We start from the raw sequence: 230686 nt of genomic DNA, 5'->3' as shown, positions 1-230686 counted from the left end.
TTCTTCCGACGCATGTGCCATAATAGGTGAAGCACCTGCCGCCAACAGCGCATTAGCCGTATTATTCATTACCACGGCATTCGTGATATTATGTACCAATGGAGCCTCCGCTCTCATTCGTTCGATATTATTCCAAATTTGTTCTTTCATAAGCTCTGTTTATAAAGTACCTTCATGACGATATAACGAAACAAGTAAATTACAAGAGATTACAATATTTAAGTCCGAACGGACTCAATCTTAAATCATTAAATCTAAAATAAAAAGTCCCTTTTCGGGGGACTTTTATTCTTCTTCTTCCAAATATATCGTGTAACGATCCCAGAAATTCCTGTCTGTCGGAACCTCTTCAAAATATACCCGTCCGGCAATAGGAGTGGTATTGTTCACGCTAACTTTTGTCGTTTGGTATTGCATCTCTCCTTTCACTCGATCGGAACCGTCCAGATAAGTATACACCATACTCACTCCACTCAAAAAGTAATAAGAACTCACTTTCTTGTAATTGGTCGTAATCGTAGCCATTACTTCGTGACGAGGACTGTTACCTGCCAGAATCAAATTTCTTCCCAAAAGATTGAACGCGGAAGAAGTGATGCGCATAACGTTTTTAATAACGGCGTAATTCTTCAATTCCACGTATATCTCTCCGCTGTATTTTGTAACGAAGGTCGTACCGGAATTCGACAAGGAAGGTTTCAGACACTCGTAAGTGACAATTTGCACGGAATCACCCTCGTACAAGAATTTACCTTTACTTTTCAATTTAAAGTCCCTGTAATTCTCCAGATCCAAAATATTACGGGTATTACGAACGATATCCGCCGTGATAATGTCATCAAAGAAGATCAACCCGTCCGTGGCGGAAGTCATTTCCTCGCTGCGGCGCACCTGCGAGAAGTTATAATTCAAAGCCTTGAACGCATCCTCGACATTCGAACGCCTGTAACCTTCGCTGTCATAAATATCCACGATTGCCTCTTTCGACTTTTTCTCCCCGTCATTAATCCGGACGCCATATTCAAAATATCCCTCGTAGTTATAAGGACGCGGAATATAATTCCGACCGATATTATTCACCACGTTCTGTAACAATCTTTTCAAGACCAACGATTCTGCCGTTACATCCACCTCGTGAATCCCGTAGGTCATCGGTTTCAAAAATATCTGCACCTCTCCTTTATCCCTTGCCTCGTACAACTTCATCTCGTCAGAAGCATACCCCACCGCGGAAACTCTCATCATATAAGTAGCCAATCTTTCGGAAACTACCAATTCGAACCGACCGTCCATATCCGTGGCAACACCCGCAACCGTACCTAGAATCCCGATATTGGCAAATTCAATCGGTTGACGCGTAACTTCATCCAACACAACGCCCTTCACTCGTATCTTTCCGTCATTCTGAGCTTGAGCGACAAATAATACTCCAAAAAACAAAACGAGTAACGAGAGGATTTTCTTATTCATAGTATATTCTGTATTAATTTTCCAACGCAAATATATAAATAAATATGTATTTGACACACGAATTCCGTATCACGTCTTGAAGCATTAACATTAAATTAAGATTCTACCGCCCCTATTGTTCTTTGTTATACCCAAATATTTTACTACTTTTGTCACACAACAAGAATAAAGTTCAATTTAAACATTTCAATATGAGAAAAGGATTATTTTATATATCAGGTATTTTAATATTCACGTTACTTTTCTCCTCTTGCGTTTCAAAAAAGAAATACGAGGAATTAGCCAGAGCAAAGAGAAGCGTAGACCGGGAAGTGGCAACACTTGCTAACGACAAGAAGACTCTGGAAACCGAAATGCAAAAACTCAAGGATGATTTTAATGCCGTCCGCTACCAACTGACAGCGAACAACGCGGCCAAAGATAAACAGATTGATGATCTGTACACCCAATTACGGACATTGCAAAGTAAAGAGTCCGCTTTAAAGTCCGAATTGAAAGATGTTTCCGAACAGGTAAAGTCAAAAGTAAAGGATAATGAAGGACAATTGAACGGTTTACAACTCCAGTTGAAAAGAGCGACTGAAGAACGTGACTTACTTCAAAAACAATTGACCGAGTACAAGACCAACGCGGATTGGGATAACCGGAAACTAAAAAATGAAGTAGAAACACTCAAGGCAAATATCAAGTTCAAGGACAGTGAAATTGCCCGATTGGAAAAAGAGATTGCCGGGGTGAAAAAACAATTGGCAGATGCTAAAAGTACATTAGCCAAGAAAACTCAGGAAGTGGAGAAACTGACGAATCAGGTAAATCTGTTGAAGAAAGAACTTTCCAAGTAATTGAAATGATTTATATTATCATCAGCATAGTAGGGCTTCTAGTAATAGTTGCCCTTTTTACATACCTTTTCAAATCAAAACAAAAGCCGGATGACACTCCGGTTGTTGTCCCTCCCGCCGACTGTTGCGGCGCTCACGCTATCTGCGAGAAAGGACTAAAGAGAGTGGATGAAAAAATAGAATACTTTGATGATGAGGAACTGGATCAATACCGGGGTATCCCCTCTGACCGATACAGCGATGAACAAATAGACCAATTCCGTGAAGTATTGTATTCCATTCAGCCGGAAGAACTGTCAGACTGGTTTATCAGCCTCGAAAAACGAGGTCTTGAATTACCCGATGTATTAAAACAAGAACTGTGTTGAATCCGAAAAACGGATTCAACAATTTTACCCGCTTACCATCGCACAAGAGAATCACGAAATCTGCAATCACCTAATCAACGAACTTCTCCATCCTTAACACCAGTAAACCTGCAACTTGCCGAAGGCAAATGCAACCTGTAACTTGCAACTCGCCGCGGGCGACTATATAAAATGCGTTAAATAACATTAGACGCCTTGCTTCCATTCATTTTATGACCTACATTTGCTTATGAAAATTCTAAAGCAAATTCATAATGTATAGAGCAGAAATAGAAACTGAAAAAGGTGTCATGAAAGTCCTTTTTTATGAAAAAGATGCGCCTAACACGGTTGCCAATTTTGTAAAACTAGCCAAAGAAGGTTTTTACGACGGCTTGACCTTTCATCGGGTGATTCCGGATTTCGTGATACAGGGAGGTTGCCCCAAAGGGGACGGAACCGGTGGTCCGGGATACACGATCAAGTGTGAATTAACCGGGGAAAACCAATATCACGACCGCGGAGTTTTATCCATGGCTCACGCGGGGCGGGATACCGGAGGTTCGCAATTCTTTATCTGCCACAACCGTAGAAATACCGCCCATCTGGATAGAAGACATACTTGCTTCGGTCAAGTATACGAAGGTTTGGAAGTGATTGATGCTATCCGCCAAGGGGACAAAATCATAAAAATTGTGATTACTGAAGAGTAGCCTGTGTTCTTAGTTGTTTTTAAATAATTCAGAGAAGGGGAGCGTTGTGAAACGCTCCCTTTCAGATTTCAGACATTTTGTACTCCCCAGCCTTGCTTGTAACAACTTGTTGCAATTCATTCAACGATAGTTCACCTTTCGTAAATTCAACGGTAGCTACCGGCGGCTCCAGAGTTACGACGGCTTTCACTCCGTCAATGCTATTAAGGGCATTTTCTACATGAGTACGACAATGATTGCACATCATCCCCTCCACCTTAAATTTCTTTTCCATACCTTTTTCTTTTACGTGTCCTACTTCATTTATATATTCATTGTTATTATTTCGATTCGCGGTTATACCTATTTTTTTCCGTTTCAAACGCAGACTGTTACTCACGACGCTCACGCTGCTGAATGCCATTGCCGCCCCCCCGATCATCGGGTTAAGCAGGAAACCGTTTATCGGATAGAGAATACCTGCCGCGATGGGGACACCTATCAAGTTATAGATAAACGCCCAAAACAAGTTCTCGCGGATGGTCTTCACGGTCAATCGCGACAAACGGATGGTTTCCGGGATCTTCATCAAATCGGAGGAAAGGATCGTGACCATGGCTGTTTCCATGGCAATATCACTGCCTTTTCCCATGGCAATACTTAAATCCGCTTGTGCCAATGCCGCACTATCATTGATACCGTCCCCGACCATAGCGACTTTCCGACCTTCTTGTTGCAACTGTTTAACGAAAATAGCTTTCTCTTGTGGCAATATACCCGATTTATAATGCTTGATACCGGTCTTCCGTGCTATTTCTTTGGCTGTCGCGGCATTATCTCCTGTCAACATATAGACCGTCAACCCCATCTTATGTAATTGGGAAATAGCTTGTAATGATGTATCTTTTATCTTGTCTGTTATCCCCATCACGGCAAGGGCCTCGGTTGAATTGCCGAACCAAATGACTGTTTGAGCATCTTTAAGCCAGCTTTCCGCTTTTTGTTCCAACTCTTTATCGACAGACACACCGTTATCCCGGAGTAATTCGGGAGTCCCGACATAATAAGTTTCATCATTCCATTGCCCTTTTATTCCTCTGCCCGGAATACTTTCAAATCCCGTGACCGGAACAGATACTTCACCCCCCAGTTCATTGACTATCGCTTCCGCTAGCGGGTGTTCTGACAATCGTTCCAGACTATACAGTACCTCGCGAGAGTCTTCCGCTCCCTCCTTCCATTGAGCGTTCACTACGACAGGATGCCCTTCCGTGATCGTTCCCGTTTTATCCAGCACGATCGTGTCTACTTTCCGGGCGACCTCCAAACTCGTGGCATCCTTTATCAAAATACCATGCTCCGCCCCCTTGCCTATTCCCACGATAAGTGCCGTCGGGGTAGCTAATCCCAAGGCGCACGGACAAGCAATAATCAGTATGGTAACCATAGCCAGTAAGCCGTGAGTAAAACCGCCCGCCGGGGCAAATATCCACCATGCGGCGAATGACAGTACAGCGATACCGATAATGACGGGAACAAAAATACCCGCTATCTTATCGACCATTTTCTGCACGGGTGCTTTACTCCCCTGTGCATCCTGCACCATACGGATAATTTGTGCCAACATAGTATCGGAACCCGTCTTGTCCGTGGTGAAATGAAAAGCACCTTTCTGGTTAATCGTTCCGGCATACACCTTCTCTCCCGACCGCTTGCGTACAGGAACAGGCTCACCGCTAAGCATACTTTCATCTACGAATGACTCTCCGCTAAGGACAGTCCCGTCCACGGCTATACGTTCACCGGGTTTTACCGCAATGGTATCACCCACGCGTGCTTCCTCAATCGGTACTGTTTTTTCTCCCGATTCCGTGACAATGGTTATTGTCTTCGGTTGTAAACCCATCAACTTCTTAATGGCCGTCGACGTATTCTGTTTCGCTCGCTCTTCCAGTAAACGCCCCAATAATATAAAAGCAATGATAACACTCGCCGCCTCGAAATAAAGGTGAGGTGTTACCCCTCTCGACAGCCAGAAATCGGGAAACAACAGATTAAAGACACTAAACAAATAGGCAATCCCCGTGCTGATGGCAACCAGAGTATCCATATTTGAAGTTCCATGACGCAATTGCTTCCACGCGTTGATATAGAACCTGCGTCCCAAACCTAAAACGGCAACCGTAGAAAGTATCCACAAGACATATTTCATGTAAGGATAATCAATAAAGAACATACTGATTAACATGATAGGAACGGACAAGACCACGGCACTCCACGTTTGGATTTTCAACTGCCGATACTTTTTCTCGCGTGCTTGCCCGACCTCTTCGTCGGTAGATTGATTTTCAGATACCAACAAATCGTATCCCGCGTTTTGTACCGCGTTTTTCAAAGATGAAACGGAACATTCATCGGGATTGTAAACCACTTGCGCACTAGCTGTCGCATAGTTTATATTCGCTTCATACACTCCGGGCTGTGCGTTCAAGACTTTATCCACCCGAGCCGCACAAGATGCACAACTCATCCCTACTACCGGAAATATTTTTTTAGTTTTCATACGCTTTACCTTTTTTCTTTATACAAAGGTAAACCATATCATCCCCCGGATTGTTACAAAATTATGGATATAATTTACACTTTATCCAAAGGTTCCCGTCCATGTTCCTTCAAACGTTTAAATTCGCTCGGTGACATTCCGGTCACGTTGCGGAATTGAGTGCTCAAGTGTGCCACGCTCGAATATTGAAGTTTATCGGCAATCTCACTGATCGAGAGTTCATCATAAAACAGTAATTCTTTGATCCGTTCCACCTTTTGAGCGATATAATATTTCTCTATGCTGATTCCGTTCATTTCGGTGAACAGCTTACTTAGAAAACTGTAGTCATAATGGCATTTCTCTTTCAAATACTCCGACAACTTCAACTTGGAGAGATTACCTTCATAATGCACCAACTGAATAATAGAAGTCCGTATCTGCTCGATGATACGTTGCCGTTTATCGTCTATCAATTCAAATCCATACTCTTCAAGCGCCTTCCTAATCACTTCCCGATCATCCGATGTCAATTCCTCTTTCACGACAGCCGTGCCCAAATCCACTTGTAGCGGGGTAAACTGCAAATCTTTAAGAATCTGTTTTATAACCAAAATACAACGGTTACAAACCATATTCTTGATAAAAATCACGTGTTTTTGTTCTTCCATGATATAAGTTTATAAAGTTCATAAGGTTTATAAAGTTACGGGAGTCCTTTGGACAATGTTTATCGGCAGTATTGCTGCCGTGAGCAAAGTGCCTGCGGGGTCAATATACTTTATAAACTTTATGAACTTTACAAACCTTATGAACTCTTTAGTTTTAAATTATTTAGCGAAAAGAGCAGCCAACGCTATTGAATTTAACTTGGCATCCACGCTGTCACCTCTGGAAGACAATACACTCGGAGCGGTAGCTCCAACAAGAATAGCGCCTTGACGAGCGTTTGCCAGCTTGGTATTGGTCTTGTAGAATACATTACCGGCCTCGATATTCGGGAATACCAGACAGTCGGCATCACCGGCAACCGGAGAATTAATCTTCTTGATCTCGGCAGCCTCTTTGTCAATAGCCACATCCAATGCCAACGGACCGTCGATATCAATATTGCCCAATTGACCTCTTTCTCCCATTTTAGCCAGAATTGCAGCATCAGTAGTAGATTCCACTTTAGGTAATACTTGTTCCGTAGCGGAGATCATAGCTACTTTCGGACGTTGCACACCAAGAGCATTAGCAATTTGAGAAACGTATTTCACGATAGCCATCTTCTGTGAAAAATCGGGAGCGGGAATAATTGCAGCATCACCGAATACCAACAATTTGTGATAATTCGGACATTCCATTACTACCACGTGTGACAACGTTGCTTTCGGGGGTAATAAACCACAATCTTTATTCAAAATCGCACGCATATATTTGTCCGTGCTGACCAATCCTTTCATGATAAAATCAGCCTCTTTCTCACGTACCATTTGTACTGCTTTAGCAGCAGCTTTCGTATCAACAGGCTCATGCACAATCTTGAAACGAGAAATATCGAAACCGTGTTCCGCGCATACCTTCTTGATTTCATTCTCGTCGCCGCACAATGTAGCTTCCACGATACCTAATTCAACCGCCTTATTTACAGCCTCGATAGAATGGCTGTCATTCGCGTACGCCACAACCAGACGTTTCTTTTTTGAGTTAGCTTTTAATGCCTCGTAAATGTCATCGATTTTTTGTATTGCCATGACAAACTTATTTTTACTAATTAGTGATTTATGTTTTTAATTTGGAAGCAAAAATAACGCTTTTTGAATAAAACAGAAACAAAAACCAGCTTTTTGATATTAATTTCTAAATTTACCAGTCGCTTGATGCTAACGTTTCCGGTCAATATCATTAAATTTCATTTTAATTCTCCATTTTCAAGTTTCAATTCGTTACTTTTGCCTCTTGAAATAAAAAATGAATAGCGTGTCGTTTAGAAAAAATATCATCGCCCTTTACCTGATCAAGGTTTCCAAATGGTTTACCTTGGTGATGCCTATCATTGTCTTGTTTTACAAGGAATGCGGGCTTGATTTGGCTGATATTTTCATTTTGAAAAGCGTCTATTCCATTGCCATGGTATCCTTGGAGATCCCCACGGGATACCTTGCCGATGTCTGGGGAAGAAGGAATTGCTTGATTGCCGGATGTATCCTTTGCTTCTTCGGGTTTACCAACTACTCCCTTGCGGACACGTTTGTCGCGTTCTTCATATCGGAAATCCTGCTCGGTTTCGGTCAGAGTCTGGTATCGGGCGCCGATTCGGCACTGCTTTACGACACGATGATTCATTACCGTAAAGAAGAAAGTTACTTGAAATACGAGGGACGTGTAACCATGATCGGTAATTTCTCGGAAGCCTTTGCCGGTATTTTCAGCGGGTTGTTGGCGACCTATTCCCTACGTCTTCCTTTCTACGTGCAAAGCGGGATTGCCTTTATCGGTATTCCGGCAGCCTTTATGCTCACGGAACACGCGGCAAAGACAAGAATAGAAAACTCGTTTGCCAATATCGTGAAAATCATCAAATATTCCCTCTTCACCAACAAAGAACTATGTTATAATATCATGTTTTCCGGTGTCATCGGGGCTGCCACGCTGACCATGGCGTGGTTTGTCCAACCCCTGCTGATAGAACTGGATACTCCGACCTCTTGGTTCGGCATCATCTGGACGATATTGAACCTGACCGTGGGTATATCGGCACTCTACTCCGACCGACTGGACCAAAAACTGGGAAGCAACAGGATGTACGCATTTATCCTGTTCTTTATCATAGGGGGATACGTGGCGGTATCGTTCAACATATCTTACACGGGATTGGTATTCCTCTTCTTTTTCTATATCGTGAGAGGATTTGCCACCCCCATTCTAAAAGGATATATCAACCAGATCACGTTCTCCGAAATGCGGGCAACGGTTCTTTCTATCCGGAATTTCGTTATCCGTTTAATGTTTGCAGCCATGGCTCCGCTCGTGGGATGGCTACATGATCTATATTCCCTTTCCGTGGCATTGCAAGCCACGGCTGTCATTATTTTTATTCCCGGACTATTATTCCTTATCTTACAGTGGCATTATAAGCCGCAAGAACCCGGGATACAATAAAAAAGCGATTGAAACATAGAGTTTCAATCGCTTTTTTATTATACTTTACTTGCTTTACTTTACCCCTTCCAAAATACCCGCAATGGATTGGAAAACCTCTTCTACCGTGGCAAAGCCATTTACTGTATGATGCTTTTTCTGGTTCTTGTAGTGGTCGGCAACCGGCAAAGTCTTCGCCTTGTATTCCCGAAAACGATTCTCGATAACCTCTTCATTATCATCGGAACGTCCCTCTATCTTCGCACGCTCTAACATACGGCGCATTAACTCATCGTGAGGAACATCAATACTAATTAAAGCACTCAACGGATGTCCCGTTTTTGCAAGCATTTCGTCAAGAATCTCGGCTTGTCTGACAGTTCTTGGGAAACCGTCGAACAAAAATCCGTTTACATCCTTATGATGTTCTATACTATTCACGATTAACGCTACCACGAACTCGTCGGATAATAACTCGCCTTTATTAATTATTCCGGCGGCCATTTTACCGAAATCCGAACCTTCGGCAATTTCTTTACGAATCATGTCCCCCGTGGACAGATGAGCCAAATTGTACTTCTCGACAATCTTCTTTGCCTGAGTTCCTTTTCCGGCTCCCGGAGGGCCAAACAATGCGATATTCAGCATGACAATATACTTTTGTTTCTTTTTACGTAGTTAATTTGTTATTTATTTCGTTTTTGTAAACTGTGCCACAAAGGTATATTTAAATCCCTATGAAAAAAGGAAATATCGAAATAATTTTTCATCCGTAAAATAAAAATATATTTCTACTTTTACACCGCAAATAAACACGTGATGGAGAAAAGAAAAAAAGTACAGAAAAGGAAACCCAAGAAACAGAAAAAGAGCTTCTTAAAGCGAGTCGTCAAAACCTTGCTTTTAACCGCTTTACTATGTGTTTTTCTGGTCGGTCTGTTCGTGTGTTGTGTTTATTACGGCATGTGGGGTAAAATCCCGGATTATCAGGATTTAAGGGAGATACGGAATTTCGAGGCTTCCTCCCTGTACAGTTCGGACGGCGAACTGCTTGGGAAATATTACGTGGAGAACCGCACGAATGTCCCGTTCGGCGAAATTTCCCGCAATGCAGTTAATGCCCTGATTGCAACCGAAGATGTCCGCTTTTATGAACACAAGGGATTTGACAAAATCAGCATGCTCCGCGTTCTCTTCAAGACACTGTTACTCGGTGACAGGAGTTCCGGTGGCGGTAGCACGATCAGCCAACAGTTGGCAAAGAACCTTTTCCCCCGCGAATACCGGAGCAGTCTGATGCTTCCGGTCATCAAAATCAAAGAAATCATCACCGCCCACCGGTTGGAAAAACTGTACTCGAAAGACGAGATACTCACTTTATATTTGAACACCGTATCCTTCGGGGAAGGAACATTCGGCATCGAGAGTGCCGCGCAAAAATACTTCTCCACGACGGCAACACAACTCACAATTCCGGAAGCCGCCACGTTGATAGGTTTATTAAAAGGCCCCTCCTACTACAATCCCCGCATACATCCCGACCGTATGTTACAGCGGCGCAACACGGTGATTGCCCAAATGGAGAAATACGATTACCTCACGGAAGCCGAGGCCGAGCAACTGAAAAAGGAGAAGCTGGAACTCCGTTACAAACCCTTGAATCATTATTCGGGATTAGCCCCCTACCTGCGTGAACAAATCAGGCAGGATGCCATGAAGCTGATTGCCAAATACAACGAGGCAAACAGCACGAATTACGATTTATACAAGGACGGTCTGATTCTCACCTCGACACTCGATGCCGAGATGCAGCGTTACGCGGAAGACGCCATGCACACCCACATGAAATCTTTGCAAAACTCTTTCTACACGCATTGGGACAAACAAGACCCGTGGTATAAAGAACCCGATATCCTCGATAAAGCCATCCGGGAAAGCACGGCTTACAAATCACTGAAACAACAGGGATTGGGCGAAAAAGCCATTCTTGCCGCTCTAAATGAGAAGAAATGCATGACTATTTACAGCGCCTATCAAGGAGAGGTGGAAATGCAGATGTCCCCGATCGACTCCATTAAGCACTACTTGAAAATACTTCACCCCGGCATGATCGCCATAGAGCCGCATACCGGAAAAGTAAAAGTATGGATTGGCGGATTGGACTTCAAGTATTTCCAGTACGATCAAGTACTGGCGCCACGTCAAGTGGGTTCAGTCTTTAAACCTGTCGTTTACAGTGCCGCCGTTGAGCATGGAGCCCGAGTGGATGCCTATTACAAGGATGAACAAAAAAGCTACCCAGAATATGACAACTGGACTCCCCGGAACTCGAACAACCGATACGGGGGATTCTACACGCTGAAAGGGGCATTAAGTCAATCTATCAACACGATAGCCGTGGAAGTACTTCTCCAGACGGGAATAGATACCACGATAGCACATGCCCGCCGTCTGGGAATACAAAGCGACCTGCCCGCTGTTCCTTCCATAGCCTTGGGTGCGGCGAACATTCCGTTAAAAGAAATGGTTCTCCCCTATTTATGTTATGCAAACAACGGAGTTCTCACGGAACCTTACTATTTGGTTTCGATCAAAGACCGGGAAGGACGGATTATATACGAGGCGGAACCTCCCCGCAAAGAACGGGTTTTACCCTCCGAAGAAGCTCACTTGATGTCATCCATGCTCACGGCTGTCATTCAAGAAGGAACCGGCAAGCGCCTTATCAATAATTACGGGTTGAATATGGCTATCGCCGGAAAGACCGGAACCACCCAGAATCAAGCCGACGGCTGGTTTATCGGTTACACCCCCCGCATCGTCGTGGGGATACGCGTCGGGGCTAACAACTCCCGCATCCATTTTAAATCTACCTCTTTGGGACAAGGTGCGAACATGGCACTCCCCATCTTCGGTTTGTTCATGCAGGATTGTTTGAAGAGCAGCACGTACAGCTATTGGGAGAATCTCTCGTTCCCCGTACCGCCTATGAGTACTCAAAAAGAACTGGAAGTCCCCACCTTTAAAGAAAATATAAATATACTGGATAGATTGACTAACCGGAAGCTTGAAAAAGTGAAACACCACGAAGAAGTCGCCCCCGAAACGGAGCAACCGAAAAAGAAAGGTTTCTTCAAGAAAATCGGCGACCTGTTCAAGAAAAAAGATAAAAAATAAATGCAAATGAAAAATATAGACAAAACCTCTCTAATCATATCGCTCGTCGCTCTTGTTGCGGCATTCAGTATCATTTCCATCATCGCGTCCCCAACCGAAGTACGCTTCTCGTGGCAAGGAATAAACCCGTGGAACACAGTAAGAGCGGTACCGTTGATGTTCAAACGGTTTATAGACATCGACAACCGAATCATCTACACGATATCCGTGTTACTTATCGCCTACTTGTGGTGGAGAATGTACGCCTTAATCAAGAAAATAAAGAACAACTGATTGATTTATGATTTCTTGATTTACGATTGACACTCTAACCTAATTGATAACAAATAAGTTATTAATTGATTTCCGTTCAAATCATTAAATTCCTAAATCTTCAATCAAGAAATCTAAAATCATAAATCCAAAAACTATTCTTTAACCCCATACACGCTCTGCGAGATACGTTTCACGGCAACCACGAAGAATCCGGTCAACACGAGATTCAGCACCAGACTAAGGATAGAGATAATCAATGCCGGACCGCCCAACTGGTAACCCATGGCAATCACGATAATCCCCGCTCCCACTTCACCGCGGGTAAACATACCGATTGACAGAGCCAACCGTTCCTGTATCTTCCGGTCACGATAGAAAAACAGCGGGAACATCTTTCCCAGATTAGAAAGCACCGTCACTACAATCACGTGAAAGATAAGCACCCCCCACCCGGGCATACTGTCGCCTCCGGTTTCCAGACCGATAAAAATCGGCGTACTCAATCCCACGAGGAACATAAACAAGTAGGAAATAAAGCTGGACGCCCTCTCTTCCTCGCGCGAATGCTTGTGAACCGTCTTCATCACCATCCCCAGCACGAAAGCGGGCAACAACACCTCGATATGAATTGCCCCGTCCTGTCCCATGAGCGATTTCGTGATCAGGTACACGCTCTCGAACGCTGCCACGATACACACGGAATAAAGCAAAATAGCCCTCCACGACTGTGGCAGATTCAGCGAACTCAAACGCTTCCATCCGAAGATCAGAAGCACGCAAACGACCAGTATAATCACGAACAACTGCCACTTGAAACCAATCATTAATATCTGCAAAGGAATCATCAAAAGAATCGTATCCAAATCGTCAAATATGGCAAGTACCTGTGTCTTCTTGTAAATCCACTCCCGTTTCAGTCCGGCGGCAGCCAGCATCGTGAACAATATCCCTGCTGACGTCGGGGCGGCAAACCGGCTGATCAGCAAGTTATTCTGCCACGAAAGCCCCGTGTCCAAAAAGAAAATATAATAGAAAGCGATCAGTAACCAAGGTACGGCGGCAGTCGCCATGGCGATAAAATAATCGGTGGTATAAGATCTCCATTTCGTCTTATCCAACTCGAACTCCCGTCCGACGTTTATCATGATAAACGCGAGGCAGATAAACATCAGCCATTTACATACACTATAAAAACTCCCGTACATTTCTCCCATGGCGGACGGGAGTATTTGAGAAAAAAATAAGCCGCAAAGTAAAAAAATAGAAAACAAAAAAACCTTCTTCATCCTCTCCAAATTAATTTATCGCAAAGATACAACTTCTCGGGGAATTTCGGAAGCCTATTTAAAACGAATCTAGTTAAAAAGTGTATCGAAATACCGTTGATCTACTCGTATTTAATCGCGTCCGGTTTATAGACTCGGTAATCATAAAACCCTGTTTTCCGTCGGCTCGAGGCATCCACCTCGATCAAGTGGGCGTCAGGCGGAACCTTCGGGTAAAAAGCAAAACGTATGCTTAAATTCTTTAGAATCAAATTATCATTACGCAAATTCAGACTGAACCCTATCCCCCAGTACGACTGACTTTTAAATATCGATTTATCCTCTCTGGCAAGTACCCCCCAATCCACGAAAGTAGTCACGGATGCCCGGAATCCCCGCTTGATATACGGCAGGAAAAGTGTTGTCGACACGGAACCGGAAAGACGTTGTTTACCCCGTATCGTATCGGTATCGAAACCCCGTATATTCGCATCTTCGAAATAGATATAATCGTCGGGATTCCGCTTGAATCCCAGCACGTAATCCATGTTACTGTAAAAACGTAACCGATACCGGGACAACTCGTACAGCGGGCTGATAAACTGCGCACCGGCCTTAAACACGCCGCTTTCCGCCGTGTAGCCGTTCCAGAAAGAACCCAATGCCGCGTACCACGAGTAAAAGTTATCCTTGTATTTGTCAAACCACGAGTAATGCCATTCCGTGCCGAGATAACCGTACTCCGTGAAATCACTTTTCTCGTAACCGAAAAGCAACGTGCCGGACAAACCGGAAGGGATATCCTCCGTGCGCCCGAAATCATAGATCAAATTCGCTTTAAAATACTTTATTTTCGTGAATGTCAAAGCCCCCATGATCCGGTTGCGGTCGTAATAAAAATGATTCGAATCACTCGTCACCAGCGGACGATCCACGAAGTTGGTACCCGTGTAACGTCCCGTCAGGTAAAATATCCGGTTATAGCTGAATTTCTCGTTCAAGTAAAAAGATGTCCCTCCCCAAAAATCCCATAACTGATAATTAAACGACTCTATCGGCTTCGCAATATCCCTGTCCACCAACGTTTTGGACGAATACACCCGGCTAAAAGCGGCTCCCCCCGCCCATTTCGTCTTGTATGTCAGGAATCGTTTATCCATTTGCACGCGCAAGACTTCTTGATTAAAGGTATTCTCGTACATCCCGTAGAAATCCATGTGCGTTCCCACGACATTCGCCGCCTTGTACTCGATCAGATTTCCCCACTTCTGGTCTTTACGCCCACGGTAACTGGCCTCGTAATGTACCATATGCCCCAACTTGAACAAGTTCTTGGTTTCGATACCCATGTCCACGGAATTCAAGAAATTACTCCACACTTCTCCCGTCCACGAGAACTCGTCCTTGCACACCACCACCAGATCGACCATCGTCGTATCGCCCACCACTCGCTCGATCCCTATCAAGGCATCGTCGACATTGGACATTTCCTTCAGCAATTGCTCGTTCTGAACCAACTCGAAGGGATCGATATACATCCCCGGTTTCACCGTCATTTGCTTTTTAATCACCCGCTCGGCGGACTTCTGATGAATGGAATTGGCGAGGGCAAGAATCCACTGCAAGCTATCCTGCCCGTAATTAATCGTGTCATTGACACTCGTCCCGAAAGGAGGCAACACCTTGACACGAATCTCCCGGATCATTTTTCCCCGGTACGGCTTATAACGGTCTTCACTATTCTCCGTTTCAACAATATCGATATTATATTTCCGGGGATTAACGAATATCATCTTGTAAAGCTCCTTCGTCCATTTACGACGGTAAGCCACCTTTTTAATCTTGGAATACTCGTACCGGAGTGTGTCTTGAATCAGACTGTCGGGCAGGAAGATTTTACTGTTTTGTTTCACCGTGTCCCGCGATAGCGACAAGCATGCGTTTCCTGATAAAGGTCTCGCTCCGGCGCGACTTTCCACGAGTAAAACCCATGCTAGAACCAATATCAATAAACGAATCATTACTTTCACCTGACAGAACTAATCTTTCAATATCAATGTTTTCAACTTTTCAGACACCCACGCTTCACGCTCTCCCTGTTCATTTTGATATATAAAACAAGCCTCCACGCTAGGATTGGCCTCCACTATTTCCTTCGCTTTCTCCATACCCAGCACCATAAAAGCCGTGGCGTAAGCATCCGCTTCCATACACGTGGGAGCGTACACGGAAGCCCCCAGTATATCCTGTTGGACAGGAAAACCCGTCTTGGGGTTTATCGTGTGGGAATATTTTTTCCCGTCCACGACGTAAAACCTGCGATAATTACCCGATGTCGCCAACGCACCCTCTCCCATTTCCAGCACGAATTGCAACTCCCTGCGAGAAGCCGCCTCGTCATCTATCGGTTTGTCGATACCGATATGCCACGGGCGGGATTTATTACTTTGTCCCTTCACCCGAACTTCCCCGCCAATCTCCACCATGTAATCCCGTACACCCTGCCCCTCGAGAAATTCCGCTACCAGATCCACGCCCAACCCTTTGGCTATCGAACTGGCATCCATCTGGATGCCCTCGACCGCCTTGACAAGCCGGCCGTCCTCTATTTTCAACTTCTCCATCCCCACGTATTGCAGCAACGAGTCCACTTTCTCCGCCGACGGCAACCGCTCGTTCTTGTAACCGAATCCCCACGCGTTCACCAGCGGTGCCACGGTGATATCGAACGCACCCCCTGTCTTCGCGTGTATCTCTGCCGCCTTCGTGAACAATCTCACGAACAGCGAATCCGTCCGGTCTGTCACCCCCCGGTTCAGGCGGGCTATCGTCGATTTCTTGTTAAACATGGAAAGCGATTCGTTCACGCGCTCCATCTCCCGGCGTATCTCCGCCGCGTAATCCTTGTCACTCTTGTAAGATATATGATAGGTAGTACCGTACACCGTTCCCTCGGTAAACCGGTACATGTTCCGTTGACATCCCGCGCATGCTATTAACACGCAAATAATAATCCCCAATCTCTTCATAAAACCTTAAAAGTAATATCCCAAATTAAAGTAGAACCCTAGTTTCTTCGACCAATCCGACAGCGAGAAAGTGACGTCAATCGGTCCCACGAAACTATCGTACGAGTATCCCACACCCCCGCCAATAATATCATCGCCCCCGAACACGTCAAAGAAATTGGCATCCTGCTTGGCGTAATTCCCGGACAAAGATATATAATGATTCCGCCCGAGATTATAGCGCAACATGATTTTAGCCACCACCAGCGAATTGTCGAATATCTCCAGATGCTGGATACCGAGGAACGGCAACTGCTGGTCGACATACCGTCCGGCAACGTCACCTCCCATGCAATTCAAGTAAGGATAAGGGATATTATTCCCGATCAATACCCGACCGTATATCGAGGGAATAAACTTCACGCGCCGGGTAATGGACAACACGCTCTCGAAATCCAAACCTATCGCCGAGAACGGCGCACCGTCATTGTACGTCAGGAAATTATCCGTGTAAAGCGAATAATCGACTTTCAACGAGATCCCTCTCGTGGGGTAATAACGCTTGTCGAATGTTTCCAGATGCGCCAACCCGTAGTAGCTGAAAAACCCTTCCGGTTTTACCCTAATATTATGATCCCGATCCGAGAACAGGAACGACTCGTAATTGAAATACTCGTAACGCGCCCCGATCTGCATCTTGAAATTCCGGAAATAAATATCCGAACCGCCCAACTCCACCTTGTGGTAAGCGTACTCTATATTATCCTGCTTTTTCCCCTTGTGGTAAATATCCAGATTATTATACTTGAACGTGTACCCCAGCTCGAACCTCCGCAGGAAAGTATTCCCGAGGGAATAATTCAACTTCACGTAAGGATTCATACTCAATCGCCCGGTCAGCGAAAGGCGGGACCCCCGCAACTCCTTGTGCGATATCGTCGTGTTCAACAATATCGCCGCCATCTCCTCCGAGTCGAAACGGAACCCGAGATTCAACGAACTCATGGGCTTCTGTTTCAGAATCAGTTCCAAGTCATACACCGGTCCCCCGCTCAACTTGTAGCTCACGCTGGAGAAAGCCCCGATACCGTACAACTCGGCTATCGCGTGATGCAGGTCATTTAACGTGATGCGGCTATAATTCTTGATCCGTATCTTCTTTCTCAACCATTTCTCGTCCCGCGCATCAATCCCCGTCAAGTGTACTTCATCTATCGTGAGCGTATCGTTCAGAAGCACCACTTTATCCTCCGTATCCGCGGCATTCTTACTCTCCGGTATTCCCAGTTCGCGTTTCAGCTTCATCAACTCGTCCCATTGGGCACGGGCAACTTCTTCCCCCCGCATAATCAAGGTATCGACTGCCCGGGTCGAGAAACTGGCGGCAGAGTACGGGTACACGTCCGGTTTGATATACACGTTTACCATCTTCTTGTTTTCCTCGTACTTCTGGATTCCCAGAAACGAGGTCATCTGGTCGATAATTCCCGTCACCGACTCCAGACCGGAAGCGTCTTTCAATTCCGCCTGCACGTCCACCCCGATGATAATATCAGCACCCATTTCTTTCGCTATATCCACCGGGAAATTATTCGATATTCCCCCGTCTACCAGCACCATCCCGTCCCTTCTCACCGGGGCGAACACCCCCGGGATAGCCATACTCGCGCGCATGGCAAGCGGCAAAGTCCCGCGATCCTGCACCACCTCCTTGCCGTCCACCAGATTACTTGCCACGCAAGCGAACGGGATCGGCAACCGGTGGAAATCAAGCGAATCGTGATACCCTATCGTCAAATCGGAAAACAGGTTGAATATATTCTGTCCGCTGATAAACCCCGACGGGATCTTCAGCTCGCGATTGTTCTTAATCGGCACGGAAACAAGATATTTCTCCGTTTCCTCTTTCTCCGAGAAAGGCAGGTTATAACGATACACTTTATCACTCAACAAAAACATCCAGTCCTGCGCCCTCACCAGACTATCCATCGTGCGCGCGTCATAACCGATCGAGTACAAAGCCCCCACGAGAGCCCCCATACTCGTGCCCGCGATATAATCTATCGGGATACCCGCCTCTTCCAGCACCTTCAACACACCGATATGCGCCACTCCTTTCGCCCCGCCGCCACTTAACACCAACCCCACCTTTTTGCGCTGCGCCTGAACATCCAATACAAGAAACAATACAAGAAGAAAAACCAAAGACCGCTTCATAGTTTATTAAGTTTTGCCTTCGGCAAAAGTTGCAAGTTACATTCGCCGCCGTGCGGCGAGTTGCAAGTTGCATTTACCTTCGGCAAGTTATAAAATCACTCAAAAATACTTATTTCCCGGGAATAATCAAAATAAAGTTTCGCCGCGGGTAAAACTTTATTTTGGTTGTAACCTGCAACTCGCCGAAGGCGAATGTAACCTGCAACTTTTGTCTCACCCCTTCCCATATCCAAAAATAAATACTAAATTTGCCGTGAGACAAAAAAGATGTACTATGACAAAAATACTTGTGATTGACGACGAGAGGAGTATCCGCAATTCCATGAAAGATATTCTCCAGTACGAGGGACACGAAATCGTGCTTGCCGAGAACGGCATGGAAGGACTCGTGGCAGTGAAATCGGAGAAACCGGATATTGTATTTTGCGATATAAAAATGCCCAAAATGGAGGGCATCGAAGTACTGGAACGTATCAAAGAGTTTTCCGCCGACACCCCGGTTATCATGATATCGGGACACGGAACGATAGACACGGCAATCGAGGCCATCAAGAAAGGAGCCTACGACTTTATCGAGAAACCACTGGACTTGAACCGGTTGTTGATCACCATAAAGAATGCGACAGACAAACACTTGCTGATACACGAAACCAAAACGCTGAAAAACAAAGTCAGCAAGCGATACGAGATGATCGGTCAATCCGACGCACTCAACCGCGTGCGCTCCATAATCGAGAAAGTGGCAGCCTCCGATGCCCGTGTGCTCGTCACGGGACCTAACGGCTGCGGCAAAGAACTGGTAGCCCACCAGTTGCACGAGCTCAGTCACCGGAAAGAAAGCACTTTCGTGGAAGTAAACTGTGCCGCTATTCCCTCCGAACTGATCGAGAGCGAATTGTTCGGGCACGAGAAAGGTTCTTTCACCTCCGCCATCAAGCAAAAGAAAGGAAAGTTCGAGTTAGCCACCGGCGGCACCCTCTTTCTGGACGAGATCGGCGACATGAGCCTCAGCGCACAAGCAAAAGTGTTACGCGCCTTGCAGGAGCAGAAAATAACCCGCGTGGGCGGTGATGCGGACATCAACGTTGACGTACGCGTAATCGCAGCCACGAACAAAAACCTGAAAGAAGAAATCAAGCGGGGTAATTTCCGGGAAGACCTCTACCACCGCCTAAGCGTCATCATCATCGACGTCCCGCCATTAAATCAACGGTTGGAAGATATCGAAATACTGGTTCCCCATTTCCTGACAGACATCTGCACCGAAATGGGCATCGCCCCGAAAAGCATCGACGCGGACGCTATCGACGCCCTCAAGGAGTGCGAATGGACGGGTAATATTCGTGAACTACGCAACGTCGTGGAACGGTTGGTCATTCTCGGCGGAAATACCATCACCCGGGAAGACGTGAAAATGTACAGATAAAACAGTTCATAAAGTTTATAAGGTTTATAGACCCCTGCGGGGCGCTTTGTCCACGGCAGCTTGAGCTGCCGATAAACACTGTCCGAAGAACTCCCGTTACTTTATGAACTTTATGAACCTTATAAACCTTACAAACTTTATAAACCTTATAAACTCTCCCCCATGGGCAAAGACAACAAACTACACATCATCCTGTTAGGTCGCCGCAACAGTGGAAAAAGTTCCTTGATCAACACCTTGACAGGCCAGAATATCGCTATCGTTTCGGACGTTGCCGGAACGACTACCGACCTCGTGAAAAGAAGCTACGAGATTCCCGGCTTCGCGTCGGTCATATTTATCGACACGGCAGGCGTTGACGATTCCGGCGCACTGGGTGAAGCACGCGTCGCGAAAACACGTGACGCCATCTCGCAAGCCGACATCGCCATCCTTGTCATCGCGGGCAATCAATTCGGGGAACACGAGCGGCAACTCGCCGGGCGTTTCAAGAAACAGGAACTCCCCTTCCTTATCATTCACAACAAAAAGGACGAAGCTCCCCTCTCGCCGGCATTGAAGGAACGCCTCGCGCGGGAATACAGTTGTCCGGTCATCGACTTCTCGACACGCGACACGGATACCACTCCCGTTCTGGATGCCTTGAAAAGCGTGTGGCACGCGGAAAACGACAGCCCGCGATCGCTCGTCGGCGACTTGATTGCCCCGGGTGACATCGTGTTGCTCGTCACCCCGATAGACTCCGAGGCTCCCGCCGGACGCATGATCCTTCCACAAGTACAAATGCTCCGCGACATACTCGACAACCACGCCACCGCCATCGTCCTGCAACCGGAAGAGATCACCCGTTTCCTCGCGAATACCGGGATACGTCCCCGCCTCGCAATCACGGACAGTCAAGTATTTAAAAAAGTAGCGGCACTCGTTCCGCCCGAAATACCGCTGACAAGTTTCAGCATCGTGCTGGCACGCCACAAGGGGAACTTCGACGCTTACATGAAAGGTACTCCCCGGATAGAACGACTGCAAGAGGGCGATCGCGTGCTCATGCTCGAATCCTGCTCCCACCACGTGTCATGCGAGGACATCGGACGGCACAAAATCCCCCGTTGGTTACAGGATTACACGGGCAAAAACTTTCAATTCGATTTCATCGCGGGACTGGACGCCATCACCCGCCCCATCACCGACTACGCCATGGTCATCCAGTGCGGCGGTTGCATGATCACGGGCAAACAACTTAAAAACCGCCTCCAACCCGCCATCGAAGCCGGCATCCCCGTCAGCAACTACGGAATGACCATCGCCTACCTGCACGGGATATTCCACCGGGCAACGGAGGTTTTCCAAACGAAATAAAGGTATGCCGGGGCATACCTTTATCATGTTTGAAAAGTTACATTTCAACCGCTCTCGTGCTTTTTCTTCAAGGTGAAGATCGTGTCGGCGAGTACCTGCATTCTCTCGTCGAATTGCCGGGCGTGTTCGTCGGGGGCGTCCGCGACACCGGACACGTCATCGAGGATACTATCAAGAAGTGCGTCCCTTTCCTCCGCGGCAACCGCCGCGTTCTCCCCGCTCGCTATCCTTCTCGCTTTCTCCTCTTCTCGTTTTTCTTCCTCCGCCTCCCGGAGTCGCTCGCGTTCGGTTGCCCGTCTTGCCAGTTCCATGTCGACGGCGGCATTCAGTTTATCAATCGCCCCGGCAAGCGGGAACTTCAACTTCATATCTTTAGCGATACGATTGATTGCCACGAGGTTGGAATCACCTTGCAGCTTGCACTCGGAATCGGACGTCGGTTTCCCGTTGGCGCGAGCGGTGAAAACGTAAGCGAAAAGCGTGTCGAGATTGACGTTCGCGGGAATCGCCGTCGAGGTCGATCCTTCCTCCGACCGCGCGCGCAATCGCTGCACGATGCACGTTTTGCTCGTCGGGTCGTATAACACGCAATACCCCACGTCGTCCGGGTTACGGTTTGTTCCCAACGTCGTGTCCGCTGCCTGCACGCAGGAAATTTTACGCGCTTCCCTGTCGAGCGTCACGGTCACGGCAATCGGCGGCACTTTGCCCGCGGCAAGAATCAGGTTCGGGTAATCGATCAGGTAAGTGTATTGTTTCGACACGCTCTGCTCGGGATCGTACGGGGTTTCCGGGTCTATCTTTACCGCCGTTGACACGCCCGTCACGGCGTTCACGCCCACGAAACGGGAATGCCCGGAAGCCTCCCGCCCGGTGTACGGGAAACCCACTTTCGCCCCCGGCAACAGGTAACCGCCTTCCCTGCCCAACCCGCCGAAGGCGGCATCGTTCTTCGCCACGGTTTCGTTCAGCTTCACTTTCTTGTTCGACAAGAGGCGCACCACGGTCACACCCGGTTCAAACGGGTGGGGGTAATGTACTTGGTCAAGCAACGTGCCTCGCACGCTTGAGCATCCTACAATTCTCTTTCTCATAGTTTTTAATTTTAAACAGTTAATAAAAGTCCGGCACTAACCGTCCGGCAGGACAGGAAGTGCACGCGCATCTTTCCGCGATTTACAGGGAAGATTTATGTTCTTTTCCAATCACAAGTTAGAACTATTATTTTCATTTCCAATGGAATTTGATGTTAAATATTAATATTTTTTAATTCTTAATACCACTCTTTCACACGACTATGTAAAACACCATGTAAACAACACGTGTACAACAATATACAGCCTAAAACCGGTCGTATCCCGCGTGGCTTACTTATGCAGAACTCATGCAGAACTTATTAACAAGTTGATAACATTTTCTGATAAGTACTTTGTTAATTCAAAATAATTGTTTATTTTTACATGGTACGAGATAAAGAGGGGATTAGTGTAACCGTTTAATTCGATAGCCATGGGAAGAAAAAATCAATCCGACCCGACGCGCAAGAGTTTTATCCTGAACGGGATAAGATATTATTACCGGAACGATAAACTATGCGCCATGCCAGCCAAGCGGGAGAAAGTGGAGCGACCCGCCACGGAGAAACAACAAGTGGCGAGGGACGCCATGGAGATAACGGGAACGTTTCCTGTCAACTTTTTCCGGCTCTCCCCGGTGCTCTACTTCGCGTGGAACATGTACGGGGAGTGTTTCAGCCTAACCTACTTGGATATTTTCAGGAAGCTCAATTATCCCGTGCTCGACTTGAAGTTGCAGGGCGTGGATTACTTTCCCGATTTCCACTTCTGCAAGGGCGATCTCGTGCCACCGAGGGATACGCGGGTGAACCGCGAGGGGTGGACGTTTTTTCTCTACTGGAACGCACCCGCCCGCGAGTACGGGCGAGCGAACCCGAATGACTCTCTGGCACTGGGATTTTTCTATGACTCGCGCCCCGATTCGCCGCAATTCATCATGACATCCTTCACCCGCGGCGAGTGTTTCGCGCGAATCGCCCTCCCCGACTCCGCCCACCCGGAAACGGAAACCGTGCATCTCTACCCGTTCTTCACGTCGCCCGACTGGAGCGCGTACTCCGATAGCAGGTACGTGAAAGCGGAAGTTATCGAACCGGTGATCCCGTGATTCACGATTTATGATTCACGATTTCTTGATTTATGATTGGAGTACTACTTCGCTTCGGCAATCCTTCAATCATAAATCGTAAATCATAAATCATAAATTAAAACGTGAACCCTACCCCGATCGTGTACGGGTGCAATTCAGGGGATTTGCTCTTTTTAAACATGTTGGTCAACGTGTAATTTCCCCAGAGGCACACGCCGCGATACCCGGCACGTACCGTCCAATCGGCCTTCAAGGGAATCATGCCGTAGCTGTCCGAGTTTTTCTTCCGGTGCTTGTCGCCGTTCTCGTCCTTGTACACGATTTTCGTCTTCGAGTGAAGCCGCACGCCACCGACAACCCCGGTAGACAGGTAAGCTCTCCGGTGCACGGACGCGGGGAATTGCCATTCCACGAGAAGCGGTATCGTCATGTAGAGCGTCTTGAAAGTGCTTCTTTTTGTGTTGCCGATTCCCAGTTCGTCCAAGGGAAGGGGGCGCAACATACCGTGTTCGTCTTTACGTATCGTGATATTCCGGTCGAAACAAAGCCGTTGATACTCGAACCCGATTCCCGTCACCACGCCGAGAGTCCGCCGCTCGTTCACCCCCATGCCGTGGGAGAAGAGATTGAACTGCATGGCGAAAGAATTTCCCCAGTCCAATTCCATGAAATCGTCCCCCCCGTACTTGGAATAGTCCGTGTTGGCGAAATTCACGAACCCGAAATAGAAACCGCTCCAGTGTCCCCGGAAGAGGTGCCGTAGAGCACGCCGGTTCTCCTCCCTTACCGTTTTCAAGGGAACCTCGGAATAGCGCCTCGGTCTTCTCCCCGACTCTCTCACCGTGTTGTCCCAGATAATCATTTCCGATTCCCGGACGACGGTATCGACCTTTTCGCTTTTCTGCCGGATCGTGTCCACGCGCCAGTTGTCGCGGATAACGACAGTATCTCTCCGTGCCGACACGGGCAGCACGCACACCATAAACATTACATATACAACCACCTTTTTCATATTCTTTTTCTTTAGATTATTTTCTTTTATCACATGACGGTTGAACACCCCCGATTGTTACAGGCGATCTTCATCTTTTTCCTCCCTGTTCCTGAATCGGCTCACCACGTTTCTTCCCGCGTTGACGATCGAGCTGAGAATATTGTCCGAACTCTCGAGATCGGGAGCGATGACGCGGAGCGGGCGGGGACGCTGTTCCTTCACTTCCAGCCTTACCCGCACGCCCTCGTAGGGGGAAACCAGCATTTCATTCGGTCGCGGCGGCAGTATCTCGGCGTGAACGACGATGTTTTTCGCGCTCTCGATCAAGTTGACGGGTTCCACCCGTTCCGTCGGCACGGCGGGTGTCGTGACGGGAACGATATCAACTCGCGGCTTATCCTCTTGCCGGGGTTCCATCTTCTCCGGTTCCGTCACCCGCGCAGGGAGTTCCGGCAAGGAAACCGGTTCGGTTCGCGCCGTAAGCTGCGGCAGGCTGTCCGGGGAAAATTCCCGCTCCCTCGTGATATACAAAACAAGTACCACTGCAAAAATGGCAACCGCGGCGACTCCCGCGTAACGCTTCATCCAGACGATCACCGCCGGGTAACGACGCGTCGCGTCTTTCCTCCCGAACACCTGCCCGCGGTCAGGTTGCACCCGTGTCGCACGGTACGCCGCCACTTCCCTCCCGAATTCATCCTCCCCCGCGTTATCGCGTACCCATTGCCGCTCTTCCTCTGTTATCACGCCTTCCGCCTCGGCTATGGCATAGTAGGCCAGTTCCCTCGCGGACGCGTGCCGCTTCAATTCTTCCTTTTTCCCGAACACATCCCGTTCCGGTTGCAGGCGCACGCCGTCCATCCCGTCCAACAACTCCTCCAGATCGGGATTCGCCAGCAGAAACGCCCGCAACTCCTCGCGGCACTCCCCCGGCAGCACACCGTCGAGGTAATCCATGAAATAAATCTCGTAATTCTCTCTCGTTATCATATCTTCTCCCGCTTAAACGACCACGTCCGGTCGACGGATAAACTCCTTCATAAATGCCCTCGCCCGAAAGATGTACACTTTCACTTGCGATTCGTTCAGTCCCGTGATCTCCGCTATCTCTTGATAGGAATACGCCTCGTAATCCCGCAGCAGAACGACGGTTTTCTGTACCGGCGGCAATTTCGCCAAAGCCGATTCCAGCACCTCCCGCAATCCCGTGTAGGCGGGCGACGTATCCTCCACCCGGTCGCCGACGGACTCGATGTCCCCGAACTTGTTCTCGCGCCGCAGGATATCGATCATCCGGTGATAGGACGTGCTGAAGAGGAAAGCCTTGGCTTTCCCGTAATCGACGCGGGCGACCTCCTCCCACAGTTTCAGGTAACTGTCCTGCACGATGTCTTCCGCCATTTCCCTCGACCTGCACATCTTGTGTATAAAACGATACACGTCATCGGAGAACGCATCCACCGCCCGGTTATATTCCACCCTATTCATTCCCCTCCTCTTTTGCCGGCAAGGAAACCCGCTTCACGTCGCGCCAACGGACGTACCTCGCCGCGCCTTTCGCGTCGAACACGAGTATGCCGTCGTTGTCAAAGGTCACGTCGCGCTCTTCACCCAACACCAGCTCGCCGCCGTTGCCGAGTTGCAGCCACGTGTACTTGTGATTCTTCGGCTCTATAACCCGGATATTCCGGAAAGGAATACGATACGCCACGTTACCGTTCCGCCCGTCCAACAGCTCGAAATCCATCGCCTCGTCCAGATCGTACGCCAGCACGCCTTCCAGTACCTCGTCCCGTTTCAGCTCCACCGTGCCCCGTATCCGCCGGGGCAACATGAAATCGCTATACTTCAGCAGGTTTACCTGATTCAACGGGATGCTTTTGAACGTCTTGAAATCCGCCCATCCCACGACGACCTGCCCCACGGACGGCATATTCACCACGATTCCCCGGTTTCTCTCGTCCACGTCATTCTCGCCCCACAGGACGAACTCCCGTCCGCTGTTCAACACCACCTGACATGAATTTCCCGACGACGCGATGCTTCGTATATTCTTGAAAGCGATAGTGATACCGCTCGTTCCCGAACGCCCGTCCAACACGTGGGACAACGAATTTTCGTCCCTGTCCCATTGCACGATGCCCGTGTACCGCCCGTGAGGTGTTTCCACCGTACCCGTGATAGGCGTATCGGCGGGTTCCCTCGCCGTGTCGGGGGCCGCGCTAAAAACGATCTCGCTGATAAGATCCCACGCGATAGCGGTTTCCTTGTCCGCCTCTATCCTCAAGCTGCCCCTGTTGCCGGATGGCAACCAATCCTCCAGTTCGATGATATGCCCGTCGCGTATCTCCAATTCGATCCGGTTATCCCCGATCACGCGAATCCGCTTGATGTTCCCGAAGCGACAGGCAAACTGGTGGGCGACAGGTACAACCTCGTTCACGTAACGGGTATAAGGATTTTCCGGCTTGGACGCAGAGAATATATCCGTCCAGTATAAATTCCTTCCCCAGTAAATATAACCGCTTACCGTCGTGTTCATCACGGTATATATCTCCCCGTGAATCCGGTAATCCTTCGCCTGTGCCCGGGTTTCCGCCACCCCGGTACAAAAAACGACGCACGCTATCAGTAACTTTTTTAACATACAGAATCTTGTTTATCGATATGACGAACAAGTATAGTGAAAAGTTACAAAATAATTGAAAGTTGAAAATGGAAAATTGAAAATGAGGAACTACCACCCCTAGCCCCTTCGGTGTAAGGAGGGGCTAGGGGTGGTAGTTCCTCAACTCGCCGAAGGTGATTACTTCCCGTACCCCGGTTTTCCCAGAAGCATGAACATATTATTTTTGTACGCTTCCACGCCCGGCTGGTCGAAGGTGTTCACGCCGAGGATGCCGCCGGATATGCCGCAAGCCAGCTCGTAGAAGTAGAACAGTTGTCCCAAGTAATATTCCGTCAATTCGGGTATCACGACACGGATATTAGGCACGCCCCCGTCCACGTGAGCCAGTTGGGTTCCCAGTTCCGCCATCTTGTTCACTTCGTCGATGCGTTTGCCCGCCAGATAGTTCAATTTATCCAAATCGTGGGCGTCACAAGGCACCAGCAACTGGTGTTTCGTCTTCTCGACAGAGAGCACCGTTTCAAACAAATCCCGGCGTCCTTCTTGAATATATTGTCCCATGGAATGCAGGTCTGTCGTGAAATCCACGCTAGCGGGGAATATGCCTTTGTGTTCTTTTCCCTCGCTTTCCCCGTACAACTGTTTCCACCATTCCGCCACGTAATGCAGTTTCGGGTTGAAGTTGACAGTGATCTCAATCGTGTACCCTTTCTCGTACAAAGCATTGCGCACGGCGGCATAGGTGGCGGACAGTTCAGCCCCGTTCTCTTTGCCGTACGTTCTCATGTCGGCGGCACCTTTCACCAACGCCCGGATATCATGCCCGGCAATGGCAACAGGCAGTAATCCCACGGGAGTCAGCACGGAGTAACGTCCCCCGACATTATCCGGGATAACAAACGTTTGGTATCCTTCCTTGTCCGCCAGAGCGCGCAAAGCCCCTTTCCGCTCGTCCGTGATCGCCACGATACGCTGACGGGAAACCTGCACCCCTTCCTGCCCGATTAATTGTTCTTTCAACAAACGGAAAGCAACTGCCGGCTCGGTGGTGGTTCCCGATTTGGATATGACGCATATCCCGAATTTCTTGTCTTTCAAAAACTCCTGCAACTCGTACAAGTAATCCTCGCTGACGTTATGCCCGGCAAAAACGACCTTTGTACCGGAGAAGGCGTCGAAGCTGCCCGCCATCGACTCGATCACCGCCTTGGCACCCAAGTACGAGCCGCCGATGCCGACAATGACCACCACGTCCGTTTCCGCCCTCAGTCGCGCAGCACACGCCTCTATCCGATCCAGTTCTTCACTCGTGATCCGTGCCGGAAGATCCAGCCATCCAAGAAATTCACTTCCTTTACACGTTCCGTTTTCCAAGCCTTTCAATGCCTGTGATGCTTTTTCCCTTCGCGCAGAGATCTCTTTCTCTCCCACGAACGGCAATACTTTCGAGTAGTCAAGTTTAACGCGATTCATTGTTTCTGTATTTTATTATTCGCCTTTTCGAGATTTCAACAAATCCCTGTACCGGGACGCATTCTCGTAATCTTCATTCTTTACGGCTTCTTCCAACAAACGTTGCAAATCTTCCTCCGTTAATTCCGATTCTTTCACTTTTGCTATCTCCGCCTGTACTTTTTCCAAGTGTTCTTTTATAATACTCGTGTCGGCTATAGGTATTGCCGTTTGGATAATCACCTCCCTCGTGATGTAAATCGGGCAATTGTAGCGCAACGCAAGGGCCACGGCATCCGAAGTCCTCGAATCTATCTTCAGTATCTCCTCCCCGCGACGGAAACGCAATTCCGAATAAAAGATACCCGCTTCCCAGTGATAAATAGAAACTTCTTCCAAGGTAGCTCCCAGACTATCCGCCAGATTCTTTACCAGATCATGCGTGAGGGGGCGTTGCGAATCGAGGTGTTCCAACTGTATGGCGATCGACTGCGCCTCCGCTATCCCGATAATAATGGGAATACGGAAGGCGTCGTGTTCTTCCGCGAGTACTAACGCATATGCCCCCGTGGTCGACATACTCTGGTATGACAGCCCGAAAACTTTTAATCTGATTCTATCCATAAAACCTGTATCATTTTAGATTCTTGATCTACGAGTTTAAACCCGGCATGGTTTCCCCCGCGAAATCACTTCTTCAACGGCGCCCTGTATATACGTGCCAATCCTCCAAGGCTTGTTTCCCTGTATTTTGCCTGCATGTCGCAGCCCGTTTGCATCATCGTTTCGACAACGTCGTCAAACGACACTTTGTGCCGCCCGTCGGAGAACAACGAGTAAATGGCACACTCCCGCGCTTTCTGGGAAATGAACGCGTTACGCTCGATACAAGGGATTTGCACGTAACCGCCTACCGGGTCACAGGTCAATCCCAAGTTATGCTCGAATCCCATTTCAGCCGCGTACTCTATCTGCATCGGGGAACCGCCGAGAATCTGGGCGGCGGCACCTGCCGCCATCGCGCAAGCCGTTCCCAGTTCGCCTTGACACCCTACTTCCGCACCGGAAATAGAACCGTTGGTCTTCACGATGTTACCGATCAACCCGGCTGTCGCCAATCCTTTTATGATTCGTTTGTCACTTATGTTCTGGTCATGTTTCAAGAAATACAGCACGGAAGGAACCACTCCCGCGGAACCACAAGTGGGAGCCGTCACGATCTTGCCCCCGGCAGCGTTCTCCTCCGCCACTGCCAAAGCCGCAGCAAACACCATTCCCATGTGGCGCAAGGTTCCCGCGGATTGTTGAGCCCGCACGTGATACGAGCAAGCCTTGCGGGCTAACCGCAAATTGCCGGGCAACACGCCCTCGTTCTCCAACCCGTTGTGGATACTGTCCACCATTACCCGCCACACTTCCTCGAGGTAATCGAATATTTCCTGTCCCTCGTGCAATTCCACGTATTCCACGAAAGAACGCCCCTCGGACTTGCACCAATCCAAGATATCGGTCATCTTCGTGTCCGGGTATATGTCGTCCGAGTTGAAAGTCCCCTGTTCATCCCATAAGGCTCCGCCCCCGACACTATATACCTCCCAACGATCCGCAACCTCCCCGTTGTTCAACGCCTCGAACAGCATCCCGTTCGGGTGATGCGGCAAAGATTTGTCGGATTCCCACACGATTTCCGTGTCGTCGGGACGATCTATCATTTTCTGGATTGCCACGTCCGTACCATGCCCCACGCCCGTGAGAGCCAAGCTGCCGAATAAAGTCACCCGATAACGCTCCGCATCGGGATTTCTCTCCTTGAAGAAAAGTGCCGCACGTCCCGGTCCCATTGTATGGCTGGATGAAGGTCCATACCCTATTCTAAATATTTCTCTGATTGATTTCACGTCCTCTATTTTAATTTCTTGATTTATGATTTCTTGATTTATGACTTATGATTTAACCGAAATGCCTATGCTCTTTTAATCGTAAATCGTAATTCATAAATCGTAACTTAATAAGTTTTAAATAAAAAAAGGCAGTTCTATAAGCCGGGTTCTGTACCTTTCGGTTTCTATCATTTATCTACTCCGCGAATCACTTCGCGGCTCTAGCGACCTACCCCCCGGCATCGATCGGGCAAACCTTAATTGCCGGTATACATGGTCTTGCAACTCGTGAGGCGTACGGCTACCCCGGTCGCCCGGGATACCGGTGGGCTCTTACCCCACCTTTTCACCCTTGTTCCGCGAACGGAACGGTTGTTTTCTGTTACACTACTGTATCCTTTCGAATACCTTCCCGTTAGGAAGCACGATGCCCTGCGTTGCCCGGACTTTCCTCTCTCCCTCGCGGGACAGCGATAGAACGAACTGCCTTTTTATATTTATGATTTATGATTTTAGATTTATGATTCCCCCGCTCGTGCTCTCCCTCTCGAAAAATCTAACCATCAAACCTTTTTTATTTTCAATTTTCAATTCTCCATTTTCAATTAGTTAAGAATCGGGTCTTCCGGGAAATTCGCCCACAATTTGTGCTTGCCACCCAAAGAACTCATGACCTGTTCCCATAGTCCGCTATTCGGAACGGTAAACAACACGTCCGCGGAAATCGTACCCACCATCCACGAGTTTTCTTTCAGTTCATTGTCCAATTGCGTTTCCGTCCAGCCGCTATAACCGGCAAAGAAACGAATTTCCTCTTGCAATATCTTTCCGGCTTGTAACATCTCCGTCACTGCCTTAAAATCTCCGCCCCAGTATATCCCGTCCGCTATCCGTACCGAATCGGGGATATCGTTTCTCCGGTGAATGTAATACAATTGGTTACGTTCTACCGGTCCCCCGATATACACCGGGAAATACACCCCATCCAATTCCTTCACCAATTCGGACGCCGTGTAAGGTAACGGCTTGTTCAAAACAAACCCCACGCTTCCCGAATCATCATGCTCCACTATATAGACCACGGAACGGTTAAAATACTTCCCCTCCAGAAAAGGTTCGGCAATCAATACCTTCCCAACTTCAACACGGTCATTATTATGACGTATCTGAAACAGATCCTGAAATTCCTTTTCCACTGGTTTTCGTTTTTACAAGTCAAATATATCACTAAATTTGTATCAATAAAGCGTTAATGCAAAGATAAAAAAATGTACAAAACATTCATCATATTACTCCTATCTTTATTTATTAACACCTTCGCGAAGGCACAAAGTATCGTACCCTCCATCGTTATCGGCAGGGATACGTTGCCCCATGTCACTCTGGATGAGGTCAATGTGTTCGCGGAAAGGATCAACGCACGCAAATACGCCCGCCAGCAAAAACGCAATCATCGACTGGTACACAACGTCCGCAAGGCTCTCCCTTACGCGAAAATAGCCGCCGCAAAGATTAACGAGATTGAAGCACTGCTCGCGCAAGCGCACTCGAAACGGGAAAAAGAACGAATTATCAAAGAAGAATACAAACAACTCATGAAGACATTCAAAAAACCTCTCATGAGCCTGACCGTCACGCAAGGAAAAATACTCGTGCGTCTAATCTACCGGGAAACAAATAACTCTTCGTTTCATCATATCAAGGAATATAAGGGAAGCGTGAACGCCTATTTCTGGCAATCTCTCGCCCTCCTCTTCGGCAATAACCTCAAAGCCGATTACGAACCGGAAGGAAGGGACAAGGAGATAGAGGAGGTGGTACGGCAGATAGAAAAGGGTTTGTAAAGTTTATAAAGTTCATAAGGTTTATAAAGTTTGTAAAGTCTATAAGGTCACGGGAGGCTTTCGGACAAGATTTATCGGCAGCTATGCTACCGTGGACAAAGTGCCTCGCAAGAGTACATGAACCTTATAAACTTTATAAACCTTACAAACTTTATAAACTAAAATAGTATCTTTGCCTTTATGAAATACGAAGAGATTATTGCGGATATAAAGAAAGGGAAATATTTCCCAATTTACTTTTTATCAGGCGAAGAGCCCTATTTCTTGGATGAAATAGCGAATAAAATAGAGAAGAGTGCGCTCACGGAAGATGAAAAGGCGTTCAACCAAACTATTTTATACGGGAATGACGTATCCATGACCACCGTGACCGATACCGCCCGACGTTTCCCGATGATGGCACAAAGACAAGTCGTTATCGTAAAGGAAGCCCAGAATATCCGGGATTTCGAGAATCTGCTTCCTTATGTCGACCATTTCCAACCGACCACGATACTGGTATTTTTATATAAAAACAAAAAGCCGGACAAACGCAAAGGGGTGTTCAAGAAATTGGCTTCTTCTCCCAACTGTGTCTATTTTGACTCGGCAAAACTTTACGACAACAAGATTCCCGACTGGATCGTGTCATATTGCAAAGAGAAGAAATGCATGATCTCCCCGAAAGCCGCGAATATATTGGCGGATAGTCTGGGCAATGACCTTAGCAAAGTAGCGAATGAACTGGATAAACTCATGCTGCTACTTCCCGGCGGCGGAGAGATCAAGGAAAACCTTGTCGAAGAACACACGGGTATCAGCAAAGAGTTCAACACGTTCGAACTCACCGCGGCTATCGTTGCCATGGATCACCTGAAAGCCAACCGTATCGTGAACTACTTCGAGGCAAACCCCAAGAACAATCCCTTGGTTCTCACGATCACCATGCTGTTCCGCTATTTTCTGAACCTGCTCACGTACCATTACCAGAAGAAAAGTACCCCAAGCCCGCAGGAAATGGCAAAGATACTGGGAATAAACCCCTACTTCATGAAAGATTACACGGAAGGCGCTAAAAGATACAACGCCATGAAATGTGCCAACATCATATCATGGCTAAGAGAATATGACCTCAAATCTAAAGGTGTCGGCAACGTCAACATCTCCGACGGTCAACTATTGAGAGAATTGATATTCAAAATAATGCATTGAGAATGGAAAAGATTACAGTCCTGCAACCTGCCAAAGGCGAACATAAATCACGAGCCATATTCCTAGACCGGGACGGTACGATAAACTCCGATGAAGGTCACTACTATATTTATAAAAAAGAAGATTTCGTTTTCAACCCCGGTGTTATCGACGGCATCCGCCGATTGAACGAAGCGGGTTATCTGGTTATCGTGGTAACCAATCAAGGCGGCGTGGCCAAAGGAGAATATACCATTGAAGATGTCGAGGCGGTACACGCCTACATGCGCACGGAACTTGAAAAGCACGGGGCACGTATCGACAAAATATACTATTGCCCTCACCATGACAGCGTGGCTCCCTGCTCCTGCCGAAAACCCGCCCCCGGCATGATCGAGCAAGCCATACGGGAATTTGATATCGACAAATCCGCTTCCCTGTTGATCGGCGATGGCGGACGGGATATCGAAGCCGCGGAAGCTGCCGGAATACGAGGTATCAAGATCAAGAAAAACAGTGATTTAACCCAAGTAATTGACAGCATTTTAAAAGAATCACTCTAAAATGCCGCCAGCAACAGATCTATATCTCTGGAAACCAAACCGTATTTATCGGCAATAATCTTTTTGGTCAGTACACCGTTATATATATATACCCCGTGTCGTAACCCGGCATCACTCTTGATAGCGGGATTGAATCCCCCACCGCGGGCAATCTTCTCGAATAGCGGGATAAACAAGTTACTGTAAGCGATAGATGCCGTCCGAGCAACCCGTGAAGGCACGTTCGGCACACAATAATGAATCACGCCGTTGTACATGTACGTGGGATTATCGTGAGTCGTGGGACCGGAAGTTTCTATACATCCGCCATGTTCGATGGACATATCCACGATCACTGCCCCCTGTTTCATCAACTTTACCTGTTCCTCGGAAACCGTGATTCCCAAATCATCGTCAAAGAAACGCAAAGCCCCGATCAGCACGTCGGCAGACAATAATGCCCGTTCCAACACCGGTTTATGGAACACGGACGTGTACACCCGTTGTCCCAAGCAATGATTCAGACGTCGCAACCTATCCAGAGAATGATCGAACACTTTCACCTCCGCCCCCAGAGCCAAAGCCGTCCGGGCAGCGTACTCGCCAAGAGTTCCGGCTCCGAGAATAACCACCTCGGCAGGCGTCACCCCGGTAATCCCTCCCAACAGGATACCTTTCCCCTCGCGGGAATTACTTAGGTACTCGCTGGCAATCATGATCGCCGAGTTTCCCGAAATCTCGCTCATCATCTCCACCACCGGATAAGTCCCGTTCTCCCCTTTCAATATATCAAAACCGATAGCGGTAACTTTCTTCTGCATCATCTCCACGATAGCTTCTTTCCGTAACTCGAACAGTTCTATCGGGGACAGAATCACCTGACGGTCACGCATCACCTCCACATCCTCTTGCATCACGGGTGTCGGTTTCAAAATAACATCAGACGTGTAAACCTCCTCGCGGGTATCCACCATTTGCGCCCCGGCATCCGCATAGTCCCTATCATGATAATGCGCCTGCTCCCCCGCACCCCGCTGGACAAGAATAGAATGCCCAAAGTCTACCAAGACTCCCACGGCTTCGGGTGTCAGGCAAACCCGGTTCTCCCGACGCCCCGTTTCATCCGGCAACCCGATAGTCATTCGCTTATGACGGCGTTCCCCGAAGACTTCCTTCTCTTGGTACAAAAACCATTCCCTGTTTATCTGTGCGCCTAACATTTTACCCGAATTATCCATGCGATTCTGATTTAGTATTTATAATTTTAATCTATCGTCAATTCTCTCCGCCCGTCTTCCAGTTCGGTAAAACGGCAAATTAACGTGTTCTCCGGCAATAACGATTCAATCATCTCCGGCCACTCGATAAAACAACGGTTCCCGCTATAAAAATACTCCTCGTACCCGAAATCCATCGCCTCCTCCACGTTCTTCACACGATAGAAGTCAAAATGGAAAACCGAATCCCCCCGTGCCGTCAGATATTCGTTCACGATAGCAAAAGTGGGTGAATTTACATCATCCTCTATCCCAAGCTGCTCGGCAACAGCCTTCACGAAAGTCGTTTTTCCCACTCCCATGGGACCGTATAATGCATATATCGTGTCTTTCCCGGTAAATTCCAGAAATTCCTTTGCCACTCTCTTCAAGTCGTCCACGCCGTCAATTATCCAACGCATAATCTATTTTATTTAAAAGTACATTATCTTTGTGATATACCTCTTTAAAGTATACCACAAAGATAATATTAGTTAACGAAAAACGAAGCTAAAAGTTAGCTTTCACTTGAAACATCTTCCAGTGGCTTCTCTTCAACTTTCACGTCTTCCGTCGGAGTCCCTTTCAAATAAGTGGGTAAATTCAATCCCGCCATGTTAAATAAATCGTTTAACGGGGGCACGGATTTCATCATTCCGGAGATAAAATTAGCGGTGGAAGTATTACCGTTTCCGGCATTATTCCCGTCCCAAACGGTAACCTTGTCAATCTTGATATTCTTAACCGCTTCCACCTGCGTTTTCACGAGTTCCGGCAACTTATCGGTAATCAACATCATCACCGCCTTGTCCGGATCGCCGGCAGCGGCTTTCACGATCCGGGCGTATCCCTCGGCTTGCTTGGTCAATACCTCGTATATACCCCGTGCCTCGGCGTCCATCTTGGCAAAGATTGCGTCAGCCTCCCCTTTTGCCAACCTGCGCAAACGTTCGGCTTCTGCCTCGGCGTCGATAATCGCTTTCTCCTTGTCAATCTGCGCGGGAACCACGATATTGGCGGCTTGTGTAGCTTTCTCCCTTTCGGCGCGGGCTATCTCGGCTTCCTTCTCAGCCATGTAAGCCTCTTCCAAAGCTCTAGCGGCTTGCACTTTCTCGGCGGCAATCGCCTTACGGGCAGCCTCTGCCTCCCGTTCCCGGCGGATAGCATCCGAATCCGCTATCAAAATCTTGGCATTATTCTCTCCATCCACGGCAGTGGCGTTAGCTTCCGCCGTCCGGATACGGGTATCCCGCACGGTTTCCGCGATACGTATATCTTTATCCCGGTCTGCCTCGGCTTTACCGATCTCACCGAAACGGTTCTGCTCCGCCACGCTCTTCTTGGCATCATTGATAGCCTTCGCCGCCGCTTCTTTTCCGAGAGCCTCGATATAACCCGATTCGTCGCGAATATCCGTCACGTTCACGTTTATCAGTTTCAAACCGATCTTACGCAACTCCGCCTCGACGTTGGCACTCACGTTAGCCAGAAACTTGTCCCGGTCGGAATTGATTTCCTCGATATCCATGGTGGCAATCACCAGACGCAATTGACCGAAAAGAATATCTTTCGCCAAATCCTGAATATTCTCCAACCGTTGCCCCAGCAAACGTTCGGCAGCGTTCGTCATACTGTCCGATTCGGTAGAAATACCCACGGTGAACCGACACGGTACATCCACACGGATATTTTGTTTACTCAACGCGTTTGTCAAATTGCACTCGATAGAAATAGGCGTCAAGTCCAGAAAAGCGTAACTCTGGAACACCGGCCATATAAATGCCGCACCACCATGAATACAACGGGCCGAACTCACACCTCCCGCCGCGTTTTTCCCGGTCTTACCGTACACGACCAATACCTTGTCCGACGGACAACGTTTGTAACGGGACAATATTGCCGCAAACGTCACGAACAAGACCGCCGCTATCGCGACGATCAAATACAAACTACCTTCCATAGATTCCATATTATAGCTGTTAAATAATTAAATAGTATTCTTTAAAAACGCTCCACCAACAAGGTGCTGTCATTCACCACCTCCACCACTTTAATCGGGGCTCCCGTTTCCAACTCCTCACCCAAAGTAATAGCATCAAATTCCCGGATAGCCCCTTGAACGGAGATTTGCACTTTGCCTTCTCCCCGCTTATCTGCCGGAATCTTTAAATACACGTTTCCCTTGCACCCGACAGCATTTGCCATCTGAATCGTTCCACTCTGCTCCATCTTGCTCATAAACCGGAAAATAGCCATCACGGCCATAACCAGCAATACCCCGATCACGGCAGCCAGAAGAATCAACAAAAACTGATTCTCTATCGCCCCTTGAAAAGAAATTATCGACCAACCGAATCCCAACAGGAAATTAATAAAATTACGGAACGTGAATAATTGAAAAGGTCCGTCCCCGTCACCCGACGAATCGACATCCAAATCAACATCCATCCCCCCGTCGGCATCCATTCCAACGAAAGTCATTATGGTCTGTATAACAAATACCAAACTAGCAAACAACGTGATACACCACACCGACTGCATAAATAAACCTAAAGCATTCCACCATTCTTCCATGACAATAATTTTAAATTACACTACATACATTCCTTAATATCCTCACGCACGCACAACTAGACAAATATAAACATTTTTACAAGCATTCCAATAAAATCAATCCATAAAGTCCGAAGAAGCCGCATGCTCGTACACGGGCATACACACTTACTTGTTAATTATCAGTTATATGTATTATTTTATAGAATATTAGCAAATTATTAACTATGAGAATTAGTTGAATAACTAAAACTTTTAGTTACTTTGCGTAAAAGATAAAAACTATGAAAGGACTAACAGCAAAAGAAGAAGAAATCATGGGATTTTTCTGGAAGGAAGGTTCTCTATTCGTGAGACAATTACTCGCCTATTACGAAGATCCCAAACCGCATTTCAATACCCTCTCCACCATCGTGCGGGGTCTGGAAGAAAAAGGATTTCTCGGGCACGAGGCTTTTGGTAACACCTATCAATACCATGCCGTCATCAGTGAAGAAGAATTTAGAAAAGGTACTTTAAAGAACGTGATCAACAAGTATTTCAACAACTCGTACCTCAATGCTGTTTCTTCACTGGTACAAGAAGAAGACATCTCTCTGGAAGAACTGAAACAACTTATAGCCGAAGTAGAAAAAGCACACCAAAACGAATAACTTATGGGAACTTTTTTCGTCTACATACTGAAAGCATCCGTTTGTCTGGCAGCATTTTATCTGTTTTACAGGTTGCTGCTCAGCAAAGAAACATTTCACCGTTTCAACCGGCTCGCTCTATGCGGCATACTGGTATTATCTCTTGTTATCCCCTTCTGTGAAATAACCATTCACGATAATACCGAGATTCAGCAAACTCTTGTAAACTTCGAGCAATACATCATGCAGGTTGACGATGTCATACAGACCACGTCGGTCGCTATGGTAACACCATCCATCCCCGTGTGGATATTGCTCGCTCTGCTGGTTTACTTTCTCGGGATTCTTTTCTTTTTCGGACGTACCGCATACTCGCTCGCACACATGCTCTGTCTGGTACGCCGCGGACGGAAAGAAAAGTTGGAAAAAGGGACTATATTGATTGTACACGACAAAGATATCGCCCCCTTCAGCTGGATGAAATACATCGTGATCTCGGAAAAAGATCAGACAGAGAATAGCAAGGAAATCCTCGCTCACGAGATGGCACATATACGTAACCGCCATTCCGTTGACTTGTTGATTTCAGACCTTTGTATCTGTTTCCAATGGTTCAACCCCGCCTCTTGGCTGCTTAAACAGGAATTGCAGACCATTCACGAATACGAGGCTGACGACTCGGTTATCCGCCAAGGCATCAACGCAAAACAATATCAATTATTATTAATAAAAAAAGCTGTCGGCACAAGGCTCTACTCTATGGCCAACAGCTTTAATCACAGTAAACTTAAAAAACGAATCACTATGATGTTAAAAGAAAAATCCAGTCCGTGGGCTCGTGCAAAGTACCTGTATGTACTTCCGTTGGCGGTAATCGCCTTAACCGCTTTCGCCCGTCCCGAAATCTCCGGCGAACTAAACGAGATTTCAGCAATCAAAGTTAATGATTTTACTTCAATTCTGGAAACAAAAACGGCAAATAATCCCATTCCGGAACAAGACACTCTGACAACCAAGACGACCGTGAAGACCTCTGCAAAAGATGGTGTGGTTTACATTACCACTACCTCCACCAACGACTCCTTGGTTACACTCACAATTCGCAAGGATACCCTCTCCCGCTCTTCACACATGTTAATTAGGGATACCATTATCGACGGGGGAACGTACATCATATCAAGCCGTATCAGTGACGAATCCCTTGACACACCTTTATTTATTGTAGAGGGACAAGAAGTAGATCAGAAAGCATTCCGCTCGCTTCCTCCCCAAATAGTCAAATCAATAACCATTCTCAAAGATAAAGCTGCCACTTCCGTTTATGGCGAGAAAGGTAGGCACGGGGTTGTCAACGTCGAGTTGGTGAAAGATTTTATCACATTTTCCCCGATACGTGTTTTATCTGCTCAAGACTCAATAATTACTCTTGCAGACGGAACAAAGGTGAAACTATCAGCACAAACGGATCTTGTTTCTCAAGAAATTCAACCAAACGGAAGAGAGATTCAGTTACAGGGAGAAAGTTATTTTAGCGTTACAAAGCAAGACGAACGTCCTCATTTTCGTCTCAGAATGTCTGAGGTTAAAGTTGTAACCAGTCCCTCCGTAATAGAAGCATCAGGTACAATTCTTGACCAAGACGGTAACCCGATTGCAGGAGCAACTGTTTCGACTCAAGGAGTTCAAACAAATACAGACAAGGACGGTAAATTTTTACTTGTCACCGGGAAAAACGATAAACTTACTGTTACCGCTCCCGGTATGAAAAAAGTAAAAATCAAAACCGCCCCGAACCTCTCCATCCACATGAAAAAAGCACAATAACAATCACACAAGGTGAGAAATGGGACGTTCCCGTCCCATTTCTTATTTTTCAATACAAAGATACTTTCCGCTTTACCCTTTTCCAACCATATTTCATAAAGAGCACACGTGTTTTCACAAACACATCTATTTAAGACATAAACACACCTTCAGGTAACCGATGTCCCGTACGGAATCCGACATAATCAGTACACACAACTGTATCACTATAGAATCACCTTCGAATTCTGTCCGAGTTCTAATATACCACATAATCCACGTGTATATCTTTTTCGCTGGGGAAAATCAAGTTGATTTTTCCAGTAGTTGGTACATGTACGTGGAGTGATACAAGTTGCAGGTTACAGGTACAACTTGTAACCTGATAACCTGCAACTTGTAACTCGCCTTCGGCGATGTCTACATATTCATTCCACCGCAAACGTGGATGGTCTGTCCTGTCACGTAAGAGGACAAATCGGAAGCGAGGAACACGCATACTTTAGCGATATCTTCCGGCGTTCCGCCTCTTTTCAATGGAATTTTAGCAGCCCATTCTTTCCGCACGTCCTCGGACAATTGAGCGGTCATGTCCGTGATGATAAATCCCGGAGCCACGGCGTTAGCACGGATGTTGCGAGAACCTAATTCTTTCGCCACGCTCTTGGTAAAGCCGATGATACCTGCTTTGGAAGCGGCATAGTTAGCCTGCCCGGCGTTACCGCTTACTCCCACCACGGAACTCATGCTGATAATAGAACCCGATTTCTGGCGTAACATGACGGCAGAAACAGCTTTCGTGAAATTGAACACGGATTTGAGGTTCACGTTAATCACGGCATCCCATTGTTCTTCGCTCATGCGCATTAACAAAGTATCTTTCGTGATTCCGGCATTATTTACAAGTATGTCAATTCGTCCGAATTCTTTAACAATCTCGTCCACGGTAGCACTTGTAGCAGCAAAATCGGCAGCGTTGGAAGCGTACATTTTCGCTTTCACGCCCAAGGCAGCAATCTCTTTCTCTGTCTCTTGTGCGATTTCGTCATACCTTAAGTCGGTAAAAGCAATATTAGCGCCTTGTCTGGCAAACTCCATTGCCACAGCTTTACCGATACCTCTTGATGCCCCGGTTACAATGGCTGTTTTTCCTTCTAATAACTTCATAATTACAGTTTTATTTAAACCTAAATTAAAGGGGACACACCCAAAAGGCGATTCTTCCCCACGGGTATTTTTACCCGCTCAAGGTGCAAAGATAGGCAATAAATTCTATTATAACATGTGATTTAGACTAAAAAAAAGAAACCGGGGAATGGCGAGTGGAGGGTTTGGAAGTATATCAAGGGCCGATATAAGGTCTAAGGCGTATCGATTCGATCATGTTATGAAAGTAAAACTTCCTAAGTGTGTCTCGCGCTTATCCCCGGTATTCATTATGTATTTTTACCGTGAACGGTTGTAACATTTGATTCTCGCTGTAAAGGTAAGTATCTTTTTGATAAATCCAAAAGAAACAGTTATTTTTTTACCGACTTGTGACCTATTAACTTGTAATCAAATAATTCGCGTATCGTAAATTATTTAATTATATTCGCGATGGAACATCACAAACTACAAAATTTGCAATATTAAAAACATGAACATCAACGAACCGAACAAGGTATACTCCTCGCCTGCCATGCACACGGCGGAACACATACTAAACTCGCAAATGGTAAAATACTTCCATTGCGAACGGGCTTTCTCGGCGCATATCGAGAAAAAGAAGTCCAAGTGTGACTATTATTTCACCACCTCTCCCACTCCCGAGGATATAGCCACGGTAGAACAAGCGGTGAACGACATTATTCAACAGAACATCAACGTGGAAGAAATTTTCTACCCGAAAGACAAAGTACCTTCAAGTATCAGCATCGAACGCCTGCCCGACCCAAGCGTAGATACAGTACGCGTTATCCGTATCGGTGATTACGATCAATGTGCCTGTATCGGCGAACACGTGACGAACACAGCGGAAATCGGTACATTCCGTATAATATCACACGATTTCAACGAAGGAGTATTGCGAGTACGCTTTAAAGTGAGTTCATTAATTTTGTAATCTCAATCTTGCAAATTCATTGAAAATTGCAAACAATAAATAGCAAAACACGTGTAATTTGATGAATTATTCATACTTTTGCGGCAACGATTGCGAATAACAATTACAAAACAGATAAAGACAATGAATCTCCTTGAACAAATCAAAGAAAACGCCAAGAAGTACAATAAAAGAATTGTACTTCCGGAAGGAACCGAAGAACGTACGTTACAAGCTGCCGATATCCTTTTGGGTGAAGGTATCGCACAAATTATCCTAATCGGGAAACCGGAGGAAATTAAGGCTTTGGCGGAGAAATTCGAGTTAAAAAATATCGGTAAAGCAACAATCATCGATCCCGAGAACCACGAAAAAAAAGAGGCTTATGCCGACTTGTTGGTTGAACTCCGCAAGAGTAAAGGGATGACAAAGGAACAAGCATTGAAACTTGTTGTTGATCCGCTTTATCTGACAACTTTGATGATCAAAAGCGGTGATGCGGACGGTGAAGTCGCCGGAGCGAAGAACGCTACCGGAGACGTATTGCGCCCGGCGTTACAAATCGTGAAGACGCTACCGGGAATGTCTGTCGTATCAGGGGCTTTCCTCCTGTTGACCAACAAACCGGAATACGGGGAAAACGGGTTAATCGTGTGCGCCGACTGTGCCGTGTTGCCTAACCCCACCGCTGAAGAATTGGCTCAAATAGCCGTGGCTACTGCCGGAACCGCAAGAGCTATCGCTAAAATCGAGCCGAGAGTGGCCATGTTGAGCTTCTCCACCAAAGGATCGGCAAAGAACGAACTGGTAGATAAAGTAGTAAAAGCAACCGAACTGGCAAAAGCAATGGCTCCCGACGTAATGATCGACGGCGAAATGCAGGCAGACGCCGCACTGGTAGCTTCCGTGGGTGCAAGCAAAGCCCCGGGCAGTCCCGTGGCCGGAAAAGCCAACGTGCTTATCTTCCCCAGCCTCGAAGTAGGTAACATCAGCTATAAACTCGTGCAACGCATCGCGGGCATCGAAGCTGTTGGACCCGTGCTACAAGGTATGGCAGCCCCAATCAACGACCTGTCAAGAGGTTGTTCGGTTAGTGATATCGTAAACCTAGTGGCTATCACGGTAAATCAAGCTGCAGCAAAATAAATCAGTTTATAAAATTATAAAGTTCATAAGGTTCATAAAGCAAGTTTACTTTATGAACTTTATAAACCTTATAAACTTTACGAACTAAATATTTCACGGACTTTAAAAACTTTATAAAATCAAATATAATGAACATATTAGTATTAAACTGCGGTAGTTCCTCCATAAAATACCAGTTGTTAGACATGGAAGGAGAGCCAACGTTACTGGCAAAAGGATTGGTAGAAAAAATCGGTCTACCGGTAGGAAGCTTCACACACAAACCGGAAGGAAAAGATAAATACGTGGTGGAAGAACCAATCAAGGATCACACCGTCGGTATTGACTTGATTCTGAAAGCACTTGTTGACCCGAAACACGGGGTGATCAAGGCTCTGACCGATATTAATGCCGTGGGACACCGCGTGGCACACGGGGGGGAATTCTTTGCCAAAAGCGTTATCGTGGACAAAGATGCTAAAGATAAAATCGCCGCTTGCTGCGAGTTGGCTCCGTTGCATAACCCGGCAAACCTGACCGGAATCGAGACAATGGAAAAACTACTGCCGGGCGTTCCGCAAGTAGCCGTATTCGATACCTCGTTCCACCAGACACTACCGAAAGAGGCATTCATTTACGGTCTGCCCTACAAATATTACGAGCAATACCGGGTACGTCGTTACGGCTTCCACGGGACATCTCACAAATTCGTGGCTCAAAAGGCATGCAACATTCTAGGCTGGAACATCGAAGAGAAAAAGATTATCACCTGCCACCTCGGTAACGGCTCATCCATTACCGCTATCAACAAAGGTAAATCCGTCGACACCTCTATGGGCTTCACTCCCAACGCGGGGGTGATCATGGGTACCCGTACGGGTGATCTCGACCTCGGTGCATTGTTGTATATCTGCGACAAAGAAGGACTAACCACAGCTCAAGCAAACGACTTGGTAAACAAAAAATCCGGATTACAAGGAGTGTCCGAGGTATCTTCAGACTGTCGTGACCTGCAAACTGCCGCAAGCGAAGGTAACGAGAAAGCCCGTTTGGCTCTTGACATCCTTTCTTACGACGTGAAAAAATACGTGGGTAGTTATGCGGCCGTACTGAACGGCGTAGACTTGATCGTATTCACGGGTGGCATCGGAGAGAACGACGATGAGGTACGCGAACAAGTATGCCGTAACATGGAATACATGGGTATTCATTTCGACACGGCTGCCAACAAAGGCACTCGCGGAAAAGACAAAATGTTATCCATGTCTGACTCTAAAGTGATCGTGATGAGCATCACTACCGATGAAGAATTAGTTATCGCGACAGATACGATGAATTTGGTTAAATAATTCGCCTACGGCGAGTTACATTGCTTTCACAGTTACAGGTTTAGACAATCTCTTCGAATTTGTAACCTGTAACTGCCGAAGGCAATGCAACTTGTAACTTGCCGAAGGCAAAACCTAAAATAATGAGTTTTTTCAGTAAATTTCCCCGCACCTTCTGGGTGGCAAACACTATTGAGTTATTCGAACGTTGGGCATGGTATGGATTTTTCATGCTATTTGCCAATTACCTCACCAGTTCCTCCGACGCGGGCGGTCTGGAATTCACGCAGAGCCAGAAAGGTATCCTCATGGGCGTGGGCACTGGAATACTCTACTTCCTACCCGTGTTGACCGGGGCAATTGCCGACCGTTACGGGTACAAAAAAATACTGGCACTCGCTTTCGTGATTTACACCTCGGCATTTATCCTCTTACCCTTGTTCTCAACATTCACGGGAGTATTTCTCATGTATCTTTATCTTGCCGTGGGTGCCGCATTATTCAAACCGGTAATATCGGCAACCATAGCCAAAACAACCACTGATGAAACGGCATCAATAGGATTCGGCGTTTACTACATGATGGTGAACATCGGTGCTTTCTTCGGTCCTATGGTAACATTACTATTTAAAGGATCATCGCATCTCGTGTTCTACGTTTCGGCAGGGATGATCGCGTTGAATTTCATCCTGCTGTTCTTTTACAAGGAACCTCACCGTGGAAAAGTGGAACAAACCTCGCTGGCAAAGACTTTCGGGGATATATTCCGTAATATGTTCAGCATCGTACGGGATGTCAAATTTCTCGTGTTCCTGCTTATCGTGGCAGGTTTTTGGACTATGTATTACCAGTTATTCTTCACGCTGCCCGTGTTTATCTCTCAGTGGGTGGATACCAGCGTGCTTTACAACTTTTTCCACGAGTATATTCCATTTATCAGTAATAATTACAGTCCCGCACCGGGAGTATTGGACGCCGAATTCGTGACAAACTTCGATGCCTTGTATATCATCATTTTCCAAATCGCAGTATCAAGCATCGTGATGCGCATGAAACCGTTGAAATCAATGATGTCAGGCTTTCTTGTGTGTTCCATAGGTATGGCATTAACATTGTTTTCCCAAAACGTACTCTTCACGCTCGTGGCGATACTCGTCTTCTCGCTGGGAGAAATGGCAGGCTCACCCAAGATCACGGAATACATCGGACGTATCGCCCCGCATGACAAGAAAGCCCTTTACATGGGATACTCCTTTATTCCCGTGTTTATCGGTAGTGTTTTCGCGGGGATTATCTCCGGTATGGTGTACCAGAATATGTCCGACAAAGTGGTTATCACCCGCCAATTCGCCGAAGCCAAAGGCTTGGCTATCCCCGAAAGGTTATCCAGTAACGCCTATTTTGACAACGTGGCGCAACAACTCCACATGGGACACAAGGAATTGACCGATCTCCTTTGGCAACAATACTCTCCCTCTAATATTTGGATGGTAATTCTAGCCATAGGATTAGGCACAACCGTGTTACTTTACATCTATGACCGGGTAATACGGGAAAAAGCATAACACTTTTCGGATATATTTCGTATCTTTGTGATTATTAAGACCACGAGGATCATTACTATGGCAAAAAAGAAAACATACAAAATGCCCCCTCCGGCGGAAAATGAAGTCAGCGAACCCGCTATCGCTTACGGGGAAATGAATATCTTGAAACAGGAGTTAATAGATGATATCAAACAACTTAACGATATGATAGCACTCAAACGTTTGGTGAAATATATCCGCCGCCAAAAGAAAGCGGTCGAGAAAGAAACTATCGGTAAAGAAGAGATTTTAGCGGGAATAGAGAGAGGTTTGATCGCCCTCAAAGAAGAACGTGAAGGCAAAAAGAGTAGATTCAGGGACATAAATGAACTTCTCGATGAATTATAAAATCCGAACATTTGAAGATTTCGATCGAGAGTTCAAACGATTAAGTAAACGATACCATTCTTTAAGAAACGATCTTATTGCCTTACAGCAAGAATTACTTGAGCACCCGGACTCCGGCATAGATTTAGGAAAAGGTCTGCGCAAAGTTCGTATGGCTATTCGTTCGAAAGGGAAAGGAAAAAGCCACGGGGCACGGGTAATTACTTATACTATTATTCTAAACGTCGAGGAAGGAGTTATCAATCTTCTCTATATCTACGACAAAGCCGAAAAGGAAAATATTACCGGAAAAGAACTTGAAGCCCTGCTAAAACGGCATGGTTTCTGATAGAAGAAATTGAAAAATATTATATTTGTCACATTAATTGTATTACTAAAATAAAAGCAAAAAAATGAAGAAGAGTTATATTGTAATCGGAATAATTGTCATTATCCTGATTGGTATTTTCATGTGGTTTAAAGGAAGTTACAATCAAATGGTAACTCGTAGCGAGGGAGTATCATCACAATGGTCGAACGTGGAAAACCAATACCAACGCCGTTTAGACTTAATCCCTAACCTCGTGAACACGGTGAAAGGATACGCCGAACACGAGCAAAACACGCTGACTCAAGTTGTGGAAGCCCGCGCAAAAGCAACCCAAATGAGAATCAATTTTGATCAGCTTGACGAGAAGACCATCCGACAATTCAACAGCATGCAGGGCGAACTCTCCTCTGCCCTCTCCCGCTTGATGGCTATATCGGAACAATACCCCAACCTCAAGGCAAACGAAAACTTCCGGGATTTGCAAGCTCAACTGGAAGGTACCGAGAACCGTATTGCCGTGGAAAGACGGAAATTCAACGAGGACGTGAAAAGCTATAACGCTTACATCCGTTCATTCCCGAAAAACATCCTCGCCAACATGTTCGGCTTCACCGTGAAACCTTACTTCGAGGCTACCGCCGGGGCGGAAAAAGCACCGGAAGTAAAATTCTAAAAAAGCGAAATCCCGTGCAGTTGGAATCCAAAATCTAAAATCTAAAATTTAAAATCAACTCATGTCTCCCGAGAAAGCATTCACCAAAGAACAAAAAGAAGCCATGGTAGCTGCCATACAAAAGGCGGAGAAAGATACTTCCGGAGAAATCCGGGTGCATATCGAGAATCGCAGCAAGATAGAAGTACTCGACCGGGCGGCGGACGTGTTCGCCGAATTGAAGATGCACAAAACGGCACTTCGCAACGGGGTATTGATTTACGTTGCTCTACTCGATCACAAATTAGCCATTCTCGGCGATGCCGGGATTAATTCCAAAGTACCCACCGGATTCTGGGACTCGATCAAAACAAACATGGTCGAGAAATTCAAACAGGGAGCGATCACCGAAGGTATTTGCGAAGCTGTGATTACTGCCGGGGAACAATTAAAAGCGTATTTCCCCTACCAAGAGGATGACGTGAACGAACTTCCCGATGATATTTCATTCAGTAACTAGAACAACAATGATAAAAAGACTATTCATATTACTTACCCTTATCGCGGGCATAAGCTATATCACCGGGGCACAGAACATTCCCGACCCCATGAAACCCCGGCGTATCGTGAACGATTTCACCGGACTATTCAGCAAACAGGAACAAAATACACTGGAAAGAAAGCTAAGGAATTTCAACGACAGCACATCCACGCAGATAGCGGTAGTCACCGTTCCCACGCTAAACGGTTATGATATCAACGATTACGCCGCCCGCTTGGGAGAACAATGGGGCGTGGGACAAAAAGGCAAGGACAACGGTATCGTGCTCCTGATAAAACCCAAGAGCGGCAGAGAACGAGGCGAAGTAGCCATCTCCGTCGGTTACGGGTTAGAAGGAGTCATTCCTGACGTCATCGCATCCCGTATCATACGTAACGAAATCATCCCCTCTTTTCAGCAAGGAGAATATTACAGGGGTGTAAACAAGGCTCTCGACGTGATCATGGATCTCTCGAAAGGAGAATACACGGCGGACGAATACCAGAAGAAAAGCGAGAGTGGCGGGTGGATTGATTTTGTCATCGGCTTTATCATTTTAGCGGTATTACTGTCCTTCATTTTCCGGCGGCGAGGTGGCGGCGGATATTCACCGGGACGTTCCTCCGGCGGAGGCTTCTTTATCTTCCCCATGGGCGGTTTTGGCGGCGGTAGCAGCAGTGGTGGCTTCGGCGGCTTTAGCAGTGGCGGCGGCTCGTTCGGGGGATTTGGCGGTGGTTCATTCGGTGGCGGCGGTTCCAGTGGTAGCTGGTAAAACCAACTCAATATTTTTCTTTTTCATTCAACCAACGGGCTGGAGATGTACCCTCCACTTTCTTGAACGCGAGGAAAAAGGTAGACCGGGAATGAAAACCGCATTCCCGGTAGATACTGTCTATCGTGTAATTGTTCGACTTCAATAGCAATAGCATTCGCTTTGCCTCTCGTACCCGCATCTCGTTAATCAATTCAAAGAAGTTCTTCTGCAAATAACCGTTTATCGAACGGGAAATAGCACCTTTCCCTATCCCCGTCTCTCTCGACAACATATCCAGCGAGAGATCGGGATTCCTGTAAATATGGGTAGAATTCAATATATCAATTACCCGAGCGCAATTCAATTTCATTTGACCGATATCCAAATCAACGGTTTGCCACAATGTTTTAGAAGCCCTTTTCACCTCCGAAACAGAAGAATCCAGACGACAGATATACCCCGCAACCGGATAAACGATATAATTATACGTCAAATAACTCATCGCTATGACATTCAGTATCGGGATCAGCCATACATCAGTCCGAGGCGAAATCAGATAAGTAACGAACACGATAACGAACAAAATCCCGAATAAAGTTACCGTACGGGGAAGCCACCCGATCGTCAAGTAATCACTATCGGAATAATTATCCTGCAACGCCTGCTTTATCCGACGCAGGAATCGGAAAATAAGAATGAAATAAAACACAAGCTGAAATAATACGATAAAGTCATTCACTAGAGCCACGAAATTCTCCACACCGTTAGCCTGTTCGAGCATATCCTCGATAAATTCCTCTCTCGACATCGGCAGGTAATAGCTCAACATATCCAATAAAGAAATACAAGCCGGAATAAAATGCCACCAATATCCGGCGGTAAACTTGAATGTCTTATCCAATTGCCCCCGGACGAACAACCACAACACGGGCAACAACAAGACATTCATGAAACAAGCGGGATAAACGGCTATCTCCGCTACACCGTAAAACTCCACGGAACGGGACAAATTATAAATATAGACCGGAACTGTCGTCGCCACGATCAGCACCGCGAACCCCCCGCCGCTTTTCATTCGAATAGCGGCGCCCAACACGATAGCCATAACCACCAACAAGGTGATACAGCCGGAATTCACAATTATAATCAATAAATCTTCATTTGTCATCCAATCCATACACTAATTTTGCTAATATACAATTTTTTTCAAAAATTCCTATGGAACATGGTTATTCAAATTCGAATAATAAAAAAGAACAATATCCGAATAATTATAATACTTCATTCCGGGATAAGCAAACATAGATATAAAGAAACGCTTTCTATACGCTTCCACCTGTATGGCATCATATTCTGCCGTGAAAGAATAGTTGTATGCCGTAGCATAAAACCGTAATCGTGCCTCGGCGTCCAAACGGTCTATCCCCGGATGCAGTTCAGGCAACAAGCGCATGAACAAACAGATGTACCTAACCTGACCTTCCAAGGTTTCCAACCGGTTGATACGTTCCTTGCGGGCACGCGCAGAAGTCGTCGTGTCAAAACGAACATCCGGACTGCGTTTCACGGTGTCATGCATCCACAATCGTTCCAGCTTCTCGGCGAAAGAAGGCTTTATCTGGAAACGCCCGATCGAGAAATTAGCATACTTCTCCCCGAACTGCACGTAAAGCGTTTTCAGACAAGAGATCTCTATCTGGTCTTGAAGCGCAGAGTAACGCAACAATTCGGGAAACACCGTGGCACGAACCACATCCGGATCGACACCCCAACGGGTGGCGGAGTCCGCTATCCAAAGGTTACAGTCAAGAAAAGTCAATGCGTCCGAATACTCCGCCCGAAACAGCTCATCGTAGCGTTCTTCATTCCCTTCCCTTCGACTTCGGCAATCACACGCGAAAGATAGCAGGATAGCGACTCCGTATCCCGTTAAAAGTCCAAAGAATACCTTACTATACTTTCCTTGTTTTCCATGCATAACCAGATCAATTCACCGTTCTCGTACGTCACGTGCATCGGGTAGGGATACTCCTTCCCGTCGGAAAAGGCGATCTTATCATATTCTTTCAAGGCAAACCGCTGCCCGTCCGGGGAAATCCAAAGTATATCACTCGTCGGGTAAATTTCTCCCGGCACTTGCATCTCCACCCCGTCTATTCGCAACGTGCCGTTAAACATCGCGGCCCAATGCTCTCCCCCGGAGCGGGAAAAACATATCATGGCATCCTTCGCGTAAGGCCCGTACCCTCTACCATCAAGAGTATAGATATATTTCTCGAAAACAAGCTGATCGGGAGCGATCTCCTTGAGTTCCTTTTCGAGTTCTTCTTTCTTTCGTTTTATATCCGCAAGCACTTTCATCTGTTCTTCCTTGCTGGCGCCCTGCATCTTCTTCGTCAAATCAATGATAGGTTTCATCTTCTCCATCTGTATTTGATTATATTCCATCTGCTTCTCCATCTGTTTTTGCGGATTCGTGCTTGTAAGCGGTATACTCAATAAAAGGACTTTGCCACTCTCGTTCGTGAGCACTTCCAAGTCATATTGCATATACTTGTCGGTCTTCACCACCCCGGCTAACGGGGTAACAAACGCCAACGGGGCATTCATGTTATACACCACAGCGATAAAAGCACTTTTATCCTCGTTCTCGTAAAGATAATAGAGCTCTCCCTCGAGCGGGCCGTATTTCTTGCCTTCCTCGACAACATAACCGTCCTGCAACGGCTTTTGGGAAGCCCGAACCTTCCTCGTCACGTTGGCATTCACGTACTTGACTCTATCGGCAGGCAATTGAGCCTTCATCTCGGACTTCGTGTAAGGCCCTGTTCGCTTACCGTCTTTGTAAATATAGAACGACCTATTGGCAACGTTATACACGGCAATCGAAATTTCCCCTCCCCCCGATAAGACACCACCACTACTTTCCGCAACGTCGATACTTTCGGAAGGCAATATTTTACCTACCTCCGTCCTTTTTACCGGTCCCCGCGGACCTTGCTTCATTCGCTGACCACTCTCCGCTTTTGTTGCGACGGGTTTTACCTTCACCTCTTCCTTCTTCTCCGTTTTGTCTTTTTTATCTTTATTTCCTTTCACGGCATTCCCCGCCTCATCAAAAGCGTCATCCACGGTCTTGTCCACTTTCTTGTTCACCTTGTCCTCCACTTTCTGCTTCGCTCTCTCTTCTGCCCGCTTACCAGCCTTTTTTATTATCTTTTCACCCCACGACTGACCGTAAGCGAGATTCACCGCCAACATAAAACACGTGAGGAATATCCATATCTTTCTCATCACTTCATTTAGATTTATTTTTTGTTTTTCTTCAACCATTCCGTGGGTGTCACCCCCTCTATCTTATTAAAAGCAAGATAGAAAGAAGATCGGGAACGAAAACCGCACATGCGGGCTATCTGTTCGATGGAATATTTATTCTGACACCCGTCCAGCAACATCCGTTTGATCTCTTCCACCCTCATTCCGTTTATCAAATTAAAAAAATTCTTCCCTAAAAGTGTGTTTATCGATTGAGATATGATTATACTTGAAATACCGGTAGCCTTCGCCACGTATGCCACCGAAATATCCGGTTCCTTGTATATCTCACTCTCTTGCAAATAAGCCACCACTTTCTCGCAATACCCTTCCATATCCGTCCGGCTTAAAGATGAACGAGTATTTACACACTTATCCGCCTCCCCCCGACAGGATTGCTTCTCTCCCTGTCCCGTACCATCCCTCCTTTTTCTAAAAACCTTAAACGGAATCATCAAGTAACGTAATACACGTCCCCAACAACCTTTAGGTACCCCGGAATACTCCTCTTGTTCAGAATAATTCTTCATCGTTCATATTTTTACTAGATACCTCATGAAAGAAGCCTGTGCCACGTGTCGCGAAACCGTGACACACCTTCTTTTCTTAACCAGTTACACTAGCGTCGCTCCCACACCTGTCACCGCACCCAATATAGCCCCCAGTACAATGGAGATCACCACCATACACAAAAGAGCCACTATAAAATAGTTCGTCACTTTTTCTTCGGGTACCTCTAGCATAGGTTTCACACCCAACCAAAGGATATACAAACCGTAAAGCCCGGCAATCCCCGCAAGAAAACTCAAACTCCACATTATATAGAAAACACCACCCGCGCAAACCGCCGTGTAACAATATGCAGCCAGCTGGAAAGCCTTATCAAAATCCTTCTTCGCACCGAAATGAGGAGCCACCAGATAGAACGCCAACGCCGTCAGGTATGCCCCCCCGATCACCGAAACAAACTGCATCAAGGCATAGCGGATGCCCAACCCGAAACCTGCCACCCGCACGAACAACACCTTATGCCCGATCACCCCCCAGCCGATAAAAGCGGCAACCGCAGGTATCAGCGCCAACCACAACAAATAAGTAGTCAACATTTTAACATGAGGCATCGTTTCTCCTTGAATCTTCTCCCATTCCGTCTTCGGGGAAAACAAGATATTCTTAGCCCTGTCTATCAGATTCATAATTTCAAATTTTAAACATTAGTCATTCATCTCCCCTGTTGCCTTCTCCAGTTCGGAAGCGGCTTTTTCCAATTCTTTTCCCAACTCCTCGGCAGACATACCTGTTTCTTTCTCCACCTTCTCCAATCCCTTCTCCACCGCAATTTTCGTCCACCGTGCCACGATCCCCACGCACTTCAACCTATCCATCATGCCCAACTCGTCATCATCAATCGCCTTGTTCAACGTTTCAAGATGAGTTTCCATCTCCTTCCCCAACTTCTTCCAATCCTCGTCGGTCAACTTGTCTTTCTCTTTTTCCGCCTTCGTCGTTATCTCGTCAATCGCTTTCAAAGACTTGTTCGTGGCGCTTCCCCCGCATGAAACGAATCCAAAGAAAAGAAGCGCGAATAGGGTTAGTATCAATAGTCTTTTCATTACGCCCTCCTTTGTTATCTTTGTTTAGCTTGCTGCAATTTCAACTTCGCCGATTCGGGTAACGGTTTCAGTTTCTTTCCGTTCAAACTCATTACAGCCCGCAAACCATCGGAAATCGAAAATTCCATAACCTTTACAGACAAATCGTTCAAGTCAGAACCGATACTATTGCTCGGCGTATTCACAGGGAATACACCCGTGACAGGATTTTGTCCCCATGTCGGCGACAGCAATGCACCCTTATAAATAGCCGTCACCACCCAATTCGTGGCTATTGACTTGTCGCAATTCTGGTACATATTCACCCACACCTCGTATTTACCCGATTGCACGTATCCGTCCGGGTAAAAAATATTCTCGTTATTAATCCCGTCAATACCACATCCGGCATTCGAATCCACGTCTAACCCGTAAATCACCTCTTCTGTCCCTTCGGTTTCATCGTCACTCTCCCGATAATTATCCCGGTTACCGTAATAAATCACCGCGCCATCCGGTTTTACCAAATACAAATCAACATCCTTCTCGTTGTCAAAAGAAAGACTCACCTGCAACGCTCCCGTCCCTGCGGCTATATATTTCACGTTTTTCGTGAACTCCTTCGTGATCTCTCCATTTACTGTTTTTGTGGCAATCCGTATCGTAAAATCACCCTCCAGATTCTGGCTCACAAGCAGAATCACGTTATACATGTTAGTCCCCGCGCGAGATATCGTCGGATCAAAACGATAATACCCCTCTGTCTCGCCGGACACCGCCACATAAATTTCCGAAACCTCCTCTTCCGAATTGATCGTTACCACGGAAGAACCGCCTGCCAAAACATTCTTGTTGATATTCACCTGTCCCACGGAAAGTTCCGACGTTGCCGCCGGGAAACCACCCCGTACATAAGTAGCATCGAGTACCATGAAATACTTTTCTTCCAGTATCCCCGGTTTCTCATCATCATCGCTACATCCTGTCATGAGACTCCCGAAGGAGCCCATGACAAAAATCGCCAGTAAACAAAAAAGTACGCGTTTCATAATCATTCTGTTAGTAGTCATTAGAATCTATACTTCACACCCAACCCGAATACCGGGCGGTTAAAGTCCGCAATAATCTGGTACTTGATTTCCAAGTTCAAAGAAAGTACATCCGACAAGCGGTACTCGCCGCCACCACCGATGTTAAAACCGAATTTACCATCCGACGCCTTCACTCCGAGTACTTTCACGCTCACGTTCATGTAACTCAACCCTGCCAAAGGATAAAACAGAAACTTCTCGTTCTTCAACGGGAAAAGATAATGCACGTTCGCGTTGAAATCGGTCATGTTATACTTAAAACCCAAACCTTCGTCTTTCGGGAAGAAAAAATTAAAACTGGGTTCCAACCGGATAACATCCGTGACATTCCACTGGAATTTCAACCCCAGCCCGAAATTACTTATATCACTGCTGGTTCCGTAAACGAAATGCGCACCTGCCGCCATATCGCCTTTCTTTTGCGCGTTCACGCATAAAACAGACACCATCATTACCAGTAATAAAATAACTTTTTTCATTTGATTTTTCATAGTACTTCAATTTTAGATTTGTTATGTTGTTTATTCACATTTGTAAAATTACGGGAATACAATTTCACAGAAAAGCAGATTGCGCTCGTTTTTGTCCGAATAAAATTATTCGGACAAAATAATCAAAACAACACATAACAAGTAGCTATATATTAGTAAACAAATACACCGGAAGAATCAAATACACTTGATGTATCTTTTTTTGAAAACAGATTATTTTCAAACAAAGTAAGACAAATCACATAAAATAATAAGACAATCATTTAAAAAAGTAAGACACATTCCACCCGGAAAACTTAACTTCCTGTTGCCTTGTGCTAATTTTTACTAATCCACTCGACAAAGCGATCAGCGTATTTCAAGTAAAGAAGCACCCACACCACGAACCGGGCAAACCGTCCCACCAGCATATAGAAAGCGGACATTTTCGGACGGATACGATAAAACCCCAGAGCGATAGCGAACAAATCTCCCACCAGAGGCAACCAAGTGAACAACGCCAGCCACACGCCGTAGCGGTCGATATATCCTTTTTGCTTTTCCAACTGCTTGCGCTTCACCTTGAACCACCGTTCCATCCAATCCCAACGCCCCAGCCAGCCAATCCAGTACGAGGTAAGCCCGCCCAACCAATTGCCCACCGTGGCAATCGCCAGACACCACCACACGTTTCCTCCCAACGCCAACACGCCTACCAGCAACACGTCCGCGCTCATCGGTATAACCGTCGAGGCAAGAAACGAGCCGATAAAAAGTCCCCAGTATCCCAAGCTTACGAGTGTATCCATACTTCTTTCAATTCATGTCTTCTTTTACTTTACGGGCATCCCGGGCGAAAAACTCAAGACTCCATATTTTCTCGGCTTTACGTCCCAACAGCCAGAAAGATACTGCCAGAACAAAAAAGAATAATGCCACGTGCATCACGTCCCACAACAACGTGAAATACAACGTGTATATCCCCAGAAGAAAGAAAGATATCCCGAATCCCCGTGCCACCGCATCGTCCCGTCTAAGACCGATATACGCCGCAATCGCCGAAGCTGCCAACGTCAAACCGTTCCAGTACCAAAGCTCAATCTGCCGCGTGCTATACCAACGGGCAAAACTACGCGTATCCCCGAATATGGACAGCAACCACAGGGAAATAAACAAGTAAAGCATCCCTACCACGTAAGTCGCGTGGTCTACATCGGTAAACCAGCGTTTCCCCCGCACCGCGAAACGGCACAACAGGATTGCCGCCCCGAAAGCCGCAAAACGGGTAGGATAATTCATCCCCAAAAAGTAATGTCCCCAATCCGTCAGGTAACCTGTTTCCGCACCAAACCAGCCTCCCAGTGAAAGCAAGGCAAACACCCATACCATGGAAGACGAGAACCGGAGTCCCAGAAACCCGTAGACCAACGCCGCCAGCAACAATAACAACGAAAAATGCCCGCTCCCGTTATCAACAGCGGCTCCCAAATACCCTATCGACACGGCTGTAAACACCACGCCGATAAAAAGAATCGTTTCATTGCTGAATATCTTGTATGGCAACCGCTGCCGCCTCTTCCACCCCCAGTAATACGTCAACGCCGCAAGCACGGCAAACACCCCGCTCGCCAACCCGTAAGAAGAAAGGAACAGCTTTTCCAGAAAATTCATGATAAAATGATCGGCAAGCACCGATCCCACGGCAATAACGCCACATACAACCGCTATCCAAAACGAGTACTTTGCCAACTCTTTCCACTCGAACGGACGCACCGTGTAACTTGTTTTCAACCGATTAGCAGTATCTGTCGTGATTGTTCCTTCCGCTTCCCAACGCTCTATCACCCCCCGCAGAAAATCACCCTGAGTTTTATTCAACTTCATCGCTATTCTGTTTTATAATTCGTCGTAAAGGTAATAATTTTTCGATACCAACTGCGTTTCAGGCAGATTTCTATCCACGTCATCCCGTCGCCTCGTTGTTCATTCAGTGTTTAACCGTTGTTCAACCGTTTCGAAACGGTTACAGAACAAATACAAAACGATAATTCATCAAAACAACCTCTCTAAAAGAACTCAATTGGTAACTGTTCGGGGTTCAAATTTAAACTTTAACCCTTACCTTTGTCCAATCAAAAAAACAAGTCATGCAGGAAAACACGTTTTACAACATACGCCACCATCTCCACCAACACCCGGAACTGTCCGGACGGGAGAGCAACACCGCCCGTTTCATCGAGGAACAACTACAACCTTTCGCCCCGACCAAGATCATCCGCCACGTTGGCGGACACGGGCTACTGGCGGAATATTTCTTCTCCGAAAACGGTCAGACGCTCCTTTTCCGTGCGGACATGGACGCCGTGGCGGTACAGGAACCTGACGAACTCCCGTACCATTCCCAAAACCTCGGCGTAGCCCACAAATGCGGACACGACGGACACACGACAATCCTCTTGCGTTTTGCGCAAATGTTGCACGACCATCCCCTGCAACAAGGCCGCATACTACTGCTCTTCCAACCCGCCGAAGAAAACGGTAGCGGTTCCAAGGCCGTACTCGACACGAAAATACTTGATTACTATGCCATCGACCGGGTATTCGCCCTCCACAACATACCGGGAGCACCGACCTCTGCCGTACTCTGCAAAGAAGGCAGTTTCACCTGCGCCGTCGTCAGTGTTTCCATTGCTCTCACCGGAAAGACCTCCCACGCCGCCGAACCCCGGAATGGCATCAGCCCGATTCCCGCCACCCTCCACATCGTCGAGGAACTGCAACGCTGGAATAACACGAACATACAATCCGACGACTATTTCCTCGCCACGATCGTGGAAATACATGTCGGTGAAGAAGCATACGGTGTATCCGCCGGGAACAGCGTTATCCGAGCTACACTCCGTGCCAAAACCGACCGTCGGTTAAACGAATACACGGAAAAACTAAAACATTTGGTTATTGCCGACTGTGAAAACACTCCCGGTCTGCAACACGAAATCACGTGGCTTGAACCTTTCTCCGCCAACGAAAACGACAAGCAGGCAGTGGCAACAATCAAAAGTGCCGCCCTTCGCGAATGTTTCAATTACGTGAAAGTGGAAAACCCCTTTAGCTGGGGCGAAGACTTCGGGCTATTCACCCAACAATACAAAGGAGCCATGTTCGGTTTGGGAGCCGGCGAAAACTGTCCCCCGCTTCACTCCCCGCACTACGATTTCCCGGACGAACTCATCGAAACCGGAGCCCGGGTATTCTATTCCGTAGCATCCTTACCGTAAACTCCCGCCCACGGGAACTTCCAGTAAGCGTTCGTTTCGCCATACCATTCACTTCGGGGAATATAAGTACTAATACCACTGAACTTCTCTACCGGGATTGTCGTTCGATAAAAAGGATCAGTCACCGCTTTATACAAAACCACCTTTCCCAACAAATCCTCGTAAGCCGCACGGAGAGCTGCGTCATTCACCGTCATATACCTGATATATTCCCTTAAATCAAAAAAGCGGTCATATTTATCATATTCCACTTTCGGGTAATTATACACGTCCTCCTTGCCCATTTGGGCTGCCTCCGGTGCTTTTCCTTCCAACACTTGACAAGTCAAATCATATAAATTATCCAACTCCGACATGTTGATTAAAGCTATCGTACCGAAACGGTCAGACGAATTGTAAGTATTATAATACTCGTAAAATATCTTGCACACCTCTTCCAAATCACTCTCCAACCGATCACCTTCCCTCCAAAAATAAGGCATCATCTTGGCATAAGGAAAACCGGGAGCAGGTGTTTCTGCCGGGGAGGCGATGACATACTTGGCTTTATTCCGAAACTCGTATAGAGTTTCAATAGACGACATCAGACAAGCGTCAAACACGATAAAATCCATTCCATCCGGGATTGCCGCTGCCATATCACGGATATCCATAGTTGAAGCCCCGTCAGTGGCAAAACTTCTCGTGAGAGGATTCTCTATTTGATACAAAGACCTCTCCGCTCGTCCCAACAAAGAAGACGGTATCCAACCCGTGGCGTGCGATCCGAAAATCATCCCGTAAGAATCAGAAGGATATAACGCCTGCATATCTTTTACTACCTGCTTCAGCGTTTCCGGGGAAGCGGAATTTAACTCGTCATACGTTTTAAGCACTTCCTGTTCCACCACCCCGTCTTTGACTTTAAACGTCAACAACTGGGGGGCGCTCCCGTTGCCGTCAAAAAAGATCACGATATCCCCGTTATAACTCTTTTTCCACGCGCTCGCCATATCCTTGATATTATTTTTCAAATGACCGGAAAGATTATTATTTCCAGCTAGATACACCATCAACGTCCTCACCTTCTCCGGTTCATTCTCATCCTTCTCACAAGACACCATGAAAAAGAAAGCGACACACAAAATATATTGAATAAAATATCGACTCTTTAATCTCATAACAAATTATACCCTATATAAAACTCTGCAAGATAATCAAAATCTATTAATAATGCAAATAATGAGGGCGTATCGAAAGTCTTTTTCTTCTAAAAACTCCTCCGTCTGCTTCGCATCCAAGTGAGCCCGGAAGCCGGTCTCGAACCAGCTCCCGCTCGGCAAACCGAGAGCAAGCTCTCTTTCTGCCCTCGCTTAATCGATGGTTTCCTCTATAAACAGAGGAGGAGCTAGTGAATCTTACCAAAGACAGTAAGTAACTCAGCTCTCCCTCTGTTTATAGAGGGAGTTTAAAATAACTTTTAACCCGCCCGTCACTTTTTCTTCCCCCTAATTCGACTCAAATGCTCGGAAGTAATCCCAAGATAAGAAGCGATATACTGCAACTGCACCCGTCGGACAATCCCCGGTTTCTCCCGTGTCAAGCGCAGGTATCGTTCCGAAGCCGTTTCGGACAAATGCGATATCAGCCGTTGTTCCGTCTTCACGAACTCCCGTTCCAGCAACTGCCGTGCCCAGTTACACACCTCTATATCGTGATGATAAAGTTCGAAAAGTCCCTGCCATTCAATCCGGTACAAAACTGCATCCTCCAACAACTCCATCGTTTCGTATCCCTTTTCCCCGTACACATACCCGCGGGCAGAGATAATAACGTCCCCTTCCAGCCCGAACCAGATAGTCACGTCCTTCCCGTCGCCCTCCGTGTACGCCCGTGCGATCCCTTGCCCGATGATATAGATATTCCTCTCCGGCTTATCCCGACTGAACAACACGTGTCCCCTCGGGTAACGCACCGCCGTCACGAGAGATGCCAACCGTTTCCCCACGTTCCCCGGGAGAAAGTTCTCCATTCCTGCCATCACGCTCATATCTGTTTCAAGTTTTCCACAAAATTATACTTTTACAATTGAATCGCAAGCCCGTGTCGATTAATTGATAAATATCAAGTAATTCCCCGCGTCGACGCCCTACCTTTGCCCTGTAACATTAACGAAAACAACTATGCCTTGGATTTTATTGGTTTGTGCCGGACTACTGGAAATAGGCTGGCCTCTCGGGTTCAAATTAGCGGGTGTTCACGAGAAACACTTTTACCTTTTCATCGCACTTTCCATCGTTTCCATGGGATGCAGCGGCTATCTCCTGTACCTTGCCCAAAAAAGCATCCCGATAGGCACCGCGTACGTGGTATGGACGGGTATCGGTGCCGTGGGAACCGTCTTGCTAGGGATATTATTCTTTCACGACTCGGCAAGCGTCCTTCGCCTATTATTCGTCACGCTCATACTGGCGGGTGTCGTGGGACTGAAATTAGTCCACTAACCCCTCACGGCGAAACCACCTTCATAAAGCAACGTTCGCAATCGAACTCAAGCCGGAATCTGCCCAAGTTATTGGAAAGGTAAAGGGGATACTTCAACGCCTTATCCTTGCCCGACTTGCGGCACATTCCCAGTTCAAACAACAGGCAATAGCGCGTGGTCATCACGGCACGTCCCGAACGGTTCCGGGCGACCTCGAAACCCGCTTCCGGCTCTGCCGTCCCGTGTTCGCGGTAGAATGTCCCCGACAACCTGTTCACCACGTTCAACCGCCAATCCGCCTCTCCCGCGTACACCGCATCCCGGTTCAACGGCGCCTGTACCCAACGTTCCCGTTGCTTCTCCCGTTCCTCGGTCAACAAGTCCAGCAACCGCCCCCGGTAACCGTTCACCACCGCCGACGGGATAAAAAGTACCGTATCACCATGATACTCTACCGGGCAACAATCATAGCGCGTATTACCGCTTTTGCCCAACTGCCCGACAATTCGTTCCGCCTGAGCCGCGTTTGTCGCCCTCTCGAACACCTCGTCACTACGCAGTGTCACCGCCACGCCTGCTTCGTCCTCGGCAACCAGCACGAGATGATCCTCCTCCGTGTACACGTCAATTCTTACTTGAATCTTACGCACTGAAACCGCTTTGGACAAACGACTTACAAACTCGTGATCGTAATTCCGGTACAACACCGTCCCCGGCATCACGGTCACCCGCTCGTTGCACGTCAGTCGATTGCCTTCCGCCGTGTTCACCTTGATCCCCCGCAACTCTTGCCCGTCAAAATAGCACAAGCCGTCGGCATTATGTATCGTTTCCAGCGCCTCCACGACCAACAAATTTCCTTTCGCCTGTTTCACCACCGCCACTTTCTTCCCCGTGGACTTCGGGGTATCCATGTTCACGATGCCCTGTTTCCGCCCGGCAATAAAATAATCCGTGTACCCCCGGTTGAAACTTCGTTCCGGATCGGCATCGAATCCCGCGTTCACGTGCCCGTTTCCCACGCGGGACAATCCCTCGCTTCCAGCGATAATCCCGTCCAACCGGGCAGAATAATACCTCGTGACGTTCGCCACGTAATCCGCTTCTTTCAACCGCCCCTCTATCTTGAACGAATCAATTCCAATATCCACCAAATCACGCAAGTAAGCGGATAAATTTAAATCTTTAAGTGAAAGCACGTGTTTGTCCTTCACCAGCACCTGCCCGTCACTATCCGCCACCGTCCACCGCATCCGGCAAGCCTGCGCGCACTCGCCCCTGTTGGCAGACCTTCCTGTCAGATAATGAGAGATATAACACTGCCCGCTTAAACTGACACACAAAGCCCCATGCACGAAATACTCCAACTCCGCTTTCACCTCCCGCCGGATTGCCCGCAATTGCTCTAGGGATAATTCCCTCGCCAACACGATACGCTGAAATCCCAACCTATCGAGAAACTTCACGCGTTCCAGATCGTAATTATGCATCTGCGTACTGGCATGCAGGGCAATAGGCGGTATATCCAGTTTCAATATAGCCGGGTCTTGCACGATAATAGCATCCGCGCCAACCCGATACAGCGCATGAATCAACCGTTCCACCTCCGCCAGTTCATCATCATAAAGTATCGTGTTCAAAGTCACGAACACCCTGCAATAAAAGCGGTGAGCGTACTCCGCCACCCGCGCGATCTCTTCCACCGTGTTGCCTACCGCCTGACGCGCCCCGAAAGCGGGTCCGCCGATGTACACGGCATCCGCCCCGTTGTTGATAGCGGCTATCGCCACCTCGACATTCTTTGCCGGGGATAACAATTCCAGTTTCCTCATTTCCGTCCCTCCAAGGCGCTAACGTCCACGTCCGGGTAATCCGTCCCGTGTACCACGGGCACCTCGATCAATGCCGTCGTCGGGAAATGTTCTTTCAAGTATTGCCGGAATATCGTGATCGAATCATTCGTGATCCACTTGCTGTCGTTCGGGAAACGGTTATACACCAGACAAGCCAACTCAATTCCCCGCGCACGGCACAACTCAAGGCTCATCAACGTGTGGTTAATACTTCCTAGTTTAGAGGATGTTACCAAAATCAACGGAAGCTTTTGTTCACACACGTAGTCTATCGTGAAATACTCCCTCGTCACCGGCACGTACAGTCCCCCGGCTCCTTCCAGCAATACCGTGTCGTACATAGCCCGCAACTTCCCGGTTACCCCGGCAATGCGCCCCATGTCGAGTGTCACTCGATCAATCTCGGCTGCCAAATGCGGCGAGGCGGGATAGGTCATCACGTAGGGACAAGTCGTACCGTCCTCGTCCGCGGGTTGCGGCTCCATCCCCATAATCTCGCGATGTTTCAGAATATCTTCCGATATCCCCCGGCATCCCGTCTGAATAAACTTCTGGGTAATCACGTTTACCCCTTTCCTTCTCAAAGAACGAGCCAACAACCCGGTCACCACCGACTTCCCGGCATCCGTATCTATTCCACTGACAAAATAAACTGTTCCCATTTATGATTTATGATTTATGATTTTAGATTGAACTCCCTCCCGGCTTCGAAGCAGACGGAGGAGTTCATTTTTCATTTTCAATTTTCAACTTTCAATTTTCAATTGTTTCCTCCTGCACACGAAGTAAAGCGGGTGATAAGTCAATATCACCTTTCCTTCCACCGTGAAGCGGGTATTATACTCGTCGATAAAGGCATTCACCCGTCCTTTCGTCCACACGGAACGGTCGGAAGAAACGTTCACGCCCGTTCGTTTCAGATGCTGCAAAACCGACAGGGGATTATCAAATTCAAGAACATGAAACTCTTCCTCCATCCGTTCCACCGTGAAACAGGGACTCAACAAATCCCGCAACTCCTCCTTCGTGCGGTATGCCAAACCGCCGCCCGTGGTTTGCCGTATCTCGCGCAAGTTATGCTTACCGAACGAACTGAATATCATGCAACCGCCATCATTCAGATTCTCCGCCAACTCGCAAAAAGTAGCCTCCGGGTCGGTGAACCACTGGAACGTGGAAGCCGAAACAATAAGGTCATACCCGCCGGGTAGTTCCGCCCGCTCGATATCACCCGGTATGCAACATCCCTCCGGAATCCCGTTAGCGACAGCCGTCCCGCGGCACAAATCCTCCACGAGATCGTTCACGTGCAACTCGCTCCCCGGAAAAGCCTGCCTCAACAAAACGGTCAACAATCCCGTCCCGCATCCCACTTCCAGTATCTTCCGGGGCATCCGTTCCACCGCTGCCACAGCCATAGGACACAGCCGTCCGACCACTGCCCGCTGTACCCGCGCGTTCTCGTCATAACTTCCCATACTGCGCCGGAAATGTTTCCGCACTTTTTCTTTATTTATTTCCATCATGTTCAAATTTCATGAAATTCATAAAGTTTATAAGGTTTATAAAGTTTATAAAGTTCATAAGGTTTATAGACCCCTGCGGGGCGCTTTGTCCACGGCAGCTTGAGCTGCCGATAAACATTGTCCGAAGGACACCCGTCACTTTATGAACCTTATAAACCTTATAAACTTTTAACCCCCTTTCCATCATATCTCATCCCAATTATCCAACACGTAAAACGGGTAATGTCCTCCCTCTATGCTCACCGTTTCGCATCGTCCGTCCCACCAGTTCCGCTGGCTTTCCGGCGGAAAGATCACGTCGCCCGCGGACACGTACGCCTTGTCCCACCGCGTTTCCGGCCGTATCAGCATCGCTTGCTCCCGGATAGCCCGCAACTCCTCCACCTGCTCGTGCAACTCCCGGAGAGGCTTATTTGCCCCGAATCTCGCCATCTCTTCCCGTCCCGCCAGCATCCGGGCAAAGAACTTGTCCCGTCCCCGCTCGTCCATGCCCCGCTCCGTCAACAGGTAAAGCTTCGGGAGAATCCCGTAACGCTCGTCCACGGGACGCTCCGTGCCGTTGATCGCCACCCGTCTTGTCACGGGCAACTTCCACCGCTCCAGCAACACCGCCGCCGCCCACACGCCCATAGACCACGCCACCGCACGAATTTCATCGTACCCGTCCGTCACGGGAGCTTCTTCCCCCGCTATATCCCGGTAATCATAGAACGCGAGCACGTCCCCCGTTCCCGTCAGATGTTGCACGGCACGTTCGTCCATCCCCCATCCGCAAAAGAACAAAGTCAAGCACCGCCCCCCTTTTTTGGTTATCCACTGTCTTCGCATAGTTTTTCGCCTTCGGCGAAGTTACAGGTTGGCAGGTTACAAGTTACAAGTTGTTTTCCCACCCACCGAGCTTCGCACTTTTTTTAGTTCATAAAGTTTATAAGGTTTATAAAGTTCATAAAGTGCCGGGTGTCCTTCGGACAGCGTTTATCGGCAGCTCAAGCTGCCGTGGACAAAGCGCCCCGCAGGGGTCTATAAACCTTATGAACTTTATAAACTTTATGAACTTTACAAACTTCATAAACTTACTTCCACGAACTCCCTCAAACACTCGTAATCCTCCTCCGGTATCGCCGCATTCAGCGAGAAGCGGATACGAGCCTCGTTTTTCGGCACGGTCGGGTACCTCACGGGCAACACGAAAAAGCCGTTATCTTGAAACAGTTCGGACATGTAAACGCTATTCTCGTTGCTCCCGCATAGGAAAGGCACGATATGCGAATCGCCCCGTGTCTCGAATCCCCGTTCGGACAATGTTGTCCGCAATTGTTCGGCAATCTCCGTCAGTTTCAGCCGATACGGGAAAAAGTCCGGCATCCGGTTCAGCACGAACCGCGTCCACGCCACCACCACCGGGGGCAATGCTGTCGTGAAAATCAGACTCCGCTGCGTGTTGACAAGGTAATCCTTGAACAACTCGTCACACACCACGAAAGCCCCGTACGAGGCAAACGCCTTGCCGAAAGTGCCCACGATAAAGTCGATATCGTCAATACATCCCTGCTCTTCGCTACATCCCAACCCGTTCGTACCCCGCACCCCCACGGCATGCGCCTCGTCAACGTACAGGAACGCGTCATACTCCTTCTTCAAGTCGCACAACTCCTGCAAATCCGCCGTGTCACCGTCCATGCTGAATATCGATTCCGTCACGATAAACACGTTCTCGTACTCCTCCCGGTGATTGAACAGAAGTTCCCGCAGGTGGTCGTAATCCAGATGACGGTAACGCAACATCTGCGCATCACTCAACCGCAGACCGTCGATGATACTCGCGTGCACCAGCTTGTCCGCCACGATCAAATCCCGCTTCCCCGCCAATGACGGCAAAATACCGATATTCGCGTGATACCCGGAGTTCAGCACCAAAGCCGCCTCCTTGCCGTACAAATCCCGTAAATCGTCCTCCAGCAACCCGTAATACTCGTGGTTCCCGGACAGTAGTCTGGACGACACGGCACTGAAACTCAACAGTTTCACGTCGGTTTCTTTCCTGAAATCCTCGTATAAAACCGGGTTGGAAGACAATCCCAGATAATCGTTCGACGAGAGATTCAGCATCTCCCGCCCGTTATAATGAATCAGAAAACCGTTGTGCTGCACGTCCCGCAACATCCGGTAATTCCCGAATTCCTTGATTTTCTCCAGTTTATTAATATACCTTTCCTTATTCATTGTTTTTCGCCTTTGGCGAAGTTACAGGTTAAATTTGCCTTCGGCAAGTTGCAGGTTGCAAGTTGCTTCCGCTTCCAATAACTTCACCTTATTATATTCTTTCATCATTCAACTCTAACACCGGTAATCCCCTTCAACTCGCCGCAGGCGAATGTAACCTGCAACTTGCCCGCGGGCAAATGCAACTCGCCGAAGGCGAATTAAACTGCCGCCTCACCTGAAATACTTGATCACCCGCAACAACGCCGACGTCAACCGCCTCAGTTCCTCCGCCCGAATAATATACGGCGGCATAACGTACACGAGCCGCCCGAAAGGACGTATCCATACCCCCTCTCTGACGAAAGCCGCTTGCAGAACACCCATGTTCACGGCATCTTTCATCTCCACCACGCCGATAGCCCCCAACACGCGCACGTCCGCCACGTTGGGATACTCGAGCGCGGGTAGCAAATCCACCCGCAACTGGCTCTCTATCCGCCCGATCATTTCGGTAAGGTCATACCCCCGTATCAAGTCCAGCGAGGCATTCGCCACGGCACACGCCATCGGGTTACCCATGAACGTGGGACCATGCATGAAGACACCCGGGTTTCCCGTGCATATCCACGTTGCCACCTTCTCCGTTGCCATCGTGGCGGCAAAACTCATGTACCCGCCCGTGAGTGCCTTGCCGACACACATGATATCCGGCACGATTCCCGCGTGATCCACCCCCCACATCTTCCCCGTGCGACCGAACCCGGTAGCGATCTCGTCGCACACGAGCAACACGCCGTAATCGTCACACAACTCCCGCACCTGCCGCAGGTAGTCCGCCGAGTAGAACCACATCCCCCCGGCACCTTGCACGATCGGCTCCAGTATCACGGCAGCGATACGGTTGTGATTATTGCGCAGGCATTGCTTCAACTCCTCGATATGTTCCGGCAGGCACACTTCCCCGTAACGCACTTCCGGTCGATGCACGAAATACTGCATCGGCAGCGTCCCCCGGAAAATACCGTGCATCCCCGTCACGGGATCGCATACCGACATGGCATTCCACGTGTCGCCGTGGTACCCTTTCATGATCGTCAGGAAATAGCGTTTCTCCTCTCTCCCGGCAGCGTACCAGTATTGCAGAGCCATTTTCATGGCAACCTCCACGGCAACCGAACCGGAATCGCTGTAAAACACCTTATCCATCCCCCGCGGGGCCATTTCCAGCAGCTTTTCCGCCAGTTCCACCGCCGGACGGTGCGTCAACCCGCCGAACATGACGTGTGACATGCTCTTCAACTGTTCCTCGACCGCCGCGTTCAACGCCGGGTGATTGTACCCGTGCACCGCGCACCACCATGACGACATACCGTCAATCAGCCGCGTACCGTCCTCCAGTTCGATATAAACACCCTCCGCCCTTTTCACCGGGTACACCGGGAGCGGATCTATCGTCGACGTGTACGGGTGCCACACGTGCTCCCTGTCAAACTTCAATAATTCTGCCGTATTCATTATAACTAAAAGTTTATAAGGTTTATAAAGTTCATAAGGTTCATAAAGTGACGGGTGTCCTTCGGACAAGGCTTATCGGCAACTCAAGCTGCCGTGAACAAAGCGCCCCACGACGGTCTATAACTTTATAAACCTTATGAACCTTATAAACTCTTGCATTCATTCATTTTCAATTGTAAACCCTAGTCTTTGCACCTTCTCCATGTCCTCCATCACCTTCGAGCCTACGGTGGTCAACATATCGCCGAGAATGGCGGAGTTGATACCCGCTTTTATGGCTTTTTCCTCGATATGGGCGATCAGCACGCGTCCCCCCGCGAAGCGCAGGAAAGCGTCCGGGTTGATAAAGCGGAACACCGCAACGGTGGTCAGTACCTCGTCGTCCGCGAGCGGCGGCATACCCTCCAGCGGGGTACCCGGTATGGGATTCAACACGTTCATCGGTATTGACTTCACGCCCAATTCTCGCACCGTCAAGGCAAGTTCCACGCGATCTTCCATCGTTTCGCCCATGCCGATAATCCCGCCCGAACAAACCTCCATCCCCACCTCCTGCGCGGCACGAATCGTTTGTATCTTCTCCTCTAGCGTGTGTGACGAGCACAACGTGGCGAAAAACCTCGGCGACGATTCCAGATTACAATGGTAGCGGGTTATACCGGACTCTTTCAGTCGGCGTAACTGTTCTTTGCTCAACAACCCCATCGAGGCACACAGGTTGATATTCATCTCTCGTTTTATCCTCTCGGCGTACCCGCACAGGCGGTCGATATTCTTGTCCGACAGCGCACGCCCGCTCGTGACAAACGAAAACTTGTTCACCTTGTATTTCGCGTTCAATCGAGCCAACTCCACGCAACTCTCCTCGTCAATCAGCTCGTACTCCTGCACGTGTGTTTTGAAAACTGCCGACTGCGCGCACCACTTGCAATTTTCCGAGCACCGTCCCGACCGCGCGTTCACGATGGAACAAGTGTCGAAATAACGCCCGGCAAACCGATCGCGTATCTCCCCCGCGGCAGCATACAACGCCGCCTTATCCCCCGCGGCAGCCAGTGCCAGCGCTTCCTCCCTCGTGATCTGTCCTCCCTCGAAGACCTTCTGTTTCAATTTCTCTATCATCCGATCTATTTAAGATTTTGGATTTATGATTTATGATTCCCTCCCGTCTGCTAACGCTTTTCTAATCGCGAATCGTAATTCATAAATCATAAATTAATTTGTTTTCAATAAAAAAGGTACGTCCACCTTTACAGCCGGACGTACCTTCATTCTCGTATCATAATTCCCGTAACTCCCGGTATTAATAGCATCGACACGCGCGGGAACCACCGGGCAACACGCCCGCGTCACCTTTTCCGCATATTCCTCGAATGTCGTCACCATTCGTTCGAACGCCTCCGCGAGATTCACGATCACGCCTTTTCTCGATGATTTCCGCAACGCCATTTCACAAATATGTATCGCCAACCGCCCGATGCACACCTCCCGCCCCAGCGAGGCGAAAATGGCATACCCTTTCCTGTTCCAACGGGAAAAGCGTAATTTAGCCCGGTAACCGACGTCACGTTTATTCATCATCTTTCACGTTCATGTTAAAAACGCCGCAAGTTAATAAAAATATTTTCCTATAGCAATTTATAAGTTACAAGATTAAAAAAGCGATATCAACTTCTTGCAAGCCATTGAACAACCATCACCTCCCCGTTACCCACTCACACGTATCAAGCATTTACATTTCATGAACGTATCATAAACGCAAATTTACGTTCATGATTGGTTCATGATACGTTCATGATGGCGGGAATGGAGGTACCAATTATAGCGAAAAGATTGATCAACTGACAAGGTATAGTTCTATGAATCCAACCTCTTGAACCCCTCACCCAGTATCTGATGTGCATCAAAGATTGTCACGAAAGCATTCGGGTCAATCTTATAGATAGCTTGTTGTAAAACAGCCATCTGACGACGGTTTATCATGGTCATGATCATCTCCTTCTCGGCACGATTGTACATCCCTTGAAGCGGCACGATTGAACCGCCGCGGTGCAGGTCGTTCAATATATAGGTGCGGATTTCCTCCACTTTATCGGAGATTATAAAGAAACTCTTCTCGTTGTCTAAGCCTTGCAGAATCATATCGATCGTCTTTCCCATCAGGAATATGGACAACCAAGAATACATCGGCACTTTCCAATCCTGAAACATGAGGAAACCAAAAACCACGATGCAGGAATCGACGGACATCTGCAACTGCCCCAGCGGGCGATGCGTCCACTTGTGCAGGATATTCGACAGCACGTCGGTACCGCCGCTGGACGCGCGGGTTTTCAGTATCATGCCCACGCCGATACCCATGACCACCCCACCGAAGATACAAGCAAGCAACACTTCATCACCCAATTTGAACGGGTCCAACGTGCCGCTCACCGGGATAGGTTCACCCATCAAAGTCAGCAACAAGGCGGGAAGACTGTCGGAGAACACGGCAACCAGAATGAAGCAAATAAATGTCTTCACCCCGAAATCGGAACCCAATACCCGTAAACCGATTAAACTCAACGGCAAATTGAAGCAGAGTGCTGCCATACCTATCGGAAATCCCCACATGTGCTGCAACACGATCGTGATACCGTATATTCCTCCCGGAACAATCTTGTACGGTGCCATGAAACAACTATACCCCAGCGCTAACACGAAAGCCCCGCCGACCAACAAGGCGTATGTCTTGAACCACTCGCGGGTAAACGGCTTTTCTTTTAATAATATATTTACCATTGATTTTGATTTTAATTTCGGGCGCGAATATACCCCCCGGCGGGGGATGAAAACATGACATTTGTCATATCTTCGGGTAAAAATATAATTTAACACTTTGGAAGTTATAAAGTTCATAAAGTTTATAAGGTTTATAAAGTTATTGCCCCCCACAGGGCGCTATACTAACGGCAGCATGAGCTGCCGTTTTAATCTTGTCCGAAGGACACCCGTCACTTTATGAACTTTATAAACCTTATGAACCTTATAAACCGGGAAAACTTGTTTTCCCTCAATTTTGCATATCCCGAATTATTGATTATAATTGCACACTTTTTCCAATTTGTGAAATTAAAATGAGAACAAGCCTACGAATAACGAAAGATAAAATACTCAGCGTGGCACAAAAATTGTTCATCGAGATGAGTTTCTACGGGACCACGATGAAAGATATCGCCAACGCCGCCAAGATTAGCAGGCGTACCTTGTACACGCATTTTAACAGCAAGGAAGAGATTTTTAATCACATCGTGGATCAAAGAATAGTATTGATAAACCAAAAACTGGAACAGGCAGTACGCACGGCCTTGCCCGCCGACAAACGGTTGAAGTTATATATAAAGGAACGGTTCAATTTAATCGCGGAACTCATGGGTGGAAGCCTGCCGATCAAGGAAACTTTTTTACACAATAACAGTAAAATCGATATCTTGAGAAAGAATATAGACAAACAGGAGATTGAACTTTTGTACGCCATCTTAAAGGACGGGGCGGATAAAGGGATATTCTCGATCAAACAACCCAGACGTCTGGCAAACTCGCTGCAATCCGTTTTTAAAAGCCTTGAATTTGGTTTTATCCGGGAATATGATCATCGACCAAACCCTCAGATTATCAACGAGTATATTAATATATTATTTCACGGGATTATCAAAAAGTAATCACAATACATTATAAAAATGGATCTATATATCAACGCCATAGCACATTACATACCGGAAGCGAGAGTTCCCAATTCCTATTTCAAGGACGTGAACGGTCTGGACGATGAATGGATATTCAGCAGAACGGGAATCAAAACCAGAAGCAAAGCGGGAGAAGGCGAAAACACGAATACCATGGCTCTCGAAGCCGTGGCAAGGCTGAAAGACAAGCTGCCTTTCGCCATCGAGGACACCGATCTGGTGGTGGCTGCCACGTATTCCCCGCATGACACCGTTGCCACGGCGGCTCACGCCATCCAGCGGGCGTACACGACGCGGGCGGCAAAATGCCTGAGTGTTTCCTCGGCTTGTTCGTCATTCATCAACGCCATCGAGATCGTGCAAGGGTATTTCGCCATGGGCAAGGCGACGAAAGCTATCGTGGTCGCCTCCGAGCATAACACGGAATACAGCAACGAGAGTTGTCCCCAGAGCGGTCACCTGTGGGGTGACGGTGCTATTGCCATCGCTATATCCACTTCGCCGGAAGGTGAAAAAGCGGCGAAGATACTAGATATCTTCACGCGGGGACTGGGACATATCGGCAAGGCGGACACCGCCGTGTACCTGCGCCCGCGCCACGGGGGCATCGGCATGCCGGAGGGACGCGACGTGTTTATCAATGCCTGCCACTACATGATCGAGGGTTTGCAAGTAGTGACGGAAAGCAACGACAAGACATTGGCAGACCTGAAATATATCGCCCCCCATCAGGCAAACAAACGAATCATGGCAACGATCGCCCGGCAAATCGACTTCCCGGAAGATCGTATCCTGTCGAACATCGGGGAAGTGGGCAACACGGGTTGTCCCAGTTGCGGCATCGCCCTCTCGCAAAACCTCGACCGGGTGGAGCGAGGCGACCTCGTGGGACTGACCGTTTTCGGCGGCGGGTACTCGTGCGGTGCGGTGTTGTTGGAATTTATTTGATTTATGATTTACGATTTCTTGATTTATGATTGAGTGATTCCCAAAACAATCATAAATCAAGAAATCATTGAATTACTCGTTCGACACGTCGTACCACATCCGGGCAAGCACGGTATCACGCTGTACGCCCAAACCGTATTCGTACATCACCCCCAGATTGTTAGAGGCTTCCCGTACACCCTTTACCGCTGCGGCAAGAAACCAACGCAAGGCTTTCGGCATGCTACATTTGCTTTCGTCTTTGAGATATATCACGCCCAGACAGAATTGGGCTTCGGCAAACCCGTGTTCGGCAGCCAAACGCAACCAAGATTCCGCTTTCTTGTAATCCTTTTCCACTCCCGTGCCGCGGAAGTACATCATGCCCAAGTTGACATACGCCTCCGGAATGCTGTCCTTCGCCGCAATCAGGAAATACTTCTCAGCATCGGCATATTTCCCTTTATTGTAATAGCGTGCGGCTCGATTAAAAGTTTTTGCCGCACCGGCATCCTTGAACAAGGGATACGCGTACCACCCTATCATAAACGCCAGAACGACGTAAACGACTTTCTTCAAGCATCTGATTGGATTCATGGCACGAGCTTTTCCACGTAAACCTGTCCCGCCTGATACTTTATGATCTTTACTTTCTCCCCTTTTTGTATAAACACTCCCGTGTTGGAAACGGCATCATAAATGTCGTTACCGATTTCCACCTTACCCGCCGGGCGCAAGTCCGTGAATGTTACGCCCTCTTTCCCGACTTCTTCCTTCACGGTCATATCCACGCCCACGAATCCCTCCTCTACCCGCTGTTCCGCGTGAAGGGCAAAGTTCAACCGACTGGAACCGAATAACTTGCGGCTTAACCAAATACTGCCGACGACGGAAATCAGAGAACAACTGATAACGAAGAACAGTGAACGGATGATTGCCCCCGCGAAATCGGGCAGAAATTCAAAGGTAAAGTTGTCAATGCCGGATAACGCCAAGGAACCCACGATGCAAAGAATGCCGAGTATTCCCGCCACGCCGAATCCCGGTATGACAAATATTTCCAGCAAGAGCAAGACAAGTCCCACGACGAACAAGATGATTTCCACGTAATTGGCAAACCCTTCCAAGTACAACGGCGCGAAGTAAAGCAAACATGCCGTGACGGCGGCAACCAGCGGGAAACCTACCCCGGGAGTCTGCAATTCAAAGTAAATGCCGCCGATGATAACCATGATCAGGAGTCCCTGTATAATCGGGCTGATCAGGAAACCGATCAACCGATCCATCGTCGTGGGGCGATATTCCCGCAACTCGTAATCCGTGACGCCCGCTTCCCGTATCACTTCCGGCACGCTCTCGGCGATTCCTTCACAATACCCGTGCTGCATCGCCTCGTGTGGCGTGAAAGTCAATATCTTGCCGCTGTCCGAAACACCTTCCACCGCCACACGCTCGTCCACCATCGCCTCGGCAATGCGCGGGTCGCGATGCCAGCGGACAACCGTCTTGCCGTTCTCCGTCACCGTATCTTTGCCGTGCGCCTGTGCCGTGGCGCGGATCATGGAACGCATGTACGACTGGTACTTGTCCGGCATAGCCTCTCCCGTCTGGTTGACCACAGTAGCCGCACCGATATTCGCCCCCTCCCGCATGTATATCTTGTCACAGGCGATGGAAATCAAAGCCCCGGCAGAAGCCGCGTTATTATCAATAAATACCCACACGGGTTTCGGGTAATTCAGGATCAGGCTGCGCAGGGAATCGGCGTACACCACCATTCCCCCGTAGGTATTCATGTGAATCAACACGTAATCGGCACGCTCCTCCGTGGCACGGTCGAACGATTTCTTGACCAGCCGCCAGATGCCCGGACCGATTTCGTCTTTTATATCCACCTTGTACACGATAGCCTTATCCCCCGTCGCGCTCGCGGAGAGAAGACAAAACAACAAACCGATGCAAAGCAACAATCTTTTCATTTCTCGACCTTTTTATTTAATGTTTCATTCACGACAACCGTCCCGGCGATTACCGATAATAAAGATACAAAACTACACGCCACTACCCGTATAAACGGGAGCATCAACGATAAGGTAAATACCGCCCCTATCGCGACGACCATTCCCGAATTGCGCCGCATATAGCGGACACTCTCCCGCACCCGGAAACGCTTCCTCTCCACGGCGTAATCCATGAAGGCGAAACCGTAGAAGTAGGCACTTACCCCGAACGTCAGCACCGGGGTGACCAACCCGACCAGCGGGATAAAAGAGAGGAAAAACAAGAGAACGGTCAATATAAATTGAAATATCATACAACGCAAGGAGATCACGATGCCCCGCCCGATTTCCCACATCAACTGCCCGAAACTGAACGGGTATTCCCGCCCGGAAAGACGCGCTTCCGTGCGCTCGGAAAGCCACGAGTAGACGGGCGACATCACGACCATCACCACGTACCCCCCGAAAGAAATAAACAGGATGTAGTACACGGCACGCACGAGCAACCGCACGATAAAACCTACCGTACCGGAAACCCAACTCAACCACGAAATGCCGGAAACCCAATCCATAACCTGCTGTTCCACCGTCTCGGAAAGTCCGCCCCCGATACAGGAAACAGCGTAATTCCCCGCCGCGAACAGCACGATAATTATCACGACCGGAAATAAAAGGAAATAACAGAAACGCCCGGAAAACAATAGTTTCACGGCTTCACGGTATGCCTTTATTCCTTTAGAAAATCCTTGGAAGAAGTTCATGTTCCGATTACCTTTAAAATTCGTGTAAATTTAAGGGATTTTTTTGATTTTTCCTAAGGGTGGAATAAGCCTTAGGCTTATTCGTTTATAAAGTTTATAAGGTTCATAAAGTTCATAAGGTGAGGGGTGTCCTTCGGACAGTGTTTAACGGCAGCTGCCGAAGACAAAGCGCCCCACAGGAATCAATGAACCTTATAAACCTTATGAACCTTATAAACTTTACGAACTTTTTTGTACTTTCGCGAGAGAAACAATTAAAAATTAAAGTATATTATGCAAGCATTAACAGCAATTTCCCCTATCGACGGCAGATACAGAGATAAAGTCGAAGGGTTGGCGAACTACTTTTCCGAGAGTGCCTTGATTCGTTACAGGGTGATGGTTGAAGTTGAATATTTTATCGCTCTCTGCGAACTTCCATTGCCGCAATTAAAAGGATTCGATCACGCGCTGTTCGATAGCTTGAAAGATATTTACCTCGATTTCTCCGTGGAAGACGCACAAAAGGTGAAGGACATCGAGAAAGTCACGAACCACGACGTGAAAGCCGTGGAATACTTCATCAAAGAGAAATTCGATCAATTGAACCTGCACGAGTACAAAGAATTTATCCATTTCGGACTGACCTCACAGGATATAAACAATACCTCTGTGCCCTGCTCTTTCCGGGATGCTATCCATGACGTGTATTACCCGCTCATCGACGAACTGATAGCGAAACTGGAAGAACTTGCCGAAGAATGGAAAGACGTGCCCATGCTGGCAAAGACTCACGGGCAACCGGCATCACCCACCCGCTTGGGGAAAGAGATAAAGGTATTCGTGTATCGCCTGAGCAAACAACTGGAATTGTTGAAGAAAGTAGCCTGCTCCGGGAAATTCGGCGGGGCTACCGGAAACTTTAACGCCCATACCGTGGCTTACCCGGAGATCGACTGGACGGAGTTTGCCAATAACTTCCTGACGCGAAAGCTGAAAATAGAGCGGGAACAATACACCACGCAAATCTCGAACTACGACAACTTTGCCGCCGTGTTCGACAACCTGCGCCGTATCAACACGATAGTGGTTGATTTGGATCGTGATTTCTGGACGTATATCTCCATGACTTATTTCAAACAGAAAATCAAAGCGGGGGAAGTCGGTTCGTCCGCCATGCCCCACAAGGTGAACCCGATCGATTTCGAGAACTCGGAAGGCAATCTCGGTATGGCAAACGCTATACTGGATCACCTGAGCAATAAATTGCCGATATCCCGCCTGCAAAGAGATTTGACGGACTCTACCGTGTTGCGTAATATCGGGGTGCCTTTGGCTCACACGGTAATCGCGTTCAAATCAACACTGAAAGGATTGAATAAATTGATTATCAACAAACCGGCGATAGAGGCAGACTTGGAGGAAAACTGGGCTGTCGTGGCGGAAGCCATCCAGACCATCCTGCGGCGAGAGGCTTACCCGAACCCGTACGAGGCGTTGAAAGCACTCACCCGCACCAACAGTAAAGTGACACAACAATCCATTGCCGAATTTATCGATACATTGGACGTGTCCCCCGAGTTGAAGAAAGCATTAAAACAAATCACTCCCTCCAACTACACGGGGAGATTATAAACGGAATACATGCGCGATTTTATCCAGATACTGAAAAGATTTATTCCTCCTTACAAGGCAAGGTTAACCAAGAATATACTATATAATATATTGCACGCCATATTCGGTTCGATGTCATTCGTGATATTGATACCCGTTTTGGGCATCCTTTTCCGGACGGAATCCGACGTGAAGGAATTGCCTGAATTCGCGATGAATATGACCACGCTGAAAAATATCCTGTACTACTACGTCACGTTAGGACGGGATACGATCGGACCAGTCACCACGTTACTGGTCGCGGGAGGCTTCTTCGCGTTGGCGGCTCTCTTCAAAACCGGGTTTTCTTACATGGCTTCTTACGAGATTATCTTTATCAGGAACGGGGTTGTCCGGGATATTCGCCGCATGATTTACCGGAAGATTTTATCGCTCCCGCTCCCCTTCTTCTCGGAAGAACGCAAAGGGGATATCATTTCGCGCATGACGGGTGACGTGCAGGAAGTGGAAAATTCGATCATGAACTCGCTGGAAATGTTTTTCCAGAACCCTATATTGATATTGATTTACTTGAGCACGATGATTTTCATGAGTTGGCAATTGACCTTATTCGTACTGGTATTGTTGCCTGTCATGGGACTCCTGATCGGGAAAGTAGGTAAATCACTGAAGAAGAGATCGAAAGAGGGACAGGATAAAATGGGAGAAATCCTGTCCAATATCGAGGAAACACTCTCCGGTTTACGTATTATCAAGGCTTTTAACGCGGAGAAAAAGGTAGATCGGTCGTTCTCCAACTTGAACGAGGACTACCGCCGGATCATGAACAAATTGATGCGTCGGCGTTCACTCGCTCACCCGATGAGTGAATTTCTCGGAACGATCGTCGTGGTTATCGTGGTTTGGTTCGGGGGGTACCTTATCTTGAGAGATTCCCCGATCATGGAGGCTCAGGATTTTATCGCGTACATCGCGCTATTCTACTCTATCATCAACCCGGCAAAACAATTCTCCACGGCATTGTACAGTATACAGAAAGGACAGGCAGCCATGGATCGTATCGACCAGATACTTAACGCCGAATCCACGATAAAAGAGCCGGAGAACCCGAAGCCGCTGAAAGATTTTAACCGGCAGATTGAATACAAACACGTGAACTTTGCTTACCGTCAGGATCATCTGGTACTGAAAGACGTGACCTTAACCATCCCGAAAGGCAAGACTATCGCACTCGTGGGGCAATCCGGTTCGGGCAAGAGCACGTTTGTCGATCTTCTCCCCCGCTTCTACGATGTCGTGAAAGGAGAAATAACGATTGACGGTATAAATATCAAAGATACCTCTACTCAAAACCTGCGGGCATTGATGGGGAACGTGAACCAAGACCCGATCCTGTTCAACGACACGATATTCAACAACATCGCGTTCGGCGTGGAAACCGCCACTCCGGAAGAAGTGGAAAGAGCCGCCAAGATTGCCAACGCCCACGACTTCATCATGCAGACGGAAAAAGGTTACCAGACTAATATCGGTGACCGCGGCGGGAAATTAAGCGGCGGACAACGGCAGCGTTTAAGCATTGCGCGTGCCGTACTGAAGAATCCCCCGATCATGATTCTTGACGAGGCAACCTCGGCTCTGGATACCGAATCGGAAAAACTCGTGCAGGAAGCATTGGATAACCTGATGAAGAATCGTACATCCATTGTCGTGGCCCACCGCCTGTCGACGATCCGGAATGCAGACCTGATCTGCGTGTTCCACGAAGGAGAAATCGTCGAGCAGGGACGCCACGAGGAATTATTGGCACAGAACGGTATATACACGAAATTGTATAACATGCAAAACTTTTAGTCATGGGAATAGAAGCCAAGGTACTCGGGCAGCAAGTTGCCTACCCCACGGATTATTGCCCGTTGATTCTCGTTCCGGTTCCCCGTAGTCTGAACCGGGTGATATACGATATTCATCTCCCGGAAGAACTTTTCCGGGGATATGACACATGGCATGCTTACGAGGCAGGATTCTTAACCCAAAAAGGACTTCCCGTGTGCGGGGTGCTAAAGATCGTGTATTCGGCGGGCAGCCCGAATATAGTGGAGAGCAAGTCCTTAAAACTTTACCTCAATTCGCTCAACATGACCCGCCTCGGGGAAAACGTGGCGGAAGGGATTGACTTGTTTACCCGAATCGTGAAATCCGACTTGGAGCAAATTCTGGATACACGGGTAGATATTTCTTTCTTCCAACAGGAACCGGAAGAATTGTTTTTCGATTTCAACGGCTATGCCCTGCTGGAAAACGATAAAAACACAGAAGACCTGTCATTCACGGAATACGACGAAACCCCGGCTCTTCTGGAAGAAAACACGCCCGGTGAAGGTGAAATAAAGGTTTGCAGCCATTTATTGCGCAGTAATTGCAAGATCACGAAGCAACCGGATTGGGGAAGCATCTATATTCGAATGAAAGGTTCCCGCCTGCCGAACAACGCTTCCCTGCTAAAATACATCGTTTCCCTGCGGAACGAGAACCATTTCCACGAGGAAATCTGCGAAATGACGTACAAACGCTTATGGGATAAATTCAACCCGGAAATACTCTCGATAACGTGTATTTACACCCGCCGGGGCGGTATAGATATTTGCCCGTCAAGGGCGAACAAAGTAGAGTACCTGCCCGAATACATCCATGATCCGGAGGTACTTACCCGTAAATTGATGAGACAGTAAAAAAGGGCTGGCTTAATGAGAATATAGCCAGCCCCGTGCAACCAGCTCTCATACCCGGATATTCTCGATAATATTCAGGTCTCTCAGCTCGTTTAATATTTCATGCGTAACTCCGGTAATTCGAACTCGTTTACCATGTGCCAATTTATACACGTACCACGGGGTGGTATTGTACTTCTTGGCCAAACTGAAGTAAACCAGCTTATTCTTTGATCTAAACACTTTTAATATAATCATACACATTTCATTTAAAATAACACGCTTATTTATAGTGCAAATACATCCATCTTACTCCCTCTCGCCAGTAAAACACCAATTCAAATAAATACTAAAAAAAGAAGGTTTTATGCGATAGCTTTTATCCATGATAACCGGACAGTACTTTGATTCCGCATGTATCATTCTATGTTTTGGAAATGAAGTAATTAAATACTTTTGATGACTGTTTGTTTTTTTAAATAGAAATCTTATATTTGCAGTATCAATAAACGTTCGTTAAATAATATTCGAGAAGCCCCATTAATTGGCTAGTATTGAATATATTTACTATCTTCACCCCGTGAACATGAATTGAATAATATGCCTGACAAGAGTACACGCGAAGAATTCTTCCCGGAAGTTTACGAAATCGTGAAACAAATCCCTTTTGGAAAAGTGCTTACCTACGGCGGTGTCGCCCGTTTAGCGGGCAGACCTCAATACTCCCGAATGGTCGGGCAAGCCATGTTCAACGCCCCGGCTGACCTGCATCTTCCCTGCCACCGGGTTGTAAATCACAAAGGGGGAATAGCCCCGAACTGGCCGGAACAAAAGGAATTGTTGATTGAAGAAGGCGTAACCTTCAAGAAAAACGGGTGCGTGGACATGAAGAAACACCGATGGAACACGGAGCTGTTACTGGAGTGAACATTGTTCGCCTTCGGCGAGTTGCAGGTTACAGGTTGCTTCTCTAGCGTGCAAGACTGTATCTTAGCTCTCCCTCTGTTTATAGAGGGAGTACCCCGAAGGGGGGAGGGAGTTTTTTGATTCAGTGATTCAATGATTGTCGATTCCGTGATTTACGAAGCGTTGCTAGTGCGGCTGGAATCATTCAATCTAAAATCATTGAATCTCCTAATCAACAAACTCCTCCGTCTGCTTCGCAGCCACCTCCTCTATAAACAGAGGAGGAGTTGGAATACTGTCATAAACGCTAGTGAAGCAACTTGCAACTCGCCGAAGGCGACTCTTCACAAGAAATTTATCAAAGTGTAATTTTGATTACACACACGTATTAATTAATTCCGTATTTTTGTCTAAAATTATACCATATAGCAGATGAAACTGAAAGCCATAATTAATCGAGTATTACCTTCCCGCAGGTGGAAGATAGTATCTATCGTTTTACTGGGAGTGATCAGCGGAAGCGGTATGCTATTCCTTTACGTGCTGCGGGCACACACCTATCTGGGTGACGATCCGTCAGCCTGCGTGAATTGTCATATCATGGCACCCTATTACGCCACGTGGTTCCATAGTTCGCACAGCCGCGACGCTACCTGTAACGATTGTCACGTACCACATGACAACTTCGTGAAGAAATGGGTATTCAAAGGAATGGACGGGATGCGCCACGTGGCGGTCTATCTGGCGAAAGGTGAACCGCAAGTATTGCAAGCCATTCCGGAGAGTTCAAAAGTGATCATGAACAATTGCATCCGTTGTCACACGCAATTAAACACGGAGTTCGTGAAGACAGGGCGCATTGACTACATGATGGCACAAGTCGGTGAAGGCAAAGCGTGCTGGGACTGTCACCGGGATGTTCCTCACGGCGGGAAAAACAGTCTTTCCTCTACCCCGGCGGCTCTGGTTCCTTACCCGGAATCCCCTGCCCCGGCTTGGCTAAAGAAATTAATGAAACAATAACAAACTAATTATATATGGAAAAGAAACTAAAATCATGGCAAGGATGGCTGTTGTTCGGGGGAACAATGGTTGTCGTTTTCGTATTGGGATTGCTCGTTTCAGCACTTATGGATCGTCAGGCTGAAATCGTGAGCGTTTTCAATAACAAGAAAGTCGAGATAAAAGGTATTGAAGCACGTAACGAGATTTTCGGGGAAAACTATCCCCGTGAATACAACACGTGGACGGAAACAATCAAGACGGATTTCAAGAGCGAATTTAACGGGAACGAGGCAGTGGATGTATTGGAACAACGTCCCGAAATGGTGATACTCTGGGCGGGATACGCGTTCTCCAAAGATTATTCCACTCCCCGGGGACACATGCACGCTATCGACGATATGCGTCATACCCTCCGCGTGGGCAGCCCCATGACTGCCGAGGAAGGACCGCAACCCGCTACCTGCTGGACATGCAAGAGTCCGGACGTGCCCCGCATGATGGAGGCTATCGGAGTTGAAAACTTTTACAGCAATAAATGGGCTGCCATGGGAAGCGAGATCGTGAACCCGATCGGGTGTGCCGATTGCCACGAACCGGAAAACATGAACCTGCATATCAGTCGTCCGGCTCTGCGGGAAGCATTTGCCCGCCAAGGCAAAGATATTGATAAAGCCACCCCACAGGAAATGCGTTCTCTGGTATGCGCACAATGCCACGTGGAATATTATTTCAAAGGCGACGGCAAATACCTGACTTTCCCGTGGGATAAAGGTTTCACGGTAGAAGACATGGAAACTTACTATGACGAAGCGGAATTCTATGATTACATACACGCGCTCAGTAAAACCCCGATCCTGAAAGCACAGCACCCGGATTACGAGATCGCCCAAATGGGTATTCACGGGCAACGGGGAGTATCTTGCGCCGATTGCCATATGCCGTACAAGAGTGAAGGCGGCATGAAATTCAGCGACCACCATATCCAAAGCCCATTGGCAATGATAGACCGCACGTGTCAGGTTTGTCACCGCGAAAGCGAGGAAACCCTGCGTAATAACGTGTACGAACGCCAACGCAAAGCCAATGAAACCCGTAACCGTCTGGAACAGGAACTGGCAAAAGCACACATCGAGGCAAAATACGCTTGGGACAACGGCGCTACCGATGAACAAATGAAAGAAAGTCTGAAATTATTGCGTCAGGCTCAATGGAGATGGGATTTCGGTGTAGCCTCTCATGGCGGTTCGTTCCATGCGCCGCAAGAAATACAACGTATACTGGGTAATGGAGTTGACAAAGCGATGCAAGCCCGGTTGGCTATCTCTAAAGTATTGGCCAAGAACGGTCATTTGGAAAATGTTCCCATGCCGGATATCTCTACAAAAGAAAAAGCACAGGCATATATCGGGTTAGATATCAAGAAAGAAAAAGAAGCGAAAGAAAAGTTCATGAACACGATTGTCCCCCAGTGGCTCGCGAAAGCGAAGGAAAACTGGAGAGTAAGCATGTAAAATATGTATGTGGCAGAAACCTTGGGGATATAAAGAAGGATTCGCGATTTGCGGGGGATTGTTCCTCGTGGGAACTCTCCTGCAAATTGTTTTAGGTAAAGTACATTTGGATCTTTTAGCCTATCCGGTGAATTTAATTCTTGGATTGTTCTATCTCGTTTTAATTATCGCGGCTTCTCTTTTGTCCCGGAAAGTATATCTTTTCCGGTGGATGAGCGGTTATCAAGCGGCAGTGACTTCCATGATAGCCGTCGTGATCATCACTGTTATCATGGGGCTCACGTTGCAGGTCAACGAGAAAGTACACGTCACGGGAATTGCCGGTTGGCTCGGTTTTCATCAAATGCTGTCGGCGTGGTCATTTTCCTTGTTACTGGTATGGTTCATCACGCTGTTGGGTATGGTAACATTGCGTCGTATCCGGCATTTCAAGCCAAGAGATATTCCGTTTATACTTAATCATATGGGACTCTTTCTAGCTCTCACGGGAGCCATCCTTGGAAGTGCCGATATGCAGCGGTTGAAAATGCAAACCAGCATCGGCAAAGCCGAATGGCGGGCTTTCGATGAAGACCAGAAACTGGTGGAATTACCGCTTGCCATAGAACTTCACGATTTCACGATTGACGAGTATCCCCCGAAACTGATGCTCATCGATAATGAAACGGGTAAGGTGATCCCCGAAAGAAAAGCCGAAAATATACTCGTGGAAGATTCTGTTTTATCGGGAGATTTAGAGGATTGGCATATCACCATTGAACAACGTTTGCCCTCGGCGGCAAGAGTCGCCACGGAAGACACGGTAAAGTACGTGGAATTTCATTCCATGGGAGCCGCCTACGCCTTGTACGCGAAAACAGAGAATCGGCAAACCGGAGAACGGCAGGAAGGTTGGGTGAGTTGCGGCAGCTTCCTGTTCCCTTACAAAGCCATACGCCTGAACGAAAAAATGAGTCTGGTGATGCCCGACCGGGAACCCCGTCGTTTCGCTTCGCGAGTGACCGTGTACACGCAGAGCGGACGTAAAGACTCGGCAACGATCGAGGTAAACAAGCCCTATCAAATAGAAGGTTGGAAGATATACCAGCTAAGCTACGACGAGAGTAAGGGCAAATGGAGTGAAATCAGTATTTTGGAAATAGTCAAAGACCCGTGGTTACCCTTGGTTTACACGGGTATATGGATGATGATAGCGGGAGCCGTGTGCATGTTCACGATAGCCGGAAAAAGAAAGGAGGAAAACGTATGACGTGGGATCAATTTCCAATATTTGCCGTTATAGCTTTATGCTTCTGGGGAGCGGGAGCGATAAGTGCATGGAAAGGCAGGCACCCGGGATTGACATTCGGGTGTACAATCACGGGATTGCTGGTGTTCTTCGCTTTTATCGTAAGCATGTGGATTTCACTGGAACGTCCGCCCATGCGTACCATGGGGGAAACCCGCCTGTGGTATTCGTTCTTTTTGCCCTTGGCGGGAATCATCACGTATGCCCGTTGGAAATATAAATGGATACTCACTTTCAGTACCGTCCTGTCCATCGTGTTCATCTGTATCAATATATTCAAACCGGAAATACATAACAAGACGTTAATGCCCGCCTTGCAGAGCCCGTGGTTTGCCCCTCACGTGATCGTTTATATGTTCGCCTATGCCATGCTGGGTGCTGCCGCGATCATGGCAATTTACTTGTTATGGTTCAAGAAAGAGAAAAAAGCCACACAACAGGAAATGGATCTCTGTGACAATTTGGTTTACGTGGGACTTTCTTTTATGACCTTGGGAATGTTATTCGGGGCGGTGTGGGCAAAAGAAGCATGGGGACACTACTGGAGCTGGGACCCGAAAGAAACATGGGCAGCCACGACATGGGTGTCCTATCTGGTATATATCCACTTCAGACTCCACCGGAACCGGAAACACAGAATGGCATTGAGTATATTACTCGTTTCGTTCGTTCTTTTGCAAATGTGCTGGTACGGCATCAATTACCTTCCATCCGCACAAGGGGTGAGCGTTCACACGTACAATTTGGATTAGTTCACTCACGGGGAGTTTGCCTTCGGCAACTTGTAACTTGCCGAAGACAAACTTTTATTTATATTTGCACGGTAAACCAGTAATTCAATGGCAATGAATTTAATCACTTTCACAAAGGAACACGAAGAATTATTATTCCAAATCCCTCTCTTCCGGGATTTGCCTTCTCACATAAAAGATTCATTACTGGAACAATTGGATTATTCCGTTTACAATATCAGCAAAAACGAACAGATTGCCAAACAGAACACGATCTGCAAGAACCTTATGGTACTGCTGAAAGGGCGTTTGCGGGTAGACATATTCGACGCTTTGGGTAATGAAGTAATGATCGAGAATATCATTGCTCCCCGTGCGTTTGCCACACCACATTTATTCAGTGCCGACAGCCTGTTGCCCGCCACCTTCACGGTCGTGGAAGAAGGTATTTATTTCACGGTTACCAAAGCCTCGCTGTTTGAATTAATCAGCAAAGAACCGAGCATCTTGAAGAAATTTCTCCAGATAACGGGTAATTGCAACCGTTGTACCGTTTCCCGTCTTCGGGCTCTCTCCCAGAAAAGCGTGCGGGGACGTTTTATCACCTATCTCTTTGAACACGCCAAAGATGATAATAATAAAGTCCTGATCGAACATAATATCATGCAACTCGCCGAATACCTGTGCGTCACTCGTCCCGCCCTCTCTAAAGAAATCAACAAAATGATCAAGGAGGGAATGATTGCCATGGAGGGTAAACAGGTACAATTGATTGATTTCAACGGTCTTCAACTAGCCATCCTGTAAAGAAACGTTTATTTTCTTTCCAAAATATTCCGCGTATTAAAATATTATTGTAGCTTTGTCGTGAAATATTCTGAAGGGGTGCCTAAGAAGCAAGGGAAATTTCCCGACACTTCTGTCTGACTAAGACCATTAGCAGATGAAAACAACGGGCTGAGATTATACCCATGAACCTGATCCGGGTAATGCCGGCGTAGGGAAAGAGTTATAATACAAGTTGAATGCCGTTTTATAGAATCCCCTGAAGAAATGGAAAATTGAAAATGAAAAATTGAAAATGACAACCCATTTCGGGAATTAAAGTTTAATTCAATTCTTTCATTCTAAATTTAAAAATTAAAACGATGCAGATATTTATAAACGACAAAGTATTTGAATGCCCCGCCGGGGCTACACTTCCCGAAGTATTGGAAGCCAACGACATCAAAACGGAAAACATCGCCATTGCCGTGGATTTCTCCGTTATTCCCCGCCCGGATTGGAATAAAACCGTTTTACAGGACGGAAACAAAATCATTATCATTAAGGCGGTACAGGGAGGATGATTTGATTTTAGATTTATGATTTACGATTTTAGATTCCAAATATCATTAAATCGTAAATTATAAATCTGAAATTATAAATCTGAAATCATAAATCTAAAATATAAACATGGAACAATTTAAAATCTCAAGCGGCCCGCTACCGGGTTCCGAGAAAATTTACGTGAAAGGCGAGATGTTCGATATCAAAGTACCGATGCGTCGTATCGCCCTCTCCCCGACGATTGATATTGACGGGAAAAAAGTTGAAAACGAACCCGTTGTTGTTTACGACACATCGGGTCCTTATACCGATCCGGACTATAAAGTGGATCTGCACAAGGGATTGCCCAAAATCAGGGAACAATGGATTGCCGACCGGAATGATACCATAAAATTAGACGGTTTAAGTTCCGAGTACGGACGGATGCGCCAGAATGACAAATCGCTGGATGCTCTTCGTTTCGAGCACGTGAACACGACTCCCAGAGTGGCAAAACCGGGGCATCGCGTATCACAAATGTATTACGCTAGACAGGGTATCATCACCCCGGAAATGGAGTTTATTGCTATCCGCGAGAATCAACTGGTCGATAAAATTAGGGAAAACTATAAAAAGGAAAAGGGGGAACCTTTAGGTGCTAACTTCCCGGAATATATCACGCCCGAATTCGTGCGCCAAGAAGTGGCTGCCGGACGTGCCATTATCCCGGCAAACATCAATCACCCGGAGAGCGAACCTATGATCATCGGACGTAATTTCCTCGTGAAGATCAATGCCAATATCGGTAATTCCCCGATTACCTCTTCCATATCAGAAGAAGTGGAAAAAGCCGCGTGGGCTTTCCGCTGGGGAGCCGACACGATCATGGATCTTTCTACCGGAAAGAATATTCACGAAACGCGGGAATGGATCATCCGCAATTCCCCCGTGCCCGTGGGAACAGTACCTTTGTACCAAGCATTGGAAAAAGTACGGGGCAAAGTAGAAGACCTGACATGGGAAATCTACCGCGACACGCTAATCGAGCAGGCAGAACAGGGCGTTGACTATTTTACCATTCATGCCGGATTGCGCTGGCATCATGTACCCTTGACGCTGAAACGCCTCACGGGTATCGTGTCCCGCGGAGGGGCTATCATGGCACACTGGTGTACCACGCACAGGCAGGAGAGTTTCTTGTACGATCACTTTGAAGATATTTGCGAAATACTGGCAAAATACGATGTCGGGGTATCTATCGGTGACGGGTTACGCCCGGGATGTATCGCCGATTCGAACGACGAGGCACAGATATCCGAATTGAAAACCTTGGGCGAACTCGCTCAGATTGCATGGAAACACGACGTGCAGGTTATTATCGAGGGTCCCGGTCACGTGCCGATGCAGAAAATCAGGGAAAACATGGATCTCGAACTTGAATATTGTAATGAAGCGCCGTTCTACACGCTCGGACCGCTTGTTACGGATATCGCTCCCGGCTACGACCATATCACCTCTGCCATTGGCGGAGCCATGATCGGCTGGTACGGTACCTCTATGTTATGCTATGTCACGCAGAAAGAACATTTAGGACTCCCCAACCGGGACGACGTGAAAGAAGGAGTGATCACCTTTAAACTCGCCGCCCATGCCGCCGATCTGGCAAAGGGACATCCGGCTGCCTATTATCGTGATTATGCCATGAGTAAAGCCCGTTTCGAATTCCGCTGGAAAGACCAGTTCCACCTTGCACTGGATTCTGAAAAAGCTCTCCGTTTCCACGACGAAACCTTACCCGCCGAAGGACACAAGGAAGCACATTTCTGTTCCATGTGCGGTGAACACTTCTGTTCCATGCGTGCAAGCGAGAAATTGAGAAAGAAAATGAAAGAATAAATGAGTTTATAAAGTTTATAAGGTTTGTAAAGTTCATAAAGTTATTCCCTTCACGGGGAATACTCTAAGACTTATTAAACAGTCGGAAAACTTTGTCCGAAGGACATCCAAAACCTTATAAACTTTATGAACCTTATAAACTTTATGAACTAACTACATGATAGTCGTCATTACCCCCCCTTACCGGATTCCGGATGAAGAAGTTATCGTGAATAGCCTCTTCAAGAACGGTTTGCACCTGTTGCATTTACGAAAGCCGGATGCAGAACGGGTTGTTTACGAGCGATTTATCCAGAAGATAGAACCTTGTTTCCGGGAACGCATCGTTGTACACGATCATTTTGATCTGGTAGAAGCATACGGACTGAGAGGGATTCATCTCAAGTCAAAGCAAGCGGAGCATTTCGGGGACAGGAAATGGTACGCGCATGTCAGCGTATCGTGCCACTCCTTTGAAGAGATCGCGACATTGCCATTCACTCCCGATTACGTGTTTTTAAGCCCCGTGTTTGACAGTATTTCCAAACAGGGGTACAAATCCATGTTTACACCTGACATGCTGAAGGAAGGATTAAAAAAGACCTCTACCCCCGTGATTGCCTTGGGAGGAATTAGCGCGGATAATGTAACCGCTTGCCGGAAATTAGGATTCCGGGGAGTCGCTCTGTTGGGATACCTTTGGGATACCCCTTCGGAAGCTCTCTCCCGCTTTCTGAAAATCTTTCCCGACGAAACGTTAAGCATCGCCGGATTCGACCAGAGTTCCGGTGCGGGAGTAACTGCCGACATCAAGACCTTTGAATGTTGCCGGGTATATGGATTAGGAGTTGCAAGCGCGATCACGTTCCAAAATCAGAACGAGTACCTTGGGACAAAATGGATGTCCCCGGGGGAGATTATCCGCCAGTGTGAAGTATTGTTCCGTGAATTTACCCCGGGATACGTCAAAATCGGGTTGATCGAAAACTTTGATTCTTTGGCACAAGTAGTGGATTACCTCACGACCGCTTTGCCAAAAGTGAAAATCATCTGGGACCCGATTCTGAAAGCAAGTGCCGGATTCCAATTTCATAACGGGGAAAACATGGAAACGATACAAAATATCCTCGGCAAGATATATTTACTTACCCCGAATAGAAACGAACTGGAGATTCTTTTCGGCAATAACTTGGAAGCAGAAGGATTGCAAAGAATTGCCAAACAATTGCATACCAATATTCTCTGGAAAGGCGGACACAACACGGAAGCGTTGGCGTCCGATCGTCTGATCACGGGAGAAGAGATATATACTTTCTCCGTCGCACGGGGAAAGCACGGCAAACACGGCACGGGTTGTGTCCTTTCCTCCACCGTTACCTCCTACTTGACTCTCGGGTATTCTTTACCTGAAGCCTGTCGTCTGGGACAACGCTATGTATCCGATTTTATTCGGGGAAATGACACGAATTTGGGTATACACAGCCGGATACACGCAACTGCTACAGCGAACCTGCACGAAATTCCGTTGCAGTACATCACGGATCACAAGGAGGGAACGCCTATTCCCGAACAAGTGGAAGCCGTGTGCAAAGGCGGTTGCCGTTGGATACAATTGCGGATGAAAGAAGTGTCGAGAGAGGAATTTATCCGAACCGGGAACGCCGTGAAAGAAATTTGCCGACGTTACAATGCTTTATTCCTGATCAATGATCACGTGGATATCGCCATCGAACTGGATGCGGACGGGGTACACCTCGGTAAGGAAGATATGAACCCACTGGAAGCCCGTAAAATACTAGGTTATTCAAAGATTATCGGGGGAACATGCAACACGTTTGATGACGTGGCAGAGCGCTATCGTCAACAAGTAGACTATATCGGTCTGGGACCGTTCCGGTTTACTTCCACGAAAAAGCGTCTGAGCCCGATACTGGGGTTGGAAGGTTATCAACAAATCACGGATAAATGCCGGGAAGCAAGTATTCATCTCCCGATACACGCTATCGGCGGCATCCGGGAAACAGATATCCGTCCGATTTTAGACACGGGAGTAACAGGTATCGCCCTCTCCTCTTTACTGAAAGACAGCGACGATATCACGGAAAAGACAAAAGAAGTTTTGTTACAATTGAAAACGAATTAATTGACGATTTATGAATTACGATTTACGATAAAAAAAAATGGCGACAAGTGCAGTTGAAATCATAAATCTTAAATCATAAAATCAAGAAATCTAAAATTAATATGGAACCATTAAAGATTGCAGACAAGGTATTCACTTCACGCCTGTTCACCGGAACCGGTAAATTCGCGTCAAATCAGATCATGGAAGATGCCATACTGGCGTCCGAATCGCAACTCGTGACAGTCGCACTGAAACGAGTAGACATGGAAAGCAAAGAAGACGATATACTCGCCCACCTTAAAGCACCCCATATCACGTTATTGCCCAACACATCCGGTGTGCACACCGCCAAAGAGGCAGTGTTCGCCGCACAGCTGGCAAGAGAAGCTCTCGGTACCAATTGGTTGAAACTGGAAATACATCCCGATCCGAAATACCTTCTCCCCGACCCGATTGAAACCTTGAAAGCCACGGAAGAATTGGCTAAATTAGGATTCATCGTTCTACCCTACATTCAAGCCGATCCCGTGTTATGCAAGCATTTGGAGAACGCCGGAGCCGCAACGGTAATGCCCTTGGGAGCTCCTATCGGGACAAACAAAGGTTTGGTTACCCGTGATCTGCTTGAAATCATTATCGAGCAAAGCCGGGTACCCGTTATCGTGGATGCGGGAATCGGGGCTCCTTCACACGCTGCCGCTGCCATGGAAATGGGAGCCTCTGCCGTGTTGGTGAACACCGCTATTGCCGTATCCCCCAACCCGGTAGAAATGGGACGAGCTTTCAAACTGGCTGTTGAAGCCGGACGCATGGCATTCGAGGCAAAATTAGCCAAGCAATACCGCCACGCCCAAGCCAGTTCTCCACTAACGGCATTCTTGGACTAAACCGCCTGTGGCGGGTTATAATTGCCTTCAGCAAGTTGCAGGTTACAGGTTGCATTTGCTTTCAGCAAGTTGCAAATTCACTTTGCCAGTGACATCAATTACAACTTGTAACTTACCAAAGGTAAATGTAACTCGCCAAAGGCGAATGTAACTTGTCGAAGACAAATGCAACTTGCCAAAAGCAAATTTAACCTGTAACTCGCCAAAGGCGAACATAAAAAAAATGAATACATTCTACGATACAATTAAAACTTACGACTGGGATGATGTAAAACAAAGCATCATGGATAAGTCGAAAAACGACGCGATTGCCGCCATAAACAACCCGCATCGCACGTTAGACGATTTTATGGCACTCATTGCACCCTCCGCCACTCCTTTATTGGAAGATATGGCTATCGAAGCGCAACGCCTTACACTAGAAAGGTTCGGGAATACCATCCAATTATACATTCCCCTTTACGTTTCCAATTATTGCACGAACTTTTGCGTGTATTGCGGATTTAACCATGATAATGAAATTCATCGCAAAATGCTTACCTTGGACGAGGTTAAGGCTGAAATAGACGTTATCGCCGATTGGGGTTTCAAGCATTTATTACTCGTATCGGGAGAAGCACCCGCCGTTACGACCGTGGATTATTACGAGGAAGTAATCCGTACCGTACGCGACAAATTCTCACAAATAGCCATAGAAGTACAACCTCTCGACACGGCAGACTACGCCCGCCTGCATGAAGCCGGACTTAGCTTTGTCTGCGTGTATCAAGAAACGTATAACGAGAAACAATACCCGCTTTACCACCCGAAAGGAAGAAAAGCAAACTATCGTTACCGTTTGGAAACTCCCGATCGAGCTTGCTCGGCAGGTGTACAAAAAATGGGAATCGGGGCGTTACTCGGGTTGGAAGACTGGCGCACGGATGCCTTCTTCACCGCCTTGCATCTAAAATACTTGGAAAAGAACTACTGGAAATCCAAGTTCTCGATCTCCCTGCCCCGTTTGCGCCCGCACGCGGGAGCTTTTATGCCGAAAGACCCGATCAACGATCGCCAAATGGTGCAACTGATCTGCGCGTACCGCTTGCTAGATCAACAGGCAGAAATCTCCATCTCCACGCGGGAAAGCCGGAAATTCAGAGATCACGTGATGCACTTGGGGGCAACCTCGATGAGCGCGGGATCAAGCACGGAACCCGGCGGGTATGTCGTTCCCCACAAGGAACTGGAGCAATTTGCCATTAACGATGACCGTAGCCCGCAAGAAATGGTGGAAGCCATTAAGGCACAAGGCTATGAACCGGTGTGGAAAGATTGGGATGCATGGATGTAGTCGAGAGCGGGACACTCTCTTGAATTTCATAACTAATTTTAACATTTATAGTATCACGTTTATTCTCCTCCTTTTGTTACGTTTGTCTTTTTAAACGTCAAAAACTAAATCAATTATGGTAGTTGCGTATTTACGAGTCAGTACTAACAAACAACACCTGGAAAATCAGGAGGAGGAGATTAAGAAATTTGCATCCAGCCGAGGTCTTGATATTGATAAATGGTACCACGACGTAGTCAGTGGTAAAGTTAGCAGTAGTGACCGGAAACTCGGTGATCTTCTTGAATCTTTGCAAGAGGGTGATTGCCTTATCGTCACGGAAGTATCGCGCTTGAGCAGGACATTGATCGATATCATGAATATCATCAATACCTGCATCCAGCGCAAAATTGTTCTTCACAGCACGAAAGAGGGATACACTTTCGAGAATAACTTGAATAGCAAAATCTTGGGGTTTGCCTTTGGGCTTGTGGCTGAAATCGAGCGTAATCTGATCTCCATCCGCACGAGAGAAGCTTTGGCAGTCAGGAAAGCGGAAGGCGTTAAACTGGGACGCCCGTACGGGAGTTGCCCGCAGTTAAACGTGTTAATCCAGAACAAGGATAAAATCATTGAACTCATGGATAACAGCGTCCCTTACAAGAAAATAGCCAAAAAATACAAGGTCTCCATCTGTACCGTCAATCGTTTCGTGAAGCAACACATTAACGAGAGAAATAATTAAAAGACAAATAGAACAAATTTAGAATTAAAGCGATAGAATATGTCATTAACCTCTAGAGAAACGGAACGTTATAACCGACATATAATTCTTCAAGACATTGGAATTCAAGGACAAGAAAAAATTAAAGATTCCCGTGTACTGGTAGTCGGTGCCGGGGGACTCGGTTCTCCCGTGTTATACTACCTTGCCGCCGCCGGCATCGGGCACATCGGAATCATGGACGACGATACGGTATCGGAATCCAACCTGCAACGACAGATATTATACGACACGACACACGTGGGGACAGCCAAGGCAACCGTTGCAGCCGCTAAATTAATTCAATTAAATCCTTTTTGCAGGATTACACCATATATCACCCGATTAACTCCCGATAACGCGCTCGAAATCATCACCGGTTACGATGTCGTGGTCGATGCCACCGATAATCTTTACGCCCGCTACGTCATAAACGACGCCTGCGTGCAACTGCATAAACCGTTCGTTTACGGTAGCATTCGCGAGTTCGAGGGACAACTCTCTGTTTTTAATTATCACGACGGTCCGACTTACCGGGATCTGTTCGAGTACCATGATGCCGTGAAGGACTTCTCGCAACCCCTAGGGGTGATCGGCGCCCTTCCCGGCATCATCGGTTCTCTCCAAGCCAACGAAGTAATAAAAGTCATTCTGGAAAAACCCGGTGTCCTTTCCGGCAAACTACTCGCCATCGATATCATGAACAACACGTATCTCACGTTCACCATTCAAAAGAAAAATGAACCCGACCCGGGGATGTATGATTTATAAATGCTTTTATAATTATATCACATAATATCACAATTATTACAACATATAGCGTTAAAAATAGCTACACCATCAGGCATCAAAGGAGTGGAAAAGGGGCGGAACACGGGTAAGCGACCTTGTAGTTGTTAATAAATGTTAATTAATCAACACAACTAAACCACTGTACATCAACATATTAACAGAGGAACACAAGGGGTGTTCCAGTATCGTGTACTGGTGGTGTTCCGGTGGTGTACCGGTGGTAAACGGTATATACCGGTACACCACCGGTTCACGACACGTTAAACACTCGTTAACAATACAAGGGTTCCCCTGACGAGCCCGTGGAATAGTCTAATCGTTCTATTATTGGAAGATGAAATCACCTCCCTCTTCTCCTGATCCACACGAAAATAGCCAATAGCAATAACCCGGCAGGTACAATCCACTTGAACGCGATCTCCGTCACTTTCACCCCGGTTTTACCGAGGAACAGTTTATTATCTATCGCTTTCGGGCGACGCACGTCTACCGGGGCTTCACCGTCGGACAGCCACTGGAAGGAACCGAGAATGATATAGAAATTGCCGTTCTCCATTCCCTCGCGGGGCTTGAATAATTCCGCGTTGCCGATACAATCGGCGTCACCGAGAATCACGATCTTCTGTTCGCGCACTCCCAGCGGACGGGATAATCCCAAAAGCGTCGTGTATTGTTGTTCCTTCTCCCCTGCAGCCAGATTATAACGCACCGTATCATCAATGAAATTCACGGTTTCCAGTTCATTCCACACTCCCGTGGAATCCGTCAATAACATCGGCGTAACTTTAAACCCCTTATCTACCGTGTATCTCAACCCGGTAACACCCGGCATCATGGCACACATGCGCCACTCGATCATCGTCCCGAAGAAATACGATAATTCCCGTGCCTCCTCTGTCGGCCATGCCAGCACTAGATCGGGCTGATAATCCTCTGTCGGTTTCACGAGTACTCCATCCGTGAACTCCACACCAAACTGCCGCACCAGAGGATTCATCCGTGCTTGTCCGCCCGCCTCTCCCGCGATAAACAAATTGCCTCCCCGGTCGATATATTGTTGTAGACGTTCCATTTCCGGCTCGCTCAAAGGTTGTTGCATGTCGGCTATCACCAGAATATTGATCCGCTCGGGAATATTCCCGTCCAATGTTACTTCTTGAACATCAAAACCTTGATTCAGCAAGGCATAGCGGAAACGCTTGTTTTGAGCAAAGCTGGCATAATCCCGATCCCGGTAGCGGCTGATACTTCTCTCGCCGTGTCCGGTGAGAAAACCCACGGTAGGCAACTCCATCACCATACGTTTGAACGCGGCGGAAATCTCCGCCTCCGACGGATCTCTCATCATATCGTCGAACTGCCGCAGGAACATCTTCTCCCCGCTTTCCCGTTCCACCTGCCGCACGAACCGGTTGTCCTCCGGCGACAGGTCAATCACCTGCTTGATCTGCTCCGGGGTCAAGTATCTCGACAACTTGATCTTGAACGACGCGGCAATCTGTTTTGCCCTTCTCTCCATCGGCAATTCAGACAAAAAACCTCTCTGTTTCGTGTTCTGAACCGAATCGTAATAATACACGTATTTCATCTTGATCTCCGGCTTGAACCGCAGGTATTCACGAAATTGGTACGCGTCATTATTCTGGTAACGAGGGAGTGCCTTCATGAAGTCCTCATCCAGCAAATTACTGTACGTGGTGATCGTGAGTCCGCCCTTCAGCTTCTTCACAATTTCCTGACTGTTAGGCGTCAACGTTAAACTATTCTCCCGTGTCGTGTCGATATACCCCATCAAGGCGGGACGGGAACTCACGTAAGCCACCATCGCCATGATAAGGAAAACACCCGCGTATTTCGCGAAATTCCGCACCCATGAACTCTTCTGCACGCGGGAAGACAGGCGCACGATAGAGAACCACACGCACATGGCGGGGAACATGATGAAATAAGCAATCTCCTCGCTGCAAATCATCCCGCCTATAAACGTTCCGGCATGCCGCGGAAGTGACAACCAAAAAGTGACGTCGCGAACGAAATCAATATCCTGCCAGATACGGTCTATGAAGTTCAAGAAAGTCAAGAATACTAAAGTCGCCACTGCCGCGATAATCTGGTAAGAAGTCAGCGTCGAGAAAAACAACCCGACGGCTGCATAAGTACATATCAAAAGGAAAAGACCGAGTATCCCGGTAAGAATCTGCAATACATCAAAGTTCTCTACCGCGAACAGACTGAATATCACGTACACGATAAAAATAGATACCAACACGAGCGCGAAAATCACCATGGACAAGTATTTACCCAAGATAATCTGCGCGTTCGTCATCGGCGACGAGTACAAAAGTTTCATCGTTCCCCCGGCAAGATCTTTGCTTACCAATCCCATCGTCAGTAAAGGGATGTACAAGAAAAGATAGTTCTGCACCTCGTAGAAAAGGCGACCGAAAATACTGGAACTGATAAACATGGGATCGTACCCCATCGCTTGCTGTTTCTCGATCATCGTGACGGAACCCGTGAAAATCAAACCACATTGAAAAGTAAATATGATCAACACTAACCAAGCTATAGGCGAGTAAAACAACATCTGTAACTCGGTTTTCGCTATTTTATATATCATTCTCATAATCTAAATTTTAAGTATCAACGTCCCCGGCGCCGAAGCCATATCAAGATTCCGGCAAACGCGAGTATAACGGGAATAACTACCATGAACACGATCTTCCATACCTCCATGGCAGACTCGCTAATATTCAATTTCCTGTCTATCGGCTCCGCGCGGGAAGTATTCACGGGCAATTCCTCGTGTGACAACCAGTAGAAACCGGAACGAGCCAACTCGTAATTAAAATTGCGAACTTCCCGCCTGCCCGTGGCAAATTCCCCGTTACTCAAGCAATCCGTGTTGCCGGAGATAACTACACGTTGTTGCTTGCCGTTCACGTCGCGGCTCAAAGCTATTACCGTGGCGAAAACTCCGGCACGGTCACTCGCTTCCGGTTCATAAACAATCGAATCACGCGTGAAGTCCGCGCCCCGTGTCCTATTCCAGCATCCCGTCGTGTCGGTGGTAAACAACGGCGTGATCGTCACCCCCTCGACGGGAGTGTATTCCAAACCGACGCAGCCCGGCATAGCAACGCAGCCCTCGTATATCCGAATTATATCCAACCCCGGCCATAATTTTATTCCTTCTTTCGTCGGTAAAGCCTGTATCAGGTCAGCTTGAAGATCTTTTGTCGGTTGCACCAGCTGCCCCGGCATAAAGCGGACACCGAACCGCTCGACAAGCGGGTTCATCAGTTCCTGTCTTCCCGGTCCGCCGAGTATAAAGAGATTGCCGCCCCGGTCAACGAAGGCGTCCAGATGCACTTTCTCTCGCTCGCTCAAAGGCGACCTTAACTCGGAAATCACCAGTATATTGATACTGTCCGGGATAGCCTGATCCGCTCGCACTTCCTCTATATCGAACCCCTGATTCACCATAGAGCTTCGAATATTCCTGTCACTGGAAATACGCTTATATTCCCGGTCGGCTTCCCGGTTGATATCGCGTTCACCATGCCCGGTAAGGAAGCCTATCGTCGGTACGTCCATCACCAGACGTTTGAATGCGGCGGAAATCTCGCCTTCCATCGGGGACTCTTTCCATCCCCCGTGATAATAGAAACGTAAATAAGACTTTTGCCCGTTCTCCCGTTCGATTACGCGTATTGTCTTGTTGCCCTCCGCGCTCAAATCCTCTATTTTCTTCATCTCCTCCGGCGACAGGAAAATAGAGAAAGGAATCCCGTAATTATCACATATCCGTTCTGCCCGTTCTCTGTCGTTCAAGTCGGGATATTGCTCGTCCAGTTCCTCGTTACCCGCGTTGTCATAGAAATAAACGTAACGCAACTTCATATCCGGTTTAAAACGCACGTAATCACGGAAATTGCCCATGTCATGATTAATATGATCGGGCAGCGTGCTCCAAAACTCCTTGTCAAGCACATTCGTGTAAGTCGTGATCTTCACCTTTCCGTCAAGTAACTTCACGATATTCTGGCTTCCCTCGCTCAGCGTATTTCCCTTCGTTCTCGTGGCATCGTAATACGACATCAGCATCGGGCGGGAACTCAGATACCCCAATCCCATCGCCAACACGAATACACCAAGGTAGGCACCCCAGCGGACTGTCCATCCCCGCTTCTGCACCCGGTTAATCAACCGGAGCGTTGTCCATGTCAAGAATATAGCGATCACGATCAGGAAATAAAGCACGTCTTCGCTGCATATTAACCCGTAAATAAACTCGAACACCCTGCCCCGGATTGAAAGCCAATAAGTGATATCCCGCACGAACTCGTAGTTCTGCCCCACGTCGCCCACGTAATTGAACAGGATGAGAATCATCAAAGTACCGAACACCGCCACCACTTGATAAGAAGTCAGACTGGAAACAAACAACCCGATAGCGGCATAAGCGCACAACAAAAGGTAAAGTCCCAGAATACCCGTCAACACGTAAGGAATATCTATATTCTCGATCGTGAACAAACCGAATATCACGTAAAACAATATCACGCCCATCATCGCCAGCCCGAATACCATCAAAGCCAAGTATTTACCGGCTACCACCTGAATATTGCGTAAAGGTGCCGACTGCAACAACTTTATCGTCCCCCCGTTCAAGTCGCGACTGATCATATTCATCGTCAACAAGGGAATATACAAATAAAGAGAGCCTTGTATCGACTCCATTAATCCCGCGAACACGCTGCCCGTCACTCTCCACATCTCGTATCCCATCGCTTGGCGTACCACGATTCCCTCCAACGAATCAGAAATAGTCATTCCGACCTGATAAGAGAACACGACCAGCAACAACCACGCCACGGGCGAGAAGAACAAAGATTGCAATTCCATCTTTGCTATTTTAAATGCCATCTTCATAAATTCTCGATTTTAATGTTTCTTACTCTTGGCGGACAACTCGGCGAACACGTTATCCATAGAACTCTTCTCGGCACGAATCTCCAGCAATTGCCAGTTGCGAGCCACGCTTGTTTCCACGATCTTGGTGATCGCCTCGCGGGAGTCCGAGAAATTTACCCGGTAATTCATGCCACCCGTGTTCTCGGCATCCACCACCCCGGGCAATACCTTTAGTTCCTCCGCCGAAGGCATTGACGCCAAAGTCACGAATATCGTGCTGGGAACAATATAATTGTCAAACTCCTCCACCGTGCCGGAAAAGACTACCTGTCCTTCCTCGATCATCCGTATATAATCACACGTCGCCTGTACCTCCGACAGAATATGCGTCGATAGAATCACCGTTCTATCCTCACCGATCTCTTTTATCAAGTGGCGTATCTCAATGATCTGATTCGGGTCCAAACCGTTCGTCGGCTCGTCCAGCACCACGAATGCCGGATTGTGAATAATCGCCTGCGCAATACCCACCCGCTGCTGGTAACCACCCGACAAGTTACGAATCAACCGCTTCCGGAAATGGCCTACCCCACAACGTTCCATTACACTTTTTACCGCTCCCGCGACTTCGTCTTCCGGAATACGACGGATATTCGCCGTGAACGCCAGAAACTCCTCCACCGTCAAATCACCATACAACGGGGGCTTCTGCGGCAGGAAACCGATATGCTTTTTTGCTTCTACCGGATTGTCACGCATGCTCACGCCCTTGATGTAAACGTCCCCCTCTGTCTGCTTCAACACCCCGCACATGATATTCATCGTGGTTGATTTCCCCGCCCCGTTAGAACCGAGCAAACCATAAATTCCATTTTCCGTTATCTCGAAATTAATATCCCGGATAGCCCATTGAACACTGTATCGATGGGACAGATGTTCTACTTTTACGATTGATTTTTCCATACAATATTGTTTTGAGTAAAAAATTATCACACTTTTTTCCACACGTATAGAATACCCGAAAACAAAAATGGTATTATCAATATCAGTATTAAATCAAAACCGGGAGCAATTTATTTATCTCAAATCTGAATTCATTTTCACAATACAACACCCCTCGTTACCATATAGTCGATAGACAAAGGTCGTGCCAGACAGACACGACCTTTCAAACACAAAAACATTTTATATCTATTTGAAAAACTTATTCAATTTAATCAATAATCCCTCGTAATACGCCTTATCATCACGGTGAGCCGTGGCAACTTTTCCTTTTACCAAATCACGCACTTTTCGTAGCATCACGATATTATAGTACCCGAGTTCACTGATAGCGTCCACGAAAACCGTATTTTGAAACGGTGATACATAACGTCCAAAATTATTATCAAACAAGGCACATGCCACGGAACCTTTCCCGTAACGTGCTTCAATTTGCTGCAACTGTTCATACCATATTTTTGATACTCCGGATTCATCCAAACCATAAGCTCGTATCTCATCCAAAGAAGGTAATGGCGACATTTCCGACGGGACGAAACGCAAATCGTTCGTCAAAGCAGCCATACACCCTCCACCACCAGCACTAAATCCGGAAAGCAGAAATGCATTCTGTAAAGCTTTTTCGGTTGTTGTTAATTTCCGCCCTTGTATTGTAGGAGCAAATATCTTCAAGTATAAATCATCGTAATATTCCCGAACCGAGTAAGGCACTTTTTCTTTTGAAACGTGCGAAGAGAGGGTTACATTCGTTGCCAATGTCGACAAAAAGGAATATGAAACCCGATTAATTATATTAGCTGATGCACTTATATCCAAATCAAATTTATCGGATAATTGCGGGGCATTAATCCATTCACTGTGAAGTAACTCGTTTATTACCCAAGCTAATGATTCTTTTTGTTTTTTGCGTTCCAATGCCCTTACCGGCTCCCCGTCCGTCCCGTCTTTCACTTGTGTCAGGTATATACCTCCTACCTGATACAATACGTTCATCAAATAACGGAAATATTGTTGCTGAATCTGCAAATAAATCCCGGAACGATATCTCAAATCCTCGTCGTCCTTGATCCATTCATTCATATTTTCAAGAATATACTTTAAATTCTTGATACCGTACGTTCCTGCCTTTACGGGATCGTCACCCAAATCCTCCTCAAAAGCACTGGGGTCGTAACGATTACTTATCTGTTGCCGTCCATAACGATAGTAAGGATCTCCCGCTTTCTCGTCAATCCATTTTTCAGCGATAGCGGCTTCTTCCCACATATCCTTGGCTTGAGGAATCGGACTATACAACCACTTGATAACATACTCGTCATACACGCCCAGCCCCGGGGGTGTCAATTTCACCCCTTTGTCACCGGGTTGCGCCACGTAATTAAAACGAGCGTAGTCCATAATGGAAGCCGTCGTCCCGTATTCACGAGTGAAACTTGCCGAACGTAAAGAATCCACCGGTATAGCTGCCGACCCTGCCATATTGTGCATCAATCCTAACGTGTGCCCGATCTCGTGGGCGATCACGTAAGCTATCGATTCGTCCATAACATCCTTCGGCATCTTTTTCGCCCGAACTCTGGAATCTACCTGTGCGGTCTGCACGAAACGCCAATTATTAATCAACTGTATAATATTATTATAGACGATAACCGAAGCGTTAACAATCTCTCCGGTTGTCGGATCCACCCAAGAAGGCCCCATAGCATTAGCGTCCGGAGTAGGCAAATAACGCAAGCAAGAATATTTCAGGTTATCCGGATCAAAACTCGGGTCATTCACGGGGAAATCACGAACTTGAATCGCATTCTTGAAACCGATCTTCTCGAAAGCTTGATTCCAGATCAAAACACCCGCTTTGATCGGTTCTCTCCACTCATCGGGAAAAGCGTCATCCACGTACCACACGATCGGCTTCACGGGTTCCACCAACTCACCACGCTCCCACGCCTTGATGTCTTTCGGTTCTAAACGCCAACGATTAGCTAGATTATATAAACGTAATCCATCCTCTGTCTGCGAAATTTCTCGAAAGGGAAGAGTCCCGTTTTCGTGACTACCGTTATAAGTCGGAAATATTCCTACACGAGAATCTTGAACACGAGGATTCATTTTCTTTTCCGGTAATAAAAGCATTGAGATAACCGAACGGGTTGAAACTTTTCCCAAAGACGCTTTAAAAATAGCGAACTCCATACCGATCTGCACCTCTTGGTTTATCTCCACGGAAACATTATCCTCGAAAGCTTTTACTTTCCCGAAGAACGAGGATTCTTTCATAAGGGTATTTTTAAACATACCGGTATATCCTTCAGGAGAAAGTTCCGGGTTATTATTTAAAAGTTCCGTCACGTCAATTACCACCGCCGTGCTATCGATATTATAAGCCGCAACAGGGAAACGCTTGTATAAACGCGGGATGAAATTTCTTTCCACAGCTTTACGAGCCCAAGCCTCATCCGTGCCTCGTGAATAAGCAACATTCTTCTTATTAAAGAAAACAGTAGAGTCCTGTATCACGACTTCCAGCAACATCGGGTTCTGATACTTGAATCCCAAATTCACGAACATCGGTTCGGAAGTTGCCGATACTGTACCTCCCAACAATACATCCCGTCCCATGTATTTTAACGGATATTCGAAATAAATCTTACCTCCAATCTTATGTACGGTTACAAAATCGCCTTTAGCAGTCACCACATTAAGCTTTTTTAACAACTCATCATACTTACTTTTCTTTTTAACTACCTCTTCACTTTTTTGTTCTGTTTTGTCTTTTTTCCTCTTTCTATCTGCCCCAAATGTAAGCATACAAGGAGCCATTATTGCTAGTATTAGCAATAGCACATAAAATTTTCTCATTTCCTAAAATTTAAGATTTAAACATACAATGATTTATTTCCAATATATCATAGAAACACATTACTATTCGGTTACCGCATTTGCATCCCCTATCCTTTGTATATCAAAATTGAACTTCTCTAAAAAATAATTCCTCAGAATATCATATTTCTTTTTTACCAGAGGATACGTCAAATCTTCAGCCCACTCCTCCGAAGTCCGGTTGCGCATTCCACTTAAAAAAGCATCCAGATCGGCACTTTCACTTAGAGTTGAAGAAGGCCATGGGTCTTGCGTACTCCATTCCGTACCTTTGCTATCAGCAACAAAACCTCTCTCTCGGGCATAATTCCAATTCGTTGGATCAGAACTAGCCTTACCGTAATAATTACTTACACCATAAAACTCCCCGGGAATATCAAATTTTGAAAGCCAACTTCCCCAAAGTTTGGATTGTAAATCATTTTTAAAAGCAACCTTATCCGCTTGAGTCATATTCTTCACCTCCTCCGAACAATGACTGACGACCATTTGAGTCTGAACAACACGGCTATTCATCATCGTTTCAGCTCCCGTGAAAGACACATATTTCAAGGTTGAGGTCAGAAATATCTTGTAAGGCATAAATTTCTCATGAAATTCTGCCGGATAAAATCTAAACCAACATTCTCCCAATAGATCCAAAACATTTCCCGCGTATAGCGGATTCGGCTGAGTATACTCGTAATCGCCCCAAGTATTATTCACGTCCACCTGCAACCATTTCAAATCCGCTTCTATATACTCGTACAAAACAAACGTCCCGTATTTATCATGCAAATCCACGATACGGTCATCCGCGGGAGAATTTCCTTGCGGTAAAGTATATTCCTGTGTCAACGAAGGTATTTCCCCCAACTTGCTATCCTCGGCACAAGCCAACATTCCCAGTGCCACAAACATCAACCAATATATCTTTTTCATACTACATCATTTTTTTAATCTTGTCATTCTTCAACCCCCGATCTCTTGGGTTCGTAAGCCGAAGCATTTTGCTCCAGTCTAACGTTATTTCGTATTGCCTCATTGGGTAGAGGAAGCGTGTACAACGGGTCTTTCTCACGCAACGTGTATATTACCCACGGATCGCTTTTTCGATAACGATATCTATGTGTAATAGAAGGCATCCCATAACGACGTAAATCAAACCACCGTTGCTCGTCAAAACACAATTCCAAACGTCGTTCCAAACGTACTTCCTCCAACAAATTTGCCGGGACATTCTCTATATTCGTGTATCCCGTAATCCGGTTACAGCGCACCTCGTTCAAATCCGCCAAAGCCTCACCCGTCATCCCCTTTTGCACGTAAGCTTCCGCACGATTCAAATAAGCTTCGGAAATCCGAACCGTATTCACGGGAGTAGCGGATCCACTCATCCAATCATAATCCTTTTTTAATAAACGATTGGTCGAATATTCGCCCATATCAAACCACATCCCGGGTCGACAATCATTTTTATCATACCTTGAAAGAAGATCAGCCGAGGGACCAAAAAACTGGATATTCACTCCGACACCATAAATCCATTCTACTTCCGAATGATCGTAAGAACACATGAAAAAGTTACTCCCGCTAAATTTCGTGTAGTCGGTCAAGCCTTCGGAATATTGAATAGCTTTATTCGCTGCCACGATCACGCTATCCCATCGTTCCATATGTAAATATACCCGGGATAACAAGATATTAACCGTCGGTAAATTAATACGGTAATTTCCCCTTCGTTTCGGGTATTTTTCAAACAAAGCTGACGATTCTCTTAAATCTTCTACGATCTGCATGTAAACCTCTTCTACTGTATTTCGGGGCATCCCATTCTCCTCTATATCAGCGGAAAGCTTAAGAGGAACTCCCAATGCTTTTTTATTATAATTATAAGGTTCACCAAAGGTATTCACCAACATAAAATAATAGTACCCCCGCAAAGCCAAAGCCTCCGCTTTCACCTGATCACGAGCCTCGATCTCCCCTCTTGCTTTGTCAATTCCATCCAAAACAGCATTAACACCCATGATACGAGAATATGTACTAGTGTAAGTTTCCCAATTAGTCCGAATAACTTCTTCACTCTCCCACATATCCGGTTGCCAAGATTGAAAACCATAAGAAGCCATCACATCGGACAACTCATCATAATACTCTGATTCATAATATTCAATATCATCATCCAAAAAATAAAGATTTGCATACTGTACATAAGTAACATACCCGGAGCCCAATAGAAATTCATCAAAATCCGATACCGTTGTCACGATCACCTCGTCTTGAGATTTCTTTTCCAAAAAATCGGAACACCCCATCGGGATCAACACCCCGATTAAACTCATTATCTGTAATATTCTAAATATCTTCATGTCCTATCATTTTAAATTTCCAACTACTAAAATGCTATTTGTATAGACAAAGAGGTAATCCGACGAGCCGGCCAATTCCCTGTTTCCGGGTCCAACCCGTCCCATTTCTTGTCGAAAACCCATATAAACGGATTCGTCATACTCGCTTTTACCTGCATACGTTGGATATATAACCGTTTCAACCACTGGGGATTCAACTCGTAGGCCAACGAGAGCGAACGACAACGGATAAAATCCGTGTTCGCCACCAGTTGATCCGATAAATTATACAAATGATAAAGATTCTCCAAGGTACTCGTTGACTCTGTAGTTACAGGTATATCTATTTTCTCATTTCCAAGCCCCGGCAAGGAAGGTATACTCGTCCGTGCCTCGTCTCCTTGTGTTTTCCAACGATTTATCAATTTCCGGGAAACATTCTGTTCCGGCATCGGAAGACCATTCACCTGAACAGAGGCTCCCGGATATAACTCGGGCAAACGTCCATGCCCTCCCCATTGTACCGCGAACAAAGCGTACAGTGACCAACTTTTGTACTTGAACATGGTATTCAGTCCACCGGAAAAGTCCGGCGTAAACTTCCCGGATTCGACTAAAAAATCCAAAGCACTGTCAGCACCCTCGATATCCATATTTTTGAACAGCGGTCGACCATCCTCGGAATCCAATTTATCAAATTCATAAGAATAAAACGTCGAAAACGGTCTACCGTTCACAATACTTGTCCCGTTGAGATAATCACTCAATTGATTCACTCGCTGATTCTTTTCCACTTTATTACGGGTAACCGAAGTATTCAATGAAAGATGCCAACTAAAATCCTTCGTTTGCACGGGAACAACCTCAATCACGAAATCATACCCATAATTCTTCATATTAGAACCGGACACCACGCTATTTCCCATTCCATTCTCGTAAGGAACATTACGCGAAGCGAGTACATAACTCTTTTTATCAAAATAATTGAACGTGAAATTCAATCGTCCTTTCAACAAGGAAGCATCCACTCCGAAATTGTACGTTTTCGTCTTTTCCCATCCAAGCTCCGGATAGGGCAACGATTTCACTTCCATAATATACGATTGATACAAATGATTCAGTGTCCCGGTCGAGGCAATCAAATAAGGAGATACCGAAGGTACCGCGTTACCTTGATAACCGTATGAACCGTATAAATCCAAATTATTCAACCACCACCAATCACTTGCGAACACCTCTTGTTTCACTCGCCATTTCACCCCAGCAGACCATGTAGGTTCCACCCGTTTATTTTTATCTTGGGAAAATCGGTTCGATGCATCCAAACGGGCATTCAGATTCACCACGTAACGATTATCATACGTGTAAATAGCTGAAGCATACTCGCTCAACTCGTTCTCGAGCCGATTGATTACAGAAGCACTTCCTGTTGCAATCGTCATGTTATCCATTGTGCGGTTTCCGTTTAAATAAGTGGCGGGAGGCACGGCAAAAGTCTCTCCCCGTTCCGGCAAATAACCATAACGTTTCGTTGTTTCACCTTTTGTTTTTACAGAATTCGTTTCTATCCCAAGTTGTAAGGTCAACCGATGTTTATCCTGAAATAAACGGTCATACACCAAACTATTCCGAACGGTAATCGTCGTCGTGTTTACCAAATCCATTTCCAGCAACCCGCCAAAAGGCAGTGGAGACGATTTCATTTCCGTGCTATTCGCTTGAACTGTCCCGAATTCGTAGCCGCGCATCTGTGTGATATAAAACGAACGCTCACTGGCATACTTCTTTGAATTAGCAGAAGATGAAGTATAGGAAAACAATCCTTGATATTCCAACCCGGGCAAAAGTTTCCACTTCAAATCGATCGTTGTTCCCCAAGTTCTCGTGCTGTTTGAACTCCCCGTGTTATCCAACTCATTCAGAATATTATAATCATATACATCTTTATTCGGCATTGCATAACTAGCGGTCCCTCTTTTTCCGTGATAATATAATGAACCATCCTCGTTGTATGCCGGAATAACCCGGGTCGTATTGTAGGCATAATTAAAAGGATCTACCCCGTAAGCAAAACCGTCGACCTCCCGGATCGTTCCTTTCAACAACAAATTAGCAATCAGACTCTCCCCGAAAACAGCCGTCGTGTTTGAAGTGGCGGTAAACGAAGTAACCTCATTCCCTTTTGCCTCTCCTTTTTCTTCCGTGAAACTAAAAGAAGTCCTATTCATCAATTTTTCAGATCCTCCGCTAATACTGATTGCATGAGAATGATTAAATGAATTCCGGAATAACAACTTAAACCAATCCGTATTTTGGCGTGCCATTTTCTGGTATTCCTTATCCATCTCCTCCACCGTAATTTCCTTATTTGTCAATTTCTGTACCAACCCGGCGTAACCGATAGGCAAAATTCGGGAAGTATACTTACGATGTTCACCATATATATCTTTCGAAAATTGCATATGCTCGGCTGAATTCATCCGGTCATACAACCCGTAACGAGGACGTTGCCCGATAGAAAAACTACCGTTATAATTCACGGCAAGTTGCCCTTGCTTCGCTTTCTTTGTCGTGATCACTATCACGCCATTCGCCGCCTTTGAACCGTAAATTGCAGTAGCGGAAGCATCCTTCAGCACCGTGATCGTCTCTATATCATACGGATTCAACCAAGAAATTGCGTTCCCCGCCAATTGCCTGATGTCATCGGCATCCATCGTGAACTTCGTGTTATCATCCGAATTGAAAGGCTGAGGATCCCGTTGTACTACCCCGTCGACCACCCAGACCGGTTCTTGACTCCCCAACAACGTGGAAGTACCCCGTACTCGGATTTTAGACGTCGCCCCGACCTGTCCGCTTGTATTCCTTACCAACATTCCGGGTACAACACCTTGCAACATCTGGTCAATAGAAGAAACTCCGGCCATCATCACCTCGGCAACTTTCACGTTGGTAGACGCACCCGTGTAATTCCCCTTTGACACGTTACCGTATCCCGTTACCACAACATCTTCCAATGTCTCGACGTCTTCCTGCATTTGAATTCGGTATTCCGTTTTTCCCTCCACTAAACGCAGATACTGAGTTTTCATCCCCACGAAAGTAACTACTAACGTATCAATTCCCTCTACAACATTCAACGAAAATTCCCCATTCGTGTTTGTTGCTGTCCCGACCGTTGTTCCCTTGAATAACACCGTTACTCCCGGGAGCGGCTCTTTATTTGCATCAGTAACCCTTCCTTTGATCATTCTGGAACGTTTCTCTTGTCCATTTTTATCCTCCGTTGGCACTCGCTTGATAACAACAATTTCATCTTTCACGTCATACATGAAACCGACTTTATCTAACACCCCCCGCAACACCGTTTCCCACGGTTCTCCTTTAGCAACGACAGAAATCGGCTCCATACCCTTAAACAGAGAGGAATTATACAAGAAATTCAACCCGGTCTTCTCTTTCATCACCTCCACGAATTTCTCCAATTTTACCTTTTTCAAATCCAAGGAAATAGTGTCTTGTACGTTTCTCGCCCCATATCCCGAGAAACTTCCCAATGACAGTACCATTGTTAAACCCAGCACGTGAAAAAAGCTTCTCCATTTAAAAAGCCATTTCCACTTCAAACATTGATTTTTTTTCATATATTTGTAAATTACTTGTTAAGATGAGATAATGGGCTGCGAACCTGAGAAATTTGTCGTCCGTTATCTCGTTTTAGTTTATTTATATAAAATCACGTGATTTCTTTCCACCCGATACTTCAAATCCCCCGTGCGGGATAAAGCGTCGAAAAATACATTAATATCATCATAACGTTTCAAATTACCTGTAAATAACAGGCTTTTCAGACTTTTATCTTCAAAAAGAACGGATATATTATACCATCTCTCCAAGGTATTCATAATATCAACCAGTTTTTTATCCCGGAACACGTATATCCCGTCTTTCCACCCTACGAATTCGTCCACGTTCACCTCCTGTTTCCGCGTTTTCCCGTCCTTAGACGATACCACCTGCTCCCCGGGCTGAATAACCAACGGTTCACCTGCTCCTGCCGTCACACTTACCTTTCCTCTTACCAACGTGGTATAACCTTCCGGCTGGTCGACATAGGCATTTATCCCGAATGCGGTACCTAAAACCCTCACGTCCCCAAAAGAAGTCTTCACGATAAAAGGTTTCTTGTCTTTCGCTACTTCAAAAAAAGCTTCCCCTTCCAAGATAACCTCCCGTTGTTCGCCAGCAAAAGACACCGGATATTTAAGCTTGGTTTCCGCGTTAACCCATACCTTTGTTCCGTCATCCAACGTAATAATACACTCTCCGCCCCTTGGAACCTCTAACTCGTTATAAACGATCTCCGTGGTTTTTATTTCTGTATTATAAAAAATCTCCCCGTTCTTGTATTCAATACGGGCTCCTTTTTCTTTCAACACCCGTGTACTTGTTTCCGCTATCATTACGGCACTCCCGTCTGCCAACGTCAATCTAGCCCGTTTCTCTCCGGCCGGGATAATATTCGAAGCAACAGGCAATCCTTTCTCGTCACCATTCTTCTCACCCGATGTCATCCACAACATGATACCTAAAGCAATCACCCACACGGCAGCGACAGCCGCTCCCCAACGGATCATTCTGACTCTTCTGGCTCGATTTATCTTCTCTTTAAAAACAGTATACCCTTTCTTACCGGAATAATTCTCGTATTCGACAAACTGCTTTTTCAGATACACGGGATCACTTAATTGCCCGTACACCTCTTGCATTTCCGGATTATCCAGCAATTGTCCCAACTCCTTTTGCTCTCCTTCTTCCAAATCTTCCAGCAAAGATTTTCTAATCAAAGAAGCATCATCATATATATTTTTCTTCATCATCATCTGTTATCATCTCGTTATGTATCTCTATAATACATAACTCTCGATTTCAGATGACATGACCAGCCATTTTTTTCCAATTAAATTAAAAAAAGACAGACAGAATCTTGAAGTTTTGAACGCAACGACTTGAAACCACGACTTTTATGCGTTTTCACGGTATTTACACTTATCCCTAATTTTTCCGCGATCTCATCCCACGAATATCCCTCGATACTCATTAGAATCACTTTTTTCTGTTCCGGCGGCAACTGTTCGATATACATATATAATTGCCTTGTAACCTCTTCCCGAACAGTCAAAGCATATACATCATCAACGGTCGACTCTTCCGTTGCTCCTATCGAATTCAAAATCGTATCATGAATCTGATTATTCCGTACAAACACCAATGCGTTATTATAACATGCCCTGTACAAATAACGGGTCAAATCCTGCAAAGATTCGAATTTCTTATCCGAACTCCAAATGGCGATAAAAACTTCTTGTACTAAATCTTCTGTACTCTCCGATCCCTTCAATATCCGGTTCACGTACACACACAATGCCGCATAAAAATGCTCATAAAGACTTGCCCAAGCCTTTTCATTTTTACGATTCACTCCGGATAAAATCAACTCTTCATCTATCATGCTGCCCAAATTTCACACCATTAGGACAAATATACGAAATAACATCAAAATCCAAACCGAACAAATCAATTATCATGAAAAACATTTCCAGCCTTACCCTCGTTTCGCCACGGGTAACTCGAATACAGCCCCGTCATAACACAAATCCGTGTTCGGGAAAATCTCCCGGGCTTGTTTCAACAAAGGGGTAGGATCGGGATAACGGGATGAAAAATGTCCCAGCAGGAGGTGCTTTGCTTCGGCAAGTAGAGCCATTCGCGCCGCTTGCCCCGCGGTACTGTGGAATGTTTCTTTAGCTAAATCTTCAAACTCGTTCCCGTAAGTGGATTCATGATAAAGTAAATCCACACCTTTCACGTGTTCGGCAAAACACTCCCGGAACAACGTGTCAGTCATGTAAGCGTAAGATCGGACGGCAGGCGGAGCCATCGTCAAGCGGCAATTAGCGATTACCTCTCCATCGGGAGTCACGAAATCCTCGCCCTTTTTCAGCCGGTGCATGAAAGCCACCGGCACTTGGAAAGCATCCGTCATATCCCGGCGAATCGTTCTTTCCCGTTCTTTCTCGGTAAACAAAAAACCTGTCACGGGAGCATCATAACGATGCTTCAAAGGAAAAGTACGCACGGTCAACGCTTTGTCTTCATAAATCAAAGCGGGTTCCCGTTCCAAATGATGAAAAATCAAGGGAAAATTCAAACGGGTATTCATCACTTTCAACTGAAACTCGATAATCTCTTGCAAACGCTTGTCCGAGTAAACGTGCAATTCGGCTTTCCTGTCCTGCAAAGAAAGACTGGACAACAAACCGATCAGACCGAAAAAGTGATCCCCGTGCAAATGGGAAATAAAAATATGATTGATCTTGTTATACGGCACCTTAAAACGCCGCAATTGCTGCTGGGTTCCCTCTCCGCAGTCAATAAGAAAGTACCGCTCAAGTACATTAAGCACTTGAGCGGCAGCATTTCGTTGAAGCGTGGGTACGGCAGAACCGCACCCTAATATAGTTAGCTCAAACTTCACTAGTTATTATTCTTTTCTTCTTCTTCTCTAGCTTCCATTTGGTCTTTCAAAGCAGCCAACTCGGTGATGTCACCCAAAGTGGTTTTCTCCAGTTTCTCTTTCACTTTCTTCACTGCTTTTTTAGTTGCGCTAGCCTCATCTTTCTTCTTCGCGTTATCGGTAGCTTTCTGCTCGTCTTCGAAAATACGAGAGTGAGAAAGAATGATTCTCTTGGCACCCTTGTTGAATTCGATCACCTTGAACGGCAATTTCTCGTCAACCTTAGCCTGAGAACCGTCTTCTTTTACCAAGTGGCGAGGAGTTGCGAATCCTTCTACGCCATAAGGCAACGCGATAACGGCACCCTTATCGAAGATTTCGGTAATCGTACCTTCGTGGATAGAATCAACCGTGAAGATGGTTTCGAATACATCCCAAGGATTCTCTTCCAATTGCTTGTGACCTAAGCTCAATCTTCTGTTATCCTTGTCAATTTCAAGAACAACTACATCGATATCGGCTCCAATCTGGGTAAACTCAGCCGGGTGTTTCACTTTCTTCGTCCAAGACAAATCAGAGATGTGGATCAAACCGTCAACACCTTCCTCGATCTCAACGAATACTCCGAAGTTCGTGAAGTTACGCACGATAGCTTTATGTTTCGTGCCAACAGCATACTTCTCTTCGATATTTTGCCACGGGTCGTTTTTCAATTGCTTGATACCCAAAGACATCTTTCTCTCGTCACGATCCAAGGTAAGAACTACAGCCTCTACCTCATCTCCTACTTTCATGAAATCTTGAGCGGAACGCAAATGTTGTGACCATGACATCTCTGAAACGTGAATTAAACCTTCAACGCCCGGGGCAATCTCAACGAAAGCACCATAATCAGCCATAACAACTACTTTACCTTTCACGCGATCGCCAACCTTCAAGTCTGCGCTCAAAGCATCCCACGGGTGCGGAGTCAATTGTTTCAAACCGAGAGCGATACGTTTCTTCTCGTCATCGAAGTCAAGAATAACAACGTTCAACTTCTGGTCTAATTCCACGATCTCGTTCGGATGATTTACGCGACCCCAAGAAAGGTCGGTAATGTGGATCAATCCGTCTACGCCACCCAAGTCGATGAATACCCCGTAAGAAGTGATATTCTTAACGGTACCTTCAAGTACCTGTCCTTTTTCAAGTTTGGAGATGATGTCTTTCTTCTGTTGTTCCAACTCAGCCTCGATAAGAGCCTTGTGAGATACAACAACGTTTTTGAACTCTTGGTTGATTTTAACCACCTTGAATTCCATCGTTTTCCCAACATAAATATCATAGTCACGAATCGGCTTAACATCGATCTGAGAACCCGGTAAGAATGCCTCGATACCGAATACATCAACGATCATACCGCCCTTCGTGCGACATTTAACAAATCCTTTGATAATCTCGTCGTTTTCCAACGCAGCATTAACACGATCCCAGCTACGCAAAGCTCTTGCTTTCTTGTGAGAAAGAGTCAACTGACCTTTTTTGTCTTCTTGAGTCTCAACGTAAACTTCTACTTTATCCCCCACTTTCAATTCCGGATCGTAACGGAATTCATTCAATGAAATGATACCGTCTGACTTGTAACCGATGTTTACAACGACTTCTCTCTTGTTCATTGAGATAACAGTACCTTCAACAACTTCTTTCTCAACTACTGATGAAAGAGTTTCAGCATACCTGTTCACTAATTCTTCTTTTTCAGACGCGGGGATTACATCATCATTCGCGTAGGCTTCCCAATCGAAATTGTCATCAGCCTCGGCACTTGTAGTTGCTACCGGAGCAGCTTTCTTGGTTTCTTCTTGTGCAAGTTCCACTTGCATTTCTTTTTGTTCTTCAGTCATAATAATAAATGCTTGTCCTCTAATAAATTAGACATTATATTTTTCTAATACGGGCGCAAAAGTACAAATAAATATTAACCCCGACAAACAAAATGCACTGAAAAATAACGAAATATCAAAATCTTAGAATCCCAGAATCATAAATCGTAAATTCCCGCGAGCCTCTCGACTCGCGGGAAAAAACTCTATTCCGGTCGAACCGTCACGCTATTCGACGCCTTTCGCTTGTCCTTCGACAACATGAAAGCGTAAAACACGAGATTCTCTTTACTCCATCCCTCGTCCAGCGCGATCGATGTTGAGCCTGCTTCCTTGCGGTTCCTGCAAGGTTCCACGATCATCTCCTTCTTGGTCTTCTCGTAAATCACCACGTGCAACACGTCCGTCGGGTTAGCTACCGTGTTCCACCGAGTTTGAGCCTCCTGTGAAACCATCACCTTGCCGTTCTCCTCGTCCACCGTGATAGTCACTTTACCGTTTTGCAAAGAACCGGCGGCACACTTGAGTTTTTCGAAATCAATCGTGGGCTCGTAATTCTCGTCCACGGTTACTGCCGCCATGTTCGATGACACGAACGCGTTATAGAACGTGCTTCCTCCCTTGCGTCCCGGGAAACCAAGGGCTGCCGCCGGGGCAAAATACCGGGAAACCTCTTCCAGTGCCTTCAACTTCGCCCGTTGCGTCAATTGCGCGGGCGTCCGCGGGTTGCGCACCGTGTTTCTCTTGCCTCGCGCGATACTGTACCCGTTCGCCCCGGCATACATCGTCACGTTAGCCACTGATTTTCTCACGTCTCCCAACAAAAATGATTTAAATAATGCCATAATCTCAAATTTTAAAATAAAACATATATTCATAACACGAAATGTAAATTCTCCGAGAAATCATCTCTCCCCGCTGACCCGAAGAAACAATAAAAATGCACCTTCCCCCTCTCCTCGGTCGTGAGTTCTACTTCGGCAATTTCATTCTCCCGGGTCGCCCCGGTTTCTCCCGGTTCGATAATCCGAAAATCCTTGTCCTCCGTCATCACCACGCACCACAATTCGTCTGCCAGCCGCTCATCGCTCAACATCTTCTCATTCCTCCACGTCAACCGAACCTTATCACCCTCCCGGCACGCTTGTAAATCATGGGGCAAACCCAAACTTCCCAAGCTGAAACGTACCAGATCATACAGCAATGCAGTCCCGTTAAACGCCCGGATATTAGCCTGCACGAAAAGATTATACGCCGATCGGTTCTTTCTCTGCCCTACTGCCTGCCACACGAGAGCCAGCAATGTCTGTCGGACAACCCCGTAAAAGGTGGCAGTTCCCCGCATTCTTTCCCGGTAGTATAATTGCAATTCCGAGCGACAATCTTTTACTTCTGCTGGGGAGGCTCTCGCGTAAAACTCCCCTCTCATCTTGTAATAAATAACGTTCCCCACCCGTCCCGAGAAACGATTGAATCCTTTTGACTGATAACGAGCCATAACTACCTCCTTTTTAATATGTAAAACCTAATTTCTTTTTCAACTCGCCAAAAGGGAAAGCCGGTCCCGGGTCTACCTTTCGTGAAGTGATATCCGAATGCCTCACGAGATATTTAATCCTATACCTCTCTTTTAGCAAGCGACAAACCTCTTCCAGAATTTTAAACTGCCCCTCGGTAAACAGATGCCAGTACCTCGCTCTCCCTTCTATCTCGGTCGTGTACACCTGCTCGGGAGAATATTCCCGCCCGAAATACGAGTAATACCTGTCGCCCACCCGTTGCAACTCCCCGGCGTTATCCAACTCTATGCCGATCGAACAATCATTCAAGTTCACTCTTCCGGCATGGTAGCTCTTCCCCGCGTGCCACGCTTTCAAGTCAAAAGGCAGTAACTGGAATATCTCCCCGTCCCGACCGATCACTGCGTGAGCCGATACTCCCGTGTCCGGTCTGCACAGGTAAAGAACAGATGAAACAGCATCAGCACCACCCGTACCATGTAGCACGATCGTGTCTACACGTGATAACTTCACGTTACATTTTGAACACCGTAAATACTTCACGTTATCCCCGAACAACAAATTGTCAATAATTTCCATAACAGATAAAATTTTAGATAAAACAACAACTCCCGCCCGGCATTTCATTTCCGTTTCCGGGACAACAGGCTACCGGTAATCTGTTCCCCGCTTCTCCCGATCACGTACCCGCCTACCCCGATCTCCAGTAAATCCCAAAAGCGGGAACTGTCGGACAACATGGGCGATCCCGTGAATACTCCCAGCACTACCAACAACGTGAGCACCAGCATCACGATCGGGCGCCACGACCGTTGTAACCAATTTCCCCGCATCTCGTCACCCACCGCCGCCGACTGTTCACGCACCAGCTCACTTTTGTAACGATACACCAGAGATTGAATCTCCTCTTGTATCTTCTGTTTTTCTTTCGAGGAAACCGACAGGCGATTCACGATATTCCCCAGTTCCCGAATCACGTTTTGCAATACTCCCATACTCTATATTTTTTAATTATATCCCAAAGATACACCACGCACCCACCCTTTACCAACTTTATTACCCCGGCTTCGCCAACTATTATCCCGATTATCCGAAATTGCATCCCCATGCCTCACCTGTCGGCAAGGCATCCCACAAGACAGGTTTATTTATTTGTTCAAATAATCACGACTTATTCCCACATTTTTTCCTTCTCAATGAATCCAAAAAATGAAAATAAGCATACAAATTCTCCTTGTATGGCGCACTGATCGGTAACATCTTCTCCCCGATACATACCGAGTTTCCGACAAAACCGTCTACAAAACGAAGATTCACGATATAACTGCGGTGTATCCGCATAAACCACTCTTTCGGCAACATCTGTTCTACCGACGCCATCGGGTGCACCACGGAAATCCGGGATTTTCCCTTCCGGTAAATATCACTATAACATCGGTCAGCCTCCACCCACAGTATCTCCGAGTAATAACATTTTCGCTGAAAATCCCCTTGACGCACGAAAAATCCAAAGGGATCATGATGATCTATACTATTATCTATTTTATTCATAAGACTTCTTATTTTTATGTCTTATGAAACGCCCTCCCCGACAGGCTAAAAGAATATTTTCAAGAAACCGAATATCCCCTACCTTAATTTTCCTTCATCAAGTTGTAATCATCCCAATTCAATCTGGTTCCTCACCAATTCATAATAATATCCCTTTCGGGCAACCAATTCCTCGTGTTTCCCCTCCTCCGCCACCGCCCCGTTTCTCAAAACAACAATCTTATCCGCCTTCTTAACCGTGCTTAAACGATGCGCCACCACGACTACCGTGCGTCCTTTAAAGAACCGGTTCAACTTCTCCTGTACCCGCTTTTCCGTCGAAGTATCCAGTGCGTTCGTTGCCTCATCAAAAAAAAGGAATTCCGGATCCCGGTAGACCGCACGTGCTATCAATATGCGCTGCTTCTGCCCTTGGCTCAAACCGTTCCCTTCTTTTCCTATCCGCATGCTATACTTTTGGGGCAACCGTTCGATAAACTCGTCTATATCCGCCAATCTCCCGGCATCACGCAATCTCTCTTCGTCTATTTCCTCATCCTTAATCCCGATATTCTGGGCTATTGTATCAGAAAAAAGGAATCCCTCCTGCATCACGGCAGCACAACGTTTCCTCCACTCGTACGAGTTTATATCCTCTAAATCCGTTTCCCCTACTTTGATTCTTCCTTGTTGCGGTCGATAATATCCCAATAACAATTTTACCAATGTCGTTTTTCCGCTCCCGCTCTCCCCGACAATAGCAGTTGTCTTATTGTACTCGAAACACAGATTCAAATCGCGCAATATCGGCACGGCATCCGGTCCCAAATAACTAAAGGACAAATTCTCAATCCGGATATTTTTATCCGCCAACGGTAAAACCGTCTGTTTCCCTTCGTTCAGTTCGTCTTCATCTTTCCTCAAATGCACCTCCCGTAGGCGTTCCATGCTCAACCGGGCGTCTTGATACCCGTGGATTTCCCCGATAAAATTCTGAACGGGTGCTTTCAACTGCCCGATGATATAAGTCAACGACATCATCATCCCCAACGTGATATTATCGGTAATCACTAATTGGGCTGCGTACACGAACAGGCAAATATTCACCGCGTTTGAAATAAAAAACGCCCCGGCATTCTGCACCTGTTCCAAAGAAAGCCCCTTTATACTGATACGGAATAATTCCGCTTGAATATCCTCCCATCTCTGTCGCATTTTCCCCTCGCAACCATTTAACTTGATCGCCTCTGCCCCCTCGATGATTTGTATCACGTTAGACTGATTCTTTGCCGCCTCGTCAAACCGTCTGAAATCCAGTTCCCGCCTCTTACGCAAGAACAATAACACCCACCCCACGTAAACAGCGTGTCCGAGCAAGAAAAACAACAGAATATATAAATTATAATAGCCCAAAACGGAAGAAAACACCAGAAAACCCAAAAAAGAAAACAACATCTCCACCGTTGACACGGTAAAAAAAGATTGTATCCGTTGATGATCGTCCATCCGTTGCAAGATATCACCCGTATTCTTGGAATCAAAAAAACGAATCGGCAATCTCAACATCTTCGTGATAAAATCCGCCACCAAATCAATGTTTACACGTGTTGTCACGCGTAACAAAATACGATTCCGGATAAAATCCACCGCCAGCATACTCAACGACAACATCAGCTGTGCCAACAATAGCAACATAACAAAATTCAGATCCCGATTCCCGATCCCCACGTCGACCACAGCCTGCGTGATAAAAGGAAATATCAACTGTATCACCAGTCCCACCCCCATACCAGCGATCACCTTTGCCAATAATTTGGTATGAGGTCGGACATATTTACGGAAATAAAACATCCCAAACCCCTTTTCCCTGTTAGCGGCGGACGAATCCTGCCATCCGGCAGTCGGAACCAGTAATAAAGCAATCCCCTTTTCCCCGTTTTCCTCTTCCGTTTCCCATCCCTCCCTGAACTCGCCGATCGTGTAACGAATAATCCCGAATGCTGGGTCTCCGACAACAACATATCCTTTCCATCCTTTCTTCGTTTTCCTCGCCTTGACTCTATACACCACGACAAAATGCCTCTGTTTCCAGAATACAATACAGGGAAATATTCCTCCTGCCATCAGATTTTCAAAACTCGTTTTCACGGCGCTGCTTCGAAACCCAAATTCTCGTGCCGCCGAATATATCCCCAACAACGAAACTCCCGTCTTGTTCGCGTAACACAAATCCCGGACTTCCGAAAAGTCAAGATAACGACCGTAATAAGCACCCACCATTTTCAAGCAGGCAGGTCCGCAGTCCATCAAATCCATTTGCCGGGAAAAAGGATACCTTTTCATATATTCATTTTTCTGACTTATCGAGAGTTTGCACGTTTTTCTCGGTAAGATATTTCATTTTATTGCGATAATAACCCACGATCACCTGCTCGGGAGCCGCCTCCACGAAATTCAAGTAACACACGCCCCGGCTATCACTCCAATTGTTCTCCTCCATCTTTTGGGAACAAGGTCCCATGCATAAAGGCAGATACCGACAAGCCAAGCAGGTTTCATTTTCAAACGTTGCCCGCCCGTAACGACTGGACATTTTATCTACATCCCAACGAATAATCCCTTCTTCCGTCAACTCTCCCATCACGTATTTATCGTCATATCCCCGGGCTGTACACCGATACACCTTCCCGTCATAATTCAGTTCGCAATGGTACAACCGATCCGTGTAACATTTATGTGTCAATCCGATAGAAAATGCGGGAAGTATCCCTTGCTGGTTATACCCCAAATCGCAACACATATCAAACCAGAACTTCAACTGTGCGTTTTCCCCTTCTTGTTGAGGTGAGGTTTGCCACACTCTTTGAAAATCAATATGAACTCGCTTCCGGTATTTAGTGTTAATCCGTTCGAAAATCTCCCGTAAATCACATATTTCCAATGTCCGATTGTCGTAATTAATTCTTACGGTGATATTCACGTTCTCAAACCGAGCAAGCAACACGTTGATATTTTTAATAATCCGTTCAAAAGAGGGCTTTCCGTGTTCATTTCTAATCTTATCATGCCTCTTTTTGTCTCCGTCAAAAGTGATTTGAAAATCGAATAAATTGATCTCTCCCATTTTCTCTGCCATATCCGGGGTGATCAAAGATGCGTTGGTCGTTATTGAATTAAAAAACGGGATACCCGCTTCCTCGCATATCTTTTTCCCGTGAAGGGAAATCGGGTAAACAATTTCATCAAAATAGAGTAACGGTTCACCCCCGAACCACGACAAACTCAACGCTGTAATCCGCTCTTGCTCCACCATGTATTTTATATGCTTCAATATCCTCTCCATCACCTCCCCGCTCATCCGTCCTTGGGGATGTTCCTCGTAACAATACCAACAACCGAAATTACACTCCAGTGTCGGGTTAATCACTAACATATAATTCTTATCAGAGAATACCGCTTCCTTATTCCGTAACAACAAGTATTTCACCTCATCCTTGTCTTCCGGCACAATAAATCCCCAATTCAAAAAACGAGCAAACACCGAAGGATATTTCCGTTCAAACTCATCCGGCTCTTTCAGCAAAGACTGCATTTTCTCATGCTCCTGCTGACTTAAAGAGAATACCTCATTGGATATTCCGTTAAAATAAATCACCCGGTTTCCTTCCGGGATAAAATAATTGTATTTGCTCAATTTATTCATTACCAAATCATTTTAAAGTATTTATTCCTCTATCCGAATCCTCGTTTTTCACCCGTTGCTCATAACCTTCTTTCTGCTTTCCCCAAGAAAAGTAATAAGACAATTTCAATGCAAATATGTTACGAGTACTTATACTCCAACGACTCGAAGAAATCCACTCGTTACATACCTTCTGCTGATTTACTTTGTAATCTTGACCTAAAAAACCACACATTCCGACACCTAAATCCAAATTTTGAAATTTGTATGTCAACCAAATAAGATCTGTTTTCCTACCATAACTACGAGTTTCTCCGTTCATTCCATTGCCCTCCTCTCCCATGGAAAAAGAAAGCATCCAATTTTTGTACATACCATATATATCAAAAGAATAATCGAAGAAAGAAGTTTGATGTTTATATTTTTCTCCTTTACTGACAACATCATGATAGGCAAACGAACCATTAACTAATAACCAATTAGCAATCTTCCAGTGCATCCAATACGTTAAGCTAATATCTCGCCAATCCCCTTGATTATCCCATCTATAAATGAATCGATTCGTTTCTCTATCAGTTACATAACTTATATAATTTCGTATATTAATATATTCAGTTTGTACCTGAAGATTTAATGCCCCGTAATCAAATTGTCCACTTAATAGATGTCTGACTTTCTGGGCTGATTTCAAATGAAAATTTCCTTGGGTTACAATTCGGTCATCAATGGCATATTCTGATTCATCCATCTGACTCAACGTGGGAACAATAGACTCTGTTTCAATGCCATACATCACTCCTTCATGATCCGAAAAATGATAAGCTAATTCCCCGTGAAGCATATACTCCCATTCCGTTTTTGACAATCCGGTTTCACCGTTTTGTATACGATAAAGTTCCCCTTGTGCAAAAAACGTCCACGAATTCAAATTCGTCATCGTAGACAAACATCCCGCCGTTATATGTTGGCTTAAACGACTTTTTTGATTCATAAACACGTAATCATTATTTACGTCAAACCACGCGTGTTTCAATGCTAAAGTCAACAAGGTCTGTGTTCCTCGCCTCTCGTAATATACTATCCCCATCAACGAGTATTTATCCCCTTCACGGGAAGAATTCAAATTATCTAATAGTTGACCATTTTGCGCGTATATCATCGTGTTTTCAACCCGGGTATCATGATACGAACCTACTAGATCGAACACAAGTGTTGAGTTACCTTTAAATTGTCTTTCCAGATACAAATCTAACGAGGAAGACTTCAACTTCTGACCGGAAGAATCCCTGAGCCTCAAGGGAACATTCTCTCCTTTTACTTCATAATTGTATATACTTGTACGTCCCGGATCATTCCTGATTTCCCCTTTCAATGTGCTGCTAAAATAATATTTGTCTTGTTCCCGGTTATTGAAACTTAGTTTTATCTCGTTAATATTCATTTTCCAAGGATTATCCTCGCTTTTTCCCACACGCTCGATAACTTGTTCCGGGAAACGATAAATACTCCGGTTTTCTTCAACGAATTCACGATCGACAAAATGATTGTTATAATATAAACCGAACTCCGACCGCCCATGATTTTTCTTCAAAAAGAAGTTTGCATGACGAGTATATCCTCCCATAAAATTCGTATACCCCACTCCTGCCAGTCCTCCCGACTCTTTTACCTTTATAACATAATTAATAGCCATAACCACCTCCCCGTAACGAATTCCGGGATAATCAATACATTCTACCCGCAGAATCTCTTCCGGTCTTAAAGCCAGTACCTCGGACACTTCCACCAATTTACCGTTTATTGCCAATCCCACGGCGCCATTCATACTTCCCACGGTATTTTCAACCAAACTAACAGTTAGAAAAGGAACGCTCAATTGTTGCAACAAAGTCAATCCATTTGTGGAATACTTTAATTGCTCTCGTGTTGGATAATAAATTCTCCGGTCTTTATCCCGTACGCTTGATTGGCTTAACACCTCGACTTCATCCAATTGATGTTCAAGCGTATCCAACACTATTCGTCCGACATTGAAATCACTTTCTTTTGGAGGTAAAACAAGTATACGGGTTCGATAACCTAAACAGGAAAAAGATAACAAATACCCATCTGTTTTTGCGACATTCAATTTGAAATGCCCGATACGATCTGAAACACAACCGGAAATAACAGTAGAATCCTGTCGTAACAATATCACGTTCACATTTGCCAAAGGATTCATCCCGGAAGAATAAACTTCTCCGGTCACTTGATATTGAGCGTTAAGAATAATACTAAAACCAAAATAAAAGAATAACAATAAAATAATCTTAACCTTCATTGTATAAATAATAAAACAATAAATAAACTACACTTCTACCTACTCATCTTTACAGAAAGAGTTAATCTCAAAGAGGCTTCCACTCCTTATTCAGGAATGGAAGCCTAACTAATAATTATTACAATTCTGCTTTGTTCCACAATCACATTTGTCTTGATTCAGTGTCGTACAAGGACAATTTGTATTTCTACAAAAAAATCTATTAACATTACAATTAATAATATGGAAACCAGTAGTAGCAACCCCACCCATCACCTCTGTCATCATCATCGTTCCCAATGTTTCCTCACTAAACAACTCTAATGTCTCGTCAAAACTCATTTCCAATTCCTTGGATAATTGTTCTCTTTTTTCAATCTCGTTCTTTTTCATAGAATAAATTTTAATCGTTGATAATAAAACATTTAACTCTGTGTATTCCCATTCATCTAACAAGAATACTCTGTTTGAAATTCTGTTAAAACGAATCCCCGATCTCACTATTTTAAAACATCTATTCCTCTATCCGTATCCTCGTTTTTCACCCTTTGGTTATAGCCTTCTTTCTGCTTTCCCCAAGGAAAGTAATAAGACAGCGTCAATGCAAATTGATTACGAACACCTATATTCCACCGATCTGAAGAAATCCACTCGTTACATACTTTTTGTCGACCTATTCTACGATCCAAACCTAAAAAACCATATACAGCTGCTCCTATATTCAAATTTCCGAATTTATATCTAATCGAAAGAAAATCATCTTTTTTAGCATAACTACGAGTTTCCCCATTCAGTTCATTACCCTGCTCTATTAATGAAAAAGAAAGCATCCAACTCTTATATGTACAGTACATCTCAAAAGAATAATCGAAAAAAGAATCTTTGTGTCTATACTCCTCCCCCTTACTGACAATATCATGATAGGTAAACGAACCATTAACTAACAACCAATTGGTAATCTTCCAACGCATCCAATACGTCAAACGAATATCTCGCCAATCTCCTTGATTATCCCATTTATAAACGAATCGATTAGTTTCTCTATCAATCACATAACTTATTTGATCCCATATATTAATATACTCCGCTTGTACTTGAAAGTTGAATGTTCCGTAATCAAATTGTCCACCTAATCGATGTTTGACTTTCTGGGCTGATTTCAAATGAAAATTTCCTTTAGTCACAATCCGGTCATCAATGGCATATTCTGATTTATCCATTTGACTCAACGTGGGAACGATAGATTCTGTTTCAAGGGCATATACGATTCCTTCATGGTCCGAAAAATGATAAGCCAATTCCCCGTGAAGCATATACTCCCATTTTGTTTTTGACAACCCGATTTCACTGCTTTGTATACGATAAAGTTCCCCTTGTACAAAAAACACCCATGAATTCAAATTCGTCATAGTAGACAAACATCCCGCCGTTATATGTTGGCTTAAACAACTTTTTTGATGCATAAACATGTAATTACTATTCACATTAAACCACCCGTGTTTCAATGCTAATGTCGACAAGGTCTTTGTCCCTCGCCTCTCGTAATACACCATCCCTATTAACGAATATTTATCCCCCTTGCGGGAAGAATTCAAATCATCTAATAACTGATCGTTTTGCTCATATCTCATCGTGTTTTCAACCCGAGAATCGTGATATGAACCTACCAGATTGAACACGAATGTTTGGTTACCTTTAAATTGTCTTTCCAGATACAAATCCAACGAGGAAGACTTCAACTTCTGACCGGAAGAATCCCTAAGCCTCAAGGGAGCACTCTCTCCTTTTATTTCATAATTGTAAATACTTGTACATCCCGGATTGCTCTTAATTTCCCCACTCAACGTGCTATTAAAATAATATTTATCCTGTACCCGGTTATTATAATTTAGTTTTATCTGATTACGATTCATTTTCCAGGGATACTCCTTGCTTTTCCCCACACGCTCGATAACTCGATCAGGGAAACGATAAACACTCCGGTTTTCACCAGCTAATTCACGATCTTGAAAACGATTATTATAATGTAAGACGAACTCCGAACGACCATGATTCATCTTAAAAAAAAGATCATTTGAACCATGAAATCCACTTGGATAATCTATAAGTTCCACACCTACCAGTCCCCCGGACTCTTTTATCTTTATAACATAATTAATAGCCATAGCCACGTCCCCGTAACGAATTCCGGGATAATCAATACACTCCACCCTCAAAATCTCTTCCGGTCTCAAAGCCAGAACCTCGGACATCTCCACTAATTTACCGTTTATTGCCAATCCCACAGCACCATTCACACTTTCCACGGTATTTTCAACCAAACTAACGGTTAGAAAAGGAACGCTCAATTGTTGCAACAAAGTCAATCCATTTGTGGAATATTTCAGTTGCTCCCAAGTGGGATAATAAATTCTCCGGTCTTTATCCCGTACGCTTGATTTGCTTAACACTTCGACTTCATGCAATTGATGGGCAAATGTATCCAATACAACCCGCCCGACATTAAAATCACTATCTCTTTGAGGTAAAACAAGTACACGGGTTCGATAGCCTAAACAAGAAAAAGATAGCAAATAACCATCTGTTTTCTCAACATTCAGCACGAAACGTCCGATACTATCAGAAACACACCCGACAATAGCAGTAGAATCCTGACGCAACAATATCACATTCACGTTTGCTAAAGGAGTCATCTCAGGAGAATAAATTTCCCCGGTCACTTGATATTGAGCGTCAAGAACAGTACTAAAAGTAAAGGAAAATAATAATAAAATGATCTTACTTTTCATTATACAAATAATTAATTAATAGACTAAACCTCCACCCATCTTTATTTTAGGAGAGCAGCTCTCTCAATAACTTCCCCTCCCGACATAAGGAGGGGAAGAATTGCAATCAACTACTAATAGCAATAATTCTTTGTTTCACACTCGTCACAATTGGAATAATTCATACAAGGACAATTTGTATTTCTACAAAAAATCCTATTAACATTACAGTTAATAATATGGAAACCAGTGGTAGCAACCCCACCCATCACCTCTGTCATCATCATCGTCCCCAATGTTTCCTCGCTAAACAACTCTAATGTCTCGTCAAAACTCATTTCCAATTCCTTGGATAATTGTTCTCTTTTTTCAATCTCGTCCTTTTTCATAAAATAAATTTTAACTATTGATAATAAAATATTTAACTCTACGTATTCCCATTCATCTAACGAGAATACTTTACGACACATCTCAATCACTTCCTAAAATCCTTTATTTCTCATAAAATTGCCTACAAAAAAGGGGGAGAACAACCCACGGGTTATCCTCCCCGACAAACAAACTATGAAAAAAAACTTGTTCAAACGTTTCCAGACAATGCTTAAATTTTGACCACGTTTATTGCCTGCACCCCATCATCACTACTAAATTTCAACACGTAGCGTCCGGCAGGCAAACGGGATATATCCACTGTTTCTTCTCCGGCAGATTCACTACTACTCAATATCTTCGTGTATACGCGCCGAGCCATTAAATCATACACGTTTACACTCTTCGCACCTTGTATGCATCCCCATTTCACGTTTAATATGCCGGTTGTCGGATTCGGAAAAACAATCACACCCTTTTCGGGACTATCGGGATGTTCCGGCTCCGGCTTCTCCTCCGGTAATATCTGAACCCAACGAATTTCCACCACGTTCGATAAACCGGAAATATTCCCCCATGTATCCGCATTTGTCAAAGCGTAATAGTCAACCGTATTTCTATCCGCGGGTTTTGGAAGTGCCACGGTAATTTCATCCCCCGCATCTTTCCCTCTCAAATCCACTTCCTGCATTTCCGCCTGATTTAGATTTGCGGCTGTCAGAGGTTGGGAACTCCGGTATAAAATGCTTTTCCGGGGAGAACCGTCATTCGGATCGGATGCGTTACTCCAAACCAAAAAATAATTCTCGTTTTCTTGTTTGAAACATAAATCATTCACCGCCTCCGGTGCAACTCCGTCATCCTTCCACAAAGCCCGATCCACCCGGGCTATCCCTTTACCCATTAGCGGTGCATAACTAGGCTCCGTTTCATTCAAACTTATACAACTTTCCAGTAAAATCTGTTTTAACTTTTCTGTCGTAAATCCTCCCCCGCCATAAGCCGAAATAATCAGGGCTGCAATACCGCTCACGTGGGGGCAAGCCATCGAGGTCCCGTTCATATAGCCGTATTGATTATTTGCCAGAGTACTGAATATCCCGAATTCTTCCGGATTCTTTACACCCCCCGGTGCCGATATATCCACCGTTTCATCAAAATTCGAATAAGAAGGCCTTTTCGCTTCTGTATTAACAGCCGCCACGCTAATACACGATTCATAAGAAGCCGGATAACGCATTCCATGAGTACCGTCATTCCCTGCCGCCACGATCACCACGCCCCCTTTCATTAAACTCCCCGGCTGACTTCCGGCATTCTTCACGAAATAGTCGACTCCGGTATGCAACAACTCGTTAGAATAAGCGAAAGCCCAACTACATTGACAAATCAAAGCCCCGTTATCTGCCGCATACACGAACGCTTTCGACAATGCCTCAAAATTTTGAGTAATACTCCCCATTGTCGTGCCAATTTGGCAACTCATAATACGTACTCCATCCTGATGTCCCGTTCCCCCGGCAATACCACAAACCCCGGTCCCGTTATTATTTTCCGCCGCAATCGTCCCTGCCACGTGAGTCCCATGATCATGCGGGTTCAAACTCCCCGTCCCATATGCAAAATTATAACCGTAAATATCATCGACATACCCATTGCCATCATCATCCACACCGGAAGTTCCGTTCAATTCCTTCTCGTTAATCCACATATTATTTTTCAAATCTTCATGAAGATAATCCACCCCGCAATCCAAAACAGCCACGACTACCCGACGATCTCCCCCGGTCACCTTCCATCCCTTAAATACCCCTATAGTGGCATTCTCGTGAATATTCTCCATACCCACCTCATCATAATGCCATTGCCTGTCCAGATAAGGATCATTAAAAGGCAGGCTTATCCCGGAACTCCGGCTTAAATTATTGCAAACCACAGCTTGGGGCAATTGAAAACTTATCTCCTCGTCACATACTACCCGTTCCACTCCCGATTGTCCCTGATAAAAACGTTGGACCTCTTCCGTGTTTACCGAAGGATCAAATTCCACCTTGTACCACAAATCCAATCCCGCTTTCCGATGCCGTTCCTTGTTCTCCACTGATGAAGGAAACAAACGGCTTACCGTTACTTTTCCGAAATGTTCCGTTACGCGAGCCAATCCGGTTCCGCTCGTGTAACAATCTAACGCGTTACGTTCCAATCGGATAAATATCTTTCCCGAAACAGGCGTCACTTGCACTGTCAATTCTCCGTTCTCTTTCAGCCCGTCCATACGTTCCTCGCATCCCACACTCAGAAACAACATAAACAAACAAGCCGCCAGTATACTACTATTCTTTCCCATATCCCGATTTATTCGTGATTTATAAACTACTCCATTAAAAATGATATCCCAAAGACAAACGGAAAGTCCCTTTGTAGGGGACATCATTGTCCCCCGTCGCTATAAGGTAAGAGAAATCCAACATCCATCCGGCATAATGACCACCCGTTCCTAACGTGAAATAACGTCGATCCCCGTAATCCTCGCTTTCGTGAAAATAACCGGCTCTGGCAAAAAGTACCTTCTGCCAGTTATACTCTACCCCTAACTGCCAAACCACGCTTTTCAAAAAATCGCTATTTCCGAAAGAACCAAACACATTCTTTAATACCCCTTCATCTCCTGCCTCTGGATCATATTCCTTTACCAATAATTTCCCGAGATCCAACGCCAACAACAGCGAATGTTTATCTGCTATTTCCATCTCCAAAGAAGTCCCCAGACGCAAGTAGGCCGGCAAAAAACCTTCCTTCTTTTCCGTGAAAGAAGCTATTTTCGTTCCCAAGTTCGACAGATTCAAACCCGTTCCCCAAATAATACCCCGTTTCCCCCACGCGAAAGGCCGTTTGTAATAACACGAAACATCAAAAGCCATCGCACCCGACGGATCAAATTCCAAACTCTCCCCCGTCTTCAATTTTCCTAAACGGGTATGCACGTACCGCAGAGTCAAAGCCGCCGAAAAAGAAGAACCGAAACGACGGCTATATGCCATATCTATGGCATAATCCGACGGGGAAAACTTCTCCTCGTCCAATGAAAAACTCTTCCCTTGGAACAACCTCACCCCCAACGCTATTGCCTGCCGCCCCCCCACGAGAGAATAAGCGTTCAACGTATAGAGATTTTGTCCGCTAATCAAATGCCTCATCCAAGGCAAATACCCGAAAGCAACTCCCGTCTTATGATTCGCGAACACGTATTTAGCCGCGTTATAATACATCGAATAAACATCCGGACTCGTGGCAGCACCCACTTCTCCCATTCCTCCTCCCCGGGCATCCGGAGTAATTCCCAAAAACGGAACGGCGGTAGAAACTACCGCCCGTTCCTGTGCCACGGTCTCCCGTGACACGATACACACTACAACTATAATCAACACTAGTTTATACATAACTCTCGTGTTATTCCATCGATTGATAATCTACACTTTTGCCCAACTTAACTTCTCGGCAATTCAACAAATATCCGGTTCTTCCGTCCATCACGTAAACAACGACCTTCAGATTATCTTTTACTAATAAAGGAGATATATCATACGTGTACTCTTTCGAGAACTCTTGTCCCACGGTAATATCCGCTTCTTTATCTCCCAATGCATCCGTCAAATAACGTCGAACGACTTCATCGTGAACATAAGTGGGTTTGGTCAAATTACCATCCTTTTGGGGATAAATCAAATCATTTTCTACCAGAACCACGGATACCCGACAAGGGCTATTAAAAGCGAGCATCGTTTTCACTTTCAATACAATAGTTGCTTTTTCTCCTTCTATTTTTGACTCAATAGCTATTCCCGTCGTCGTCTTTTCCGGCAAAAATTCATCGAAATCATCCGTTCCTTCTGCCGTATTCCATGAACGCTTCCCATTTAATATTACATAAGGAATACCGGGAATACCGTATTCTTTCAGTAAAGGATTCCAATATGCCCCGATCTGCATCGGGTCATCTTCATTTAAAGGACCATGCACTGAAATTTTCACGATTCTGCCCGGGAGAATTTCTTTTGCCGTTTTAATGTAATCCACCATGCGGGGACAATTGGGACAATCTGTACTTGTGAAATGCATCATAAACAAATTCGGTTGAAAATATTCCTCTTCCATCGTTGTCACTTCAATCTCTTTAGAAACCTCTCCCTTGTATTCTGCCGTGAACACGAAAGTACCCCCTTTTGTCGTCGTGAATACATTTTCCTTTAAGAACGCACCGGTTACCCTCTCGTAAATACGACTCTCTTTTGTTACATCTATCCCGTCATATTTCACGGTAAAAGTGGCTTTATCAAAACCCGATTTATAAATACTATTCCTATCCACGCTGAATTTTAACCCGGAGCCGTCAGGTTCTTCGCCTCCTTTATCACTATCACCACCTCCGCAAGCAACAAAAAATAGAGGCATCAACACAACAATTAAAATTAACTTATTCATATTCATTTTTATTTAAATATTATTCTTCTTGTCCGGCTTCATAACCTGCCATCACGTAATCCAGGTTTTCACCTGCTTTCACCCCGGAACAGTTTACAACTTCTTTTGTTCCGTCCTCTTTAACTCTTATCAGATAAACGATCACGAACAAGTGCTCCTTGTCATAATCGGGCGACAAAGTACCCTCGAAATTTTTGCTACACTCACCGGTACCGACCATATCGGAAATCTTATCTCCTTTTATATCCGACAAATATTTCCTGAACACGTAATCATAAGGTCCGTATCCACCTCCGCGGCACTCGTTCTCGGTTATAGCTACCGCCAACCGGTATTCGTCTTTAAATTCTATCAAAGTTTTTACCTTAGCGGTCACACGGATTATATCTCCCGCTATTGAAGTTTCCAAAGCGATTCCTTGATTACCTTTCACGGATAAACGCTCCCGAACAACTTGTTTTTGATTGGTAGCCGAAAGCCGTCCCACGTAATCGTAATATGCACCTCCAAACCCGCGGGTTGTCCCGATTTCATCCCAGAGATATTCAAGGGCTGCCAACGATTCCTTCGTGGCAAACGGATCCGGTGCATCCAAATTCCCGTGATATTCAATAATAAATACCTTTCCCGGATTAGCCTCGGAAATAGATTCCAGTTGTTTTTCAGTATCAGGACATACAATGCATGTAACACTGGTCATCATCTGAAAAAGCAAATTTTTCCGGAACACATTTTCTACACCTGCCTCGACAGAAAGAGAATTTGACATTTCTCCTTCATACCGGGCTTGAAAGACATACTTTCCTTTTTTTCTTGCAACAAATACATTGTCTTTCAATCCATCCGTACCGGCACTCACAGAAAATGAGCTTCCGGAAGTAACATCCTTACCGTCTTTATGTACAGAAAGCACCAACCGATCCTCCCCGTTTGCTAAAAGTTCCGTTTTATCGGCTGTTAAAACCAGTCCCGTTTCATTCTTGCTCGAATCGTCGCTTCCTCCGCCACAAGCCATTAACAAAAAGAAAAAAACATTCCAAACAAAACTATACAAATACTTTTTCATAAAAATACATTTTAAAATGAGGTTGTCAATGATAAATTAAAACCCGTGTAGGCAGGAGTAGCCCGACATATTCCTCCGGAACAATTATAACCCGCCCGGTTCCGTCCGAAATTCAAAGCTACCCGGCTTCTCGACTTGGCAAAACTGATTCCTCCCGTGTAATAATGTAAATCCGTGTCCCCGTAATTATACATATCCGATACAAAAAAACTCCATGCCGGGGCTAAATTGTATTCCAGCATTCCGGCTATCCACTCTTTCTTATCAGCCTTCATCCATAAGTATTGCAACTCCAGACGAAAAGAATTACGAGGATTTAACTTATAGGTAAAATCCCCCACGATAACATGAGTATCCCACCCGTCACTCGCGTGCCCCGTAATTAAAGGATTAAAAGTCTGGAACGAGTACATGAACAACGCTTTAAAACTTTTGCTCCATTCTTTAGTAACATCTACGCTTAAATCCCGGAATAACAACTCATCCCCGAAATCCAATGCCTCGTAGCCTTTACCGTCACTTTTAGGTTTCAAGTCATAATAGGTGGAAAAATTCAAAGCAACTTTCATCCCGCGTTTTCCTCCTAAAACCGTTCCCTTCGGGAACAGATAATACAAATCCGCCTGACCGCCGATCTCTCCGTTCATCCGTGCCGCGTAAGGATTCAGGTTCGCCAGAGAATAAGTGTATTGCCGGGTTAACGCGGGAATATAATTTATTCCTTCTCCAATCCCCTGCGATTCCCGCCCGGAACGAAAATCCATGTATTCCAGACGACGTCCGGTTAAAAGCACCCCCACGTTCGTTCCCGTGTAACCGAGCTCCAGCAAAACGGCACTCCCGCGCCGTTTTGTCCAATCGGTATATTCAGCCGCATCCGATGTCTTCTTTACTAATTCACCTTGAAACGACCAACCGCCCCTACCCAATCCCAAACGTAAAGAATAAGCATCCACACTCGGGTCCATCGTCTCGTCCGTTCCCGTGTAACGTTCGTAACGGCTCACGTAACTTCCGCCAAAAGTCAGGAAAGAATTTTCCCAACCCAATGCCGCTGACAAATCAGCCGTCACGTCTGCCCCTCTCAACTCGCATTCGGCTCTTTTCATATACTTCCTCGGACGCCCGTATATACCCTTTAATGTCAAGATATTTCCATAACGGTATTCCAGCCGGATACCCTCCACCGAAGTATTCAGTCCCAGTGTCCGGTCCTCGTATGCCCGAAACACCAATCCACTCCCGAACTGCTCGTAGAAATCTCCGGCTAACACGCTCAATCCCTTGTCTTCAAAAGAAGCGTATTTAAACACGATATCCGACTCCTTCAACTCTCCGGGATATCCCTGTAACACGGGAAGATAAGCCTCGTACATCAGTCCGGCGGAAAACTTCCCGATCCGGTAGTCAAACTTCAGGTAATTATTCGAGCCGAACCGGTCAAACGGAGCATCGGCACCGATCTTACTATCTTTCATATAGTAAATCGTATTTGTCTCAAAACTTCCTGAAAGAGAACTATTTCTCGTGTTTTCTTGTCCGAAAGCCATATGCCCCCACGTGATCAACACGATTATAATAAAAAAACAAATTAATCTCATTTCACCTTTTTTTCTTGGGTTTCCTTCTCTTTGCCTTGATACAACCGCGGTTTCGGACGGAAAATTTCTTTCAGCTTTTCATATACTTCCAGTTCGCTCCCCGGAGTATAGCCCGTATGCGTGTATACGATCTCTCCCTCATCGTTCACCAAGAAAAGATGAGGAATAGAATTTACATTCATTCCCCGTTTCAAATCCTGGTTTTTATCCAAAACGATTAAAAACGGCCACCCCCTGCCCGCGACTATCGCCTTCACCCTAGAAGCCATCCGGCTGTCGTCCACGGAAACAGCTACAACTTTTACCCCGAACTCCTGTTCCCATTGTTCATACACCTCCGTGAGCGCATCCAGTTCCTGCATGCAGGGTTTGCACGTGGTTGACCAAAAAGTAATAATCACGGGAACCGAATCTTTTAAAACTTCCCGGATATCCATCCGTTCCCCTTTCAGAGTTTCGACATACACTTTCGGTAAATACTTGTCTGCCGAGCAAAAAAACGGCAGACACAGCATCACCATCATGACAAACATTATTCTTTTTTTCATCATTCCTCTATTTTATACCGGGATCTTCCTCCGCTTCCCCCGTTTTTATAATTAAATCACCCGTGTTCACCCGTGCCTTCATACTCGCGGGAATTTCCCAATTCAAATCAAAATTGTCTGTCAGATCCAATAATTCCAATGCAATCAACGCTTCCATCGTCTCAGGCAAGCCCGTTAAATAATTGGCTGATAGATTCAACTCCCGTAAAGAGATCAAATTTCCGATCTCATCGGAAATACTTGCCACCCCACTGGCTTCCAAAGACAAACGGGTCAACCTCGTCAATTGCCCTATTTCTGGCGGCAATTCGGGTATGTAATTACCGGACAAATCCAATTCTTCCAGATTTACCAATCGCTCCGCCGCGGGAAATTCTTCCAATCCGCAAGCCACACATGACAATCTTTTCAAACGGTTCAAACCATCTATCCATTCCGGAATTTCCGGAACATTCAAAAACATCAATTGTAACTCTTCAAGATTCTTCAATTCTCCGATACATTCCGGTAATAGCTCAACACCAATATTCTCCAGAATCAAATTTTTCAATTGTGACAATTCACCCAAGGAAGCGGGAAAAACAAAATCCGCCGCCGTCATATTGGATAATGACAAATATTTCAATCCCGTCATATTTCCGATATTGTCCGGAATCATAACCCCATCCCAACCTGTCAGCGGAGAAACTATTAATGAATCGATAAAATCACATGCCAGTACACTTTCCGGGAATTCTTTCCCTTTCCACTCTTCCATTTTCAAAAAAGCCAACGAACGGCAAGACGCAACTTGTCCGGAAATCGTTTCCAATCCCGTTGACGAAATATCCAACCGACTCAATCCGCTTAATGTCCAAATACTATCCGTCAATACGGTCAAGGCTTCATTTCCACTGATATCCAAATCCCGCAAAACAGAAAAACGTCCTATGCCGTCGCTTAATTCCGTTAATTGTCCCCAGCTAAAATCCAATCCGACCACACGCCCGTTTTCTACCGTTACACCTATCCAAGTCATCATCCCGGCAGAAAAATCCCAATCAGGTTTATCTTTCTCCCACACGGAAGTATTCCAAAGATTTACCAACGCCAGACTATCCTTTTCCCGCAACAAAACCTTCGTATCCGGTTCCTCTTTTTCAGGGGGAATCGGCAACGGTTCGGGAGTCGGCTTGTCGCTATCGCTGCACCCGGCTAAAAAGACAAATAAAACACACCAAATAAAATACTCTTTCATTTTTTATCTTGAATTACGTTTGCTCGAATTTTCAATATCATGTTAGGTTTTCGATAATCATTCGTCGTGAGCTGGATCGTCTTGAATTGTTTTCCCTCTCGTCCTTTCGTCCGAAAAATCACTTGTATGTTACAAGAATCTCCTACCGGAACCACCCGCGAATCCGGCACTACCGCCGTGCAACCGCAGCCAGTCTCTATCCTGCGGATAAGCAAATTACTATGTCCTTCATTTTTCAGGCAAAAAACATGAGAAACCTCGTCTCCTTCCCGAATATTCCCGAAATCATACATCTGCACGTCAAAAACAGCTTTCGGTGCCTGTTGTTTTTCCTCCTTTGTCAAATTCATAAAATTTTCAACCACCTCTGCCGTCAGCAACAACGGCGGACTCCATCTTTGCTCTGCCGAACCCGGAAGCAAACTGATATACTCGCGATAATTCCCGTATTCTTTCCTACGCTCCGTGAAAAATCTCACAAATACCCGAATCGTATCCCCGGGAAAAATAACTTCTTTTTCCGGAACAACCTGAACAAAATTTTCTAACACACGAAAACGACATGCCACCTTACTTGCCAACGGATTATACAAAAACAACGTATCACAAACGACCTCTCCCATAAAAACTTTACCGAAAGAAATTTCATTTTTACTGAATTTAATTCCGGAAAACTCATAAGGGAATTCTACCCTGTTCTTTATTTTCGTATCCGTCCTGCAAGAAAAGGGAATACCCGAAAGTAAAATGATAATCCATACTAATAAATATCTCATACCTGTAAAGTCAGATGAGGCTGTCCAAAAGGACTTTGAACAGCCTCAATGTGTAACACGAATTAATTTCGTCCCTTAATAATAATCTTCTTATTCAAAGGATCGGAATTTGTCTGTCCTTTGGTGTGAACATCAAAAACTAGATCCGGCATGGTCGGTCCCCTCGAAGTAGTCAATGATACTTTAATTGTACTATTGTCAATTTTCTCACAAGTATACTGCGTGTTCTTCTCCCCGGTATTTGTAATTTCCCAATCCACATTCGCTTCTACCTTGATATTAAAAGAAAGATTCTGAAAAGGTATATTGTATTTGTCACCATCCCTGTATTTCAAACTCTCCTCCGTATCCATCAATCTTATATAAGGTTCTTCTGCACCCTGTTTTACCGTCATCTCCGTTGTTGCTACCACTTTATCCCCTCTCATCAGATTCACGGTTACAACCCCTTTCCTTGACTCCGCACCTTCCTCCAAAGCATCCGTTTGTATTGAAATACTACGCTCGTTTATCATAGATATATGTGTCCATGCTTCCATTTCCGACTCACAAACCAACTCGATACGATCCCCTAAGTCAAATTTCACGTAACGGGTTTGTGTTCCCCCTTCCGGGGCAACAATAACTTCCGGACTCTCTACTCCTCCTAAATAATTCAACACCAACAACGTCGGCGCGTGATAAGGCTTTTGTTTCAGGAGCAATTTTAACGAACTGCTCTTGTCTTTCATCATGACGTTAATCTCCATTTGAATCACTTCACTACCACTTTCGACACGGTCTGTGCCTACGACACGAATGCCTTCCGTTGACGAGGTAACCGTCCAATCATCCGGTTTGCCGGTCACAGTATACTCCCAACCATCCAGCTCATCCGAAAGAATCTCGATCATCTGATCAAAAGCAATACAATCTATCGAACAAACGGGAACATCTCCCGATGTATTCCATCCGTCGCTTTCTATAGCAATCGCTTGTCTTGCCGCTTGTTTGAACGTGAGCATTTTAGACATCCCCGTCTTGTCCAAGGTTACCAACACGGAAACTTCTCGTTCCTCCATAGAAATATTTCTATCGGCAACAATCTTCAATCCGTCGTCAGTCACTGTGAAATGACACCATTTCTCATCCTCGGCTCCTTTAAACAAATCCTTTATACTCCACGTCCAACCTTCCGGGACACCCACGGCAATCGTTCGTTCCTCTCCGAATTTATTTAACTCCACATCCTCGGGTAAATCCCATGCCATAGACCCCTGCACCAATGAAATAGTTTTTACAGCCTCTCCGGTTTCCTTCGCTCTCAATACTACTTTACAAGATCTTTTTTCTCCCCATAAATTAGGTTCTATATGCAAAGTAATCTCCGATTTCGTCAACGCGTAAGTACCGGCAGCCTCAACCCAATCCGACATCTCCAACGTGTAATCCACGGTTGTTTCCACGGATAATTTCATGATTCCGCCTTCAGGCTTGAGCTCGTAAGCATCCTTACCCAACTCCCGTAATACCGCGTCTTCCACGGCACCTTGGGATATCGTGATCTTTTGGGATTCCATCCCGTCGGCAACCACCGTGATCGTCCCCTCTCTTGTTCCCCCTTCATTCGCTTTTGCCTCCACTTTTACCACACGATTGCCACTCCCGGACATAGCATCAAGAGTAAACCAGTCACCTTCTTTTGTCAACGTCCAATTCACATTGGCAAAAATAGCCAAAGCGTATTCCCCTCCACTATTCGTAAACTGATAAGAACTCTCACCTAAACCTAAAATCGGTTCTACTTCATTTTCATCATCTTTACATCCTGCAAAGAACATGATTAGGATAGCTACCAACAAGCCACCGTTTTTAAGAAACAATTTTCTGTTCATAACTTTTCATTTTAATTTTCACAATTACTCCAACCGTAATTTTCTTGTTGTTTACAAATTTGAGCGCTTCCATTCCAAGCCCGAGTATCAATAAATCTCGGATCGAGCTTGATACGCTCGCTCAATTTCTTACCAATACCGCCTAATCTATTCTGCACCACATCAAACATCTGAATACCGGAATCAACAAGTGCTTCAGAAAGATCTCCGGTCAAATTATTAGCGGCCAAATTCAACTCGTACAAACTTGAAGACGAATAAACTTCCTCCGGGATTGTACCGGTAAGCCCGTCATGGCTTAGATTACAACTTCTCAACACAGGAGCGTCGAAGACTTTTACCGGAACGGGAGTACCCACCGGACAATTCCGAATAAGCAAAGAAAATAATTTTGTCATTTTTCCTAAGAAGTCAGGAATTTGGGTTAATTGTCCTGTTTCTACCACGAGGATTTCCACATTGGACTGAGCTAATGCCTCCGGCAGTTCTTTCAAATCCGAATGATAAAAAGATACCGTATGCAACGTCGATATCCCACATAAAGCATCCGGCAAGACCGCCCCCTCCAACGTCATTCCTTGGAAATAATCTCCGGACATAAACAATGTTCCCAAACTACTCCATTCTTTCACCGTTTCCGGGAAAATAACACTCTGAGTCCCGATACACGAAAAATTATCCAGTTTACTCCAGTTTCCGACTTCATCCGGTAATTTAGGATCATTAAACAGACAATAAGAGAATGTCATCTCCGTCAACCCGTCAAGTTCTCCTAATTCCACCGGAATATTATAAAACGTCCATTCATGCAAATGCAAACCAACCACCCGATTGTCCTGCAATTTTACTCCGTTCCATTTTGAAATAGCACTATCAAAATTCCATGTATCATTTCCGTGAGAATTGGCAGCACGATAAATTGCCTGTAACACCAAGCTGTCCCGCTCTCGTTTTAAAACAGGTAATTGAACAATAGTCAACGGTTTCGTCAAACTCCCGCAACGAATAAGAACCTGACAAGTTCTTTGTATCGCCTCCAAATTTTGATCGAGTTCAAAAGATAACACAAAGGCCCCCTTCTTTCCTCCTTGAGGGGCATCCGTAATCCACCCCGGTCGATTTCCACCCTCGTATTCGATTGTCCAGTCTCCGGAAGCAGTCAACATAACTTCACACAGTTTCTTCATTCCCCCGACCACGACCTCTTCTCGTTCCAGTATTATCTCGGCTTTCCATCCCTCTTGTACAAAAGAAATATAATCCTCTTTCGAACCGGCTTTCACGATAAGTTTACCTGTACGTTTTTCATTGTCATTCGGCATACAATAAACAGTGAATACATTACTAACCGTGTTATCCATAACGTATGTTTTCTCGGGAAGCCGAAGCCAATCGTCCACCGCTGATAACTCGACACCAGTATTGCTATTCACGACAAATTCCCGTATTCCTCCTTGATACTCTACGTTAATTTCTTTTTCCGTCAATACCAAATCAGGTTCCGATCCGAACTGGATTACATTCAATTCCTTCTTTTCAGTTCCGGCTTGTATGGCAATCTTTGACTCCCGCTTTTCTATCCCCCCGTTTTCAGTCGCCACTACATTCACCGAAGACTCCCCGGGTTCTCCACTCTCGTCTCCTTCAACCCGATACCAACTACCTTCACCTTTCATCACCGTCCAATTCCGGTTTGTACTAATACTCAACGGCATACTCGCTCCCGCTTGTTGGAATACAAGCTCAGTTTCCGGGTTGATTGTCAAATTCGACTCGGGCAAAACCATCTCCCCCTTTTTATCGTCACTACATCCCACGAGCAGAGTCAACAACATCCACCAAACATTTCTACTTAGCTTCTTATTCATAATATTCTAATTTCAAACACGACTCCATAAAAATTATTTACAATTATCAAAACCGAATCCTTTTTGCTGCGGACAAATAAATTTCAAGGGCTCCCAACATAGAACTTTATCCGACCACATCTGACAAGTCAGCATAGCCTCGGGAATAGAGCCTTCCAATTGATTGCCGAACAAGAAAAGATTCGTGTAATTTCCTCTCGGGGATTTGTTTCCCAAGTTTAACCCGAATTCAGCATAAGAATCCGGAATCTCTCCCGTAAACAGATTTTCAGAAAGATCGATTACCTTTAATTTCTCCAGATCAGGCAATCCGGGTAATAATGCTCCGGAAAATTCACTGCCTCCCAACAACAAAGAATTCAAATCTTTACAATTCAATATTGAAGCAGGAATATTACCTCCCAAGTTCGTTTGTTGACAAGTAAAAGATGTCAGATTGGGTAATTTATCAAAATGATCTCCAAGTTGCTGATTTTTCTTAAAAGTCATCCTAAAAATAGTAATATTCTGTAATTCAGGTAAATCAAAGATAAAGTCGAAAAATTCACCCTGCCATATCTTCCAATCCGATAATCGGAGATCTTTAAGTTGTTTCAACGCACGGAAAACATCATTATCTGGAATACTTTCAAGTTCATTCTCTCCAGCGATATTCAAAGACTGCAAATTCACCAGATTACCGATAGAATTAGGAATCATTCGTAAACGATTCATACTAAGATTCAAATTTTGCAAATTTGTACATCCCTCGAAGACTTTTTCCGGGATCTCTTCTATTCCCGATACCCGATAAGACGGTGTCTCATCCGCGACATCGCAATAATTCTCGGAAATATCCAAGTCCTCCAGATTAACAAGCCTTCCCATCTCTTCGGGTAACACCCCGTCCAAATAATTCTTGGCAAGATTCAAACTTTTCAAACCCGTTAAATTTGCAATAGAAGCCGTCAATTCAAAACACAACCATGTATTAGCAAGTTGTAGCGCCACGATTCTCTTTTCCCCGTTGTCAACCCCGATTGTAATATTACCCCACGAAGTGATCGGGTAACCTATCGCCCAAGCCACATTCAATCCGGAAAGTTCGTTTGCATTCATTTTAGCAATATCCATCAATGCCAAACTATCTGATTTCAAACCGTCATACCCTAATTGGATTAATTTAACCTTCTGCGTAACCTGCTCCCCTTCAACTATATATTTAAAAATAACATCACACTCACGAGGACGTGCATCATGATTCGTTTCAACATCCGCCAGCAAACGGCTTCGCGTTCCCAACTCATAAGTGGCAACCGGATTTCTTCTCTCCCTCCAATTAGACAACCAAGAATGGTCACCTTGAAGTTCATAATCCCAATGCACCGAAGTTCTCGCCTCCAACTCCATGACATTAAAATGCGAACCAACCATTACCGTATCGCTGAATACCCGCAAAAAATCTGTGAACGCTCTTTGACGTATCGTGATCGTACGGGTATAATCACCCATTTTTCGGGCAATAGTCATGGAAGCATCTCTGGGTGTTCTTGATGGATTATCACCCGAAAAAATGTCATACAAATAATGAATCTGGGGAGCCGAATATCCCGTCTGGGCGCTTTCCCGATACTGTAGCCAACCGTTTCCCTGGAAAGAAATATTACATTCCGTGTTAGATACAATATTCACCAAGTATTGTTTCGACTCGAAATCCACCTGAGCGGTATTAGCATCGTCACCATCTTCAATTTCCACTCCACCGATATAAACAATCGTCCGCACTTCATCGCCCAACTGTACCACATCCAACACCAATTTTTTCTTTCCCCCCTTCAAAATCAACTGGCAACGACGTTCACTCACGTTATCATTTTCCGTCACGGTAACATTTATCTCGGCATTCCCGTTTCCCGCCATCACGGATGGCTCGCACCAGTTAGCGGTGGAAACAACCGTCCACGAAACATTGGATGTCAATTCCATCGAAATTGTCTCTTCATTCATCCCGTAAAGCAATTCAGACTTATCAACATCAAATATCTCTTCCAAGGGATTCACCTCCCCGCCACCATCATCTTTATCATCCGAGCACGCGACAAAGTACATTCCCGTCAGCAATACAGCCGCAAAAACAAACCATTTTTTTAAACCTATTCTTTTCATAACAAACCTCACTTTATTCATTTACAATATTAGTTCCACGTATATTAACACTTCCACCATACGATGTGGTTACCGCCACGATTTCCGGCGGCAATACCCCGTATAAACCCACGTTATTGGATACATCGAATGTCGTGATATTCTTCCAGACACTCCACTCTTGCGGGAACTCACCCGCCAACGCGTTGGCTCCAAGTTCCACGTAAGCAACCTGTATTAAATATTTCCAGGCAACGGGAAGAGGTCCCGTGATTGCATTTTTAGATAAATTCAATGAAATCAGACTTGATAAATTCCCATACAATTCCGGTAAAATACCTCCAACATGAGTGCTGCTGCAAGTAAAATGTTCCAACTTCTGTAAAGCACATATGCTATTAGGCAAATCTCCCGACAAATCGCTTTGAGTGGAAGAATAGATATTCTCACCCAAAACACAAGTTTGAAGATTCACGCAACGCGCCAACTCTTTCGGGATTGTTCCCCCGATACTCGTCCCGGATAAATTCAAATATTTCAAGTGGGACAAATATTTAAAATCCGTCGGAATATACCCTTGGGCAATAGGCATGGTAAGCACGAGATTGAAAACCCTGTTATCTTCCAGAACCACTCCTTGCCAAGTCTCCAGATTCCCTTCCTTCCAATTCTCCAATTTTCCCTCGGCCTTAAGCTCATCACCGTGAATGGCATTGTAAAATGCAACCAAGGCCAGACTATCCTGCCGACGGCTATCCAGTAAAGCCGCCTCTTGCTTAAAACGAAACTCCTGTACATCCCCGTTCTTTGACTCGAAAGTGATTTTTCCTTGACGTTCCGCATTCAAGGTGTTTTGTGAGAAACGGATCTTAACCAACGTTACCCCGGCTTCCCCGCTTACCGGTTCCGTCACAAACCAATTACCGGCGTTATTTGCTGTCCAAGGGACGTCTGAATGGACAACCACCGCGTAATTATCATTCAGGTCGTACACGCTTGCCTCATTTTCAGACAAAAAGAAATTAATTTCATCACTTCCCTCTTGAACAACATCTATTTCTTTCACGCAATTTCCCGCGATAAGTCTCAAAACAGTCATACGCGGAGTCGGGTTCTCGTTTTCAGAGGCTATCACGAAAAAAGCTCCATTCTCTTTATCCGGCTGTACAAAACACCAGTCATTATCCACTTCCACGCTCCAATCCGCGGTTGCTTGAATCAGAATACTAATTTCTCCTCCTTCCTGTTCGAAATTCGCCACATCCGACGATGTCTGAATCTTGTCGTTCGATTCTTTATCATCACAGGCCCACGAACAAATGAAGCATACTAATAATACCATCCATTTTTTCATAATCATTGTATTTTAATCATTAATTACACTGTACCGGCTCGGGTACACCCAGTACTTGTGAACACCCGCGGATATCCACGAACAAACCGGTTGGTCCCATTCGCCATACCCATTCGCCGTTTTCATCTTTCTGGTGAAGCTGGCATTTTCCGTAACGGGCTTTCATTTTCTCCGGAAGCGACCAAATCAAACCATGATTGTTCACCAAATAGAGCGCTCTTAACTTCTCACATTGTTCTATCTCTTCAGGCAAAGTGGCCAAAGAAGAACATTCACTCAAATCCAGAATAAGCAAGGATTTACATTCCCCGATCGTTCCCGGCAATTGTAATATCGAATTACCGGATAAATCCAAATACTCCAATTTCGGAAGCTGCAAAAATTCGGCAGGAATACTTGTCAACTTATTTTGAGAAAGTCCTAAATCCAACAAAGAAGAAGCACTCCAAGCAGGTAAAGAAGCAATGAGATTATTATCCGCGAACAAACCGACAAGACTTTCCGGGATCATCTCCCTCGTAATACTTTCCAATTGGTTATCACGAATATCCAATGTCCTCAAGTTGGGTAATAAAGTTGCCAGATTTCCCACGGAAGAAATTTTATTCCCGATCAAAGTCAATTGTGTCAAGTTCGAATACTGCGCCAACTCGCTCCCCAACGAAGTCAATTGACAATGACACGCATACAGAAATACAAGGTTAGAAACTTTATCCAATCGAGGCAGTTCTTTTATCGGATTTCCACTGATATCCAACGAATGCAACCGAAGCATCTCGAACATCTCCTTAGGTAACGAAGTGAGTTTATTATCGGCGAAACGAATACCATACACGCTCTTCATGGATTTCAGAAAAACAGGAATTTCTTCCAGTTCATTCCCGCAGAAATCCATATCCTGCAAGGCATCCATCAACGTGAGTTCCTCCGGCAACACTTTAATTTTCAATCCGGTATCCCCCCAGTTTCCCTCGGATGTAGGTAAATCTTCCGAACCGGGCTCATCCTCCCATAAGCCTCTATTAGCATATGTCATATAATCAGCAACCGTTTTTTCATTCGTGTTAAAGAATAACTTGACAATTCTCTTCGTTGTCTTATTATACTCCACGAATTTCCATTCACCGGGAGCCTTCGTCAAATCAATCGGCCATTTCGATACATCCGAGCCAAAATTCACCCGCATCAAAGCAGCCAGAGCCAAACTGTCTTTCGTGATCGAATAAATCCCCTCGTTGGGAATTTTATAAGTTTTTTGGACATAATCGCCTTCTTTCAACACGAAAGAATAATCGGCAGTCGGTTTGAACTCGATCACCGGTTCCTCGTACTTATTGTACAAGACTAATTTAGCGATCGTGTAACTCCCCGCTCCCAATTCCAATGTATCCGAGACAATATCATCTCCGGAAAAAGAGAGTCGTCGCCCTTTTTGCTCGGTCTCCTGTCCCCCGGTTACAAAATGTATATCGGCTGAAGCTAAAGTTTTCCACCACACTTTCGCGGCATAAGGAGTCGCGTAACCGGATACCACTTTCTCCTTTAACAACAAAGAAAAAGTTCCTTGTCTACCCGGCTCAGGCTCAGAATTGACATCTTCATCATCACTGGAACAAGCGTATATCAAATTACAGATACACAAAATAATGAATAATAACTTTTTCATCTCTCTCATATTAATCCGAAATAACCTTTTCTATTTTCTCAACAACAGAAGCCCATTCGCCTCCTCCCGGCAAATAAGGGGTGATTGTAATTTTCATTACCTTACTACAAGTATCCCATGTACCGGTTCCACGTCCCCACATTTCCACCGGATCGGTTTGCTGATTTAAGATTCCCGTGGCAATATGTTGTTCCGGCAAATTAATACGGTAAGTTCCATCAGTATTAGGGACCACGGTAAGCGTGATGTCAATCCCCTGCCCGTAAGGCTGCAGCAAAATCAACTCGTTCTCTTTTTCTCCTCTAATCACCTCCACCTCGATAGGTTCATCAGAACTAAATATAGCTGTTTTCTTAATCACAAAGTCCCCCAGCATATCTTCAAAATTAAATTGGCAAACCCGGGAGAAGTACAACGTGAACACATTATTAAAGGAGGCTATTTCCGCCCCTTCCGGTGCTGAAACGATCATAAAATTCGCGAATAAATCCACATTCGCGGGGATACGCCCGTCAATAGCCACAATAGAAAACGTTCCTACCCGTTCTCCGGCAGGGATCACGACACGGGTACTCTCCAATTTATAATCTTGATCCAATTTCGCTTCCTCCTCGGTACCAGATTGCTGTATCCCAATAATATATTCCCGATCCACCGGACTGATAATAGGAGAAGAAAGCATGACTTGAAACTTATTCTCCTGCCCATCCACCACGGGAAAAAGAGCGTAAGTCTCGTTAAACATCACGATATCAGTAGGATCATCATATAGATACTCCTTTTCCTCGCACGCCGTCAGCAACAACAGCATACAAACCATCCATTTTAACTTGTAAATAACTCTCATGTTTATATCAACTTTTCGTTATTAATTACTGGCATTTCCTTCCATTTTGTCATTCACATCCATCTCGTGTTGCGGGATCGGCCAAGTGAAACGAGGATCGTCTGCCTTTATCTCCAAGGCATTGAACGGGGCATTCGTGTAAGGTTGAGGTTTCCGCAAAATCCCCATATGCCAACGTTTCAAATCAGCTAACCGGAAGCCTTCCAGACACAACTCCTTCGCCCGCTCGTCTTTTACCACTCTCAACATATCGACTGCATTATACTTTTTACTGTCCCATTTTTCAATACGAGCTTTTTTCAATTGATTCATGTAATCATTGGCTAAACTCATATCTCCATTGGGATTGGCCGCGTTAGCTTCGGCTATAATCAAAGCCAATTCCGACATACGAAATAAAGCCGGCATCGACTGGTAAGCCGGGTTATAAGATGATTTATCCAATTCCGTACTATGGCCGCTCTTCGTGCAAATTTCCCATTCCAAACCGTGTTGATAACCTAAACGGGTTCTTGTAAACATATTACTGCGTATGTCGTTTGCCTCAAACATATCAAGGAAAGCCACAGAAGGAATGTATTCGGGACGGACCTTCCCGGCACTTTCCATACAAAAATAACTTCCGATACTCCCTTGTACGTCTACCGGCGTCATCGCCAACCTCATTATCACCTCGGTAGTAATTCCATCCTCCAGTAATAGATCATAATACTCTGCCGTATTTGCCAAAAACAACTGTCCTGCCAAGCAAGCGTCCCAACATTTCAAAGCTGTTTCAGACGCTTTCGGGTAATCTTGCATATACAAGTACAAACGAGCTTTCAAAGCCAACACGGCTTGTGTTGATGCGACACAATTCTGTTCATAAGCTACTGTATTAAGATCAACGGCACGTACGATGCGCTTTCCGGCTTCTTCCAAATCTTCAAGCATAAAATCATAAGTATCCTTCAAGGAAGCCCGGGGCAAATTACGCTCGTGATCCAAAGTTTTCACGATAGACATTCCCAATTGTTCTCCGGCACGTGCAGGATCATAAGCCTCACAATAATATTTCACCAGTTCGGAATAACAATAGGCACGAATAAAATAAAGATCACCCAAGTAAGTTTCCATCCACTCGATATCTTCATCCGTGGCATTTGCCTTGATCTTCGGGTAATTGTCCAGAATCCGATTCACGCGACCGATTGTCATCCACATCGCCCCGTAAATAGAATTCGTGTTCGGGTCCGATGCATTAAAATTCCAGTTATAGACAGAAGACAATAACCCTTGGTTTGATTGCACGGATTGAAATAAATCACATTGTATATCCCCGTAAACCCGACATGCTTCCGTGAAACCACCAGCTCCCTTTAAAGAAGAATACACACCGAACCAATGTTCACGAAACTCATCCGCGGTATTAAATGTATCATCTTCCGGTATTGAATCATAGGGATACTTTTCCAGAAAATCTTTACAGGAACTCATGCCCATGAGTAAAAGACATCCCATTGCATATATTAATATCTTTTTCATATATTTCTCGTACTTAAAAAGTTAAATCTATACCGAATGTAAATTGCTTCGTTGTCGGATAAGCACCGACCGATTGATAAGAAGTATCTTCGGGATCAAAACCACTCCATTTGGTAAACGTTAATAAATTTTGTGCCTGCACAAAAATCTTAACGGCTTCCACCACCTTTGTATATTTTAACACGGAAGACGGTAAGCTATACGCTAACGAAAGATTCTTCAATCGTAAAAAAGAGGCATCCTCGATCAAATGGTCATCGGTTTCCATTACAATCCCGTAACGGGGAATTTCGGTTATATCTCCAGGTTTTTGCCACGCCTCGAACATCTTTGTCGATTGGTTATATTGCGGGGAACGTCCGTTATTTTCCGTGAAATAACGTGTCGAATTCAACATATAACGATCGGCAACCCACGTGAAGAATACGGATAACTGAATTCCCTTGTAAGAAAAGTTATTGGTAAATCCGCCATACCAAGGGGCGATATATGATTTTCCCAAGGATACTTTATCCTCCGTGGAGAATTTATTAACCAACTTACCATCTTTATCATACCACATGGCATCCCCGTTTGCCGGATTCACCCCGGCATAACGCACGGCTTGAATCGAACCGTAAGAATCTCCTACCTTCAAAAACGAACCGGCATTTCCAAGAGCATAATAATCTTGTCCGTTATATAATTCCAATATTTTGTTCTGGTTATACGAGAAATTCCCCGTGAAATTCCACATGAAATCCCCGTACTTCAACACAGTAGCATCCAACTGGAAATCAACACCTTGATTACGCATTTTTCCGACATTATCCATCCAAGAAGAAAAACCGTTTGTCAATGAAATCGGGACACTCATCAACATCGCCGTTGTCTTTTTATTATAGTATTCTATACTCATGTTCAACCGATTCCACAAACCAATCTTCAATCCCACGTTGACATCAAATAATTTTTCCCATGTCAAAGATTCGTTTCCCAACCCGGTCGGAACCCAAGCAGAAATACCATTATAGGAAGCTCCACCCACAATCAAAGCCAAATGGTCGTAATCCCCGATGGAGGAGTTACCGGAAGTCCCCGCGCTGACAGACAACTGAAGGTTCGAGATAAAAGGAATTTTTTCCATAAACGCCTCATCAACGATACGCCACATGGCTCCGGCTGACCAGAACGTGGCATACCTGTTATCAGCTCCGAAACGGGAAGAACCGTCCGTGCGCAAACTCAAATCCAAAAAATATTTATCATCCAAACTGTACGAAAGACGCCCGAAGAAAGACAAAAAAGAAGATTCATTCTTACCTCCACCCACGGATGCCGGAGTTATCCCGGAGCTTAGTTGTACCAAACGATCGTCACTCAACCCTGTCACACTACCACTCAAATTATCCGTCTCATTTTGTATGGCTTCCTGCCCCAACAATATATCGAAATTATGTAACTCGTGCGCCAAGGAGAATTTATAATTCAACGTGTTTGTCATCGTCAACGTGTAATTACGCAAATATTGGTCGGCACGGCTTCCATCCCCGTTATTCCAAGAAAAAGAAGGCTGTCCCAAATGAATATCATGAGCGACACCCCCGTCCAATCCCAATATCGATTTCACTGTTAAACCTTCTATCGGGTTTACTTCGAGGAACAAAGATCCCACGCCCTTTGTCCGTTCCCGGAAAAATCTATTTTTCGCATAAGCCTCCAGCGGATTGTATCCCTCACCTTTCCAAGACCCATCTCCCGGAACAGTGATCGAACCGTCTTCTTTATAAGGATTCCAGTAAGGTAACATCAACAAAGCGGTATTTGCCGGATTCGCGATCAAATCCCTACCGGTTTGCGTGGCATCATTCTTCTCGTGCCCTAAAGTCAAACTCCCTCCGGCTTTTAACCACGGTTTCACTTTTCCTTCCCAGTTCAGACGGAAATTATAGCGGGTAAAATCGGACATGGGGGCAATACCTTCCTGTGTCATATAGTTCGCCGACATATAATAAGCGATCGTCTGTGAGCCCCCGCTAATAGACAAATCATAAGAAGTTGTCGGGGCATGATCATTATAAATCACATCCTGCCAATCCACATCGATACCCTCGTAATCCGCCCGGTCGTAATTCGGGTCTCCGGCATGCATACCGATCATCTCCTCGTAATCCAGACGCTGGCTGGTATTCATCATATCGTCTTTTTTATTCGCGATAGTAGACCAACCGTGCTGCACCCGAAGATTAACCCGACCTTGTTGACCGTACGTACCTCTTTTCGTGGTAATCAAAATTACCCCGTTACTGGCACGAGCCCCGTAAATAGAAGTAGAGGCGGCATCTTTCAACACGGTCACAGACTCGATATCAGCAGTATTCAAAGACTGGAAATCGCCGGCAGCAACCACGACCCCGTCCATGATATATAAAGGCGTCGTACCCGCGGTAATTGAATTTATCCCTCGGACGGAAACATCCGCCGCGGCACCGGGTGCCCCGGAAGACGACATGACCAACATACCGGGAGCCTGTCCCTGCATAGCCTGATCGAAATTCGGCACTGGAAGCATCTCCAGTTTTTTGGCACTCACCGTGTTTATCGCCCCGGTAAGAGTTTTCACGTTACGACTACCATAACCAATTACCACCACATCATCAATTTGTACACTTTCTTCTTCCAGAGTTACATTCAATTCCTTCTGGTTAACAATTTTGATATGTTGCGTTTTAAAACCGATAAATGAAATCATCAATGTATCACCTGCATTCACCTTCAATGAGAATTTTCCATCGATATCCGTGGCTACACCACCCTTGGTATTTTGATTATAAACAGTAGCCCCGGGAATAGGAGCCTTATCCGTTTTAGAGATCACCGTTCCCTTGACTACCCGTGTTTGTGCTTGCACACCCCATGTCGACAGGCACAAACAGAAAATAATAAACAATAATTTTTTCATAAAATCACTTTAACATTTAACCCTGTAAATCCTTTAATTTTTTTGTTGGAAACACATTCGGCTTTTCGTTTACTCGCTTAAAATCATAAAGTCCGCCATAAAAAAACTCAAGCATAAGGACTTGGCACCGATACCCACAATTTCACAAAAACATTCCCGTGAAATTTTAGTAGATTACGATAACCTTCTTGATTTCTCTTGTTTTTAATCATACAACCGTCATTTACTTAAATTAATGAACTACAAATTCTAATTAGTATATATTTAGTAATATTCTATCTCTACCTAAAAGACAGAATAAGTCTAAATACAAATCATAAATAACTGATTATAAATAAAATAAATACAACAACAAATACACTATTTCAAAAATGACAAACAAATGATAAACAACAATTTTAATATCGGATATTTGTGCGGAACTAAAGTATGTATCTTAATACTATATTTGATTGATTATAAGTATATTAATTCAACATTTAAATAAACATGCCTCAAACGAACAATAGTAAAACAATTGCTAAACATCTTGCTTAAATCACAATATCAACTTAAATTCAGCTATATAGCACAATATTAGAAATCACGCATAATCCTCGCTTTCAATCATTAAGCAGATTTACAATGTTAAATTTTAAAATTTATAGATAAATAAATTTCTTTTGAACAAATATTTTCCTAACTTCGCAATGCGTTTGTTACATTTTCATCCACAAATAGAATAATTTGTTGAAAATATAACATACAATTGAGGAAAATATAATATGTTTAGACTTATTCCGTCTTTTAGGTAGAGACGGAACAAAAACAATCCCAAAACACAACTATATACAACACGCAAACTCATTTCATCCTATACTATCGCTAGACCAGAAGGCAAAATTTTCAGTCCCATAACTTATAATCTCCACCTTTACTTTACCTCCGTATTCATATATACGTCCATTAAAGTAAATAGTACTTTGTCGGCCACTTCTTCCACTGGTATTCTACTATTCTCGTTCCAGTTCAGATTATAGAAAGTCCTGAAGAAAGAAGATGCTTCCGTCTTATAATGTGGTTCTTTACCGAGTAAGAAGTTGGGGAATTTCTCTGTCAATTCACGCATCTTGCGCAAACCGGAACCACGTTTCTCCATGCAGTCAAGTTGGGTAAACATATCGGCTATGACAGGATTGCAGCGTAAGGAGAGAACATTATATATGTCACGATGCAGCATATTATGCCATTTGATTATCAACAGTTTATGGCTTAAAAGATAGACACCTCAAAAATTTACTTGTTTTTTCGCCGAAAATTGAAGATTTAACGTTTTTAACTTTGTTTGTTCTCAAACGGAGGGAAAAAGAGGAAAATCGCTCTTTTAGCCTTTGTAATCCCCGGTTCACAAAGATAAGATCTTTATATATCATATGATGGCATTGAATATGGCAAAGAATACAATGGGGACTAAATTACCCCGAAAATTAGAGCAGAAGATACAGGTCGTGGGAGAGCAGATTAAGCTGGCTCGCCTACGTCGGAATCTGAGCGTAGCTCATCAGGTGGCAGAACGTGCTACTTGTTCTCCATTGACTGTGTCCCGAATAGAGAAAGGCGCCAACAGTAGCAATCGGAATTTACCCACGTGTGCTGTATGCTTTACAACTTGACGGTGATATTTTGTGGCTGGCCAAAGAAAATAAAATAGGGAAGGATTTACAGGATTTGAGTTTGAAGACAAGGAAACGAGTTTCAAAAAAGGGATAGAGCGCATGTTCTTCTGCACGTAAGTTATAAATGCTTCTGTGAGGATAAAAAATATGATTTCAAATTTTGTATTATGCTATAAAAACATTATGTTTGCATTGCATAATAAATAGAGTATATGAAATTCGTTGATAGAATAGATGAAACAGCACGTCTAAAGGATGCTCTTGCGAGAGAGAAGTCCTCGTTAGTCGTGATGTACGGTCGCAGACGCTTGGGTAAGTCAACGCTTATCAAAAGGGTGTTGTTGGACACAGATGTTTATTTCCTTGCCGACCGTTCAGAAGACCAACATCAGAGGACATTACTTGCAAAAGTGTTAGCACAAGTATTTCCGGATTTCGATAAGTTGACATATCCGGATTGGGAGTCTATGTTTCGTGCGGTCAATTATCGGACAGACAAGCGTTTTACTTTATGTTTGGATGAATTTCCGTATCTTGTGGAGCAATCTCCTGAACTGCCGTCTGTGTTGCAGAAACTTATTGATGAAAAGCAACTGAAGTACAACCTTGTACTTTGTGGTTCATCACAAAATATGATGTATGGATTGTTTCTTGATTCTACTGCACCTCTTTATGGCCGTGCCGTTGAGATAATGAGACTTGCACCGATACGTTTACCGTATATTCAGGAGGCATTAAATCTTGATGCGATGAATGCCATTGAAGAATATGCTGTATGGGGAGGTGTGCCGCGCTATTGGGAATTGAGGGAAAACAGAAGTTCGCTTGATGATGCCCTATGGCACAATATCCTTTCTGTAAATGGTACTCTTTACGAGGAACCTATAAAACTGTTTCAGGATGATGTTAAGGATATTGTCAAGACTTCGACGATAATGTCTTATATCGGGACTGGTGCAAACCGGCTTTCCGAGATTGCTGCACGATGCAATGAACCGGCAACCAATCTGTCGCGTCCATTGAAGAAACTTGTCGATCTCGGATTCTTGGAAAAAGATGTTCCGTTTGGGATTGATGAAAAGAATGCGAAAAAGAGTCTCTATAAGATAGCAGATCCGTTTATGGCATTCTACTATCAGTTTGTCGTTCCTAATCGTTCGTTTATCGAACTTGATCGTCGCTTGCCCATAGAACAGGTTTTGAACTCTCATTTCTCGGAATATGTAAGTCTGCAATGGGAAAAACTATGCCGAGATGCAGTAACAGGAAATCTTGTCAATAGTATAGTTTATGGCAAGGCAAAACGCTGGTGGGGTTCTGTTCTTAATGAGGATAAGAAGCCAGAACAGGTAGAGTTCGATGTGATGGCAGAATCGCTTGATAAAAAGTATCTGCTGGTTGGCGAATGTAAATGGACAAATCAAGAGAATGACAAACAGCTTACTGCCGAACTTCTCCGTAAAGCCAATCTGCTACCGTTTGCCAAGAACTATACTATTGTTCCGGTGTTGTTCCTTAAAAAGGCTCCGAAAGATGATGTTGGAAATTCCATATTGCCAGAAGATGTTGTCGAATTAATGAGATAAAGAAAATGGCGCTCCAAATTCAACTCAAAATACTCCACCTTTCCTGTATCAATGCTTTATACTTTCCCTTCATCTCATCTGGCAGAAACGAAGAATCTATAAATACAAACCATTCTGGTAGTACCTTCCTGAATTTGTCGTACACATTTTCGATTGCTTTATCATCGACTTTCATCGTTTTTAAGAGGCTATCAAAATCGGCTTTTTTCAACTTTCGCTTTTTACCGTTCAACGTCAATGCCAGTTCTTCGTTGTCTTGTGGAATAACCAATTTAGTAGATAAGAGGTCATAAGCCGGAGCCAAAACACATTCACCCACTTTTTTGTAAAGAGAAAAGTTCTTCAGGTGCATATCTGCATTTCCAGTCAGGTAACAGAATAACAGTACTTCGAAATAGTTGATTAAATCCAACACCGGATAAGCCGAGAACTCCACTATCTTTTTAGCAATTTGCTCATGAGAACCTTTGTATTTTTGCTCGGTCAGTTTCTCAGTTAGTTGGCACATATCTTCCATCGGAATTTTACCGCCTTTCTTGCCACGATCTATCCGCTTGGTGATGTATGCCAATGAACCATCCTGAAATCGTATCAGGGAGTGAGGAACCGTTTTTATCCGAGCGAGTTCTGCCAGATGCATGGTTAAATCTTCGTTTTCGGGAAGCGATGGATATTGTTCCGTTTGTGGTTTCAAGATATATCCACCCCACAAACCGACTATCGTGAAACGTTTTTCGGCTCCATTAGTCTTTTCCAAGTCAACCGATAATTTTGGCTGAACACCTGTGATTGTAACCTGTGAACGTACTACTTCCAAAGCCAGCGATTCAATATCGGCTTTTGTATAGGGAAGCACAGGCGGAACGGTGGTTCCGAAGATCTTCTTGGAACATCGCGGATGAAAATCAACCTGCCCTTGTTCCAAAAGTTGATAACAGTATAAGCATCTTTCCATGATTATCATTCTTGAATAGGTTGAACACTGACCGCTCCTATGCAGTCTTTACAGCAGGCAAGCAACAAAGACATGCGGTCACGGTTGTTGATTTTCCAGTTCTTTTGGGCAATATCCAGCAGCCAGCCTTCGGGAATAAGCCCATCGAAGAAAGGATGCAACACATTACTAACAAATGGTTTATCCGTTAGAGGTAATGTGAGGCTTACCGGTTCGGCTTGTTTATTTGCCAAATAGCCTGTGTCATACACAAAAGTATATCCGTTTTCATCTTCGGTGAGCGTACCTGCCGTATGGTCATACATAAATATTTTAGCTTGTTTCATTGTTCTATCAGATTATTTCTGTCCATTGGAACAACACCCAATTGCATCCCGAACAATTTTAATACTTGATTTACCTTGTCCATTTTCAGGGTTTCCTTACCCTGTTCCAATTCGCGCAAGAAACGCAAGCCAACGCCTGCTTTCCGTGCAAACTCTTCGCGCGAAAATCCAAGCGCTTTGCGCTTCGACTTCACATATTCGTTTAATGGTAGATTCTCCATATTCAATACCTTTTCGGGTACAAATATAGTGATTATTTTTTTTAATAGCACCTTTTCGGGTATTATATTGAGTGAGAAGGATAATAAAACACCCGAAAGGGTACTGAATAATACCAACGCCAATCCCCGCCATCCTTTCACAGAACCAATCACCTCACAGATAATCTGTTCTGAAGTTTTTAATAACGAATTAGTAAATGTGTCTACTTTCTAAGGCTGGTACATTAGATCTTACCGCCGTAAAAATTACCATTGTAAAATTTACGGCAGTAAAGTTTAAACCACTAGCAAAGTTGCTAATAAAATCAAGAACGTAGCACTATCAAAACGCTGAATTAGTAACCCAAACATTCCAGTTTTTACTCCACAAGTAACGCAGCGTCTGTAACAACCTTTCACGTGAAGAAATCAAGCACAACCGTTTCATTCGCCTTATCCACGACATCCTCGTTAAATGAAGCCAAATAGATCCGGGTCGTATTTTCAGAGGTATGCCCCATCGCTTCGCTGATGACAGCCAGTGCCACTCCTTTTCTTTTGGCTTGGGTAGCCCAAGTGTGGCGTGCCACGTATGAACTAAGCGGTTTTTCCAGTTCCAATATCTTAGAAAGTTCTTCCAACGCCTTATTATATTTGCGCAGGGCACTTGCATAAGAAAGTTCTTTCCGAGTCCACGGGCAATAACATAACGGAAATAAAAAAGGTATATTCTCATCCGCTATTCGATGTTTATGGATGATATCCAAAACATAAGGAAGAAGTTTTACCCGTATCCGCTGACCGGTCTTCTTTCTCTTGTACACGATCTCGTCCCCGACAATATCCGTCTTGAGCAAATGAGCCACATCCACGAAAGCCATCCCCCGGGTAAACATACTGAACAGAAACAGATCACGGGCAAAATCCAAGTTGGGTTTTCGCCTCAAATCCAACTCCAGCAACCGTGAAACCGTTTCCCTCGTGATAGCCCGTTTAACCGTTCGTTCCACTCCCGTGAATACCTTCCGAAAAGGAAAATGATCCTCCCGAATCAACCCGTTGCCCACCGCTTTATTGTAGACCGCGCGTAATATCCGCATATAAAAAGAGATCGTGTTCAAGCACACTCCTTTTGATTTCAAGTAATTCTCGAACTGCTTGACCAGAGAAGCACTAATCTCATTCAAACGAATATCCTGTCCCTGCCGGAAGTCCTTAAAACTCTTCAACGTGCTGCAATACGTACCGGAAGTTCTCTCCCTACCCACGCCTTTCAATTCTTCAATACACCCACCCATAAAAGAAAACAACGTGCCTTTCGTCAATCGCCTGTTGTATTCATTGACAATCATCCGCACCGTGTACTCCTCTTTATTGACTTCCCACCAGCCGATAATATCCCGCAATTCATTCACCACCAGCCTAAGCCTTTCCCGTGCCGCCTGCACGATTACCTGCCGTCTGGGCTCACCGCCCGTCCAGCGAATATCATTACTTGCCTTATCCCATTCCCACGCGTGTAATTTTATCCCCGTGGCTAAAACCCCGATCTTACGCCGATGTATGATTTGTATAAAACAAGACCCCATCTTACCCTCTACCGTTGACTCTCTAAATCTTATTTTTATAGAAGCCATATTATCTCCTTTCTACATTAAACGTCCAACCTCCCGACACTTAACCGCATCGCGCTACAAGCACAACGAAGTCCCCTGTCGGAATTAACTCCAATCCATCCCCCTATAGTTAGTTTTATACCGATACCCTTCCAAAAGTTTCACTTTTCTCCCTCTTTTTCTCCCCTCACGCTCGTCTACACACATCACCGAGCCTTACTCGATATCCAAAACTAAACACCTCACAGTTTACTCCCTCAAATATAATACAAGTAGAGCATTTAAGCAAATCCACGGGAAAGAACCTCGTACGTTCATTTCCATGTAAAAAAGACCACGCTATCGTTGACCTCGAATAAAAAGATAATATGCATACAATAACAACGGAGCATAAACACTCGTTTATATTTATGCTCCGTTGTTACTACGTTGTTGCTATGTATTTAGTCGAGAGCATCGGTAGCCCGACCAGAAGGCAAAGCGCATTCAGCGTCTACCCGGCAGATTCCCCCAACAAATCCGGGCGTAACCGTCTTGTACGTTCCAAGGCTTGTTGTTCCTGCCACTCGTCAATCAGGGCGTGATTGCCTGATAACAGCACATCCGGCACCCGCCAACCGTTGAACTCCGCGGGACGCGTGTACACGGGCGGGGCAAGCAGGTTGTCCTGAAACGAATCGGTCAAAGCGGATGTTTCGTCCCCCATGGCACCCGGCAACAAACGCACGATGGCGTCCGTCATGATACAGGCGGGCAACTCCCCTCCCGTCAGCACGTAATCACCCACGGAAATCTCCCGGGTAATCAAATGCTCCCGAATCCGGTGGTCAATCCCTTTATAATGCCCGCAAAGAATCATAATATTCTCCTTCAACGACAATTCATTCGCCATCTTCTGGTTGAATGTAGGGGCATCCGGGGCGGTGTAGATAATCTCGTCGTAATGTCGCCGAGAAGTCAATTCATTGATACAATCAAAAATCGGCTGTACCGCCATCACCAGTCCGGCATCCCCGCCGAAAGAATAGTCATCCACCTTCCGGTGCTTATCCTTCGACCAATCCCGTATATTATGGATATAAATCTCCACGATCCCTTTTTCTTTCGCCCGTTTGATAATCGAATGATTCAAAGGACTCTCCAGTAACTCTGGTACAACACTTAATATATCAATGCGCATAACAATTGAAAATTGAAAGTTGAAAGTTGAAAATTGAAAATGCCAATGACGGCGAATCCAAATCCCGTACAAAGATACAAATATCTACCTTTTCCGAAAAACTTTTTTGGCAAAGCAGAAAAGCTCCCTTATATTTGTCCGGTTATTCATCACCTGCCATGACAGAAGTAATTATTGAAAAGGGACAATTCGCAGACATCAACGAGCTGGAACAATTATATAATGACTTGAATGATTTCCTTGCATCCGATATTAACCACCCGGGATGGATCAAAGGAGTGTACCCCGTCCGGGAAAACGCGGAAAAGGGTGTCAAAGAAGGTAACCTGTACGTGGCAAGACGCGACGGGCAGATTATCGGTTCCATAATACTGAATCATCACCCGGAAGAAGCGTACAAAATTGCACCGTGGGGTATTGATTCGGATTACAGTAAAATATTCGTGATTCACACGCTTGTCGTTCACCCGGACTTTCTGAAAGCCGGCATCGGGAAAAAATTAATCTCCTTCGCGTGTGAATCAGGAAAAGAGCAAGGTATGACTGCGATTCGTCTGGACGTTTACGTGAACAATATTCCCGCCATCAAACTGTACGAGAAATTTGGATTCAAACACGTGGCTACGGTCGATCTGGGACTTGGAGAGTACGGACTGCACAAATTCCACTTGTACGAAAAGATACTGTAACAGGAATCGTATCGTAAATTCAACGCTTAAAAGGAACAGCCTCCAACTTCACATACTTGATTCCTGTTGAACTTTGATTTCTTGTAAGTTTATATTATCTTTGTTATAACAATAAACAAAAAACATGGGAAGTGAAGATTTACAAGAACGATATATCAATCCTTACACCGACTTCGGTTTCAAGAAATTGTTCGGCACAGACATGATACAGGAATGAGTTTTCGAACGTTTTTTCAAAGCGGCAGAAATTGCCGGGTTCTCCAAGCAAGAACTATTTGAATACGAGGATAGCCTGAAAGTTTTCCGAGATTGGTACAATGTGGTTAAAACGGCAGAAAAGAAAGGGCATATTAAAGGATTTGAGGAAGGTGAAAAGAAAAAACAAATAGAAATAGCCAAAACTTAAAAGCCTTGGAAGTTCCAACAGAGGTTATAATTAAAGGAACCCGCTTATCGCGAGAAGAGATTGAAAAGTTATAAAAACTTTCGACATAAAATAAATCAGCCAACTAGAATTAGTTGGCTGATTTATTTTATTGTTCAATTATTTCAAGTAATCTTCAAAATAATCCGTCACTTTCTGCATCAGATGAATACGGTCACGTCCCATAACATTGTGCTCGGCACAAGGATAAGGGAAGTAATCCACTTGCACGTTATTTTTGATACATTCCCGGATAAAACTCAAGCTATGTTGCCATACCACGACAGGATCTACTGCACCTTGACAAATCAACAATTTGCCTTTCAAGTCTTTGGCCTTGGCGATCAAACTCACTTTGGCGTACCCCTCGGGATTCTCCTGCGGGGAGTCCATATAACGCTCTCCATACATAGCCTCGTACCATTTCCAGTCAATCACGGGACCTCCGGCAACACCCACTTTATAAATATCGGGGTAATTGGTAATCAACGAAATCGTCATAAACCCGCCGTAACTCCAACCGTGAACACCAATACGATCTGCATCCACCCAAGGGAATGACTTCAGCCACTCGATACCTTTCACCTGATCTTTCATTTCCACCTGACCGCATTGGCGATGAATCACCTCCTCGAAAGCCTTTCCCCGGTTCGGAGTACCATGATTATCAATAATAAATACCACGTAACCGTGTTGAGCCATATACATTTCCCACATGCGGATATTGGCATTCCAGATATTGGTCACCATTTGAGCATGCGGTCCGCCATACACGTAATGAATTACCGGGTATTTCTTGTTCGGGTCGAAATTCATAGGCTTAATCAACCGATAGTATAAATCACTACCGTCGTCAGCCTTTATAGAGCCCAAAGTAACTTCACCCCAGTTGTAATCCTTGTTCGGGTTCTCCACCTCTTGAACACGGCGTACCACTTTACCGCTATTGGTAGCCAAATCAACGTTGCGAGGGGTCTTTACACTACTGTAACTATCGATAAAATAACTGCAATCCCCGCTCATCGTGATCGTGTGCCAACCTTCCTCGGGAGTCAGACGGGTTTTCTTGCCACTCTTCACGTCTACCCGGAAAAGTTGTTTTTCCACCGGGGACACTTCCGAAGAAAGGTAATACACGTACTTCCCGGCACGATCCATACCCGCGTAAGCCACGTCGGCATCGACATCCGTCAGACGTTTGATCAGCTTGCCGTTCACGTCATACAAGTAAAGATTGAAATAACCGTCCCGGTTATTCGTCTCGTAAAGGAACTGTTTCGGGTTATTCTTCATGAAAACCAGCCCGTTTTGAGGCTCCACGTAAGTATCGGATTTTTCCTCGAACAACGTGGCAATCTGTTTCCCGGTAGAAGCATCGTATTTGTTCAAACGCATGTGATCCTGTCCCCGGTTCAACACCTGAATATACACGATGTCGGATTCCGGCGCCCACGTCACGCCCGTGAGATACTGTTCCCGCCCGAAATCATTCACGTCCAGAAAGACAGTAGTACCGGAAGCGATGTCATAAACCCCCATCGTCACCAACTCGGACTTCATTCCCGCCATCGGGTATTTGATTTCTTTCAGATCTCCGGTACGGCTATTGATGTCCAACAAGGGAAAATTCGTCACTTCGCTCTCGTCCTTACGGTAAAACCCAAGTTTCTTACCGTCAGGCGACCAAAATATACCGCCCGTGATACCGAACTCGTTGCGACTAACCACCTGACCGTTCTCGATATTCTTGTTCTCATCGGAAGTCACGGCGTAACTGTTTCCCCGTTCATCCATGTAATACAAATTGTTGTCTACCGTGTAAGCATACATGTTACCTGCCTTCGAGTAGGTCTGATTAGCCGCCCCTTTCGGGAAAGAAAAAGTTTGTTTCAACTGTTTTTTCTCCACGTCGATATGGTAAATTTTCCCTTGACGGGCAACTACCAGCGTATTTCCGTCCAACCAAGAAAAATTAGGGAAGCCTTTCAAATCAGCCCCGATAATTTTGTTTAACTCCGGCACAGTCAACAAAACGGTTTTCTCACCTTTATCCGCCGACTCCCCCATGAGTCCTTCACGGTCGAGATAAGTAAACTGATTCTTATCCCCCTGCCATTGGATATACTTTGCCCGCGGATACAAATGGTACCCCACGACAGCCTCTTCCATGGTCAAAACCTTCTCCTGTGCATTCAAACCGAACATCATACTTAATCCGATTATCGTCAACAATGTTTTTTTCATCCTTTCTTCTGCTGTTATTATTTATTCATCAATTGTAAATTCATCTCTATCTTCCAAAACGGGAAATTTTGCACGGAACCCTTCCAAAGCACCCAAATCGACATCTGCCACCTGTACTTCGTCGGCATAAGGCTCACAAGCCACCAGCACCTCTCCCCGGGGAGATATCACCATAGAATCGCCGGAATATTGCAGACCGTTTCCGTCCTCCCCCACGCAATTCACGCCCACCACGTAGCACTGGTTCTCGACGGCCCTCGCCTTCAACAATATCTGCCAAGGCTCCCTCCTTGCCTCCGGCCAGTTAGCCACGTAAACAGCCAAGTCATACCCGGAAGTATTACGGCTCCACACGGGGAATCGCAGGTCGTAACAAATGAAAGGCGCAATCTTCATGCCCTTGTATTCAAACACCGGCAACTCGTGCCCGGCGGTAAAATGCTCGTCTTCATGCCCCATCGTGAAACGGTGCCTTTTATCGTAATGCAACACTTTCCCCCCCGGAAATGCCGCCAGCAAACGATTGAAATAATGTCCGTCTTCAAAATAAATGGTCGATCCCATGACCAAAGCGTCTTTCTCGTCCGCCCAATCCTGCATACACCGGTATACCGCCTCGTGGAAAGGAGCCACCTGATCTTTACCCGTCATCGTGAAACCGGAAGAAAACATCTCCGGCAGCACGATAATATCCACCCCGTTTATGTCACTCATACGTTTGTTGAAGAGTTTCAAATTCAAGGGAACATTTTCCCATTCCAAACGTGCCTGTACGATTGCTACCTTCATAATCCTTTTATTTTAATTTAATCTCCTGCCGAAAAGTTTTCCGGATGACGGGGATTAGCGTCCTTGTAAGTCGACATGATGTATTTCAAGTCGGCATCCGGATCCCCCGAGGGGATAAACCGAGGTCCCCACGTGCAATATTTATCTTTATAATCGATTCTGCCCAGGTACACGGGAACACCCGCCTCTTTCGCGATTACCAGAAATCCTTTCTTCCATTTCTTTCGCTTTTTGCGACTTCCTTCCGGGGTAATCGTCAGGTACATCACGTCCCGTTTATTAAATTCCTCCACCATCCGCTCTACAAGATGATTTTCTTTATTTCCCCGGTCAACGGGAATCACGTTCAAGGCTCTCAGGATAGCCCCCAAGGGAAAAAAGAAAAATTCCTTCTTCATTAATATATAAGTAGGAATCCCATAACTCATGAACGTGAGCTTCCCCCATATAAAATCCATAATAGAAGTATGCGGCACGGAAATCACCACCGCTTTTTTATCCACGGGCAAACTTCCCTTGAGTTTCCAACCGAACATTTTCAGTATCAGACGTGCGATATATTTCATAACTTTTACTATTTCCTAAAATCTTGCCAAAGTTAGTACTTTTCCGGGAATAACACCTAACTAAAATAGGACACAATGTTTTTTATTACAAATAATATCGAACAAGAACACGATTCTCTATCCTACACACTCGTGCCATATTTTCAGTCTCGAATAATTAATTAACAACAACTTCGCTTCACTTGAATAACGTGAAGCGAAGTATAATATAAACTTTTCCAACGATAATACAGACTATTATTTCTGAACTTTAACCCACTTTATGGCATCAGCAACGACAACTTGCGGATCACTATCTTTGTCAGCGGAATTACGTTTACGATCCCTGTCACTCAATGTCACCCTTCCCTTCCCGTGGAAATCAAAAACACCCAAGGACAACCATCCCCCATCATCCTTACTCATAGAAAGCACAACCTCGTGTTCTTCCTTCCCGTCAAATACGGTATAATAGTACTCCCTTAAGAAATCACTGATTCTGTTTCTTTCAAAAGGTTGATAACAAAATACCTCGTATGCTCCCTCGGGTAAATCGGCTTCCCACTGTACTTTTTGATTACCCTTACCCCCGAATTTAAAATACGCTCCTTTCACGGGAAAACCATACCCCTCTTTATTGATCGTAAAACCCCAGTGCTCAGCAGGGGCAAATGCGTAATATTTGGCGCGTGTTTCAACTTGCCCGAAGAAAGAAGCTATATTAAACTTTCTAGTTTCAAGGATCGTGAATCCAGGGTCAGAGTCATCCACGACAACCTCATTTTCGTTCCCCGTTAAAAACGAGGTTGAATCGAGGGGTAAATACCACGTGGTTGTATCAGTATAAACATCTCTTCTCTCGTTCGATAATTCTACATATCCCGGAACATTCAAAGATAGCAATGTATTGACATTAAAATTAATAACATTTGATACTCGCATCTTTATCGCTCGTCCCTCTCCAGCAGGAATGATCCATCCCGGATGGTCACCATTTATCTTGATGATACCCGGAACTTTACCCCGGTTAAATACCTTGAAATCGAATGTACTACAACCTCTCTCACCTCTTACAGAAATGGTACGCCCGTCTATCTCGAAAAGAGGTAACTCGTTACTTCTAAACCAGTTCACAACAATGGAGTCGAGCCTAACGTTAAAACGGGCAAAGATTTCTTGCGAGAAATCCTCAAAGATTGCTTCCTCGAAAAGGTGTTGTTTGAGAAAATCGTGATAAGCCTTGTTAAATTCTTTTTTTCCAATTTGGATCGCCAGCAAGGCGTTTAATTCCGCACATTTTTTACGAATGATCTTATCAAGCAGTTCCTGAGATAACAATGGATCGTTTAATGCCTCTTCCAGACTATGGTCTTTCAAGTAATCAACGATATAATATTCGACCTTCGCCTCATTCGTCCCATGTTTCCAAATTAATTCGGGATAAAAAGTCAAGAACAAGACATCATTAATCAAGGGGCACTCATCAGAGTAAACGAAACTCGTGTTACCCATACCGCTTGATTCCAGACCATAACTTCCCCGCTCAAACAGTTGAAATTCATTATCAAACCATAATTGAGTTTCTGGTTCTTCGTACGATCGTAATTGAGTTTTCAATTTCTTGTTGTCAGAAAAGAAAGACATATCCACCGAGTATTTCTTTTCCGGAAGAAATATCATTCCCCCTTGCACCCTTTCTCCCTCCTGCAAGGCCTTCCCCGTGAACACATGAAAAGCACACGGCACTTCCACTATGGTGATCCAACTGTAAGGATATTGTAGTGTGGGATCAACGGCAATTTTATTCATCATGCGTTTTACGGCATAATTGTTATTATTACCATAAAATCCTATTGAAACTTTAGCACTTTCGATTATGTCCGACCACTCCTCCTTGGGAATATTATTGTAAATGTCGAGCATATACTCGTGTCCGGGCAAGTAAAACAGTTCCACTCTCGTCGGGTTTTCATCCTTTGCTGGTTTCGGCCTTTTAAAGTCAGTAATTGATTCGTCCCATTCCCATTTTTTCTCATCACTACCGACCACGATCTCCCGTTTCTTGTAGTTACCGACGCAAAGGCTGATTCCCTTCATGTCATGCTCGAACGTGAACGTCGTCTTCCCGAGCGTTTCCCGATTCGCCTCTCCCTGGCATATTGCCACCAGATTCGGATTATGTCCCACTTCCAGCTTGTAACGGGTAAACATGGCTCGTCTGAAACCGGATGCATCGTAGGGAGGCACACTGACCGGGTACCAAGCACATTCCGGCGTGAGTAATTTGTACCCTTTCTCGCAAAATGCGGGACTATAACCGAAATGGTAAATATCAATCGTGTTCACTGCCGGGGAAGCATACTTCTCTTCCGGGGTATCGAGAAAACAAAAACTATTGTCGATTTTCCCCTCGTATTTCACGATCACTTCTTTTGTCTCGCCGGGAGATACCTTCCAGTCCGCAAGAAGCACTTGCAGTTCACGCTGGTACTTGATATTTTCCCCGTCTACGGTAACCGAGGAGATCACAAGTCCGGGATTCAGGTAAAGAATCAAGGGAAGTTCCTCGTCATCCTTGTTTTCTACAGTCATTCGGCTGGTCACGGCAATTCCCCCGTTTTCCGTTTCTTTCAAATGAAGTTTGTTATCCACTATTTTTAATACCTTTTTCTGGTAATATCTCGAATAAACTTCCCAGAACGCTTCCCGTTTGTCGTTACTGGATTGAAAACCATGAAAAACCGCAAAACCTACAGCAAAAAACAACGGGAATAGTGCTACCCACGCTAACCGAGATACCATTCGCATGTCATTAGGAATCCGAGGATAAAAAAACACGGCAAAAACTGCAAAAATGATACCTAAAAACAAGATAAAGCCCCGTTGTAACAAATAACTCGTGAGATTCACGTGTCCAGTGAAATCGGAAAACATGTTGGGAATCCTCGTTGCCAACGGGTCAAATAAACCGTTTAACCACACAGAACCGGGAAGGGTCAACACGCCAAGAATAGCTGTCAAAAGGATTACACTCAAACCCTGATTTTTCGTTAGTCTTACTACGAGAGTCGAGAGCCCCAAACAAAAGACCAAAGTCGGGAGGTTCAACGTCAACCAATAAAAGAAGTAATACCTGATGTTAAACACATTGGAATAAAAAAGAAGATTCAGCAAACCACAAAAGACGAAGCTCAACACGTTGACTATCGAAAAGGCAAGGAATTTTCCCACGACATTCCCTATCGAACTTTCTGAATTCCCCTGCGGGTGAACATTCAAAGCATCTATGGTATCCATATGGGATAATCTCGTGTCATTAATAACGAGTATTGTCACAAAAAAAAGTTGCAATATATTGAACAAGTAAGCACTCCGGAAAGGCATAGACGAAGGTAACGCCTGGGATACCCATTCCATTGGAGGTTGCTTTAAAAGTTGATCGAGACTTTCAACATGGAATAAAGCAGATAACGACGTGAACATGTAAAGAACAATTCCCACCATCCCAAGAATAGCAAACATCAAAAAAATAATATTCCGTCGGACACGTTTGAACCCGTATAAAGTTTCAATAAAGATATGATTACCGCACATAATACTCATATATAAATTCTTGTTGATAAACTGAGTGGGATTATTCTTTTATCACGGCAATTTAACAGTTAGTTTCGCCGTTGATGTAACATATCCATAAGCGTTTTTGAATTGTACGCTATAGTTTCCATCATCTTCTGGATATACCTCTTCTATTACGAGTGTTGCAGTATAATCTTTAAAAGTAGAATAACACCAAACTCCCATTGAAATTTCAACACCATTCTTAAACCACGTAACTGAACTGACGGCTGTCGAAACTGTAGCCTTAAAAACAGCAACATCCCCTTTAACAACAATTACATCTTGGAGATGCTTGAGTATTTTAGGTGCCTCACCAACAAATGCTACTCCTTCTTGAGAATTTATACTATATTGCTCCACAATTTGATCTTCTCCACTGAATCCCGTCAATCCTAAAAATAATATGATGACAAAAACAATTCTCTTTTTCATGTTATTTGTATTTTAAATTAGTAAATAATTAGTATTACAAAAATATTAAAATAAATTCATATATCAAAGAATTTACCCTATTTTTAAAAAGATTAAAAAATAGTTCATTAGGCAATATAGTATATTTTTAGCTATTTTGAAAATCATCAAATTTAAAAGAATAATTTTCCATATATCGGCAATATACTAAATACTTCTTCGTATTTTGATAAAATTCAAGCAAACACACAAAACTAATCATAATATCATTATTTTCTTGAATTACCATTCTTGATTTCGACCCGCTTCATGATATTAGCAATAATATCTCACTACCATTCACGACATTTTACCTTTAATTATTCAATATCCACTTAAAAATACGAATCCAAAGAATTTCTATTAAAAACAACACCGTTTTATTCAGTGAAATCTTTGCCGTTTCAAAAACAATTACTACTTTTGCCGAGCGAAAATTTAACCTCAGGGGTACACCAAGTGGAGAAATGCCCACCCCATGGTATTAACTTAAAAATGAATTAGAACAATGTACGCAATTGTAGAAATCGCAGGACAACAATTCAAAGTTGAAAAAGACCGTAAAGTCTATGTTCACAGACTGGCTGCAGAAGAAGGTTCTCAAGTAGAATTTGACAAAGTATTTTTAGTGGACAACGAAGGAGATATCAAAATCGGTACTCCAATTGTAGAAGGAGCCAAAGTTACGGCAAAAGTATTATCTCACTTGAAAGCTGACAAAGTAATCATCTTCAAGAAAAAGAGAAGAAAAGGATACTGCAAAAAGAACGGTCATCGTCAATGTATGACTCAAATTCAGATCGAAACGATCAACGCTTAATTTATTTTGTAACTTCTAAAATTATAAGACGATATGGCACACAAGAAAGGAGTCGGTAGCTCTAAGAACGGTCGTGAATCAGAAAGCAAACGATTAGGAGTAAAGATTTTCGGCGGACAATTCGCCAAGGCTGGTAGTATTATTGTTCGTCAAAGAGGAACTGTACACAACCCCGGATTGAACGTGGGATTAGGTAGAGATCATACCTTGTTCGCATTGATCGACGGAAAAGTTGTTTTCAAAAAGAAACAAGACAACAAATCGTACGTTTCTGTTGAAGCTATTGCCGAGTAAACAGAAAAATGAACATATTTCGAACTCCTGTCCTTGGTAAAGTACAGGAGTTTTTTTATTTTTACACCCCGGAACAACGGTATCCTCAAAAGCCTTTTGTTCCCGTAATCTAAAATCTAAAACCTAAAATTAAGACGGGATGCTAAACCTTAAATTTATTCAGGAAAACAAAGAAACGGTGATTCGTAAATTAGCCGTCAAAAACTTTGATGCCAAGGAATTAGTAGAAAAAATCATCTCTCTTGACAACGAGAGAAAAAACCTTCAAAAAGAATCAGACGATAAACAAGCCGAAATGAATAGCATCTCGAAACAAATCGGCTCGTTGATGAAAGAAGGAAAAAAAGAGGAAGCGGAAACTGCCCGTGCAAACACCACCCGTTTGAAAGAGGAAATCGCCGCGTTGACAACCAAGCACAACGAAACGCTGAACGAGTTGAACACGCTCATCGTGCGCCTGCCGAACCTTCCCCACGACTCCGTACCTCCCGGCAAAAGCGATGCCGACAACGTGATCGTGAAAGTATGCGACAACGTGCCCGCCCACGAGGAAGGACAACTCCCCCACTGGGAGCTGGCAAAGAAATATCAATTAATCGATTTCGAGGTAGGTGTAAAAATCACCGGAGCCGGATTCCCCGTGTACAAAGGATTGGGAGCCCGTTTGCAAAGAGCCTTAATCTATTTCTTTCTGGAGGAAAACATCAAAGCCGGGTTCGAGGAAGTACAACCGCCCCTCGTGGTGAATGAAGATTCCGGCTTCGGAACCGGACAATTACCCGATAAGGACGGACAAATGTATTACGTGAACGAGGATAAACTTTACCTTATCCCGACGGCAGAAGTTCCGGTAACGAACCTTTACCGGGATGTTATTCTTGACGCAGACCAGTTGCCGGTAAAAAACACTGCCTATTCGGCTTGTTTCCGCCGGGAAGCGGGTTCATACGGTAAGGACGTGCGCGGATTGAATCGTCTGCACCAGTTCGATAAAGTGGAAATCGTGCAAATCACTCGCCCGGAAGCGTCTTACGAGGCTCTGGACGGTATGGTAAAACACGTGGAAGGCTTGTTGCAAAAACTGGAACTACCTTACCGTATCGTTCGGTTGTGCGGTGGTGACCTGAGTTTCACGTCTGCCCTAACTTACGATTTCGAGGTATATTCCAAAGCCCAGAATCGTTGGTTGGAAGTCAGTTCCGTTTCCAATTTCGAGGAATACCAAGCGAATCGCTTGAAACTGCGTTTCCGGGACAAAGGAGAGAAGAAAACCATCATGGCTCACACGCTTAACGGCAGTGCGCTGGCTCTGCCGAGAATCGTGGCTTCCTTGCTGGAAAATAACCAAACACCGGAAGGCATCCGTGTACCCGACGTTTTACGCGGATTCATGGGTACGGACTATATCAGATAATAATCAATTTAGGACGTGACCGTAGCGGTCACGTCCTAAATTTCACCTCGATACCTATGCGTTTTATCTACAACACAACATTCCACGTCGAAGAAGAAATAGAGGGTGCATTCAGAAAAGCCATCCACGAATTTTATATTCCTTTCGTCAAAACCAAAGGAGTATGCTGTGACGTTCTGTTCACCAGAATACTGGTAAATGAAGAGGATGGGAAATCATTCTCCCTGCAACTCGTTTTCTCCGTTGCAGACGATTACGCTGTTTTCATGGAACTATACAAAGAAAAATTACTGGGTGTATTGACTGAAATGTTTGGAGAAAAAATGCTTCATTTCAGCACCACGCTGGAAGAAGTATAGAAATCTAAAGGATATGGAAAAACTAATCATGGGCATCGATCCCGGAACTAATTTCATGGGATACGCGATTCTCCGCACTACCGGAAAGAACAGCAGACCCGAACTTGTCGTGTCCGGAGTCGTGGACATGAAGAAACTGGGTGATCCATACCTGAAGTTACAACGGGTATTCCAAAGAACCCTGCAAGTCATCGACTCCTATCACCCGGACGAATTAGCCATTGAATCACAGTTTTACGGGAAAAACATCCAATCCATGCTCAAGTTGGGACGCGCGCAAGGCGTGGCCATAGCTGCCGCACTGCAACGCAACATACCTATCTTCGAGTACGCTCCAAAAAAAATCAAGATGAGCATCACGGGTACAGGAGAGGCATCAAAAGAACAGATCGCCATCCTGTTAGGCAAGTTTATGGTTATGCCCGACACCATTTCGACACTGGACGAAACGGACGCCATCGCCATCGCTTATTGCCACCATATACAAGGCAACCTCCCGACAACAGGCAGTTCCAAATGCAAAGACTGGGGAGATTTCATCAAACAGAATCCGGATAAGGTTTTGTAAAGCGATAAATTGCTTTACAAAGTTGCAGGTTACAAGTTGAGCCCTACGGCTCTGCAAGTTGCAGGTTGGCTTTTATACAATAGCAAATAGGGTTATCGCCTTCGCCATAACCCTATTCAACAATGCAAAGTCAAACAATTTTAATCAACAATATTCAAATAAATCGTTTCTTGCGCATAAGGATAAAATTCTCTATCCATCTGAGCTTTTTCTTTCATTCGCGGGTCAAGCTGTATAGCTTTCTGCAAAGCGTCAGCCATGGTCCGCGTATCTTTCAATCTGGCAGCAGCTACAGCCATCAAATAATATTCATCTCCTGTCGTCAAGTTCAAACTCTTAAAAGTCTGTAAAGCGGCACGATTGTCATTAGCCATCAATTGCGCGTAAGCAAGATTTACATCAGGCATTGCCTTCAAGTAGGGAATAGCCTTGTTATACTCGCCTTGCTGCAATAACAACATACCTAAATTGTACTTGGCCTCTTTCTTGATAGATGCTTTGGAATACATATTTTGGGCTTGCGCATTATTTCCCTCGTTTTGGTACACGATACCCAAATTATTGAACACTTCCGGTTGCTCTTTCATCACGGCAGCCGACTCCAACAACTTCTTGGCTTTCCGGTAATCCTTGTTCCGGATAGCCATAGCGGCCAAATCATTCAATAAACTCACGTCAGTCTGTGCAGACAACACTGAATTTTCCTGTAATTGAGGTACATAATAAGCAGTTGCCTGATTCTCTACCTGTATAACAGCAGGCATCGTGTAGAATATAAAGAAGTCAGCACGACGAAGAACAGGAAGAACAACATCTTTCAACTCCGGAACCGATTTGATATATGAATCAAGAATAGCTGCACGTTTTGCCAAACTCGGGGCAGCCTTCAAATCTTTCACGATCGCGGCTTTATTCCGTATATTAGAGTCATCCAACAACAGATACAAACCATCCCAGTTCTCGTCTACCAAATTAGACACGATAAGTTTGGAATCCTTTGCCACCGGAGTATTTGCCAGAGCAAGGTCTTTCTCGAAGAAAGACTTGGCAGCCTTGAAACGGTTCGTCGTCAGATTCTTGTTCAATCTCTCCGGTCCTTCAGGAGAACTGGAAACATACATGACCATCTCCGTGATCTTGGCATCCTTATTAGCCAACACTTCTTTCATAACCTTGGCGGCCTGCGTCATCACGGTTGATTTCTTTTGCGCGTCCGTGATCACGGATTGAGATAACGGGAACAATACATAACCGCTGACCACACCTACGCCCGTGGCGGGAACATCTTTCACGAATGTTTCGGTAAACAACGGTATCGCGTTAGGATTATTAGGTAAGGAATAAGCGTAAGTTTTCCACTCTTTCACCCCGTTCGTGTTCAATATAGCAGGAGTCAAAGTAACGCTCTTGTTCTTCATAATTGCCTCGATATCAGCGATTAGCACGCCTTTCTGCATACCGTCACGGTACGGGAAAGACAAATTATAAGTTGCCATCGTATTACCCTTGTACTCTACCACGGGATAATCCGTCCCTTTCACTTTCTCTCCTTGGAAATAAAGTGGTGCCATAGCCTCTTCTCCACCGGGATATTGCATCTTGGGAGTCACTTTCAAAATTAACTTCTTATAAAACTGCTTGGGAGCGAAAGCAATATTATAATTAAAATTCACCGTTCCATCCACCGCTGTCAACTGCTGAGGTGAGACCTTCCCCACTACTGCCGTTTCGATGGCTTCTCTCTCTAACTTCTTCATGGTATTACACCCCACCATCAAGAAAGAAAGCATCAAAATAACTCCACTACTTATCAAAGATAATTTTTTCATAGTTCTCTTTTTTTGCGTTCAACTTATTCCATTCATTAAAAATGTTCATATTTTTCAATTCATATCCTCTATAACGAATTTTATTGAATAAGGTTTTTTATCTTTGTCAAAACTTTTGAAGTAAGAGAGAGCAATTCACAATAATTATGGAAGAAACTGTTAAACCGATATACATTGAACAACTTTTTAAGAGCAAAAATCCAAAATTAGCACGCTGGATTCCTAAATTCGTTTATTCATTCTTAAAAAGATTAATTTGCCAGGACCAAATCAACGATTTTATCTCGAAATACGGGGACCGCAAGGGACTCGATTTCGCTGACGGAGTCATGGAATACCTTGACTTATCCTTTAAAATCGAGGGAGAAGAAAACCTTCCCGCTCCCAACGGACGATACATATTCGCCGCCAACCACGTTCTCGGCGGTCCGGACGGAATTATACTGATCTCTTATTTAGGTAGAAAATACAGTCCGTTAAAATTCCCGGTAAACGACTTGTTGATGAACTTGAAGAACTTGAACAACATCTTCCTGCCCGTCAACAAGCACGGGGCTCTGGCAAAAGAAGCCGCTGCTGATCTCGAAAACGCTTTCGCTTCCGACGCGCAAATAATCACCTTCCCGGCAGGGATGGTCAGCCGTAAGACCAAGGGGGTAATCATTGATCCCGAGTGGCAAAAGAGCTTTATCGTGAAAGCCGTGAAATACCAACGCGATATTGTCCCGATACACGTGAAAGGCGAGAACTCCAAGTTCTTCTACAACCTCGCTAACTTCAGAAAAAAAATAGGCTTGAAAGTAAACCTCGAAATGATGTGCCTCCCCAAGGAAACATTCAATAAAAAAGGTTCTACTTTTACATTAAGTATAGGTAAACCCATCCCGTGGGAAACGTTCGATAAAAGTAAGACTCCCAAAGAGTGGGCAGCAGAAGTGAAAAAAAACGTATATAGTTTATAGATTCAAAATTATGCAACCAGTTATTTATCCTGTCGATAAAGCAAAATTGCTAGCTGAATTAACGGAAGAAAGATTTATCCGGAAAACCAATAAAGGCAATAATGAAATATACTCGTTCAATGCCTTCAACAGTCCCAACCTCATGAGAGAGGTCGGACGGTTACGTGAATTGACTTTCAGGACAGCGGGGGGCGGGACAGGAAAAGAAGTAGATATAGACCCGTTCGACGTGGATGAACAGGTACCCTATCAGCAACTTATCGTGTGGGACCCGAAAGAGCAGGAAATACTGGGTGGCTACCGTTATATCCTTTGTGACAACCTCTCTCTGAACGCGGAGGGAGAGCCCAATCTCGCGACCACGGAGTTATTCCGTTTTTCAGAGCGATTCAAAAAGGAGTACCTCACCAAGATGATTGAACTCGGACGCTCTTTCGTTCAACCTTTGTATCAATCCACCAAAATGGGACGGAAATCCCTTTTTGCCTTGGATAATCTATGGGACGGATTGGGAGCCCTTACCGTGGAGAACCCGGAGATGGAATACTTCTTCGGTAAAGTCACCATGTACACCAGCTTCAACATAAAAGCCCGCGACATGATACTTTTCTTCATGCGCAAGTATTTTAAAGACAACGAAGGATTGGTTGAACCTATCGTTCCTTTGGAAATACATATCGACGATAGAAAACTCGGCAGCATCCTCTGCGGGAACAGTTACGAGGAAGATTACAAGATACTTTCCCGTTACGTGCGTGAACAAGGGGAAAACATACCCCCTCTCGTGAATGCCTACATGAGCCTGTCGCCCTCGATGAAATCATTCGGTACGGCGATAAACCCGGGATTCGGCGGTGTGGAAGAAACAGCTATTTTAATTAAAATAGCCGACGTCTACGATACGAAAAAAGCGCGTCATATTTCAACATATATCCCCCGCATATTACGCTTGAGGAAGTTCTGAGCCCACGGTCACGAAGATCAAACTGATACCGATAGCGAAATACACCAACGACTCGATGATATGCATAATCAACGAGAAACGGTTGTTTTGCATCAAACGACGGGATAACCGGTCTGCCAACAAAGCAACCAGCGAGAATATAACGATAGCCTGTGCCATAAAAAGCACGCCCAGCAACAGAAATTCACCTGCCGGATTCTCCGTTGCCGGATTGACGAATCCGGGAAAAAACGCTATAAAAAACACGAGAACCTTGGGGTTCAAGACATTCATCAGAATACCCTTGCGGTATAGCTTGTATTCCGCACCCCCGGCAGCAGGCAACTCCATCGAGTTCTCATTACGATGAATAAAAGACTTGATACCCAAATAGATTAAATACCCCGCCCCTAGATACTTCAGCACGGCAAAGGCTACCGGAGATTTGTACAGAATCAAGGAAAGTCCCAAACTCACTGCCGCCGTGTGAACGATCAACCCGGTACACAACCCGCAAGCAAAAATGATTCCCGCCTTTTTTCCCCGGATAATACTTTGTGTTATCACGAACAAAATATCGGGTCCCGGCATCAATGTCAACAGAATTGCCGCACCCAGAAATCCCAATATATTCATAAAATGAGTCTATAAAGTTCATAAAGTTTATAAGGTTTATAAAGTGACGGGTGTCCTTCGGACTATATTTATCGACAGCTAAAGCTGTCGTGGACAAAGCGCCCCGCAGGGGGCTATGAACCTTATAAACTTTATGAACTTTATAAACCTTATAAACTACTAATTCGACTATTACAACAAGTTACTAGCCACCTCTGCAAGGTAACTCCGTTCCCCTTTCTCCAGATGCACGTGGGCGAAAATCTCTTGTCCCTGCATCCGGTCGAACAGATGTGACAAACCGTTAGACTGACGATCCAGATAAGGAGAATCGATCTGATCAATATCTCCCGTGAACACCATCTTCACCCCTTCTCCGGCACGTGTGATAATCGTCTTCACCTCATGCGGGGTAAGGTTCTGGGCTTCGTCAACGATAAAGAACACGTTTGACAAGCTCCGTCCGCGGATGTATGCCAACGCGGAAATAACCAAACGTTCGTCTTTCAACATATCATCAATCAAGCGGTTCTCCTGACTATGCATATTATAACGATGCTTGATAACCGCCAGATTATCGAATAGAGGCTGCATATAAGGACCTACTTTCTCGTTCACGTCACCCGGTAAATACCCTAAATCCCTATTGGATAATGCCACGATAGGACGAGCCAGATAAATCTGCTCGAAAGCCTTATTTTGTTGCAATGCCGCCGCTAACGCCAACAATGTCTTACCCGTTCCCGCCTTACCACTCAAGGCAACAAGGGATATATTCGGGTTCATCAATGCATCCAACGCGAATGCCTGCTCCGAGTTCTTCGGATAGATACCGAAAGTATTCAACTTCTCCACTTTCCGCACAACTCTCCGCGTAGGATCATAACAGGCCAGAACGGAATTACTGCCGTTCTTTAATATGTAATAATTATTTCCTTTAATATCCTCTTTCGGGAAGAACGTTTCCACCGGAACCCCGGCTTCCCCGCTCTCGTAAAGTTTGGCGATCAAGTCTTGCGAGAAATCCTCTTTCGTGATCACGCACTTGCTCAACGACACTTCCAAATTCTTCACTTGATCCGTCTTATAGTCCTCTGCCAAAATATCCAGAGACCTCGCTTTCATCCTCAAATTCATATCTTTCGACACCAAAACAACCTTTTCACCCTTCCTCTTCTCTGTAATATAAGCGGCAATAGCCAATATCCTGTGATCCGGAATATCCTCACTGAACGACTCGTTTATCTTCTCGTTAAACGGCACTCCCGTCTGGATAAAAAGATTTCCTTTGCCTTTACCCAAAGAAGCTCCTTTAACAAAGAAATCCTCCCCCGAAATCTGATCCAATTCCCGCGCAAACTCCCGCGCGTGGTAATTAATCTGGTCATTTCCCCGTTTGAATTTATCCAACTCTTCAAGTACCGTTATTGGGATAACGATATCATTATCCTCGAAATTGTAAATCGATCTATAATCATGAAGGATAACGTTCGTATCTAATACAAATGTCTTTTTAGTTTTACTCTTTGCCATAATTGTAGTATTTCAAAACACTGACAAGTTAATAAATTAATTAACAAAAAAAGCGGCTAAGCCGCTTTTTTTTAATGTATAAACCGGAACATCCTGTTCCATCGTATCTTACCCAAGAAAGATTTATCCTTATCCAAGGAAAGCCAGATGAAATAAGCCTTACCCACGATATGATCTTCGGGCACGAATCCCCAGTAACGGGAGTCCGCCGAATTATGACGATTATCACCCATCATCCAATAGTAATCCATTTTGAAGGTATATTTATCCGCCGGATTCCCGTTTATATAGATAACGGAATCCTTCACTTCCAGCTTATTCTCCTCGTAAGCCCCGATAATACGCTCGTACAAAGGTAAATTCTCGATAGTCAGATCAATCGTTTCCCCCTTCTTCGGAATCGGCAGCGGACCGAAATCATCTCTCGTCCACGGGTAAGCCTCACTATACGGGAACACCTCTCCCCGCTCCGTCTCTCGAGTGACAGAAACCACGTTAGGCATCGCCTTGATCTTCTCCAACATCTCCGGTGTTAAAGGCAACTTATAATTATTATTGTAATATTGAATGTCATCCAAAGCAATCCCCATCTCCTGCAACTTCAATTGATTAAACGGGGAAGTCACCTTAATATAATAATTCAACTGCATGGTAGCGTAATTCTCTTCCTTTTGCCCGTTCACGTATAACACGGCATCTTTCATCTCCAACACATCTCCCGGCATCCCCACGCATCTCTTGATATAGTTTTCCCGTTTATCCACCGGGCGGGCGATGATGTCATACTTTGCCCACATATCCTTACGCACAATAGGTAATGCAAATTCATAAGAAACATCTATCCCTTTCTCCATCTTCGTATCGTAAATCGCTTTCTGTGTTGCACTCCGCAACCTCGAATAATAGTCCGGATTCTCGTTCCCCACGACAACCGTATCCCCCGCTGGGAAATTAAACACGACAATATCATTCCGTTTCACCTTGCCCAACCCGCCGATGCGCTTGTAAGGCCACTGTATTGCCTCGGAATACGCTTTCGTGGATTGCGTGAAAGGTAAGGTATGATGTGTAAAAGGTACTGATAAAGGGGTGTTCGGCAACTTCGGTCCGTAAGCGACCTTACTCACGAACAAATAATCCCCCACGAGCATGGTTTTCTCCATGGAAGACGTCGGGATCGTGTACGCCTCGAAAAAAAACATTCTGATCAGCGTGGCGGCAATAACGGCAAATATCAAAGCATCAATCCACTCGACGGCTTTCGTTTGCTTCTCCACGTTCTTTTTCTTCCAGAATGCCCAATGTACTTTCTTCGAGATATAGATATCAAACAATACAGGTACCCCGATCAGCAACCACCAACTCTGTACCCACAACGTCCACAACAAGTATATAAAAAGAACTATCCCGAACTTAAACCATTTATTTGTCAATACATTTCTCATATCTTCGTTCTTAATTCTAAACTTTTAGTTTTTAACTTTCAACTCCAAAAGATCATCCATCCCGTAAACCCCCTTCTTCCCGGCAAGAAATTCGGCAGCCATCACGGCACCTTGAGCGAAGCCGTCACGGGAAAAGGCGGAATGATATATCTGAATCTCGTCCACTTCCGATTTATACGTCACGGCATGAATACCGGGCACTTCTCCTTCACGCTTTGCCTTGATCGGCAACTCGCCGGCTTTCACCTCTCCTTCATCCAGTTTCCAAGAAGAATATTTCGGGTGTTCCTCTAAAATTCCTTCAGCCAAAGTAATTGCCGTACCACTGGGTGCATCCAGTTTATGTACATGGTGTGTTTCCTCCACGAATACCTTATAATTATCAAACCCCGCCATGGTCTTAGCCAACCATCGGTTCAAGTGAAAGAATATATTCACCCCTATACTGTAATTCGACGCGTAAAAGAACGCCCCCCCCGTCTCGTTGCATAATTCCGTCACTTCGCTCCATCTCTCCAGCCACCCGGTTGTACCGGATACCACGGGAACCCCGTTGCGAAAACACCAGCCGTAATCATCCACGGCAACAGCCGGAGTTGTAAACTCTATCGCCACGTCCGCTTGCTTCAACTGCTCGTCCGTGCACGAAGCCCGATTTGTTTCATCCACGATTAAAACAATCTCGTGCCCACGTTCCCGAGCCAATCGTTCGATAGCTTTTCCCATTCTCCCGTATCCTAGTAATGCAATCTTCATTATTCTAAATAAATAAAATATACCACTGACACGCAAAGGTAACATTTTAATTAAAAAAAAAGGCTACCCGAGGGCAGCCTTTTTCCGATATTTTATAATTACTAAGCTAACTCTTTCACTTTCGCCACTACAGCTTTGAAAGCTTCCGGTTGATTCATAGCCAGATCAGCAAGAACTTTACGGTTCATGTTTACTTCAGCCTTATGAACCAAGCCCATAAATTTGGAGTAAGTTAAACCTTCCATTCTAACCGCGGCATTAATTCTCTGAATCCACAGTGCTCTAAATTCTGATTTTTTCTTCTTTCTGTCACGGTACGCGTACGTCAAACCTTTTTCATACGTGTTTTTAGCAACCGTCCAGACATTTTTTCTTGCACCAAAGTTACCTCTGGTCTGTTTTAAAACCTTTTTTCTACGTGCTCTCGAAGCAACGGCATTTTTAGCTCTTGGCATAATTCTTGTTTTTTTTGAATGTTAGCGTTCTTTTCAGAAACTTGTCAGGCATAACATTCCGGTTAATTACTTTTAATTTAATTTCTTAGATTAGATACAAAGCATCTTTCTCACAGTAGCCATGTTAGTAGAATCAACAATAGCACTATGAGTCAAATTTCTTTTTCTCTTCGTTGCTTTTTTCGTCAAAATATGACTTTTGAAAGCATGTTTTCTTTTAATCTTCCCGGTAGCGGTCAGAACGAATCTTTTCTTCGCGCTACTTACACTCTTCATCTTTGGCATTTGTTCTAAATTTAATTGTGTTTCAGAATATGTAATTATAAAAATCCTTTCAATTCAAATTTTAGATTTTAAATTTTAGATTTCATTCTAAATTCTAAAACCCAAATTCTAAACTATTTTTTAGGAGTAATCATCACAATCATCTTCTTCCCCTCCAACATGGGAGCGGATTCCAATTTACCGTAATCTTCCAAAGCATCGACAAAGCGTTCCAACAATGTAGCCCCTTGATCCTTAAACAAGATAGAGCGTCCCTTGAAAAAAACGTAGGCTTTCACCTTAGCACCCTCTTTCAAGAACTCAATCGCGTGTTTCAACTTGAAATTGAAATCATGATCATCTGTCTGGGGTCCGAAACGAATCTCCTTCACGACCACTTTCACGCTCTTGGCTTTAATCTCTTTCTGCTTTTTCTTCAACTGGTACAGAAACTTACTATAATCAATAATCCTGCACACGGGTGGATCGGCATTGGGAGATATTTCTACCAGATCCGCTCCGGCAGCTTCAGCCATCGCTAAAGCCTCTTTCACGGGATAAACCCCCGGTTCCACGTTTTCACCAACGACTCTCACAGAAGCGGCTCTTATCTGCTCGTTAATTCTGTGCTGTGGCTTGTCACTTTGACCTCTGCCCCTAAATTCCATTGTCCTTGCTATAATTAATCCTCCTTTTATTATTTATTTTCATTGTAGATAGCGTTCAACTGCATCTCTACCTCTTTATTTATCATCTCTGCAAACTCTTCCGTCGACATCGATCCCTTGTCACCTTCACCCTGACGGCGCACGGAAACTTTATTTTCGTTCATTTCCTGCTCCCCGACAATCAACATGTAAGGAATCTTTTTCAACTCGTTATCACGTATCTTCCGACCTATCTTCTCGTTACGGTCGTCTAAAACGGTGCGAATGTCGGAATTATTTAAGAAATTTACAACTTTTTCCGCGTAATCGTTATATTTTTCGCTAATCGGAAGCACTACAACCTGATCCGGGGTCAACCACAAGGGGAATTTACCACCCGTGTGCTCGATCAAAACCGCCACGAAACGCTCCATACTTCCGAACGGCGCGCGGTGGATCATCACCGGACGATGCTTCTGGTTATCGGCACCCGTGTATTCCAAATCGAAACGTTCCGGCAGGTTGTAATCCACTTGAATCGTACCCAATTGCCATTTCCGACCGATAGCGTCTTTCACCATGAAGTCCAACTTCGGACCGTAGAACGCGGCTTCACCCAATTCCACGGTAGTTGTCAGACCTTTCTCGGCAGCAGCCTCGATGATGGCAGTTTCCGCCTTCTCCCAGTTCTCGTCCGAACCGATATATTTCTCCTTGTTATTCGGGTCTCTCAACGATACCTGCGCCGTGAAATTCTCGAAATCCAACGCTTTGAAAATCGTGAATATAATATCAATCACTTTCTTGAACTCCTCCTTCAATTGATCGGGCGTACAGAACAAGTGAGCGTCATCTTGAGTAAAACCGCGTACCCTTGTCAACCCGTGCAATTCACCACTCTGCTCGTAACGATACACCGTACCGAACTCGGCAAAACGCACCGGAAGATCCTTGTACGAGCGGGGCTTAAACTTGTATATCTCGCAATGATGCGGGCAGTTCATCGGTTTCAACATGAACTCCTCGCCTTCTTGCGGCGTGGTGATCACTTGGAAACTATCCTTCCCGTACTTCTGGAAATGCCCGGAAGTCTTGTACAAGTTCACGTTACCGATATGCGGGGTAATTACCTGCTCGTAACCGTATTTCTTCTGTACCTTTCTCAAGAAAGCCTCCAAACGGTCGCGCAACATAGCGCCTTTCGGCAACCACATGGGTAATCCCGAACCCACGGCTTGCGAGAACATGAACAATTCCATCTCCTTGCCTATCTTGCGGTGGTCACGCTTCTTCGCCTCCTCCATCAACACGATCCACTCGTCCAACATCTTCTGCTTCGGGAAAGTGATACCGTAGATACGGGTCAGCATCTTATTGTGCTCGTCCCCTCTCCAGTATGCCCCGGCAACGGATGTCAACTTGATCGCTTTGATATAGGATGTATCGGGCAAGTGCGGTCCGCGACACAAGTCCGTGAAATCCCCCTGACGGTAATACGTGATCGTACCGTCTTCCAAATCATTGATTAACTCAACTTTATATGTTTCGTCGAGGGATGAAAAATGATTCAACGCCTCTTGCTTGCTAACGTCTATCCTGCAATACTCCTCGTTTTTCCTTGCCAACTCCAGCATCTTCTTTTCAATCTCCACTAAATCTTTCTCTTGGATGGCAACACCTTCTCCGGGATCCACGTCATAGTAGAAACCATTCTCGATAGCCGGTCCTATACCGAACTTGATATTCGGGTAAAGAGCCTGCAAAGCTTCTGCCATAAGGTGTGCAGACGAGTGCCAGAAAGCATGGCGTCCCTCTTCGTCGTCCCATGTATACAGCTTAATCTCGGCGTCTGTCGTTATCCCCCGCGTCAAGTCCCACGTGACTCCATTGACGGATATCGACAACACTTCCTTAGCCAGCTTATGGCTAATCGACTTAGCTATGTCCATGCCGGTAACCCCGGACTCGAACTCTTTTACATTCCCATCGGGAAATTTAATCTTTACCATTCTGCTTTCTTTTAGTTATTACTAATTGTAATTTACAAGTTGCAAAAGTACGAAAAAACATCGGAAAAACAACACACGAGTAATAGATTCGATCAGATTTAATCGACTACATTTAAGAAAAATACAAAACTCTTACAACTTCTCAATCTCTTCCATCGACAAGTTCGTACTTTTAACGATAACCTCAATCGGAACTCCCAAGGCTTTCAGGTTTCGGGCTATTTCCATTTTACTCTCTTCTATTCCTTCTGCCCTACCCTTTTTTACAGCCGTTTTCATCACGCTATACCAGTCCCTAAAAACTTTTAAACTATCCTCGTATTCAAATAGTTCCTGTTGGGAAAACCCGGCAATTTCCGCCGCTTTGAAAAGACGTTCGAAAACACGTTCCTGCAATGCCGCCGGACGCTCCATGAGTCCGGAAAGATTCCGCAAAACAAACATCCACTTGTCAAACATCGTTTCCAGCTCCGACTCGGTCTTGTTGAACTTAGGCATTTCCAAGTAAATGAAAGTAAGCTTGTCATAGAATACTTCTTTCGTGCGGGTATCCAGTAATTTTACTTCATGATGGTAATAACCGTCCTTCTCGTCGAAAGTAAAATTAAGGATTCCAATGGTGTAAACCGCTTTTAACTCGTAATCCCAGTTTTTCCCTTTTACCGCCTGTTCCCGAATGGGAAAAGTTGAATAAAACAAACTTCTATCTTTGAAAAACTGCTGCTCTCCCTTTTGCATTTCCACGAGAAATTTCTCGCCCTGTTCATTCTCGCAATACACGTCGAACACGGCACGCCGGTCAATCTCTTGAGTACCGAGGTGTTCCGTATTCAGATAAGTAACATCCTTCACCATCTGTTCCCCGTGCAACAAAGCATTCAGGAAACTGATCAACAAATCTTTGTTCATGTCCGTACCGAACAATTTTTTGAACCCGAAATCCGTGTAAGGATTGATATACCGTTCTTGTAAACCTTCGCTTCCCATGGGCTTTATATTGTTTATTACTCAAACAAAGATAATACAAACTTACAAGAATCATATCTATATTTCGTATTCGAATAAAAAAAAGTACACCTCTCCACGTGACCGAATCACGTGGAGAGCAAGAACACAACAGGCAAGCACTTGCCAACATCTTTTCGAAGCAGATATTATCAGGTTTACAACCCAACACTTCCTCGCCTATCCCTTCGTGACTTTTCTAGATTTTTCTGCTCGTTTATCCTATTTATCTCTTCCCACAACTCAACAGGATCCTTCAACTCTCTTGCCTGATTAACCTCGTAGTTCTCATAAAGCCTCTTGAAATCACAACGATACCCGAACAAATCGTAAGGTGGCACACGCGGGGTTCCCACGCCCAATAGCTTAATCTTAAACCCTTGCATCTCTTTTTCCACTTGTTCTATCTCCTCGAAAGTCAATCCCGGGGCAGAAGCCAACAGAAAACGAATAATCTCGTGCACGCATCCCGTCGAATCGATAATACAAGCTATCGTGAAACTCTGTCCCCTCAACTCAGCCATACGCTCTTTTGAAAAAACTTTCTTGAAAACTTTTTCATCAATCGTCCCTCTTTCCATAAAGGTTATCCTTTTCCCTTTCCTACAATCCATCACACCAGCAAAATCGAACTTATTTTTAACATTCATCAAACAATCTCGCCCCTCCATCACCCGGTAAGATTCGTTCACTAATTTCACAATTGCACTATCCCTTGACAATGTATCCAACACACTCCCAATCGTCCGACTTTGACTCACACCTTTCTGTGCAAAAAACAAACAAAAAACGACACCTAAAAACAAAAAAATCTTCATAACATAAAATGATTTAAAGTGATATATAAAATAAACTATAAAAAATCATCATTCTAATCGATGTTAATTCCTCCATTCACCACTAAATGCAAATTGAAGTAATTGAGGAACATCCCTTCCACCTGGAACAGTGTTACCAATATACGCAGCATAATCTTCCAAAAAATCATAATAGGATATACCGTCATACCCTTCCTCTATTAATTCAAAAGGCATCCCAGCCATCAAATCTCTGATTTCATTTATCCACCTTATATAAGAACCAGGATGATATTTTCCCATTCCTGTATATAGGTCACAATACCTCTCTCCATCACATATATCCCTCAATACTTTAGCCTCAAATTCAAGTAAAATTGCATCATTAACGTAGAAGCCAAAAAGACTTATCCCATAACACAAATCCTGCAAAAAGTGTATATACTCCTCGGGAAAAGCTTCATAAATATCATACACACTTCTAAAAAACATGTCATTTCTTATAGGATCATACGCTCCTAAAGAAAACAAATGATCATCAATAAATATATAAGATATTTTTTCACTAAAAGTTTCATCAAGTCGCAGAAGTACTTGATAATACATCATATACTCTCCTTGAAACATTTCGTTAACAATAGCTCTCAAATAATAATCAGCACTCATATCCCATCCCTCTGCAATCGTGTACAAGTCTGCATAGAATCCACGTGCCAATAAATCTGTGTTTTGCCCTTGATCAACAATTTCATTTTCCAAAAATTCTTCTTGATTACATGCCCACAAATTCATCATGAGCAATAATCCCATTACATAATAAATCGATTTTTTTTTCATAACTTTTAGTTTTTTACTGCTTATTTTCCTATGAGCAGCAATTTAACATCGTGCAATAACCTCCAATTTTACTTTCTATGAAAAGGTTTTCATGAATAAGTTTCACTTGATACGTATTTTTATCACCTCCTCTCTTGTTATTTAACAAATATTTTATTAATAAATGAACGAACAATGCGAAAAAACAGGGTACAAGAATTCACATTTTATTGGAAAACCCAACAAAAAAGCATACTTTTAACCTGTTACAAAAAATCAAGAAGAATGAAAACAATCTACACCATACTCGCGGCATTTCTATGTATTTCAATGATATCATGCGAACAAAAACATACCATTACCGGGTATATCAAGGGAATCGGTAATGATACGATTTACGGAATACACACGAGCCTGCACCCGGATTCGATCAATCGTTACCGGGGAGATACCGAATTACCAAGTTTTAAGACTGTTGCCAAAAACGGGAAATTCACGATCGACTTACCCCTTAACGACTTACAGATGATTCAGCTTATTCCCGGCAAGGGACAAGTTCTTTACCCGGATGGCAACACCTATTGGGCTTCATCCAAAACAATAGATCTCTATATCACACCGAACGAACAAATAAATATTTCAGGTGAATTTTTTCCCGATTATTTATCTTATTCCATATCCGGTTCAGAACTAAATTCACAATTAGCCGAGTACAAAAAAACATACATTCACCTGCTTGTTGAAAACACGAAATGTGATATGGTTTTAGACTCGCTTTTCAAGGAAGATGCCCCACAAACAGAGAAAAATAAAATATACAATCGCTACAAGAAAATCGGGAACGAAATACAAGCACTTAAATATAACTACATAAAACAACACCCCGACAGGGAGGCTTCCGCCATTTACCTTAGCAGCATGGACACGGATAGTGTACCACCTTTATACAACAGCTTGAACCCGAAAATCCGCGACGGAAAATTAAAAAATCGACTTAATCATATCGTGTCATTCTCGACACAGCAAATACAGACCCAACAACGACATAAAGAACTTACGACAGGGAGCATCGCCCCGGATTTCCTTCTCCCCGATACAAACGGGAATCAAATCTCGTTATCTTCCTTCAAGGACAAATACATTATACTTGATTTTTGGGGAAGTTGGTGCGGCTATTGCATCGCCGAATTTCCACATTTAAAGAATTATTACAGGAAATATCACACTTTATTTGAATTCGTGGGAGTATGCTGCAACGACACGAGAGAAAAATGGCTACAAGCCATCAAGAAAAACGATTTACCATGGAAAAATCTATTTTGTTCCCCAGAAATGACAATCACACGAGATTACGGGATTCTCGCCTACCCGTCCCAAGTCATAATCTCCCCGGACAAAAAAATAATTTACATCGGTTCAGGCGTGAATCCGAAATTTTATCAAACACTTGACGAGTTAGCCCGTTCTGCACGTTCCAATATTTAAACAACCCACGACAGCCCGTAAACCTATACCATAGGACGGCTATTAGGCGACTGTTGCCTGACTGTTAGGCGGCATCGCCTACACTTCGCCTACTTATCGCCCACTCTTAGCCCACGTTTTTGCAAAAAATACGCTTATTTAACACACTTGAAAAACATGTCTTCCCATTCTTTTACCCCCCAAACAAACAGCAAACAACATCCACCGGTAGAGATTATCCCCGGCAAAACCCTTGTGACACACCTAACCCGAAGAGATTGAACCTATTCCTGCCCGTGCAATTTATTAAATAGAATCGCCAGATTCGTGTAAATAGTACTATTCTGGACAGCTATATGCGAAGGTACTTTAATGCGCGCGGGGGTAAAATTCCAAATGGCTTTGATTCCCCATGCCACCATTAAATCGGCTACCGCTTGCGCGCAATCTGCCGGAACCGTGATGATTCCGATGGCCACGTTACATTCGGTGGGCATACCGCGGAACTGATCGATATGAAATATCTCCACGTCATTGATTTTAGTGCCGATTTTCGATTTATCCACGTCGAAAGCCTTTTGGATATTCAGACCGAAGTTTCTCAATCCCTTATCTTGCAACAAGGCTCCTCCTAACGAACCGGCTCCCACGAGAAAAGCGTTATTCATCTTATTGAACCCGAGAAAATCATCAAGGATTTCCACGAAATTGTCCACCTCGTACCCCACCCGAGTCTTACCGGATATCCCGGTATGTGATAGATCTTTCGTCACTTGCGTGGCATCAATTTCCATGTATTCGGCTATTCTTGTCGATGACACGTACTTCTCTCCCTGCTTCTGCAAGGTTTTCACGAATGAAAGATAAGCAGGCATCCGCCTGAGTACCGGAACCGGAACTATTTTACTATCGTTAGCCATATATCGTCAATAATTTCGCTGCAAATTTATATCTTTTCATCGAAAACGATGTAAATAATCTGCATTATTTATTTTTCTCCTCCACTTGGCAACTCGCTCTTCCCCTTGTCGACAACCATTTTGCTCTCCCCGTTAAAAGTCGCTCCCGCCTCAACAATCATCGTGCGTGTGGTTATCGTTCCCTTGATTTTCGAGTCTTTTCTCAACACGATAGAGCCTGTCGAAACGATGTCCCCTTCAACTTGCCCGTAAATATCTATACTCGGGGAATTTACCCCTCCGGTCACTTTGGAGGCAGGACCCAAAACCAAACGACCATTGGTCTGCACCGTACCAACGAGCGTGCCGTCAATCCGTATATCTTTCGTCGTCCGGATATCACCTTCCACAACGATACCTTCACTCAAAAGATTCAAGATGGTCTGTACTTCTTTTCCCATATATTCTTTCTCTTAATAAATCATACTACTATCAACACGATATTTTCAGGACTGAAAGTTAGTAAAAATAAATCAAAATACTTCAACCAAACCATGTAACTATTTAAAAACAAATATTATAAAACAACACATATTTACCAAGAAACATCTAAAAAGAGTGATACCCGCACGATGTCCACCAATTAGACGAGAAACAACAAATCGTTTTGCAAGATGATACCCTCATCATATTTTTACTACTTTTGCCCGTTCAATAACGAGAACTTGTTTTAATACAGAGGATATATGAATTACAATGAAACTTTAGAATGGCTGTTCGCCCAACTTCCCATGTATCAACGCGAGGGAAAAGCCGCGTACAAAGCCAATCTGGATAACACGTTAAAACTGGACGAGCATTTCGGTGCACCGCATCACCGGTTCAAAACGATACACGTGGGCGGGACTAACGGGAAAGGTTCCGTGTCACACATGCTCGCTTCTATTTTACAAACAGCGGGATACAAGACCGGGCTATACACCTCCCCTCACTTGAAGGACTTCCGCGAACGAATCAAGATTAACGGGGAAATGATGCCGGAACAATACGTGATTGACTTCGTGGAAGAGAACAAAACTCTTTTCACGGGTATCAAACCTTCATTTTTCGAAATGACGGTAGCCATGGCATTCAAGTATTTCGCCGATCAACAAGTAGACATCGCCGTGATAGAGGTCGGGTTGGGCGGACGGCTCGATTCCACGAATATCATCACGCCTCTGGCTTCCGTGATCACGAATATTTCATTCGACCACATGGCACTTCTGGGAGATACGCTGGAAAAGATCGCCCGCGAGAAAGCGGGAATCATCAAGCCAAACGTTCCGGCAATCGTCGGCACGAGGGATGCCGATACCGATTTCGTGTTTATCGGGAGAGCCAAAGAGTGCGGTACGACACTTGAATTTGCTTCCGACAACTGGAACGCGGAGCGTACCCCGGGTAACACTTACAATCTAAAAAACAAGCAAGGCATCACGTTCGACAACCTGCATCCGGATCTGAAAGGATTGTACCAACGCAAAAACATCCCCGCGGTTTTGGAAACGGTATTGAGTCTACGGGCGCAAGGGATAAACATTTCGGATCAACATATACATGACGGTATAGCGAACACGATTCGCTACACGGGATTACTCGGGCGTTGGCAGGAATTATCCCGTGCCCCTTACACGGTTTGCGACACGGGACACAATATCGACGGGTTGACGGAAATCGCGGCTCAACTGGAAACGTGCAAGTACGAACGCCTCCATTTCGTCATGGGCATGGTGAACGACAAAGACGTGGATAGCGTATTGCATATCTTACCGAAAGACGCGATCTACTATTTCTGTAAAGCGTCTATCCCCCGGGCAATGGATGAGCATGTATTGGCGGGAAAAGCGGCAGCCCACCATTTACACGGTAAAACGTACCCGACCGTCGCGGAAGCATACGCGGCAGCGAAAGCCGCTGCCACTCCCGATGACATGATCTATATCGGGGGAAGTACATTCGTGGTAGCTGAAGTTATCTGACATCACCGGAAAAGCCCCTCTCGAACAAAGCGAAGAACCTCGTGCAAGCTACAGCGGACAAGAGATTTTTCGCCCCGTTCAAGAAGGACTTTTCCGGTAATCTCGAAATAGAAATTCCTAAAAATCAAACGCTACCCAAAGATTTGATACCTTGTAACTTCTCTTTGTTTATCAATACAATATCTCCATTCTTGACTTTATGCTTCTTTATCGGATAGCCTTCGGGGGTAAAAACAGCATCAACTTCAATCATTTGATTTAATTGACTTGCAGATACACCTAAACAATAGCGAATAACGGAGGATAATTTAAGTTCAAATTCAAAACCGGTTTGAATCTTGAATACTACCGATTCATCTCCCGCGTTCAGTATATCATTTATCGAAATATTATCATGCTCTATCTCGTATTCAACACTATTGTAATCAAATTTTACATTGTTTTTCCGTGCCGTTTCGAGCGAGAAAGCATATTCCCAAGCTATATCTTCATCATTGTCCGAAAACTTGGTGAACAAATCTTTTCTTATCAGTTCGGGTTTTGTACGTGACAATATCGTCAAATTATATGTACTGTCACATTCCATACACCTGTAAATCAGCCATACATCAATGTTCTTTTTTTGCGCGTTCATTCTGAATTTGTTGCTGCAATAAAATTTATTACAATTACATCGGTTACATTTTCTTTCTAAAGCGGGAGTGTTTTTAATCTTTATTTCCCATGTATACTCTGTTCTCATGCTCTATACTGTACCTAATATTCTTTGAAAGTCTTGTTATGATTCACGACATCGCGCTACAACACGCGTCCCATGCCCTTCAAAAGAGCAATGCCATGAATAAAAATGAAATAGAAAACCTTTTCAAGTAGAATTACTCGAACGAAAGAATTATTAGCCCGCGGTTTACAGGGCTAAATATTAAACCAGTATAAATCTAAGAATTGTTCTCAAAATGTGGATACTTATAATTTCGAGGTAAAGATAACTGTTTTTTTGAAAACGGTCTTTTCTTCAATAATTATTTGTAACAAATAAACTTAAAAAATTAAATTCTCTATTTTTCCCATTTTCCTATCCCGCGGGTATTACATTTACGTCCTCAAAGTCGGGAGTATCGTGCGACTTGGTTGTATTTATAATAAATGACTATGGAATAAATATTATAATGAAGGAAACAGAAGTTGAATCGCTCCATCATGGTAATCATGAAGCTTTTGAAAATGTGTTTATTACATGTTTCCCAAAAGTCAAATCATTCATTCGCGGCATTATCAGATCGGAAGCAGACGCGGAAGATTTAGCGCAAGACGTATTTATTAAGTTGTGGGTGAACCGGACAACCTTAAATCCGGAGAAACCTCTCGGTCCATATCTTTACACGATGGCAAGAAATTCAGCTTTGAATTTTCTGAAACACAAGCTGATTGAAGACACGTTTATAGACAGCTTCAGCAATTTCAATCCCGTAACAGACAGTTCGGATGAAATCCTATTCGCGAAAGAAATTCAGCTTTTGATAGAAATGACGATTTGCAAAATGCCTGTTCAAAGAAAAAGAATTTATCAAATGAGCCGGGACAACAGGCTTTCCAATAACGAGATCGCACAAGAACTGAATATTTCAAAGAAAACGGTTGAGAACCAACTAAGTCTGGCTTTACAGGAAATCCGGCAAGTTATATCAAGCTTCTTGATATTCTTTCTTTAGCAAGAAAAATACATTTCCGGTCGGGAGCGATACACTACTTGGTTGTATTAATCATGTAAACAACAACAAAAGAAAAATGTTATGAAAGCACGAATAGCAATATCAATAATTATGATTCTTGCATCTGCCTCCCCGGGATTCACCCAAACGGTGGAAAAAAAAGAAAAAATAAACACCCCGACAAAGTTAGGATCGACACGCCCATCAAGTATTAAACCGGAATATTCATACCGGAAGCCACTTCCTTTTCTCTACTCTTATCCCGCCATGACAAGAAGCACACCGACACGGACAGACGTCTACCGTTCCCAACAGAATCCCGTTTACAGGCAATTATCTTTCGCGGGAAACAGGAAACAGATGTTCTACCCCGGAATGGGCAAGTATATTTCTATACACGGGGCTATACGCTGGCAACCGACACAAAAACTGTTTATAGAAACGGGAGGATTATTCAGCAAACAATTTTATTATTCAGCATCCTTGTTTTGGCAGAATATCACGGGGGTAAACGGGAAGATACAATACACTCCGGCAAACCGCATCCGGTTAAATATCCGGGGACAGTACATTTTCGCGAGGGCTCCTTCCCTACACTCTGTTTACAATTCGCTGTTTCCTCACACGGGCACAGGGGCATCCCTATCCATTAACGTGAAAAAGGACACGGACATAAGTGTCGGGGCAGAATATCAATTTGACAATAAATCACAGAAATGGAAAGTGGAAACCTCCGGACGCATTTCTATCGGTTTTTAATGATATAATAATACACCTATGAAAAAGAATTATATCTATCGGGTACTCGATCAGTTCTTTAGCGACTCGTATCTCCCCGCGACAGAAATAAAAATACAAAAATGGATCATCGACGACCGCCGGGCTGCCGAGAAAGATCAGGCTTTACGAACAATTTGGGACAAATTGTCGGCGACTGCGGACGCCGGCACGTACCAGTCTCTCGCTCGGGTAAACGCCGCGATTCAACGCATTGAAAATAAAAAAAGACGTCCAATAACCACACGTGCATGGATGAAATATGCCGCTGTCATAGTTCCGGCACTTCTGCTGTTGGGCGGTTACCTCTACATGACTCAAGAGGTAAAAATGATCACCGTCTTCACTTCCAACAACGAACAAAGGGAATGTACCCTACCGGACGGAACGACGATTCTGCTCAACTCGGGAAGTAGAATCACTTATCCTTCCAAGTTCAAAGATACAACACGCATGGTCACGCTGGACGGGGAAGCATATTTTTCCGTCACCAAAAACCCCACGAAACCATTTATCGTGCAAACCGGTTCGTTACTCGTGAAAGTACTCGGAACGAAGTTTAATATTTCCGCTTATCCAAGAAACGACAGAGCTATAGCGACACTCGACAGCGGAAGCATACAAGTGAAAATAAAACAAGAGGAAAACGACAGCGGGTATATTCTTCGCCCCAATCAACAAATCATTTATAGCAAAATAGACCGATCCGTGCAGGTCAATATTGCCACGGAAAAAAACACAGGTTGGAAAGACGGGTTATTGATATTCCGGAACACCACGTTCAATGATATCACTAGTGCGCTGCAACGCCGATTTGACGTATCCATCGAATATGACAAACAAGATTTCCCCAATGCCTCGTACACGGTGAAGTTCGTTCACCACGAAAGCCTCACGGAGATTTTAGATATATTACAGGACGTCACAGGCGATTTCCGGTACACGATACAAAACAATAAAGTCACACTAATAAAAAAATAATATGCTCTCGTTCAAAATAATCGGTTTATTCTCCATCTTGTTCATCTCAATTATATCGTACGCTCAAGACACCCGAATCACCATCACGGGACAGAACATCTCGATAAAACAAACCTTCGAACAAATTGAAGCCCAAAGCAAATACACGGTTGCTTATAGTCAAGCCAAACTGGACGACCGGAAGAAAATCACGGTTGATATAAAAAACACGGGAATTCAAAAAGTACTTGAACAAATTCTAAAAAACACGGGACTCACGTACAAAATAAAAGGATGGCATATCATTATCGTCCCTCTTTCTCCCGTCCCCCGGAAAGATATCCCCGGACAGACGATAAAAGGCGTGGTTAAAGACGCAGCATCGGGAGCGCCCGTTCCGAACGCGAACGTGATATTATGCCATGTCAATCCACCGGTAGGGACGACAACGGACAGTCTCGGGAATTTTCGTTTCAAGAATATACCCGTCGGCAGATATGATATTCAAGTTTCTTGTCTAGGCTACGAGCCTGTCATGATAAAAGAAATATTACTGACTTCCGCGAAGGAAGTGTATCGTGAGATTTTTCTGTCGGAAAACACGCAAGATTTGGAAGAAGTCGTGGTAAGAGCCAGCATAAACAAGGAACACACGTTGAATCCCATGGCTCTCGCCGGGGGACGCATGATCAGCGTGGAGGAAGCCAATCGTTACGCGGGCGGACTGGACGATCCTGCCCGTCTGGCAACATCATTTGCCGGAGTAGCCCGCGCTCCCGGAAGCAACGCTATCGCCATCCGGGGCAATTCACCTCAGTTTCTGCAATGGAAACTGGAAGGAGTGGAAATCCCGAACCCGACACACTTCGCAGACATGGCAGGCATCGGGGGAGGTCTGTTTTCGGGATTGAGCAGTCAAGTCATGGGCAATTCCGATTTCTTCAACGGGGCTTTCCCCGCAGAATACAACAACGCACTTTCCGGCGTCTTCGATATGTCCGTCAAGAACGGGAATAACGAGCAACACGAACATGCCGTTCAAATCGGATTCTTAGGACTGGATATCGCTTCCGAAGGTCCGATAAACAAGAAATCAGGAAGTTCTTATATCTTTAATTACCGTTTCTTTTCAACCGCGTTGATGGGAGGACTTGCAGCTAACACGGGTATCAATTTTCAAGATTTGACCTTCAAACTGAATTTCCCGACACGCGGGGTTGGTACATTTTCCGTTTGGGGCATCGGTCTGCTTGACATGAATAAAGTCGACGCGGAGGAAAACCGCTCCAAATGGGAAACATACGACGACAGGCAAAAAATAAAGATGACAATGACAAAAGGAGCCGGGGGAATTACACACAGGTATGCCCCGGGTAACGATGCTTACTTCAAGACTTCGTTAGCCGCTACTTACTCGGACAACCATCCGCGGGTAAAACAACTGACCTCCCGGGATGCCTTAACTTATTTCCCTGTTGTAAACATGAAAAGCGCGAATCTGGATATCGTCTTTAATTCTTACTTCAATAAGAAATATAGTTCCGGACACACGAACCGCACCGGTATTACCGTTACCGGACTATTATACGACTTGAATTTCAATTTATCCCCCAATTTCGGGTTAAACAAACCCATGGAAAGAATCGTGAAAGGCAAAGGCGAAGCTATGGTAATATCGGTATACAGTAATTCCATTCTCAAACTCACGGATAAGCTGACAACCAACGTGGGCATAAACGCACAAATGTTCACGTTAAGTTCGAAATGGACGATAGAACCCCGCCTCGCTTTTAAATGGGATTTCAACTCGAAACAGGCATTATCAGTCGCTTACGGGTTACATTCCCGTCGTGAAAAACTGGATTACTATTTTGTACAGACACCACAAACGGGAGATGATAAAGTAAATAAGGAATTGGATTTCGCCAAGGCTCATCATTTCGTGTTGACTTACGATTGGGGAATATCTGAAAATATTCACTTGAAAATAGAACCTTACTACCAAGCGTTATTCGACGTGCCGGTTGAGCCGGAAACATCCTTTTCGATCATCAATCACGATTCCTATTACATGGACAGGCAGCTCGTGAACAAGGGTAAAGGACATAATTACGGGGTGGATATCACGTTGGAACGTTACCTGAATAAAGGCTACTATTACCTGTTCACAGGGTCTGTCTTTAAATCGGAATATCTCGGCGGGGATCACGTGTGGCGGAATACACGACTTGACCGGGGATATATATTTAATGCTCTGGGAGGTAAAGAATGGATGGTTGGGCAAAAACAAGAAAATATATTTAACTTGAACTTTCGTATGTCTTATCAAGCCGGCGACCGTTACACCCCGGTTGACGAAACGAAATCTTTAGCCGAAAAAGATATCACTTATGACGAAACACGAGCATTCAGCCGGCAATTCGCCCCCGCCTTTACCGTAGATTTAGGGATTAGTTACAAGTTAAATAAAAAACACGTGTCCCATGAAATCGGCCTTCAGTTATTGAATTTAACCGGGTACACGGGACAACACGGGCTCCAGTATAACGAACCGAAGAATATGATAGAGAAAAAAAGAGTAAGCGATATATTGCCGAATTTGAGTTACAAAATCCTGTTTTAAACACCCTCCCCCGCCCGATGATATATTTCAATAGATGTTTTGATACATTTAAAAGGGACTTATCGTTACCGACAAGCCCCTTTTCTATCACGAAAAATCAAACTATAAACTATTTTTTTCTTCTTGTCTGCCTTTTCATCCAAGGCCTTAAATACCGCTATCACGTTGTTGGCATCTTTCAGAGTCAGCTTGTCGTTTTTGATCACGAAACTCTTTGTATCTTCCAACACCTTGAAGAACGAAGCCTCGATATCCATATCCGGGCAGGCCATCTTCGTCGCCCCCATCCCGCTAAACGCCAATTCCGACTCGTTCAAATCGTAAGTCCCGAAAAAACGATTGCAACCCGCTTTCCCGGAAACCTTTTTATCGGTGGCGTCAAGAGTAAAGAATACCTCGCTCTGCGCCTCCTTGAATTTAATTTCTTTTCCGTTCAAGCTTTCCGCCACCCACTTCACTCCGGTCAGAGAAACGCTTTCCTTAGCGGATTTACACGAAATCGCCAGAACTGTTATAAAGCAACAAACTATCATACCTTTCATAACTCGATCACTATTTTGGATAATATCATATTAATCATTTTCACACTAATCTCAACAAATACTATGCCAAATAGGAATATACCAATCCGATACTCAAAGCTAAAAAAAGCATTCTATTGCAAGAATTAACCTTTGAATTACTGAATAAATTCAATAATTGATTATATATTTGCACGTATTTTTAAAACACCATTTTTATGCGTGGAAGAGAAATAATTATCTACATATCAAAAATATAATAAAACAATGTCCAAGGTGATAAAACTGAAAAAAGGCCTTGATATCAAGTTGAAAGGAGAAGCGGAAAACGTGGTAAAAAACGTGGAGAAATGCAATCTCTATGCAGTAAAACCGACAGATTTCCGGTTACTTACTCCTAAACTTGCAGTAAAGGTAGGCGACCAAGTGAAGGCGGGCGATGTATTGTTTATTAATAAATACCGACCCGAAGTCAAATTCACGGCACCCGTCAGCGGTACTATCGAAGCCGTCAACAGAGGTGAAAGAAGAAAACTACTGGAAGTTGTCGTCAAAGCGGATGATCAAATCCAATACCGGGATTTCGGGAGAGCCGACGCGAACCAACTTTCCAGAAAAGAAATCATCGAAAAGTTGCTCGACAGTGGTGTTTGGCCTATGATCAAACAACGCCCGTACGACATCATCGCTAACCCGGAAGATATGCCGAAAGCGATATTCGTATCGGGATTTGATTCCGCACCGCTTGCACCGGATTATGACGTAACCCTCGCGGATGAGCTTCCCGCGCTTCAAGCCGGAATCGATTGCTTAAAGAAATTGTGCGAGAAAAACGTGAATCTCAATTTGAGAGAAGGGACTCCTTCCACCTCTATTTTCACGAAACTGAAAAACGTGGACGTGAATTATTTCTCCGGACCGCACCCGGCAGGTAATGTAGGGATACAAATTCACCATTTGAACCCGATCAACAAAGGGGATATCGTGTGGGTGGTAAACGCCATGGATCTTGCCATCATCGGACGGGTATTCACTACCGGTAAATTCAATGCCCGCAAAGTGATCGCCATTGCCGGTTCAGAGGTGGAGAAACCCGCTTACTACAAGACGATCATGGGAGCCCAAATTAAGTGCCTCGTGAAAGGCAATTTGAAAAATCAAGTACACCAACGTATTATATCCGGAAACGTGCTCACGGGTTATAAAACCGACGAGGACAATTATCTCGGGTACTATAATAATATGGTAACGGTTATCCCGGAAGGCGATAATTATGAATTTTTGGGCTGGGCTATGCCGGGCTTCAACAAATTCTCGCTCTCCAAAACCTTCCCGTCATTCTTGTGCCCGAACAAGAAGTATTCGCTGAACGCGAACTATAACGGGGAAGAACGGGCTTTCGTGGTTACCGGACAATACGAGAAAGTCCTTCCCATGGACATTCTGCCCGTGTACTTGCTGAAAGCAGTTTTGGCCGAAGACCTTGATAAGATGGAACAACTCGGCATGTACGAGATTGCACCGGAAGACATGGCTTTGTGTGAATTCGTTTGTACCTCCAAGACTCCCGTTCAAGAGATTCTGGAAAAAGGTATAGAGTTAATGATTAGAGAACTGAATTAATTGACGATTGCAGATGGACGATTTAAGATTCGCTTGGCGACAATAAATCGTAAATCATAAATCACAAATCATAAATTATAAAGATGAATTTCTTACGCAAATATTTAGACAAGCAGAAACCAAAATTCGAAAAGGGAGGCAAGCTGGAAAAGCTTCATTCCGTTTTCACCGGTTTCGAGTCTTTCCTTTTCGTGCCTAATCGCACGACAAGTTCAGGGTGTAACATCAGGGACGGTATCGATTTGAAAAGAACCATGATCATCGTGGTACTGGCACTGGTTCCCGCCTTGTTGTTCGGTATTTACAACGTGGGGTACCAACACTTCAAAGCCTTGGGAGTAGAATCTGGACTTTTCGAAATGTTCTTCTACGGGTTATGGAAAGTATTGCCCATGATCATCGTTTCCTACGTGGTAGGACTGGCGATAGAATTTACCGCCGCACAAATCAGAGGACACGAGATCAACGAGGGATTCCTCGTGTCGGGATTATTGATCCCGATGGTAATGCCGGTCAACGCACCCCTCTGGATGGTGGGAGTATCTACCGCCTTCGCCGTGATTATCGGTAAAGAGATTTTCGGTGGTACCGGTATGAATATCTGGAATCCCGCTTTATTGGCCCGTGCATTCTTCTTCTTCTCCTACCCTTCCATGATTTCGGGGGACAAGGTTTGGATTGCCGGAATGCCCGACGGATTCTCACAAGCTACCCCGCTGGCTGAAGCCTCTCAAGGCTTACCGGCGACCTATGACATGGCATCCATGTTCTGGGGATTGATTCCCGGTTCTATCGGTGAAACCTCCACATTCTGTATTTTACTGGGAGCAATCTTATTGATCGCGACAGGTATCGGCAGCTGGAAGATTATGCTTTCCACTTTTATCGGGGGATACTGCATGGCGTTGTTATTAAACTACACGTTACCGGAAACGAACCCGTACGCCGCAATCACCCCGATCGCACACCTCATCATGGGTGGATTCGCGTTCGGAGCCGTGTTCATGGCAACCGACCCCGTGACTTCCGCTCAAACTGAAAAAGGAAAATGGATATACGGGTTTATCCTCGGTGTGATGGCCATCCTGATTCGTACGCTGAACCCCGGTTACCCGGAAGGTATGATGCTCGCTATCCTGTTGATGAACACCTTTGCCCCGCTTATCGACTGGTTCGTAGTTCAAGGAAACATCAAACGCAGACTTAAAAGAGCCAAACAATTTCAGATTTAAGATTTCATGATTTCAGATTACAAAACATTCATAAATCATAAATCGTAAATCACTAAATCTTTAAAGAGATGAACAAACAAGGAAATACATATACCTTTATCTATTCCATCGTTTTGGTTGTCGTGGTGGCGGCTATATTGGCCGTGGTATCTCTTTCACTAAAACCACTGCAAGATGAGAATATAGAGAACGAGAAAAGACAGAATATACTGAGCTCGGTGAATGTCAATTCAACCCCGGAAACTTCAAAAGAGTTGTTCGACAAAATTATCAAAAGACAATTCATTCTGAATTACAAGGGAGAGGCCATCGAGGGAAATGCTTTTGAAGTTGATATTCCCGTGGAAGGAAAAAAACTTCAGAAAGCCATCAAGAATAGTCCGGAACTGCAAAAAGCGTTGAAAGACGGACGCATGATTGCCGAAGTAATAAAAGACGATAAAGCATTGGCAGATATCAAATTCCCGGTATTTGTCGCTGACGTTGACGGAGCTATCAAATACATACTTCCGGTTTACGGGGCAGGACTTTGGGGGCCGGTATGGGGATATCTCTCCTTGAACGAAGACAAGAACACGGTTTACGGCGTGCTGTTCGACCACAAGGGAGAAACTCCCGGGTTAGGAGCCGAAATTACCCAACCGTTCTTTAAAGAGCAATTCAAGAGCAAGACGATCTTCGACAACTCAACCCTAAAAGCAATTACCGTGAAAAAAGGCGGAAACGCTACCGGAGCCCACGAAGTAGACGGTATTTCGGGAGGAACAATCACGTCGAAAGCCGTTGAAACGATGATTGCCGATTATCTAAAATGTTACGAACAATTCTTAAAACAAATACAGTAATGAGCGATAAAGAAACATTATTTTCAGCCAAGAACCGGGGATTATTACTCGGTCCGTTGAACAAGGATAACCCGGTACTCGTGCAAGTGTTGGGTATATGTTCTGCTCTCGCCGTGACGGCAAAATTGGAACCCGCCATCGTGATGGCTCTTTCGGTAACGGCAGTAACGGCATTCGCTAACGTGATCCTTTCGTTGCTACGGAACACCATACCGACACGTATTCGTATTATCGTGCAATTGGTGGTAGTTGCCGCTTTGGTAATTATGGTAGACCAAGTTTTAAAAGCGTTCGCTTACGAGGTTAGTAAACAACTATCCGTATTCGTCGGCTTGATCATCACGAACTGTATTATCATGGGACGTATCGAGGCTTTCGCGTTAGCAAACAAACCGTGGCCCTCTCTGCTTGACGGTATCGGCAACGGTTTGGGATACGGTCTGGTACTTGTGATCGTGGGCTTCTTCCGTGAATTACTGGGTTCCGGAACTCTGTTCGGTTTTAAAGTTATCCCCCAGATATTCTACGATTGGGGATACCAGAACAACGGGTTGATGATCCTCCCCCCGATGGCTTTGATGCTCGTAGGATTGATCATTTGGGTTCAACGCTCAAGGAACAAAGAGTTGATAGAACAGAAATAGTGAACTAAAAAGAAAAATAGAATATGGAAAATCTATTAAATATATTTGTCCGGTCTGTATTTATCGATAACATGATCTTCGCCTACTTCTTGGGTATGTGTTCATACCTTGCCGTATCGAAGACCGTGAAAACATCGTTCGGATTGGGTATTGCCGTTGTATTCGTGCTATTGATTACCGTTCCGGTAAATTACCTGCTCGATAATTTCGTGTTACAAAAAGGAGCTTTAGCGTGGTTATTGGGAGAACAAGCTGCCGCTAACATAGACTTGAGCTTCTTGAGTTTCATCATGTTTATCGCGGTCATCGCCGCTATCGTGCAATTGGTTGAAATGGTCGTGGAGAAATTCACTCCCGCGCTTTACAACCAATTGGGTATCTTCCTCCCGTTGATCGCGGTGAACTGTGCCATCATGGGTGCTTCCTTGTTCATGCAAGAGAGAGGATACGCGAATATCGGTGAGGCCACGGCATTCGGTTTAGGTTCAGGTATCGGTTGGTTGCTCGCTATCGTGGGTATCGCCGCCATACGCGAGAAACTGAAATATTCCAACATCCCCGCCCCGCTTAGAGGTATCGGTATTACCTTTATCGTGACCGGATTGATGGCTATTTCATTCATGAGTTTCTTGGGTATTAACCTGTAAGATAATTTTTGATTTATGATTTTTGATTTCAGATTATTTCATCTCAGCAAATCAAGAATCGTAAATCGTAAATCATAAATACAAAATAAGATGATTTTATTAGCAATAAATACAACAATTGTCCTGTCGGGGATCGTGGTGTTTCTCATCGTGACACTGCTTCTCGTGGGTATGCTTTTGTTCGCGAAAGCTAAACTTACCCCCAAGGGAGAAGTGAAAGTCAGCATCAACCAAGGCGAAAAAGAATTAGTTACCGAGCCCGGCTCCACGCTTCTTGCCACACTCGGGAACAACAAGATATTCCTTCCCTCCGCTTGTGGTGGAAAAGGTTCTTGCGGTATGTGCCGTTGTCAGGTAGAATCAGGCGCGGGGTCTATACTCCCGACCGAAACAGGGTTCTTCTCGTACAAACAACAGCACGATAACTGGCGTCTGGCTTGTCAGGTAAAAGTGAAGGAAAACATCGAGATGAGCGTTCCGGAAGAAGTACTCGGTATCAAGAAATGGGAATGTGAAGTGGTTTCCAATAGAAATATTTCCACATTCTTGAAAGAATTTGTGGTAAAATTACCGGAAGGCGAAAACTTGAAATTCAAATCGGGTGGATATATACAAATTGACGTACCCGCCCTTGACGTGGATTTCAAAGACATGGATATTGACGAGAAATACAAGGCTGACTGGGAACGTATGAAGATGTTCGATCTGAAAATGCATAACCCGGAACCGACTTACCGCGCGTATTCCATGGCTAACTCTCCGGCAGAAGGCAACATTATCATGTTGAATATCCGTATTGCGACTCCCCCGTTTGATAAAGCTATAGGTGGATTTGCCAACGTGAACCCCGGTATCTGTTCTTCTTTTATCTTCACGCGTAAACCGGGAGATAAAGTAAACATTTCCGGCCCTTACGGGGAATTCTTCCTGAGAGATACCAACAACGAGATGATGTTCATCGGTGGTGGTGCCGGTATGGCTCCGATGCGTTCGCATATCTTCAACTTGTTCCACACGATGCACACGGATCGTAAAGTAAGTTTCTTCTACGGTGCTCGTGCCCTGCAAGAGGCTCCCTACGTGGATGAATTCAACAAGATTCAAGCAGAGAACCCTAACTTCCATTGGACGCTGGCTCTGGATAAACCGGACCCCGTGGCTGATGCAGCCGGAGTAGCTTACACGCCGGGATTCGTGCATCAGGTAATCTATGAAACCTACTTGAAAAACCACGAGAACCCGGAAGACATCGAGTATTATCTCTGCGGCCCCCCGATGATGATCGCAGCCGTAACCAAAATGTTGTACGATTTGGGTGTACCCGATGAAAACGTGATGTACGACAACTTCGGAGGATAAACCAAATTCCTTCAATCATAAAAAGAAAAACAGACCGGACTCTTTACATTCCGGTCTGTTTTTCTTTTCCCCTCTCCCACGCTTATCTCCCTGTAGTTTCCTGAAATTGGTTTACTCGATTTGATATTCAATAAATTAAAAAATGTAGTATTGTTGTAATCTACTGTTACAAGTTTACTTTAAATAAATGATACTTCCTATCAAAGGTTTACTTTCTTTTCCTTCTCCCGGGGAATTCCCCGGGAGAAGGAAAAATCGCCCGGCTCAAAACATTACCCTGGCAAATTTTTTCATTTTGTCCTTGTAGGCTTGCTCCGGCACTTGACAACAAACGGCCAGGTGTGGTCTTTTCTTGTTGTATATTTCAATCACCCTCTTGACGTGTTTCCTGGCGTCATGAATATCCTTCAACGGGATATCGTTCAACCATTCTCTCTTTAAAATCCCGTTCACCCTCTCGGCGATAGCGTTATCGTATGGAGAGCCGTCCTGGGTCACGCTGACACGTATCCCGTGCAATTTCAATATCCCCGTGTACAAGGCCGAACAATATTGACCGCCCCTGTCAGAATGATGGATCAAGTCCTTGAAAGAGCCGTGTTCTCCGGTCTCTAGGGCATGGTACAAGGCTTTGACCGGACCAGACGAATCCAGAGTCGGGTGTACATCCCAGCCCATGATCCGCCTCGAGTAAGCGTCCGTCACCAGGGAAAGGTAAACAAAACCTTTGCCCGTCGACAGGTAAGTGATATCGCTAACCCATACTTGGTTAGAGCGCTCGACTCGAGAGCCTTTCACCAGGTTCGGGTACTGGTGACGCCACGCGCGGGAATCCGTGGTAATGACGCGATACTTCTTCATTTTTACCATCAAGTCATGCCGGTGAAGCAAACGGGAAAGCCAATCACGACCAACCATCAAACCGTTACCCGTTAGCATCCGCCACAACTTCAGAACCCCCAAACGAGGCAAATCACGACGGATCTCTTCAACAATGGAAAGAACGTAACGTTCACGTTCTTCCTCGTCGTTACTCGAGCGAAGGCTCTTGTAATAAGCCTGCTTGCTGTAACCTAGCGAGTTGCACAGGTATGCTGTCATCGCTTTGCCCTCCCGAGCTTTTTGGCGGTCACTAATCCCGCTAATAACATCTCCTCGTGGTTTTTTTTTACATCCACGTGAAGACGGTCTTTAGCTAACTCAAGCATCAGCTCGTAAGCTTCTACAAGTACCTTTTGTTTCTCTAACTCCTCGCGTAAGTGTTCCAGTTCTTGAACTTCCTTGTCTGTCATTGATAATAAAGTTTTAGGATCATGCACTGGTAAAGATAAGCGTTTATAACTTGCTTCCGACAGCACTCGGGGTTTATATTTAGTCAACCATCCATGGAAGGTAGAAGAACTGACATCATACTTGCTTAAAACCTCCGCGTAATCTAGTTCCTCGATCAAACGATCACGAACTGCCGACAATTTTACCCGAACGGGGAAATGACGATGTTTGATAATTTTTGCTAATTCTGACATTGGTTTACTATGGTTTACAGTAAACTTTTTTCAGGGTAATACAGGGTAATACACCCGCTCTTCTCCGTATATCATGGCGACCAAGTCCTGACTAGGTTCTGAGTAAGTCCTGACTAACTCCTGTCTATACAGGACTTGGTCAGGACTTAGTCAATAGGTAGTCAGAAGATAAGAGCCGACAAACACGGGGAAAAGAAAGAAAGAGCACGTGTGCCAAAACTCCATTTCTAAAGAAACTCCTCCGTCTGCTTCGCAGCCACCTCCTCTATAAACAGAGGATGAGTTAAAATACAGTCTTAAACACAAGAAAAGCAACCTGCAATTCGCCGAAGGCGACTATAAACAATCACTAATTTCTCATTTTGCTCAAATTCACCCCGTACAGGATTATAAATAATAAAGCGAAAAAGCCGGATACGATCATTGAAGCCATAACTACCATATTCCAGCCGGAATACATAGGCAATACAAACAATTGCGCTATTTGAGCGAAAGCATACAAATAGAATCCGGTTCTTTTCAAGTTAAACATCAAAATAGCCCCGCTCAAACTCATTAAAGCGAACAAGGTCAATAATGAATAAATCGGAATCGCGTGTTTAATCGTGGTCTGCAACATTTCAATGGAAGATCCCATGAAAGAAGACATCCACGAAGGAGCTCCTTCTGTACCTGTCATTGTTGTTATCTGTTGGATCTGCGCCACTATCGCTTCGGGAGAAAACGCAACCAAACTGAATAAGTTGGATACCGTTCCCCAACCACTACCAATAAAAGTTAAAATACAAAGTACTGTCAGAAAGGTCGGTCTTACCGGTTTTTCTGTTTCAAAAGGATTTTCCATAGCAAGTCATTTTTTTATACAACAACAAACATAAATAAAATTTTGAAAATTAAAAAGCGGGAGGACGAAAAAAAGTCGGGAAATACTTTGCTTAGACGAACGAATTAGTATAATTTTGGGCAAGATTTTATAAACGTCTATATTATTAAAAATCTAAATAATGGAAAGAGATACTCAAATTTTCGACCTGATTGACAAGGAATGCCATCGCCAGAAAGAAGGACTGGAATTGATCGCTTCCGAGAACTTCGTGAGTGAACAAGTTATGCAAGCCATGGGTTCTTGCTTGACGAACAAGTATGCAGAGGGATATCCCGGAGCTCGTTACTATGGCGGTTGCCAAATCGTTGACCAAACGGAACAATTGGCTATCGACCGTGCCTGCAAATTATTCGGTGCCGAATTCGCTAACGTGCAACCACACTCCGGGGCACAAGCTAATGCTGCCGTGTTCTTCGCTTGCATGAAACCGGGCGATACCTTCTTGGGACTTGACTTGGCTCATGGCGGACACCTTTCACACGGATCACCCGTTAATCTTTCCGGTATCAACTACCACCCGGTAGCTTACCACGTGAAAGAAGAAACCGGAATGGTAGATTACGACGAAATGGAGAAATTGGCTATCGAGCACAAACCCAAAATGATCGTATCCGGGGCATCCGCTTATTCTCGTGACTGGGATTACAAACGTATGCGTGAAATCGCTGACAAAGTAGGTGCTTTGTTAATGTGCGATATGTCACACCCTGCCGGATTGATTGCCAAAGGTTTATTGAACAACCCGATGGAATATTGCCATATCGTGACAACTACCACTCACAAAACGCTTCGCGGACCGCGCGGTGGTATGATTCTTCTCCCGAAAGACTTCCCGAATCCTTGGGGATTGAAGACTCCGAAGGGAGAAATCAAAATGATGTCACAAGTGATCAACTTTGCCGTGTTCCCGGGACAACAGGGCGGACCGCTTGAACACGTGATCGCTGCCAAAGCCGTTGCTTTCGGGGAGGCATTATCTGACAGCTATACCGAATACGCTAAACAAATGCTGGCTAACGCCAAGGCTATGGCGAAAGCATTCGTGGAAAAAGGTTATAAAGTTGTTTCCGGCGGAACTGACAATCACTCTATGTTGATTGACTTGAGAACCAAATTCCCGGAATTAACCGGTAAGAAAGCTGAAAATACGTTGGTATTGGCAGACATCACGATCAACAAGAACATGGTTCCGTTCGATACCCGTACCCCGTTCTCCACGTCAGGTTTACGCGTGGGTACCCCGGCTATCACTACCCGTGGTTTGAAAGAGGAGCATATGCCTATCGTAGTGGATATGATCGACAGAGTATTGAGTAACATCGACGATGCCGCTGTTATCGCTCAAGTGAAGAAAGAAGTAAACGCGATGATGAACGACAGACCTATGTTTGCTTGGTAATCATCGTACCCGTATAAAAACAGTCACGCGATTCTCAACGAGTCGCGTGATTGTTTTTTTTACGGATAACCCGTGCATTCTTTTTCAGATCCTTTAAAGCCTTTTTCATGGCATTACGCAACAACGTTCCGGCGGAACGGGCAAACACGACCTCTTCATCCCCTTGATCCAAGGTAACGGAAGCAATTACCTGTTGATAATAGATTCTAGCCCCGTCAGCGACATCATACACGGCGATGCTTACCTCCGATTCGCTTTTCTGGTAATAGACCGAGTTCCCGGGATACACCAGATCAGGAACCTCGTCCCGAACCTTTCGTGCCGTAGCCGTCACCACGTAATCGAAATCCGTCGATTCCTTGAATATCTTCAGCACTTGAGGATTCAACTCGAACGTCAGCTTGCTCGGGTTTATGTACTTGAATCTCACATTCTCGATACTATACACGGAATCTCCGCCTAATTTCTGTAAACACGCCAATAAATCCCGATTCAAACTCTCCCTGTACATGTACGGTATCTTCGAGTCCAAATTCGTGACCAACCATTTCCCCTCGCTGAAGTCCAATGACTTCGGCGACTCGTACAAGTGTATATAATGGGGTGTAGCGCACGCCCCCAATATCATACTGACAAAAACAAATAAAACTATCCGATTCCTCATACTACCTTATTATATTACAATGTCCCTATACCTTCTCTAAAATCCCGATACTTCAACCGGGGTAACAACTCCTCTTTCATCCGGGAGGTATCCCCGTAATAGGATACCTGCCCTATTCTGATAAAATCAACCGTCAACGGACTTCTAACCCCGAACAGACGGGAACAAAGTTCAAAAAAGCGGGCTGCCGTGTTTATCATCCATAAAGGCATTCGCCACGGTTTTACCGTGTGCCAATGTTTCGCGGCTTCATCCAAAAACTCCTGTAAAGTCTGTACCCCATCGTCACCGATATGATATATTCCTTCAATACCCTCCTTCATGCAAGCTGCCCGTGTTGCTTCAAGAAAATCTTCGGTAGAAATCAGATGTATCCACGTGGGCTTTTGCCATACCCCCAGTAACGCGTACCGGGAAAACCAACGGGCGGCGTCCACCATCAGAATACCCCGACCGTATACCATGCCCACGCATAAAGAAACAGCCTCAATCCCATTCTTCCGACCGTAATCGAACAGTAACTTTTCTTCTTCCAGCCTCGTGATAGCGTGAACCGACACGGGAGTCCCGTCCAATCGTCCCGCAGCCGGATGTTCGGGAGTCGTTTCACCCTCCACGTGTGGAAAGCTGATTAAGATTACCCGCTTCACACCTTGTACCACCGCAACATCCAACAAATTATTGAAATAACGGGTATTCGTGGTTGACAAAAACTTCTCCGGGTTATGCCTGAAAAGCACTCCCGCGAAATGTACTACCACATCCACTCCCTGCAAAGCCTCGGGCAACGTACCCGGCTCTCCTAAATCAGCCTTGAATACGGTAATGTTTTCTTTTTCTTTCAACTCGGAAGGTACATCTTTACGATGTGTCAGAAGATGCAGGCATACGTCCTCTTCTTTCAAACGACAAGCAAGCAAACTACCCAAATTACCCGCCGCACCCGTGATCAAGATTCTTTTACCCATCCCTTAGTCTTTCACCAAATCAAAATAATGCATATCAATCACTTTACCGTTCTTCACGGCAGCTTTGCGCAGTATTGCCTGTTTCGTGAACCCGGCCTTTTCCAGTACTTTCATGGACGCCGGATTATACTCGTAAACGGTGGCAAACAAACGAATGATATCCGTTTCCCGGAATACATAATCCACCACCCGGCGTATTGCCTCGCTCATGATTCCTTTATTCCAATAATCTTCACTCAACCAATACCCCAGTTCCGCGCTATATCGTTCGACGTCACACAGGGGAATGAAACCGATTCCTCCCACCGCTTTCCCATCCGCCACGATAGCGAAATCCTGCACGTACGGTTTATCCATCGTTACACGGATATACGTCCCGGCATCCTCCCTCGTGTAAGGATAAGGCAAACCGTCCCGTACGTTATTCCATATATTAATATTACTGATATTTTCAGCCAAAGAATCGACATCGGCAAGCGTCCATTCTCTCAATAAAAAACGTTCTCTCTCGTCTCGTATCTCCATATTCATATCATTTGTTTAATAAAACCCCTACTCCAAGTCAATGAAATATTACTAAAATGTTAATTTTCTTTCCCAATAAAGAAAAATACGAACTTTCAGGTGGTAAATATACCTATTTTCACGTATATAGCAGAAAAAAAGCACGGAAAACGTTGCATTTATTGAATCGATTCGCTATATTTGAAACAAAACACTAAGTATGATAAGATTCGTATTACATAGCCTTCTGATCTTGGTGGTAACACAACTCACGAATGTTGCCATGGGACTGGTTATGACTGAATCTCAACGCGGTGCCATCGTTTGTCAGATATCAGAAATACATGACTCTATCACCAAGGCGGAAGCCTTTGATATCATGAACCCCAACGATATGCCGGTACTCCAGAACACGCTCGTCAGCATGAGGAGATCGGAATTGCCTTGTCGGGTTCGAGTCATGCTTGACGGAATCACCGCTGACGAATACGAATGTCCAATTCTCAACCCGAAGACAGACAACAAGGGAACACGTGACGTGTTCATATCGCAACCCAAGCGATATTTCCATGAGCTCTGCCTTCTAATCATTTGAAAAACCAGTACATATTTGGCACGTATCTTGTATCGTGAATACATAGGATACATTTGCTAAGTGTTACCCAAGTTATAAAACGGAGCAACGCGTAAAGCGTTATATATATACACACACAATACACACAAAAATGAAAACAACTTTATTCAGTAGAAATCGGGAAGAGAAAAATTATGAATTATTTTTCGAGCCGGAAGAATTGCACCGGGTGCAATATTTGTTGGAAACCAAACAGTTCCTCGGTCTGTCTGAGTTACAGAAAAGCGAGGACGCGAACACGGGTATGAAATTGAAACTCTCACTGGCCGAGCGCGGGAAATTAGCCACAGCTCAACTATTCGAGTATATAATGTCTGCTTACGAAGCAGTTTCACCTATTATGATTTTCCGTAATAAAGAAGCGGTAGCTCTCTCGGGAGCAGTCACGCTGGAAGATTAGACATTCTTTAAGTAAAAAACGGGTTCAAGAAATTGAGCCCGTTTCTTATTTCATGGGAAATATTTCCACATGTATAAAAAGTATTTACCACACTTTTCCTCATATCTGTTTGTTCATCTTGAAAAGTAGTCCCTTTTTATTAAAATAAAATAAGGTAACGACTGCCATCACGAAAGAAATAAAATCCGCCATGGGCAAACTGGCCCACACGCCCGTGATACCCCAGAAACGGGGTAAAATCAGCAGGAACGGTATCAAGAATATCAACTGGCGCGACAACGACAGAAATATAGAAACTTTCGCTTTCCCGATAGACTGGAAAAAATTGGTAATAATAATCTGACACCCGACCAGCGGAAATAACAAACAAGTTATCCGTAACCCGAACTTTGCAAGCTCCGTCAACTCATGATTATCCGTGAACATACCCACGATAAAGTCCGGGAATAATTGGCTCGTGATAAACCCGAACGTCGTGATCGAGATTCCCGTGATCATGGCATAACGCAACACACGTCGTACCCGGTCAAACAATAACGCCCCGTAATTATACCCGACTACCGGCTGCATTCCCTGCGTGAGCCCGATCTCGATCATGATAAACAACGTCAACACCCGGTTCACGATGCCATAAGCCCCGATTGCCAAATCTCCACCGTAGCGCATGAAACTATTATTCAAGATAATCACCACCGTACTGGCGCACACGTTCATCAAGAAAGGCGACATCCCTATAGAAAGAATACTTTTGATTATCCGGCCTTTTAACCGGAATATTCCGGCCTTGAAATGTACCGAACTATTCTTGTTTATAAAATGTGCCAGAATCCACACCAACCCGCTCGTCTGCGCGATCACGGTAGCGAACGCTGCCCCCCGGATTCCCCACCCGAAATGGAAAATAAATATCGGGGCTAATATAATATTCACGAAAACCGTCAACAGCGATGACAACATGGCTTTCTTCGGGTATCCCGTCGCGCGCATCAGGTTGTTCAACCCGATAAAAGTGAAAGCGATAGGATTTCCCAATAGTATCACCTCCATAAAATCTCTGGCGTAAGACATCGTGGCCTCGCTTGCCCCGAAGAACCGCAACGTGGGCTCCAGTAATAACGAGGCAATCCCCCCGAAACAGAATCCGAGAATAACGCACAGCAAAAACACGTTCCCCAACACCGACGAGGTCTTTTCCATATCTCTCTGTCCCATGTATATGGAACTAATCGTGGCTCCCCCAACACCAATCAGTGTACAAAAAGCAATAATCAGGTTCATCAACGGGAAAGTAATCGCCAATCCCGAAATGGCAAGCGGTCCCACGCCATGACCGATAAAAACACTATCAATAATATTATACAACGATGTAACCGTCATCCCGATGATAGCGGGTATCGAGTACTGAAGCAATAACTTCCCGACGGGTTTTGTTTCCAATAAATGCGATGCGTCCGCAGCAGACATAAAATGATCCTCCTTTCTTTAGTATTACAGCCTCGTTCACTCCCCCTCGATCACCATCAGATAAGAACAGAGAGCGCGAAGATAGCAAATAGTTTATAAAGTTTATAAGGTTTATCTAGGGCAACCGTATCAAAATAATTTTTACTATTTTCCTTCCTTTTTCAAGATAAGATTCTGGTGTATTCAGTTATTTTTCTATAATGAATAATAATTATACCATGTATTTTCGTATTATCAAACTTTATTCAATTTCAATTTATTTTCTATTATTCTACCTTTATAATAGGAGATGAATAGGAGTTGAATGGGAGTTGTTATAAAGAAACTATAAAGTATATATATCATATATAATTACTATTTAACTTATCTCACACTAAACAAGAGAGAAAAAGGGGATAATTTTTCTCTCTATTCAATTTTGACGCATTTGTCCTAAAGGTTTATAAAGTAGAGGATTCTCAAGGAGACGCCGCATATAAAGCATCCCGCGGATATCTATTACTTTATAAACCTTATAAACTCTATGAACCTTACAAACCCTTATTTTTTTCCCTTGAATAGTCTACCGATCCGCCCCACACCCCAGCGTAATACAATGGGTATAGCCGCCTCTATCAAAACAGGCGAAAAATCTTTTAACATGGCACCCAGCATCGGGGTATCGCGCACCTCCTTTTCTTCCTTCGGGGTATCGTCCCTCCTGCCGGAAAAAAACAACGACGAGATACCGGAAAACAACAATTTCCCAGAATGGCGATGGATAAAACGGAAATCCTCGTTCAGTTTTTCCTCCTGCAAACGGCAACTCTCACGCACCCGTTTCTGTTCCGCCCGTAATATCTCCAGCGGGGTCGGTGGTTTCTTCGTCCTCTTTTTCATCTTTACTCATCATCGCGGTTATAATCTCGTTTGTCACCCTCGCGCTAATCTTCTCCCGGAACAACAGAATCAGCCCGAACAACAACAGGTACATCCCCACTACCAACAAAAACCCCAGTGCCACGCTGTTCAATATCTCGCCGAGGAAAAAACCAAGGGCGAGAAACAGGAAAAGAATAGCGAAAAAGGCGAGCAATACCAAAACAATACCGTACGAGAAGACCGCCATTGTCTTGGCTACCCTCTCGTACGTGTTCAATTTCATTAGCTCAAGTCTCGTCTCCACGTAGGTTGAAATGTCATTTTTCAACCCGGAGAAAGTCTTTTCGGCGAAATTCTCCATAAGCCGTTACTTGGTTTCAGCAGCCGCTCTCCCCTCGTGTTCAGTCTTTCCCGCTACTTTTTCCGCTACATCATGTACATTCTCGGAAACATGTTCGCGTGCTTCCTCGGCTTTTGATTTTGCTTTAGCGTATACGCCTTTCACCTCGTCCTTTACTTTGGCAACAGCGTGATCAAACTCTTCGGCTAATTTCTTGCGGTTGTCGGCAACCATTAAATACCCGACAGCTACTCCAACTACCGCGCCTATACCCAGACCCAGCAGTAAATTTGAAGTTTCGTTTTTCATATTCGTCTAATTTTTAATTTATATATTTACTTCAACGAATAGAACTACAAAAAGTTTGCCTTTTTCTTTATTTTTCAAGACTAATTTTAACGACTTATAAAATGCACTTTCAACGGGTCATACCGTTCCGTCACAGTATCCGTTTCCCTCGCCGTTTTCCCGATCGCGACCACGGCGAACGGCACGAATTCCGACGACAAGTGCAATGCTTTTTTCACCTCGTGCACGAAATGCATTTTCGGGTACACCCCGATCCATGCCGTTCCCAATCCTTCGGCATAGGCTTGCAGCAACATATTCTGCACGCAGGCTCCCAATTCCTGCGGCCAATTACCACCCTCCAGACCTGCCAGCCGGGTATTACAACACACGAGTATAACCATCGGGGCTGTCCGCAACGCCTCGCTCCCCGGCAAAATCTCCGCCAACTCGTGCAGATGTTTCGCATCCTCCATCACGAAGAACTCCCACGGGCGACGATCTTTCACCGAGGGTGCATACATTCCGGCACGCACCACACGCTCGATCACTCCCGTGCAAATCTTCTCCCCCGTGTATTCCCGCACCGTGCGACGACCTGTAATCGCCTCGTCCGCGGAAGCCATCGTCGTGAATTTCTGGCTTTTCATCTCCGTCGCCAATTCCCGTACACGGGGAATAATGCGCGTGAAATGTCCGCTTTCCTTATGAGTCGCCAGCACCGCCTCGTTCTCCCACGTTTCTATGATCATCATCGTGTCTTCCAGCCGACAATTTTCCAGTATCTCGTAACCGATACATCCCCGCTCTCCTCGCGAGAGGTCTGCCATTTCGCTCAACAAAGCCGCAACTTCGGCGCGTACCCCGGCGCCGACCGATAAAGTAACATTTATTCTGATCATATCCTGTTCACTTAGAAATTCGACATTCCACACCCCACTACCTTTCTCCCCGCTTAAAATCATACAAATTTATAAAAGTTCAATGACTATTTCATAACCTAAAAGAACTTTTATTCGTAAATGATTTCAAAGCATACTTGCGGGTATCGCTACTTTATAAACTAAACCTTATATTTGTGGGCTTAAAAAACGAACAAATGATACAACCGTTAGATATTATACGCAAATACTACACGCTTGACTCCCTCGCGGGACAAAGTCTATTGATACACAGCCAACTCGTGCGGGACAAAGCACTCGCCATCGCTATGCGCCACGCGGAAATGGATCTCGATATCTCCTTTATCAAAGAAGCCGCCATGTTGCACGATATCGGGATATTCCTCACCAACGCTCCCGACATCGGGTGTTTCGGCGAATATCCTTACATTTGCCACGGCTATCTCGGTGCCGATTTACTCCGGAAAGAAGGACTGCCTCGCCACGCCCTCGTGTGCGAACGTCACACGGGCACAGGGCTCACGATCGAAATGATACAGGAAAAACATCTCCCGCTTCCCCTTCGCGACATGCAACCCGTCACGCTGGAAGAGAAACTCATCGCTTTCGCCGACAAGTTCTACTCGAAAAGCAACCTCACCCGCGAAAAGAAAATCAGTAAAATCCGTGCCGAAATGTTGTTTCACGGGGCGGATTCCGCCGCCCGCTTTGACGAATGGTGCAGACTGTTCTTGTAATTTAAAATGGAGTGTTATTCTCCATTTTGCTTTCTACACCAGTTCTTTATCCCGCATTCCCCGCATTTCGGGCTTCGTGCCGTACACACGTACCGTCCATGCAAAATCAACCAATGGTGTGCTCTCGACAACCATTCCGCCGGGATATTGGCCACGAGTTGTTTCTCTGTTTCCAGTGGAGTACGTGCCCCTGTCACCAACCCGATACGATCGGCCACACGAAACACGTGCGTGTCCACGGGCATTGCCGGACGCCCGAAAGCCACCGCTTCCATAACGTTCGCAGTCTTTCGTCCCACACCGGGCAAGGTTTGCAGTAACTCGAAATCAGACGGCACTTCCCCGTTGAACTCGTTCATCAATTTCTTCGCCATTGCCGACAAATGTTTGGACTTATTATTCGGGTACGATATCGACCGTATCAACTCGAAAATCTCTTCTATCGTGGCGCCCGCCATCGCCTCGGCTGTCGGGAATCGCTCGAATAATGCCGGAGTCACCATATTTACCCGCTTGTCAGTACACTGTGCCGACAGGATGACCGCAACCAGCAACTGGAAAGGGTCATTATAACGCAACTCCGTGTCGGCAACGGGCATCTCTTCCCGGAACCATGCCAACACGCGGTCATATCTTTCTTTCAATTCCATACCTTATATATAATTACAAGTTTCAAGTCCGCAAGTTACAAGTTATTTTTCAAAATACACGCCCCGAAGTCGATTCTGTAATCACACGATCAACTAAATTCATCCCACGGGCGACGCAACTTTCCCTGCACGAAGTGAAGTGTTTCTTCCCACAAAGCCCGACAAGCCGGAAGGTCACGAGCCTCGGCAGGTAGTTTGACGGGATGACCGCCACGGAAAAGACTACCCGTCACGTGGGCGTAGCGGTCGGTAGTAGCGAGCATAATGGCAGAGGATGCTCCCCGCACGGGAGATTTGATAAAGGGACGGAACAGAAGATCGGTCAACGGGTCATACCAACGTCCCATCGTGATCATGCCCGTATCGACTACACCGGGATCGACCGCGTTGGCAGTAATCGTGCGCCCGCGTAACCGCCGGGCAAGTTCCGCCGTGAACATGAGCACGGCAAGTTTAGAATCCGGATACGCCCGGAAACGCCGGAAACGTTCCGGATCGGGAACAAGGAAACGCTCTCCCACGTGTCCCATGCAAGTGGTGATCGAGGTCGTGTTGATAACACGCGATTCGATGCCGTGTCCCATGAACGGGAGTAACGAATTGGTCAGCAACCACGTCCCCGCATAATTCACACCGACGGTCATTTCCAGCCCGTCTTCCGTCAGAGAAAATTCGCCGGGCATCGTTCCCGCGTTATTCACCAGCACGGCAATATCCTTTCTTGTCATTTCCTCGGAAAACATTTGAATGGACGCGAACGAAGCGAGATCAAGACGATATAATTCCACGTTTGAATTACCACTCTCCCGTACAATATCCTCGCGCACCGGTATCGCTTTCGCTATATCGCGACAAGCCATCACCACGGGCATTCCCACCCGGGCTACCGCCATCGCAATTGCCCGTCCCATGCCGCCGTTAGCACCCGTGACTATTACCCAACCTTGTTTCATTTTTCTTTCCTTTTATCCTTCTATCTACCTCTCGAATCGCCCACCTGATCACCCCTAATGGCACGAGTTTCAATGTCCCGAGCATGAAATAATTGAATATCCCCGGGATTACTCTTGCCCGACGACGGAACATAGCCCGTAACCCGCGGCGAGCCAACGAACGGGGAGTCATCATCACCCCAAGGCGCAAGGCGAGTCTTTGCAAATGTCGCGGTAAATTGTACAAGTCTGTCGCTACCGCACCCGGACACACCGCAGTGACACTTACCCCGTGGTCAAGCATTTCCAACCGGAACGCGCGGGAGAAATTTCTAAGAAAAACTTTCGTGGACGCGTAAAGCGAAATTGACGGGTAAGGTAACCACGCCGAGGCGGACGACATATTCAAGATATAGCCGCGACGGCGGGATTTCATGTCTTCACCGAAAAGACGGCATAGCATTGTCGGTGTAGTCACGTGAAGCGTCAGCATCAACTCCACCCGATCAACGGGAACATCCACAACCTGCTCGAAATAGAATACACCCGCGTTATTCACCAGTATATCAACCGTGAACCCCCGTTCTCGACAAAATTCGTGCAACCGCACCGCCGCATCGGGTACAGCCAGATTCATGCACACGGGATAAGTCCGGGTTCCGTATTTCGCGGCGAACTCTTCCGCCGCTTTCCGTAGCGGGATATCCTCGTTGCTCACCATCACCACCTCGTATCCCTTCTCGCACAACAGCCGGGCATATTCCCGTCCGATACCGGAACTCGCTCCGGTTACAACAGCCGTGAGGTTCGCCTTCTTTGTTTGCCTTCGGCAAGTTGCAGGTTGCAAGTTACATTCGCCTTCGGCGAGTTGCAAGTTACTTTTCATTCCGATAATCACTTAATCACTTAATCACTTAATCTATAAATATCTAATCATTAACCACTTAATCACCCAATCGGCAATCATAAATCATAAATCATAAATCATAAATCATTTAATCGTTCCAGTTCCTTTACCAGCGATTTCGGCAAATCCTTCAAGTGATGATGGCACGCCATCTCACGCGAGTACATTCGGGCAATACAATAATTGACATGCTCACAAGTATTTCGGGCGTTCTCTTCTCGTGCCATACGGTTCACGAAATCCGGTTCGTTAAGTAAGGCTCTTGCCATAGAAACAAACTCGAATCCCGAATCCAGCACCCGATCTATCGTGTCACGGGCTATCAGACCACCGACAAAGACGAGAGGCAAATGCAACGCCTCACGGAATTTTATCGCGTCATCATAAAAATAAGCTTCTTTGAAAGGCTCCGTCGGAATCATAAAACGTCCTGCCAAACGTACCCCCCAGCGTAACCACGCCTGATGCATATAATGTGTCATAGAACGTATCGGCATAGCCCCGCGCATCACGTACATCGGAGCCCGACTGACAAACCCGCCACTAAGAATAAGAGCGTGTGCTCCTGATTTTTCCAAAGCTTTCGCGACCTCGATACACTCCGGTACTTCCATGCCACCGCGAAAACCATCGCGTGTATTCACTTTCACGAGGATAGCCATATCATCGCCCGCCGCCTCCATCACCTCGTCCATCACGATACGCATAAAACGCATCCTGTTCTGGAGCGAACCACCATACTCGTCGCGACGATGATTGGTATAAGGCGAAAGAAACTGACTAATCAAATAACCATGCCCGGCATGAATCTCCACGGCATCGAATCCCGCCTCTCGGGCAAGACGCACGGAGTTGCCATACTCCCGTGCCATATCGACGATCTCGTCCCGTTTCATTCCCCGCACGAGCGTGGGCGAATAAATATTGAAACCGCTGGACGCAGAGAGAGGCATACAACCACATATCGAGCGATGGGACATATTCCCGCAATGCCCCACTTGAATAGATGCCGCGGCTCCCTCGGCGTGGATATCATCGGTTATACGCCGTAAACCGGGAATGATCTCCCGCCGCAACCATAGTTGGTGAGGAAACGACAATCCGCTCCTCGTCACTGCCGCGTATGCCAAGGTGGTCATACCGATTCCCCCGCGGGCTACCGCCACGTGATAATCATGCAACATATCCGACGGGGCATTCCCCGGGCACATTCCCTCGAAAGCAGCCGCCCGAATCGTCCGGTTGCGCAATGTCAAAGGACCGATATTATAAGGCGTGAACAGTTTGCTGCCTTCGGCAGTCGCAGGTTGCGGGTTACATCCGCCGTTAGCGAGTTGCAAGTTGTTGCTGTTAGTGGTGTCTTCTTTCATGTTAACCTTTTTATCTTTGAAAACTAATATATAAACGGTATCACCCGCTTCAAACGCATCGCGCGCACCTCATCACCGAATTCGTCAAGATAACGATGATAAATAGTGTTCGCTCGCGGCACAAGGTTTGCGAATGTCCAAACGACAAATACCGTGCCGGAAAGAGACCACGTGAGTATGGCAAAACCTGTCCACTCCACGATTTCACCGAAATAATTCGCGGAAGTCACGTAACGGAACATACCGCCTCGAGGCAGATAATGAGCCGTGTCACCGGGACGACGCAAATGCCGGATAATATAATCGGAATGAAGATTGATAAACATCCCCCCGAAAAATACAACCGTACCGATGATAAATTGCGGGGTGGTCAGCCACGCCGTCGTGTACATATCCGCGGGAGAGAAATAAAATATCCATCCCCCTTGCATACATGCATTAAGCACGTTGAACGTGATTCCCATAAGCACGATACCCAACGGCATACGTCCCTTACCCTTCAGCAGAAACGGGAAAATGAACGAACGCTGGAAATAATGTATCTCGAAAAAAAGAAAGAATAAAAACGGAACAATATCAAAACGACGATCGGAAAAATACCAGTAAAGCAACATCGCCACGAAAACGGGACTCTCCATGAGCACCCACCCCAACCGATTATTCAGCGGACGTCCCCACTTCGCATCAAAAAACATACCGTATCCCGCCTTCACGAAATAAAGTGCCACGAAAACGATAACCGCAATTCCGGTCATCACGAATAAAAATATATGAAATGTATCCATACAATAACCTTTTATTAGTTTCCGGCAAAACTAATAAAAAGTTTATAAAGTTTATAAAGTTCATAAGGTTTATAAAGTAATAGACACAGTCCGAGAAGCACCCGTTACTTTATAAACTTTACAAACCTTATGAACTTTATGAACCTATTTATCGTTTAGCTTCCCCGTGCGGTCCCGGCAATCCGTCACGGAAACGGATACTGGCATGCGTACCGTCGCAGAATGGCTTGTTGGACGAGGCACCGCAACGACAAAGAGTAACCCGATTGCGAAGTTCGTATTTTACCCCCTCCGTGTCGTCAATAGGAATCCCCCCTCTCACGAACAGCGGACCACTGCAACGTTCCTGAGGATCTTCAAGTAACACGAGCGAGGGAGTCAGCCTGTTCTCGATAAACTCACCTTTCTCCTTGTCCCACGCCTTCAGTCTTCCGGCAGGACAATAATTCGCCTCGCGCACGGTAAGTTCACGTGCTTCCTTATCGTCGGATTCCTCGACAAGATTCCACACCTTACCGTAAGCATCACAAAAACGGGCAAAAGCACAATATTTCTCGTTATCCGTCAATTCCAATTCCGGACCGTCGAACACGTCGGCGTTATCGAGTAAAGGTATATTATCGGCAGTCAGCGAGGGATCCCAATTGGTGGTCAAATGGCTACCGTCACAAAAGGGGTGATTCTTTGATGCACCGCAACGACAAAGCGCCACGGGGTCATCTTCCAAATCGAACTCGATACCGTCGCGATACGACCACGAAGTACCTTCCTCATTTTGCACGATAAACTGTTGTTTCATGGGTGGACGCCCGTAGACCATATAAGGTCCTTTGCGATCCACCACGATAAAATACTTATGATCGTTCAGGGGTGTCCCCGGTTCTATTTTACGCTCTTTCATGACTTATAAGATTTATAACATGATAGATATATCGTAAAAAAATAAGGTTTTGTTTCAAGAAATCATCACATTATTTCTTCACCCGCGTGAAAAAATAATGTTCTTCATTCGATAGTTCCGGGTTAAACGTGAAACCGTCCCAACGAAAAGACTTCAACTCCTCGGGGTCCTCGATACGGTTGAGCAGAATGTGACGAGTCATAATACCTCGTGCTACCTTGGCATAAGTACGAATTGTCTCGTATTTCCCGTCACGCCACTCTTGAAACTCCGGTGTGATCACCTTCACCTTTTCCCGGATCACGTCCATTTGTAACGCCCCTTGTATATCAAGACTGGCGAGGTTTACCATAATACCACCGGCAGAACGTACGGCATCCAGCAACGGGGTTGTCAACTTGGGCGTCCAATAATCGTAAAGATCACCCCCGTTTGTCCCGTTCAATTTTACCGCGAAAGCGATACGGTACGCCTGTATCAGATCAAGCGGTCGTACCAACCCATAGAGCGTTGAAATAATACGGAGATGATTCTGGGCATATTTCAGATCGTCTACCGCGAATGAAGCAGGATCAATAGCTTTGAACACACTCCCGTTATATGCCAGCAACGCCTGTTTGCGAGGATTCGACAAACTACCGAACTTTTGATAACGTTCGTAATTCTCCTGAGCCAACTTATCACTGATCTTCAACATTTTCTCTAAATCGGATGCCGAAAAACGACGCATCTGTTCCGCGAGATACTCCGCCTCGGTCGCATACTCGGGTGTAGACCCCGGAACATCTTTCTCTACCGCAGACATATCCATGGCCTTTGCCGGTGATAAAATAATCAACATAACTTCTAATGTATTTCTTCAATTTTATACCCCGCACCCTCGAATGCCTTGTGCACGGAACGGGTATCGCCCGTTTGTAACGTCACTGTCAGTACTTTATCGGGATGTTTCAAATCAACAGTCCAATCCGTAACGTCCCTCGTGCTATTCAAGTACGGGGTAACTTTTGATACGCAACCATTACATTTTAGGTTTGTCTTGAATCGAAATTTCTTTTCCATGTCTAATCTGTTTATAAAGTTTACAAGATATGACTATCATTACCTGACATTGTAAATTATCATTTATATGTTTACGAATACAAGTACTTCTATGTTTCAAATGACAGGCATATAAAGTATTAGATCACCAAATTCCATACCAAGGGTAAACTTTTTTTTGACATTATTATAGGATCTCCATAAAATCTGTGCCTGTTCCCGTGTCTACCTACCGTCCACAAGGAGAAAAATGAAACAATTCGTTGTTTTTTATAAAATATTCGCGTAACTTACTTCCCGGCTATAAATACAGCTAATCAAGAAGGAAAATATAAAACATACAGCTATGAAAAGAAAAGATATTACCCTCCACGTGGCACCAGAGGCTCTCATGGCTCTTGCTCTAATATTGGAAATGAAACTCGATGAATGGGACGAAGACCCGCAGAAAGAACTTTACATACTCATGCCCGACCTCATTGATGAATTTAAATATACCATAGACGAAATGACCAGACAGGGTACTCTCGCCAGTAAAATATTCGGGAAAAATCGTGAAATACGTCCGGCAAAAATCACCTTTACCAGCACAAAAGGAGAACACGTGCTATATCCCACGCGAGACCTGCCCGTGGTGGACGGTTGGCATATCCTGTTTATCGGCGGAAGAATAAAAATCGGGGTAAAAGGACAAAAACTCACCCCCGTATCCATAAGGCAAGGAAAACTCGTGCCGAAAGCTATCGACATAAACGAAATCTACAAAAAGCTCGTCATAGGAGCCGGTTTCGCCTACTATGAAATGGAAGATGAACTGCTCGATATCACCGACAAAGGCACCGTCCCTATCACAGGATGCTCCATTGAATGGGAAAAAAGCGACTTCTGCCTCTGAAAATAAAAGTTCACAAGCCTACACTCAAAGAAACAACATCAAAATCACCTGCGCCAGAATTACCCGTACGAACATCGTCAACGGGTAAACTGTCGCGTATGCCACGGAAGGAGAATCATTATCCACGGTCGTGTTGACATAATTCAACGCCATCGGGTTAGACATACTCCCGCACAACATTCCCGCCACCGAACCGAAATCAATCTTCATCCACTTGATTGCCACAGCCGCCACAAGCACGACAGGAACCACCGTGATAGCAAAACCGAGAGCCACCCACAACGCTCCTTCCGGACGGAAAACCGTTTCGAAGAAATGCGTACCGGCATCCAGCCCAAGACAAGCGAGATACATCGAAAGTCCCAAAGCCCGCAACATCAAGTTCGCGCTAATCGTCGTGTAAGTAATCATATGTATCCGAGGACCGAAAGCACCGACCAGAATACCCATTATAATCGGACCTCCCGCCAATCCCAATTTCACCGGAAAACTGATACCGGGAATAGCCAAAGGTATTGAACCGAGCAACAAACCGAATACCATACCGATAAACACCGCCACGAGATTAGGTTCGTCAAGATCTTTCACGGCATCACCGACAGCTTCCCCCACCCGGGCAATAGCAGCCTCCTCGCCAACCACGTTCAAACGGTCGCCCAACTGCAAGACAAGCTCAGGTGTCGGCAAAAGCACGATTCCCGCTCGGTAAATACGAGTCACGTTAATCCCGAACTCGTTCCGTAGGCGCAATGTCCCCAACCGCTTCCCGTTAATATCGGGACGTGTAATCACGATACGATGCGACACGAGTTGGTTATCCACGGCATTCCAGTCGATATCCTCCTGATTCCAATCCGTCGTGTCCCGCTCACCAATCATTCCCGACAAAGCGTCAACATCACTTTCCGTGATAATAACCAGCAAACGATCGCCAAGCTGCACTACCGTGTCGGAAGCCGGAATGACTACCTTCCCGTCACGCCACAAACGGGAAATCACGAATCTCTTCGACGCCATTCGCGCTATATCTTTAATTGTCTTGCCCTCCACGCCGGGATTGCTCACGTTCAACCCCACAACAATCGTCTTCTTATGCTTATCATCATTCGATTTCTTGAAAAAGATATTCGAGGCAAAAAGTTTACGCACGAAAATCACTGCAAGAATCACCCCGACTACCCCCAACGGATAAGCCACCGCACATCCCAACGCTATATCGGAAGGAGTCATCGTCGGATCTCCCATCTGCTTCAACGTCTGTTGCGCCGCACCCAACGCCGGGGTATTTGTCACCGCACCGCTGAGAATACCTACCATGTCCGGCAAAGATACCCCCGTCGTCCAATGAAAACCCAAAGTCAGCATTACCCCGAGAGCCACCACGACCATTGCCAGTATATTCAACTTCAAACCGCCCTTTCCCAATGACGAGAAAAAACCGGGTCCCACCTGCAAACCGAGAGCGTACACGAAAATAATCAACCCGAAACTCTCGGCGTAATTCAACATCTGCGGATCAATCGTGAGACCGAAATGGCCTGCCATAATACCGGCAAAGAACACGAACGTCACCCCTAACGATACTCCCCAGATACTGATTTTCCCTAAAGCCAATCCCACTGCCGAAACCAGCGATATCACGATTACCGCCTGAATAACAGAGTGTTCTACAAATAAACTATTCAACCATTCCATATATTGAAATTTGAATGCCAAAATTAATAAATTTTCCTACCTTTGCAACAATCAAAGTTGGATTATGGAACGCGTGAAAAACAAAGAATCGATGTGTACCGGGTTTGAAGATATCTTCAAACAGCACTTTGCAACGCTATGTACCCACGCTACTACTTTCGTGAACGATCCGGACGCCTCGAAAGATATCGTTCATGACGTATTTCTCAGCTTGTGGAGTCACCGGGAAGAAATAGACTTTTCCCGTCCTATCCTGCCTTACCTGTTCAGCCTTACCCGCAACAGGGCAATCAATTACTTGGCACACCGGAAAGTAGAGGACGCCCACGCACAACAGGCACTTGTCGAGGAACCGGTATATACCCTATCCGAGCCTTCCGATCGGGATGAACTCATCAACCGTATCATAAAACGAATAGACCAACTTCCGGAACGTTGCTCGCAGGTGATGAAATTATGCTTTATAGAATGCAAAAAATATAAAGAAATAGCGGAAGAACTTAACATCTCGGTCAACACCGTTAAAACACACGTAACCACCGGATTAAATATATTACGTGACGAGTTTCCCTCTTCTCTGCTATTACTTCTTCTCGTTCACGAAGACTCTTTGCACAACGATAGCACACCGGAGGGCTATCAACGATAATCAAATTATTAGAAATTTACATAACAAATCTTCTTCTCTCCACGTTACAACGAAAAATATTAAATAAAAACGGAGGAAAACATATCTCATTTTAAATTTTTCGTTATGACTAAACCAACTAAGAACATCACTACAACTCAACTCGCGCTAATGACCGCCGCCGCGGTAATCAGCCTGCGAGGTTTACCAATGATGGCACAAGAAGAACTTACCATGTTCTTCTATATATTCTTTGCCACCTTCCTGTTTCTTATTCCCGCCGCCCTTGTTGGAGCGGAATTAGGTAGTGCTTTCGCCTCCAAAGGAGGAGGCGTCTACACGTGGGTAAAAGAAGCTTTCAACCAACGGATGGGATTTGCCGCTATCTTCCTGCAATGGATACAGAACGTGGTTTGGTATCCTACCGTCCTCGGTTTTGCCGCCGCATCCATCGCGTACATGATAGGCAAACCCGATCTGGCACAGAACGGAATGTTTGTCGGATTATTCTCTATCATCATGTACTGGTTTGCCACGTGGGTAACCCTCAAGGGGACTTCCACCGTATCCAAGCTCACCAGCCAAGGCTTCTTGATCGGAACGGTATTACCCGGAATCGTCGTCATCGTTATGGCTATCATCTGGATGGTTGATAAAAACCCGATAGCTCTGGAACACGTGCCGGCCACCGTTTCGGAAGTTGTAAATATAGACGCCGCACATCACGTGCATCCCCGTCTGTTCCCTCACATCACGGGAATGAGCGATATCGCTTTCCTTGCAGGAATATTACTTCTTTTTGCCGGAGTTGAAGTACACGCCGTACACGCCCAAGAATTACAAAACCCTCAAAAACAATTCCCGGCCGCCATGTTCCTCGCGGCATTGATCTCTTTCGCATTGTTTACCCTAGGAGCTTTGGCAGTGGCAATCGTCACCCCTTATGACCAGATAAACCTTCAATCGGGATTATTTACCACCTTCCAACAATTGTTCGACCATTACCATGTCGGCTGGCTATCCAACGTGATGGGACTCCTTGTCGCTTTCGGGGCTCTCGCCGGAGTTATGTCATGGATATCCGGCCCCAGCCGCGGTCTACTCTGGACAGCAAAAGACGGACAACTTCCCGATTTACTGAAGAAAACCAATAAAAACGGGATACAAATTAACATCCTTATCATACAAGGATGTATCGTTTCCGTTCTATCTTCACTTTACATGATCATGGACGACGTCAGCGTTGCATTCTTCCTGTTGAGCGCCCTCACGATCGGATTGTACTTACTTATGTACATGATGATGTACGCCTCCGGCATTAAGCTGAGGTACACGCAACCCGACCTTCCCCGTAGTTACCGGGTACCGGGAGGAAATCTGGGAATGTGGCTTATAGCGGGCATAGGCTTTCTTGCAGTACTATTCTCCTTCGCTGTCACCTTCTTCCCACCATCCCAACTGCCTGTCGGCAGCCCGGCAATGTATACCGGACTTGTCGTCATAGGAACCGTGGTATTCTTCTCCATCCCATTCATAATCAGTATCGCAATGGAAAAGAAACGCCAACGAAGCGGACATTAACCGCATAACATACCGGGAGCGGTAAGTTTTTCACTTATCGCTCTTTTTTTTATGCACCGGGATATTCCCCTCTTTTACAAAACCGGAAGTGCTTCCGGATCTATCTTTTCAAGAATATCAAACTCCGTGTAAGAAGTCTTTGCTACCGCTTTCCGATGAGTCGTTGTCTCCTTCGCCAGTAAATACGTTATTTTCCCCTGACTGTCTATCGTGTATCCTTCTACATAAGCATACCTCACATCTTCGGGAATACGCGTTCTTCCTTGTTCATCCGGAGTAACTCTTCTAAAACCGGGAGTAATTATCCTGATCCTCTCATTTACATCAAACTTCTTATTGGCATCTATATACTGCTGCCTCAAAGTATCTTGTTGCGAACGAGCATCAATAATAATATCCTCAAGTGCCTTCATCTGAGATAAATAATCCTCTCTATTCATGCTACTTTTGAAATAAAATAAACATACCTTAATACATCATCACTGTTTTACAAATATATACAAAAAAATATAAACACCACATTTTTCCACGAAAAATGATTTTAATCGAATAATAAAGGAAATAGCCAAATCTTCCTAATCCATTAACGAGTCTACAACTATCAGAAAAATTCACATCCCGAAATTTCAATTCAAAATCATATTCCCACCAAAAAAACATTTCAAAATCACGCATTTTATTCTAATATTGAAATAATTTATTACATTTGTGCGACAATTCGAATTTGTTAAGAGGGCGAACGGGAAAGCAAACGGGAAATACGCCCTCTTTTTTTATTGCGTTAGATTGGTGTAAATAAAAGTATTAGGTCATGTTTCAAATTCCCGGGGATAAGTTCGACGAAAAAAAATTAAAAAAAGTTCATTTTTTTCTCACCCATTTTCGAGATGAATCTGTGATATAAGAAAACAAGAAGAAAAAAGCTGAAAATGGACGAAAAATACGATAGAATAGAATTTATTCTTTCTCATTTGAGGGAGCCGGAGAAGTTGTTGGACGAAAAGTTTATAGAGTGGCTACTTATCAAAGAGAACAAAGAATTGTTCGAGGAGGTAATCTTGAATCGAGAGGCGTTTTTACGCGAGGAGTACGGGCGGCAGATCGTGGTGAGCGAGGAGTGGAAGAAGTTCCGGCAAAAGGTACAAGAAAAGAATATGACTTCACAAAGGAGTCGAACGATACGGCAACACCGGGTTGGAAGGAGAGCGTGGCTATCCGTGGTTGCATGCACGGGCGTGTTGCTGAGCGTGGCGGGAGGATTGATGCTAAAACAGCATTTTACAAAACAGAAAACGATTCAAGTGGCAAAAGAAGTACACAAGGGCAAACAAGGTGCCATATTGACAACCGCATCGGGACAAGTCTACGATCTGACTCAAACGGAGATTCACTTGGAAACACCTCAAGGTACACAGATCGTGAACGACACCTCGAATTTACTTGCCTATCAAACCAATAGCCCGGCAGGTTCACAACATCAACAGGTTCGGGATTCACAGATAATACTTCCTTCCTACCACACGATACAAATCCCGGCAGGAACAGACTATGGAGTGACACTTACCGACGGGACGCGAATATGGTTGAACTGCGAATCGAAATTACGCTTTCCCGAACAATTCGAGGAAGGGAAACCGCGAGAGGTGTTTCTCGAAGGAGAAGGATTCTTCCAAGTCGTGCATGCCGAAGGATGGCCTTTCATAGTAAACACGAAGGGCATGAAAGTACAAGTGACGGGAACGTGTTTCAATGTAAAATCTTATCCCACCGAAGACATCGTGCATACCACGCTGGTGGAAGGTTCCGTTTGGGCTTACACCGACAAATCGAAAGTGTTGTTGAAACCCTCGGAGCAATTCCGTCTGGATAGGATAACCGGAGAAACTTCCGTCCAAAAAGTGGACACGGACTTATACACGGGATGGGTGAAAGGGATGTTTGTCTTCCGCAACCAACGTTTGGAAGACGTGATGAACGAGGTGGCTCGTTGGTACGGGATGACAATCTTCTACACCAACCCGGAAGCGAAAGAGATAAAAATTTCGGCAAATCTGGATAAATACGAAGAAATCGACAACTTACTGGAAATTATCAACGAGAGCGGGAAAGTACTTGCCGTCCGGAAGGCAAACACGATTACCGTTCAAACCCGATAATAAGAAAAGGATCGGGGCCTGCTCCAACATTTCCCGATCCTAGGTATTAATTAATCATTAATTAACTGAACAAAGTTATGAAAAAAAGATGGAAAAGCGTTTTTCCCTCCGGGGGAAATATGCGAAAAATGATTAGATGTATGAAATTGACATTACTATTACTCACGTGTTTCGTGATACAAACCTTTGCCGGAGCGAACGCGCAAACCGTCACGATCAAGAAACAAAATGCCACCTTGGAAGAGGTAATCTGGGAGTTGAAGCAACAAAGCCACTTCACCTTCATGTACAATGATACGGACATTGCACCCGTGAAAGGCATCACGCTTAATGAAACCAATGTAGACATAGAAAAGATTCTACAAAAATGCTTGGAGAACACGAACTTGGAATACGTCGTTCTAAATAACGCTATTGTTATCAAACTCAAAGCCAATACACAGGACGAAAAAAAATCTATCACGTTAAAAGGTTGGGTTTATGACAAGAAAAAAGAACCGATGCCGGGAGTAACTATAAAACTAGCTAACACGAGCATTGGCACAGCAACAAACAATAAAGGTTGGTTTTCTTTACAACTTCCAACAACCAAAGGCTCTTTAGAATTTTCTTTCGTGGGTTTCAAAACACAAGTCATCAACTTCACGGAAAAAACAGATACCCTCCGCATCACCCTAGAGGAAGACATACAAATGTTGGACGAAACTGTCGTTGTTGCCTATGGAAATACCACGAAAAGAAAAATGACAGGCGCAGTGTCAACGATAAAGGCTGATGAAATAAAAGGAATTCCGACATCAAGTATTGCTAACCTATTACAAGGACGGGTAGCCGGTATGGATATAACCAATATCTCCGGAGCACCGGGAGGAGGCGATATTGCAGTCACAATTCGGGGTTACAACTCATTAGATGTCGAACAAAAACGTCGTTTTTCCAATCCTTTGTGGGTGGTGGACGGGATGCCGTTAAACTCTTTTACTTCACCTATCACGGGAGCAAACTTATTGGCTGATTTAAACCCGGATATGATCGAATCAATTCAAGTATTAAAAGATGCTTCCTCTGCGGCAATTTATGGCTCACGTGCAGCAAACGGAGTAATTATTGTTACCACGAAAAAAGGATTGAAAGATCAAGATGCTACATTTTCTGTCAATTTTTCTCAATCATGGAGCATTCTACCACGTTATCCCGATTTAACGTCAGGACGAGCAGAACGAGCCTTTCGTTTGGCTGCCAATAGAAAGTATTATCGCGCATATTTAGATAAAGAAACCAATCGCTGGAAATACCCGACTTCTTTAAAGGAACAATACGAACACAATACACAAGGAGCCACATTAGACAAAAATTGGATTCCAAACACGGAATATTGGGGAACAGGAAATGGCACGATGTTTCAAGATAGTTTAAATCCTTTTTACAACAATTCCACGAATTTTTTCAAAATGTATTTTGAAACAGGTAAAATTACAAATGCAAACATTCAAACGTATGGAGGTACAACGAGAACAACTTACGCCATCGGATTAGGTTTATACGATGAAACAGGTATTTATAAGGGCACAGGATACCGGAGAATTGATCTAAATGCCAATTTAAATGTGAATCCGGTAAAAAAATTGACTGTAGATTTACGTTTTAACGCTTCTATCACACGAAAAAAACGGGCAAGTTCAAATGCTTCTGAAAATTTAGCTTATTCGGGAAATGCAGTCCCAATAGAAACAGTCCCGGGAGAACCCTATCAATTATCATCCTTATTGCCAGGAGAAGGTTCCATCGTGTGGGAGCAAGCCCTAAACGCATACAAAGGTACAAAAGAAAACAATCGTTCCGTACGCTTAAGAACGAACATGAAATTAGGTTACGAAATCATAGAGGGATTGAATATTTCTTCTTCCTTGGCTGCTGATTATGTCATTGACCGTCGAAACTATTTCCAACCGGCAAATTTAAGCTATTCCGGTTATTCTAAAAGCATCGGGGAAACGGGGATAAATCTCATGGTTCTAAATGAAAATTTATTGACATACAAAAAAGTAATTCATGAAGACCATCATGTTGACTTTGTAGCCGGTTTCTCTTACCAGTATGATCAAGAGGAATACAACGGAGGATACGCCCAAAATTCACCAAGTGATAAAATATATTATGCCCCGGATGGAATGCCGGATATCGGGTATGAAGATTGGGGAGGTGGCGAATCTCGTCCAATCGCTTTCAAAAATTATCAATCCGACATGCAAGAAAAATGTTTACTCTCTTATTTTGCCCGTTTGGAATACGGTTTTCGAGATAAATATCTACTTTCATTTAGCATTCGCAGGGACGGAAGTTCCACATTTGGAAAAAACAACCGTTGGGGAACTTTCCCCTCTATCGCAGCAGGATGGAATTTTTCTGAAGAAAACTGGATAAAAGAACACTTAGCATGGTTCTCTTTCGGTAAAATACGTGCAAGTTGGGGACGTTCTGGTATGCATTTCGCACAAAACTATTTAGCATTAGGAATCTTTGTCACGGATATTCCTTACATGGGTAACGGAATGATTCGTCCCCAATGGTTTGGAGGACTATATAATGATAAATTAAGTTGGGAAGAAACCGACCAATATGATTTTGGGACTGACTTGGATTTTTTTGACTATCGCTTAGGATTTACGGTTGATTATTATTATCGGCTTACAGACAAATTACTTGATAGAATCAATTTACCCACAGGCTCTTATCAACGATATGATTCCCAATGGCAAAATGCAAAAACAATTTCAAACGAAGGTATAGAACTAATGGTTCGTTACGAGATATTCCGACGTCCCGAGCTGTATTGGAAAATTTCTATCAACGCTGCCAAAAACTGGAATCGCTTCAAAAAATCCACGAACGGAAAAGATGACGGAGCCGAACGAATTATAGGAAAAGCTTTAAACGGAATTTATTTACCTAAAACAGACGGCTATATAAATTCACAAGATGAAATGCCCGTGTTCTATAATTCTGTTGGTGTAAGTCATTATCTAGGAGGAGATGAAGGTAATAGTACTTATTTCAAACCCGGGGATTACAAGTTCATTGATGTGAACGGTGACGGACAAATCGGTTTTGAAGACCGAGTATATTGTGGCAGTGCCTTACCCGAGATAAGCGGAGGAATTGTGAATGAAGTACGTTGGAAAAATTTTGATTTGAATATGCTGATATCCTATCAATTAGGACGACATATGATAAATTATATATCTAAAAGATGTTTGGGCATGCCCGGTGAATACCCCGCTATCGCAATGAATTTAAATAAAGTAACTTTCTGGGAAAAAAACGGAGATAAATCAGATTTCCCCATGTGGCAAGGAAATGCTGACCACAACTGGGGTAGCGTTAAGGATGACGTAGAAAAAGTAAACTGGTTAAAGCTAAAGACCGTAACTTTAGGCTATTCGCTCCCCCAAAATTGGATCAAACGTTGTGGGCTTTCAGAATTACGTTTCTTTGCCAGTGGAGAAAACTTGTTCACGTGGACAAACTATTCCGGTATAGAACCGGAAACGGTGGATATTCGCTCCGGAATAGATGGAAACAATGGAGCATTACCCTATCCATTGGCTCGCAAGTTTACTTTAGGTTTAACGATAAAATTCTAAACCATGAAACACATATATTATTTATTCCTCTTCACATTTTTATTGAATTGCACGGCTTGCGTGGATTCCTTGGACATGAGCCCGGAAAACTCTGTCACATTCATGAATGTTTTTGAAACAGAACGAGAACTAGAGATTGGCGTAATGGGTGCGGAAGCCTCTGTACGCAATGAATGCGTTGGTCAAGACCTTGCCCCCAATGGAGAATATTCGGATTACATTGAAGAAGGTTCATCGTCACTATTACAAGAACATGAACCCTTTATGTATATTGTAGATTGGGATTGGTTTTATCGTGTA

The 230686-nt window shown here is 45.1% G+C and carries 209 protein-coding genes, 1 other RNA gene, 3 pseudogenes and 1 riboswitch (2 of these 214 cut by a window edge); of the genes and pseudogenes, 76 read left to right on the top strand and 137 right to left on the bottom strand.

The annotated features are described in order from the left end of the window. Positions 1-150 carry the beginning of a hydroxyethylthiazole kinase gene (gene thiM / locus CS948_RS14465; RefSeq protein ID WP_099292415.1) on the bottom strand. The gene continues 645 nt to the left of window position 1, outside the view, so only the first 150 of its 795 coding nucleotides appear in the window; it begins with the start codon at positions 148-150; its stop codon lies off the left edge, out of view. Positions 151-285: 135 nt separating this feature from the next. After that, a complete protein-coding gene (locus CS948_RS14460) occupies positions 286-1470 on the bottom strand; it encodes a carboxypeptidase-like regulatory domain-containing protein (protein ID WP_099292414.1) in 1185 nt (394 codons plus the stop codon). Between the two features lie 191 nt (positions 1471-1661). Here CS948_RS14460 and CS948_RS14455 point away from each other — a divergent pair, with 191 nt between their 5' ends. The 3 genes from CS948_RS14455 (at position 1662) to CS948_RS14445 (ending at position 3372) form a co-directional block, all read left to right on the top strand. Beyond that, a complete protein-coding gene (locus tag CS948_RS14455) occupies positions 1662-2312 on the top strand; it encodes a hypothetical protein (RefSeq protein ID WP_099292413.1) in 651 nt (216 codons plus the stop codon). 5 nt (positions 2313-2317) lie between these two features. Further along, positions 2318-2680, top strand: a complete 363-nt coding sequence (locus tag CS948_RS14450; protein WP_099292412.1) for a hypothetical protein — start codon at positions 2318-2320, stop codon at positions 2678-2680. Between the two features lie 251 nt (positions 2681-2931). Then, positions 2932-3372, top strand: a complete 441-nt coding sequence (locus tag CS948_RS14445) for a peptidylprolyl isomerase (protein ID WP_218014312.1) — start codon at positions 2932-2934, stop codon at positions 3370-3372. 61 nt (positions 3373-3433) lie between these two features. Here CS948_RS14445 and CS948_RS14440 read toward each other — a convergent pair whose 3' ends face one another. The 3 genes from CS948_RS14440 to CS948_RS14430 all read right to left on the bottom strand — a co-directional run bounded on the left by CS948_RS14440 (position 3434) and on the right by CS948_RS14430 (position 7632). Beyond that, complete coding sequence (locus CS948_RS14440; protein ID WP_099292411.1) at positions 3434-5914, bottom strand: copper-translocating P-type ATPase; 2481 nt, start codon at positions 5912-5914, stop codon at positions 3434-3436. A 74-nt stretch (positions 5915-5988) separates the two neighbouring features. Continuing rightward, positions 5989-6564, bottom strand: coding sequence for an AraC family transcriptional regulator (locus CS948_RS14435; protein WP_176555067.1), 576 nt, complete (start codon positions 6562-6564; stop codon positions 5989-5991). A gap of 159 nt (positions 6565-6723) precedes the next feature. Further along, positions 6724-7632: a bifunctional enoyl-CoA hydratase/phosphate acetyltransferase gene (locus CS948_RS14430; RefSeq protein ID WP_099292410.1), complete on the bottom strand. Its 909-nt coding sequence runs from the start codon at positions 7630-7632 to the stop codon at positions 6724-6726. 292 nt (positions 7633-7924) lie between these two features. On the opposite strand from CS948_RS14430, the gene CS948_RS14425 reads away from it, so the two are divergent. After that, positions 7925-9040: an MFS transporter gene (locus CS948_RS14425; protein ID WP_227214975.1), complete on the top strand. Its 1116-nt coding sequence runs from the start codon at positions 7925-7927 to the stop codon at positions 9038-9040. A gap of 54 nt (positions 9041-9094) precedes the next feature. Here the strand turns inward: CS948_RS14425 and CS948_RS14420 are convergent, their stop codons facing one another. Next, the gene (locus CS948_RS14420; RefSeq protein WP_099292408.1) at positions 9095-9667 is read right to left on the bottom strand and encodes an adenylate kinase; all 573 of its coding nucleotides are present in this window, start codon (positions 9665-9667) and stop codon (positions 9095-9097) included. Between the two features lie 171 nt (positions 9668-9838). Here CS948_RS14420 and CS948_RS14415 point away from each other — a divergent pair, with 171 nt between their 5' ends. Next, positions 9839-12196, top strand: coding sequence for a penicillin-binding protein 1A (locus CS948_RS14415; RefSeq protein WP_099292407.1), 2358 nt, complete (start codon positions 9839-9841; stop codon positions 12194-12196). Between the two features lie 6 nt (positions 12197-12202). Next, entirely contained in the window at positions 12203-12469 is a 267-nt protein-coding gene (locus CS948_RS14410; RefSeq protein WP_141560959.1) for a hypothetical protein, read from the top strand. Positions 12470-12603: 134 nt separating this feature from the next. Here CS948_RS14410 and CS948_RS14405 read toward each other — a convergent pair whose 3' ends face one another. The 4 genes from CS948_RS14405 to CS948_RS14390 form a co-directional block, all read right to left on the bottom strand. Beyond that, positions 12604-13737: a cation:proton antiporter gene (locus CS948_RS14405; protein ID WP_099292405.1), complete on the bottom strand. Its 1134-nt coding sequence runs from the start codon at positions 13735-13737 to the stop codon at positions 12604-12606. A 101-nt stretch (positions 13738-13838) separates the two neighbouring features. Then, positions 13839-15737, bottom strand: a complete 1899-nt coding sequence (locus CS948_RS14400; RefSeq protein ID WP_099292404.1) for a hypothetical protein — start codon at positions 15735-15737, stop codon at positions 13839-13841. An 18-nt stretch (positions 15738-15755) separates the two neighbouring features. After that, positions 15756-16745, bottom strand: coding sequence for an FAD:protein FMN transferase (locus tag CS948_RS14395; RefSeq protein WP_255302023.1), 990 nt, complete (start codon positions 16743-16745; stop codon positions 15756-15758). A gap of 6 nt (positions 16746-16751) precedes the next feature. Then, positions 16752-18941 carry a patatin-like phospholipase family protein gene (locus tag CS948_RS14390; RefSeq protein ID WP_099292403.1) on the bottom strand — a complete coding sequence of 730 codons (2190 nt, stop codon included), beginning with the start codon at positions 18939-18941 and terminating at the stop codon, positions 16752-16754. 274 nt (positions 18942-19215) lie between these two features. Between CS948_RS14390 and CS948_RS14385 the strand changes: the two genes are divergently transcribed. Then, the gene (locus CS948_RS14385) at positions 19216-20367 is read left to right on the top strand and encodes a sigma-54 dependent transcriptional regulator (protein ID WP_099292402.1); all 1152 of its coding nucleotides are present in this window, start codon (positions 19216-19218) and stop codon (positions 20365-20367) included. Between the two features lie 162 nt (positions 20368-20529). Then, positions 20530-21726: a [FeFe] hydrogenase H-cluster maturation GTPase HydF gene (gene hydF, locus CS948_RS14380; protein WP_099292401.1), complete on the top strand. Its 1197-nt coding sequence runs from the start codon at positions 20530-20532 to the stop codon at positions 21724-21726. A gap of 44 nt (positions 21727-21770) precedes the next feature. Here the strand turns inward: hydF and CS948_RS14375 are convergent, their stop codons facing one another. Beyond that, positions 21771-22820, bottom strand: a complete 1050-nt coding sequence (locus tag CS948_RS14375) for a hypothetical protein (RefSeq protein WP_099292400.1) — start codon at positions 22818-22820, stop codon at positions 21771-21773. A 415-nt stretch (positions 22821-23235) separates the two neighbouring features. Here CS948_RS14375 and CS948_RS14370 point away from each other — a divergent pair, with 415 nt between their 5' ends. Beyond that, on the top strand, positions 23236-23910 hold the full coding sequence (locus tag CS948_RS14370) for a hypothetical protein (protein ID WP_099292399.1): 675 nt from the start codon (positions 23236-23238) through the stop codon (positions 23908-23910). A 97-nt stretch (positions 23911-24007) separates the two neighbouring features. Here the strand turns inward: CS948_RS14370 and CS948_RS14365 are convergent, their stop codons facing one another. The 9 genes from CS948_RS14365 to CS948_RS14325 all read right to left on the bottom strand — a co-directional run bounded on the left by CS948_RS14365 (position 24008) and on the right by CS948_RS14325 (position 32043). After that, a complete protein-coding gene (locus CS948_RS14365; protein WP_099292398.1) occupies positions 24008-24904 on the bottom strand; it encodes an outer membrane beta-barrel protein in 897 nt (298 codons plus the stop codon). 57 nt (positions 24905-24961) lie between these two features. Next, on the bottom strand, positions 24962-25876 hold the full coding sequence (locus tag CS948_RS14360; protein WP_099292397.1) for a hypothetical protein: 915 nt from the start codon (positions 25874-25876) through the stop codon (positions 24962-24964). Positions 25877-25888: 12 nt separating this feature from the next. Further along, positions 25889-26374 (bottom strand): RNA polymerase sigma factor, encoded by a 486-nt coding sequence (locus tag CS948_RS14355; RefSeq protein ID WP_099292396.1) that lies wholly within the window; start codon positions 26372-26374, stop codon positions 25889-25891. Beyond that, complete coding sequence (locus tag CS948_RS14350; protein ID WP_099292395.1) at positions 26367-27533, bottom strand: hypothetical protein; 1167 nt, start codon at positions 27531-27533, stop codon at positions 26367-26369. The genes CS948_RS14355 and CS948_RS14350 overlap by 8 nt, the downstream gene beginning before the upstream one ends. 159 nt (positions 27534-27692) lie before the next feature. After that, positions 27693-28988 carry a glucose-6-phosphate isomerase gene (locus CS948_RS14345; RefSeq protein WP_099292394.1) on the bottom strand — a complete coding sequence of 432 codons (1296 nt, stop codon included), beginning with the start codon at positions 28986-28988 and terminating at the stop codon, positions 27693-27695. A 15-nt stretch (positions 28989-29003) separates the two neighbouring features. Further along, entirely contained in the window at positions 29004-29591 is a 588-nt protein-coding gene (locus CS948_RS14340) for a bifunctional nuclease family protein (protein WP_099292393.1), read from the bottom strand. A gap of 65 nt (positions 29592-29656) precedes the next feature. After that, on the bottom strand, positions 29657-30865 hold the full coding sequence (locus CS948_RS14335; RefSeq protein ID WP_099292392.1) for an L-serine ammonia-lyase: 1209 nt from the start codon (positions 30863-30865) through the stop codon (positions 29657-29659). Positions 30866-30989: 124 nt separating this feature from the next. Then, an RNA gene (gene rnpB / locus CS948_RS14330) (RNase P RNA component class A) lies at positions 30990-31337 on the bottom strand. Between the two features lie 115 nt (positions 31338-31452). Further along, positions 31453-32043, bottom strand: a complete 591-nt coding sequence (locus tag CS948_RS14325) for a YqgE/AlgH family protein (RefSeq protein WP_099292391.1) — start codon at positions 32041-32043, stop codon at positions 31453-31455. Between the two features lie 72 nt (positions 32044-32115). On the opposite strand from CS948_RS14325, the gene CS948_RS14320 reads away from it, so the two are divergent. The 3 genes from CS948_RS14320 (at position 32116) to CS948_RS14310 (ending at position 34424) form a co-directional block, all read left to right on the top strand. Beyond that, entirely contained in the window at positions 32116-32691 is a 576-nt protein-coding gene (locus CS948_RS14320; protein WP_099292390.1) for a DUF4294 domain-containing protein, read from the top strand. Positions 32692-32871: 180 nt separating this feature from the next. Next, entirely contained in the window at positions 32872-33882 is a 1011-nt protein-coding gene (gene holA, locus CS948_RS14315; RefSeq protein WP_099292389.1) for a DNA polymerase III subunit delta, read from the top strand. Positions 33883-33884: 2 nt separating this feature from the next. Further along, positions 33885-34424: an HAD-IIIA family hydrolase gene (locus tag CS948_RS14310; protein ID WP_099292388.1), complete on the top strand. Its 540-nt coding sequence runs from the start codon at positions 33885-33887 to the stop codon at positions 34422-34424. Here the strand turns inward: CS948_RS14310 and CS948_RS14305 are convergent. From CS948_RS14305 to CS948_RS14290, 4 genes are all read right to left on the bottom strand, one after another. Then, positions 34421-35641, bottom strand: coding sequence for an alanine dehydrogenase (locus CS948_RS14305; RefSeq protein WP_099292387.1), 1221 nt, complete (start codon positions 35639-35641; stop codon positions 34421-34423). The two genes, CS948_RS14310 and CS948_RS14305, sit on opposite strands and share 4 nt — an antisense overlap. Before the next feature lie 26 nt (positions 35642-35667). Beyond that, the gene (tsaE, locus tag CS948_RS14300; protein WP_099292386.1) at positions 35668-36081 is read right to left on the bottom strand and encodes a tRNA (adenosine(37)-N6)-threonylcarbamoyltransferase complex ATPase subunit type 1 TsaE; all 414 of its coding nucleotides are present in this window, start codon (positions 36079-36081) and stop codon (positions 35668-35670) included. A gap of 95 nt (positions 36082-36176) precedes the next feature. Beyond that, positions 36177-37619: a flotillin family protein gene (locus CS948_RS14295; RefSeq protein WP_099294535.1), complete on the bottom strand. Its 1443-nt coding sequence runs from the start codon at positions 37617-37619 to the stop codon at positions 36177-36179. A gap of 41 nt (positions 37620-37660) precedes the next feature. After that, entirely contained in the window at positions 37661-38233 is a 573-nt protein-coding gene (locus CS948_RS14290; RefSeq protein WP_099292385.1) for an NfeD family protein, read from the bottom strand. Positions 38234-38496: 263 nt separating this feature from the next. Between CS948_RS14290 and CS948_RS14285 the strand changes: the two genes are divergently transcribed. After that, positions 38497-38865, top strand: coding sequence for a BlaI/MecI/CopY family transcriptional regulator (locus CS948_RS14285; protein WP_099292384.1), 369 nt, complete (start codon positions 38497-38499; stop codon positions 38863-38865). A 3-nt stretch (positions 38866-38868) separates the two neighbouring features. Continuing rightward, complete coding sequence (locus tag CS948_RS14280) at positions 38869-40668, top strand: M56 family metallopeptidase (RefSeq protein ID WP_099292383.1); 1800 nt, start codon at positions 38869-38871, stop codon at positions 40666-40668. Positions 40669-41067: 399 nt separating this feature from the next. Here CS948_RS14280 and fabG read toward each other — a convergent pair whose 3' ends face one another. Beyond that, the gene (gene fabG / locus CS948_RS14275) at positions 41068-41814 is read right to left on the bottom strand and encodes a 3-oxoacyl-[acyl-carrier-protein] reductase (protein WP_099292382.1); all 747 of its coding nucleotides are present in this window, start codon (positions 41812-41814) and stop codon (positions 41068-41070) included. Positions 41815-42286: 472 nt separating this feature from the next. On the opposite strand from fabG, the gene CS948_RS14270 reads away from it, so the two are divergent. From CS948_RS14270 to CS948_RS14230, 9 genes are all read left to right on the top strand, one after another. Continuing rightward, positions 42287-42751: a hypothetical protein gene (locus tag CS948_RS14270; RefSeq protein ID WP_099292381.1), complete on the top strand. Its 465-nt coding sequence runs from the start codon at positions 42287-42289 to the stop codon at positions 42749-42751. 123 nt (positions 42752-42874) lie between these two features. Beyond that, positions 42875-43876, top strand: a complete 1002-nt coding sequence (gene pta, locus CS948_RS14265; RefSeq protein WP_099292380.1) for a phosphate acetyltransferase — start codon at positions 42875-42877, stop codon at positions 43874-43876. Between the two features lie 128 nt (positions 43877-44004). Next, positions 44005-45204, top strand: a complete 1200-nt coding sequence (locus CS948_RS14260; RefSeq protein WP_099292379.1) for an acetate/propionate family kinase — start codon at positions 44005-44007, stop codon at positions 45202-45204. A 122-nt stretch (positions 45205-45326) separates the two neighbouring features. Further along, a complete protein-coding gene (locus CS948_RS14255; protein ID WP_099292378.1) occupies positions 45327-46748 on the top strand; it encodes an MFS transporter in 1422 nt (473 codons plus the stop codon). A 57-nt stretch (positions 46749-46805) separates the two neighbouring features. Then, the gene (locus tag CS948_RS14250; RefSeq protein ID WP_141560958.1) at positions 46806-47117 is read left to right on the top strand and encodes a hypothetical protein; all 312 of its coding nucleotides are present in this window, start codon (positions 46806-46808) and stop codon (positions 47115-47117) included. Continuing rightward, a complete protein-coding gene (locus CS948_RS14245) occupies positions 47107-47445 on the top strand; it encodes a type II toxin-antitoxin system RelE/ParE family toxin (protein ID WP_099292376.1) in 339 nt (112 codons plus the stop codon). Before CS948_RS14250 ends, CS948_RS14245 begins: the two co-directional genes overlap by 11 nt. A gap of 64 nt (positions 47446-47509) precedes the next feature. Further along, positions 47510-48100: a LemA family protein gene (locus tag CS948_RS14240; protein ID WP_099292375.1), complete on the top strand. Its 591-nt coding sequence runs from the start codon at positions 47510-47512 to the stop codon at positions 48098-48100. Positions 48101-48161: 61 nt separating this feature from the next. Further along, positions 48162-48599 carry a TPM domain-containing protein gene (locus CS948_RS14235; RefSeq protein WP_099292374.1) on the top strand — a complete coding sequence of 146 codons (438 nt, stop codon included), beginning with the start codon at positions 48162-48164 and terminating at the stop codon, positions 48597-48599. 7 nt (positions 48600-48606) lie between these two features. Continuing rightward, positions 48607-49392 carry a YgcG family protein gene (locus CS948_RS14230; protein WP_099292373.1) on the top strand — a complete coding sequence of 262 codons (786 nt, stop codon included), beginning with the start codon at positions 48607-48609 and terminating at the stop codon, positions 49390-49392. A gap of 7 nt (positions 49393-49399) precedes the next feature. Here the strand turns inward: CS948_RS14230 and CS948_RS14225 are convergent, their stop codons facing one another. The 10 genes from CS948_RS14225 to CS948_RS14180 all read right to left on the bottom strand — a co-directional run bounded on the left by CS948_RS14225 (position 49400) and on the right by CS948_RS14180 (position 57726). Then, on the bottom strand, positions 49400-50551 hold the full coding sequence (locus tag CS948_RS14225) for a helix-turn-helix domain-containing protein (protein WP_099292372.1): 1152 nt from the start codon (positions 50549-50551) through the stop codon (positions 49400-49402). A gap of 39 nt (positions 50552-50590) precedes the next feature. Next, positions 50591-51352: a hypothetical protein gene (locus CS948_RS14220; RefSeq protein WP_099292371.1), complete on the bottom strand. Its 762-nt coding sequence runs from the start codon at positions 51350-51352 to the stop codon at positions 50591-50593. Then, positions 51304-52668 carry a hypothetical protein gene (locus CS948_RS14215; RefSeq protein ID WP_141560957.1) on the bottom strand — a complete coding sequence of 455 codons (1365 nt, stop codon included), beginning with the start codon at positions 52666-52668 and terminating at the stop codon, positions 51304-51306. Before CS948_RS14215 ends, CS948_RS14220 begins: the two co-directional genes overlap by 49 nt. Positions 52669-52682: 14 nt before the next feature. Continuing rightward, positions 52683-53219 carry an AraC family transcriptional regulator gene (locus CS948_RS14210; protein ID WP_099292369.1) on the bottom strand — a complete coding sequence of 179 codons (537 nt, stop codon included), beginning with the start codon at positions 53217-53219 and terminating at the stop codon, positions 52683-52685. Positions 53220-53303: 84 nt separating this feature from the next. Next, positions 53304-53885, bottom strand: a complete 582-nt coding sequence (locus CS948_RS14205; protein WP_099292368.1) for a Yip1 family protein — start codon at positions 53883-53885, stop codon at positions 53304-53306. An 18-nt stretch (positions 53886-53903) separates the two neighbouring features. Next, positions 53904-54302: a hypothetical protein gene (locus tag CS948_RS14200; RefSeq protein WP_099292367.1), complete on the bottom strand. Its 399-nt coding sequence runs from the start codon at positions 54300-54302 to the stop codon at positions 53904-53906. A gap of 14 nt (positions 54303-54316) precedes the next feature. Next, positions 54317-55330 carry a hypothetical protein gene (locus tag CS948_RS14195; protein WP_141560956.1) on the bottom strand — a complete coding sequence of 338 codons (1014 nt, stop codon included), beginning with the start codon at positions 55328-55330 and terminating at the stop codon, positions 54317-54319. Positions 55331-55350: 20 nt separating this feature from the next. Beyond that, positions 55351-55863 carry an outer membrane protein gene (locus CS948_RS14190; RefSeq protein ID WP_255302022.1) on the bottom strand — a complete coding sequence of 171 codons (513 nt, stop codon included), beginning with the start codon at positions 55861-55863 and terminating at the stop codon, positions 55351-55353. A gap of 317 nt (positions 55864-56180) precedes the next feature. After that, positions 56181-56651, bottom strand: coding sequence for a YqaA family protein (locus CS948_RS14185; RefSeq protein WP_099292365.1), 471 nt, complete (start codon positions 56649-56651; stop codon positions 56181-56183). A gap of 7 nt (positions 56652-56658) precedes the next feature. After that, positions 56659-57726, bottom strand: coding sequence for a DUF2157 domain-containing protein (locus CS948_RS14180; RefSeq protein WP_099292364.1), 1068 nt, complete (start codon positions 57724-57726; stop codon positions 56659-56661). 263 nt (positions 57727-57989) lie between these two features. Here CS948_RS14180 and CS948_RS14175 point away from each other — a divergent pair, with 263 nt between their 5' ends. Continuing rightward, the gene (locus CS948_RS14175; protein ID WP_099292363.1) at positions 57990-59120 is read left to right on the top strand and encodes a M20 family metallopeptidase; all 1131 of its coding nucleotides are present in this window, start codon (positions 57990-57992) and stop codon (positions 59118-59120) included. Here CS948_RS14175 and CS948_RS14170 read toward each other — a convergent pair. Next, entirely contained in the window at positions 59096-60280 is a 1185-nt protein-coding gene (locus CS948_RS14170; protein ID WP_099292362.1) for a clostripain-related cysteine peptidase, read from the bottom strand. The two genes, CS948_RS14175 and CS948_RS14170, sit on opposite strands and share 25 nt — an antisense overlap. A 311-nt stretch (positions 60281-60591) precedes the next feature. Then, a complete protein-coding gene (locus CS948_RS14165) occupies positions 60592-61149 on the bottom strand; it encodes a Crp/Fnr family transcriptional regulator (protein ID WP_255302021.1) in 558 nt (185 codons plus the stop codon). A gap of 133 nt (positions 61150-61282) precedes the next feature. On the opposite strand from CS948_RS14165, the gene CS948_RS14160 reads away from it, so the two are divergent. Next, on the top strand, positions 61283-61603 hold the full coding sequence (locus tag CS948_RS14160) for a multidrug efflux SMR transporter (RefSeq protein WP_099292361.1): 321 nt from the start codon (positions 61283-61285) through the stop codon (positions 61601-61603). A 4-nt stretch (positions 61604-61607) separates the two neighbouring features. Here the strand turns inward: CS948_RS14160 and CS948_RS14155 are convergent, their stop codons facing one another. From CS948_RS14155 to CS948_RS14110, 9 genes are all read right to left on the bottom strand, one after another. Next, complete coding sequence (locus CS948_RS14155; RefSeq protein ID WP_099292360.1) at positions 61608-63416, bottom strand: U32 family peptidase; 1809 nt, start codon at positions 63414-63416, stop codon at positions 61608-61610. Then, on the bottom strand, positions 63413-64099 hold the full coding sequence (bioD, locus tag CS948_RS14150; RefSeq protein ID WP_099292359.1) for a dethiobiotin synthase: 687 nt from the start codon (positions 64097-64099) through the stop codon (positions 63413-63415). The genes CS948_RS14155 and bioD overlap by 4 nt, the downstream gene beginning before the upstream one ends. A gap of 84 nt (positions 64100-64183) precedes the next feature. Continuing rightward, on the bottom strand, positions 64184-64963 hold the full coding sequence (bioC, locus tag CS948_RS14145) for a malonyl-ACP O-methyltransferase BioC (RefSeq protein ID WP_099292358.1): 780 nt from the start codon (positions 64961-64963) through the stop codon (positions 64184-64186). A 183-nt stretch (positions 64964-65146) separates the two neighbouring features. After that, complete coding sequence (locus CS948_RS14135; protein ID WP_099292356.1) at positions 65147-65791, bottom strand: DUF452 family protein; 645 nt, start codon at positions 65789-65791, stop codon at positions 65147-65149. A gap of 237 nt (positions 65792-66028) precedes the next feature. Beyond that, positions 66029-67186: an 8-amino-7-oxononanoate synthase gene (locus CS948_RS14130; protein ID WP_099292355.1), complete on the bottom strand. Its 1158-nt coding sequence runs from the start codon at positions 67184-67186 to the stop codon at positions 66029-66031. 213 nt (positions 67187-67399) lie between these two features. Further along, on the bottom strand, positions 67400-68683 hold the full coding sequence (gene bioA / locus CS948_RS14125) for an adenosylmethionine--8-amino-7-oxononanoate transaminase (RefSeq protein WP_099292354.1): 1284 nt from the start codon (positions 68681-68683) through the stop codon (positions 67400-67402). 159 nt (positions 68684-68842) lie between these two features. Continuing rightward, positions 68843-69805 carry a biotin synthase BioB gene (bioB, locus tag CS948_RS14120; protein ID WP_099292353.1) on the bottom strand — a complete coding sequence of 321 codons (963 nt, stop codon included), beginning with the start codon at positions 69803-69805 and terminating at the stop codon, positions 68843-68845. Positions 69806-69898: 93 nt separating this feature from the next. Next, the gene (locus tag CS948_RS14115; RefSeq protein ID WP_176555066.1) at positions 69899-70261 is read right to left on the bottom strand and encodes a hypothetical protein; all 363 of its coding nucleotides are present in this window, start codon (positions 70259-70261) and stop codon (positions 69899-69901) included. A gap of 279 nt (positions 70262-70540) precedes the next feature. Beyond that, entirely contained in the window at positions 70541-71464 is a 924-nt protein-coding gene (locus tag CS948_RS14110) for a YitT family protein (protein WP_099292351.1), read from the bottom strand. A gap of 377 nt (positions 71465-71841) precedes the next feature. On the opposite strand from CS948_RS14110, the gene CS948_RS14105 reads away from it, so the two are divergent. Further along, the gene (locus tag CS948_RS14105) at positions 71842-72384 is read left to right on the top strand and encodes a TetR/AcrR family transcriptional regulator (RefSeq protein WP_176555065.1); all 543 of its coding nucleotides are present in this window, start codon (positions 71842-71844) and stop codon (positions 72382-72384) included. 18 nt (positions 72385-72402) lie between these two features. After that, a complete protein-coding gene (locus CS948_RS14100; RefSeq protein WP_099292349.1) occupies positions 72403-73356 on the top strand; it encodes a 3-oxoacyl-ACP synthase III family protein in 954 nt (317 codons plus the stop codon). Between the two features lie 72 nt (positions 73357-73428). Here the strand turns inward: CS948_RS14100 and CS948_RS14095 are convergent, their stop codons facing one another. The 3 genes from CS948_RS14095 to CS948_RS14085 are packed head-to-tail and all read right to left on the bottom strand — an operon-like array spanning position 73429 to position 76096. Beyond that, on the bottom strand, positions 73429-73932 hold the full coding sequence (locus CS948_RS14095; protein WP_099292348.1) for a tetratricopeptide repeat protein: 504 nt from the start codon (positions 73930-73932) through the stop codon (positions 73429-73431). Next, entirely contained in the window at positions 73929-75314 is a 1386-nt protein-coding gene (locus CS948_RS14090) for a nodulation protein NfeD (RefSeq protein ID WP_099292347.1), read from the bottom strand. The genes CS948_RS14095 and CS948_RS14090 overlap by 4 nt, the downstream gene beginning before the upstream one ends. Beyond that, the gene (locus CS948_RS14085) at positions 75311-76096 is read right to left on the bottom strand and encodes an EI24 domain-containing protein (protein ID WP_099292346.1); all 786 of its coding nucleotides are present in this window, start codon (positions 76094-76096) and stop codon (positions 75311-75313) included. Before CS948_RS14085 ends, CS948_RS14090 begins: the two co-directional genes overlap by 4 nt. 273 nt (positions 76097-76369) lie before the next feature. Between CS948_RS14085 and purB the strand changes: the two genes are divergently transcribed. From purB to CS948_RS14070, 3 genes are read left to right on the top strand one after another with little or no spacing between them, the layout of a single operon-like run. Beyond that, positions 76370-77710 carry an adenylosuccinate lyase gene (gene purB, locus CS948_RS14080; protein WP_099292345.1) on the top strand — a complete coding sequence of 447 codons (1341 nt, stop codon included), beginning with the start codon at positions 76370-76372 and terminating at the stop codon, positions 77708-77710. A 9-nt stretch (positions 77711-77719) separates the two neighbouring features. Further along, positions 77720-79543: an ABC transporter ATP-binding protein gene (locus tag CS948_RS14075; RefSeq protein ID WP_099292344.1), complete on the top strand. Its 1824-nt coding sequence runs from the start codon at positions 77720-77722 to the stop codon at positions 79541-79543. Positions 79544-79545: 2 nt separating this feature from the next. Continuing rightward, on the top strand, positions 79546-80421 hold the full coding sequence (locus CS948_RS14070; protein ID WP_099292343.1) for an NADPH-dependent 7-cyano-7-deazaguanine reductase QueF: 876 nt from the start codon (positions 79546-79548) through the stop codon (positions 80419-80421). Positions 80422-80469: 48 nt separating this feature from the next. On the opposite strand, the gene CS948_RS14065 is transcribed toward CS948_RS14070, so the two are convergent. Beyond that, complete coding sequence (locus CS948_RS14065; RefSeq protein WP_099292342.1) at positions 80470-80658, bottom strand: hypothetical protein; 189 nt, start codon at positions 80656-80658, stop codon at positions 80470-80472. Positions 80659-81000: 342 nt separating this feature from the next. On the opposite strand from CS948_RS14065, the gene CS948_RS14060 reads away from it, so the two are divergent. The 13 genes from CS948_RS14060 to CS948_RS14000 all read left to right on the top strand — a co-directional run bounded on the left by CS948_RS14060 (position 81001) and on the right by CS948_RS14000 (position 94882). Beyond that, the gene (locus CS948_RS14060) at positions 81001-81327 is read left to right on the top strand and encodes an MGMT family protein (RefSeq protein ID WP_099292341.1); all 327 of its coding nucleotides are present in this window, start codon (positions 81001-81003) and stop codon (positions 81325-81327) included. A 411-nt stretch (positions 81328-81738) separates the two neighbouring features. Then, positions 81739-82329, top strand: a complete 591-nt coding sequence (gene nrfH / locus CS948_RS14055; RefSeq protein WP_099292340.1) for a cytochrome c nitrite reductase small subunit — start codon at positions 81739-81741, stop codon at positions 82327-82329. A 14-nt stretch (positions 82330-82343) separates the two neighbouring features. Next, entirely contained in the window at positions 82344-83822 is a 1479-nt protein-coding gene (gene nrfA, locus CS948_RS14050) for an ammonia-forming cytochrome c nitrite reductase (RefSeq protein ID WP_099292339.1), read from the top strand. A 7-nt stretch (positions 83823-83829) separates the two neighbouring features. Further along, complete coding sequence (locus CS948_RS14045; RefSeq protein WP_099292338.1) at positions 83830-85071, top strand: cytochrome c biogenesis protein ResB; 1242 nt, start codon at positions 83830-83832, stop codon at positions 85069-85071. After that, entirely contained in the window at positions 85068-85862 is a 795-nt protein-coding gene (locus CS948_RS14040) for a cytochrome c biogenesis protein (protein ID WP_099292337.1), read from the top strand. The genes CS948_RS14045 and CS948_RS14040 overlap by 4 nt, the downstream gene beginning before the upstream one ends. 93 nt (positions 85863-85955) lie before the next feature. Beyond that, the gene (locus tag CS948_RS14035; protein ID WP_099294529.1) at positions 85956-86648 is read left to right on the top strand and encodes a Crp/Fnr family transcriptional regulator; all 693 of its coding nucleotides are present in this window, start codon (positions 85956-85958) and stop codon (positions 86646-86648) included. A 64-nt stretch (positions 86649-86712) separates the two neighbouring features. Beyond that, positions 86713-86863, top strand: a riboswitch (TPP riboswitch). A gap of 126 nt (positions 86864-86989) precedes the next feature. After that, positions 86990-87190, top strand: coding sequence for a sulfur carrier protein ThiS (thiS, locus tag CS948_RS14030; protein ID WP_099292336.1), 201 nt, complete (start codon positions 86990-86992; stop codon positions 87188-87190). Positions 87191-87296: 106 nt separating this feature from the next. Beyond that, complete coding sequence (gene thiC, locus CS948_RS14025) at positions 87297-89045, top strand: phosphomethylpyrimidine synthase ThiC (RefSeq protein WP_099292335.1); 1749 nt, start codon at positions 87297-87299, stop codon at positions 89043-89045. A gap of 157 nt (positions 89046-89202) precedes the next feature. Continuing rightward, complete coding sequence (locus tag CS948_RS14020; protein WP_099292334.1) at positions 89203-91167, top strand: thiamine phosphate synthase; 1965 nt, start codon at positions 89203-89205, stop codon at positions 91165-91167. Between the two features lie 101 nt (positions 91168-91268). After that, positions 91269-92036, top strand: coding sequence for a thiazole synthase (locus CS948_RS14015; RefSeq protein ID WP_099292333.1), 768 nt, complete (start codon positions 91269-91271; stop codon positions 92034-92036). Between the two features lie 223 nt (positions 92037-92259). Then, positions 92260-93369, top strand: a complete 1110-nt coding sequence (gene thiH / locus CS948_RS14010) for a 2-iminoacetate synthase ThiH (protein WP_099292332.1) — start codon at positions 92260-92262, stop codon at positions 93367-93369. Positions 93370-93484: 115 nt separating this feature from the next. Beyond that, positions 93485-94093 carry a recombinase family protein gene (locus tag CS948_RS14005; protein WP_099292331.1) on the top strand — a complete coding sequence of 203 codons (609 nt, stop codon included), beginning with the start codon at positions 93485-93487 and terminating at the stop codon, positions 94091-94093. 39 nt (positions 94094-94132) lie between these two features. Then, a complete protein-coding gene (locus tag CS948_RS14000) occupies positions 94133-94882 on the top strand; it encodes a HesA/MoeB/ThiF family protein (RefSeq protein WP_099292330.1) in 750 nt (249 codons plus the stop codon). Between the two features lie 361 nt (positions 94883-95243). Here the strand turns inward: CS948_RS14000 and CS948_RS13995 are convergent, their stop codons facing one another. From CS948_RS13995 to CS948_RS13805, 39 genes and pseudogenes are all read right to left on the bottom strand, one after another. Further along, the gene (locus CS948_RS13995) at positions 95244-97529 is read right to left on the bottom strand and encodes a Gldg family protein (RefSeq protein WP_099292329.1); all 2286 of its coding nucleotides are present in this window, start codon (positions 97527-97529) and stop codon (positions 95244-95246) included. Between the two features lie 17 nt (positions 97530-97546). Continuing rightward, the gene (locus CS948_RS13990; protein WP_099292328.1) at positions 97547-99838 is read right to left on the bottom strand and encodes a Gldg family protein; all 2292 of its coding nucleotides are present in this window, start codon (positions 99836-99838) and stop codon (positions 97547-97549) included. A 12-nt stretch (positions 99839-99850) separates the two neighbouring features. Then, entirely contained in the window at positions 99851-100783 is a 933-nt protein-coding gene (locus tag CS948_RS13985; protein ID WP_099292327.1) for an ABC transporter ATP-binding protein, read from the bottom strand. 228 nt (positions 100784-101011) lie between these two features. Further along, a complete protein-coding gene (locus tag CS948_RS13980) occupies positions 101012-103681 on the bottom strand; it encodes a zinc-dependent metalloprotease (protein ID WP_099292326.1) in 2670 nt (889 codons plus the stop codon). Between the two features lie 63 nt (positions 103682-103744). Next, complete coding sequence (locus CS948_RS13975) at positions 103745-104623, bottom strand: hypothetical protein (RefSeq protein WP_099292325.1); 879 nt, start codon at positions 104621-104623, stop codon at positions 103745-103747. 23 nt (positions 104624-104646) lie between these two features. Further along, entirely contained in the window at positions 104647-106053 is a 1407-nt protein-coding gene (locus CS948_RS13970) for a RagB/SusD family nutrient uptake outer membrane protein (protein WP_099292324.1), read from the bottom strand. 26 nt (positions 106054-106079) lie between these two features. Next, on the bottom strand, positions 106080-109679 hold the full coding sequence (locus CS948_RS13965) for a SusC/RagA family TonB-linked outer membrane protein (protein ID WP_255302020.1): 3600 nt from the start codon (positions 109677-109679) through the stop codon (positions 106080-106082). A gap of 78 nt (positions 109680-109757) precedes the next feature. Beyond that, positions 109758-110912 carry a FecR family protein gene (locus tag CS948_RS13960; RefSeq protein WP_176555064.1) on the bottom strand — a complete coding sequence of 385 codons (1155 nt, stop codon included), beginning with the start codon at positions 110910-110912 and terminating at the stop codon, positions 109758-109760. A gap of 83 nt (positions 110913-110995) precedes the next feature. Next, positions 110996-111547: an RNA polymerase sigma factor gene (locus CS948_RS13955; RefSeq protein ID WP_099292322.1), complete on the bottom strand. Its 552-nt coding sequence runs from the start codon at positions 111545-111547 to the stop codon at positions 110996-110998. Between the two features lie 93 nt (positions 111548-111640). Continuing rightward, entirely contained in the window at positions 111641-112573 is a 933-nt protein-coding gene (locus tag CS948_RS13950; protein ID WP_099292321.1) for a ribonuclease Z, read from the bottom strand. Further along, complete coding sequence (gene rpsA, locus CS948_RS13945) at positions 112573-114438, bottom strand: 30S ribosomal protein S1 (protein ID WP_176555063.1); 1866 nt, start codon at positions 114436-114438, stop codon at positions 112573-112575. The genes CS948_RS13950 and rpsA overlap by 1 nt, the downstream gene beginning before the upstream one ends. A gap of 185 nt (positions 114439-114623) precedes the next feature. Further along, positions 114624-115262: a DUF6266 family protein gene (locus CS948_RS13940; protein ID WP_099292320.1), complete on the bottom strand. Its 639-nt coding sequence runs from the start codon at positions 115260-115262 to the stop codon at positions 114624-114626. 29 nt (positions 115263-115291) lie between these two features. Continuing rightward, complete coding sequence (locus tag CS948_RS13935) at positions 115292-115915, bottom strand: DUF6266 family protein (protein ID WP_099292319.1); 624 nt, start codon at positions 115913-115915, stop codon at positions 115292-115294. Between the two features lie 13 nt (positions 115916-115928). Further along, complete coding sequence (locus tag CS948_RS13930; protein WP_099292318.1) at positions 115929-116516, bottom strand: N-acetylmuramoyl-L-alanine amidase; 588 nt, start codon at positions 116514-116516, stop codon at positions 115929-115931. A 44-nt stretch (positions 116517-116560) separates the two neighbouring features. Then, entirely contained in the window at positions 116561-116932 is a 372-nt protein-coding gene (locus CS948_RS13925; protein ID WP_099292317.1) for a 3TM-type holin, read from the bottom strand. 169 nt (positions 116933-117101) lie between these two features. Further along, positions 117102-117488 (bottom strand): LytTR family DNA-binding domain-containing protein, encoded by a 387-nt coding sequence (locus CS948_RS13920; RefSeq protein WP_099292316.1) that lies wholly within the window; start codon positions 117486-117488, stop codon positions 117102-117104. A gap of 108 nt (positions 117489-117596) precedes the next feature. Continuing rightward, on the bottom strand, positions 117597-119810 hold the full coding sequence (locus CS948_RS13915; RefSeq protein ID WP_099292315.1) for a peptidase domain-containing ABC transporter: 2214 nt from the start codon (positions 119808-119810) through the stop codon (positions 117597-117599). Between the two features lie 4 nt (positions 119811-119814). Continuing rightward, a complete protein-coding gene (locus tag CS948_RS13910) occupies positions 119815-121170 on the bottom strand; it encodes a radical SAM protein (RefSeq protein ID WP_099292314.1) in 1356 nt (451 codons plus the stop codon). 7 nt (positions 121171-121177) lie between these two features. Beyond that, positions 121178-123469, bottom strand: coding sequence for a hypothetical protein (locus tag CS948_RS13905; RefSeq protein WP_099292313.1), 2292 nt, complete (start codon positions 123467-123469; stop codon positions 121178-121180). A gap of 108 nt (positions 123470-123577) precedes the next feature. Beyond that, positions 123578-123841, bottom strand: coding sequence for a hypothetical protein (locus CS948_RS13900; protein ID WP_099292312.1), 264 nt, complete (start codon positions 123839-123841; stop codon positions 123578-123580). Between the two features lie 107 nt (positions 123842-123948). After that, a complete protein-coding gene (locus CS948_RS13895; protein WP_099292311.1) occupies positions 123949-126237 on the bottom strand; it encodes a carboxypeptidase-like regulatory domain-containing protein in 2289 nt (762 codons plus the stop codon). A 113-nt stretch (positions 126238-126350) separates the two neighbouring features. Beyond that, positions 126351-126605: a hypothetical protein gene (locus tag CS948_RS13890; RefSeq protein ID WP_099292310.1), complete on the bottom strand. Its 255-nt coding sequence runs from the start codon at positions 126603-126605 to the stop codon at positions 126351-126353. Positions 126606-126817: 212 nt separating this feature from the next. Continuing rightward, the gene (locus CS948_RS13885) at positions 126818-128932 is read right to left on the bottom strand and encodes a S8 family serine peptidase (protein ID WP_176555062.1); all 2115 of its coding nucleotides are present in this window, start codon (positions 128930-128932) and stop codon (positions 126818-126820) included. Between the two features lie 34 nt (positions 128933-128966). Then, a complete protein-coding gene (gene porV / locus CS948_RS13880; protein WP_099292308.1) occupies positions 128967-130025 on the bottom strand; it encodes a type IX secretion system outer membrane channel protein PorV in 1059 nt (352 codons plus the stop codon). Between the two features lie 10 nt (positions 130026-130035). Beyond that, the gene (locus tag CS948_RS13875) at positions 130036-131067 is read right to left on the bottom strand and encodes an Omp28-related outer membrane protein (RefSeq protein WP_176555061.1); all 1032 of its coding nucleotides are present in this window, start codon (positions 131065-131067) and stop codon (positions 130036-130038) included. Positions 131068-131086: 19 nt separating this feature from the next. Continuing rightward, positions 131087-132133 carry an Omp28-related outer membrane protein gene (locus CS948_RS13870; protein ID WP_099292306.1) on the bottom strand — a complete coding sequence of 349 codons (1047 nt, stop codon included), beginning with the start codon at positions 132131-132133 and terminating at the stop codon, positions 131087-131089. A gap of 11 nt (positions 132134-132144) precedes the next feature. Further along, a complete protein-coding gene (locus CS948_RS13865) occupies positions 132145-133734 on the bottom strand; it encodes a DUF6029 family protein (protein WP_099292305.1) in 1590 nt (529 codons plus the stop codon). Beyond that, entirely contained in the window at positions 133731-134282 is a 552-nt protein-coding gene (locus tag CS948_RS13860; RefSeq protein WP_176555060.1) for a TlpA disulfide reductase family protein, read from the bottom strand. Before CS948_RS13860 ends, CS948_RS13865 begins: the two co-directional genes overlap by 4 nt. A 7-nt stretch (positions 134283-134289) precedes the next feature. Next, complete coding sequence (locus tag CS948_RS13855; protein ID WP_099292303.1) at positions 134290-135519, bottom strand: leucine-rich repeat domain-containing protein; 1230 nt, start codon at positions 135517-135519, stop codon at positions 134290-134292. Further along, positions 135516-136295, bottom strand: a complete 780-nt coding sequence (locus tag CS948_RS13850) for a DUF1573 domain-containing protein (RefSeq protein WP_099292302.1) — start codon at positions 136293-136295, stop codon at positions 135516-135518. Before CS948_RS13850 ends, CS948_RS13855 begins: the two co-directional genes overlap by 4 nt. A 62-nt stretch (positions 136296-136357) precedes the next feature. Further along, the gene (locus tag CS948_RS13845) at positions 136358-138169 is read right to left on the bottom strand and encodes a BACON domain-containing protein (RefSeq protein WP_099292301.1); all 1812 of its coding nucleotides are present in this window, start codon (positions 138167-138169) and stop codon (positions 136358-136360) included. A gap of 11 nt (positions 138170-138180) precedes the next feature. Then, a complete protein-coding gene (locus CS948_RS13840) occupies positions 138181-140037 on the bottom strand; it encodes a BACON domain-containing protein (RefSeq protein WP_099292300.1) in 1857 nt (618 codons plus the stop codon). 33 nt (positions 140038-140070) lie between these two features. Beyond that, complete coding sequence (locus CS948_RS13835) at positions 140071-142182, bottom strand: BACON domain-containing protein (RefSeq protein WP_176555059.1); 2112 nt, start codon at positions 142180-142182, stop codon at positions 140071-140073. A 13-nt stretch (positions 142183-142195) separates the two neighbouring features. Next, the gene (locus CS948_RS13830; RefSeq protein WP_099292298.1) at positions 142196-143515 is read right to left on the bottom strand and encodes a BACON domain-containing protein; all 1320 of its coding nucleotides are present in this window, start codon (positions 143513-143515) and stop codon (positions 142196-142198) included. A gap of 19 nt (positions 143516-143534) precedes the next feature. After that, positions 143535-145181: a leucine-rich repeat domain-containing protein gene (locus CS948_RS13825; RefSeq protein ID WP_176555058.1), complete on the bottom strand. Its 1647-nt coding sequence runs from the start codon at positions 145179-145181 to the stop codon at positions 143535-143537. A 10-nt stretch (positions 145182-145191) separates the two neighbouring features. Then, a complete protein-coding gene (locus CS948_RS13820) occupies positions 145192-146028 on the bottom strand; it encodes a hypothetical protein (protein ID WP_141560955.1) in 837 nt (278 codons plus the stop codon). 21 nt (positions 146029-146049) lie between these two features. Further along, positions 146050-147552 (bottom strand): RagB/SusD family nutrient uptake outer membrane protein, encoded by a 1503-nt coding sequence (locus CS948_RS13815; RefSeq protein ID WP_099292295.1) that lies wholly within the window; start codon positions 147550-147552, stop codon positions 146050-146052. A 13-nt stretch (positions 147553-147565) separates the two neighbouring features. Further along, positions 147566-150493 carry a TonB-dependent receptor gene (locus CS948_RS13810; protein ID WP_099292294.1) on the bottom strand — a complete coding sequence of 976 codons (2928 nt, stop codon included), beginning with the start codon at positions 150491-150493 and terminating at the stop codon, positions 147566-147568. Positions 150494-151439: 946 nt separating this feature from the next. Beyond that, positions 151440-151703: pseudogene (locus tag CS948_RS13805) on the bottom strand (ATP-binding protein); the annotation flags it as partial. Between the two features lie 217 nt (positions 151704-151920). On the opposite strand from CS948_RS13805, the pseudogene CS948_RS13800 reads away from it, so the two are divergent. Together CS948_RS13800 and CS948_RS13795 are read left to right on the top strand one after the other, a co-directional pair. Further along, positions 151921-152242, top strand: a pseudogene (locus CS948_RS13800) (helix-turn-helix domain-containing protein). 118 nt (positions 152243-152360) lie between these two features. Then, a complete protein-coding gene (locus CS948_RS13795; protein ID WP_099292293.1) occupies positions 152361-153734 on the top strand; it encodes an ATP-binding protein in 1374 nt (457 codons plus the stop codon). Positions 153735-153753: 19 nt separating this feature from the next. Here CS948_RS13795 and CS948_RS13790 read toward each other — a convergent pair whose 3' ends face one another. The 5 genes from CS948_RS13790 to trmD all read right to left on the bottom strand — a co-directional run bounded on the left by CS948_RS13790 (position 153754) and on the right by trmD (position 158011). Continuing rightward, positions 153754-154689 (bottom strand): HipA domain-containing protein, encoded by a 936-nt coding sequence (locus CS948_RS13790; protein WP_099294523.1) that lies wholly within the window; start codon positions 154687-154689, stop codon positions 153754-153756. A gap of 5 nt (positions 154690-154694) precedes the next feature. After that, on the bottom strand, positions 154695-155015 hold the full coding sequence (locus CS948_RS13785; RefSeq protein ID WP_099292292.1) for a HipA N-terminal domain-containing protein: 321 nt from the start codon (positions 155013-155015) through the stop codon (positions 154695-154697). Next, a complete protein-coding gene (locus CS948_RS13780; protein ID WP_099294521.1) occupies positions 155012-155236 on the bottom strand; it encodes a helix-turn-helix domain-containing protein in 225 nt (74 codons plus the stop codon). The genes CS948_RS13785 and CS948_RS13780 overlap by 4 nt, the downstream gene beginning before the upstream one ends. Positions 155237-155631: 395 nt before the next feature. Then, complete coding sequence (locus tag CS948_RS13775) at positions 155632-156852, bottom strand: site-specific integrase (RefSeq protein ID WP_099292291.1); 1221 nt, start codon at positions 156850-156852, stop codon at positions 155632-155634. A gap of 472 nt (positions 156853-157324) precedes the next feature. Beyond that, positions 157325-158011: a tRNA (guanosine(37)-N1)-methyltransferase TrmD gene (gene trmD, locus CS948_RS13770; protein ID WP_099292290.1), complete on the bottom strand. Its 687-nt coding sequence runs from the start codon at positions 158009-158011 to the stop codon at positions 157325-157327. Positions 158012-158169: 158 nt separating this feature from the next. Between trmD and CS948_RS13765 the strand changes: the two genes are divergently transcribed. Further along, entirely contained in the window at positions 158170-158700 is a 531-nt protein-coding gene (locus CS948_RS13765) for a GNAT family N-acetyltransferase (RefSeq protein ID WP_099294519.1), read from the top strand. Positions 158701-158905: 205 nt separating this feature from the next. Continuing rightward, a pseudogene (locus CS948_RS13760) lies at positions 158906-159180 on the top strand (hypothetical protein); the annotation flags it as partial. A gap of 64 nt (positions 159181-159244) precedes the next feature. On the opposite strand, the gene CS948_RS13755 reads toward CS948_RS13760, so the two are convergent. The 5 genes from CS948_RS13755 to CS948_RS13735 form a co-directional block, all read right to left on the bottom strand. After that, positions 159245-161368 (bottom strand): DPP IV N-terminal domain-containing protein, encoded by a 2124-nt coding sequence (locus tag CS948_RS13755; protein WP_099292289.1) that lies wholly within the window; start codon positions 161366-161368, stop codon positions 159245-159247. Positions 161369-161389: 21 nt separating this feature from the next. Continuing rightward, on the bottom strand, positions 161390-162157 hold the full coding sequence (locus CS948_RS13750) for an amidohydrolase (protein WP_099292288.1): 768 nt from the start codon (positions 162155-162157) through the stop codon (positions 161390-161392). Between the two features lie 17 nt (positions 162158-162174). Then, positions 162175-162723, bottom strand: coding sequence for a 1-acyl-sn-glycerol-3-phosphate acyltransferase (locus CS948_RS13745; RefSeq protein WP_099292287.1), 549 nt, complete (start codon positions 162721-162723; stop codon positions 162175-162177). A 237-nt stretch (positions 162724-162960) separates the two neighbouring features. Beyond that, positions 162961-166119: a hypothetical protein gene (locus CS948_RS13740; protein WP_141560954.1), complete on the bottom strand. Its 3159-nt coding sequence runs from the start codon at positions 166117-166119 to the stop codon at positions 162961-162963. A 228-nt stretch (positions 166120-166347) separates the two neighbouring features. Continuing rightward, the gene (locus tag CS948_RS13735; protein ID WP_099292285.1) at positions 166348-166752 is read right to left on the bottom strand and encodes an immunoglobulin domain-containing protein; all 405 of its coding nucleotides are present in this window, start codon (positions 166750-166752) and stop codon (positions 166348-166350) included. Positions 166753-167278: 526 nt separating this feature from the next. On the opposite strand from CS948_RS13735, the gene rplU reads away from it, so the two are divergent. The 5 genes from rplU (at position 167279) to ruvC (ending at position 170225) form a co-directional block, all read left to right on the top strand. After that, positions 167279-167590: a 50S ribosomal protein L21 gene (rplU, locus tag CS948_RS13730; RefSeq protein WP_099292284.1), complete on the top strand. Its 312-nt coding sequence runs from the start codon at positions 167279-167281 to the stop codon at positions 167588-167590. Positions 167591-167623: 33 nt separating this feature from the next. Then, positions 167624-167884: a 50S ribosomal protein L27 gene (gene rpmA / locus CS948_RS13725; protein ID WP_099292283.1), complete on the top strand. Its 261-nt coding sequence runs from the start codon at positions 167624-167626 to the stop codon at positions 167882-167884. Positions 167885-168023: 139 nt separating this feature from the next. After that, entirely contained in the window at positions 168024-169298 is a 1275-nt protein-coding gene (gene serS, locus CS948_RS13720; protein WP_099292282.1) for a serine--tRNA ligase, read from the top strand. 56 nt (positions 169299-169354) lie between these two features. Further along, the gene (locus CS948_RS13715; RefSeq protein ID WP_099292281.1) at positions 169355-169657 is read left to right on the top strand and encodes a DUF4286 family protein; all 303 of its coding nucleotides are present in this window, start codon (positions 169355-169357) and stop codon (positions 169655-169657) included. Between the two features lie 13 nt (positions 169658-169670). Beyond that, positions 169671-170225: a crossover junction endodeoxyribonuclease RuvC gene (gene ruvC, locus CS948_RS13710; RefSeq protein WP_099292280.1), complete on the top strand. Its 555-nt coding sequence runs from the start codon at positions 169671-169673 to the stop codon at positions 170223-170225. Positions 170226-170365: 140 nt separating this feature from the next. Here ruvC and CS948_RS13705 read toward each other — a convergent pair whose 3' ends face one another. Next, positions 170366-172054, bottom strand: coding sequence for a tetratricopeptide repeat protein (locus CS948_RS13705; protein ID WP_255302019.1), 1689 nt, complete (start codon positions 172052-172054; stop codon positions 170366-170368). Between the two features lie 146 nt (positions 172055-172200). Between CS948_RS13705 and CS948_RS13700 the strand changes: the two genes are divergently transcribed. Both CS948_RS13700 and CS948_RS13695 read left to right on the top strand, forming a co-directional pair. Next, positions 172201-173016 (top strand): glycerol acyltransferase, encoded by an 816-nt coding sequence (locus tag CS948_RS13700; RefSeq protein ID WP_099292278.1) that lies wholly within the window; start codon positions 172201-172203, stop codon positions 173014-173016. A gap of 10 nt (positions 173017-173026) precedes the next feature. Next, positions 173027-173980, top strand: coding sequence for a GNAT family N-acyltransferase (locus CS948_RS13695; RefSeq protein ID WP_099292277.1), 954 nt, complete (start codon positions 173027-173029; stop codon positions 173978-173980). On the opposite strand, the gene CS948_RS13690 is transcribed toward CS948_RS13695, so the two are convergent. The 11 genes from CS948_RS13690 to CS948_RS13640 all read right to left on the bottom strand — a co-directional run bounded on the left by CS948_RS13690 (position 173960) and on the right by CS948_RS13640 (position 184322). Then, positions 173960-174595 carry a LysE family translocator gene (locus CS948_RS13690; protein ID WP_099292276.1) on the bottom strand — a complete coding sequence of 212 codons (636 nt, stop codon included), beginning with the start codon at positions 174593-174595 and terminating at the stop codon, positions 173960-173962. The genes CS948_RS13695 and CS948_RS13690 overlap by 21 nt on opposite strands. Positions 174596-174766: 171 nt before the next feature. Continuing rightward, complete coding sequence (locus tag CS948_RS13685) at positions 174767-176107, bottom strand: PhoH family protein (protein WP_099292275.1); 1341 nt, start codon at positions 176105-176107, stop codon at positions 174767-174769. Between the two features lie 71 nt (positions 176108-176178). Continuing rightward, positions 176179-177552, bottom strand: a complete 1374-nt coding sequence (lepB, locus tag CS948_RS13680; protein ID WP_099292274.1) for a signal peptidase I — start codon at positions 177550-177552, stop codon at positions 176179-176181. A 24-nt stretch (positions 177553-177576) separates the two neighbouring features. Continuing rightward, positions 177577-178308 (bottom strand): 4-hydroxy-tetrahydrodipicolinate reductase, encoded by a 732-nt coding sequence (gene dapB, locus CS948_RS13675; RefSeq protein WP_099294517.1) that lies wholly within the window; start codon positions 178306-178308, stop codon positions 177577-177579. 101 nt (positions 178309-178409) lie between these two features. Beyond that, positions 178410-178763 (bottom strand): 50S ribosomal protein L20, encoded by a 354-nt coding sequence (gene rplT / locus CS948_RS13670; RefSeq protein WP_099292273.1) that lies wholly within the window; start codon positions 178761-178763, stop codon positions 178410-178412. 90 nt (positions 178764-178853) lie between these two features. Then, positions 178854-179048, bottom strand: a complete 195-nt coding sequence (rpmI, locus tag CS948_RS13665; RefSeq protein WP_099292272.1) for a 50S ribosomal protein L35 — start codon at positions 179046-179048, stop codon at positions 178854-178856. A 113-nt stretch (positions 179049-179161) separates the two neighbouring features. Further along, on the bottom strand, positions 179162-179695 hold the full coding sequence (gene infC / locus CS948_RS13660; RefSeq protein ID WP_099292271.1) for a translation initiation factor IF-3: 534 nt from the start codon (positions 179693-179695) through the stop codon (positions 179162-179164). Positions 179696-179724: 29 nt separating this feature from the next. Beyond that, a complete protein-coding gene (thrS, locus tag CS948_RS13655; RefSeq protein WP_099292270.1) occupies positions 179725-181683 on the bottom strand; it encodes a threonine--tRNA ligase in 1959 nt (652 codons plus the stop codon). A gap of 132 nt (positions 181684-181815) precedes the next feature. Further along, the gene (locus tag CS948_RS13650; protein WP_099292269.1) at positions 181816-182670 is read right to left on the bottom strand and encodes an Rpn family recombination-promoting nuclease/putative transposase; all 855 of its coding nucleotides are present in this window, start codon (positions 182668-182670) and stop codon (positions 181816-181818) included. Between the two features lie 176 nt (positions 182671-182846). Beyond that, positions 182847-183506: a hypothetical protein gene (locus tag CS948_RS13645; RefSeq protein WP_099292268.1), complete on the bottom strand. Its 660-nt coding sequence runs from the start codon at positions 183504-183506 to the stop codon at positions 182847-182849. Between the two features lie 63 nt (positions 183507-183569). After that, entirely contained in the window at positions 183570-184322 is a 753-nt protein-coding gene (locus CS948_RS13640; protein ID WP_099292267.1) for a hypothetical protein, read from the bottom strand. Positions 184323-184586: 264 nt separating this feature from the next. Here CS948_RS13640 and CS948_RS13635 point away from each other — a divergent pair, with 264 nt between their 5' ends. After that, positions 184587-185786, top strand: coding sequence for a TlpA disulfide reductase family protein (locus CS948_RS13635; RefSeq protein WP_176555057.1), 1200 nt, complete (start codon positions 184587-184589; stop codon positions 185784-185786). A 263-nt stretch (positions 185787-186049) separates the two neighbouring features. Here the strand turns inward: CS948_RS13635 and CS948_RS13630 are convergent, their stop codons facing one another. Beyond that, positions 186050-186685, bottom strand: coding sequence for a redox-sensing transcriptional repressor Rex (locus tag CS948_RS13630; RefSeq protein WP_099292265.1), 636 nt, complete (start codon positions 186683-186685; stop codon positions 186050-186052). A 68-nt stretch (positions 186686-186753) separates the two neighbouring features. Then, a complete protein-coding gene (locus CS948_RS13625) occupies positions 186754-187125 on the bottom strand; it encodes a polymer-forming cytoskeletal protein (protein ID WP_099292264.1) in 372 nt (123 codons plus the stop codon). Positions 187126-187410: 285 nt separating this feature from the next. On the opposite strand from CS948_RS13625, the gene CS948_RS13620 reads away from it, so the two are divergent. After that, positions 187411-188685: a folylpolyglutamate synthase/dihydrofolate synthase family protein gene (locus tag CS948_RS13620; RefSeq protein WP_099292263.1), complete on the top strand. Its 1275-nt coding sequence runs from the start codon at positions 187411-187413 to the stop codon at positions 188683-188685. Between the two features lie 124 nt (positions 188686-188809). Here the strand turns inward: CS948_RS13620 and CS948_RS13615 are convergent, their stop codons facing one another. Further along, positions 188810-189427, bottom strand: a complete 618-nt coding sequence (locus tag CS948_RS13615; protein ID WP_099292262.1) for a DUF1062 domain-containing protein — start codon at positions 189425-189427, stop codon at positions 188810-188812. Between the two features lie 427 nt (positions 189428-189854). On the opposite strand from CS948_RS13615, the gene CS948_RS13610 reads away from it, so the two are divergent. The 4 genes from CS948_RS13610 (at position 189855) to CS948_RS13595 (ending at position 194757) form a co-directional block, all read left to right on the top strand. Beyond that, positions 189855-190397 carry an RNA polymerase sigma-70 factor gene (locus CS948_RS13610; protein WP_099292261.1) on the top strand — a complete coding sequence of 181 codons (543 nt, stop codon included), beginning with the start codon at positions 189855-189857 and terminating at the stop codon, positions 190395-190397. An 81-nt stretch (positions 190398-190478) separates the two neighbouring features. Continuing rightward, the gene (locus CS948_RS13605) at positions 190479-191156 is read left to right on the top strand and encodes a hypothetical protein (RefSeq protein WP_141560953.1); all 678 of its coding nucleotides are present in this window, start codon (positions 190479-190481) and stop codon (positions 191154-191156) included. 18 nt (positions 191157-191174) lie between these two features. Continuing rightward, the gene (locus tag CS948_RS13600) at positions 191175-192155 is read left to right on the top strand and encodes a FecR family protein (protein ID WP_099292259.1); all 981 of its coding nucleotides are present in this window, start codon (positions 191175-191177) and stop codon (positions 192153-192155) included. Position 192156: 1 nt separating this feature from the next. Next, entirely contained in the window at positions 192157-194757 is a 2601-nt protein-coding gene (locus CS948_RS13595; RefSeq protein WP_099292258.1) for a carboxypeptidase-like regulatory domain-containing protein, read from the top strand. A gap of 65 nt (positions 194758-194822) precedes the next feature. On the opposite strand, the gene CS948_RS13590 is transcribed toward CS948_RS13595, so the two are convergent. After that, a complete protein-coding gene (locus tag CS948_RS13590) occupies positions 194823-195299 on the bottom strand; it encodes an META domain-containing protein (protein ID WP_255302018.1) in 477 nt (158 codons plus the stop codon). Between the two features lie 246 nt (positions 195300-195545). On the opposite strand from CS948_RS13590, the gene CS948_RS13585 reads away from it, so the two are divergent. The 6 genes from CS948_RS13585 (at position 195546) to nqrF (ending at position 201628) form a co-directional block, all read left to right on the top strand. After that, positions 195546-196901 carry a Na(+)-translocating NADH-quinone reductase subunit A gene (locus CS948_RS13585; protein ID WP_099292256.1) on the top strand — a complete coding sequence of 452 codons (1356 nt, stop codon included), beginning with the start codon at positions 195546-195548 and terminating at the stop codon, positions 196899-196901. Between the two features lie 83 nt (positions 196902-196984). Further along, positions 196985-198133, top strand: a complete 1149-nt coding sequence (locus CS948_RS13580) for an NADH:ubiquinone reductase (Na(+)-transporting) subunit B (RefSeq protein WP_099292255.1) — start codon at positions 196985-196987, stop codon at positions 198131-198133. 68 nt (positions 198134-198201) lie between these two features. Next, positions 198202-198978 (top strand): NADH:ubiquinone reductase (Na(+)-transporting) subunit C, encoded by a 777-nt coding sequence (gene nqrC / locus CS948_RS13575; protein ID WP_099292254.1) that lies wholly within the window; start codon positions 198202-198204, stop codon positions 198976-198978. Next, entirely contained in the window at positions 198978-199622 is a 645-nt protein-coding gene (locus CS948_RS13570; RefSeq protein ID WP_099292253.1) for an NADH:ubiquinone reductase (Na(+)-transporting) subunit D, read from the top strand. Before nqrC ends, CS948_RS13570 begins: the two co-directional genes overlap by 1 nt. A 23-nt stretch (positions 199623-199645) precedes the next feature. Further along, the gene (nqrE, locus tag CS948_RS13565) at positions 199646-200269 is read left to right on the top strand and encodes an NADH:ubiquinone reductase (Na(+)-transporting) subunit E (protein ID WP_099292252.1); all 624 of its coding nucleotides are present in this window, start codon (positions 199646-199648) and stop codon (positions 200267-200269) included. A 90-nt stretch (positions 200270-200359) separates the two neighbouring features. Beyond that, positions 200360-201628 carry an NADH:ubiquinone reductase (Na(+)-transporting) subunit F gene (gene nqrF / locus CS948_RS13560; protein ID WP_099292251.1) on the top strand — a complete coding sequence of 423 codons (1269 nt, stop codon included), beginning with the start codon at positions 200360-200362 and terminating at the stop codon, positions 201626-201628. Between the two features lie 264 nt (positions 201629-201892). Here the strand turns inward: nqrF and CS948_RS13555 are convergent, their stop codons facing one another. The 3 genes from CS948_RS13555 to CS948_RS13545 form a co-directional block, all read right to left on the bottom strand. Then, positions 201893-202729 (bottom strand): IS3 family transposase, encoded by an 837-nt coding sequence (locus tag CS948_RS13555; RefSeq protein ID WP_099292250.1) that lies wholly within the window; start codon positions 202727-202729, stop codon positions 201893-201895. Then, complete coding sequence (locus tag CS948_RS13550) at positions 202726-203154, bottom strand: hypothetical protein (RefSeq protein ID WP_099292249.1); 429 nt, start codon at positions 203152-203154, stop codon at positions 202726-202728. The genes CS948_RS13555 and CS948_RS13550 overlap by 4 nt, the downstream gene beginning before the upstream one ends. Before the next feature lie 349 nt (positions 203155-203503). Continuing rightward, entirely contained in the window at positions 203504-203998 is a 495-nt protein-coding gene (locus CS948_RS13545) for a hypothetical protein (RefSeq protein ID WP_099292248.1), read from the bottom strand. A 160-nt stretch (positions 203999-204158) separates the two neighbouring features. Here CS948_RS13545 and glyA point away from each other — a divergent pair, with 160 nt between their 5' ends. After that, positions 204159-205439, top strand: coding sequence for a serine hydroxymethyltransferase (gene glyA, locus CS948_RS13540; protein WP_099292247.1), 1281 nt, complete (start codon positions 204159-204161; stop codon positions 205437-205439). A gap of 34 nt (positions 205440-205473) precedes the next feature. Here glyA and CS948_RS13535 read toward each other — a convergent pair whose 3' ends face one another. Genes CS948_RS13535 through CS948_RS13525 form a run of 3 tightly spaced genes read right to left on the bottom strand, consistent with a single transcriptional unit; the run spans position 205474 to position 207602 of the window. Next, entirely contained in the window at positions 205474-206103 is a 630-nt protein-coding gene (locus CS948_RS13535; RefSeq protein WP_141560952.1) for a hypothetical protein, read from the bottom strand. A 14-nt stretch (positions 206104-206117) separates the two neighbouring features. Further along, the gene (locus CS948_RS13530; protein WP_099292245.1) at positions 206118-207071 is read right to left on the bottom strand and encodes an NAD(P)-dependent oxidoreductase; all 954 of its coding nucleotides are present in this window, start codon (positions 207069-207071) and stop codon (positions 206118-206120) included. Between the two features lie 3 nt (positions 207072-207074). Next, the gene (locus tag CS948_RS13525) at positions 207075-207602 is read right to left on the bottom strand and encodes a GNAT family N-acetyltransferase (RefSeq protein ID WP_099292244.1); all 528 of its coding nucleotides are present in this window, start codon (positions 207600-207602) and stop codon (positions 207075-207077) included. 193 nt (positions 207603-207795) lie between these two features. Here CS948_RS13525 and CS948_RS13520 point away from each other — a divergent pair, with 193 nt between their 5' ends. Together CS948_RS13520 and CS948_RS13515 are read left to right on the top strand one after the other, a co-directional pair. After that, a complete protein-coding gene (locus CS948_RS13520; protein WP_099292243.1) occupies positions 207796-208170 on the top strand; it encodes a hypothetical protein in 375 nt (124 codons plus the stop codon). A 130-nt stretch (positions 208171-208300) separates the two neighbouring features. Then, positions 208301-208609, top strand: a complete 309-nt coding sequence (locus tag CS948_RS13515) for a hypothetical protein (RefSeq protein WP_099292242.1) — start codon at positions 208301-208303, stop codon at positions 208607-208609. Positions 208610-208708: 99 nt separating this feature from the next. Here the strand turns inward: CS948_RS13515 and CS948_RS13510 are convergent, their stop codons facing one another. The 5 genes from CS948_RS13510 to CS948_RS13490 form a co-directional block, all read right to left on the bottom strand. Beyond that, a complete protein-coding gene (locus CS948_RS13510) occupies positions 208709-210073 on the bottom strand; it encodes an MATE family efflux transporter (protein ID WP_099292241.1) in 1365 nt (454 codons plus the stop codon). 540 nt (positions 210074-210613) lie between these two features. Beyond that, the gene (locus tag CS948_RS13505; RefSeq protein ID WP_099292240.1) at positions 210614-210889 is read right to left on the bottom strand and encodes a hypothetical protein; all 276 of its coding nucleotides are present in this window, start codon (positions 210887-210889) and stop codon (positions 210614-210616) included. Continuing rightward, positions 210882-211295 carry a phage holin family protein gene (locus CS948_RS13500; RefSeq protein WP_099292239.1) on the bottom strand — a complete coding sequence of 138 codons (414 nt, stop codon included), beginning with the start codon at positions 211293-211295 and terminating at the stop codon, positions 210882-210884. The genes CS948_RS13505 and CS948_RS13500 overlap by 8 nt, the downstream gene beginning before the upstream one ends. Before the next feature lie 6 nt (positions 211296-211301). Then, positions 211302-211583: a YtxH domain-containing protein gene (locus tag CS948_RS13495; protein ID WP_099292238.1), complete on the bottom strand. Its 282-nt coding sequence runs from the start codon at positions 211581-211583 to the stop codon at positions 211302-211304. An 86-nt stretch (positions 211584-211669) separates the two neighbouring features. Beyond that, positions 211670-212527: a nitroreductase family protein gene (locus tag CS948_RS13490; RefSeq protein ID WP_099292237.1), complete on the bottom strand. Its 858-nt coding sequence runs from the start codon at positions 212525-212527 to the stop codon at positions 211670-211672. A gap of 137 nt (positions 212528-212664) precedes the next feature. Here CS948_RS13490 and CS948_RS13485 point away from each other — a divergent pair, with 137 nt between their 5' ends. Continuing rightward, positions 212665-213201, top strand: a complete 537-nt coding sequence (locus tag CS948_RS13485; RefSeq protein WP_099294515.1) for an HD domain-containing protein — start codon at positions 212665-212667, stop codon at positions 213199-213201. Between the two features lie 14 nt (positions 213202-213215). Here the strand turns inward: CS948_RS13485 and nth are convergent, their stop codons facing one another. From nth to CS948_RS13445, 8 genes are all read right to left on the bottom strand, one after another. Further along, on the bottom strand, positions 213216-213851 hold the full coding sequence (nth, locus tag CS948_RS13480; RefSeq protein WP_099292236.1) for an endonuclease III: 636 nt from the start codon (positions 213849-213851) through the stop codon (positions 213216-213218). 89 nt (positions 213852-213940) lie between these two features. Continuing rightward, positions 213941-214804, bottom strand: coding sequence for an SDR family oxidoreductase (locus CS948_RS13475; protein ID WP_099292235.1), 864 nt, complete (start codon positions 214802-214804; stop codon positions 213941-213943). Further along, on the bottom strand, positions 214770-215669 hold the full coding sequence (locus tag CS948_RS13470) for an SDR family oxidoreductase (protein ID WP_099292234.1): 900 nt from the start codon (positions 215667-215669) through the stop codon (positions 214770-214772). The genes CS948_RS13475 and CS948_RS13470 overlap by 35 nt, the downstream gene beginning before the upstream one ends. Before the next feature lie 98 nt (positions 215670-215767). Then, positions 215768-217060 carry an NADH:flavin oxidoreductase gene (locus CS948_RS13465; RefSeq protein ID WP_255302017.1) on the bottom strand — a complete coding sequence of 431 codons (1293 nt, stop codon included), beginning with the start codon at positions 217058-217060 and terminating at the stop codon, positions 215768-215770. A gap of 23 nt (positions 217061-217083) precedes the next feature. Then, positions 217084-217845 (bottom strand): DUF1295 domain-containing protein, encoded by a 762-nt coding sequence (locus tag CS948_RS13460; RefSeq protein WP_099292233.1) that lies wholly within the window; start codon positions 217843-217845, stop codon positions 217084-217086. A gap of 148 nt (positions 217846-217993) precedes the next feature. Beyond that, positions 217994-218746 (bottom strand): CDGSH iron-sulfur domain-containing protein, encoded by a 753-nt coding sequence (locus CS948_RS13455; RefSeq protein WP_099292232.1) that lies wholly within the window; start codon positions 218744-218746, stop codon positions 217994-217996. Positions 218747-218816: 70 nt separating this feature from the next. Then, positions 218817-219587 carry a YaaA family protein gene (locus CS948_RS13450; RefSeq protein WP_099292231.1) on the bottom strand — a complete coding sequence of 257 codons (771 nt, stop codon included), beginning with the start codon at positions 219585-219587 and terminating at the stop codon, positions 218817-218819. A gap of 5 nt (positions 219588-219592) precedes the next feature. Then, positions 219593-219808, bottom strand: coding sequence for a heavy-metal-associated domain-containing protein (locus CS948_RS13445; protein ID WP_099292230.1), 216 nt, complete (start codon positions 219806-219808; stop codon positions 219593-219595). A gap of 325 nt (positions 219809-220133) precedes the next feature. On the opposite strand from CS948_RS13445, the gene CS948_RS13440 reads away from it, so the two are divergent. Then, a complete protein-coding gene (locus tag CS948_RS13440; RefSeq protein WP_099292229.1) occupies positions 220134-220682 on the top strand; it encodes a hypothetical protein in 549 nt (182 codons plus the stop codon). Positions 220683-220706: 24 nt separating this feature from the next. Here the strand turns inward: CS948_RS13440 and CS948_RS13435 are convergent, their stop codons facing one another. Then, entirely contained in the window at positions 220707-222377 is a 1671-nt protein-coding gene (locus tag CS948_RS13435) for a putative transporter (protein WP_099292228.1), read from the bottom strand. A 64-nt stretch (positions 222378-222441) separates the two neighbouring features. Here CS948_RS13435 and CS948_RS13430 point away from each other — a divergent pair, with 64 nt between their 5' ends. Further along, positions 222442-223026, top strand: a complete 585-nt coding sequence (locus CS948_RS13430) for an RNA polymerase sigma-70 factor (protein WP_099292227.1) — start codon at positions 222442-222444, stop codon at positions 223024-223026. Positions 223027-223131: 105 nt separating this feature from the next. Beyond that, entirely contained in the window at positions 223132-224586 is a 1455-nt protein-coding gene (locus CS948_RS13425; protein ID WP_099292226.1) for an amino acid permease, read from the top strand. Between the two features lie 74 nt (positions 224587-224660). Here CS948_RS13425 and CS948_RS13420 read toward each other — a convergent pair whose 3' ends face one another. After that, positions 224661-225026, bottom strand: a complete 366-nt coding sequence (locus tag CS948_RS13420) for a hypothetical protein (RefSeq protein ID WP_099292225.1) — start codon at positions 225024-225026, stop codon at positions 224661-224663. A 489-nt stretch (positions 225027-225515) separates the two neighbouring features. Here CS948_RS13420 and CS948_RS13410 point away from each other — a divergent pair, with 489 nt between their 5' ends. Further along, the gene (locus tag CS948_RS13410; protein ID WP_099292223.1) at positions 225516-226742 is read left to right on the top strand and encodes a FecR family protein; all 1227 of its coding nucleotides are present in this window, start codon (positions 225516-225518) and stop codon (positions 226740-226742) included. A 61-nt stretch (positions 226743-226803) separates the two neighbouring features. Here the strand turns inward: CS948_RS13410 and CS948_RS21890 are convergent, their stop codons facing one another. Further along, the gene (locus CS948_RS21890) at positions 226804-227091 is read right to left on the bottom strand and encodes a hypothetical protein (RefSeq protein WP_255302016.1); all 288 of its coding nucleotides are present in this window, start codon (positions 227089-227091) and stop codon (positions 226804-226806) included. A gap of 37 nt (positions 227092-227128) precedes the next feature. On the opposite strand from CS948_RS21890, the gene CS948_RS13405 reads away from it, so the two are divergent. Further along, on the top strand, positions 227129-230386 hold the full coding sequence (locus tag CS948_RS13405; RefSeq protein WP_255302015.1) for a SusC/RagA family TonB-linked outer membrane protein: 3258 nt from the start codon (positions 227129-227131) through the stop codon (positions 230384-230386). A 3-nt stretch (positions 230387-230389) separates the two neighbouring features. Continuing rightward, positions 230390-230686, top strand: the beginning of a protein-coding gene (locus CS948_RS13400) for a RagB/SusD family nutrient uptake outer membrane protein (protein WP_099292222.1). The gene runs 1263 nt beyond the window's last position; 297 of the gene's 1560 nt are visible here — the first part of the coding sequence; it begins with the start codon at positions 230390-230392; the stop codon falls past the right edge of the window.

Source organism: Butyricimonas sp. Marseille-P3923, from assembly GCF_900184685.1.
Lineage (GTDB): Bacteria > Bacteroidota > Bacteroidia > Bacteroidales > Marinifilaceae > Butyricimonas > Butyricimonas muris.
This window is presented reverse-complemented; position numbering and strand designations above follow the sequence as displayed.

What these genes read in the sequence shown, in the direction of transcription:
- CS948_RS14205 (WP_099292368.1), bottom strand. Translation starts at nt 53,885, where the DNA reads ATGAATCTGATAGACAGGGCTAAGAATATCTTGTTTTCCCCGAAGACG.
- CS948_RS13915 (WP_099292315.1), bottom strand. Translation starts at nt 119,810, where the DNA reads ATGAAAAGGTATCCTTTTTCCCGGCAAATGGATTTGATGGACTGCGGA.
- CS948_RS13860 (WP_176555060.1), bottom strand. Translation starts at nt 134,282, where the DNA reads ATGAAAAAAAGAATAATGTTTGTCATGATGGTGATGCTGTGTCTGCCG.
- CS948_RS14005 (WP_099292331.1), top strand. Translation starts at nt 93,485, where the DNA reads ATGGTAGTTGCGTATTTACGAGTCAGTACTAACAAACAACACCTGGAA.
- CS948_RS14220 (WP_099292371.1), bottom strand. Translation starts at nt 51,352, where the DNA reads ATGCATGGAAAACAAGGAAAGTATAGTAAGGTATTCTTTGGACTTTTA.
- infC (WP_099292271.1), bottom strand. Translation starts at nt 179,695, where the DNA reads ATGGAATTTAGGGGCAGAGGTCAAAGTGACAAGCCACAGCACAGAATT.
- CS948_RS14040 (WP_099292337.1), top strand. Translation starts at nt 85,068, where the DNA reads ATGACGTGGGATCAATTTCCAATATTTGCCGTTATAGCTTTATGCTTC.
- CS948_RS13715 (WP_099292281.1), top strand. Translation starts at nt 169,355, where the DNA reads ATGCGTTTTATCTACAACACAACATTCCACGTCGAAGAAGAAATAGAG.
- CS948_RS14215 (WP_141560957.1), bottom strand. Translation starts at nt 52,668, where the DNA reads ATGAGAAAGATATGGATATTCCTCACGTGTTTTATGTTGGCGGTGAAT.
- CS948_RS13920 (WP_099292316.1), bottom strand. Translation starts at nt 117,488, where the DNA reads ATGAATAAAATAGATAATAGTATAGATCATCATGATCCCTTTGGATTT.
- CS948_RS14415 (WP_099292407.1), top strand. Translation starts at nt 9,839, where the DNA reads ATGGAGAAAAGAAAAAAAGTACAGAAAAGGAAACCCAAGAAACAGAAA.
- CS948_RS13700 (WP_099292278.1), top strand. Translation starts at nt 172,201, where the DNA reads ATGGAAGAAACTGTTAAACCGATATACATTGAACAACTTTTTAAGAGC.
- CS948_RS13780 (WP_099294521.1), bottom strand. Translation starts at nt 155,236, where the DNA reads ATGGAGAATCTACCATTAAACGAATATGTGAAGTCGAAGCGCAAAGCG.
- CS948_RS13845 (WP_099292301.1), bottom strand. Translation starts at nt 138,169, where the DNA reads ATGAACAGAAAATTGTTTCTTAAAAACGGTGGCTTGTTGGTAGCTATC.
- CS948_RS13450 (WP_099292231.1), bottom strand. Translation starts at nt 219,587, where the DNA reads ATGTTGATTATTTTATCACCGGCAAAGGCCATGGATATGTCTGCGGTA.
- rplU (WP_099292284.1), top strand. Translation starts at nt 167,279, where the DNA reads ATGTACGCAATTGTAGAAATCGCAGGACAACAATTCAAAGTTGAAAAA.
- CS948_RS13595 (WP_099292258.1), top strand. Translation starts at nt 192,157, where the DNA reads ATGCTCTCGTTCAAAATAATCGGTTTATTCTCCATCTTGTTCATCTCA.
- thrS (WP_099292270.1), bottom strand. Translation starts at nt 181,683, where the DNA reads ATGGTAAAGATTAAATTTCCCGATGGGAATGTAAAAGAGTTCGAGTCC.
- CS948_RS13525 (WP_099292244.1), bottom strand. Translation starts at nt 207,602, where the DNA reads ATGAATATGGAGATACGAGACGAGAGAGAACGTTTTTTATTGAGAGAA.
- CS948_RS13510 (WP_099292241.1), bottom strand. Translation starts at nt 210,073, where the DNA reads ATGTCTGCTGCGGACGCATCGCATTTATTGGAAACAAAACCCGTCGGG.
- CS948_RS13425 (WP_099292226.1), top strand. Translation starts at nt 223,132, where the DNA reads ATGACTAAACCAACTAAGAACATCACTACAACTCAACTCGCGCTAATG.
- CS948_RS13490 (WP_099292237.1), bottom strand. Translation starts at nt 212,527, where the DNA reads ATGATTTTAAGCGGGGAGAAAGGTAGTGGGGTGTGGAATGTCGAATTT.
- CS948_RS14135 (WP_099292356.1), bottom strand. Translation starts at nt 65,791, where the DNA reads ATGCGAAGACAGTGGATAACCAAAAAAGGGGGGCGGTGCTTGACTTTG.
- CS948_RS13825 (WP_176555058.1), bottom strand. Translation starts at nt 145,181, where the DNA reads ATGAAAAAGTTATTATTCATTATTTTGTGTATCTGTAATTTGATATAC.
- CS948_RS13925 (WP_099292317.1), bottom strand. Translation starts at nt 116,932, where the DNA reads ATGGGAGTATTGCAAAACGTGATTCGGGAACTGGGGAATATCGTGAAT.
- CS948_RS13600 (WP_099292259.1), top strand. Translation starts at nt 191,175, where the DNA reads ATGAAAAAGAATTATATCTATCGGGTACTCGATCAGTTCTTTAGCGAC.
- CS948_RS13625 (WP_099292264.1), bottom strand. Translation starts at nt 187,125, where the DNA reads ATGGGAAAAGAAGTACAGACCATCTTGAATCTTTTGAGTGAAGGTATC.
- CS948_RS13690 (WP_099292276.1), bottom strand. Translation starts at nt 174,595, where the DNA reads ATGAATATATTGGGATTTCTGGGTGCGGCAATTCTGTTGACATTGATG.
- CS948_RS13495 (WP_099292238.1), bottom strand. Translation starts at nt 211,583, where the DNA reads ATGAAAAACGAAACTTCAAATTTACTGCTGGGTCTGGGTATAGGCGCG.
- CS948_RS14035 (WP_099294529.1), top strand. Translation starts at nt 85,956, where the DNA reads ATGAATTTAATCACTTTCACAAAGGAACACGAAGAATTATTATTCCAA.
- CS948_RS13650 (WP_099292269.1), bottom strand. Translation starts at nt 182,670, where the DNA reads ATGGGAAGCGAAGGTTTACAAGAACGGTATATCAATCCTTACACGGAT.
- CS948_RS14225 (WP_099292372.1), bottom strand. Translation starts at nt 50,551, where the DNA reads ATGGATTGGATGACAAATGAAGATTTATTGATTATAATTGTGAATTCC.
- purB (WP_099292345.1), top strand. Translation starts at nt 76,370, where the DNA reads ATGCAAGCATTAACAGCAATTTCCCCTATCGACGGCAGATACAGAGAT.
- CS948_RS14295 (WP_099294535.1), bottom strand. Translation starts at nt 37,619, where the DNA reads ATGGAAGGTAGTTTGTATTTGATCGTCGCGATAGCGGCGGTCTTGTTC.
- CS948_RS14180 (WP_099292364.1), bottom strand. Translation starts at nt 57,726, where the DNA reads ATGAAGTTGAATAAAACTCAGGGTGATTTTCTGCGGGGGGTGATAGAG.
- CS948_RS13980 (WP_099292326.1), bottom strand. Translation starts at nt 103,681, where the DNA reads ATGAGAAAATTTTATGTGCTATTGCTAATACTAGCAATAATGGCTCCT.
- CS948_RS14460 (WP_099292414.1), bottom strand. Translation starts at nt 1,470, where the DNA reads ATGAATAAGAAAATCCTCTCGTTACTCGTTTTGTTTTTTGGAGTATTA.
- CS948_RS14230 (WP_099292373.1), top strand. Translation starts at nt 48,607, where the DNA reads ATGATAAAAAGACTATTCATATTACTTACCCTTATCGCGGGCATAAGC.
- CS948_RS13585 (WP_099292256.1), top strand. Translation starts at nt 195,546, where the DNA reads ATGTCCAAGGTGATAAAACTGAAAAAAGGCCTTGATATCAAGTTGAAA.
- CS948_RS13615 (WP_099292262.1), bottom strand. Translation starts at nt 189,427, where the DNA reads ATGAGAACAGAGTATACATGGGAAATAAAGATTAAAAACACTCCCGCT.
- CS948_RS14305 (WP_099292387.1), bottom strand. Translation starts at nt 35,641, where the DNA reads ATGGATAATTCGGGTAAAATGTTAGGCGCACAGATAAACAGGGAATGG.
- hydF (WP_099292401.1), top strand. Translation starts at nt 20,530, where the DNA reads ATGGGCAAAGACAACAAACTACACATCATCCTGTTAGGTCGCCGCAAC.
- CS948_RS13605 (WP_141560953.1), top strand. Translation starts at nt 190,479, where the DNA reads ATGAAAGCACGAATAGCAATATCAATAATTATGATTCTTGCATCTGCC.
- nqrF (WP_099292251.1), top strand. Translation starts at nt 200,360, where the DNA reads ATGATTTTATTAGCAATAAATACAACAATTGTCCTGTCGGGGATCGTG.
- CS948_RS13640 (WP_099292267.1), bottom strand. Translation starts at nt 184,322, where the DNA reads ATGAAAAAAAAATCGATTTATTATGTAATGGGATTATTGCTCATGATG.
- CS948_RS13960 (WP_176555064.1), bottom strand. Translation starts at nt 110,912, where the DNA reads ATGAAGAAAAATATATATGATGATGCTTCTTTGATTAGAAAATCTTTG.
- CS948_RS14065 (WP_099292342.1), bottom strand. Translation starts at nt 80,658, where the DNA reads ATGATTATATTAAAAGTGTTTAGATCAAAGAATAAGCTGGTTTACTTC.
- CS948_RS13470 (WP_099292234.1), bottom strand. Translation starts at nt 215,669, where the DNA reads ATGAAAAGTAACTTGCAACTCGCCGAAGGCGAATGTAACTTGCAACCT.
- bioB (WP_099292353.1), bottom strand. Translation starts at nt 69,805, where the DNA reads ATGATAGAGAAATTGAAACAGAAGGTCTTCGAGGGAGGACAGATCACG.
- CS948_RS13910 (WP_099292314.1), bottom strand. Translation starts at nt 121,170, where the DNA reads ATGAATAAATTGAGCAAATACAATTATTTTATCCCGGAAGGAAACCGG.
- CS948_RS14390 (WP_099292403.1), bottom strand. Translation starts at nt 18,941, where the DNA reads ATGAAGCGGTCTTTGGTTTTTCTTCTTGTATTGTTTCTTGTATTGGAT.
- CS948_RS13755 (WP_099292289.1), bottom strand. Translation starts at nt 161,368, where the DNA reads ATGAAAAAAACATTGTTGACGATAATCGGATTAAGTATGATGTTCGGT.
- ruvC (WP_099292280.1), top strand. Translation starts at nt 169,671, where the DNA reads ATGGAAAAACTAATCATGGGCATCGATCCCGGAACTAATTTCATGGGA.
- tsaE (WP_099292386.1), bottom strand. Translation starts at nt 36,081, where the DNA reads ATGCGTTGGATAATTGACGGCGTGGACGACTTGAAGAGAGTGGCAAAG.
- CS948_RS14360 (WP_099292397.1), bottom strand. Translation starts at nt 25,876, where the DNA reads ATGATAACGAGAGAGAATTACGAGATTTATTTCATGGATTACCTCGAC.
- CS948_RS13520 (WP_099292243.1), top strand. Translation starts at nt 207,796, where the DNA reads ATGATAAGATTCGTATTACATAGCCTTCTGATCTTGGTGGTAACACAA.
- CS948_RS14000 (WP_099292330.1), top strand. Translation starts at nt 94,133, where the DNA reads ATGTCATTAACCTCTAGAGAAACGGAACGTTATAACCGACATATAATT.
- CS948_RS13815 (WP_099292295.1), bottom strand. Translation starts at nt 147,552, where the DNA reads ATGAAAAAGATATTAATATATGCAATGGGATGTCTTTTACTCATGGGC.
- CS948_RS14420 (WP_099292408.1), bottom strand. Translation starts at nt 9,667, where the DNA reads ATGCTGAATATCGCATTGTTTGGCCCTCCGGGAGCCGGAAAAGGAACT.
- CS948_RS13555 (WP_099292250.1), bottom strand. Translation starts at nt 202,729, where the DNA reads ATGACAGCATACCTGTGCAACTCGCTAGGTTACAGCAAGCAGGCTTAT.
- CS948_RS13935 (WP_099292319.1), bottom strand. Translation starts at nt 115,915, where the DNA reads ATGGCTCGTTATCAGTCAAAAGGATTCAATCGTTTCTCGGGACGGGTG.
- CS948_RS13955 (WP_099292322.1), bottom strand. Translation starts at nt 111,547, where the DNA reads ATGATAGATGAAGAGTTGATTTTATCCGGAGTGAATCGTAAAAATGAA.
- CS948_RS13940 (WP_099292320.1), bottom strand. Translation starts at nt 115,262, where the DNA reads ATGGCATTATTTAAATCATTTTTGTTGGGAGACGTGAGAAAATCAGTG.
- CS948_RS13695 (WP_099292277.1), top strand. Translation starts at nt 173,027, where the DNA reads ATGCAACCAGTTATTTATCCTGTCGATAAAGCAAAATTGCTAGCTGAA.
- CS948_RS13420 (WP_099292225.1), bottom strand. Translation starts at nt 225,026, where the DNA reads ATGAATAGAGAGGATTATTTATCTCAGATGAAGGCACTTGAGGATATT.
- CS948_RS14185 (WP_099292365.1), bottom strand. Translation starts at nt 56,651, where the DNA reads ATGGATACACTCGTAAGCTTGGGATACTGGGGACTTTTTATCGGCTCG.
- nqrE (WP_099292252.1), top strand. Translation starts at nt 199,646, where the DNA reads ATGGAAAATCTATTAAATATATTTGTCCGGTCTGTATTTATCGATAAC.
- CS948_RS13900 (WP_099292312.1), bottom strand. Translation starts at nt 123,841, where the DNA reads ATGAAAAAGAACGAGATTGAAAAAAGAGAACAATTATCCAAGGAATTG.
- CS948_RS13590 (WP_255302018.1), bottom strand. Translation starts at nt 195,299, where the DNA reads ATGAAAGGTATGATAGTTTGTTGCTTTATAACAGTTCTGGCGATTTCG.
- CS948_RS13905 (WP_099292313.1), bottom strand. Translation starts at nt 123,469, where the DNA reads ATGAAGGTTAAGATTATTTTATTGTTATTCTTTTATTTTGGTTTTAGT.
- CS948_RS14260 (WP_099292379.1), top strand. Translation starts at nt 44,005, where the DNA reads ATGAACATATTAGTATTAAACTGCGGTAGTTCCTCCATAAAATACCAG.
- CS948_RS14350 (WP_099292395.1), bottom strand. Translation starts at nt 27,533, where the DNA reads ATGTTAAAAAAGTTACTGATAGCGTGCGTCGTTTTTTGTACCGGGGTG.
- CS948_RS13735 (WP_099292285.1), bottom strand. Translation starts at nt 166,752, where the DNA reads ATGAAAAAGAGAATTGTTTTTGTCATCATATTATTTTTAGGATTGACG.
- CS948_RS14410 (WP_141560959.1), top strand. Translation starts at nt 12,203, where the DNA reads ATGAAAAATATAGACAAAACCTCTCTAATCATATCGCTCGTCGCTCTT.
- dapB (WP_099294517.1), bottom strand. Translation starts at nt 178,308, where the DNA reads ATGAAGATTGCATTACTAGGATACGGGAGAATGGGAAAAGCTATCGAA.
- CS948_RS13765 (WP_099294519.1), top strand. Translation starts at nt 158,170, where the DNA reads ATGACAGAAGTAATTATTGAAAAGGGACAATTCGCAGACATCAACGAG.
- trmD (WP_099292290.1), bottom strand. Translation starts at nt 158,011, where the DNA reads ATGCGCATTGATATATTAAGTGTTGTACCAGAGTTACTGGAGAGTCCT.
- CS948_RS13745 (WP_099292287.1), bottom strand. Translation starts at nt 162,723, where the DNA reads ATGAAATATATCGCACGTCTGATACTGAAAATGTTCGGTTGGAAACTC.
- CS948_RS14405 (WP_099292405.1), bottom strand. Translation starts at nt 13,737, where the DNA reads ATGAAGAAGGTTTTTTTGTTTTCTATTTTTTTACTTTGCGGCTTATTT.
- CS948_RS13865 (WP_099292305.1), bottom strand. Translation starts at nt 133,734, where the DNA reads ATGAGATTAATTTGTTTTTTTATTATAATCGTGTTGATCACGTGGGGG.
- CS948_RS14015 (WP_099292333.1), top strand. Translation starts at nt 91,269, where the DNA reads ATGGAACCATTAAAGATTGCAGACAAGGTATTCACTTCACGCCTGTTC.
- CS948_RS13930 (WP_099292318.1), bottom strand. Translation starts at nt 116,516, where the DNA reads ATGGAAATTATTGACAATTTGTTGTTCGGGGATAACGTGAAGTATTTA.
- CS948_RS14320 (WP_099292390.1), top strand. Translation starts at nt 32,116, where the DNA reads ATGTACAAAACATTCATCATATTACTCCTATCTTTATTTATTAACACC.
- CS948_RS14070 (WP_099292343.1), top strand. Translation starts at nt 79,546, where the DNA reads ATGGGAATAGAAGCCAAGGTACTCGGGCAGCAAGTTGCCTACCCCACG.
- CS948_RS13740 (WP_141560954.1), bottom strand. Translation starts at nt 166,119, where the DNA reads ATGGAATGGGTATCCCAGGCGTTACCTTCGTCTATGCCTTTCCGGAGT.
- CS948_RS13620 (WP_099292263.1), top strand. Translation starts at nt 187,411, where the DNA reads ATGAATTACAATGAAACTTTAGAATGGCTGTTCGCCCAACTTCCCATG.
- CS948_RS13785 (WP_099292292.1), bottom strand. Translation starts at nt 155,015, where the DNA reads ATGAAACAAGCTAAAATATTTATGTATGACCATACGGCAGGTACGCTC.
- CS948_RS14375 (WP_099292400.1), bottom strand. Translation starts at nt 22,820, where the DNA reads ATGAGAAAGAGAATTGTAGGATGCTCAAGCGTGCGAGGCACGTTGCTT.
- CS948_RS13630 (WP_099292265.1), bottom strand. Translation starts at nt 186,685, where the DNA reads ATGGCTAACGATAGTAAAATAGTTCCGGTTCCGGTACTCAGGCGGATG.
- CS948_RS13530 (WP_099292245.1), bottom strand. Translation starts at nt 207,071, where the DNA reads ATGGGTAAAAGAATCTTGATCACGGGTGCGGCGGGTAATTTGGGTAGT.
- CS948_RS14255 (WP_099292378.1), top strand. Translation starts at nt 45,327, where the DNA reads ATGAGTTTTTTCAGTAAATTTCCCCGCACCTTCTGGGTGGCAAACACT.
- thiC (WP_099292335.1), top strand. Translation starts at nt 87,297, where the DNA reads ATGGAACAATTTAAAATCTCAAGCGGCCCGCTACCGGGTTCCGAGAAA.
- CS948_RS13970 (WP_099292324.1), bottom strand. Translation starts at nt 106,053, where the DNA reads ATGAAGATATTTAGAATATTACAGATAATGAGTTTAATCGGGGTGTTG.
- CS948_RS14045 (WP_099292338.1), top strand. Translation starts at nt 83,830, where the DNA reads ATGTGGCAGAAACCTTGGGGATATAAAGAAGGATTCGCGATTTGCGGG.
- CS948_RS13965 (WP_255302020.1), bottom strand. Translation starts at nt 109,679, where the DNA reads ATGAAAAAAAATCAATGTTTGAAGTGGAAATGGCTTTTTAAATGGAGA.
- CS948_RS14235 (WP_099292374.1), top strand. Translation starts at nt 48,162, where the DNA reads ATGTCTCCCGAGAAAGCATTCACCAAAGAACAAAAAGAAGCCATGGTA.
- CS948_RS13775 (WP_099292291.1), bottom strand. Translation starts at nt 156,852, where the DNA reads ATGGCTTCTATAAAAATAAGATTTAGAGAGTCAACGGTAGAGGGTAAG.
- CS948_RS14175 (WP_099292363.1), top strand. Translation starts at nt 57,990, where the DNA reads ATGCAGGAAAACACGTTTTACAACATACGCCACCATCTCCACCAACAC.
- CS948_RS13820 (WP_141560955.1), bottom strand. Translation starts at nt 146,028, where the DNA reads ATGAGAGTTATTTACAAGTTAAAATGGATGGTTTGTATGCTGTTGTTG.
- CS948_RS13885 (WP_176555062.1), bottom strand. Translation starts at nt 128,932, where the DNA reads ATGGGAAAGAATAGTAGTATACTGGCGGCTTGTTTGTTTATGTTGTTT.
- CS948_RS14430 (WP_099292410.1), bottom strand. Translation starts at nt 7,632, where the DNA reads ATGGCAATACAAAAAATCGATGACATTTACGAGGCATTAAAAGCTAAC.
- CS948_RS14250 (WP_141560958.1), top strand. Translation starts at nt 46,806, where the DNA reads ATGGCAAAAAAGAAAACATACAAAATGCCCCCTCCGGCGGAAAATGAA.
- bioD (WP_099292359.1), bottom strand. Translation starts at nt 64,099, where the DNA reads ATGGGAACAGTTTATTTTGTCAGTGGAATAGATACGGATGCCGGGAAG.
- CS948_RS14085 (WP_099292346.1), bottom strand. Translation starts at nt 76,096, where the DNA reads ATGAACTTCTTCCAAGGATTTTCTAAAGGAATAAAGGCATACCGTGAA.
- thiH (WP_099292332.1), top strand. Translation starts at nt 92,260, where the DNA reads ATGAATACATTCTACGATACAATTAAAACTTACGACTGGGATGATGTA.
- CS948_RS14270 (WP_099292381.1), top strand. Translation starts at nt 42,287, where the DNA reads ATGAACATCAACGAACCGAACAAGGTATACTCCTCGCCTGCCATGCAC.
- rpmI (WP_099292272.1), bottom strand. Translation starts at nt 179,048, where the DNA reads ATGCCAAAGATGAAGAGTGTAAGTAGCGCGAAGAAAAGATTCGTTCTG.
- CS948_RS14345 (WP_099292394.1), bottom strand. Translation starts at nt 28,988, where the DNA reads ATGAATCGCGTTAAACTTGACTACTCGAAAGTATTGCCGTTCGTGGGA.
- CS948_RS13535 (WP_141560952.1), bottom strand. Translation starts at nt 206,103, where the DNA reads ATGAGGAATCGGATAGTTTTATTTGTTTTTGTCAGTATGATATTGGGG.
- CS948_RS14090 (WP_099292347.1), bottom strand. Translation starts at nt 75,314, where the DNA reads ATGAAAAGATTGTTGCTTTGCATCGGTTTGTTGTTTTGTCTTCTCTCC.
- CS948_RS14240 (WP_099292375.1), top strand. Translation starts at nt 47,510, where the DNA reads ATGAAGAAGAGTTATATTGTAATCGGAATAATTGTCATTATCCTGATT.
- CS948_RS13890 (WP_099292310.1), bottom strand. Translation starts at nt 126,605, where the DNA reads ATGAAAAAGGACGAGATTGAAAAAAGAGAACAATTATCCAAGGAATTG.
- CS948_RS13835 (WP_176555059.1), bottom strand. Translation starts at nt 142,182, where the DNA reads ATGAAAAGAATAGGTTTAAAAAAATGGTTTGTTTTTGCGGCTGTATTG.
- CS948_RS13790 (WP_099294523.1), bottom strand. Translation starts at nt 154,689, where the DNA reads ATGGAAAGATGCTTATACTGTTATCAACTTTTGGAACAAGGGCAGGTT.
- CS948_RS14095 (WP_099292348.1), bottom strand. Translation starts at nt 73,932, where the DNA reads ATGAATCCAATCAGATGCTTGAAGAAAGTCGTTTACGTCGTTCTGGCG.
- CS948_RS13850 (WP_099292302.1), bottom strand. Translation starts at nt 136,295, where the DNA reads ATGAGATATTTATTAGTATGGATTATCATTTTACTTTCGGGTATTCCC.
- CS948_RS14385 (WP_099292402.1), top strand. Translation starts at nt 19,216, where the DNA reads ATGACAAAAATACTTGTGATTGACGACGAGAGGAGTATCCGCAATTCC.
- CS948_RS14190 (WP_255302022.1), bottom strand. Translation starts at nt 55,863, where the DNA reads ATGAAAAATCAAATGAAAAAAGTTATTTTATTACTGGTAATGATGGTG.
- CS948_RS13475 (WP_099292235.1), bottom strand. Translation starts at nt 214,804, where the DNA reads ATGAAACAAGGTTGGGTAATAGTCACGGGTGCTAACGGCGGCATGGGA.
- CS948_RS13750 (WP_099292288.1), bottom strand. Translation starts at nt 162,157, where the DNA reads ATGAAGGTAGCAATCGTACAGGCACGTTTGGAATGGGAAAATGTTCCC.
- CS948_RS13840 (WP_099292300.1), bottom strand. Translation starts at nt 140,037, where the DNA reads ATGAATAAGAAGCTAAGTAGAAATGTTTGGTGGATGTTGTTGACTCTG.
- CS948_RS14455 (WP_099292413.1), top strand. Translation starts at nt 1,662, where the DNA reads ATGAGAAAAGGATTATTTTATATATCAGGTATTTTAATATTCACGTTA.
- holA (WP_099292389.1), top strand. Translation starts at nt 32,872, where the DNA reads ATGAAATACGAAGAGATTATTGCGGATATAAAGAAAGGGAAATATTTC.
- rpsA (WP_176555063.1), bottom strand. Translation starts at nt 114,438, where the DNA reads ATGACTGAAGAACAAAAAGAAATGCAAGTGGAACTTGCACAAGAAGAA.
- CS948_RS14285 (WP_099292384.1), top strand. Translation starts at nt 38,497, where the DNA reads ATGAAAGGACTAACAGCAAAAGAAGAAGAAATCATGGGATTTTTCTGG.
- thiS (WP_099292336.1), top strand. Translation starts at nt 86,990, where the DNA reads ATGCAGATATTTATAAACGACAAAGTATTTGAATGCCCCGCCGGGGCT.
- CS948_RS14115 (WP_176555066.1), bottom strand. Translation starts at nt 70,261, where the DNA reads ATGAATAAACGTGACGTCGGTTACCGGGCTAAATTACGCTTTTCCCGT.
- CS948_RS13610 (WP_099292261.1), top strand. Translation starts at nt 189,855, where the DNA reads ATGAAGGAAACAGAAGTTGAATCGCTCCATCATGGTAATCATGAAGCT.
- CS948_RS21890 (WP_255302016.1), bottom strand. Translation starts at nt 227,091, where the DNA reads ATGTCTACATTGGTTTCATTAAGCGTGATGCCTTTCACGGGTGCAATG.
- CS948_RS13855 (WP_099292303.1), bottom strand. Translation starts at nt 135,519, where the DNA reads ATGAAAGAGTATTTTATTTGGTGTGTTTTATTTGTCTTTTTAGCCGGG.
- CS948_RS14340 (WP_099292393.1), bottom strand. Translation starts at nt 29,591, where the DNA reads ATGGATAGAATCAGATTAAAAGTTTTCGGGCTGTCATACCAGAGTATG.
- CS948_RS13995 (WP_099292329.1), bottom strand. Translation starts at nt 97,529, where the DNA reads ATGAGAATGATATATAAAATAGCGAAAACCGAGTTACAGATGTTGTTT.
- CS948_RS14155 (WP_099292360.1), bottom strand. Translation starts at nt 63,416, where the DNA reads ATGAGGAAACTGGAATTGTTATCCCCGGCAAAGAATGTCGAGGTGGCG.
- CS948_RS14020 (WP_099292334.1), top strand. Translation starts at nt 89,203, where the DNA reads ATGATAGTCGTCATTACCCCCCCTTACCGGATTCCGGATGAAGAAGTT.
- CS948_RS14440 (WP_099292411.1), bottom strand. Translation starts at nt 5,914, where the DNA reads ATGAAAACTAAAAAAATATTTCCGGTAGTAGGGATGAGTTGTGCATCT.
- CS948_RS14435 (WP_176555067.1), bottom strand. Translation starts at nt 6,564, where the DNA reads ATGGAAGAACAAAAACACGTGATTTTTATCAAGAATATGGTTTGTAAC.
- CS948_RS13445 (WP_099292230.1), bottom strand. Translation starts at nt 219,808, where the DNA reads ATGGAAAAGAAATTTCGATTCAAGACAAACCTAAAATGTAATGGTTGC.
- CS948_RS14290 (WP_099292385.1), bottom strand. Translation starts at nt 38,233, where the DNA reads ATGGAAGAATGGTGGAATGCTTTAGGTTTATTTATGCAGTCGGTGTGG.
- CS948_RS14060 (WP_099292341.1), top strand. Translation starts at nt 81,001, where the DNA reads ATGCCTGACAAGAGTACACGCGAAGAATTCTTCCCGGAAGTTTACGAA.
- CS948_RS14075 (WP_099292344.1), top strand. Translation starts at nt 77,720, where the DNA reads ATGCGCGATTTTATCCAGATACTGAAAAGATTTATTCCTCCTTACAAG.
- CS948_RS13465 (WP_255302017.1), bottom strand. Translation starts at nt 217,060, where the DNA reads ATGAAAGAAGACACCACTAACAGCAACAACTTGCAACTCGCTAACGGC.
- CS948_RS13830 (WP_099292298.1), bottom strand. Translation starts at nt 143,515, where the DNA reads ATGAAAAAATGGATGGTATTATTAGTATGCTTCATTTGTTCGTGGGCC.
- CS948_RS14450 (WP_099292412.1), top strand. Translation starts at nt 2,318, where the DNA reads ATGATTTATATTATCATCAGCATAGTAGGGCTTCTAGTAATAGTTGCC.
- CS948_RS14110 (WP_099292351.1), bottom strand. Translation starts at nt 71,464, where the DNA reads ATGGTAAATATATTATTAAAAGAAAAGCCGTTTACCCGCGAGTGGTTC.
- lepB (WP_099292274.1), bottom strand. Translation starts at nt 177,552, where the DNA reads ATGAGAAATGTATTGACAAATAAATGGTTTAAGTTCGGGATAGTTCTT.
- bioA (WP_099292354.1), bottom strand. Translation starts at nt 68,683, where the DNA reads ATGAATACGGCAGAATTATTGAAGTTTGACAGGGAGCACGTGTGGCAC.
- nth (WP_099292236.1), bottom strand. Translation starts at nt 213,851, where the DNA reads ATGGAATTGAAAGAAAGATATGACCGCGTGTTGGCATGGTTCCGGGAA.
- glyA (WP_099292247.1), top strand. Translation starts at nt 204,159, where the DNA reads ATGGAAAGAGATACTCAAATTTTCGACCTGATTGACAAGGAATGCCAT.
- CS948_RS13985 (WP_099292327.1), bottom strand. Translation starts at nt 100,783, where the DNA reads ATGGAAAAATCAATCGTAAAAGTAGAACATCTGTCCCATCGATACAGT.
- CS948_RS13430 (WP_099292227.1), top strand. Translation starts at nt 222,442, where the DNA reads ATGGAACGCGTGAAAAACAAAGAATCGATGTGTACCGGGTTTGAAGAT.
- nrfH (WP_099292340.1), top strand. Translation starts at nt 81,739, where the DNA reads ATGAAACTGAAAGCCATAATTAATCGAGTATTACCTTCCCGCAGGTGG.
- CS948_RS13795 (WP_099292293.1), top strand. Translation starts at nt 152,361, where the DNA reads ATGAAATTCGTTGATAGAATAGATGAAACAGCACGTCTAAAGGATGCT.
- porV (WP_099292308.1), bottom strand. Translation starts at nt 130,025, where the DNA reads ATGTATAAACTAGTGTTGATTATAGTTGTAGTGTGTATCGTGTCACGG.
- nrfA (WP_099292339.1), top strand. Translation starts at nt 82,344, where the DNA reads ATGGAAAAGAAACTAAAATCATGGCAAGGATGGCTGTTGTTCGGGGGA.
- CS948_RS14395 (WP_255302023.1), bottom strand. Translation starts at nt 16,745, where the DNA reads ATGAAGAGATTGGGGATTATTATTTGCGTGTTAATAGCATGCGCGGGA.
- rplT (WP_099292273.1), bottom strand. Translation starts at nt 178,763, where the DNA reads ATGCCAAGAGCTAAAAATGCCGTTGCTTCGAGAGCACGTAGAAAAAAG.
- CS948_RS14100 (WP_099292349.1), top strand. Translation starts at nt 72,403, where the DNA reads ATGGATCTATATATCAACGCCATAGCACATTACATACCGGAAGCGAGA.
- CS948_RS14245 (WP_099292376.1), top strand. Translation starts at nt 47,107, where the DNA reads ATGAATTATAAAATCCGAACATTTGAAGATTTCGATCGAGAGTTCAAA.
- CS948_RS14355 (WP_099292396.1), bottom strand. Translation starts at nt 26,374, where the DNA reads ATGAATAGGGTGGAATATAACCGGGCGGTGGATGCGTTCTCCGATGAC.
- CS948_RS14365 (WP_099292398.1), bottom strand. Translation starts at nt 24,904, where the DNA reads ATGAAAAAGGTGGTTGTATATGTAATGTTTATGGTGTGCGTGCTGCCC.
- CS948_RS13545 (WP_099292248.1), bottom strand. Translation starts at nt 203,998, where the DNA reads ATGGAAAATCCTTTTGAAACAGAAAAACCGGTAAGACCGACCTTTCTG.
- CS948_RS13550 (WP_099292249.1), bottom strand. Translation starts at nt 203,154, where the DNA reads ATGTCAGAATTAGCAAAAATTATCAAACATCGTCATTTCCCCGTTCGG.
- CS948_RS13440 (WP_099292229.1), top strand. Translation starts at nt 220,134, where the DNA reads ATGAAAAGAAAAGATATTACCCTCCACGTGGCACCAGAGGCTCTCATG.
- serS (WP_099292282.1), top strand. Translation starts at nt 168,024, where the DNA reads ATGCTAAACCTTAAATTTATTCAGGAAAACAAAGAAACGGTGATTCGT.
- CS948_RS14280 (WP_099292383.1), top strand. Translation starts at nt 38,869, where the DNA reads ATGGGAACTTTTTTCGTCTACATACTGAAAGCATCCGTTTGTCTGGCA.
- CS948_RS13500 (WP_099292239.1), bottom strand. Translation starts at nt 211,295, where the DNA reads ATGGAGAATTTCGCCGAAAAGACTTTCTCCGGGTTGAAAAATGACATT.
- CS948_RS14425 (WP_227214975.1), top strand. Translation starts at nt 7,925, where the DNA reads ATGCCTATCATTGTCTTGTTTTACAAGGAATGCGGGCTTGATTTGGCT.
- CS948_RS13580 (WP_099292255.1), top strand. Translation starts at nt 196,985, where the DNA reads ATGAATTTCTTACGCAAATATTTAGACAAGCAGAAACCAAAATTCGAA.
- bioC (WP_099292358.1), bottom strand. Translation starts at nt 64,963, where the DNA reads ATGATGGAAATAAATAAAGAAAAAGTGCGGAAACATTTCCGGCGCAGT.
- CS948_RS13705 (WP_255302019.1), bottom strand. Translation starts at nt 172,054, where the DNA reads ATGAAAAAATTATCTTTGATAAGTAGTGGAGTTATTTTGATGCTTTCT.
- pta (WP_099292380.1), top strand. Translation starts at nt 42,875, where the DNA reads ATGAATCTCCTTGAACAAATCAAAGAAAACGCCAAGAAGTACAATAAA.
- CS948_RS14195 (WP_141560956.1), bottom strand. Translation starts at nt 55,330, where the DNA reads ATGAAACGCGTACTTTTTTGTTTACTGGCGATTTTTGTCATGGGCTCC.
- CS948_RS14310 (WP_099292388.1), top strand. Translation starts at nt 33,885, where the DNA reads ATGGAAAAGATTACAGTCCTGCAACCTGCCAAAGGCGAACATAAATCA.
- CS948_RS14210 (WP_099292369.1), bottom strand. Translation starts at nt 53,219, where the DNA reads ATGAAGAATTATTCTGAACAAGAGGAGTATTCCGGGGTACCTAAAGGT.
- CS948_RS13990 (WP_099292328.1), bottom strand. Translation starts at nt 99,838, where the DNA reads ATGAAGATGGCATTTAAAATAGCAAAGATGGAATTGCAATCTTTGTTC.
- CS948_RS13870 (WP_099292306.1), bottom strand. Translation starts at nt 132,133, where the DNA reads ATGAAAAAGTATTTGTATAGTTTTGTTTGGAATGTTTTTTTCTTTTTG.
- CS948_RS14160 (WP_099292361.1), top strand. Translation starts at nt 61,283, where the DNA reads ATGCCTTGGATTTTATTGGTTTGTGCCGGACTACTGGAAATAGGCTGG.
- CS948_RS13515 (WP_099292242.1), top strand. Translation starts at nt 208,301, where the DNA reads ATGAAAACAACTTTATTCAGTAGAAATCGGGAAGAGAAAAATTATGAA.
- CS948_RS13435 (WP_099292228.1), bottom strand. Translation starts at nt 222,377, where the DNA reads ATGGAATGGTTGAATAGTTTATTTGTAGAACACTCTGTTATTCAGGCG.
- CS948_RS13895 (WP_099292311.1), bottom strand. Translation starts at nt 126,237, where the DNA reads ATGAAAAGTAAGATCATTTTATTATTATTTTCCTTTACTTTTAGTACT.
- CS948_RS13635 (WP_176555057.1), top strand. Translation starts at nt 184,587, where the DNA reads ATGAAAACAATCTACACCATACTCGCGGCATTTCTATGTATTTCAATG.
- CS948_RS13810 (WP_099292294.1), bottom strand. Translation starts at nt 150,493, where the DNA reads ATGAAAAAATTATTGTTTATTATTTTCTGTTTGTGCCTGTCGACATGG.
- nqrC (WP_099292254.1), top strand. Translation starts at nt 198,202, where the DNA reads ATGAACAAACAAGGAAATACATATACCTTTATCTATTCCATCGTTTTG.
- CS948_RS14370 (WP_099292399.1), top strand. Translation starts at nt 23,236, where the DNA reads ATGGGAAGAAAAAATCAATCCGACCCGACGCGCAAGAGTTTTATCCTG.
- CS948_RS13570 (WP_099292253.1), top strand. Translation starts at nt 198,978, where the DNA reads ATGAGCGATAAAGAAACATTATTTTCAGCCAAGAACCGGGGATTATTA.
- fabG (WP_099292382.1), bottom strand. Translation starts at nt 41,814, where the DNA reads ATGAAGTTATTAGAAGGAAAAACAGCCATTGTAACCGGGGCATCAAGA.
- CS948_RS13460 (WP_099292233.1), bottom strand. Translation starts at nt 217,845, where the DNA reads ATGGATACATTTCATATATTTTTATTCGTGATGACCGGAATTGCGGTT.
- CS948_RS14170 (WP_099292362.1), bottom strand. Translation starts at nt 60,280, where the DNA reads ATGAGATTAAAGAGTCGATATTTTATTCAATATATTTTGTGTGTCGCT.
- rpmA (WP_099292283.1), top strand. Translation starts at nt 167,624, where the DNA reads ATGGCACACAAGAAAGGAGTCGGTAGCTCTAAGAACGGTCGTGAATCA.
- CS948_RS13455 (WP_099292232.1), bottom strand. Translation starts at nt 218,746, where the DNA reads ATGAAAGAGCGTAAAATAGAACCGGGGACACCCCTGAACGATCATAAG.
- CS948_RS14200 (WP_099292367.1), bottom strand. Translation starts at nt 54,302, where the DNA reads ATGAAAAGACTATTGATACTAACCCTATTCGCGCTTCTTTTCTTTGGA.
- CS948_RS14165 (WP_255302021.1), bottom strand. Translation starts at nt 61,149, where the DNA reads ATGAGCGTGATGGCAGGAATGGAGAACTTTCTCCCGGGGAACGTGGGG.
- CS948_RS13645 (WP_099292268.1), bottom strand. Translation starts at nt 183,506, where the DNA reads ATGAAGATTTTTTTGTTTTTAGGTGTCGTTTTTTGTTTGTTTTTTGCA.
- CS948_RS14130 (WP_099292355.1), bottom strand. Translation starts at nt 67,186, where the DNA reads ATGAATAAGGAAAGGTATATTAATAAACTGGAGAAAATCAAGGAATTC.
- CS948_RS13875 (WP_176555061.1), bottom strand. Translation starts at nt 131,067, where the DNA reads ATGAATAAGTTAATTTTAATTGTTGTGTTGATGCCTCTATTTTTTGTT.
- CS948_RS13975 (WP_099292325.1), bottom strand. Translation starts at nt 104,623, where the DNA reads ATGAAAAAGATATATTGGTTGATGTTTGTGGCACTGGGAATGTTGGCT.
- CS948_RS13410 (WP_099292223.1), top strand. Translation starts at nt 225,516, where the DNA reads ATGGACGAAAAATACGATAGAATAGAATTTATTCTTTCTCATTTGAGG.
- CS948_RS13685 (WP_099292275.1), bottom strand. Translation starts at nt 176,107, where the DNA reads ATGGCAAAGAGTAAAACTAAAAAGACATTTGTATTAGATACGAACGTT.
- CS948_RS14400 (WP_099292404.1), bottom strand. Translation starts at nt 15,737, where the DNA reads ATGATTCGTTTATTGATATTGGTTCTAGCATGGGTTTTACTCGTGGAA.